This window comes from Paenibacillus sp. GSMTC-2017, assembly GCF_016019935.1.
In the GTDB taxonomy this organism is placed as follows: domain Bacteria; phylum Bacillota; class Bacilli; order Paenibacillales; family Paenibacillaceae; genus Pristimantibacillus.
The window spans coordinates 57,672-288,357 of record NZ_JAECMT010000001.1 but is presented as its reverse complement, the minus strand read 5'-3'; the positions used below and the strand labels follow the sequence as shown (position 1 = coordinate 288,357).

At 40.7% G+C, this 230,686-nt stretch carries 191 protein-coding genes, 10 pseudogenes and 1 riboswitch (2 of these 202 only partly in view); of the genes and pseudogenes, 84 read left to right on the top strand and 117 right to left on the bottom strand.

Annotated features, from left to right (window positions below; all coding sequences use genetic code 11):
* The 18 genes from I6N90_RS01270 to I6N90_RS01185 form a co-directional block, all read left to right on the top strand.
* Positions 1-472, top strand: partial view of a glycoside hydrolase family 3 C-terminal domain-containing protein gene (locus tag I6N90_RS01270; RefSeq protein ID WP_197933708.1) — the 3' portion only. 2,315 nt of this gene lie to the left of the window's left edge; only the last 472 of its 2,787 coding nucleotides appear in the window; the start codon falls outside the window, past its left edge; its stop codon occupies positions 470-472.
* 208 nt (positions 473-680) lie between these two features.
* Positions 681-1,502 (top strand): nicotianamine synthase family protein, encoded by an 822-nt coding sequence (locus I6N90_RS01265; RefSeq protein ID WP_232242482.1) that lies wholly within the window; start codon positions 681-683, stop codon positions 1,500-1,502.
* Positions 1,499-2,857, top strand: coding sequence for an opine metallophore biosynthesis dehydrogenase (locus tag I6N90_RS01260; protein ID WP_197933706.1), 1,359 nt, complete (start codon positions 1,499-1,501; stop codon positions 2,855-2,857). Before I6N90_RS01265 ends, I6N90_RS01260 begins: the two co-directional genes overlap by 4 nt.
* Positions 2,838-4,394 (top strand): nickel ABC transporter substrate-binding protein, encoded by a 1,557-nt coding sequence (gene nikA / locus I6N90_RS01255; protein WP_197933705.1) that lies wholly within the window; start codon positions 2,838-2,840, stop codon positions 4,392-4,394. Before I6N90_RS01260 ends, nikA begins: the two co-directional genes overlap by 20 nt.
* A gap of 1 nt (position 4,395) precedes the next feature.
* Positions 4,396-5,340 (top strand): nickel ABC transporter permease, encoded by a 945-nt coding sequence (nikB, locus tag I6N90_RS01250; RefSeq protein WP_197933704.1) that lies wholly within the window; start codon positions 4,396-4,398, stop codon positions 5,338-5,340.
* A complete protein-coding gene (gene nikC / locus I6N90_RS01245) occupies positions 5,337-6,209 on the top strand; it encodes a nickel transporter permease (RefSeq protein ID WP_197933703.1) in 873 nt (290 codons plus the stop codon). The genes nikB and nikC overlap by 4 nt, the downstream gene beginning before the upstream one ends.
* Positions 6,210-6,261: 52 nt before the next feature.
* Positions 6,262-7,134: an ABC transporter ATP-binding protein gene (locus I6N90_RS01240; protein ID WP_197933702.1), complete on the top strand. Its 873-nt coding sequence runs from the start codon at positions 6,262-6,264 to the stop codon at positions 7,132-7,134.
* A gap of 18 nt (positions 7,135-7,152) precedes the next feature.
* Positions 7,153-7,944 (top strand): ABC transporter ATP-binding protein, encoded by a 792-nt coding sequence (locus I6N90_RS01235; RefSeq protein WP_197933701.1) that lies wholly within the window; start codon positions 7,153-7,155, stop codon positions 7,942-7,944.
* A gap of 33 nt (positions 7,945-7,977) precedes the next feature.
* A complete protein-coding gene (locus I6N90_RS01230; RefSeq protein ID WP_197933700.1) occupies positions 7,978-8,823 on the top strand; it encodes a DMT family transporter in 846 nt (281 codons plus the stop codon).
* A gap of 3 nt (positions 8,824-8,826) precedes the next feature.
* Positions 8,827-9,522 (top strand): class I SAM-dependent methyltransferase, encoded by a 696-nt coding sequence (locus I6N90_RS01225; protein WP_197933699.1) that lies wholly within the window; start codon positions 8,827-8,829, stop codon positions 9,520-9,522.
* A gap of 197 nt (positions 9,523-9,719) precedes the next feature.
* Positions 9,720-9,914 carry a histidine kinase dimerization/phospho-acceptor domain-containing protein gene (locus I6N90_RS25355; RefSeq protein ID WP_197934749.1) on the top strand — a complete coding sequence of 65 codons (195 nt, stop codon included), beginning with the start codon at positions 9,720-9,722 and terminating at the stop codon, positions 9,912-9,914.
* A gap of 20 nt (positions 9,915-9,934) precedes the next feature.
* Positions 9,935-10,735, top strand: coding sequence for a tyrosine-protein phosphatase (locus I6N90_RS01215; protein WP_197933698.1), 801 nt, complete (start codon positions 9,935-9,937; stop codon positions 10,733-10,735).
* A gap of 215 nt (positions 10,736-10,950) precedes the next feature.
* Positions 10,951-12,261, top strand: coding sequence for an adenosylmethionine--8-amino-7-oxononanoate transaminase (bioA, locus tag I6N90_RS01210; RefSeq protein WP_232242480.1), 1,311 nt, complete (start codon positions 10,951-10,953; stop codon positions 12,259-12,261).
* Complete coding sequence (bioD, locus tag I6N90_RS01205; RefSeq protein ID WP_232242478.1) at positions 12,258-13,010, top strand: dethiobiotin synthase; 753 nt, start codon at positions 12,258-12,260, stop codon at positions 13,008-13,010. The genes bioA and bioD overlap by 4 nt, the downstream gene beginning before the upstream one ends.
* Positions 13,000-14,214 carry an 8-amino-7-oxononanoate synthase gene (gene bioF / locus I6N90_RS01200; protein ID WP_232242476.1) on the top strand — a complete coding sequence of 405 codons (1,215 nt, stop codon included), beginning with the start codon at positions 13,000-13,002 and terminating at the stop codon, positions 14,212-14,214. The genes bioD and bioF overlap by 11 nt, the downstream gene beginning before the upstream one ends.
* Positions 14,211-14,990 carry an alpha/beta fold hydrolase gene (locus I6N90_RS01195; protein ID WP_332262374.1) on the top strand — a complete coding sequence of 260 codons (780 nt, stop codon included), beginning with the start codon at positions 14,211-14,213 and terminating at the stop codon, positions 14,988-14,990. Before bioF ends, I6N90_RS01195 begins: the two co-directional genes overlap by 4 nt.
* The gene (bioC, locus tag I6N90_RS01190) at positions 14,974-15,840 is read left to right on the top strand and encodes a malonyl-ACP O-methyltransferase BioC (protein ID WP_197933696.1); all 867 of its coding nucleotides are present in this window, start codon (positions 14,974-14,976) and stop codon (positions 15,838-15,840) included. The genes I6N90_RS01195 and bioC overlap by 17 nt, the downstream gene beginning before the upstream one ends.
* A 161-nt stretch (positions 15,841-16,001) precedes the next feature.
* Positions 16,002-19,361: an S-layer homology domain-containing protein gene (locus I6N90_RS01185; protein ID WP_197933695.1), complete on the top strand. Its 3,360-nt coding sequence runs from the start codon at positions 16,002-16,004 to the stop codon at positions 19,359-19,361.
* A 92-nt stretch (positions 19,362-19,453) separates the two neighbouring features.
* Here the strand turns inward: I6N90_RS01185 and I6N90_RS01180 are convergent, their stop codons facing one another.
* Positions 19,454-20,335, bottom strand: coding sequence for an alpha/beta fold hydrolase (locus I6N90_RS01180; protein WP_232242474.1), 882 nt, complete (start codon positions 20,333-20,335; stop codon positions 19,454-19,456).
* Between the two features lie 85 nt (positions 20,336-20,420).
* On the opposite strand from I6N90_RS01180, the gene I6N90_RS01175 reads away from it, so the two are divergent.
* Together I6N90_RS01175 and I6N90_RS01160 are read left to right on the top strand one after the other, a co-directional pair.
* Positions 20,421-20,633, top strand: coding sequence for a hypothetical protein (locus tag I6N90_RS01175; protein WP_197933693.1), 213 nt, complete (start codon positions 20,421-20,423; stop codon positions 20,631-20,633).
* 541 nt (positions 20,634-21,174) lie between these two features.
* The gene (locus I6N90_RS01160; protein ID WP_197933690.1) at positions 21,175-21,735 is read left to right on the top strand and encodes a hypothetical protein; all 561 of its coding nucleotides are present in this window, start codon (positions 21,175-21,177) and stop codon (positions 21,733-21,735) included.
* 278 nt (positions 21,736-22,013) lie between these two features.
* Here the strand turns inward: I6N90_RS01160 and I6N90_RS01155 are convergent, their stop codons facing one another.
* The gene (locus I6N90_RS01155) at positions 22,014-22,373 is read right to left on the bottom strand and encodes a YxeA family protein (protein WP_197933689.1); all 360 of its coding nucleotides are present in this window, start codon (positions 22,371-22,373) and stop codon (positions 22,014-22,016) included.
* A gap of 271 nt (positions 22,374-22,644) precedes the next feature.
* Complete coding sequence (locus tag I6N90_RS01150; RefSeq protein WP_197933688.1) at positions 22,645-23,988, bottom strand: lytic polysaccharide monooxygenase; 1,344 nt, start codon at positions 23,986-23,988, stop codon at positions 22,645-22,647.
* An 895-nt stretch (positions 23,989-24,883) separates the two neighbouring features.
* On the opposite strand from I6N90_RS01150, the gene I6N90_RS01145 reads away from it, so the two are divergent.
* From I6N90_RS01145 to I6N90_RS01110, 8 genes are all read left to right on the top strand, one after another.
* A complete protein-coding gene (locus tag I6N90_RS01145) occupies positions 24,884-25,294 on the top strand; it encodes a hypothetical protein (protein WP_197933687.1) in 411 nt (136 codons plus the stop codon).
* A 16-nt stretch (positions 25,295-25,310) separates the two neighbouring features.
* Positions 25,311-25,787, top strand: coding sequence for a TlpA family protein disulfide reductase (locus I6N90_RS01140; RefSeq protein ID WP_197933686.1), 477 nt, complete (start codon positions 25,311-25,313; stop codon positions 25,785-25,787).
* Positions 25,788-25,794: 7 nt separating this feature from the next.
* Positions 25,795-26,322 (top strand): MauE/DoxX family redox-associated membrane protein, encoded by a 528-nt coding sequence (locus I6N90_RS01135; protein WP_232242581.1) that lies wholly within the window; start codon positions 25,795-25,797, stop codon positions 26,320-26,322.
* A complete protein-coding gene (locus I6N90_RS01130; RefSeq protein WP_197933684.1) occupies positions 26,319-26,801 on the top strand; it encodes a hypothetical protein in 483 nt (160 codons plus the stop codon). Before I6N90_RS01135 ends, I6N90_RS01130 begins: the two co-directional genes overlap by 4 nt.
* On the top strand, positions 26,798-27,196 hold the full coding sequence (locus I6N90_RS01125; protein ID WP_197933683.1) for a hypothetical protein: 399 nt from the start codon (positions 26,798-26,800) through the stop codon (positions 27,194-27,196). Before I6N90_RS01130 ends, I6N90_RS01125 begins: the two co-directional genes overlap by 4 nt.
* 28 nt (positions 27,197-27,224) lie before the next feature.
* A complete protein-coding gene (locus tag I6N90_RS01120; RefSeq protein ID WP_197933682.1) occupies positions 27,225-27,374 on the top strand; it encodes a hypothetical protein in 150 nt (49 codons plus the stop codon).
* Between the two features lie 379 nt (positions 27,375-27,753).
* Complete coding sequence (locus I6N90_RS01115) at positions 27,754-28,272, top strand: DinB family protein (protein ID WP_232242473.1); 519 nt, start codon at positions 27,754-27,756, stop codon at positions 28,270-28,272.
* Positions 28,273-28,312: 40 nt separating this feature from the next.
* The gene (locus tag I6N90_RS01110; RefSeq protein ID WP_197933680.1) at positions 28,313-28,816 is read left to right on the top strand and encodes a DinB family protein; all 504 of its coding nucleotides are present in this window, start codon (positions 28,313-28,315) and stop codon (positions 28,814-28,816) included.
* Positions 28,817-29,004: 188 nt separating this feature from the next.
* Here the strand turns inward: I6N90_RS01110 and I6N90_RS01105 are convergent, their stop codons facing one another.
* Positions 29,005-29,700: a metal-dependent hydrolase gene (locus I6N90_RS01105; protein ID WP_197933679.1), complete on the bottom strand. Its 696-nt coding sequence runs from the start codon at positions 29,698-29,700 to the stop codon at positions 29,005-29,007.
* A gap of 190 nt (positions 29,701-29,890) precedes the next feature.
* Here I6N90_RS01105 and I6N90_RS01100 point away from each other — a divergent pair, with 190 nt between their 5' ends.
* The 4 genes from I6N90_RS01100 to I6N90_RS01085 are packed head-to-tail and all read left to right on the top strand — an operon-like array spanning position 29,891 to position 32,639.
* Positions 29,891-30,220 carry a PadR family transcriptional regulator gene (locus tag I6N90_RS01100; RefSeq protein WP_197933678.1) on the top strand — a complete coding sequence of 110 codons (330 nt, stop codon included), beginning with the start codon at positions 29,891-29,893 and terminating at the stop codon, positions 30,218-30,220.
* A gap of 13 nt (positions 30,221-30,233) precedes the next feature.
* Positions 30,234-31,097, top strand: a complete 864-nt coding sequence (locus I6N90_RS01095) for a pentapeptide repeat-containing protein (protein WP_197933677.1) — start codon at positions 30,234-30,236, stop codon at positions 31,095-31,097.
* Between the two features lie 12 nt (positions 31,098-31,109).
* Positions 31,110-31,871: an ABC transporter ATP-binding protein gene (locus I6N90_RS01090; RefSeq protein WP_197933676.1), complete on the top strand. Its 762-nt coding sequence runs from the start codon at positions 31,110-31,112 to the stop codon at positions 31,869-31,871.
* The gene (locus I6N90_RS01085; protein ID WP_197933675.1) at positions 31,872-32,639 is read left to right on the top strand and encodes an ABC transporter permease; all 768 of its coding nucleotides are present in this window, start codon (positions 31,872-31,874) and stop codon (positions 32,637-32,639) included.
* Positions 32,640-33,201: 562 nt separating this feature from the next.
* Here the strand turns inward: I6N90_RS01085 and I6N90_RS01080 are convergent.
* Positions 33,202-33,636, bottom strand: coding sequence for a hypothetical protein (locus I6N90_RS01080; RefSeq protein ID WP_197933674.1), 435 nt, complete (start codon positions 33,634-33,636; stop codon positions 33,202-33,204).
* 3 nt (positions 33,637-33,639) lie between these two features.
* Positions 33,640-33,797: riboswitch (cyclic di-AMP (ydaO/yuaA leader) on the bottom strand.
* A gap of 834 nt (positions 33,798-34,631) precedes the next feature.
* Between I6N90_RS01080 and ggt the strand changes: the two genes are divergently transcribed.
* Positions 34,632-36,302 carry a gamma-glutamyltransferase gene (ggt, locus tag I6N90_RS01075; protein WP_442950934.1) on the top strand — a complete coding sequence of 557 codons (1,671 nt, stop codon included), beginning with the start codon at positions 34,632-34,634 and terminating at the stop codon, positions 36,300-36,302.
* 176 nt (positions 36,303-36,478) lie between these two features.
* Positions 36,479-38,527 (top strand): methyl-accepting chemotaxis protein, encoded by a 2,049-nt coding sequence (locus I6N90_RS01070; RefSeq protein ID WP_197933672.1) that lies wholly within the window; start codon positions 36,479-36,481, stop codon positions 38,525-38,527.
* Positions 38,528-38,639: 112 nt separating this feature from the next.
* Here the strand turns inward: I6N90_RS01070 and I6N90_RS01065 are convergent, their stop codons facing one another.
* Complete coding sequence (locus I6N90_RS01065) at positions 38,640-39,542, bottom strand: LysR family transcriptional regulator (protein ID WP_197933671.1); 903 nt, start codon at positions 39,540-39,542, stop codon at positions 38,640-38,642.
* Between the two features lie 129 nt (positions 39,543-39,671).
* Here I6N90_RS01065 and I6N90_RS01060 point away from each other — a divergent pair, with 129 nt between their 5' ends.
* The 6 genes from I6N90_RS01060 to I6N90_RS01035 all read left to right on the top strand — a co-directional run bounded on the left by I6N90_RS01060 (position 39,672) and on the right by I6N90_RS01035 (position 46,277).
* The gene (locus I6N90_RS01060) at positions 39,672-40,757 is read left to right on the top strand and encodes a polysaccharide deacetylase family protein (RefSeq protein WP_197933670.1); all 1,086 of its coding nucleotides are present in this window, start codon (positions 39,672-39,674) and stop codon (positions 40,755-40,757) included.
* Positions 40,758-40,822: 65 nt separating this feature from the next.
* Entirely contained in the window at positions 40,823-42,049 is a 1,227-nt protein-coding gene (locus I6N90_RS01055) for a YbfB/YjiJ family MFS transporter (protein ID WP_197933669.1), read from the top strand.
* A 291-nt stretch (positions 42,050-42,340) separates the two neighbouring features.
* Entirely contained in the window at positions 42,341-43,102 is a 762-nt protein-coding gene (locus I6N90_RS01050; RefSeq protein ID WP_197933668.1) for a class I SAM-dependent methyltransferase, read from the top strand.
* 22 nt (positions 43,103-43,124) lie between these two features.
* A complete protein-coding gene (locus I6N90_RS01045; RefSeq protein ID WP_197934745.1) occupies positions 43,125-44,015 on the top strand; it encodes a GNAT family N-acetyltransferase in 891 nt (296 codons plus the stop codon).
* A gap of 310 nt (positions 44,016-44,325) precedes the next feature.
* On the top strand, positions 44,326-44,685 hold the full coding sequence (locus tag I6N90_RS01040; RefSeq protein WP_197933667.1) for a BlaI/MecI/CopY family transcriptional regulator: 360 nt from the start codon (positions 44,326-44,328) through the stop codon (positions 44,683-44,685).
* An 8-nt stretch (positions 44,686-44,693) separates the two neighbouring features.
* Complete coding sequence (locus tag I6N90_RS01035) at positions 44,694-46,277, top strand: M56 family metallopeptidase (RefSeq protein WP_197933666.1); 1,584 nt, start codon at positions 44,694-44,696, stop codon at positions 46,275-46,277.
* Between the two features lie 97 nt (positions 46,278-46,374).
* Here I6N90_RS01035 and I6N90_RS01030 read toward each other — a convergent pair whose 3' ends face one another.
* A complete protein-coding gene (locus I6N90_RS01030) occupies positions 46,375-46,956 on the bottom strand; it encodes a TetR/AcrR family transcriptional regulator (RefSeq protein WP_197933665.1) in 582 nt (193 codons plus the stop codon).
* Between the two features lie 421 nt (positions 46,957-47,377).
* On the opposite strand from I6N90_RS01030, the gene I6N90_RS01025 reads away from it, so the two are divergent.
* The 6 genes from I6N90_RS01025 (at position 47,378) to I6N90_RS01000 (ending at position 54,002) form a co-directional block, all read left to right on the top strand.
* A complete protein-coding gene (locus tag I6N90_RS01025) occupies positions 47,378-48,280 on the top strand; it encodes an alpha/beta hydrolase (protein ID WP_197933664.1) in 903 nt (300 codons plus the stop codon).
* 126 nt (positions 48,281-48,406) lie between these two features.
* Positions 48,407-49,420, top strand: a complete 1,014-nt coding sequence (locus I6N90_RS01020) for a hypothetical protein (RefSeq protein ID WP_197933663.1) — start codon at positions 48,407-48,409, stop codon at positions 49,418-49,420.
* 35 nt (positions 49,421-49,455) lie between these two features.
* Positions 49,456-49,998, top strand: a complete 543-nt coding sequence (locus I6N90_RS01015) for a sigma-70 family RNA polymerase sigma factor (protein ID WP_197933662.1) — start codon at positions 49,456-49,458, stop codon at positions 49,996-49,998.
* Positions 49,983-51,380 (top strand): DUF4179 domain-containing protein, encoded by a 1,398-nt coding sequence (locus tag I6N90_RS01010; RefSeq protein ID WP_197933661.1) that lies wholly within the window; start codon positions 49,983-49,985, stop codon positions 51,378-51,380. The genes I6N90_RS01015 and I6N90_RS01010 overlap by 16 nt, the downstream gene beginning before the upstream one ends.
* Positions 51,381-51,884: 504 nt before the next feature.
* Positions 51,885-53,369, top strand: coding sequence for an NAD(P)/FAD-dependent oxidoreductase (locus I6N90_RS01005; protein ID WP_197933660.1), 1,485 nt, complete (start codon positions 51,885-51,887; stop codon positions 53,367-53,369).
* A gap of 30 nt (positions 53,370-53,399) precedes the next feature.
* Positions 53,400-54,002: a TetR/AcrR family transcriptional regulator gene (locus I6N90_RS01000; protein ID WP_197933659.1), complete on the top strand. Its 603-nt coding sequence runs from the start codon at positions 53,400-53,402 to the stop codon at positions 54,000-54,002.
* Positions 54,003-54,194: 192 nt separating this feature from the next.
* Here the strand turns inward: I6N90_RS01000 and I6N90_RS00995 are convergent, their stop codons facing one another.
* A complete protein-coding gene (locus tag I6N90_RS00995; RefSeq protein WP_332262373.1) occupies positions 54,195-55,343 on the bottom strand; it encodes a sensor histidine kinase in 1,149 nt (382 codons plus the stop codon).
* A complete protein-coding gene (locus tag I6N90_RS00990) occupies positions 55,336-56,025 on the bottom strand; it encodes a response regulator transcription factor (RefSeq protein ID WP_197933657.1) in 690 nt (229 codons plus the stop codon). Before I6N90_RS00990 ends, I6N90_RS00995 begins: the two co-directional genes overlap by 8 nt.
* 207 nt (positions 56,026-56,232) lie before the next feature.
* On the opposite strand from I6N90_RS00990, the gene I6N90_RS00985 reads away from it, so the two are divergent.
* From I6N90_RS00985 to I6N90_RS00930, 12 genes are all read left to right on the top strand, one after another.
* Positions 56,233-56,478 (top strand): ATP-binding cassette domain-containing protein, encoded by a 246-nt coding sequence (locus I6N90_RS00985; RefSeq protein WP_232242470.1) that lies wholly within the window; start codon positions 56,233-56,235, stop codon positions 56,476-56,478.
* Positions 56,479-56,654: 176 nt separating this feature from the next.
* On the top strand, positions 56,655-58,358 hold the full coding sequence (locus I6N90_RS00980; protein ID WP_232242469.1) for an ABC transporter ATP-binding protein/permease: 1,704 nt from the start codon (positions 56,655-56,657) through the stop codon (positions 58,356-58,358).
* A gap of 458 nt (positions 58,359-58,816) precedes the next feature.
* Positions 58,817-59,812 (top strand): collagen-like protein, encoded by a 996-nt coding sequence (locus I6N90_RS00975; protein WP_232242468.1) that lies wholly within the window; start codon positions 58,817-58,819, stop codon positions 59,810-59,812.
* A gap of 809 nt (positions 59,813-60,621) precedes the next feature.
* On the top strand, positions 60,622-61,512 hold the full coding sequence (locus tag I6N90_RS00970) for a M15 family metallopeptidase (protein ID WP_197933655.1): 891 nt from the start codon (positions 60,622-60,624) through the stop codon (positions 61,510-61,512).
* Between the two features lie 56 nt (positions 61,513-61,568).
* Complete coding sequence (locus I6N90_RS00965; RefSeq protein WP_197933654.1) at positions 61,569-62,111, top strand: VanZ family protein; 543 nt, start codon at positions 61,569-61,571, stop codon at positions 62,109-62,111.
* 118 nt (positions 62,112-62,229) lie between these two features.
* Positions 62,230-62,931, top strand: coding sequence for a response regulator transcription factor (locus tag I6N90_RS00960; RefSeq protein WP_197933653.1), 702 nt, complete (start codon positions 62,230-62,232; stop codon positions 62,929-62,931).
* Positions 62,924-64,027, top strand: coding sequence for a sensor histidine kinase (locus I6N90_RS00955; protein ID WP_197933652.1), 1,104 nt, complete (start codon positions 62,924-62,926; stop codon positions 64,025-64,027). The genes I6N90_RS00960 and I6N90_RS00955 overlap by 8 nt, the downstream gene beginning before the upstream one ends.
* Positions 64,028-64,121: 94 nt before the next feature.
* A complete protein-coding gene (locus I6N90_RS00950; RefSeq protein ID WP_232242467.1) occupies positions 64,122-65,024 on the top strand; it encodes a carbohydrate ABC transporter permease in 903 nt (300 codons plus the stop codon).
* A 56-nt stretch (positions 65,025-65,080) separates the two neighbouring features.
* Entirely contained in the window at positions 65,081-65,911 is an 831-nt protein-coding gene (locus tag I6N90_RS00945) for a carbohydrate ABC transporter permease (protein ID WP_197934742.1), read from the top strand.
* Positions 65,912-65,928: 17 nt separating this feature from the next.
* Complete coding sequence (locus I6N90_RS00940; protein WP_197933651.1) at positions 65,929-67,089, top strand: efflux RND transporter periplasmic adaptor subunit; 1,161 nt, start codon at positions 65,929-65,931, stop codon at positions 67,087-67,089.
* A gap of 71 nt (positions 67,090-67,160) precedes the next feature.
* Positions 67,161-68,591 carry an extracellular solute-binding protein gene (locus I6N90_RS00935; protein ID WP_232242466.1) on the top strand — a complete coding sequence of 477 codons (1,431 nt, stop codon included), beginning with the start codon at positions 67,161-67,163 and terminating at the stop codon, positions 68,589-68,591.
* A 451-nt stretch (positions 68,592-69,042) separates the two neighbouring features.
* Positions 69,043-69,384 carry an SH3 domain-containing protein gene (locus tag I6N90_RS00930; protein WP_197933650.1) on the top strand — a complete coding sequence of 114 codons (342 nt, stop codon included), beginning with the start codon at positions 69,043-69,045 and terminating at the stop codon, positions 69,382-69,384.
* 653 nt (positions 69,385-70,037) lie between these two features.
* Here the strand turns inward: I6N90_RS00930 and ltrA are convergent.
* A pseudogene (ltrA, locus tag I6N90_RS00925) lies at positions 70,038-70,938 on the bottom strand (group II intron reverse transcriptase/maturase); the annotation flags it as partial.
* Positions 70,939-71,214: 276 nt separating this feature from the next.
* On the opposite strand from ltrA, the gene I6N90_RS24595 reads away from it, so the two are divergent.
* The gene (locus tag I6N90_RS24595; RefSeq protein ID WP_232242465.1) at positions 71,215-71,469 is read left to right on the top strand and encodes a hypothetical protein; all 255 of its coding nucleotides are present in this window, start codon (positions 71,215-71,217) and stop codon (positions 71,467-71,469) included.
* 92 nt (positions 71,470-71,561) lie between these two features.
* On the opposite strand, the gene I6N90_RS00915 is transcribed toward I6N90_RS24595, so the two are convergent.
* From I6N90_RS00915 to I6N90_RS00815, 22 genes and pseudogenes are all read right to left on the bottom strand, one after another.
* Entirely contained in the window at positions 71,562-72,056 is a 495-nt protein-coding gene (locus tag I6N90_RS00915) for an isochorismatase family cysteine hydrolase (protein ID WP_197933648.1), read from the bottom strand.
* A gap of 293 nt (positions 72,057-72,349) precedes the next feature.
* Positions 72,350-72,979, bottom strand: coding sequence for an FMN-dependent NADH-azoreductase (locus I6N90_RS00910; RefSeq protein ID WP_197933647.1), 630 nt, complete (start codon positions 72,977-72,979; stop codon positions 72,350-72,352).
* A gap of 376 nt (positions 72,980-73,355) precedes the next feature.
* Positions 73,356-76,094: an AMP-binding protein gene (locus tag I6N90_RS00905; protein WP_197933646.1), complete on the bottom strand. Its 2,739-nt coding sequence runs from the start codon at positions 76,092-76,094 to the stop codon at positions 73,356-73,358.
* A gap of 495 nt (positions 76,095-76,589) precedes the next feature.
* Positions 76,590-77,321 (bottom strand): SDR family NAD(P)-dependent oxidoreductase, encoded by a 732-nt coding sequence (locus I6N90_RS00900; RefSeq protein ID WP_197933645.1) that lies wholly within the window; start codon positions 77,319-77,321, stop codon positions 76,590-76,592.
* Between the two features lie 137 nt (positions 77,322-77,458).
* Positions 77,459-78,091 carry an anthranilate synthase component II gene (locus I6N90_RS00895; RefSeq protein ID WP_197933644.1) on the bottom strand — a complete coding sequence of 211 codons (633 nt, stop codon included), beginning with the start codon at positions 78,089-78,091 and terminating at the stop codon, positions 77,459-77,461.
* Positions 78,088-79,488 (bottom strand): anthranilate synthase component I family protein, encoded by a 1,401-nt coding sequence (locus I6N90_RS00890; protein WP_197933643.1) that lies wholly within the window; start codon positions 79,486-79,488, stop codon positions 78,088-78,090. The genes I6N90_RS00895 and I6N90_RS00890 overlap by 4 nt, the downstream gene beginning before the upstream one ends.
* Positions 79,485-80,807 (bottom strand): phenylacetate--CoA ligase family protein, encoded by a 1,323-nt coding sequence (locus tag I6N90_RS00885; protein WP_197933642.1) that lies wholly within the window; start codon positions 80,805-80,807, stop codon positions 79,485-79,487. The genes I6N90_RS00890 and I6N90_RS00885 overlap by 4 nt, the downstream gene beginning before the upstream one ends.
* Entirely contained in the window at positions 80,804-81,058 is a 255-nt protein-coding gene (locus I6N90_RS00880) for a phosphopantetheine-binding protein (protein WP_197933641.1), read from the bottom strand. Before I6N90_RS00880 ends, I6N90_RS00885 begins: the two co-directional genes overlap by 4 nt.
* Positions 81,039-81,308: pseudogene (locus tag I6N90_RS25350) on the bottom strand (phosphopantetheine-binding protein); the annotation flags it as partial. The gene I6N90_RS00880 and the pseudogene I6N90_RS25350, both read right to left, overlap by 20 nt.
* 684 nt (positions 81,309-81,992) lie before the next feature.
* Positions 81,993-85,028 (bottom strand): annotated as a pseudogene (locus I6N90_RS00875) (AMP-binding protein); the annotation flags it as partial.
* Between the two features lie 689 nt (positions 85,029-85,717).
* Positions 85,718-88,045: a non-ribosomal peptide synthetase gene (locus I6N90_RS00870; RefSeq protein ID WP_197933639.1), complete on the bottom strand. Its 2,328-nt coding sequence runs from the start codon at positions 88,043-88,045 to the stop codon at positions 85,718-85,720.
* 12 nt (positions 88,046-88,057) lie between these two features.
* Complete coding sequence (locus I6N90_RS00865) at positions 88,058-89,284, bottom strand: aminotransferase class V-fold PLP-dependent enzyme (RefSeq protein ID WP_197933638.1); 1,227 nt, start codon at positions 89,282-89,284, stop codon at positions 88,058-88,060.
* Positions 89,285-89,341: 57 nt separating this feature from the next.
* Positions 89,342-90,460: a winged helix DNA-binding domain-containing protein gene (locus I6N90_RS00860; protein WP_197933637.1), complete on the bottom strand. Its 1,119-nt coding sequence runs from the start codon at positions 90,458-90,460 to the stop codon at positions 89,342-89,344.
* A 131-nt stretch (positions 90,461-90,591) separates the two neighbouring features.
* Positions 90,592-93,861 (bottom strand): non-ribosomal peptide synthetase, encoded by a 3,270-nt coding sequence (locus tag I6N90_RS00855; protein WP_197933636.1) that lies wholly within the window; start codon positions 93,859-93,861, stop codon positions 90,592-90,594.
* A gap of 167 nt (positions 93,862-94,028) precedes the next feature.
* Positions 94,029-94,601 (bottom strand): phosphopantetheine-binding protein, encoded by a 573-nt coding sequence (locus tag I6N90_RS00850; protein WP_197933635.1) that lies wholly within the window; start codon positions 94,599-94,601, stop codon positions 94,029-94,031.
* A 34-nt stretch (positions 94,602-94,635) separates the two neighbouring features.
* Positions 94,636-95,379, bottom strand: coding sequence for a thioesterase II family protein (locus I6N90_RS00845; RefSeq protein ID WP_197933634.1), 744 nt, complete (start codon positions 95,377-95,379; stop codon positions 94,636-94,638).
* Positions 95,379-97,397, bottom strand: a complete 2,019-nt coding sequence (locus I6N90_RS00840) for a condensation domain-containing protein (protein WP_197933633.1) — start codon at positions 97,395-97,397, stop codon at positions 95,379-95,381. Before I6N90_RS00840 ends, I6N90_RS00845 begins: the two co-directional genes overlap by 1 nt.
* A gap of 34 nt (positions 97,398-97,431) precedes the next feature.
* On the bottom strand, positions 97,432-101,511 hold the full coding sequence (locus I6N90_RS00835; RefSeq protein ID WP_197933632.1) for a non-ribosomal peptide synthetase: 4,080 nt from the start codon (positions 101,509-101,511) through the stop codon (positions 97,432-97,434).
* A 42-nt stretch (positions 101,512-101,553) separates the two neighbouring features.
* Positions 101,554-102,933, bottom strand: coding sequence for a serine hydroxymethyltransferase (gene glyA / locus I6N90_RS00830; RefSeq protein ID WP_197933631.1), 1,380 nt, complete (start codon positions 102,931-102,933; stop codon positions 101,554-101,556).
* A gap of 82 nt (positions 102,934-103,015) precedes the next feature.
* Entirely contained in the window at positions 103,016-104,293 is a 1,278-nt protein-coding gene (locus tag I6N90_RS00825; protein WP_197933630.1) for an MFS transporter, read from the bottom strand.
* Positions 104,294-105,108: 815 nt separating this feature from the next.
* Entirely contained in the window at positions 105,109-105,954 is an 846-nt protein-coding gene (locus I6N90_RS00820; protein ID WP_197933629.1) for a hypothetical protein, read from the bottom strand.
* A gap of 7 nt (positions 105,955-105,961) precedes the next feature.
* Positions 105,962-106,630 (bottom strand): nitroreductase family protein, encoded by a 669-nt coding sequence (locus I6N90_RS00815; RefSeq protein WP_232242464.1) that lies wholly within the window; start codon positions 106,628-106,630, stop codon positions 105,962-105,964.
* Positions 106,631-106,946: 316 nt separating this feature from the next.
* Between I6N90_RS00815 and I6N90_RS25000 the strand changes: the two genes are divergently transcribed.
* Both I6N90_RS25000 and I6N90_RS25345 read left to right on the top strand, forming a co-directional pair.
* A complete protein-coding gene (locus I6N90_RS25000) occupies positions 106,947-107,066 on the top strand; it encodes a helix-turn-helix domain-containing protein (RefSeq protein WP_197933627.1) in 120 nt (39 codons plus the stop codon).
* A gap of 174 nt (positions 107,067-107,240) precedes the next feature.
* Positions 107,241-107,507 (top strand): annotated as a pseudogene (locus tag I6N90_RS25345) (hypothetical protein); the annotation flags it as partial.
* Here I6N90_RS25345 and I6N90_RS00805 read toward each other — a convergent pair.
* Positions 107,437-107,877, bottom strand: coding sequence for a hypothetical protein (locus tag I6N90_RS00805; RefSeq protein WP_197933626.1), 441 nt, complete (start codon positions 107,875-107,877; stop codon positions 107,437-107,439). The pseudogene I6N90_RS25345 and the gene I6N90_RS00805 overlap by 71 nt on opposite strands.
* 535 nt (positions 107,878-108,412) lie before the next feature.
* Positions 108,413-108,994, bottom strand: coding sequence for an antiterminator LoaP (gene loaP, locus I6N90_RS00800; RefSeq protein WP_197933625.1), 582 nt, complete (start codon positions 108,992-108,994; stop codon positions 108,413-108,415).
* 349 nt (positions 108,995-109,343) lie between these two features.
* Between loaP and I6N90_RS00795 the strand changes: the two are divergent.
* Positions 109,344-110,020, top strand: a pseudogene (locus I6N90_RS00795) (IS256 family transposase); the annotation flags it as partial.
* A gap of 127 nt (positions 110,021-110,147) precedes the next feature.
* Here I6N90_RS00795 and I6N90_RS25200 read toward each other — a convergent pair.
* The 21 genes and pseudogenes from I6N90_RS25200 to I6N90_RS00690 form a co-directional block, all read right to left on the bottom strand.
* Positions 110,148-110,972 carry a helix-turn-helix transcriptional regulator gene (locus I6N90_RS25200; RefSeq protein WP_197933624.1) on the bottom strand — a complete coding sequence of 275 codons (825 nt, stop codon included), beginning with the start codon at positions 110,970-110,972 and terminating at the stop codon, positions 110,148-110,150.
* Positions 110,973-112,086: 1,114 nt separating this feature from the next.
* The gene (locus I6N90_RS00785) at positions 112,087-112,242 is read right to left on the bottom strand and encodes a helix-turn-helix domain-containing protein (protein ID WP_332262418.1); all 156 of its coding nucleotides are present in this window, start codon (positions 112,240-112,242) and stop codon (positions 112,087-112,089) included.
* A 294-nt stretch (positions 112,243-112,536) separates the two neighbouring features.
* Positions 112,537-112,943: pseudogene (locus I6N90_RS24585) on the bottom strand (IS66 family transposase); the annotation flags it as partial.
* Positions 112,891-113,031 (bottom strand): hypothetical protein, encoded by a 141-nt coding sequence (locus I6N90_RS24580; protein ID WP_232242462.1) that lies wholly within the window; start codon positions 113,029-113,031, stop codon positions 112,891-112,893. The gene I6N90_RS24580 and the pseudogene I6N90_RS24585, both read right to left, overlap by 53 nt.
* Positions 113,032-114,378: 1,347 nt before the next feature.
* Entirely contained in the window at positions 114,379-114,624 is a 246-nt protein-coding gene (locus I6N90_RS24575) for a hypothetical protein (protein WP_232242460.1), read from the bottom strand.
* A gap of 284 nt (positions 114,625-114,908) precedes the next feature.
* Positions 114,909-116,168 (bottom strand): stage II sporulation protein P, encoded by a 1,260-nt coding sequence (gene spoIIP, locus I6N90_RS00765; protein WP_197933621.1) that lies wholly within the window; start codon positions 116,166-116,168, stop codon positions 114,909-114,911.
* 890 nt (positions 116,169-117,058) lie between these two features.
* Complete coding sequence (locus I6N90_RS00760; protein WP_232242458.1) at positions 117,059-118,768, bottom strand: M12 family metallopeptidase; 1,710 nt, start codon at positions 118,766-118,768, stop codon at positions 117,059-117,061.
* 356 nt (positions 118,769-119,124) lie between these two features.
* Positions 119,125-119,295 (bottom strand): hypothetical protein, encoded by a 171-nt coding sequence (locus I6N90_RS00755; RefSeq protein WP_197933619.1) that lies wholly within the window; start codon positions 119,293-119,295, stop codon positions 119,125-119,127.
* A 385-nt stretch (positions 119,296-119,680) separates the two neighbouring features.
* Positions 119,681-119,860, bottom strand: a complete 180-nt coding sequence (locus tag I6N90_RS00750) for a hypothetical protein (protein ID WP_197933618.1) — start codon at positions 119,858-119,860, stop codon at positions 119,681-119,683.
* 499 nt (positions 119,861-120,359) lie between these two features.
* A complete protein-coding gene (locus I6N90_RS00745) occupies positions 120,360-121,715 on the bottom strand; it encodes an FAD-binding oxidoreductase (RefSeq protein WP_197933617.1) in 1,356 nt (451 codons plus the stop codon).
* 252 nt (positions 121,716-121,967) lie between these two features.
* Positions 121,968-122,111, bottom strand: a complete 144-nt coding sequence (locus I6N90_RS00740) for a hypothetical protein (protein WP_197933616.1) — start codon at positions 122,109-122,111, stop codon at positions 121,968-121,970.
* A gap of 363 nt (positions 122,112-122,474) precedes the next feature.
* A complete protein-coding gene (locus I6N90_RS00735; protein ID WP_197933615.1) occupies positions 122,475-123,215 on the bottom strand; it encodes a class I SAM-dependent DNA methyltransferase in 741 nt (246 codons plus the stop codon).
* 335 nt (positions 123,216-123,550) lie between these two features.
* Positions 123,551-124,222, bottom strand: a complete 672-nt coding sequence (locus tag I6N90_RS00730) for an AtpZ/AtpI family protein (RefSeq protein ID WP_197933614.1) — start codon at positions 124,220-124,222, stop codon at positions 123,551-123,553.
* A 489-nt stretch (positions 124,223-124,711) separates the two neighbouring features.
* Positions 124,712-125,218 (bottom strand): hypothetical protein, encoded by a 507-nt coding sequence (locus I6N90_RS00725; RefSeq protein WP_232242457.1) that lies wholly within the window; start codon positions 125,216-125,218, stop codon positions 124,712-124,714.
* Between the two features lie 40 nt (positions 125,219-125,258).
* Entirely contained in the window at positions 125,259-126,008 is a 750-nt protein-coding gene (locus tag I6N90_RS00720; RefSeq protein WP_197933613.1) for an Imm51 family immunity protein, read from the bottom strand.
* Between the two features lie 89 nt (positions 126,009-126,097).
* A complete protein-coding gene (locus I6N90_RS00715; RefSeq protein WP_197933612.1) occupies positions 126,098-126,562 on the bottom strand; it encodes a DUF4259 domain-containing protein in 465 nt (154 codons plus the stop codon).
* 55 nt (positions 126,563-126,617) lie between these two features.
* Positions 126,618-126,941, bottom strand: a complete 324-nt coding sequence (locus tag I6N90_RS00710; RefSeq protein ID WP_197933611.1) for a DUF5713 family protein — start codon at positions 126,939-126,941, stop codon at positions 126,618-126,620.
* Between the two features lie 218 nt (positions 126,942-127,159).
* The gene (locus I6N90_RS00705) at positions 127,160-127,741 is read right to left on the bottom strand and encodes a YdcF family protein (RefSeq protein WP_232242456.1); all 582 of its coding nucleotides are present in this window, start codon (positions 127,739-127,741) and stop codon (positions 127,160-127,162) included.
* Positions 127,742-127,938: 197 nt separating this feature from the next.
* Positions 127,939-130,551 (bottom strand): hypothetical protein, encoded by a 2,613-nt coding sequence (locus I6N90_RS00700; RefSeq protein WP_197933610.1) that lies wholly within the window; start codon positions 130,549-130,551, stop codon positions 127,939-127,941.
* Between the two features lie 249 nt (positions 130,552-130,800).
* Complete coding sequence (locus I6N90_RS00695) at positions 130,801-131,619, bottom strand: hypothetical protein (protein WP_197933609.1); 819 nt, start codon at positions 131,617-131,619, stop codon at positions 130,801-130,803.
* A gap of 47 nt (positions 131,620-131,666) precedes the next feature.
* Positions 131,667-133,097, bottom strand: coding sequence for an MFS transporter (locus I6N90_RS00690; protein ID WP_197933608.1), 1,431 nt, complete (start codon positions 133,095-133,097; stop codon positions 131,667-131,669).
* Positions 133,098-133,153: 56 nt separating this feature from the next.
* Between I6N90_RS00690 and I6N90_RS24570 the strand changes: the two genes are divergently transcribed.
* Together I6N90_RS24570 and I6N90_RS00685 are read left to right on the top strand one after the other, a co-directional pair.
* Entirely contained in the window at positions 133,154-133,354 is a 201-nt protein-coding gene (locus tag I6N90_RS24570; RefSeq protein WP_232242455.1) for a hypothetical protein, read from the top strand.
* 81 nt (positions 133,355-133,435) lie between these two features.
* Positions 133,436-134,073 (top strand): annotated as a pseudogene (locus I6N90_RS00685) (class I SAM-dependent methyltransferase).
* A 106-nt stretch (positions 134,074-134,179) separates the two neighbouring features.
* Here I6N90_RS00685 and I6N90_RS00680 read toward each other — a convergent pair.
* The 5 genes from I6N90_RS00680 to I6N90_RS00660 form a co-directional block, all read right to left on the bottom strand.
* The gene (locus I6N90_RS00680; protein WP_197933607.1) at positions 134,180-135,037 is read right to left on the bottom strand and encodes an alpha/beta fold hydrolase; all 858 of its coding nucleotides are present in this window, start codon (positions 135,035-135,037) and stop codon (positions 134,180-134,182) included.
* 18 nt (positions 135,038-135,055) lie between these two features.
* Positions 135,056-135,973, bottom strand: coding sequence for a DUF4180 domain-containing protein (locus I6N90_RS00675; protein ID WP_197933606.1), 918 nt, complete (start codon positions 135,971-135,973; stop codon positions 135,056-135,058).
* 206 nt (positions 135,974-136,179) lie between these two features.
* A complete protein-coding gene (cysK, locus tag I6N90_RS00670; RefSeq protein ID WP_197933605.1) occupies positions 136,180-137,115 on the bottom strand; it encodes a cysteine synthase A in 936 nt (311 codons plus the stop codon).
* Between the two features lie 238 nt (positions 137,116-137,353).
* Positions 137,354-138,097: a hypothetical protein gene (locus I6N90_RS00665; protein WP_197933604.1), complete on the bottom strand. Its 744-nt coding sequence runs from the start codon at positions 138,095-138,097 to the stop codon at positions 137,354-137,356.
* A 303-nt stretch (positions 138,098-138,400) separates the two neighbouring features.
* Positions 138,401-139,270: an AraC family transcriptional regulator gene (locus I6N90_RS00660; RefSeq protein WP_197933603.1), complete on the bottom strand. Its 870-nt coding sequence runs from the start codon at positions 139,268-139,270 to the stop codon at positions 138,401-138,403.
* A 514-nt stretch (positions 139,271-139,784) separates the two neighbouring features.
* Between I6N90_RS00660 and I6N90_RS00655 the strand changes: the two genes are divergently transcribed.
* The 3 genes from I6N90_RS00655 (at position 139,785) to I6N90_RS00645 (ending at position 141,525) form a co-directional block, all read left to right on the top strand.
* Complete coding sequence (locus I6N90_RS00655) at positions 139,785-139,952, top strand: hypothetical protein (protein WP_197933602.1); 168 nt, start codon at positions 139,785-139,787, stop codon at positions 139,950-139,952.
* Positions 139,953-140,058: 106 nt separating this feature from the next.
* Entirely contained in the window at positions 140,059-140,601 is a 543-nt protein-coding gene (locus I6N90_RS00650) for a stage II sporulation protein M (RefSeq protein ID WP_197933601.1), read from the top strand.
* A gap of 582 nt (positions 140,602-141,183) precedes the next feature.
* Positions 141,184-141,525: a hypothetical protein gene (locus I6N90_RS00645; protein WP_232242454.1), complete on the top strand. Its 342-nt coding sequence runs from the start codon at positions 141,184-141,186 to the stop codon at positions 141,523-141,525.
* Positions 141,526-141,719: 194 nt separating this feature from the next.
* Here I6N90_RS00645 and I6N90_RS00640 read toward each other — a convergent pair whose 3' ends face one another.
* The 7 genes from I6N90_RS00640 to I6N90_RS00610 all read right to left on the bottom strand — a co-directional run bounded on the left by I6N90_RS00640 (position 141,720) and on the right by I6N90_RS00610 (position 148,818).
* Complete coding sequence (locus I6N90_RS00640; RefSeq protein ID WP_197933599.1) at positions 141,720-145,058, bottom strand: immunoglobulin-like domain-containing protein; 3,339 nt, start codon at positions 145,056-145,058, stop codon at positions 141,720-141,722.
* A 363-nt stretch (positions 145,059-145,421) separates the two neighbouring features.
* Positions 145,422-145,559 (bottom strand): hypothetical protein, encoded by a 138-nt coding sequence (locus tag I6N90_RS00635; RefSeq protein ID WP_197933598.1) that lies wholly within the window; start codon positions 145,557-145,559, stop codon positions 145,422-145,424.
* Between the two features lie 176 nt (positions 145,560-145,735).
* Positions 145,736-146,536: a hypothetical protein gene (locus I6N90_RS00630; RefSeq protein WP_197933597.1), complete on the bottom strand. Its 801-nt coding sequence runs from the start codon at positions 146,534-146,536 to the stop codon at positions 145,736-145,738.
* On the bottom strand, positions 146,523-147,071 hold the full coding sequence (locus tag I6N90_RS00625; RefSeq protein WP_232242453.1) for an RNA polymerase sigma factor: 549 nt from the start codon (positions 147,069-147,071) through the stop codon (positions 146,523-146,525). The genes I6N90_RS00630 and I6N90_RS00625 overlap by 14 nt, the downstream gene beginning before the upstream one ends.
* A gap of 137 nt (positions 147,072-147,208) precedes the next feature.
* Positions 147,209-147,655 (bottom strand): sensor histidine kinase, encoded by a 447-nt coding sequence (locus tag I6N90_RS00620; RefSeq protein ID WP_197933596.1) that lies wholly within the window; start codon positions 147,653-147,655, stop codon positions 147,209-147,211.
* Positions 147,648-147,914 (bottom strand): ABC transporter permease, encoded by a 267-nt coding sequence (locus I6N90_RS00615; protein ID WP_332262417.1) that lies wholly within the window; start codon positions 147,912-147,914, stop codon positions 147,648-147,650. Before I6N90_RS00615 ends, I6N90_RS00620 begins: the two co-directional genes overlap by 8 nt.
* Positions 147,915-148,074: 160 nt before the next feature.
* Positions 148,075-148,818, bottom strand: a complete 744-nt coding sequence (locus I6N90_RS00610) for a DUF4386 domain-containing protein (RefSeq protein WP_197933594.1) — start codon at positions 148,816-148,818, stop codon at positions 148,075-148,077.
* A 500-nt stretch (positions 148,819-149,318) separates the two neighbouring features.
* Here I6N90_RS00610 and I6N90_RS00605 point away from each other — a divergent pair, with 500 nt between their 5' ends.
* Together I6N90_RS00605 and I6N90_RS00600 are read left to right on the top strand one after the other, a co-directional pair.
* A complete protein-coding gene (locus tag I6N90_RS00605) occupies positions 149,319-149,528 on the top strand; it encodes a hypothetical protein (RefSeq protein WP_197933593.1) in 210 nt (69 codons plus the stop codon).
* A gap of 482 nt (positions 149,529-150,010) precedes the next feature.
* Entirely contained in the window at positions 150,011-151,180 is a 1,170-nt protein-coding gene (locus tag I6N90_RS00600; RefSeq protein ID WP_197933592.1) for an alpha/beta hydrolase, read from the top strand.
* A gap of 46 nt (positions 151,181-151,226) precedes the next feature.
* Here the strand turns inward: I6N90_RS00600 and I6N90_RS00595 are convergent, their stop codons facing one another.
* Positions 151,227-152,198, bottom strand: coding sequence for an ABC transporter substrate-binding protein (locus I6N90_RS00595; protein WP_197933591.1), 972 nt, complete (start codon positions 152,196-152,198; stop codon positions 151,227-151,229).
* A gap of 627 nt (positions 152,199-152,825) precedes the next feature.
* On the opposite strand from I6N90_RS00595, the gene I6N90_RS00590 reads away from it, so the two are divergent.
* On the top strand, positions 152,826-153,656 hold the full coding sequence (locus tag I6N90_RS00590; RefSeq protein ID WP_197933590.1) for an alpha/beta fold hydrolase: 831 nt from the start codon (positions 152,826-152,828) through the stop codon (positions 153,654-153,656).
* Between the two features lie 29 nt (positions 153,657-153,685).
* Here I6N90_RS00590 and I6N90_RS00585 read toward each other — a convergent pair whose 3' ends face one another.
* Positions 153,686-153,889, bottom strand: a complete 204-nt coding sequence (locus I6N90_RS00585; protein ID WP_197933589.1) for a hypothetical protein — start codon at positions 153,887-153,889, stop codon at positions 153,686-153,688.
* Positions 153,890-153,932: 43 nt separating this feature from the next.
* Between I6N90_RS00585 and I6N90_RS00580 the strand changes: the two genes are divergently transcribed.
* On the top strand, positions 153,933-155,951 hold the full coding sequence (locus tag I6N90_RS00580; protein ID WP_197933588.1) for an acyltransferase family protein: 2,019 nt from the start codon (positions 153,933-153,935) through the stop codon (positions 155,949-155,951).
* Between the two features lie 236 nt (positions 155,952-156,187).
* Here I6N90_RS00580 and I6N90_RS00575 read toward each other — a convergent pair whose 3' ends face one another.
* The 13 genes from I6N90_RS00575 to I6N90_RS00515 all read right to left on the bottom strand — a co-directional run bounded on the left by I6N90_RS00575 (position 156,188) and on the right by I6N90_RS00515 (position 168,131).
* Entirely contained in the window at positions 156,188-156,718 is a 531-nt protein-coding gene (locus I6N90_RS00575; protein WP_197933587.1) for a sigma-70 family RNA polymerase sigma factor, read from the bottom strand.
* Between the two features lie 43 nt (positions 156,719-156,761).
* Positions 156,762-157,217: an RNA polymerase sigma factor gene (locus I6N90_RS00570; protein WP_197933586.1), complete on the bottom strand. Its 456-nt coding sequence runs from the start codon at positions 157,215-157,217 to the stop codon at positions 156,762-156,764.
* Positions 157,186-158,235: an alpha/beta fold hydrolase gene (locus tag I6N90_RS00565; protein ID WP_197933585.1), complete on the bottom strand. Its 1,050-nt coding sequence runs from the start codon at positions 158,233-158,235 to the stop codon at positions 157,186-157,188. The genes I6N90_RS00570 and I6N90_RS00565 overlap by 32 nt, the downstream gene beginning before the upstream one ends.
* A gap of 140 nt (positions 158,236-158,375) precedes the next feature.
* Complete coding sequence (locus I6N90_RS00560; protein ID WP_232242452.1) at positions 158,376-159,638, bottom strand: sensor histidine kinase; 1,263 nt, start codon at positions 159,636-159,638, stop codon at positions 158,376-158,378.
* 85 nt (positions 159,639-159,723) lie between these two features.
* A complete protein-coding gene (locus tag I6N90_RS00555) occupies positions 159,724-160,404 on the bottom strand; it encodes a response regulator transcription factor (protein ID WP_197933584.1) in 681 nt (226 codons plus the stop codon).
* A gap of 307 nt (positions 160,405-160,711) precedes the next feature.
* Entirely contained in the window at positions 160,712-163,021 is a 2,310-nt protein-coding gene (locus I6N90_RS00550; RefSeq protein WP_197933583.1) for a M4 family metallopeptidase, read from the bottom strand.
* Between the two features lie 468 nt (positions 163,022-163,489).
* The gene (locus I6N90_RS00545; protein WP_197933582.1) at positions 163,490-163,798 is read right to left on the bottom strand and encodes an ArsR/SmtB family transcription factor; all 309 of its coding nucleotides are present in this window, start codon (positions 163,796-163,798) and stop codon (positions 163,490-163,492) included.
* A 9-nt stretch (positions 163,799-163,807) separates the two neighbouring features.
* On the bottom strand, positions 163,808-164,287 hold the full coding sequence (locus tag I6N90_RS00540) for an SRPBCC family protein (protein ID WP_197933581.1): 480 nt from the start codon (positions 164,285-164,287) through the stop codon (positions 163,808-163,810).
* 126 nt (positions 164,288-164,413) lie between these two features.
* Positions 164,414-166,291: an ABC transporter ATP-binding protein gene (locus I6N90_RS00535; RefSeq protein ID WP_197933580.1), complete on the bottom strand. Its 1,878-nt coding sequence runs from the start codon at positions 166,289-166,291 to the stop codon at positions 164,414-164,416.
* Positions 166,266-166,664 (bottom strand): hypothetical protein, encoded by a 399-nt coding sequence (locus tag I6N90_RS00530; protein ID WP_197933579.1) that lies wholly within the window; start codon positions 166,662-166,664, stop codon positions 166,266-166,268. The genes I6N90_RS00535 and I6N90_RS00530 overlap by 26 nt, the downstream gene beginning before the upstream one ends.
* Positions 166,648-167,253, bottom strand: a complete 606-nt coding sequence (locus tag I6N90_RS00525) for a hypothetical protein (RefSeq protein ID WP_232242451.1) — start codon at positions 167,251-167,253, stop codon at positions 166,648-166,650. Before I6N90_RS00525 ends, I6N90_RS00530 begins: the two co-directional genes overlap by 17 nt.
* On the bottom strand, positions 167,253-167,633 hold the full coding sequence (locus I6N90_RS00520) for a MauE/DoxX family redox-associated membrane protein (RefSeq protein WP_332262416.1): 381 nt from the start codon (positions 167,631-167,633) through the stop codon (positions 167,253-167,255). The genes I6N90_RS00525 and I6N90_RS00520 overlap by 1 nt, the downstream gene beginning before the upstream one ends.
* A gap of 285 nt (positions 167,634-167,918) precedes the next feature.
* Positions 167,919-168,131 (bottom strand): hypothetical protein, encoded by a 213-nt coding sequence (locus tag I6N90_RS00515; RefSeq protein WP_197933576.1) that lies wholly within the window; start codon positions 168,129-168,131, stop codon positions 167,919-167,921.
* A 794-nt stretch (positions 168,132-168,925) separates the two neighbouring features.
* Between I6N90_RS00515 and I6N90_RS00510 the strand changes: the two genes are divergently transcribed.
* Entirely contained in the window at positions 168,926-169,480 is a 555-nt protein-coding gene (locus tag I6N90_RS00510) for a TetR/AcrR family transcriptional regulator (RefSeq protein ID WP_197933575.1), read from the top strand.
* A 137-nt stretch (positions 169,481-169,617) separates the two neighbouring features.
* On the opposite strand, the gene I6N90_RS00505 is transcribed toward I6N90_RS00510, so the two are convergent.
* The 8 genes from I6N90_RS00505 to I6N90_RS00470 all read right to left on the bottom strand — a co-directional run bounded on the left by I6N90_RS00505 (position 169,618) and on the right by I6N90_RS00470 (position 182,422).
* Positions 169,618-172,449 (bottom strand): hypothetical protein, encoded by a 2,832-nt coding sequence (locus I6N90_RS00505; protein ID WP_197933574.1) that lies wholly within the window; start codon positions 172,447-172,449, stop codon positions 169,618-169,620.
* A gap of 3 nt (positions 172,450-172,452) precedes the next feature.
* Positions 172,453-174,075 (bottom strand): hypothetical protein, encoded by a 1,623-nt coding sequence (locus I6N90_RS00500; protein WP_197933573.1) that lies wholly within the window; start codon positions 174,073-174,075, stop codon positions 172,453-172,455.
* A gap of 2 nt (positions 174,076-174,077) precedes the next feature.
* Positions 174,078-175,583: a hypothetical protein gene (locus I6N90_RS00495; RefSeq protein WP_197933572.1), complete on the bottom strand. Its 1,506-nt coding sequence runs from the start codon at positions 175,581-175,583 to the stop codon at positions 174,078-174,080.
* Positions 175,584-175,687: 104 nt separating this feature from the next.
* A complete protein-coding gene (locus tag I6N90_RS00490; RefSeq protein WP_232242449.1) occupies positions 175,688-178,237 on the bottom strand; it encodes a LuxR C-terminal-related transcriptional regulator in 2,550 nt (849 codons plus the stop codon).
* 187 nt (positions 178,238-178,424) lie between these two features.
* Entirely contained in the window at positions 178,425-178,865 is a 441-nt protein-coding gene (locus I6N90_RS00485; RefSeq protein ID WP_197933570.1) for a hypothetical protein, read from the bottom strand.
* A 372-nt stretch (positions 178,866-179,237) separates the two neighbouring features.
* Positions 179,238-181,493 carry an ATP-binding cassette domain-containing protein gene (locus I6N90_RS00480; protein ID WP_197933569.1) on the bottom strand — a complete coding sequence of 752 codons (2,256 nt, stop codon included), beginning with the start codon at positions 181,491-181,493 and terminating at the stop codon, positions 179,238-179,240.
* A 207-nt stretch (positions 181,494-181,700) separates the two neighbouring features.
* Positions 181,701-182,096 carry an SRPBCC family protein gene (locus tag I6N90_RS00475; RefSeq protein WP_197933568.1) on the bottom strand — a complete coding sequence of 132 codons (396 nt, stop codon included), beginning with the start codon at positions 182,094-182,096 and terminating at the stop codon, positions 181,701-181,703.
* Positions 182,093-182,422, bottom strand: a complete 330-nt coding sequence (locus I6N90_RS00470) for an ArsR/SmtB family transcription factor (RefSeq protein WP_197933567.1) — start codon at positions 182,420-182,422, stop codon at positions 182,093-182,095. The genes I6N90_RS00475 and I6N90_RS00470 overlap by 4 nt, the downstream gene beginning before the upstream one ends.
* Positions 182,423-182,995: 573 nt before the next feature.
* On the opposite strand from I6N90_RS00470, the gene I6N90_RS00465 reads away from it, so the two are divergent.
* Entirely contained in the window at positions 182,996-183,583 is a 588-nt protein-coding gene (locus I6N90_RS00465; RefSeq protein WP_197933566.1) for a DUF3238 domain-containing protein, read from the top strand.
* 197 nt (positions 183,584-183,780) lie between these two features.
* Here I6N90_RS00465 and I6N90_RS00460 read toward each other — a convergent pair whose 3' ends face one another.
* The 3 genes from I6N90_RS00460 to I6N90_RS00450 all read right to left on the bottom strand — a co-directional run bounded on the left by I6N90_RS00460 (position 183,781) and on the right by I6N90_RS00450 (position 189,999).
* A complete protein-coding gene (locus tag I6N90_RS00460) occupies positions 183,781-185,871 on the bottom strand; it encodes a transglycosylase domain-containing protein (RefSeq protein ID WP_197933565.1) in 2,091 nt (696 codons plus the stop codon).
* Positions 185,872-186,019: 148 nt separating this feature from the next.
* The gene (locus tag I6N90_RS00455; protein WP_197933564.1) at positions 186,020-186,391 is read right to left on the bottom strand and encodes a VOC family protein; all 372 of its coding nucleotides are present in this window, start codon (positions 186,389-186,391) and stop codon (positions 186,020-186,022) included.
* 131 nt (positions 186,392-186,522) lie between these two features.
* On the bottom strand, positions 186,523-189,999 hold the full coding sequence (locus I6N90_RS00450; RefSeq protein ID WP_197933563.1) for an Ig-like domain-containing protein: 3,477 nt from the start codon (positions 189,997-189,999) through the stop codon (positions 186,523-186,525).
* 244 nt (positions 190,000-190,243) lie between these two features.
* Between I6N90_RS00450 and I6N90_RS00445 the strand changes: the two genes are divergently transcribed.
* Positions 190,244-191,116 carry an AraC family transcriptional regulator gene (locus I6N90_RS00445; protein ID WP_197933562.1) on the top strand — a complete coding sequence of 291 codons (873 nt, stop codon included), beginning with the start codon at positions 190,244-190,246 and terminating at the stop codon, positions 191,114-191,116.
* Between the two features lie 155 nt (positions 191,117-191,271).
* Positions 191,272-191,826 (top strand): ABC transporter permease, encoded by a 555-nt coding sequence (locus I6N90_RS00440; RefSeq protein ID WP_197933561.1) that lies wholly within the window; start codon positions 191,272-191,274, stop codon positions 191,824-191,826.
* 135 nt (positions 191,827-191,961) lie between these two features.
* Here the strand turns inward: I6N90_RS00440 and I6N90_RS00435 are convergent, their stop codons facing one another.
* The 5 genes from I6N90_RS00435 to I6N90_RS25190 all read right to left on the bottom strand — a co-directional run bounded on the left by I6N90_RS00435 (position 191,962) and on the right by I6N90_RS25190 (position 194,814).
* Positions 191,962-192,876 carry a hypothetical protein gene (locus I6N90_RS00435; RefSeq protein ID WP_197933560.1) on the bottom strand — a complete coding sequence of 305 codons (915 nt, stop codon included), beginning with the start codon at positions 192,874-192,876 and terminating at the stop codon, positions 191,962-191,964.
* Positions 192,877-193,249: 373 nt separating this feature from the next.
* Complete coding sequence (locus tag I6N90_RS00430) at positions 193,250-193,636, bottom strand: hypothetical protein (protein WP_197933559.1); 387 nt, start codon at positions 193,634-193,636, stop codon at positions 193,250-193,252.
* A 126-nt stretch (positions 193,637-193,762) separates the two neighbouring features.
* A complete protein-coding gene (locus I6N90_RS00425) occupies positions 193,763-194,299 on the bottom strand; it encodes a shikimate kinase (protein ID WP_197933558.1) in 537 nt (178 codons plus the stop codon).
* Positions 194,300-194,467: 168 nt separating this feature from the next.
* Positions 194,468-194,608 (bottom strand): GNAT family N-acetyltransferase, encoded by a 141-nt coding sequence (locus tag I6N90_RS25195; RefSeq protein WP_332262415.1) that lies wholly within the window; start codon positions 194,606-194,608, stop codon positions 194,468-194,470.
* On the bottom strand, positions 194,605-194,814 hold the full coding sequence (locus I6N90_RS25190; protein WP_332262371.1) for a GNAT family N-acetyltransferase: 210 nt from the start codon (positions 194,812-194,814) through the stop codon (positions 194,605-194,607). The genes I6N90_RS25195 and I6N90_RS25190 overlap by 4 nt, the downstream gene beginning before the upstream one ends.
* 734 nt (positions 194,815-195,548) lie before the next feature.
* Here I6N90_RS25190 and I6N90_RS00415 point away from each other — a divergent pair.
* Both I6N90_RS00415 and I6N90_RS00410 read left to right on the top strand, forming a co-directional pair.
* Positions 195,549-195,980 carry a hypothetical protein gene (locus tag I6N90_RS00415; protein WP_197933557.1) on the top strand — a complete coding sequence of 144 codons (432 nt, stop codon included), beginning with the start codon at positions 195,549-195,551 and terminating at the stop codon, positions 195,978-195,980.
* Positions 195,981-196,070: 90 nt separating this feature from the next.
* A complete protein-coding gene (locus I6N90_RS00410; RefSeq protein ID WP_197933556.1) occupies positions 196,071-197,090 on the top strand; it encodes a hypothetical protein in 1,020 nt (339 codons plus the stop codon).
* A 241-nt stretch (positions 197,091-197,331) separates the two neighbouring features.
* Here the strand turns inward: I6N90_RS00410 and I6N90_RS00405 are convergent, their stop codons facing one another.
* The 3 genes from I6N90_RS00405 to I6N90_RS00395 form a co-directional block, all read right to left on the bottom strand.
* On the bottom strand, positions 197,332-197,478 hold the full coding sequence (locus tag I6N90_RS00405; protein ID WP_197933555.1) for a hypothetical protein: 147 nt from the start codon (positions 197,476-197,478) through the stop codon (positions 197,332-197,334).
* Between the two features lie 155 nt (positions 197,479-197,633).
* Positions 197,634-198,443, bottom strand: coding sequence for an aminoglycoside phosphotransferase family protein (locus tag I6N90_RS00400; protein WP_197933554.1), 810 nt, complete (start codon positions 198,441-198,443; stop codon positions 197,634-197,636).
* A 20-nt stretch (positions 198,444-198,463) separates the two neighbouring features.
* Positions 198,464-198,991, bottom strand: a complete 528-nt coding sequence (locus I6N90_RS00395) for a GNAT family N-acetyltransferase (protein WP_197933553.1) — start codon at positions 198,989-198,991, stop codon at positions 198,464-198,466.
* A gap of 241 nt (positions 198,992-199,232) precedes the next feature.
* On the opposite strand from I6N90_RS00395, the gene I6N90_RS00390 reads away from it, so the two are divergent.
* Positions 199,233-200,768 (top strand): spermidine synthase, encoded by a 1,536-nt coding sequence (locus I6N90_RS00390; RefSeq protein WP_197933552.1) that lies wholly within the window; start codon positions 199,233-199,235, stop codon positions 200,766-200,768.
* 5 nt (positions 200,769-200,773) lie between these two features.
* Here I6N90_RS00390 and I6N90_RS00385 read toward each other — a convergent pair whose 3' ends face one another.
* The 7 genes from I6N90_RS00385 to I6N90_RS00355 all read right to left on the bottom strand — a co-directional run bounded on the left by I6N90_RS00385 (position 200,774) and on the right by I6N90_RS00355 (position 208,830).
* Positions 200,774-201,436, bottom strand: coding sequence for an AlkZ-related protein (locus I6N90_RS00385; RefSeq protein ID WP_197933551.1), 663 nt, complete (start codon positions 201,434-201,436; stop codon positions 200,774-200,776).
* 182 nt (positions 201,437-201,618) lie between these two features.
* Complete coding sequence (locus I6N90_RS00380) at positions 201,619-203,091, bottom strand: carboxypeptidase-like regulatory domain-containing protein (RefSeq protein ID WP_197933550.1); 1,473 nt, start codon at positions 203,089-203,091, stop codon at positions 201,619-201,621.
* 273 nt (positions 203,092-203,364) lie between these two features.
* Complete coding sequence (ahpF, locus tag I6N90_RS00375) at positions 203,365-204,894, bottom strand: alkyl hydroperoxide reductase subunit F (protein WP_197933549.1); 1,530 nt, start codon at positions 204,892-204,894, stop codon at positions 203,365-203,367.
* Between the two features lie 10 nt (positions 204,895-204,904).
* The gene (gene ahpC, locus I6N90_RS00370) at positions 204,905-205,468 is read right to left on the bottom strand and encodes an alkyl hydroperoxide reductase subunit C (protein WP_197933548.1); all 564 of its coding nucleotides are present in this window, start codon (positions 205,466-205,468) and stop codon (positions 204,905-204,907) included.
* A gap of 289 nt (positions 205,469-205,757) precedes the next feature.
* Positions 205,758-207,200, bottom strand: coding sequence for an SLC13 family permease (locus I6N90_RS00365; protein WP_197933547.1), 1,443 nt, complete (start codon positions 207,198-207,200; stop codon positions 205,758-205,760).
* The gene (locus I6N90_RS00360) at positions 207,197-208,378 is read right to left on the bottom strand and encodes a glycerate kinase family protein (RefSeq protein ID WP_197933546.1); all 1,182 of its coding nucleotides are present in this window, start codon (positions 208,376-208,378) and stop codon (positions 207,197-207,199) included. The genes I6N90_RS00365 and I6N90_RS00360 overlap by 4 nt, the downstream gene beginning before the upstream one ends.
* Positions 208,379-208,545: 167 nt before the next feature.
* Positions 208,546-208,830, bottom strand: coding sequence for a DUF2277 domain-containing protein (locus tag I6N90_RS00355; protein WP_197933545.1), 285 nt, complete (start codon positions 208,828-208,830; stop codon positions 208,546-208,548).
* A 197-nt stretch (positions 208,831-209,027) separates the two neighbouring features.
* On the opposite strand from I6N90_RS00355, the gene I6N90_RS00350 reads away from it, so the two are divergent.
* Entirely contained in the window at positions 209,028-210,140 is a 1,113-nt protein-coding gene (locus I6N90_RS00350) for a copper amine oxidase N-terminal domain-containing protein (RefSeq protein WP_197933544.1), read from the top strand.
* 105 nt (positions 210,141-210,245) lie between these two features.
* Here the strand turns inward: I6N90_RS00350 and I6N90_RS00345 are convergent, their stop codons facing one another.
* The 5 genes from I6N90_RS00345 to I6N90_RS00325 all read right to left on the bottom strand — a co-directional run bounded on the left by I6N90_RS00345 (position 210,246) and on the right by I6N90_RS00325 (position 222,940).
* The gene (locus tag I6N90_RS00345) at positions 210,246-211,064 is read right to left on the bottom strand and encodes an SPL family radical SAM protein (RefSeq protein WP_197933543.1); all 819 of its coding nucleotides are present in this window, start codon (positions 211,062-211,064) and stop codon (positions 210,246-210,248) included.
* 96 nt (positions 211,065-211,160) lie between these two features.
* Positions 211,161-215,690 carry a S8 family serine peptidase gene (locus tag I6N90_RS00340; protein ID WP_197933542.1) on the bottom strand — a complete coding sequence of 1,510 codons (4,530 nt, stop codon included), beginning with the start codon at positions 215,688-215,690 and terminating at the stop codon, positions 211,161-211,163.
* 385 nt (positions 215,691-216,075) lie between these two features.
* On the bottom strand, positions 216,076-217,155 hold the full coding sequence (locus tag I6N90_RS00335) for an AI-2E family transporter (protein ID WP_197933541.1): 1,080 nt from the start codon (positions 217,153-217,155) through the stop codon (positions 216,076-216,078).
* Positions 217,156-217,562: 407 nt separating this feature from the next.
* Positions 217,563-221,840 carry a collagen-like protein gene (locus I6N90_RS00330; protein WP_232242448.1) on the bottom strand — a complete coding sequence of 1,426 codons (4,278 nt, stop codon included), beginning with the start codon at positions 221,838-221,840 and terminating at the stop codon, positions 217,563-217,565.
* A 341-nt stretch (positions 221,841-222,181) separates the two neighbouring features.
* A complete protein-coding gene (locus I6N90_RS00325; RefSeq protein ID WP_197933539.1) occupies positions 222,182-222,940 on the bottom strand; it encodes an HAD-IIB family hydrolase in 759 nt (252 codons plus the stop codon).
* 81 nt (positions 222,941-223,021) lie between these two features.
* Here I6N90_RS00325 and I6N90_RS00320 point away from each other — a divergent pair, with 81 nt between their 5' ends.
* On the top strand, positions 223,022-223,711 hold the full coding sequence (locus tag I6N90_RS00320; protein ID WP_197933538.1) for a Crp/Fnr family transcriptional regulator: 690 nt from the start codon (positions 223,022-223,024) through the stop codon (positions 223,709-223,711).
* 262 nt (positions 223,712-223,973) lie between these two features.
* On the opposite strand, the gene rarD is transcribed toward I6N90_RS00320, so the two are convergent.
* On the bottom strand, positions 223,974-224,861 hold the full coding sequence (gene rarD, locus I6N90_RS00315) for an EamA family transporter RarD (RefSeq protein ID WP_197933537.1): 888 nt from the start codon (positions 224,859-224,861) through the stop codon (positions 223,974-223,976).
* Positions 224,862-225,093: 232 nt separating this feature from the next.
* Between rarD and I6N90_RS25340 the strand changes: the two are divergent.
* Positions 225,094-225,291, top strand: a pseudogene (locus tag I6N90_RS25340) (erythromycin esterase family protein); the annotation flags it as partial.
* A 167-nt stretch (positions 225,292-225,458) separates the two neighbouring features.
* A pseudogene (locus I6N90_RS25335) lies at positions 225,459-225,716 on the top strand (erythromycin esterase family protein); the annotation flags it as partial.
* A gap of 125 nt (positions 225,717-225,841) precedes the next feature.
* Here the strand turns inward: I6N90_RS25335 and I6N90_RS00300 are convergent.
* From I6N90_RS00300 to I6N90_RS00290, 3 genes and pseudogenes are all read right to left on the bottom strand, one after another.
* Entirely contained in the window at positions 225,842-226,345 is a 504-nt protein-coding gene (locus I6N90_RS00300) for a small multi-drug export protein (RefSeq protein ID WP_197933535.1), read from the bottom strand.
* 134 nt (positions 226,346-226,479) lie between these two features.
* A pseudogene (locus tag I6N90_RS00295) lies at positions 226,480-227,031 on the bottom strand (response regulator); the annotation flags it as partial.
* 223 nt (positions 227,032-227,254) lie between these two features.
* Positions 227,255-228,076 carry a MerR family transcriptional regulator gene (locus tag I6N90_RS00290; protein WP_197933534.1) on the bottom strand — a complete coding sequence of 274 codons (822 nt, stop codon included), beginning with the start codon at positions 228,074-228,076 and terminating at the stop codon, positions 227,255-227,257.
* Positions 228,077-228,260: 184 nt separating this feature from the next.
* On the opposite strand from I6N90_RS00290, the gene I6N90_RS00285 reads away from it, so the two are divergent.
* The gene (locus I6N90_RS00285; protein ID WP_197933533.1) at positions 228,261-229,769 is read left to right on the top strand and encodes an MFS transporter; all 1,509 of its coding nucleotides are present in this window, start codon (positions 228,261-228,263) and stop codon (positions 229,767-229,769) included.
* 173 nt (positions 229,770-229,942) lie between these two features.
* Positions 229,943-230,686: the 5' portion of a copper resistance D family protein gene (locus tag I6N90_RS24565; RefSeq protein WP_197933532.1), read on the top strand. Its footprint extends 330 nt past the window's final position; 744 of the gene's 1,074 nt are visible here — the first part of the coding sequence; the start codon lies at positions 229,943-229,945; its stop codon lies beyond the right edge, outside the window.

Genomic DNA, 230,686 nt, shown 5'->3' with positions numbered 1-230,686 from the left:
TGAATCACTTGAAAATGCTTCCTTAACCCGAGGAGAATTGCAGCGTTCAGCAATTAATATTTGCGAGTTTTTGATGCAGGCGCCAGTGTTCTCTAGAAACCAAGTAATCGAAGAGAAAGTCGAAACGTTCAAATCGAACCCGTCACTTGCGACTGAGAATGCTCATGTAGTATCACAAAATACTGAAGTGAAACTAGCTGAAGCAGGATCTACCTTCATCAAAGTAGAACAAGCGGGTGTATATCGCGTTTTTGTTAATGTCATGTCACTTGAAACGGACCTCGCTCAAAGTGCATGTAATGTAACGTTGAACGATCAATTGATGACGACCATTCAAACGAATGGAACAGAAGGCAGATGGATTGTACAAAAGCTTGTAAAGGTGAACTTAGAAGCCGGTCTTTATGAAATGCAGTTTGATTTCGTTAAACCAGGTTTGAAATTAGATTGGATTGCATTTAAACAAGTGTAATAAAACTGTTTGATATTTATTTAGGGCCGTCTCTTTCATGAGACGGTCTTTTTTTGTCGGGTACTGTCGAGTAAGCACGAATGTATTGCACAGGCTATTTTAACAATGATATACGTGGGCAGGTTACTGCATAAAATGACTCTAAAGAGTCATATGGAATAATACGTTCTCGGGTATTATCAGGGTGAAGCCAACGAAAAGGAGGGAAATGATGAAGCACAAATATGCTTTTTTGCTTTCTTTGCAATCGATTGAATACGAGATTAAGAAACTAACGTTATTTTCAAAAAAGTGTTCAGACTGTTTCGAATTACTGCAAGTAAAACTCGATGAGCTTTGTCTCTTCATGACTAGTGAGATAAACGAGGAGCAATGGCAACTTTGGGGACATGATAAAGAAATCAAGCAACAAAGTAATCAGCTTCGTCAAACGTCAACCTATGCTTTATGCGAGATGGAAAAGTATCAATCAGTAAGTACTCTTGAGAACAAGATGGATATGAGCGATTATTTAACCATTTTGTCTGGGGCAGTGAAAGATGAACTAAATGAATTTCGGATCGTAGCCACCTCAAAAGTGTTGTTCGTCGGCTCAGGTGCTTTCCCAACGTCCGCGCTCACAATCGCTAAAGAAACAAATGCAGACGTATTATGTATAGACATAGATAGTGAAGCTATAAGACTCGGGAGAAGAGTTGCTGAAATATCTGGTTTGCAGTCGAAAGTCCTTTTTTCGGAATCCCCTTTGAATGAACAGACTTTTCTCAAAGATGCTACTCATGTCATCATCGCTTCACTTGTTAGAAACAAATACGAAGTATTGGAGGAGCTTAAGAAAACACTCAATGCAGAAGCTAAAATTATTTTGCGATACGGGAATGGATTAAAATCAGTGTTTAATTACCCTATGGAAAAGGATTTGACCGATGATTGGGATACGACCCCGATTTCTTTAAATAAAAGTATTTACGATACGATGATCATTGAGTCCAAAAAGCGGTTGTCTGTAGGGACGGTGAATAGCCTATGATGGGGCAACAACAATTAGCTCTATTTGAAAATGTATTAATAATCGGAGCGGGTCCAGCAGCTATTCATGTTGCCGTTGATATTTCTAATGGCTGGTGCAATCAGGTAGGGATAGCAAACAGGATAGGCTCCCATAGTGAGCGAATAAAGCAGGAGCTTGAAAGGTGTTCCGGTCTTATCTCAACTGTTGTACAGGTTGAATCGAAAAGTCATCTATCTGGAACGGCACAATTGTCCCAATTTTATGAAGGATTCGAACATATCGATAATGTGTGGCAAACGATTATTGTATGTACCCCCTGTGACACATATTTGAATGTAGTAAAGGAATTAAAATTGAAGGAATTAACAAAAGTTAAGAGAATAATATTGTTATCACCAGGAATTGGATCGAATTTGCTCGTACAAAGTGTTGTTAATAAATCAAATGACGCAATCGAGATCATTAGCTTGTCCACGTATTATGCCGCAACGAGATTCGACCCCCAAGGAACCACATTGTTAACATCCATAGTAAAAGGTTTAAAACGAAAAGTTGTTGTTGGTTCAAATCAATCTAGCAGCCACACGCTTAATAACTTGAAAGTATTTATAGAGAGTTTAGGCATTACTTGTGAAATCGCCGCCCATCCGATTGAAGCAGAGAGTAGAAGTATAACAGCGTATGTTCATCCTCCATTTTTTATCAATGACTTTTCACTACATGAAATTTTCAGCAAGCAACGATCAACAAAATATATGTATAAGCTGTATCCAGAAGGACCCATTACACAATATGTGATAAAAGAAATGCTTCTACTTTGGAAAGAAACTTCTGCTTTCATTCAAAAGCTACATGCACAACCTCTTAATCTATTAAAATTTTTGAATGACGATAATTATCCCGTACACGAAACAACTCTATCAAGAGAAGATATCGAAAGTTTTGTAGACATGGACGAAACGAAACAACAATATTTGCTCTATATTCGGTATTCGTCTATATTAATTGATCCTTTTTCTAAACCAGATGAGAAAGGGAAGTATACTGATTTCTCCGCTTTTCCTTACGTTCAAGTGTCACAGGACAAAGAGGGAAAATGGATTATTCCAAGAGTCCCTTACGAAGATTACAAGAAGTTGAAGTTAATGTATGGTCTGGCACAAAGATTTGATGTAGCAATGCCACAAACATGTAAACTTATCGATCGGTTTGAACAAAAATTATCATCGTTTGTGGAGGAGAAGGGCAGTCATACGTTTCGATTAGAAATGATAACGGATACAACAGCAGATGAAGTTAATGCGATCGTTGATGAATTATCTAAAGTGAACAAGGAGGAGGGTGAAAAAAAGGATGTTTATTCGTCTTCATGATCGAAAAAGGATCGTTACAGCTCTACTTGTTATGTTATTAGCTATGGTCGTAACGGCATGTAGCTTAAGTAATGCCAAAGTGGAGCTAGGCAAAAAGAAGGTAACCATTATTCACAGTTTACCTAACGATTCACTCGATCCCCATAATACATGGATCGCATTGCGGGCAGGAGTGACGGAGACGTTAATTCGTCTTGATGCGAATATGCAGCTGGCTCCTTGGCTTGCTACAAGTTGGGAAGCAAAGGATGAAACAACGTGGGTTTTTACAATTCGAGACGGAGTACAGTTTCAAGATGGAACTAAGCTGGATGCCGCAACTGTAAAGTCATCTTTCGAACGTGGCATTAAAGATAGTAAAGCACTTGAAGCAGCATTAAAAGTTGCAGGGATAGAAGCTAGCGGTCAACAATTAACGATAACAACAAAGGAGCCTTTCCCTGCATTTCCAACTGAGCTTGTCCATCCAACAACAGGAATTATAAGTGTTGCAGCCGAGCAGAAGGTAGGAAAGGATACATTTAACAATGCCCCCGTTGGTACGGGTCCTTTTAAAGTAATGAGCTTTGAGGCCGGAAATGAAATTCATTTAGAGCGCTTTGATACGTATTGGGACGGTATAGCGAAGCTTGCTGAAGTTGTATTTACATTTAATTCGGATGCCAATGTCCGAACACTCGCTTTCCAATCGAAACAAGCAGATATCGTCTACCATATTGCTCCAGAGTCGCTTGCAGCTATTGAAAAGGATAAAGAATTGACGCTAGAATCTGTTTCAAGTTTGCGCACCCACTATTTTACGTATAACCCGAAAAGTCCAAATGTCAGTGAATTAAATGTTCGTCAAGCAATTGATAAGCTTATCGACAGAGATGCAATCGTAAAAGATATTATGTTTGGTTATGCGACACCATCTAATGGGCCATTCAATCCAACACTTTCATTCGGCAACAGGGATGAATATCAGAAGCTTGACCAAGTTGGTGCGTTGCAGCTACTTATAGATGCTGGCTATGAGAAAGGAAATGATGGAAAACTTACAAAAGACGGGAAGCAACTAACACTTAAATTAATGGCATTTACAGGGGTCAATCCTGAACTTCCGCTTATTCCTCTACTTGTTCAATCAGAAGCGGCTAAAGTGGGAATTAAAGTGGATATTGTGTCCGTTGAGTACCCAGATGTCTATATTGCAGATCATTCCGATTGGGACATATCAACATCAAGTTATTTAACATCTCCACGTGGTGATGGCGGTTCTTTTTTAAATGCTGCTTATGTTCCTGGTGGTTCTTATAATGCTGCAAACATAAAAGTTGAAGGGCTGACAAGTATTCTAGATGAACTAAATCGAACTGGAGTAGTTGAAGTGCGAAATGAGCTTACTAAAAAAGCAGTATCTGTAATTAAAGAAACGATGCCTCATTCCTACATCATTAATCCAAATATTTTGGTAGGTGTGAATGCCCGTGTTAGCGGGTGGGAGCCCACTGCTGAAGAATTTTATATCGTAACAAATAAGATGGATGTGAATTAATATGCTTCGGCATATCGGTTTTAGATTTGTCCAGCTTGTTATTGTTTTGTTGATAGTAAGCATCGTTATATTTGTTCTTATGAAGCTGGCGCCGGGAGATCCGGTGCTTGCTATATTAAAGGCAAATGAAGGTGCAGTTTCACTGAATGACCAGCATGTGGTCCGAGCGGAACTAGGTTTGGAGATGCCGCTCTATAAGCAATTCGGAAACTGGTTGTTAGATGTAGTTGCGTTTGATTTAGGCAAATCTTATATGAATAATCGTGATGTTTGGGACATTATGATGGAAAGACTACCCGCGACCATATCACTCACGATCGGTGCACTACTCGTTCTCCTGCTAATATCGGTTCCTTTAGGAGTGCTCGCTGCACAACATCAAGGGCGTTTACCCGATCATATTAGTCGATTTATTGCACTAATTGGCTCATCTATTCCAAGCTTTTGGTTAGGTTTGCTGCTGCTCTACTTCTTTTCCTATAAGTTGAACTGGTTGCCAACAATGGGTAACGGGAGTTTTCGTCATCTAATTCTACCTTCACTAACATTGGGTTTTGTTATGGCGCCTGAATATATTCGATTGTTACGCGCAGGATTGCTTGAAACGTTATCTGAGTCTTATATTCGAGCAGCTCGTGCACGTGGAATTGCAGAATCGAGCGTAATGCTGAGACATGCGCTACAGGCTGCATTATTACCTATAATTTCAGTGTTCGGAATGAGTATAGGCAGTTTATTGGCAGGTTCAGTCGTCACGGAATCGTTATTTGGTTGGCCTGGACTTGGCAGTATGGCAATGGAAGCCATTACTCAGCGCAACTACCCGCTTATCCAGGGTTATGTTCTCCTAACAGGCTTTTTTATTGTACTTGCTAATTTGGCAGTTGATATTAGTTATGGACTGCTAGACCCCAGAATTCGTGTAGGAAGGGGGAGACGAGTATGAACAATAAAAGTTCAGTTGCAACCCATTCGTCGAGAGTGTATTTCCATACAAGGTGGAGAACTTTTCGGAATCCTATGATAGCAAGTGGAATGGGATTAGTTGCTGTTGTTGTTCTACTAGCTATTATTAGTCCTTGGATTGTACCGAATGACCCGTTACTCGTAAACATGGCAGATCGTCTCCTTTCTCCAAGTCTAGAGTACCCACTCGGTACGGATCATCTTGGTCGTTGCCTATTTTCAAGATTAATGGACGGAGCACGAATGACACTTGGTACCACATTTGTATTTATAACAATAGTCGTTTCTATAGGAGTAACGATAGGACTGTTTTCCGGTTATGTCGGTGGAATAGTGGATAGTATTCTAATGCGTGTAACAGATGGCTTAGGTGCTGTGCCGGAATTTTTACTTGCTGTAGCAGTGGCTGGTTTTCTTGGGCCAGGACTGTTAAACGTTATGTTTGCTATCTGCTGTGTGAAATGGATTAGCTACGCTCGATTGGTTCGAGGCATCATTTTGTCAGAGCGGGAAAAGGAATATGTGCTTGCTTCAATCGTTGCGGGAAGTGGAACGTGGACGGTAATTAAAAGACATTTATTACGGCAAATTGCTTCTCCACTTGCAGTTGTGGCAGCACTTGATGTAGGGAAAATGATTCTTCTCATATCGATGTTATCGTATTTGGGATTAGGTACTCAGCCACCCGCTCCGGAATGGGGAGCTATGTTAAGTGATGGCAGACCTTATTTTCAAGCTGCGCCAGAGCTCATGATCTATCCGGGGCTTCTAATACTAACTGTCGTGTTAGCATGCAATCTGCTAAGTGATGGACTAAGAGACCATCTAGACGTTCGTAATCGTACTTAACGAAGGTGAATATGTAGAATGAGCAATGGGACTTAGGAAAGAGAGGTGAGGTATGAGTATAAATGCTTTAAGTAAGAAGACTGTGGACGTTCTCGATTCTACTGTGGATAGAGTAGTTGCTCCATTAGAGGATAAGAATGAGTCGGTGCTGCGGGTGGAGCAATTATATATTGATGCCTATCTTCATAACAAAAGTAAGTCTCTTGTTCATGGTATATCCTTTTCTATTCAAAAGGGGAAAACCTTTGCCCTTGTCGGTGAAAGCGGAAGCGGGAAAAGCGTCACAGCGAGTGCTATCATCGGACTTTTACCCAAGGCACTTCGCATCCGGGCAGGCCACATTTTCTTTAGGGAAGAAAGTATACTAACTCAGACTGCACATGACAGAAGGGAACTGCGCGGTAAGCAGATTGGAATTGTGTATCAAGACTATCAGGGCAGTTTTACGCCATCAATCAAAATAGGCAACCAACTGGTTGAGATGATACGCTCACATCGGAAGTTGTCTAAAAGCGATGCTTCGGATCTAGCTAAATTATGGCTTGCTCGTGTGGCGCTGCCAGTAGAAAGGGTGTATTTAAGTTATCCCTTTGAGCTCAGTGGCGGACAACGACAACGAATTGCAATAGCTGCTGCTTTAATGCTTGAGCCTTCATTACTTATTGTTGATGAGCCAACGACAGCGCTAGATGTTATAACGAGTGCGTTAATTTTGGATTTAATTGCACAGCTGCAAGCTGAGACAGGATGTGCAGTATTGCATATTTCACATCACTTACGGCAAGTATTGCAACGTGCCAATCATATAGCAGTTATGCAAGAGGGAAAAATCGTTGAACAAGGAAATGCAAAACAGATAAGGTTCTGGCCACTTCATCCCTATACAAAAATGTTACTCGAAGCATGCCCTAAGCTAATTAGGTGAGGAGGTTGTTGAAACTAGATGCGAGTATTGTTAACAGTGGACAAACTTTGTAAAACGTACAAAAATGGTAGCGATGTAGTATGTGCTCTACGAGATGTTTCTTTTGAAATCGGAGCAGGAGAATGTCTTGGTCTAGTAGGAGAGAGTGGAAGTGGCAAAAGCACAGTAGCTAAATTGCTGCTTGCTCTAGAAAGACCGGACAGTGGAGATGTCCGTTTCGAAAACAAGTCGTTAGTTCATATTGATTCTAGAAAACTTCGGACACTACGCCGATTCGTTCAGGTCGTGTTTCAAGATCCGACGGCTTCATTAAATAATCGGCTACCGATTTGGCGTTCAGTAATCGAACCATTGGATAACTTTCCGCAAGCACAACTTCCTTTTTTTAATCGTACTAATCGATCACGGCGGGAAACAGCATTACATCTGCTGCAGATGGTAGGTTTGGAGCCAGAGCATCTTGATCGGTACCCACATGAGCTAAGCGGAGGGCAAAAGCAACGTGTTGCGATAGCACGCGGCATTAGTCTCAGTCCAAAGTTGTTAATCTGTGATGAGCCTACTTCGAGCTTAGATGTAACGGTACAAGCGCAAATTCTGATGTTACTGAAACAGCTACAGAAGAAGCTAAATATGTCCTATTTATTCGTTTCACATGACATTGCAACTGTACAGCAAATGAGCGATCGCATCGTTATTATGAAAGAAGGCCGAATAGTTGATTTGTTTTCCACTAAAGATTTATGGAGCGAAAAAAGACATGCCTATACCCGATTGTTAGTTGCAGCAGCGGAAGAAATGGAACTATAGTTCGACTTAATATGTGTGATGAAAGAGGTTTACATGAGAAACGGTGTTCAACTCGCTTTATTATCGTCACTAGTTTTTAGTGTAATGAACGCACTTGTCAAAGAAGTTAGCGATACGATTCCGGCAGCTGAAATCGCATTTTTTAGAGGAATAATTGGCACATTGCTTATTGTAGTCCTTATGCGACAAAGTAAGCTAACCTTTTCTCGGAATGGGATTCCGATGTTGGTGCTAAGAGGCGTTTTAGGTGGGCTCTACATGCTCGCTTATTTTTACACGATTGCCAAAATGCCACTAACAGACGCCAGTATATTAGCACACTTGTCACCTTTTTTTGTCATCATCCTATCTGCCCTGTTTCTTAAGGAGAAAATTTCGCGTGCAACGTGGTCACTTCTACCAGTTGTGTTTATTGGGGCTCTGCTCCTCATAAAACCTTATCAATATTCTAGTTATTCCATTTATGCAATTGCCGGATTATTAAGTGCTTTTTTCGCTGCGGCAGCAGGTATAGCCATTCGATACTTAAGCAAAAGTCATCATGCGTATGAAATTGTTTTTTACTTTGTAGCAACTTCTGCACTCGTTGCTATCCCTTTTATGTGGGGCGAATTTGTCATACCTGATGTTCGTGAAGGACTGTATCTGTTGCTGATTGGACTTATTTCGCTCTTCGGGCAGTTGTTGCTGACAAAAGCATTTACGTATTCAAATGCTGTAGTGGTTCAAGTTGTAAGCTACTTTGGCATTGTAATGAGCACCATATTTGGTTATTTATTTTGGAGTGAAGTGCCAGACTTGCTTACGATTATTGGTGGTGTGTTCATTATTGTTGGATGTATAGCGTTATCTAATAGAAAACAAATAGAGGAGGAATAAAAAATGACTTCAGAATCATTATATGATGTATGGTGGCAGTATAAAGGTGAAGGTGAGCAAGGTATGGAAGACGATCATTTGCCGCATTGGAAGCGAGTGCTTAGTTTTATACCTGTAGAAGATTTAAGTGAAAGCAATGTGTTTGACTTTGGCTGTAATCAAGGTGGATTCCTTCGTCTGCTCTATGAACAAAGACCATTCAAAGAAGGTGTAGGCACTGACCTCGCTCGACAATCAATAGAAGTTGCTAATCGTAGAAAAGGAAACTTACCCATTCACTATTTTGCGGATTCTATTCCAGAACAATATGAACATTATTTTGATTATGCCTTTAGTCTAGCAGTTATTTATTTACTACCTGACTTAGATGATCATGCGCTCAAGATGAAAAAGATATTAAAGCCAGGTGGCGTTTATTATGCTACATTTGCAGATTATACGGGTAATCCTAGCTTGCCGAGCATTAGAGATAGAATTAACAGTAACGCAACACTGCCAATGCAAAAACATACCATTGATACGGTAGCAGATGCTTTTTTCCGTGCGGGTTTCAAGATTGGCATTCGCCGGATGATTCCTGCAGATTTTGTAGATTTATCACAAGGTAATAAATGGTATAATAATATCGCGGATCATCTGCAATATGCCTATGAGCAAGCTTTTCTCTTCCGATTTGTTGCACCTAGTCAAGATGTTTAATAGTGTGTAGAGAGAAAAGATTGGGGGGCTATGAAACTACTTGTAATAGAGGACGATCTTGCGATCTCACAAGCCATTTTTAGAGTGATGATCGATGGAGGTTCGATAGGAGCTTTATTTTCATTACTTGCAGGATATGTATTAGCTAGGAGAGCACTCATTCCGATTCAAAGGGTTGGGATAAGCAACAACGATTTATTGCAGATGCATCTCATGAACTCAGGAGTCCACTTACGGTCATTCGAAGTCATATGCAACTTTTACTTCATCTTCCAGAGCATACGATTAAAGAAGAAGCTCTTCATATTTCGACTGTGCTCAAAGAAACAAAACGAATGAAGAAGAAATTGAAGCAAAACCTGCATAACAATTACTTTACCATATTTTCATAAATGAAAGGATTTGCATGGGGATGAATACCGCAATAAATGCTGTACATCGTGGGGAAAGACAGTTTATTAATATCGGAAATTTCCGAGATATCGGTGGTTTACCAACTTCGGATGGTCGGATGATGAGGACTGGAATCCTTTTTCGCTCGGATGAACCATCACAATTAACGGTACAGGAAATGGAGAAGTTTCAGACGTTAAAGTTAAAAAAGATTTATGACCTCCGTACTCCAAATGAAAGGGCATCAAAACTTTTTAGAATTTTGAATAGTCAAAGGCCACAAATCATTAATGTGCCTATTCAACAGAATGAAAAGGACTATACTCGATTCCAGTATTTCAAATTGTTGATGACGTCTGCACGAACAATAGATTTGAATACAATGATGAAAGATTTTTACCGCAAAATAGCTTTTCAATGTACAGACCAAATAAAAGAAATAATTGTACAACTTGCGGATGAAGATGAATTACCAGCACTTATTCATTGTACGAGTGGGAAAGATAGAACAGGAATGTTGGCTGCTCTTATTCAGCTACTAGTGGGAGTGCCATATTCTATCGTTATGGAGGATTATTTATTCTCAAATGAGTTAAATCAAAGTCGTGCAGATCAACAAGCGAAATTAATTAGAAAAATGAGTTTGTTTCGACTGTCTAAGGATCGACTTAAGCCCCTTCTTGAAGTGCGCAGAGACTATTTAGAAGATATTTTGGAAGAGATACTGAGTAAGTATGGGACGATAGAAAATTATTTGATCAAAGCATGTGGGATTAGCGAAAAGACACTTCAGAACTTAAGAGATAAGCTTATAACATAGACTATATAAAATATAAAGATGGTGGTGAAGGATTAAGTTCCTGCACCACCATTTTTCTTGTTTAACTGAGTATGAGCGCTTGCGATTTAATTGTTAACCTATTATTATAATTAGTAGTTAACAATAAAACAGAGAGGTTGTGATGACTATTGGATACCTATTATGAGAGATTATCTTGTTTAAACAAGGAATACTTATGGCATCCCTTTACTCAAATGAAAGAATATATCGATTCTGATCCTCTTATTATTGAAAGAGGTGAAGGAGTTAAGTTAATAGATACGGAAGGTCGACAATTTTTCGATGGCTTTTCTTCCGTTTGGCTTAATGTACATGGTCACAACGTTCCTGAGTTAAATCAAGCGATCATCGATCAACTTGGGCGTGTAGCACATTCTACTTTACTTGGTATGGCAAATGTACCTTCAATTGAGTTAGCTGCTAAATTAGTAGAGATTGCACCGGTAGGACTCGCAAAAGTATTTTATTCGGATTCAGGCGCAACTGGTGTAGAAATAGCAATCAAGATGGCTTTTCAATACTGGCGTAACTTAGGAATAACGAAGAAAACAACGTTTATTACGATGAATCAAGCTTACCATGGAGATACAATTGGAGCGGTAAGTGTTGGTGCGATTCCGTTGTATCATGACGTATTCCGTCCGATGTTATTTCCGAGACACGTTATACCTTATCCTCATGCCTATCGTCATGAAGGCGGTGAAGCGGGAGCTAAAGAAGATACAATATCCGCCTTGCGTCATTTGCTTGAGATGAAAGCAGATGAAATTGCAGCACTTATAGTGGAGCCAATCGTGCAAGGAGCAAGTGGCATAGTCGTTATGCCACAAGGTTGCCTTCGTGAAATAGAAGAGTTATGTCGTGCCTATAACGTGTTGCTCATTGCAGATGAGGTTGCTACTGGCTTTGGACGTACTGGAGAAATGTTTGCTTGCGATTTGGAAGGAGTAACGCCAGATCTGATGGTTGTCGGGAAAGGATTAACAGGCGGCTATTTGCCTGTGGCGGCAACGCTTGCGACAGATGAGGTGTACCAAGCTTTTTATGCAGATTATGAAGCACAAAAAACCTTTTTCCACGGACATTCTTTTACGGGCAATCCACTAGGTTGTGCGGTAGCATTAGCTAGCTTGAAGTTGTTTGAAGAGCGGAATATCGTTGATGAAGTAAAGGAGAAAGCAGCTTTTGTTAAGCAGAAATTAGAAGCTCTTAGGGAACACCAGCATGTTGGTGATATTCGGCAACAAGGTTTAATGATAGGAATCGAGCTTGTACGTAATAAGGGAACGAAGGAACCCTATGAATGGGTAGAGCGGATTGGCGTACGAACGAGTATGAGAGCTAAAGAGCTTGGCATGTTAACAAGGCCGCTAGGCAATGTTATCGTATTTATTCCACCTCTATCGAGTAGCGAAGCTGAGCTGGATGAAATGACAACTATTTTGATCCAAGCCATTATTGATGTTACTGAAGAGAAATTGATGAAGGTGGCGAAGTTTCGTTGAAGCAACGTAAATTGTATGCAAATCGAGCGTTGTTCGTGACGGGAACAGATACCGATGTCGGAAAAACGATAATAACAGCAGCAATTACAGCAGTTTTGCGTGCAGAAGAGCAAGATGTTGGTATTTGGAAGCCTGTTCAATCTGGTGCTGTTCTAGGTAGCGGGGCTACTGATGGGGAAAGATTGGTTCAGCTAGCTGGTTTAAAAGAGGGAGGGGAGGGGATTGCTTCTTTTAGTTTTGAAGCACCTCTTACACCGCTCCTTGCAGCTAAGCATGCTGGTGTGGTGTTGTCGATACAGCAAATTATGGAGGCTGGTGAACCTTATTTCGATAGATACAGTTCTCTACTCATTGAAGGTGCAGGAGGGGTTGCTGTACCGTTAACGGAGGATGCACTAGTGGTGGATTTGATTAGAGAGCTACAAATACCTGCTTTAATTGTTGCCCGCTCCTCACTTGGAACAATCAATCATACTTTATTGACTGTATCCTATTTACGGAATTACGGTATTCCGATTGTTGGTGTTATTTTGAACGATTGCGTTGCAAGCGACGAATCGTTAGATCCTAGTAGGGGAACAAATGCTGAACTTATTGAAGCTTATAGTGGAGTAAAAGTACTTGGTCGTTTTCCTTTTTTTGATAAAGGGATGAATACAGAAGGTTTAATAGATGCAGCTAGAAATCACTTGCAACTAGCACCGATTAAACAAGCGTTAGTAGGAACGAGGATGACCAATGAGAGATGAGGTTGAGAAATGGGCGAGGGAGCCAATGGATTGGATGAAAAGGGAGCTTGATGGTTTGGCAAATTGTTCATTAGAACGAAGTTTGCGAAATAGTGCTCCCGTTGCTTTGCATCCTAGTTATATCATACGCGGACAACAACAACTGCTAAATCTTGCTTCGAATGATTACCTCGGACTATCCCAGCACCCTCTAATTATAGAAGCAATGTCAAAATCACTTTCGATTGTTGGTGCAGGTGCTGGAGCATCGCGCCTCGTTACGGGTAATTATCCACTTTTTGAACACCTTGAAGTTGAACTTGCAGCATGGCACGAACGTGAAGCGGCGCTTGTGTTTGCCAATGGCTATATGGCGAATTCAGGTATTATTCGTACTTTAGTTGGCAGAGGGGACGTCGTATTTAGTGATCAGCTTAATCATGCGAGTATCGTAGATGGTATTGTTTTAAGTCGTGCTGATCATGCCAGGTATCGGCATAATGATATGAAGCATTTGGAAACGCTACTAGAGAAATATCGTCACAAAGAACGAAAGCTTATCGTAACGGATGCAATATTTTCGATGGATGGTGATCAAGCGCCGCTTCAGGAACTAATCGCGTTAAAACGCGAATATGGCGCATTATTAATGGTAGATGAGGCTCATAGCAGTGGAATATATAGTGAACGTGGAGAAGGATTGTGCCATGCACTTGGTATCCATCATGATGTCGACATAATGATGGGTACATTCAGTAAGTCGTTTGGATTGTATGGGGCGTATGTGTGCGGAAGTAGAACGTTAGTTCGCTGGCTCGTAAACAAAGCAAGACCGCTCATTTATTCGACAGCGCTCCCCCCTTCTATCATTGCTGGAATATTAGCATCCCTATCACTTGTTCAGTCCGAGCATTGGCGGCGACAACAGTTGAACGCTAATAGTGTGTTATTCCGGTCCTTTTTGCGAGAGGGTGGTTATGTTATCGGTGAGGGAGACTCACCAATAATACCCCTTATTATAGGTGATAATGATAAAGCGTTACGTTTCAGTGAAGCGTTAGAGGAGAAAGGTATCGCTGCTGTTGCCATTCGGCCACCAACTGTTCCAGAGGGAACTGCACGTATACGCTTTTCCTTGTCTGCAGTACATGGTCAGCAAGAACTTGCTGAAGCCGCAGAAACAATCATTGAAATTGGCCAGCAATTGGAGGTGCTTAAGAGGTGAGTGCTGTAGGTCAACTGGAAGTAGAGTGCGAGCATCAAACAAAAGGTACAATATTGTGGTTATCAGGCTGGAGCATGCCAGACAATATATTTGATAGTTTGCGTACGAACTTGCCGCAATTTGAGCATATTTCCGTTGACTATAATAGGACAGATTCATCTGGGTCGATGATTAGAACAATAGAAACGGTACTACGGAGCCTTCGTTCGAATGAGCAAGTTGGGAATAAGCGTCCTCTCGTAATTGCCGGATGGTCCTTTGGAGGATTATTAGCTTTGAAGTATGCAGCACAAGGATTGGCTGATTTACTTATATTGTTTAGTGCGACTGCAAGTTTCACAAGACCAAAAGAAGAACGTGAGCTGGGTTGGCCAGAGGTTTATGTAAGAAGTATGATTACGGGTTTAGGTAAAGATAGAACAAGTGTGGAAACGAGGTTTAGAAGACTATTATTTACTGATGCTGAGTGGGAGCAACATAAAGGGAATTGTATTCCATCATCGGGAAATTGGACAAATGAGGCTTTAATATCCGGGCTCAACACGTTAATAGTTGAACAAAGTTTAAGTGTACTCAGTGATATCAAATGTCCCACTCTTATTATCCATGGTACTGAGGATTACATTTGTCCATATCCAGCTGCCGTAGAGCTTCATACGTTGTTGTCACAATCTGAGCTAATAACGTTGTCGCAATGTGGACATGTACCGTTTATTGGCAGAGAAGAACAACTAGCGAATGAGATTAGGAGATGGTGGGATGAAAAGCAAAGTTAACAATATCCGACGTCAATTTAATCGTAATGCAAATCGTTATGACACTCATGCACACATTCAGCGTAAGATGCAGGAGTTGTTAGTGAATAGACTAATTGGTTGGCAGGAACAAACGGAAATGAACCAGCCCAATATTTTAGAAATCGGCTGTGGAACGGGGGCTCTTACCTATCATTTAACTCAACAGTTTCCTGCGGCTACTATTACAGCACTTGATCTTGCTCCAGATATGATAAAAGTCGCACAAGAGCGAATAGCTAATGAAGAGATACATAATCAGAGTGTGAGTAATATTAGCAGGGATCGTATTCGGTTCGTTCAAGAAGATATAGAGCATTGGAGTTTAAATGAGGAAGCGGGCTCATTCGATCTTATTGTATCCAACGCTTGTTTCCAGTGGTTAGTCACACCCCAAGAAACGCTAAAGCAGCTTCGGAGACTACTGCGACCGGGTGGTATGCTTCTGTTTACAACGTTTGGTCCAAAAACGTTTTGTGAGCTGCATCATTCATTCGATGAGGTGTATAAATCTTTCGGACTGAAACCACAGCGTCATGGACTTTCCTTTCATTCAATTGATGAGTGGAATCAAATGTTAGTACATGCTGATCTAATAAATAATAGATACGAGCAATTCATTAACATAGAGAACTATGATTCTGCTAATCATTTTCTACATTCCGTAAAAGCAATGGGTGCTAGTACTTCAGAAGCTAACTCATCTAAACTTAGTGTGCGGCGTCTTATGACGAGCATGCTTGATGAATACGATAACACATACAAAGTTCAAGCTGGTGTAGTAGCAACCTTTGATCTATTACTGTTTCAATCATCTATACTTCTAAAATAAACATTGCAGTCGACAAAAACCGTGAAGCCTTGTTGCTACGCGGTTTTTGTCGATTTTATTACCAACTCTTTCATTATTCTTTTATTGGGATGAACTAGACTTGCGATAGGTAAGATACCATTCTGCCTAATAGATGAAATAAGAGGGGTTGGGATACAACGATGTTTCAATTAAAGTCAATAGGTTCACCTAGATCGTTGCTGAACAAAGTAACGGTTCGATTATTAGTAGTCGTTATCTTCATGAGTTTGTTTTCTTCACTACTAACGACTGATGCGTCAGCAACTGTCCAAAACAACGTTGGACCAGATGGTAGTATTGGATGGACGTATTGTGCAGAAGAGGGCCACCTGTGTACCTTTATAGGGACAAAGGAAGTGAGATATTGGGGTTACGATACGACTACATCAACGACCGTTGGTTATGTATCAAAAATTGCGACAAATTATTCGTTTTGCGCCACTACAGAGTTTGGTAGAGATCCTTCTTATGGTATTGCGAAAAAGTGTTATTATCGCGATTTACAGCTTGATAGTGGAGATTTGAAGGTATCGGTAAACGATCTTAACAAAACTGTATCGGTAACCTTTAATGTATATGCTAAACAAGCGAGTACCGTAGAAGATCTTAAAAATAAAATTTCAATTAAAAGGACAAACGAAAGCAGCTTCACAGCACTGGGAGAGAACGAAACGGTTGTGAACAGTTCGTCTTCGTCATCCTCTAGTACATTCAAAATAAGCTTTAATGAATCTTTAGTTGGTTTGCATAACGTCATTAAGGTTGATGCTGGGGCATTCGTAGATCATGCAGGTAACCCCTATAATTATGATATAGAGATAAAAGATTTTCTCTATACTCCACCTGCTGTTACATCAGATAGTACTGAAAATTATACGACTAATGACATTGATTTGACGTTTGTAGACGATTCCTTTTGGCGAGAAGCCATTACAGATGTGTCTGTTGGAGGAAATGCGCTCGTTAAAGAAACAGAATACACTATTCGAGATGAAGTAATTTCGATTAAAGCCAATGTACTGAAAAAAGGGATTCAGAGCATCAGTATAAAAGCAACGGGATATCCAGAAGTAGTCGTAAATCAGTCTATTATTAAGTTGTTTATTGGAGCAGGAGCGGGTACGATAAGTGACCCTTACTTAATTTCTACCGCAGATGAATTAAATGATGTAAGAGAGCATTTAGAAGAGGACAAGTATTTTAAACTAATTGCAGATGTCGACTTGAGTAGTTACCCAAATTGGGAGCCAATAGGGTCAGGGACATATATTAGCGCCAATTCTTTTCACGGCAATATAGACGGTAATTCTTACAAAATTTCGAACTTGCAGTTAGACAGGCGTAGTGGTTCTGCACAGGGGTTGTTCGGAAATATAAGCAATAGTAGCTCTATTTCAAATTTGAAGTTGCAAGATGTAAAAGTTATTGGTGCTGATTACACTGGAGCACTGGTTGGAATCAGCCATGGAAAAATTAGCAATAGTTATGCAACTGGAACTGTAGGCGGAACTAATTATGTAGGTGGATTGGTTGGCTTTCAACAATTTGGAAGTACAATAAGTAACAGTTACTTTTCAGGCAGTATAGACGGTTATTATGAAGTTGGTGGTTTGGTTGGTAGAAATCAAAACGGATCAATTAACAACAGTTATAATCTAGGAGCTGTGAGTGGATATAATTCAGTTGGTGGCTTGGTTGGCCTAAATGCATATGGAATAGTGAGTAATAGTTATAATGCTGGTGTTGTTAAGGGAGCTAATCAACTTGGAGGCTTGGTAAGTAACATATATGGTGGTTCAATTAGTAATAGCTTCTATGACAAAGACACAGCGAAGCAATCAGATACAGGCAAAGGCGATGGGAAAACAACTGCGGAAATGAAAGAAAAGTCAACTTTCAGCGGTTGGGATTTCACAACTGAATGGTATTTGGTTCCGGGACAATATCCAAAGTTATGGGTATTTACTAATATGGTCAAAGGAACAGAAGGTGGATCAACGAAGTTGATTCATGTTGCAAAAGGAATGGAATATACCATCAATGATGGAGCATATATTTCGATTCAAGGCACGGAAGTAGATAATATTTCAGTAAATGCAGGTGATAAGATTGCTATTCGTGTAGCTGCAACAGATACAGAAGTAGCATCCACCCCACATATATTGACCGTTCATTCAAGTGTTATTAGTTCAAAGAGTACAGATGCAACATTAGCTACACTTTCATTAAGCGGTGTGACGATCAATCCATCCTTTGATCGTGACACAATGAATTACACTGCAAATGTACCGAATAACGTTACGAGCGCAATTGTTTCTGCTGTTGCATCAGATTCAAAGGCTTCAATAAAAGCAACTGATCTAGGTTCCAAAACATTAGATGTAGGTATAAATACGATTTCTGTCCATGTAACTTCACAAGATGGTACTAAAACAGCCCTTTACACCGTTGCTGTAACTAGAGAAGCTACATCTAACCAACCTAACAACTCTGGTGGCGGTGGCGGAGGTGATCCATCAACGTTTATCTCTAAAGACGGAAAATTAACATTACCAACAGGTAAAACGGGTGAAGTTAGTGTCGATAACGATATGACTTTATTGATTCCTGCTGACGCTACTAATAGAGAGTTAATTATAACTGTGGACAAAGTAAAAGATTCGCAAAAGTTACTTGCCAAAGGTGAAATTCTTATCAGTACGATATATGAAATTTTGAAAAACTTCCCTGAGAATTTTACTAAACCGGTAACGATAACCTTCACTTTCGATCCAGCCAAAGTGAAAAGTAATCAAAAGGCTGTCGTATTCTACTTTGATGAAATGAAGCGGGTGTGGGAAGAAGTTCCTGGTGGCAAAATAAGTGGAAACCGAATTACGGTATCCGTGAATCACTTTACGAAGTTTGCTGTGTTTGCTGTTGATCAACCGATAGAAGTGCCAACACAAGAAACGAAACCTTCGTTAAACGTAAATGACATTAATGGTCATTGGGCGAAGGATGCAATTAAACAAGCTTTAACGAGCGGTATTGTAAAAGGTTATTCGGATGGAACGTTTATGCCAAACAAAGCAATGACTCGTGCGGAATTTACGGTTATGTTAATGAATACGCTAAACGTTCAAGAAGCGGGAGATACACTTGCTTTTACGGATGTGGATCAAATCGGAGATTGGGCAAAAAGTTCAATCGCACAAGCAGTAAAAGCCGGATATATTAGTGGCTACCAAGATGACACATTCCGACCTAATGATTTTATTACTCGCGCTGAGATGGCAGTAATTGTTGCAAAAGCAGCTGGGCTTTCATTGGAAGTGAACGTTTCAACCGACTTTGCGGATGATAACGAAATACCTGTTTGGGCAAAAGGTGCTGTAGCAGCGATTAAGAAACTCGGCTTTATTGAAGGAAATGGCTCAAACCTGTTTAAGCCAGCGGCTAATACAACTAGAGCAGAAGCATTAACAGTTCTACTTAAAGGAATTGAGCTTAAGAAATAAGGTAAAGGTTAGCTTTCTATCAGTAATTAACTGGTGGAGAGATAACCTTTTTTTAATGCAATTATTATCTTTTAAAAAATGTATTCAGATTGTTATCGACTAACATGTTCAATGATATTTTGCGTAACGATGTCCCACACATTTCGTGGTAACTGTGCGTGACCAACATCTTTAAGAGTTAGTAACTTGGCATTGGGTATTTCTCTCGCAAGTGCTTCTCCGTGATCGAGTGGAAATAAAGGATCGGTAGTACCATGAATAACAAGTGTTGGAGTGGTTATCGTAGATAGTTGCTCGCGCCATGGGGTACCTGCATCGAGTAGGAATGGATTAGTCAATTGTGCAGCAAGATTAACAGTACGATCAAAAATATGAAGGGCAGTATCCCTTATCCAATCTTCATCGAATGTACCGCCACCCGCAAAAGGTCGTTCGCCTTCAACAAGATAGTTCGCTACAGATTCGCGGTTATCCCAATCGGGTTCTGGTACAACTGCTTCACCTGTAAATATTTTTGCAATACCTTCATGCATCGGTGAGAGATCAGTAGCTTGATGTCCTGGTCCCCCAGGTGTACTAGAGATTAGTGTAATGGTCGTTACGCGATCAGGATAGTTTATGGCTAGTAATTGAGCGATGGCTGATCCTTGGGATAAACCAACAATATGAGATTGTTTAATGTCCAGCTTTTCTAAAATGGCTAATGCATCAGCTAGAAGATCACGTAGCTCGTAGGACGGATTCCCAACTTCATAGCTTGTCGAGCGGCCTGTATCCCGACTATCATACCGAATAACATAATTCCCTGCATTCGCTAGAGTTTGGCAAATAGTCGCTGCCCAAGAAATCATAGAATTACCTGCGCCTTGAATTAACAAAATAGCAGGGTGTTGCGGATCGCCAAACGTCTCGGTTGCTAACTCAATACCATTTACCTTCACTATTTTCTCATTGCTGTAATCATAAGCCATCATTCATCAACCTTTCTTTATAATTTATTTAATCGCTACACATCTGCTAGTTAAACAAAATGATAGCGTTATCGTTTTGAAATGTCCATTGACTAACCCAAATTGCTGGATTATTATTCATGGCAGTGGCAATCAAAAATCGGTTCGCAAAGAAGCCGAGGTATTCGCGGAAGCGGGAATTGTCACCTTACTATATAACAAGCGAAGTAAAGGTTACTCCAAAACGAATCGTTCCTATGAGCTGTTAGCACAGGATTTGGTATTCGGGGTGCAGACTTTGCAAAACGTTCAGATGTTATAAAAAATATGGTTGGAGTGTGGGGAATTAGCGAAGGAGGTTGGGTAGCTCCTATAGCAGCAACACAATTCAAAGAAATTGCATTTGTCATTACGAGTGGATGACCAGCAATTTCAGTGCTAGTCTTGTACAGCGTCTATTACATGCAGGGTTAGTGGACGAAATTAATATGATTATCCATCCTGTTACCAAGATCTATGAAACAAGCGGTTCAACAAGGCTTCATTTTATGAGGTACTAAATTAAGATTATTGATCAACGAATTTAATATAGGTAAGCAAATAACCGGCCAAAAAAGCCGGTTTTTCTGTTTGATGACAAAAAAATGTAATGATAAATAAAGCTAGATTCTATTCAATGACACTTACAAATGGTGGGATTGACATTACTACGAATTCGTAGTAATTTTAAATTATAGCTATTGTTGAAATCGGGTGTGTCAATTTAGTCAAATACTACGAATTCGTAGTAAATGCGTTGCCAAATTGTAAACTGAATTTCAAACTTAATAAAGAATATGGATTTTTGATAAGGGGGAGTCAACATGTTACTCGATCGCTACTTGCCTAATTACCAATTCTACGAAAAACATCAAATCGAAGTTTATGCAGAAAGAGAAGAGGTTTTTCGCGCAATTCTGAACATGAAGGAAGCTGATATTTTTATCCTTCGTCTGTTATTTCGTATTCGAACGATTCCGGCCTGGCTTATTGGTAAATCGAGAATGGAAGAGAATTCGGGAACATTTATAAAGGGTATGCTGAAAAATGGATTTGTCATGCTTGAAGAAATAGTTGGCCAAGAGTTCATAGTTGGTGCAGTTGGAGCGTTTTGGAAACCGGTAGGCAATAAACCGATCCTTGTGAAATCAGCGGAGGAATTTATTACGCTAAACGACCCAAGTCTTGCAAAAGCGGTCATGAACTTTCAATTACAGCTACAACCGAATGGAAAGTTGATACTCCTGACAGAAACACGGATTCAAACAAATAGTAAAACAACGTGGCTAAAGTTCTACTTTTACTGGCTTCTTATTTATCCAGGCAGTGCATTGATTCGCCATATGTTATTGAGAGCGATAAAAGCTAAAGCGGAAAAAGATTAAAAATTAGAAGATGAAAGGGTGGTTTAGTTACATGAATTGGTATGAAGTAGCTTTGCTGGGATCATCGGTAGTATTGTTGCTGTTGCCAGTCTAATTGTTTTCGGTATCAGTGGTTTAGTTGACAATAGCTTGGCTAGCTAAGTGATCACGGTTTACTACTATAGCGGTCACTATTGTGATGATAACGGATCTTTCATGAAGAAAGTCGAATGAGGGCTAGATCTACTACCCTAATTCGACTTTTGAAGTTCCTTTCTGCTCATATTATCTGATCTATCTTACTTATTGAGTTTCTCCAATGCTGGAGTAGGCACGTCTTCTTTGTTTACTTCTTGCCAACCTTTTCCTGAAGATCCTTTTGCATATATTTTTAAATATGCATCGGGACGAAGTTCACGGTTGAGCATCTTTTTCACAACTTGATGATTTCCATCTGCATCGTATCCGTCAAAGGCGTATAAGTACTTATCCCCTTTTTTCTCCCCTTTGCCAGTCATGACATAATAATGATTTACCTCTTTTTTTGATAAATAATTATCTGTAAATGCCTGAATTCCTTCCGTTTTGGATTCAACATAATAACCACCAACCCCAAATATAAGCACAATGGCAATAAACCCAACTAGTACTAAACGCATAAACGTTTCACCTTACTTTCAATATATTTTTGGACGTATGTCACGTCTACAAGTAACTTAAACATTTAAATCCTCTTACATTTACTTGCTGCCCTAATTATGTATGATCTAGAGAATATCTACTATCGATTAACCTTTCAATTGCCTTACAACATTGCAACAAAACGGAGGGTGTGATCTTATTGGGAAAACAGGATTTTTGCTAAGATATGAAAAAAGACGACTACACCTAAATTTTCAGGGGTTATAGTCGTCTGTTTCTATTATAAACTTAAGGAATTACTTTCCAAACCGTAGCAGCTGAAGTGCCTGGTGTTTCGTTAAGTGTCCACCATTTGGCTTCATAGTTGACGTTATTGTGTGTTACTTTATTACCTGCGACATAAACGGTTGTTGCGCTCCATGCTGGATAGATGGCAGGAGATAAAGGTGTTGTCACATTTAGTACATTGCTTGCTACTGACACGTTACCTGCATTATCAAGTGCTTTAACTGTGAAAGAGTACGCCGTATTTGCAGTTAATCCAGTAACTGTGTACTGTACGGAAGGTGCTGTAACTGTTGCCACATAAGTGCTGCCACGGAATATTTGGTACTCTTTGACCCCAACATTATCAGTCGAAGCATTCCACATGAGAGGTACAGATGTCGAAGTGGTCGTACCCATTACATGGAGGCTAGATGGCGCAGTAGGCGCCACATTATCAGGTCCAACTACTGGGAGAGTCGTGAATGTGACGGTATTGCTCGCATTTGAAACATTTCCTGCGGCGTCAAACGCTTTAACTGTAAGGTTATACGTCGTATTAGCCGTCAGACCAGTCAGATTAGAAGAAAGTGCTCCGTTAGTTGTCGTGATTTGATTAGAGCCATTGAAAACTCGATAACCGGAAACGCCAACATTATCAGTGGAAGCCCCCCAAGAAACTGTTGCAGTTGTCGTTCCGATGTTAGATGAAGTGGCGCTGGAAGGAGCAGAAGGGGCAAGGATATCAGAGTTTCCGTTAAAATTAACATCTATGACATTGTAAAATGCATTATTTGTATCGTAAATCTCCCAAACTGCTAAAATGACTTGGTAACCTGAACGGGAAGGAATATTGCACGTATCGGAATAAGATCCGCCTGGTTGTGATCCACCTGAAGAAACGCTGCAGAATGGTGTGAGGTCAAAGGAAGCGCGTGTGAGAGGAGCATTTGGGTCCCAGTTCTGTTTTGTGATGTAGTATTTCCAGCTTGTAGTTGCATGAGGAACTTTTATATACCAGTTAAATGTGTAGGGTCCAGGACTGATGTTCACCTTTGACCAGCGAGTAGATGATTGTTGATCAAGTTGTGTGAACCAAGTGTTAGCGCTTGCAATTTTTTCATCTGGAGGTCCTGCCGCTGGGAATCCTTTTAATCCTTCTAAGCTGTACGGCTCGTATATGATCTGACCACAATTTGTGTTTTGACCGCTGGCACACAGTGCCGCTCTGCTGTTCGTAACGTTACCATGAGCGGACGCTTTCTGTACGAGCAACGTACTAGACACACCGTATACAAGTGAAAAAATAATACTGAAAACAACAAATAATTTTAACTGTTTTGAAGAAGTCAAACGTAAATTAGACATTAATAATCCCTCCATCGTCATTTTTTACAATCAGCTAGTTTCAAACCCATAAAGCGACTTGAGATACCGATTCAACGTGAACGATGTTCTTGTTATTACGCGAAGATAACCACCACCCCTCAAATATGCTATGGTCGCAGCTTCACTCGAGAAACATATCTAGTCCTCACCAAGAATATAGCAATCGCTTTCATTATTTGAAATAGGTACAATGTTACATTTACACTAGCTCTCTAAAACAGCATCAAAGTAAGCAGATTAATTATACAAATGAATTTGACGAGTAAGCATATGAGGCAACGAATTATTTTAGTACTAAAGGATCTATTCGGGGATTCGATTCATATTGATCAGCTCAAAATATGGTGAAAACTGAGTTTTAATGACAGGAGAAAGGTTTTACGGATTTATATTTAACTCCGTTTAATTATAACGAACGTTTGATATAAGAAAAGCAGGAATATTGTCGAGTAAATGAGTCTTTATAATTAGGACGGTTTGTTTTTAAACAGATAGAAGTTGCTGTTATTTTGACGTTTTAAATCACCTGATTGGAAGCTGCTTTGAGAATGGGTCAGATTAAAGCAAAAATCGACGATAACCTAGTTTGTTCATCGCAATTCGTAAAGAAAGGGGTAGTCTGTTAGCTTCATTTACACGCTAATAGACAGAAGGTTATATTTTACATGATCCATTTTGGAACCTGCATTTAGAGCTTAGGAAGGTGGATTCGTTATAATTCGGATTTCCTGCGGTTTAATTGTGCTGCCCATTTATGTTTAGAAAATGTGATCGATTAAGTATGAATACGAAAGGGTGACTAGGTTTGAATTTGGAATCAATGAATCTTCCCAGCTTCTTACGCATCCATGAAAGGTGGAAAATTGGAGATTACATGCCAAACATTCCAATATCGAAAAATGAGAATCTGAAACTCTATGATTTGATAGATGACTATCTTTTGGTAGCTGCATTAAGCACGAGTTGTGCTCCTTGTCTGCCAGCTATGGAAGCGCTGGATGCTTTTATTCAAAAGTATCCTTATTACAAACTAATAATATTTGTTGTAACAGATGAGCAGAAGTTTGAGCTTGCGAAAATGGCATTTCATGAATCAGCCAACTTGTATATCGCAACAGAGGAATTGGTGATGGAACAATTGAAAATCAAAGCCTACCCATGGGCATATGGACTGAACTCTAAAGGACAGATTATTACGATTGCACATGCCGGGAGATTTGAGTTTCTGGAACAGCTAGCTGCTCCATTCCGAAGATTTCATGAACCGATTGCGGTTGCAGATTAAGAGAGGATGTGCGGAAATGAGCAAAATCAGCTTTAAAGATTTATTTTCCCCGGGGGCAGAGGAAAAGATTAAGCAATTTAAGCCTGCTCGATTGCAAGAAACGAAACCGTCACTGTTGCAAGGACTGAAGTTTCCTGGCGAAGGCGTTTATGATCATTTTGAAAATCATGCATCGGCTGTAGTATGTATTGTTTCTATGACATGCCTTGCTTGCATTGATATGTTGCCGGAATTATCCGCATTCGCTGATTCCTACAAAGGAAAGTTCGTCGTCATTAGCAGTGGATCGGAAGAAGAAAATCAAGAGCTTGTACGTCATTTTGCTTATCGATTTCCTGTTAGATCAATGTCAGTGGAGGCGTACACAGAAAGATATGGAGTTGACGCCACACCGTACGTCTTTCATCTCATGAAGGGTATCGTTTCCCATAGCTACTCGATTCAGAGCATTAGAGATTTATACGAACTTGCTGAACACGGGAAGGGGATCTAATCGAGTGATGTGGCTCGCATTTGTGACGGATAGTATGCTGGCTGCTTTGTTTTTTGCGGCATTTTATTCAAAGGTAAGTAAGATTAATAATTTTCAATTATCGATAGCCTCCTACAGGCTGCTGAATGAAAAGTATTTAGCATTCGCAGCTATAAGCGTACTGACCGCTGAATTTCTATTGTTTGTTGCTTTTGCTTCGGGAGCTGTGCTTTACATAAAGGAAATAGGGGCTATTGTGATGCTGGTAGCGTTTACATTTTCTTTGATTTGGAAACGTTCTAAAGCAAAAGGTGAAGCAACAACTTGTACATGTTTTGGCTCAATGAACGGGTTAAATCGTTTTCCTATTATTCGGAATCTGATTTTACTTGCCTTAGTTACTGGAAAAATGATAGTGATCCCTTTTATGGATCAGTCTATGACTGTTACATTAATGCAATTGGCCTTAAATGCGCTGTTTATCTGTGGTCTCTTCATCATTGCAGATGTGTTCGGAACGATTAAACAAAGACAAAAATGGAGTTTGCATTTATGAGCCATCAAACTTGGTTGTTAGTAGGTACGGTCATTATTATAGCAACACTTTGCAGTATGCTTTGGATAGCAAAGAGTTCCTTGAGGGCAGTGGGACGCATAATGGTTTGCGAAGCAATGCGACAATTAGGTATGGATCAACAAGGAGAAATGACAATTATAGGAGTCGATTATGCTCATGCTTCCTTTAAAAGGATAGATGCTTTTTTATGTGAGAAAGGTGAAAATGCGGGGAGGATCGTAGTCGTACTTTATGGACCAGATTTCTTATTTCGGATTAAACAAAAGTTTTGGAGAGGCAGCGAGCATATCCTCCTTGCCTCTGAAGAAATTTCTGCGATGTGGGCTGCGTTGTTGAAGGATAGAACGGAAATTGTGGAATGGAATGGAAAACGGTTTATCCGCTATACAGAAGTTGATATGTATCTGAAAGCATATACGCTGAAAAACAATTTTGAAAAAAGGGAGGTTGTTTCATGAGCACTGGTTTAATTGGTCAACTGGTTGTAGCGGATCAAGTCATAAGTGATGATCATGCGAAGGCCCATATTATTCAGCACGTCCGTAATCACATTTTACTTCAGACCTATCCTGCTGTTGCCATCATTAAAGTCTGGGTGAAAATTTGGATCATAGACAATGCCGAAAATATCGTTTACGTAAGGTTATACGACTCAAACAACAGCATGATATGGGAGAAAGAATTCGACGATATTGTCAATATGAGGCCTTCGCAGTTGCCTGCAGGCAAAGATTTCAGCTTTGAAGTCCGATTTGTTGTCCATGATGCAGGGCTCTTTAAAGTTGTCATGTTCGATCAGCATAATGAGAAGTTGGCCGAATACCCCATGTATGTCTCCCGTGGCGAGCAGTAAAAAAAATTATGAAAGGAGGTGATTATAAATGGCATGTCCGAATGGTTGTCCAAACGGCAATTGGGTTACTGAATGTCAAGGTGCGTGTGGTTATCCATATAGTGGAAATGCAGTTGTCGGTATTTGTTACGAGCTGAACTGTGCTGAATTTGGTGGCTGTGGAAGCTGTCCTTACTAAAGTTAGCAGAGGATTGGGTTGTCCGATAAGTCAGGAAGTGGCAGGACGGCCCTGTTTTCAACGAAGTTTCTAAGAAAAATGCCATAAAATCGACCTCATGTCAGCATAAGCATGATGTAACTTATCATCAAATTCCTTGTAATAACAAAGTTTACGGGCTCCTTCGGGAGTCCGTTTCCTATATGAATACCGAAGGGATCACATTCAAAGCTGATTTTGGTTTACTAAATGAGATAAAAGCTGATCAAGTGTCTTTTCCAGATGAATCGTTTGTTGCAGTTTTTGCGAGGGACTCTTTTTTAACACTGACATACTGTTGTCAGTGATGCCATTGTATGATGAATACATAAACAGTAAACAGAAAAAGGAGGTAGCTGAATTGACAAATCATAGTTTGAGATTTTATGAGTATCATGTATGGGCTAATAAAAAAATCTTTAATCGATTAAAAGAGCTTCCGCAACACCTATATACTCAGGAAATTCAAAGTGTGTTTTCCTCAGTAGCGAAGGTTATGGCTCATATCTATAAGGTTGATTGTGGTTGGCTGGACATGCTGCTGGGGAAAAGTATGAATGAAGCTTTGAAAGATTCTCATTCTATCGAGGCGGATGCAGAAGCTAGAAGTATGGAAGAACTGGAGGTTTTGTATGACGATTTGTCCGAGAGATTCAGAGCATGTATTAATGAGCATGCGGATCTTGAAGAAGAGGTTACTTTAGATAATCCTTACGCTGGAAAATTGAACACCAGGTATTCAGAATTTATTGTACAGGTTGTAAATCATGGCACATACCACCGAGGTAATCTGTCTGCTATGCTTCGTCAACTGGGCCACTCCTCTGTTATGACTGAGTATGGACTTTTTATGTACCAGGATGAATCAAATACGAAATGATATAATAGTGTTGCTACCTATCAAAAAGGAGATGTTAACTATGTATAAACATATCGAGGATTTTACTGCAACTTGGAAAAATGAAACGGCAGCTACACTACGGACGCTGGAGGCGCTTACTGATGAGTCTCTTAGCCAACAGATAACGAATGACCATCGAACGCTTGGACGTCTCGCTTGGCACCTTGTTCAAACATTGCACGAAATGCCTACCCGCACAGGATTGTCTTTCGAAGGACCAGGGGAAGATACGTCGGTGCCAACTTCGGCAGCTCACATTGCGGATGTTTATAAGCGGACATCACAAGCACTTCTTGAAGCTGTAGAGTCCAGTTGGAAGGATGAGAATCTGCTTATCATGAGCGACATGTACGGCGATCAATGGCCGAACGGATTGATGCTAGATATCATCGTAAAACATGAGATCCATCATCGTGGACAAATGACGGTTCTGATGCGCCAGGCAGGCCTGCGTGTACCAGATCTTTATGGCCCGACGAAAGAGCAGTGGGCAGAATTTGGTGCACCAGCTCCGGTAATTTAGCTTCAGAATCTATCCCGCTTCGGCCTTGTGGCCGAAGTGGGATTTTTTAGTTACATAGAAAGTTAATCAAGAAAATGAATAGCAATTAAGGCGATATTATCAACCATTAGTATTGGGAGTATATGGGGTATAGGACTATGAAATTGGAACGATAAAGCCGCTGATTTCAAATCAACGGCTTTTCTTGTTTATGAATGAAGGTCAAGTTGTTCTCCAGGCTTGAGGGCGAAACCTTTGATTCCTTGTTCTTTCAGCTGAGAGACAAAGACTTTAGCATTTTGTACGATCCCCGGGAATGTGCTGTGATGAACGGGGATTACTTTTTTGGCTTGAAGCCACTTTGCTGCAACTAAAGCATCTTCAGGTCCCATCGTGTAAAAATCTCCGATCGGCAGTATAGCATAATCAATATCGTAGAGCTCTCCAAACATTTTCATATCACCGAACAAAGAGGTGTCGCCAGCATGATAAAGCGTAATTCCGTTCCATTTCAAAATAAATCCACCTGGCATGCCAGCATAGATGATACTTTGGGAATCATCGGATATTATTGAGGAGCTATGGAAAGCATGAACAAGTTTTGTTTTAGCAAATTCCAAGTCGACAGTTCCTCCTATGTTCATTCCAATCGTCTTCAGGCCCTTCCATGAGTAATAGGTAGCCAGTTCGTAGGTGGCGACAATGGTCGCATCGTTCGCTCTTGCGATAGTTTCTGCATCAGCTGTATGATCCGAATGTCCATGAGTAAGCAAGATGTATTGAACTTGAATGTCCTCAGGCTTAGCTTTTGCAACAGGATTGCCGCTCAGGAATGGATCGATAATAATCGAGTGTTTTCCATCTGAGATCTGAATGCAAGAGTGTCCGTGAAAAATAAGGTTCATTTGATCTCCTCCATAAACTATTTTTTAAACGATCTATGACAATACGAGTCTATGTATTATTCGTTTAGTTGTCAATTAATGTAAGACCAAATTGATTTAAGGCCTACTTTTCAAACAAAGTACATAATTAAAAATACTACCTTGACAGTCACAGTAGTATGTCGTATTATACAAATACGGAGGTGATGATATGAGCGAGAACAAAATTACATCCGACCTGTTGCGTGGACATACCGATACGATGATTTTACGACTCTTAACCGAATCTGACCGTTATGGGTACGAGATTGTCAAGTTGATTGCTGAACGCTCGGGCGGTCAGTATGAATTAAAGGAAGCAACGATGTACTCCAGCGTCCGGCGGCTTGAGGTGGACGGTGATATCGAGTGGTATTGGGGCGATGAGTCACAGGGCGGACGACGTAAATATTTTAGAATTACCGAAAAGGGCAAAGTTACATACGCCCGCAACCAAAGCAATTGGGAGTATGCAAAACGCGTGTTAGAAAACTTATTATAAGGAGATTGACGAGATGAATCAGAAATTGACGGATTATCTAGACAGCGTTTTTACACCATACGATGGGGTGAAAAGCGTCACTGAATTAAAGGCTGACCTACACTCTGATTTGCAGGAGCGATACCGTGAACTAAGAGCTGATGGTAAAGACGATGAAACAGCGTTTAAGAAGACTATTGAAAGTATTGGCGATATCGAGGAAACAATCTTGGAGGTTGCGAACCTCTCTCGATCGCTGGAACGCCAAGTCGTGACAAACCTTAGCTCAAGCAATCTGGCGGAGAGCGATTTTACAGGCGTTACGGCTCATAAAGGACTGTTTAAAGGGAGTGCGCTTCACGGTTCAAGCTTTTCAGGGGCAGATTTGACGGGCAGTTCGTTTAAGAGCAGTGACGTACGCAATGCCAATTTTGACGGTGCGAATTTGACGGATTGTAGTTTATCCTCCCTTGATTTAGCAAATGCAAGCTTCAATAAGTCGATCCTAGTACGCACGAATTTCAGCTCGTCTTTAATGTATGGGGCAAAATTCAAAGACGTAAAACTGGTCGACGTAAGCCTGAACACGACCGACCTCAGTAAAACAATCTTTGAAAACTGTATCTTTGACGGAGTGGAGTTCAAATCGTCCAATCTGGGAGGTCTGTGTTTTGACGGCCAAACCTTTATCGGTGTTAAGTTTGACAAGTCAGCTCTGAACGATGTTTCGTTTAAGGGCGCGACACTCAAAAACGTTTCTTTTCCGACATCTTCGTTGACTAAAAAATATTACCGTATCATCAAAACCATCTGCTTTGACGATGCAATCATGGATAAGTTGACCTATGCTGCGCTCAAAGGTATGGAAGCTAATTTATCAAAAGTTACTGTTAGATAAGGAGGGGAAAATATGAAAAGCAATGCTATTGAAGTGATTGGGCTACGTAAATCCTACAAGCAACTTCAAGTCCTTAAGGGTGTGGATTTCGAGGTGGAAAAGGGCAGTATTTTTGCCCTTCTTGGCTCCAACGGGGCAGGCAAGACAACTGTAGTCAAAATCCTGACTACGTTACTCAAATCAGACAGCGGAACCGCCACCGTAAACAGGTTTGATGTAGCGGCCGATCCTGAGAATGTGCGGCAGTCGATCAGTCTTACAGGGCAATTTGCAGCCGTGGACGAAATGTTGACTGGACGGGAAAATTTGATCATGATTGCCAAGCTGAGATATCTCAAAAATCCGAGGAAAGTTGCTGACGACTTGCTTAAACGCTTTGGCTTGACAGACGCCGCCGACCGCAGAGCATCTACTTATTCTGGAGGTATGCGTCGCAGGCTCGACATAGCCTTAAGTCTTGTTGGTAATCCGCAAATTATTTTCCTCGATGAACCGACTACAGGACTTGACCCCGAGGCACGCATTGAGGTTTGGAAAATTGTCAAAGAACTTTCCGAAGGTGGCACGACCGTACTTCTTACCACGCAGTATTTGGATGAGGCTGAGCAGCTTGCCGACCGAATTGCCATTCTGCACGAGGGTAGAATTATTGCCAACGGTACGCTGTCGGAACTAAAAAAGCTTTTCCCGCCCGCAGCGGTGGAATACGTTGAAAAACAGCCGAATTTAGAGGAAATTTTCCTCGCAATCGTTGGAAAAAAGGAGGCAATTTAAATGGAAGCGACAAAAAAACATTTTTTCAACGATATGGGCGTTATGCTTGGACGTTCCATGCGCCATATATCCCGTAGTATGGACACCATAGTCACAGTAACGATCATGCCGATCGCGTTTATGTTGCTGTTCGTTTATGTGTTTGGTGGTGCAATTCAAACCGGAACGGACAACTACGTGAATTATTTATTGCCTGGCATCTTATTGATTGCTATTGCAAGCGGAATTTCTTATACGTCTTACCGTCTATTTCTCGATGTGCAAAAGGGTATAATTGAGCGGTTTCACACCATGCCGATTTCACGTTCCACCATACTTTGGGGGCATGTGCTGACCTCGCTAGTATCAAACGCCATTTCAGTTGTCGTCATCATTTTAGTAGCGTTGATTATAGGTTTTCGTGCATCGGTGGGGATTCTGCCATGGTTAGCGGTTGCCGGAATACTCATGCTGTTTACACTCGCGTTAACTTGGGTCGCGGTAATTGCCGGACTATCCGCTAAATCGGTAGATGGAGCAAGTGCTTTTTCCTACCCGATTATCTTCTTGCCCTTTATCAGCTCAGCATTTGTGCCGACAGAGTCGATGCCGTCAGTCGTTCGCGCATTTGCTGAAAATCAGCCAGTTACCGCGATAGTGGAAGCCATTCGTGCGCTACTGTCAGGGCAAACAGTGGGCAATGATATTTGGATTGCTCTTGCGTGGTGTGTTGGAATATTGTTCGTAGCCTATTTCTTTGCAATGAGGGTATATAAAAATCGAGTGTGAACGTAAACTAATAGATTGGCGAATGACCAATTGAGTTAATTTATAACAATAATGGAATAGTACGTTTTATCGCTAGTATCCCAATGAAATTCTAACCTCTTACCAATTTCATGTTCCCCATAACTGAGGGACATGTGTTTACATCGCTGGATCCACCACCATATCGGTTGTCATCATCATTCTCATAGCACTTTTTATTACTTTTGGAGCCGTTCGAATGAAATAAGCTATAAAGCTCACAGTGCGCATTAAAGCTGTGGGTTTTATTAGATTAAGCACTATTGATTAATTGGCAATCGGATAATGTCCTTGTCATTTGATAGAAAATATCGGAGGACAAGGACATTATCCGATTAGAATCTTTGGAGACCGTTTGCTAAATAGGTATTCTTATTCATTTACCACATGATAGCAGAACCTAAGTAGGTTCAGTCTCATCATGCGGTTTTTATTTTTAAAAGCAAATGGAGATATCCCAATCTTAAAATAAAATATGCATTATATATATTTAATGGATACGTATTCCTAAAATCCGGCGATATGGTAGTTAGTAAAAATGAGACTAGAATAAACTAATATAGTTTGTTGCACGTTCAATCAAAATATCTCTTTCTACGGATTGGTTTCGTTTCATCTTCGTTCTGCCAGTTGTCTGCCCCAATGCGGAGCAGATCAATCGGTTATGATAGCTTTTTTCACATAATTGATGAGTTAGCCAGTATACATCATGTGAGTCTATGGGATTTAGAATTTTTCGAAAGCAGGAAGACCATGTCACCCAATCGGCAGGCTTTTCTTGCGCTTCAAGAATGAGTCTACTAGTCAACGGTCCAACACTGGTCTTTAATAACAAGTTTACTTCGTAGCGAATATTGCCATTTCTCTTAAGCGGTACAATGAATAGTTCCATATTTCTGATTTGAACCATGTGGACAATGTGGACCTTTGGCAGTTGGATAACAGGCACAGACAGCGGTTTGATCATTTGTACGGACATTTATTACTCTCTCCTTATTCGCTTACGAAGTTAGCTGTCGGATTCGGACGTGAGAGTCGCCCTACCAGTGAGTTTAGTCACTGGATTCACCCCATGAACATGATTATGTTCAAGTTGGTTCCCCCGTTGCTTAGTTTTTAAGCATTCAGCGATTGTTATTAGCCAATGTAGGCTTATCATTTATCATAGGCTGTTCTCGATAATTTGTAAATTTTTGAGAAAACCTACTTAACTCTTTATTCTGTTATAAAAGTCATTGGTGTTGAGTTTTAAGCAAGAAATCAATTCATTACTCCTTATTGCTCACTTTTTCTTGCAAAAGAATATATGATTATTGATCACTTACATTCGGGTAAAGCAGATGTAACTGATTGAAAGTCAGTTAGTAGAAAAAAAACAAGTTATCACAGTTATGAACGCTAGCTTCGTTAACATTGAAGTGAAAAGCAATTCACAGTTCTGTCCATGATTGAACGGATTTATTTTCGTATTCCGAAATTTGTATTTTCTTTTTTTGCGTTTTCTTGTAGGATTATAGTACCAAATTAATTGGAATTAAGAGGCATCGTTAAAGAAAGGTATGTTAATTTTAGAAATATAATAAAATTTTTAAAATATATTTATAAATTAAACCTCTTAACCGATATAATAATAGTGACAATAATAGACATCTGTAGAAATCTGCTGAATCGATAGTCTTATATAAATGATTCATTCGCAGGGTGTCCTATCGTGAAAAGAAATGGTAGTGAGACTTTTTATTGCTATTTGCATGATCATATGATCATAGACTAATAGATAGAATGGTTAAAAAGTTGTGTGAATATGCGCACTTTAGACCATGTACAAATGAAAGCTGGTTGTCCCATTGAGAGGAGGTTAAGGAGAGGGACTCGTTCTGCAAAGCAAGAAACTAACATCATGAATACATACTTAGGAGGAACAACATGCGTACTAAAATGAAAAAAATATCAGTCTTGTTGGTATCAACAGTAATGTGCTTTACAATTATTGGGGCACCTGCTGGTGCAGCTAATCGTCCTACGACGATGGCACCGAACGGAATTGTTACAACACCTCATTACTTAGCTTCTGCTGCAGCGCTTGAGGTGCTTGAAGAGGGTGGTAATGCGGTTGATGCAGCGATTGCTGCACAAGCAACACTCGCAGTTGTATATCCGCAATACACAGGTATCGGTGGAGATGCATTCTGGCTTGTTTTCAATGCAAAGACAAAAGAGCTTAAAGCGTTGAATGCAAGTGGTCGTTCAGGTGAGAAGACGACAATTGACTTCTATAAAAATAAAGGCTTTGAAAAAATTCCTTCACGCGGCTATTTGGCAGCTAACACAGTTCCAGGTGCAGTTTCAGGTTGGGGCGAAGCTTACAAATATGCAGAAAAAACGATGAAATTGTCCATGGACTGGGATGATTTGTTGGAGCGCGCTATCCATTATGCGGAAAAAGGTTACCCTGTAACGCCGAACCAAGAAAGATGGACAAACAGTGCTATCGATACATCTGATAAAGAGTTGAAAGACTTGGGACGTTTTGAAACGTTCAGCAAAGTTTTCTTGAAGCCAGATGGCAAGCCTTACAAAACAGGCGAAATGATGGTACAAAAAGATTTGGCAAAAACGTTGAAACGTATTGCTAAAAACGGTTCTAGCGAGTTTTACAAAGGTGAAACGGGTAAATTGATCGCTGCTGACATTCAAGCTAACGGCGGCTCATTGACTCACAAAGACTTCATCGACCACAAAGCTGATTGGGTTAAACCAATCTCTGTTGACTACCGTGGCTACCAAGCTTATAACGTTCCACCGAATTCTCAAGGTATGGCTTCCTTGTCTATCTTGAACATTCTGAACAACTTCGACCTGAAAAAGATGGGCGATGGCACAGCTGACTACTACCATGTAATGGTTGAAGCTACGAAACAAGCATTTGCTGATCGTGACAAATATTTGACTGATCCAGACTTCAACAAAATTCCAGTTGATGAGTTGTTATCTAAAGAGCACGGCAAGAAGCTCGCTGCACGCATCGATATGAACAAAGCTCAAGAAAACGTAAAACCGCTTGACCCTAAAGGTGATACTGTTTGGCTAGGTATCGTTGATAAAGACGGCAATGCTGTATCCGTTATCCAAAGTCATTATTTTGACTGGGGTGCAGGTGTAGTTGCGAAAGACACAGGCGTTCTATTGCAAAACCGTGGTAGCTTCTTCTCCTTGGATCCAAACCACGTAAACGACTTGGAGCCTAAGAAACGTACGTTCCATACACTTAATCCTGCAATGTTGTTGAAAGACGGCAAACCTTATATGCTTTACGGCACACAAGGTGGCGAGGGACAACCTCAAACACAAGCATCATTGGTTACACGTTTTGTAGACTTTGGCTTGACGGTACAAGATGCAATTGAAGCACCAAGATGGTTGCATGGTCGTAACTGGGGTGAGTCTGTTAACGGACTAAGAATGGAAGGTCGTATTCCTCAATCCGTTATGGATGAGCTTATCCGCCGTGGTCATCCTGTGAAAAAGATTGATGACTATACAGACCAAGTTGGTCAATCCGGTATGGTTGTAATCGATCCGAAAACTAACGTTAAATTTGCTGGCGCTGATCCACGTGGTGAAGGTGCGGCATTAGGTTATTAATCTTTATAAAGCATAATTAATTCCATGCAAATATGAAGAGGTTGTCAAAAGGGGCAATTATGGTTGATTGCCTTGACGACCTCTTCATCATGCTTAAATTTGACTCAGACGTCACGGAATTGCGCTAGAAATCAATTAATCGTAATTATCTGATCACAAAATGGAGGTATGAAGTAATGAAAAAACATGTCAAATCAAATGAGAAGGATGCACCCAAAATAGCTTTAGAGGGCAAGGTGTTTAAGGGGAAGCTTAAAAATCGACTAATAGGTTGGTTTCTTATCGTTTCCCTTATTCCCCTTGTCCTCACTTCTATATTCGTCTATAGTACAGCATCATCTAAATTGATTGAGAAACAAAGTGATGCCTATGTTTCGCTTGTGAAAAGTAGAGCTGAAATGATGGATCAATATTTTAAAGAACGTATGAGTGAAATGAAGATACTGGCAACTACGACTGATATTCGTACAGATGATACGGTTGCTAAAATGACATTTATTCAAAGTTTAAAAAAGAACGCTCCGCACTATGACGGTAACACGTTTATCGGTACGGATGGTAAAGTGAAGGCAGACACATTTGAAAAGAGTGTCGGCATTGATTTGGGCGAACGGCCTTTCTTCAAAAACGCAATGCAAGGAAAAGAAACCTACACAGATGTTATTTTAGCGAAGACGACAGGTCAACGCTCCATCATTGTAGCCGTACCTGTAAAGCAGGCCGATGGAAAAGTGACCGGTGCCTTAACAGGACTTGTCAATTTTGAAAAGTTCACTAATGAGATTTTTAAAAGCTTGTACATTGATAATGGGGTAGGTTATCCGATCGTTGTAGACAATCTTGGAAAGATTCAACTCCACAAAAATAAAGAGTTAATCGGAAAGACGGCAGAAGAAGCGAAATTGACGCCTGGATTAGTTACTATTTTGGGTCAGGAAAAGTCTGAAGCAACGTCATTTGCCTACTCAGATGCTGGAAAAAACTATACGGTTGCGTATGCTTCAGTTCCTACCGCAGGATATAACATATATATGCACATTCCAGAAGACTCGATTACAGCAGCAGTTTCTTCTATTCAATCGTCTGTGTTCTTAATCGTAGTTGCTGTAAGTTTGCTCGTCATTCTTCTTGCCTACTTTATCGCACAGCAGATTACTCGCCCTATCGTTGCGGTTGCGGAAGCAGCTGAACGTGTATCTAGCGGAGATCTGAATCAAGAGGAGCTCACTGTAAAATCGAATGATGAAGTTGGCAAGCTGACTAGTGCAGTAAATACGATGATTCGTACTTTGCGTCAGTTTATTCAACAAGTTAATCGTACTGCTCAAAATGTTGCGACATCTGCAGAGGAACTTTCTGCTAACGCGGAGCATACGAGTAAAGCGACAGAACATATTGCAATGTCGATTCAAGAAGTAGCAGATGGTTCTGAAAAGCAAGTACAAAACGTGGAGGAAAGTGTACGTTCCATCCATCAAGTTGCTGAAGGGGTTCAGCAAATATCAAACAACGCCCAGAGTGTTGCTGATTCTGCCCTGAATGCTTCGGAAAGTGCAGATATGGGTAACCGTAAATTGCAATCAGTCATGCAGCAAATGCAATCGATACACAATACCGTTAATACGATCAATGGTACCGTGAAGCAACTTGGACAGCGCTCGGCTGCCATCGATAACATCGTACAAGTTATCTCTGGTATTGCGGCGCAAACGAATTTGCTCGCGCTTAATGCTGCGATTGAGGCAGCACGTGCTGGTGAACATGGACGCGGATTTGCAGTCGTAGCAGGTGAGGTGCGTAAACTATCCGAGCAATCGACTCAATCAACGGAACAGATCGCGGGGCTGCTCGCTTCCATTCAAAGCGAGACTGCAATAGCAATTGATGCAATAGAAGAAGGTACGCGTGAAGTTGCGATTGGTATGGATGTCGTGAACCAAGCTGGCGTAGCGTTTACTGAGATACTAGATTCAGTTCAGCAAGTAGCTGCTCAAATTCAAGAGGTAACGACTTATTCAATCCAGATGAACAGCAACACAGAAAATGCTGTTGAGCAGGTGAATGTTATTACCGAAATTGCAGGTCGTTCAGCAGAAGGTACACAAAATGTATCGGCTGCAACGGAAGAGCAATTAGCGGCAATGGAACAGGTCAGTGCTTCGGCAACATCGCTAGCACAGATGGCAGAGGATTTACAATCTTACTTGCGTCAATATAAGGTGTAAAAGGGTAGGGGCGATAAGCCCCTTTTTTCGTGTTTGGAGTATAGAAAATTGGAGGGCCATGCTGACTAAAAAAGGTCGACGTGGCCCTCCTTTTTTTTGCTTGAGTTCTTAATCATTCACTTGGAAGTCTAAAGTTGGGTTCACGGATCTCCTTAATTGCTTCCATTAACAGTAATGCTGCCTTGCCTAGGACGTTTTTGTCTTTATAAGCGATGCCTATAGTAACAACAGGATTCAAATCGGTTATAGGTCTTATAACCACGGATCCTTCCTGTTCCAGACCGCTATAAATCGGAACAATTCCGATGCCAAACTCTGCCTTAACCATTTGTTGTATAACAAAGAAACTTCCAACCTCCATAAAAGAGAACAGGTTTTGTTCAGCTCCATAAATAGTCGTTTCCCAAAGCTCCCGATACATACAGGTCGGTTCTTTGACTAAAACGGTTAGCCCTTCAAGGTCGCTCACCTTGATGCTATCTTGATCGGCTAACGGGTGATTCCTATTTAACATGACCCCTAATCGCTCCTCGATCAGCGGCTCGAACTCCAGCATGAGCTTTTGAGGTGGGGCCGAACAAACGCCGAATTCCAGTTCGCCAGCTTGAACTCTCTCCGCGATCGATCTACTGCCGCTTACTTCCATCGTTAACTCCACTTTTGGTCGAGTCTTGCAGAAGTTAGCTACAACGGTCGCTAGCTGCTGGCTCGCGATGGGCTCGATTGCGGCAAAACGCACTGAGCCTTTATCTCCCTCAGCAATATCCGAGACGGTCTGCCTCATGGCTCCGATCGACTTCAGCAAAGTGGTGGCCTCATGATGGAGCCATCGACCTGCTTCAGTCGCGATCACGCGTTTTCCGTCACGCACGAATAAAGAAACACCCAGATCAGCTTCGAGACGCTGAATCTGAAGAGTTACCGTAGAGGGAGCAAATTGGAGTTCCTCGGCGGCTTTCAGAAAATGTCCAAGGCGCACACAAGCCTCGAAGGTCTTTAAAATTCGAATATCCATTGGCATCACCTTTGTTTAAGATATTTGAACAATTTATTCATATTATTCAATTTTACAAAACATTGCTGTAATTTTACAATAGGTTCAACGGTATCATGGTGGAAAGATACCACATAAGGGGGATATAAGATGAAAAAATCGGTAATTACTCGCGGCAATCCAGAGGTTTCTCACTGTGCCTTTACGTTCGATGACGGTCCGATGCGGATTCCTATTGATGCATGGCTTGATGCCTTGGAGCAGGGAGGTGCTTGCGGTACGTTTTTTTTAACAGGCGAGTGGTTTGATCGGTATCCAGCGAAAGCAAGAGAAATGATCGCTAGAGGCCATGAACTCACAACGCATACTTACCATCACCGCAGAATGGCTGATGTGACTAAAGCCGTATTCTTCGAAGAGCTAAAGCTGGCTGAGCTCGCATATCAAGAAGCAACGGGAAGACCGGCTCCTACCTTCATGCGATTCCCTTATGCCTCTTATCGGGAGGAGAATTTGATATGGCTCGAGGAGTGGAACTATCTGCTAATCGAGGGGGAAGATACCGTTGATTGGTCGGGACCACCAAGCGCGGAGCTTGTGGAGAGGGTGGTACCTAAGCTGGTTAATGGGTCAATTATCATTTTTCATGCCAATGAAATAGCCAAAGAAACGCCGCAGGCTGTTAAATCTCTTGTGCATCATACTCTCGCAAAAGGACTTGCAGTAGTTCCCGTATCCGAACTGCTTAATGCTGATGGTATCAGTGCAGGAGAACGTAGATGGCAAGTTCGCTTCAAACCAACCTTCCAAGGTTCATTCCATAGTGAGCAGTGGAAGCCTGTAGAAGGGGAAGATGAATTGCGGAAGTTGGCTGCCGATTCACTTGAATGGGGGAATCCGAAAGCTCCGACAGGGTCCGGCGCCTATAGAAAATGGTTGCAAGCCCTCTCCACACATGTCCAGTCGGGTAGTGAAACACGTTTTGTCGCCCGCAGCTTTGCCGACCAGCATTGGGCATACGTATGTGCTTCGGTCCGCGGGGGAGAGCTGGTGCTGGAAGACTTCGCTACGAAGGAATCCCATGCAGATGCCTTGGTATATGTTCTGCAATGGGCGGCTCACGAGGCATTGACCTTGGGTTGCGAGTGGATTACCAGCACACTGGACATGCGCCGTATTTATAAGCTCTGTGAACAGATGGGCTTTGATGCTGAAATTGTTTTACAAGAAGGATAGCAGCTAAGGGTATACCCGAGATTTTCGATAGGGTCAACTTATTATTATGGGGGAAGACGTGGAGAATGGGTACAAAATCCGCATTTAATTGGATTACTTTATGGGCATCTTTATTGTTTGTTGTTATTCTCGGTTTCTCCCGTCTCTCCTACGGCATTTTCTTACCCGGGATACAGAGGGAGATCGGGGGGAGCTACGGACAGCTTGGTATACTCGGCACAGTCAACTTTATCGGTTATTTGGTCGGAACCTTATGTCTTTCTCCTGTAATCTCGTGGTTTCCAAACCGTAAACATCTCATTAATAGGGTTACTTGTTTATTACTCGGATTGACATTGATTGGCTCGGCATTTAGTGTTCATTTCACGGGGCTTGGGTTATGGCGGTTCGTAATTGGCTTGCTATCAGCATTTGCTACTGTGTTAGTTCTTTCCATTGCAATGGATGCTGTTCGACCTGCGGAAAGAGGAGTCGCATCGGGTCTTATATGGATGGGCGGATCTGCCGGCATTCTAGTGACGGGATTATTCGCTCCCTTTACGATAGATCCTTCACACGTGCAGGGGTGGCGGTATGCTTGGGTGATCATGGGCTTATTTGGGATAATTGGCGCATTTGGTTTCGAGTTCGTTACTAGAAAAAGGGGAGCTGAAAAGGTACCCTCGCAGATTGAGTCGAAGCCACAGGACAAAGAAAGTGAAAATGTGTTTCTTCTCTTGTTGAAACCGAAGAGGCACTTGTTCCTCATCGCTTCTTATTTCTTCTTCGGTTCAGGATACATCATCTATTTCACCTATCTGATTCCCTATTTGGTGAGCAATGGCATTCCATCCCTCTATGCTGGGCTCATATGGTCTGGAATCGGATTTGCAGGTTTGTTTAACGGATGGATTGGAGGCAAAGCTATTGACCGGTGGCCGAGCGGGTATACGCTAGCGTTGGGGTTAACTCTGGGGACGATCGGTGTGAGTGGGATAACCACCAATAATATGTTTTTTACTGTGCTCGGAGCCACCACGATTGGACTCGTTTCCTTTATTACTCCACCGCTGATGACGACTGCGCTTCTTCGTCGACATGTCCCGCATCACATGTATGCGGCTTGTCTTTGCATAGCCACTGCTTTTTTTGCCTCTGGACAGATTATCGGTCCCATCGTTGGAGGTGTAGTGGTCGAACGGTACGGCTTGCAATTCGGTGTGGCATCCAGCGCAATCTTTATGGCGATTGCCGCTGCGCTTGCTGGTTTGTACGGACAACTGCAACGAAAACCTGAGATCCGTGATTATTAGTCTACTTTCTTTTCCATTTCATTAGATCATGCGTCTTCCCTGAAAAGTCTCCTTCATTTGGGATAAAGTTTTTAAATTGATCTATGTAAATGTATTATTATACCTATAGCTACATTGCTTTAAAAGAATGAACTACATACAATAGTCTTGTACATTTTACGGAAAGTGAGTGATCTTTTATGAAAGTCAGACTACCTTTTCATTCATCTATTACAATCGAGGTACGGAAGTTTTAATAGAAGAAGTTTCATTTATTAAAAATCTTTCGTGCATAAAAACGGAGGGAAAAACATGTTTAGTTATTACAGTTCGCTTTGTACCGAAATCTATGACTTCACAAAACCAGTGGGCTATTCTTTAGATGGTGATATTGAGTATTACCAAGAACGAATAAAAACTTGTCAGGGACGTATTCTTGAAGCAGCAGTTGGTTCGGGACGATTTATGATTCCACTGCTTGAGGCTGGATATACTGTCGATGGAATAGATTACTCTCCTGAAATGTTGGACTCGTGTCGTAAACGGTGTAGAGAAAGAGGACTGAATCCAAACTTATATGAAGGTAAACTACAGGGATTTTCATTGCCGTATAAATATGAGGCGATTATTATTCCAACGGGTTCCTTTTGTTTGATCGAAAAGCGAGAAGACTCTCTAAACGCATTAAACTGTTTTTATAATCACCTTGTTACAGGGGGACGCTTGATTGTTGATCTTGAATTACCTCATAGTTGGAAAACAGGAGAGATTTCTACATCAACTTTTTCTTTACCTAACGGTGATGGGATTACAATGGAAAGCAAATCGATAGAAATAGATTGGCTCAATCAATATACAGTATCCTATATAAAATATGAGAAATGGCATCAAGGAAAGTTGAGTCAAACCGAGTTGCAACGATTTGCAATGCGTTGGTACGGGGTGGATGAGTTTAAACTTATTTTAGAAGGTATAGGATTCACTGATATTACATGTTCTGCTGATTATGTTTATAACAAGCAACCATCTAATGAGGGCCAAGTGATTACCTTTGAAGCCACACGAAAGCAATGACCTAAGACAAAGAGAGGTTTATATGACCAATTATCAATTAGTAAGTGACTACAAGGACATTGAATCATATAAGGAAAGTTTTAATGAATTAGCAAAAATAGTATTTGGACTTGATTTCAAAAAATGGTATGAAAAAGGGTGTTGGAATGACAATTATATATGTTATTCATATGTTGATGAAGATAAAATCATAGCAAATGCTTCCATAAACAAAATGACGTTTGTATCTAATGGTAAAGAGTATAAAGCCATTCAAGTGGGTACAGTTATGACTCATCCCGCTTATCGTAACCAGGGGTTATCGGGGAAACTGATGAACCATATTATTGAGAAATATGAACAAGAATACGATTTTATCTACTTATTTGCAAATGAATCGGTTCTAAATTTTTATCCTAGATTTGGGTTTGGAAAAGTCCAAGAAAGCAGTTTTTCGTTAAAGATGTCGGCTCTTAGAACACAACTAGCAGAATCACATTCGTTACGCAGGTTAGATACGAATAACATGGATGATTTCCGAATAATGGAGCAGTTTGCTGCGGAAAGAATACCTGTATCTTTAGTAATGAGTGTGAAGAATAATGAACATCTATTGATGTTTTATTTTATTTTAGCATTTAATGATTCCATATATTATATCGAAGATCTTGATGCCATTGTTATTTTTAAGCAGGAGGATAAGCATCTTCATATTTTTGATATCATTAGTAAAGAAAAAGTTGATTACGATATGATTTTAAATTGTATTGTTTCAGCTGATACAGCGATCATTCATTTTTATTTCACGCCAGATTACGATAATGAGTACATTCAGATAGAGTTTATAACAGAGAGTGACGATACATTGTTTGTTCGTCCGTTATGGGAAGATAAAACAAGACATTTCTTAATTCCATTAACATCACATTCCTAATGGTTATTAAGAAAATCAATGATCTCTATAATATTCGAATGGATAAAATCTTTGAATTAAGAGATATTTACTCCATAATACGAGAATTCCCGGCCTATTATAAATATCTATTAAAATGATGAGGCGCGTTTAGATTGATTACTGTTAACAATCAATCTAGACGCGTCTTTTTGCTGTTCTTATCTATTTATCGATGAAAGGTAAATTTCTAACGTCATTTATATTTCTAAAAGGTTTGACAAATTCATTCTATCCCAGTAGAATGAAAAAAGTATTCTACTGCAGTAGAACGAAGAAGAGGTGTTTTCTAATGAGTATGAAGCTATTCGACAGCGAGCTTAGTATTATGGAGATTTTGTGGAGAGAAGGCGATACAACAGCAAAGAGAATTGCAGAAATAACAAAGGAAACAATCGGATGGAGTAAGACAACAACCTATACCATCATCAAGAAATGTCTTGATAAAGGGGCGATAGAGCGACACGATCCAAATTTCGTTTGTCGTGCGCTTGTATCGCAAGAGCAGGTACAAGAGTATGAGACAACAGAACTTATTAACAAAATGTATAATGGCGCTCCCGATAAACTGGTTGCTTCACTTCTGGGGCAAAAGCGGCTGACGTCTGAGGAAATTAGCAACTTAAAACAACTAATTGAGAGATTGCAATGAGGTGGGGCATGTCGTTACTTGAAATGAGTATATCTGCTTCCTGCATCATACTTGCAGTTGTACTCTTTCGCTCCCTGCTCCTGCATAAAGTTCCGAAGATGACCTTTATCGTTCTTTGGGGTGTTGTGTTATTCCGATTACTTGTTCCTGTTTCTGTACAATCGCAATTTAGTGTTTTTACGGCGGTTAACGATATTGACAAAATATATACTGTCAAGGAGAGCATTACCCAGACACTGCAAAAACAACCTATTTTAAATGATGGTACAGTAACAATGCCCCTAATAACAGATGGTTTGGTGAATCAAAACGTATTCGAGGAGTCTACATCATCGATATCACCGTTTGTGATGGTATGGTTTGTTGGTTTTGCGATCTGTGCGTTATCTTTCATCATCCCGCATTTAAAAAGTCGTTCAAATTACAAAATGTCGCTGCCAATTGAAAATGATTTCATTCGAAAATGGCAGAAATCAAACCGGTTATGGCGTAAGGTGCAAATTCGGCAGTTAGATACCATTTTGACTCCGCTTACCTATGGTGTTTTTCAGCCTGTCGTACTTTTGCCGAAACATATTGATTATACGGATGAAGAACAACTTAACCTTATCCTTATGCATGAATATGTTCATATCAAACGATTTGACACACTCAAAAAGTGGTTGCTTGCCGCTAGTCTATGTGTCCATTGGTTTAACCCTTTAGTATGGATCATGTACATTTTGGCTAACCGTGACATCGAACTATCCTGTGATGAAACAGTCATAAGGACAACTGGGGACAGTAAGAAGTCTACTTACGCCTTAGCGCTTGTTCATTTGGAAGAAAAGAAAAGTGGAATGTTCCAAATCGTTAGCCATTTTTCCAAAAACTCAATTGAAGAGAGGGTAATATCTATCATGAAAATGAAAAAATTTTCTATAGCGGGGACTATTCTTGCCTTTGGACTTGTTGCCGGAACCGTTACAGTTTTTGCCACATCCGCTTCGGATAAATCTGTAGTGACAAATTCTAATGCTTCACATGTTGTAAATAATAAATCCGAGGCTAAACTTGGAGATTTTCGTGGTGATTTCCGAAATGGGATCTGGGGAATGTCGACTAACGAGTACAAAAAAACAGAGGACACAATTCCTTATGGGCATGGAAATAACACAAATTCATTAGGGAAATCAGAAAATACACTTTCCTACAATGGTAAGATTAACAGTTTAGAGGCTGTATTCGGAACATATTTTATAGATAATAAGCTAGCAGAAGCTACGTATACGATTGTTGAGCAGCACTCAAATGCTACTGAATACATTAAGGATTTTAAAGATCTGAAAACTAGTTTGATTGAGAAGTACGGCACACCGATTACAGACGATATAAATTGGAAGGATGATATGTACAAAGATGATCCCTCTAACTGGGGATTAGCCCTTAAAGCAGGTCATCTGATCTATACAGTGGAATGGGAAACTGAAACAACCAAAATCTTTTTGAAATTGCATGGCGGTGATGATCAGTCCTTTTTAGGAATATTCTATGCTGACAAGAAACATCTCAATAGCAATCGTGATACAAACGGACAATCTTACTGGGAATAAAGATATCAACTGCATGTATTTACAGATATCGTCGATGAATGAGGGTTGCCTAAATCTGGCAATCCTCTTTTTGATTAGTCAGAAAGCACGATTGAACTTACATAAACCCTTTAATTTCGTTCCTCTCAAATATAGATGTGTTAATGACTACGTTATAGTATCCATCCATTTCTGTTGCCGTTAAATCCCGATTATTTTGTATCCACCATATTGCAAGGCCGGATATTGCATTACCTACTAGTTCTACTAAAATCTCCTTCGGAATTGGCATTATTGTTCCGTTTTCCTCTATCAGACATAGATCATTGTACACCATCTTCTTCATACGATTTCCAAAAGAGATCTTAAAATAGGATGAAGCTTCGAGACACTCCAAGATTGTCAAGGCAACCTTATAATCCCAAATACCAAACATACAATGAAATGGCTTAGCCAGATGTTCGAATGCTGTATATTGTTCAAATTTCTGCTGCATGGAATCCACGCAATAAATAAGTAGGTGGTATTTGTCCTCAAAATATTTATAAAATGTGGTTCTGTGAACCATAGCTACTTCACAAATCATGTTAACTGTTATCGTTTCAAATTTGTTCGTATTGTCGTTAATTAGAGTTAATAGGGCGTTTGTTAAATATGTTTTGGTTCGCAGTGATCTTAAATCCTCTTTTTTCTTCGACATTCCGCTACACTCCCCCCTTTATTGTAGACTAACTAACGTTTTCAAAGCGTTTAACTCTGTTTCTGTAAAATTAGATCATATAAGATTTTAGTATCACAATTATGAAAGGGGTATTCGTATGAAGGGCAATACTATCATTTCACAATCAACCCCCGATTGGAAAAGAAAAATAGTACTCGGATTTACTTTTTTATTTCTATTTCTTTTTCTCCTACTTCTCTTAGGAGTGCACTTTCCAAGCATACCTTATATTGGGGAACTCGGTACAATAGCTATGTCACTTTTTTCGTTACATTTGGTTCTAGGAGCCGTCGTGCTAGGTTTACTCTCCATATTGATAATAAAACTTGGTGGGAAACGCCAGGGGATAATTGCTATGATTTGCGCGATAGTTTGTGTCATTGGCTTTACTATACCAATTATGAAAATACTTCAAGTTGCACATCAACACAATGTTCAAATATCTTGGACAGACACTTTGAAAATAAGAATTGATAGGGGTAAACCAGATATAAGTAAATCCATTCGTTATGCAACAGTAGACGGCAAGGAATTGTTTATGGATATTTCATTACCGAGCGATTCGAATACAAAAAAGCGCACCCCTATCGTTTTGATTCACGGTGGTGGTTTTGTTTCCGGTACACGGAATCAATCACCTTCTTGGACGAAGTTTTATGCTGAACGAGGGTACGTCGTTTTTGATGTTGACTATCGGTTAGCCTCCCCAGGTTATGTGACATGGGATAAAGCCGCACCGGATATTGCTACCTCGATTGTTTGGATCGGCGAGCATGCCAGTGAATACGGAATCGATATGGATAAACTTCTTATTGCCGGCTCATCGGCGGGCGGAAGCTTGGCATTGCAAGTTGCGTATAGATTAAATAATGGCACACTAGCCGCTTATGAACCTGGTAAACTCTATAGTCCGAAGGCTGTAATAGCTGTGTATCCTGCTCAAGACATGACAACGATATGGAATGAGGGAACTCATTTTTTTGGGATGGATGGCGAAGCATTTCTTGGCGAATATATTGGCGGCTCCCCAAATGACAACCCTGAAGCCTATCACGCTATCAATATTGGAGATCATATTCAAATGAATACACCACCAACACTATTACTCGTAGGAAAAAACGATCATCTACTACCATACAGCGGTCAAGTTGCTTTTGCGAATTTGCTTAAAACAAATAACGTCCCTTATGAATTTGTTTCTATTCCCTACAACGACCATTTTTTTGATGCAGCTCCTGGTAGCTTGGGTTCGCAAATCTCACGCCAAGCTGCAACAGACTTTCTTAATAAATACACAGATTAGCTTAATTGCTGTAGTGACCCATTACTACTCAACGTTTTTTTAAAATTTATTTTCTTTCCCGTGAACCAAACCCATTGAATGAATCCTCTAATTATTTGTAGACCAACTAGAGGAGGAAGATTGAATATGAAACGATATAAAGTGATGCTCGCTACGGTGACGGCTGTGGGGTTGTTAGTCGCTTCCGTATCCGTGGTGAATGTGCCAAACAAAGCTTATGCAGCAGAGTCAGAAAGGAAGTTGGAGTCGCTTGCCGACCTTGATCCGGCAATTGTTGATGATGTGCGGCAGACGATGCAACAGCTGTGGCAAGGTCAATCTCTTCAGATTGAGCTGGATGACATTAAAGGAGGCAACGATACGGAATGGTCCATTTCTGCCAAAAATGTTAGTGCATCCGCCATAGTGAACAAACAAACAGGAAAAGTCGTAAGGGTTATGATCCATTACGATTGGGACACGTTCGACGACAGCTTAAAGGAGATCAAAACGTTAAAAGCAAATATTACGGCAACAATTAGGCAATTAGTCCCAAAAGGGAAGCTGCAGGCAGACAGGATCATGCGTTGGAAAGATTTCAATACAGGAGAAGATAGGTGGACATTTTTTAGCAATGAAGATAACAATCTTCAAGGAAACATGGATGCGGCAAATGGTCAGTTGATAGGTGCACACATGAACTATACTCTGAAACAAATAGATGCTGACTCCATTAAGATTGTGCAAGATATGATGAAGAAGCTTACACCGGGAGCAACAAATAAGCTAGCGCCAAATGTCGAGGTGAACATAACTGGAACGCCTGGGAAGAAGGAATTGTACTTTACCGATGTAAAGGGTAACCATGTAGTAGTGCTCGACGATGCCAAGCGGGTAACTGAAGTTAGAAATTATACCAACTACAAAGGATATGTTACCGATAAAGAACTTAGGGCTGCATTTGCAAAGCCTTATTATACGAAAAAGACCGCTCTTGCCGCCGCAAGTCCACTTGCGAAGCAATATTTCAATCTGGATTTGAAAGGTTATGACGTTAAAAGCGATTATGACGAATACACATTTACCAAAAAAGGCAAGCCAACCGTAAAAGGCAACATTAACAACAAGGGGAAATTCTGGTCGCTTTCTGTTATCTACTAATGTGACAGGATGGGCAAAGAGGAGACATCAATGCAGTGGAACTAGAATACGCGATAAAGAGGGCTTGCAAAGGAGACAAGGAAGCATTTGTCACTGCCGTACGTTCGGTTGAAGCATCACTTTACAGAGTAGCGAAAGCGATTGTGAAATCGGATGAAGATTGTGCGGATGCGATGCAAGAAACACTACTGATCGCCTACCGCAACGTGCGAACGTTGCGAGAGCCGAAGTGGTTCAAGACATGGATCATTCGAATACTTATTCATGAATGCTCGCGTATTATGCGAAAGAAGAAGCCTTCTGTCCCTTTAAGCGAGCTCCATACGACGTCTCATGACGATCCATATAGCCGTATTGACACGAAGCAGCTGGTCGATATGCTCGAAGAAGAGCTCCGCATAGTTATTGTTCTGTACTACTTTGAAGATTTGCCACTAAAGGAAGTGGCGCAAGTGCTCGGCCAACCGGAAGGTACGGTAAAGTCGCGCCTTTATCGAGCGAGAATACAGCTCGCTGAATTACTCGGTGCAACGAGTGGCGATGAGAAAGGGGGCGTGCCCGTATGGAATCAAAACTAGATATGGATATTAGGAGACAGCTGAAGGAAAGATCGGACGATCATGATACTATGCCCGAGTATGTTAGAGGACGGTGGGAACAGGCGCTAACCGATCTTCCTGATTTGCCTACTGTTCCTTCACGGAATAGAGCGTTTCGCAAGCTGCTTATAGTCGCTTCAGTTTTGTTCATTCTGCTAGGAGGAATTGTTACATCCGGGTTCGTCTCGCCTGTAATGGCTGAGACTTTGAAGCAAATTCCTTTTATCGGTCAAATATTTGAGACGATAGGTGATGAACGGTTACAGGTTGCTAACAGCAAAGGTTTAACCGTATCCGTTAATAAGAGCGCCACGGATCAAGGCATTACGTTGACGGTGAAAGAAGTGATGTTTGACGGAATTCGCTTGATTATCGGAATGGAGGAGCAATCCACGAAGCAGCTTCCGTCGGTCAAAGAGGACAGTATGCGTTATAACGAAATAGGAAGTAGGGTTCAAGCGACGGTAAATGGCGCTCATTTTGGCTCTATTGAACGAGAGAAAGTATCGATGCAAGGAGTAGGTCGAGTTATTAGTATGCTAGAAATTCAAGCGCAATTTGGAGAAGACCCGGAAGATATAGAGAAGCTCGGTGACTCTTTCACGCTTGAGCTGGAGATACCACAAGTTGGTACGGTCAAAGGACATTGGGTATTGCAAATTCCTATACAAAGACAAAGTGAACATACGTATAAGCAAATACCAATGATGGAGAAAAAGCGGAATGAAGTAACCATGTTCATGCGCTCCGTAGCTACTTCGCCTCTTGGAACGGAGTTGAATTTCCATATGAGCATTCCGTCCGATAATGCTCAAGCGAACGATGAAATGTGGGGATTGGCGTTTACTGCAACGGATGAATATGGTTATCCCTTAGAAGATATGGGCGGTGGGGGCCATATGTTCAACGATATCGTTTGGGATCAGACGCTTTCGTTTGCTCCACTACCGGAGTCATCCAAAACGATTGTATTTAAGCCTTATAGCAGTTTAGGTAAGCGCGGTTCTGGATTCGGATCAAATGTATCAAAGCTTAATTCTTTGCCGCACACTATACAGCAAGGCGATATTGGTCAGGCAACGATAACCAAGATAGAGAAGCTCGAAGAGAAGACGTTGCTGCATTTTGAAGTAATAGGATCGTTGCCTACTTTACAATCGGTTGCTATAGATTTAATTCAAAGCGGAGAGAAGATAGAGCGTAAAGATGTTCGAATAGTAGGCCGCAATAAAGATGCATTCATGTACGTGCAAGAACTTGCCCCAATTGATAAGCAATTGCCGATTCGCCTTTATACTTATACAATGCCGCAAATCGACTTCCATGAGGAATTGGAAATGCGATTTACGGTTCGTAATTAATGTAGATGCGGTTCTAACACTCGCACCACTAATGACTAGTATGCTAATCCGCTAACGAACCTTATTGTGCTTACATTGAAGAAAATAACGTGTCATTTATTCTAACAAACTCTAATGTCGTTATTGCTTAGTTTTTGATCGTAATAAAGCTAGTTTGCTCGGAATAAGCATCCTGGAGTTCGTTAAACATTTTGAACGGTACAATTTGATCAAATAAGAGGTACTGAGTTCGTTAGCAATAAGTTCGGAAACGTGAGTTACCATTAATGACTACTACTGTACTGACTAGCAAACCAACTGTATGACCTTATCAGTAAAATTTTTTGAAGCACCGATAGCGCATGGGAAAACCATAACTATCGGTGCTTTTTATTAATGAGATTCAACTAGTAACACAAAATCAATCAATAGGAAATAAATGGTTGACACAATGACAGAAAGTCGCCTATATTATTAATGACTGACTTGGTCAGTCAATAATATTCACTGAGGAGTGTATAGATAATGAATAATCAAACATCCAAAACGAAAATTGGGACAAAAGCATTGGTCATGGGAGGAAGTGTGGCAGGGCTACTTGCAGCAAGGGTGCTATCCAATTATTTTGAAGAAGTTGTTATTATAGAAAAAGACGAACTGCCAGACAGCCCCACTAATCGTCCCGGTACACCGCAAGCCTATCATCCCCATAGAGTGCTGCTTCGTGGTAAAATGATTGTTGAACGGTTGTTTCCAGGTTATACCGAAGACTTGCTCGCAGAAGGAGCCTATTTGCGTGAAGGCAAGACGATTCAATTAAATTATCGGTACGGTAGCATTATCATTCCCGACGAGCGGGATGTCGGCTGTAGCCGGGCCCTGTTTGAATGGGTGATTCGCAATCGGGTTCGTGTTCTACCAAACGTCAAAATCATTTCCGGCTGCGAAGTTAGCAAACTTGAGATGAGTGTAGACGATAATGGCCAAAAGCGGATTACAGGTGTGCAACTGAGAGAACGCAAAGCTCCTGGACCCGAACAGCCGGTCACTATTCAAGCGGAACTGGTAGTAGACGCAAGCGGGCGTAATTCCAAGCTCGGAAAATGGCTCATTCAGCTTGGGTATGAGGTGCCGGAGCCGGAACGGCTTAAAGTTTCGCTTGGTTACAGCACATGCCACTTTAATGTACCCGAACATTTGAAAGACAAATGGAGCACTATTCTTGTAGAGGGGCATCCAGCTAAAGGGATCGGTACGGGCGTATTCAGCCCAATCGAAAACAATCTAGCCGAAGTGCTGATTTTCCGAGCAGGCGGTCAATCCTATCCTTCTGTAAAAAGTGAGGATTATGTGCGAGAAGCAGAGACGCTATTGGATTCCACAATTTCCGAACTTCTAAAGCAAATGGAGCCAGTCGCTTCGCCACGAGGATTCCGAGTTGCGGAATGTATAAGACATCGGTATGACCAAATGCAAAACTGGCCGTCCGGATTGCTGGTCATAGGGGATGCGCTATGCAATTTCGATCCGATTTACGGGCAAGGTATGACGGTAGCCGCTATTGAAGCTGAAATACTCGATCTCTGTCTGCAAAATCACTTGAACGGCAATAAAGTCGCATTCGAGCGAAATGTGCTGGAAAAAATGCAAGAAGCGATCGAACCGGCATGGTGGCTTAGCGCAGCATCCGATTTGCAGTGGCCAGGGGTTGAATATTCCGGTGGGTATTCGATGGAAGGATTCAAGTTTGTTCAACGCTTTTTCGATGAATATTTAACGCAAGCTATTGGAAAACAAAATATTGAAATGTTTGAAACGTATATGATTATGACTTCTCTCCTCATCGCGCCAAAAGAGATTTTAAATGTAGAGAAGATCCTTTCCGTTCTGAATGAGGCAACAACGGAAGAAGGGTTAGAATTAAGGCTGGAATATTCCGGCGAAGCTGGAATTCTACGACTGAAGATGTTTCTCGAAGAGCATATCCCGACCTTTGCATTAACGTTTTAACTTTTATTTCAAAATTGAAGGGTGAGCTTGTTGGCCAGATATAAAGAAGAGCAACTGCATGCACTACGGGATGAACGAAGAGAGCAGATTATGAATGCTGGATTTAAAGTATTTGCGAGAAGAGGCTTACTCGGTACAAAAATGAGCATGGTAGCGGAAGAAGCAGGTGTCAGCAAAGGACTGCTCTATCTGTACTTTTCATCGAAAGAGGAATTGTTTATCAACCTGATTCGGGAAGCAATGGAAGGTGCAATTGCTGCTATGATGGAGCTTGAGGAAATGTCTGGATCAGCTACTGATAAAATACGCGTCTTCACCGATGCCACTTTTAATGAAAGTGATAGAAATTATTTCAGACTTGTCCATCATGCCTATACCTCGGATGAAGTTCCCGAAGAAGCTAAAAAAATGCTGACCGGCCAGTATTCTTTATCCGCGTTTGTCGATCGGCTGGAGCCGATCTTTGCCGAAGGGCAGAGGACGGGAGAGCTTGTGGGAGGCGATACGAGAAAGCTCGTTGCTGCTTTTCTAACGTCAATTCACGGTCTAATGTTAATTGATTTGGATGAGGGCAGCCAATATTTGCTTCCGGATACCGATACTTTGATGCGTATGGTGACAAAACGGACGTAATATCTAATTGCAAAATTAATACTTCGAGTAAATCGCGGTTTTTTTGTTTTATCGGTACATATTCTTGGCAATATACAATGTCAAAAATATGTACCGATTGCCGAGGAGCAAACGAGCCAGTGTTATCTTATATCACAATAAATTGAAATCGTCGACAATATCTTTTCTAGACCGCCTAAGATAAACGAGTTACTAGATTTTTAAGATTACATTAAAGCAAGTTCCACCATTTTCATTATCGGTAACAGTAATTGTACCATTATGCTTTTTGATAATAGTATCAACAATCGAAAGTCCTAAGCCCGCACCGCCTATTTGACGAGAGCGTGATTTGTCAACACGATAAAAAGGTTCAAATGTATTCTGCTTGTTTTCTCCGGCAATACCGATACCTGTATCTATAATCCTGATTGAAACCTGTTCTTTACTTAATCTGTTTACAATAACCCCAACCGAACCGCCGTCCATATTGTACTTAATTCCATTTTCCACAAGGTTATAAAACGCACGATACAATAAGTCAGTGTTTCCTGTAACAATGCTACTATCACAATCTAAGGACAGAGTAACATTTTTGTCTTTGGCCATGTGCGAAAGCTCGGAAATAATGTCCTCGAAAATATCCTTAACGTAAATGCTGCTTTCCTCACAGTTATCGTCCATATTCGTCATATCTAACAGGTTGCCGACGAGTCCTCTCAAACGATTTGTTTGCTTTTCAATAACAGAAATAAGAGCATCATATTCCTCATTTGTATGATCTTTTCTCTTCTTAAATAAATCAACCTTTGTTTGTAACACAGCAAGAGGTGTTCTAAGCTCATGGGCAGCACTTGCCGAAAATCTTCCTTGCATCATAAAAGCGTTGTCCAGCTTATACATCATTTCATTAAATGTTACAGTAAGCTCTGCAATTTCATCATTTGTAGACGGCACAGATAATGATTTAGATAGATTACGCACATTTATATTTTTCACTTGACCATTTAACGTATTAAGAGGTTTTAATGCCTTGCCTGAAATATAGTAGGTTAACAATCCCCCGCCAACAATAACTAATAACATATAAATAATACTTTCGATTCTATAATCCATTCTTGCTTGCTCAGAATCCTCAGATGACACGGGAGCGACCATGCTGCCTGCCGGTGATTGAAAGCTTTCATCAACCGATCCATCTTCTGCGACTTTTTTGGCCGGTACTACTAAAGATGCATCAATCCTTGTAGCCATTCTATTAGCAGATAAATTTAGTATTAAGGTAAGACCTACACAACAAACAGTTAAAAGAGCAACAGTCATAACCGTAAGTCGCAATCGAATTGGCATTTTTTTAAGCATGAACATCACTATCCTTATCTGATACATAGTATCCTACGCCGATTTTCGTTCCAATGGGGTCATACTGTAAAACAGCCCGGAGCTTCTTACGGAGTGTCGCAATATGAACTCGAATAGCACCACTAAAGCTATCCGCATTTTGATCCCAAACATGTTCAATAAGCTCTTCTTGGCTAACCACTCTATCCTTGTTAAGCAAGAAATATTCGAGCAATGCAAATTCTTTTTTTGTTAGTGAAAGTTCATTTTCATTAACAATTGCAACACGCTTTGATAAATCAACATTTATTGCACCGCAGGATAGCATACTACTTTCTTGCACAAACTTTCGTCTTAACAAATTTCGTATTCTTGCTTCCAACTCGGCAAAATCAAATGGCTTCGCCAAATAATCATTAGCACCTAAGTCTAGGCCTTTTACTTTGTCATTAACACTATCTCTGGCACTGAGAATAAGCACCTTTAATTCCGGCCGTTCATCTCGTATTTTTTCTAAAACCTCAAGGCCATCCCATTTCGGCAAGTTTAAGTCAAGGACAACCAAGTCGTAATTTATATCATATAAAAGCTCATAAGCAGCTTGACCATTGTCACATGTATCAACAGCATAACCCTCTATTCTAAGTCCTTCCGCAATCGCTTCTTGCAAATCAAGCTCATCTTCTACAATAAGTATCCTCATACGCAAATCACCTCTATTACGATTGTACCTAATGATAGGTTAGTTCTATGTTAAGCACTTAATAGGGATTTAACCTCGTTTGTTATACGATTGTTGCATCAAGTTTAGGAGGTACAAACATAGATATCAAGCAAATCAAGTAATAACAAGGGAAACGGAAACTATCACATATGAAAATAAAAAACACATCAGAGAGGAAGTACACAAATGTTTGAAATTAAAAATGTATCAAAACAATATGACGGCGAATTCGCGTTGAAAAATGTTTCATTTGCAATGGGAAAAGGATTGAATTTTATAGTAGGAGCTTCGGGTAGCGGTAAAACTACTCTTTTGAAAATCATCAGCGGTATGGAACAACATTTTGACGGAGAGGCTCATTATTGCGGAAAGAGCATTAGAGAATTAACCACTAATGAAAAAGGATATTATTACAACAATATATTCGGATAGCCGTTATTGCTTACTTTATAATTGCTATTACCATTATAAAGACCAATACAACAACAGCTTTGAAGTCAGGTGACAGATAATGATTAGAATAAACAACCTTAAAAAAAGGATATGATCGTTCACTTATTTTTGATAAAACAAGCGTTACCTTACCAAGCAAAGGATTGATTTGCCTTTTGGGTGCATTAGGCTCTGGTAAAAGTACACTGCTTAATATGATTGCAGGCTATGACAGCCATTATAGCGGTGATATTACTGTGTGGGGTACTTCGATTAGCAAGCTGAACGCTGATGAATTGTGTGCCTATCGCAGAGATAATATCGGGTTTGTCTTTAAGAATTATCATCTTTTAAGTGGATATACCGTACTTGATAACATCTTTCTTGCATGTGAGCTGAACACTTCAAGTGAAGAGGAAAACAAAAAAAATGCTAAAGAACTGTTAAATAAACTGGGATTATCAGCAAAGATTAATGAAAAAATCGAAAATCTTTCGGGTGGTCAAAAGCAAAGAGCTGCTATTGCAAGAGCATTAATTCGTAATCCTCGTATTGTGCTCGCTGATGAGCCGACCGGATCATTAGACCGCAGCAACTCCAATGAAATTATGAAGCTTTTAAAAGAGATTTCAAAAGATCGTTTAGTTATTGTGATTACTCACGATCAAAAGGTTTGTAGCTTTGCAGATGACGTCATCCATATTGAGAACGGAAAAATTATTGCAAAAGAGATCAATACTGGAACTGATCTTACTACTTCTAATAAGCTCAACTTAAATAAGGCAGTCAAAGTATCTGTGTTCAAGCGAGGGCTTAAAAACTTCAATGTTCATATCGCACGCTATATTGCTGTCAGTCTGGCCATATCAATCGGTATTCCTGCATTTATGCTCTCTCTATCGTCGGGCAATATTATGGAGAAATCTATTTCAGATTTTAAGGATAAAAACACCGCCTTTAACAATGGTTATATCAAAGGTGGGGAGGACGACGGAACTGTTTTTAAAATACTGACTTCCGATGATCGCATCGAAAATGTTTATTATCAATACAAAATAATGGATGTGACTTTAAGTGTGGGCGATATATCCGAAACGATGGCAGAAAAATATCCCCTGCCAAAGGCGACTGAAAATATGTCCTATGGTACTATGCCAAACACAGGTGAAGAGCAAATCTCACTTAGTCCGAGCCTTGCTAAAAAGTTTGACAATGATATCAGTAACTTGCTAGGTAAAGAGCTTACCTTAAAACATGGTGAACAAGAATTCATGCTTACGATAAGCGGTATTTATAATGCCGGCTATGATGATTTCTTTATAAGCTCCGACATTGAACAGGATTTTTATAAAGATAGGGAGGGTGAGAGGAGGTATTCCATTAGCTACGATGTCAAAAACTTTGAAGATATTGTGTCTGTAAGTCAAATGCTCACTGACAAAAATATCGAAAGCAAAACTTCAGCCAAAGAAGTAGGCGCTTTACAAAGTACGTTCGACAGCCTTAGCCGTTTGTTCTTGATCGTTTCTATTCTAATTTTAGTAATTGGTTTGTTTATTAGTACAGTACTGCTTATCAAACTGCAAAATTCGAGATACAAGGAATTAGGACTGCTGTCGGCTTTGGGATTTAATAAAGGAACAATAGGAAAAATGATTGTCAGCGAAAATCTGCTTTTATCGGCAATGTCATCTATATGTAATGGTATCCTTATTGGCTCTACGTATTTAATCAGTATGATCTTTAAATTAGCCATAATCATTACACCATTACAAATCTTACTTTCCGTACTTGCCACTGGCGTTGTTGTTATTCTAATTTGTATAATAGCCAGCTACAAGTTAATCCGTACAGATCCTGCAGTAGCGTTGAGAAAGTAGTAAGTAGATCACGATCACGACCATCACGTCCTGTCAACAATGTTTAATAGAGCTAGACCCTTCTGCTAATGATGCAGAAGGGTTTTTTTCTGACCCTGAATCGGTACGCATGAAAACAGAAATCGAGAAATTTAAATGCAAAATTGGCGAATCTAAAAAATCCAGACGTTCGTTTTTAGGAGTGATAGATTTTATCGTTCTTAAAATTAATTGCAAAGTACAGTAGTGACTTGCGGCATTAAAGTCCTATGAAAGTATTAGGTTTATAGTTAATAAGAATGTCCTGAGGGAGATTGTATTTTTCTATCTCATTCCTTTTTAATTTGATAGGAACTTCATTTTGTCCAGCGCATATGATATAAAGGATAATTTATATAAGTATGAAAGGGTGATACCAATTGTCTCAATCAAATATCCCCAATATTACCCCTAGTATTACCATTACTAGAGATGATGCATTGAATCTATTATTGGCATCGATTGCCATCGAGGAATTAGGACTGGGACACATTATTAATGCCGAAGCAGAAAAAATACAATATGCCGTTGGTACGTTACCAGGGCTAGCTACTCCAGCAACCATTAGTGACTTACTTGCTGTAGATGAAAGCGTTAAAAACACTATACAGGAAATAATTAAGAAAGAAATGCTCCTCCAGTTTAAACTAGAGAACATCTTATCAGCTCCCTCTTTAACTGGCCCAACCGGAGCTACTGGTGCTACGGGGCCATCTGGTGGTCCAGTAGGATCAACGGGAGCAACAGGAGCTGCTGGAGCGACCGGAGCGACCGGGGGTGTTGGAGCAACAGGAGCAGCTGGAGTCACCGGAGCGACCGGGGATGTTGGAACTACGGGAGCATCAGGAGCTACTGGAGTCACCGGAGCGACCGGGGATGTTGGTGCAACAGGAGCAACAGGAGCAGCTGGAGTCACCGGAGCGACCGGGGATGTTGGAACTACGGGAGCAACAGGAGCTGCTGGAGTCACCGGAGCGACCGGGGATGTTGGTGCTACAGGTACAACCGGGAATATACTAAACTTTGCTGATTTTTTTGCCTTGATGCCTCCTGATAACCCAACGACAGTTGCTCCCGGTACAGACGTAAGTTTTCCACGTGACGGCCCCGCTGGTGGGGCTACTATTATCCGTACTGGTCCCAGTTCGTTTAACTTGTCTGCAATTGGTACCTATTTAGTCATGTTTCAGGGGAGTATGAACGAACCAGGCCAAATGATATTAACTCTTAATGGCGCTGACTTAACGGATTCTGTAGTCGGGCGAGCAACAGGTACTTCTCAAATGCCAGGAATGGGTTTTGTGCAAACGACAGTCATCAATTCAATACTAACTGTAAGAAATCCAGCCGGCAATTCCACAGCTCTAACAATGACCCCTCTTGCTGGAGGAACAAGGCCTGTATCTGCGCACCTTCTTATCATACAAATTGCATAGGGGGTAGGGAAGTGCGCTTTTATGACAGTTGGAAATTTTCGTAGCTGGAAGAATGGAGCCTTATAAATTCTTCACTCTGATTGTTGGATACCAACTGAAATGATAGAACTGATAAATATAGAAAATTCGGGATATTACTTTTGACATGAAAAGAAATCTCTAACTTAAGTAATTGGTTTTGAGATACTACCTTTACTATTAATGAAATAAATACGAATATAAGGGTCCTTGTACCAAGTTATATAAAGGATAACATCTCGAAGTTTAGTAGATGAGACAGGTAGATAAATCGGTATAGATTCTAGCCATCCGACACGTAAGAAACAACTCAACGAGGCTATCGGTATTGAACGGCAGCCTCGTTGAGTTAAACTTATTTTAATTAGTTCAGGGTGATTCATAAGCCCTACTTTTTTTGGACACTTTTCAGATAATATAGGATTTTCTGGTACAATATGGAGTAGTTTTGCATCCTAAATAAACACATTGCGTTGCTTCTGCACACAAGTCGACAACAACATTAATGCCTTTAATATTCGTAGCGCCACCCATGAAAATGCGCTTCTCATGCATTCCTAAAGGGTTTTTGTGTCATTAAGATAATTTGTTGCAGGATGTCAAGATAATGTATAGATTCGTGCACAAGGCCGGCCATGTCGCGCAGAAGCTGTACGAGCTGTACTGGGAATAATCTGCTTACTAACAAGCCCGCTCTTCAATTTAAGAAAAACTTTAAGTTTGCCACCATTTCATTTTTAACAATTTCCTCTATCCTTCTAATATACAAAGAAGCAGGAGGAAGCTGGAGCATGAAGAAATGGTTTTTTTGTTTTTTTGTTTTATTGCTGCTGGGCTATGGATTCAATAAATTTAAGACGGATATGAGCGGTTTACCCAATGAATCGAAACTACGTATGGAAAGTACAAATATGGCTGAAACGAATTCTCAAACAGACGGTTTTACATTAGAAGTATCACAAGAAATGATATTCCAAGGGGATTTATTGCTCGTTAACAAGGACCATCCCGTTCCAGATGGTTTAAACCCTGAGATGGAAGCGGTAAGTCTGGTCAGAAACCCTGAGCTAATCGATGGTTTCTTCGGCGTGATTGATAACACTGTTGAGTTATCGCCATGGATGATGGACAAATTCCGGGCCATGGTCAAAGACGCAGCCGAGGAAGGAGTCGTTCATTTCTTGATTACCAGCGGATACCGAAACGAAGTCAAGCAGGAGGAACTGTATCGTACGAAGGGAGCGGAGCTTGCCTTGCCAGCGGGGTATAGTGAGCACAACCTCGGTTTATCGATGGATATCGGCTCTTCACAAGCCCAAATGAGTCATGCGCCGGAGGGTGAATGGCTAAAGAATCATTCTTGGAAATACGGATTTGTTTTACGCTATCCCGAAGATAAAACAGCAGTGACAGGTATTCAATTTGAACCGTGGCATTTCCGTTATGTCGGTTTGCCGCATAGCGCAATTATGTGGGAGAAGAATCTCGTTTTGGAAGAGTATCTGGATTTTCTGAAGGAACAGAAGTCGGTAAGTACAACGATCGGGGAGGATAACTATCAAGTCTTTTACTATCAAGTGACCGGAAATCACACGATCGCTGTGCCAGTGCAAGGCGAATATGAGATTTCCGGCAATAATCAAGATGGTGTTATCGTTACGATTCGCAAATCAGCAGGATAATGAGGGGAGCAGGACGAATGATTACAAAAGTGGGCGTGGTGCCAGCCACCGAGATAATGAGATATACAAGGGTCAATCACAAAACGAAAGCAAGAAGAAGAGGTCGGCTGAGCATACTAAGTCTCCGAATCCTGCTTGGTCTTTATTTAATAATGCTGGTCAAAATTATCTTATTGAAGTTTCACTCCTTGGACCTAGGTTTTCTTTGGGGCCGTCTGCTTGCAGGGCTTCAGCAGCCCGGATTGCTTTCCCGGCAACTGGATACAGGCAATATAATTCCATTCCGAGAAATCTCCAGATCGCTGCATTCGATAAACGGCCACAGTATTGTTAACCTGCTTGGCAATGTGGTGATTTTTATACCGCTCGGCATTTTGCTCGGACTACTATTCGATCACGAGAGGATGGCCGGAGTGAGAATATGGGTCTGTTCACTCTTCTTAAGCTTGAGCTTGGAGATAGCTCAGCTTTTGTTCATGATTGGCCAATTCGACGTTGATGATTTGTTGCTCAATTCCTTAGGAGGACTTCTCGGCTACGCGATATGCCGAGCAGTTGTCATCACCTTCCGCTGTGTATCGAATGAAACGAACATGTGAAATTACACATTTTAACTGGGAATCCATTAAAGAATATGTCAAATTGGAGTTTAAACCTTTATTGGAAAATGATTAAAAAATGACTTCAAAAGTTACTACTGCGCGAGGAGAGAACACCATGAAATCGATCAATATATTAATTGCGGATGATGAGGCAGAAATCGCAGATTTGATTGAGTTGCATCTGGTCAAAGAGGGTTACCGGTGCTTGAAAGCCGCTGATGGACAAGAGGCCATCGACATAATCCGGACGCAGTCCGTGGATTTGGCGATATTAGATATCATGATGCCCAAAATCGACGGGTACGAGTTGGCCAGGTTAATTCGCGAGAGCTATCATCTGCCGATTATTTTTTTAAGTGCCAAGGCGACAGATCTGGATAAGATCACCGGTCTGGTTCTCGGTGCTGACGATTATATTACCAAACCGTTTAACCCTATGGAAATGGTTGCACGGGTGAACGCCCAACTGCGTCGCTTCATTCAGTTGAATCCTTCAATGGCAACTCAAGCAGATAAGTCTATGCTGGAGGCGGGAGGACTCGTAATCTATCCCGAACAGCGAACGGTATTCTTGTACGGCAACCGGGTAGACCTTACGCCCAAAGAGTTTGATATATTGGTGCTACTTGCCAGCCATCCGAAGAAGGTATTCAGCACGGAGCATATTTTTCAGCAAGTGTGGGGCGAGGCCTATTTTGAAGGCGGGAATACAGTAATGGTGCATATTCGAACGTTGCGTAAAAAGCTTGGGGAGGACCAGAATAAGAACAAGCTGATTAAGACTGTCTGGGGTGTAGGTTATACATTCAATGGCTAAACTCAATTTTCGAAGCTTCCGTTTTCAAATGATCCGTCTATTCGGGTTCAGCATGCTGCTATCTGCCGCTACTACCTTTCTGATTTACTTAATGTTGCAGCAGTATTATTATACGCAGCTCTTTGATAGTCCTATGTTCCGAGTTCGCGAAGTTATTCGAGATATTGGCGATATTAACACGTTTCTGATCATTTTCTTCCCGATTTCGTTTTTTTACTTCTATTTGTTAACCCGGCGTTATGTTTCATATTTCCGGGAAATTTCCCGCGGGATCAACCAGTTATCTGGGGGAGATTTCTCCTATCGGGTCGATATCCGGTCAAATGATGAAATCGGGGATATTGCTAGGGACATAAACTTGGCAAGCGAAAAGCTGAAGCAAGCGGTGGAACGCGGAGATTTCGCCGAGAACAGCAAGGAGCAGCTTGTGCTTAACCTTGCCCATGATTTGAGAACCCCGCTGACTTCTGTCATCGGGTATTTGGATTTTATTCTTAAAGGCAAAGATTTGACCATTGATGAAATGAAGTACTACACGACGATTGCCTTCACGAAATCGCAGCGACTCGAGAAGTTGATCGACGAGTTGTTTGAAATTACGAGGATGAATTACGGAAAGCAAAATATCCGCCAAGCACCGCTCGATCTGAGCGAGCTATTAACACAATTAAACGAAGAAATGTATCCGGTATTCGAAAAAAACGGGCTGACCGCTCGCCTAGCTATAGCTCCAAATCTAATGGTATCTGGTGAAGGTGACTTGCTCGCACGCGTGTTCGAGAATCTGCTGTCTAATGCCAGTCGTTACGGTAAAGACGGCGAATATATTGATATACGTGGCAGTCAGGAGCAAGAGCAGGTCGTCATTCAAATCGTCAATTACGGCAAGTTTATCCCGCCTGACGAGTTGCCGCATGTGTTTGACATGTTTTTTACCGGGGATCGTGCGCGAACCCAACAGGAAGGGAGCACCGGGCTTGGCTTGTTTATCGCCAAGAACATTGTAGAACAGCACGAAGGCACCATATCGGTAAAAAGCGACCGCATTCGTACCGAATTCGAGGTGCGATTGCCTTACTTGATCTCATCTATTTAAATGAATCCATTTTAGGAAAAGTTAAGAATTAACCCGCTTCTTTTTTTAACAGTCTGGCCTATGCTTAGAGCATCAACGGCAGGAGGACTGAAAGATGAAGAAGTGGGTTTTTTTGCGCGCTCCGCTACGCATGACTTGGTGGCTGCGCCGAGATGCTACGGCAGCATGGCTGTTTCTCGCGCCAAGTGCAGCAGGTTTTGCCATGTTCTATCTGATCCCGTTTGTCATGGGGGTTATGTATTCGTTCATGAGTAGCGCCTCTGGGGAAAGGTTTGCGGGTCTTTCGAATTACCGGGAGCTGCTAGCTAGCGATTCCTTTCGTAAAGCGGCTTCTAACACCTTTTATTTCAGCGCGGTGAGCGTTCCGCTTATGCTGGCGTTGTCACTGGGACTTGCGTTGTTGCTGAACCGGAAAATATACTTCCGAAAATGGTTGCGAACCTCCTTTGTATTACCGCTTGTCGTTCCGGTGGCCTCTGTCATTATTATCTGGCAGATGATTTTTGACTGGAACGGGGCTTTGAACTACGCGCTCAGTTGGTTCGGCATCAACCGTGTGGACTGGATGAAGACTGATTCAGCCCGGAATGTGGTCATAGCGGTGTATCTGTGGAAAAACATCGGGTACAACGTCATCTTGTTTCTAGCAGGACTCCAGCAAATCCCAAAGGATTATTACGAAACCGCGCAAATTGAAGGTGCAAGTCGTTTTCGCCAGTTTTTTGGGATTACACTAGTCTATTTGACCACGACAACGTTTTTTGTAGTCATTATGTCGATCATTAATTCCTTCAAAGTGTTCCGGGAGACGTATTTATTGGCTGGTGATTATCCGCATGACAGTATCTACATGCTACAGCATTACATGAACAACATGTTCGTGTCACTAGACATTCAGAAGTTGACGGCGGCGGCCGCTTTGATGGTGTGCGGCATCATGGTAATCGTTCTTGGGCTGTTCGGGATGGAGCGCCGGTATCGACAGTTCATGGAGTAGGGGGTGGAGCTTTGCGAGTCATTACAAGAATACATAAAGTAATACTAACGGCGTTAATGGGGATGATTGGATTGCTGCTACTGTTCCCGATCGTCATTACCTTCACGAATTCGCTGATGACTGAACAGGAGTTAAAAATTAACTACGGTGTCATTGGGAAACTCACGGAAGTGACATCAACGGGTGCCGATACGTTTGTCAATATGAAGTGGCTGCCGGACAAGGTGACCTTGGAGCAATTCAGCGAGCTGCTGGTGCATTCACCTAATTATTTGTTACTGTTTTGGAATTCAGTTGGCTTGGTTGTGCCAATCATTATTGGACAGATGGTAGTTGCGGCACTGGCAGCCTATGCTTTTGCGAAGCTGAATTTCCGTGGTCGTGATTCTCTGTTTCTGGTGTATTTGATAACAATGCTGATGCCATTTCAGGTGACACTGGTTCCAAACTATATTATCGCAGATAAGATGGGCTTACTGAATAGTTCGGGAGCTGTCATCCTTCCGGGCGTCTTTGCCGCTTTTGGTGTATTTATGCTCCGACAGTTTATGCTGCATATTCCGTACGCCTACATTGAAGCTGCCAAAATAGACGGGGCTGGCCATCTTAGGATATTCCTGACGGTCATCATTCCGATGGTCAAGCCAGGACTTGCTGCACTGGTGATATTGCTATTCGTTGATTATTGGAATATGGTCGAGCAGCCGCTGATCTTTATAAACGATCCATTCAAGCAGCCTTTATCGGTATTGCTATCGAGGTTAAGTGGTGAATGGGATATGGTTTTTGCCGCTTCCGTGTTGTATATGTCCCCCATGGTGTTGTTGTTCCTATATGCGGAGACGTATTTTATCGAAGGCGTTCAATTGTCTGGAATCAAGGGATAGGAGGGGAAGGTCAAGGGATGGAGCTATCGAAGGAGCAGGTTGATCGTAAGCGAAAAAAATGGATTTCCACCGTGTTGCTGCTGTTGATCGGATTGTTGCTGTTCTTCACTCTTTTCAGCAATACGCTGCAGTCAGTTACTTTGCCGAAGGTAAATGCTGAACTCGCGGCGAGCGGAGGAATTGCTTATAAGTTGGAAGGCAGCGGTATATTACAGCCTGTTAATCAAGCGGAGTTGCCAAATCCAGCCGGTTGGAAAGTACGGCAAGTTCTTGTGAAGGAAGGGGATGTTGTTAAGAAAGGGCAGAATCTCATTTTATACGACAGCACCTCCGCAGAGAGGGAACTGGAGAATGAGATCGCGCAGCTTACGAAGCTGACAATCGCGCTGGAAGACGTACAGGACCAGCTCAAATTGTCGATAGTTGAAGGGGGCGAGTCCGCTACAGGGAAAGCTGAACGCGAACTGACAACGCGAAATATCGATATATCGGTGCAACAGCGGAAAATCGACGGACTCCGAGAGCAATTGAATCGGCAAAGAGAGCTTGCCGCCCCGTTTGATGGGATTGTAATGGATTTAAACGCAGTAGAAGGTCTTGCTTCCACCAGCCAACCAGATATCGTAATCTCGAACAGTGACTTAGGGTATTGGCTGGATATCGATGCCGATAGATCCCTTATTGACAGCTTAGGCCTTGCAGTTAAGCAGTCTGTCGAGCTAAAAGTACTAGCTGAGGGAGAACAGCCGGCCCGCCCGATGGAGGGAACAATCCATGATATCACCGATGCGGGCTCGCAGATCGCAGGCTTGCCTGAAGGTGGCGCCGCAGCACCTGCGGTGAATCTGCAGAAGAAGCTGCGCATCCATGTGGACGATGCCACTCTGAAAGGGGGTGAGCAGGTTTCGGTCAAGCTAGAGCGGACTTCGTCCGGGAAGGGATGGCTTGTCCCGAACGAGGCTATTCATCGGGTAGGAGAAAAACGATTTTTATTCAAGGTGGAGAAGCAACGAGGGGCTTTGGGTAATGAGTTTGTGGCTCGCAAGGTTACGATTGAGGCAAGCGAGTCTACGGATCGAGAGACGATGATTCCGGCAGATCGACTATATGAAGGGGATCTGATCATTATGGAAAGTAGCGAGCCGCTGCAGGACGGGAACCGGATTCGTCTCCAATGAGAAAACCTCTATCTAGTGCATTTAGAGACGAGAGACCGCGTTTAAAGGTAGGTTTTATCGCCAAATAGAATTTGTTCATCCGAATGTATCGGAATCTTATAAATTCTATTGTTGTAAAAAATATAAACAAAGATGAGAGGTATGGAGCAATGATTAAAAGATTAGGTTTGACAGTGGTATTAGCGGCAATCATGATGGCGGCTACGACCGCTTGTAGCTCAGGAGGAGAAGGGACCAAGGCTGGTGAGAAAAACGCGGTAACGGGAGAGAAAAACAAGACAACAGAAAATGGTAAAAACGTACTCACTCTGTCCATTTTTGAGTCGACACCTTTCTATACGGCGTTGGAGAAAAAATTCGAGGCTAAGCATCCGAACATCGATCTTCAGATTCAGGCACATAAGCAGGCTGGAGAAGAGAGTAAATCCGGGGAATTGGAGGAATACCGTCAGTTAATTAATACGGCTTTACTATCGGGGAAAGGACCGGATGTTCTCGAACTAGGTTTATTACCTGCTGAGCAATATGTCGAGAAAGGATTTCTTCTAAATATGGAAGATTTAATGAACAAGGACGAAATTCTGAAGCAAGACAATATGTACATGAATGTACTAAAGCCCAACAAGAAAGAGGGCGGAACGTATGCGATTCCGACCGGCTTTTCCCTGAGAGCGTTTATTGGGAATGGTGAGATGTTGAAGAGCTCCGACATTAATGAGCAGACCTGGACCTGGCAAGATTTTGCCGACATTGTTAAGGAGCTGAAGCAGGGAAAAGACAACTTGTATGGAATGACTGATTATACGCCGGATATGCTCGTGCAGGAAATGACTATCGACAGTTACAGCTTATACGTGGATAAGGCAGCAAAAAAGGCAAAGTTCGATACCCCTGAATTCGTGGCTTTACTGAATCAGGTGAACAACATGTACGATGAAGGGCTGATGACCGCAGAACCAGCGGAGCTTGATAAGCAATTGTTCTATTCTGCAGTAATAAGTGAGCCTTCTGACGTTATTAACGTAACGCATACGCTGTTTGATCACCCTCGGTTGCTGCAAAAACCGCACAACAAAGAACAGTCCAGCACGACGATGCGGATCATACCGTCCTCCGAGTTAGCGATTTGGGCGAAAACGCCTCTACAGGCGGAGGCTTGGAAATTACTCAGCTTCCTCCTGTCGGAGGAGGGGCAGTTGATACCGGAACGCAGCGGATTTTCACTGCTCAAATCGGTGAACGAACAGAAGCTGAACGAGATCAAAGAGCAAATCAAGGCGGGTACCTACCAACTGCCTGACGGTCAGTTCGTTAAGGCGGAGGGAGAGGAAATTACTCGGTTTACGCAGCTTCTTGAAATGGCGAACCCACACTTGCTTCTCGACGGAAAAGTGCTTGCCATTGTAAGTGAGGAGTCCCACGCTTATTTCAGCGGCCAGAAGTCCGCGGAGGAAGCTGCTAGACTGATCCAAAATCGGGTCACAACCTTTTTGAATGAGTAATAGATACAATATCAATGAATGGTAGTTGGCCCAATCGGGATAATTATGAAATAAAGAAATCAAAAGAAATTGATGAATTAATGTTAGGGCCTCTGCTGAATCCGCAATAATCAGCAGAGGCCCTATTGCATGCGCAAAAGTATGGTTATCAGGCGGATTAAAGTTCTACTAGGTCTTAGTCTACGGTCAAAAACCTTAACTCGGGGGTAAAGTCCTTGAGACCGGTGAACTAACCTAATAATCAATATTTGAGGTGAAAAATGAATAATAAGGAAATAATTTGTAACTATTTAAAATAGGATAGTAACTCGGATAGGTCTAAATGATATCATCCTGAAATACTATTGTAAATTTTTACAAATACAATATACTATGATCACGGCTCCACTATAAGGTTTTTTTGATTGGAATTTGTATGAACAAAAACTAAATTTCTAGGGAGTGTGTTTCCATGGCAATATCGAAAAAATGGAAAGTTACTGTGATAGCAGCGATTGTTTCTTTACTTTTCGCAACCTCTATTTATGCGGCAGCAGGATGGTATCAAGTAAACACGAACTCTGGATCACCGGTTAATCTCCGCACAGGACCTGGTACAGGATTTGGTATTGTAGTTGCTGTTCCTAGCGGACAAGATGTATATGTAGACTGTTACAAGAACGGCCAAACTGTAACAGGGAAATATGGTACAAGCAACATATGGAATCTTGCTTATTATAACGGTTATTGGGGATATATCTCTGACACCTATGTGAATACAGGTTCTGATGGCCCAGTTGTTCCTCGATGCTAGTTCTACTTTAGGCAAAAACTACACATAAGTTATTCTTTTATTCTCATCGTTAAACAGTATTAAAATAGTGGAGCCGTAACGTAATAGAAAATGTATTCCATTCAAACAAAAGGCTAGGAATGAGAAACAGAGGAATCTGTGAACTCATTCCTAGCCTTATTAATGTTAGACCTCTGTACTTTTTGTGCATCTTAACGCAAATACGTTACTAAGCATTGAGATTGAAATGACGCAAAATGTCGATTAGAAGAAGGATCAAGCAACAACTACAGAACGTATCAATGGTAAAATATTAAGAGACGTTGATGACTTTGAAAATCTCAGTGAATTTGTAGCACATAGTTATGGAATCATTAATAAATCAAATAAAAAGCACTATAATTTCCATTTAATCAATTGAGAACGTGATACTGCAGTTATTACACTTATATTGGGTTCAGGATTACGTTTATCTGAGATTGCAGGGGCAGATTATCCGATGCGGATACGAGTAAAGGCATGATTAGAGTAGTTTTGCTTCAACGTACAAGATATTACATGGATAGATGGGAAATTTGATATCTCACTTTGTTCATTCATTACTTTTACACAAAACTCGTATTTTGTACATATGTATTTAACAAAACAACATGAAGACTTTTACCTCATCATGGTGATGTCATCTCTTTGATCCTTGCCTTTACACGTTGCAGGGATGGTTTGGAGATTCGCACCTTCGGATTTGCTTTATCCCAGCTAAATGTGAATCCTAGAAACTTGCGTTTCCATGGACGGTCAACCGCACTTTTCGCTTGGTTTATCTTCAGTTAGCTTCTTCTCAATGAACTGCGTCACCGATTCTTTCACTCGCTTTCCTGCTTTCCACGTTTTCACGTAGATGTTACAGTCGTCCGCATAGCGAACGAAACGCAAGCTGCGCTTTTCCAGTTCCTTATCCAGTTCGTCTAGGATAATATTCGATAACAGTGGACTAAGTGGACCTCCTTGCGGTGCCCCTTCGGTCGTTGGTTCTACGAGTCCGTTCACCATCACCCCTGATTGCAGATACTTGCGGATCAGTTTCAATAACGGTTTATCCGTTATTTTTTTTTCTGCTAGTCTCGCCATCAATCTGTCATGATGATCACGGTCGAAGAATTTCTCCAAGTCCAGATCTACCACGATTCGGTAACCTTCTTGTATTAAGGCTTGTGCTTTCCTTACCGCATCATGACCTCGCCTTTGTGGACGAAAGCCATAACGATGTTCAGAGAACTTCGGGTCAAATACAGGGGCTAATACGTGAGTGATCGCTTGCTGAATAAGTCGATCTGTCACAGTAGGTATGCCTAAGAGCCTTATCCCGCCGTTCGGTTTCGGGATTTCGACCCGACGGACTGGACTTGGCTCATAAGTTCCGTTTATGATGCTTTCACGAATCGTTTGCCAGTTTTGTACGATGTGTTCGCGTAAGGTTTTTACCGACATTCCATCTACGCCATGGATTCCGTTATTCGTTTCGACACGTGCTAGTGCCGATAGCATATTGGCTCGTGACAATACTTGCTCGATCATTTGAGGTACACTTCTTACGTGAATGTTTCTTCTCTTTGTGCCGCTGATAGACTCAGCCCTTCCCAGTACCCTCGCGTATTCACCGCTACTTTCCTGAGATATGTCCTTTCGAATTGTCTGCTCTCATCGCCTATCTTCGAACGCCAAGCTTACACATTCCTATTTCATATTCAGTCCTTCCGCAAACTGTTGCAACAGCCAGCGTACTATGACCTCTGCTGACTTCTGTACATTCAACACACCCTCACAGTCGTGCTTACAACATTGTCGTTGCTTATGTACAGATCTCCCCCAGGTAAGAACGCTATCTTCCTCTCCATCTATCTGCTTCATTTACTCTCGTATGCCTTCGGCAGTATGGGCTTTGGTTTGTTTAGCAACCTCATCCAACATACGCTAGCCTTATATGAAGTTCGTGTCCCTCAGACCGGAGATTTGCCGCTGGCTTCCTTCAGATTCCACATCACAATGGACACCCTTACCTTAAGCTATGGGTACTACTGCCTTCACCATTCGGGACTTGAACCTTAGAGATAGCGCCCATGCTGGGCGCACTAAAAAAAGCTGCCGAGACTTTCTCGACAGCTTGACGAGGGTCATGCCCTCGTTTTTTAACGGGATTATTAGACAGACCCTATCAGATCATTCAAACTAATTATTTTACTGCCTTTACTTTCATAATATTGTATCATTTCGGGAATTTTCTTTTTATCCCAACTGGTAATGCAATCTGATAATACAGTAACTTCATAATTTTCCTTACATAAATTATAACAAGTCGATTTAACACAAGCTGTAGCATCTGCTCCTGCTATGTAGAGCTCACTTATGTCATTATTAATAATAAAGTTTGCAAATTCTTCACTGGTTAATGCGTTTCCTTTGTATTTTGTAAAAACATTTTTTGATACTATTTTCAAGTCTGAAGCTAATTCAGACCCGTATGTATTGGGTTTAAGAATCCTCGTGCCGGCTGATAAATTTTCATGTCTTATATAAATAACATGTCTATCATTACTATCTGCCCAATCAATAGCTTGATTTATATTATCAATTATCTCCTTATAATTCTTTGTTATATCATTTTGAATATCAATTATTACTAAGGCTTCTTTCATGGTAGGTTCACTCCAATAATTTTTATTTACCTATAAGCGAAAATCGCGTGTTGGTATTTGAAACTTCGCATCAAGTTGACCCGAACTCCGAGCGTAATTTTTATGAAAAAGTTAATTGTGTATATGATTCTATGATAAAAAATCATATCATAAATTTACAGAAATGGCAACTTTAATCTCCATTCCTTTTTATTAAGATATCACTGATTGTTCATTGGATTCTCTAATCCTAGTTGCCCTCAGACAATATCATTTCCAAGATGCTGAGTAGTTACCTTTAATTTACTTATTTTTTACACAAATTGTTCCACTTGCACATCTAATTGTTGCTTCGCTTTTTCGAATAATTGATCGATTTGATCTCGAAACTGATTCGTACCTTCCATGACTACCTTTTGATAATCAGTAAGTCCAATGAAAGCCATTATCGATTTAACATAGCGATCTCCCATTTCATATTCTGCATAAGGCCCTTCTGAGAAAACACCACCGATAGTCTGTATATGTAAAATCTTTTTACCTGTAATTAAACCTGTCACTCCGTTATACTTGTATTTAAATGTTTTACCTGCTAGACATAAACAATCAAGATAAGCCTTCATATATGCAGGTACTGTAAAATTCCACAATGGCGTTACAAATACAATTGAATCTGCACTTAAAAACTGATCGAGAATCTGATCTATACGCCTAATTTTTTCCGCCTCTTCTGTGGTTAATGATTCATTAGAAGCTAACTTCTCCCGCGCACTCAATACATCCGCATCAACAAAGGGAATATCTTCTTTGAACAAATCCACATGTTCAATGATTACATTACCATTTTTAGTTTTTACCTGCTCGGTAAAATATTTGCCTAAACGCAATCCATATGATTGATCTACTGATTTTGGGTTTGCTGTTACATAAAGAACTTTTGACATATTTACCACACTCTCTAATTTTATTTTTAATTTGATTTAATTACTTGGCATTCTGGAAATGAAACGATCCACAGGCAACTTGGATTAGGGAATCTAATAAATAATACCCTTAGTAGATATGAACCCACGTATGCTATAGAAAGAATCATACGTAAGTAATGATTATCAATTACACAGTAAGCAAGCTGTCGACATGTGAGCAAAACTATCAAACTCATGGATTTGAGCTATCACATTTGTCTTTAGAAACTCCATTTGCTGTAAACTTTATTACATACCTCTCAAGTCAAATTTACTGAATAAAGATCATTTGGACTAAAAAGAATTGTTAAGGCTATGCATAAACTTTTTAAAATAACACATTATTGTATAAATTTTATTTCAATATGTTGCAAAGAGACTTTATATCTACTTTCCCATTTCCAGTAAGAGGTATTTCGGATACCGTAATAATACGATTAGGGATCATATATAAAGGAAGTTTCTTCAATAATTCAGATTTGATTTGCCGCTTAATGTCTTGAGCATTACTGCAAACTACGGCACAAATCAATCGTGTACGACCATTTTGCAACTTTTCGATAAATGCAACTGAATTTGAAACATCAGCGTGCATATTGATATATTTTTCTATTTCTCGCAAGTCAATTCTATAACTATTATGTTTAATTTCACTTGTAACTCTTCCTACTATATAAATGAGATTGTCCGAACCCAAGTAGCCTAAATCTCCTGTTTTGTATACTATTTCCTCCAATACTTCATTCCAAACAAAGGAATTTTTTGTTTGTTCATCACTAAGGTAACCTTTTGAGAGACTTTCTCCCGCTATACAAATTTCTCCCAAGACCCGAAAGTCACACATACCTTCTATTGAATCGGTAACATATAACCGCTGATTGGCAAGGGGCAGCCCGTATGGTATAGATGAAACATTTTCATAAGATGAACAATCATAGTAATTTGACCAGATAGAAGCTTCTGTTGCCCCTCCTAGAGCAAATAATTGAATACGACCATATTTAGAAAACAATTCTTCAACCATTTTCTTGGGAACAAAATCCCCGCTAACTAATATTCCTCTCAATTTTTCAAACTTACTTTTTAGTAAAAATTCTTTCGCTAAAGCAGGCGTTGAATTCCAGATGGTGATTTTATTGTAATAGTTATGCTCAAAAAACCAATCATGGTCATAGATATCTACAAAAACAACAGACATTCCGCTAATGATTGATCCGAAAATATCAAAAATGGAAAGATCAAAATATAGGTTTGAGATATTCATTACAGTATCTTTTTGAGTAATATTAAACTTTTCGATAATATCGTAAACTGTATTTAGAGCTGCTTTTTCTGTAATGATTATCCCTTTCGGTTGTCCTGTTGTTCCAGAGGTATGTATGATATAAGATTCTTCTGTATCAATGGACGAATCTGTATCAGATACCTTGATTAATTCACCATCTTTAAAATAGATGTAGTTTTTCAAGCTCACAAGAATTTCTTCAGTCTTTTCTTCTCCAAAATTCTCATTTACCACACAAAAAGAATCATTAGTTAAGATAGATGCCAAAATGCAAGTAATAGAATGAATATTCTTCTTCCCATTGAAGGCAATACGTACTTTATCTTTCAGATGTTTATTTTTAATTTCCAGGATTTCCATAGCTTTTTGAGTGGCCAAAGCATATATTTGACTGAAAGTATACTCTGTATTGTTAATTATTCCAAAAATATTTTCTGGGCATTCTGTCAATATTCTTTCTAAATGCCACCTTAATGTATTGAATTGAAAATTTGCATTACATGTTTGAGCATTATATTTCTCATATTTTGAAATTAATCCAGACTTCTTCGTGTAATTATATATGGAGACAATATCTTCAGTTGAGTTCAAAAATTCGTAAATCAAAGAACAGTATTCAGAAAACATTGCATTAATGATAGTGGTCTCAAACATATCACTTCGATAGTCCCAAGTGATATTCAATTCCCCGCTTATGTTTTTGGCTTGCAAATCGAGGAACACCTGAGGGGTTTGTGAAATGCAATAATCTAACTTAAATACATCGCCAAACAAATCATCTTTTTCATTGAATAACATAGAGGTGAACACTATGGGCATAGTTGCAGAAACAGACTTCTTGTTCATTTCATACATCATTTCCATGACTTCGAAGTGCTTATATTTCAAAGCATCAACAAGACTTAATTTTACTTTTTGAATATTTTCTTCAAAACTTTTTTCAAAATCAAAGCTTGTTTGCAACAAGAATGAAGAGGAAAAATTACCTATCGTTTTATAATAGTTTTCGGCTTTTGGACGATTAAAAGAAGTGACATTAATTGATAGGTTTTGTTCTTTGGACCACTTAGTGAGAACTAGTGAATATGCCGTAAGAAGCAGATCAGTTACAGAAAAAGATGACTCATCTACTTTGCTTTTAAGTCGAGCATAAAGCTCATGATTGATAGTGCATTCTTTACGCAAAAACTCCATATCTGTTGTTTGCTCAATCTGGTAATTTATTTGTGGCGCTGGGTAAATTTGCTCAATGTTATTCATGTAGTAATCTCTTGATGTTTTATAGTGCTTAGAATCCCTTATTTCTTGATAAAAATCCTGCATTTGCAATAATTCATTTGAATAATCATAAATTGACATAAGCGGATTAGATAAAAACAATTTTAACTGTCGCATCAGCTCATATATACTCAAGCCATCAGCAATCAACAGATCTATACTGAAAATAACTCTAAAATCCCCACTTCTCCCGATTGATTCCATTGTAAAGAAAGGGTAATCATAAACTTCATATTTTTTATGCGACAATTCCTTGCGTTTTAGCTCTATTAATGATTGCATATCGAACTGACTATCAATACACTTGATTTTATAATTTAAAGTTTCTTCGATCAAAAAATTTTCATGATCAAGAACTCTTGCTTTTAACATGGGTTGTGAAGCAATTACCTTATTAAAAGCTTCTTCCAAATCACTTATCTGACCATTATAGAGCAATTCAATATAAAGATGTGTGCCTGTTCCTCCTTGGGAGTCATCCACTTTAGACATCAAATAAGCTTTTTGTAATTCTGTCATTTTTATATACATGCCTTATCATTCTCCTTGAAATTGTAAAGTTTTGGATTGAACAGAAAAACAATTATCACAAAACCGCACAACAGTTTCAGGTATCCTATCAACAAATCTACTCATGAACAAATAAATACTTGAAATATGGTGTTGATGCACTGGCGGACAAACGTCGGAATAGAAAATCTGAAGTTGAGATGACCGGAATTGAGAACGCCTTTGGAATACAGACAGTATCTTCTCCGCTCGGCAGCATAAAAACGGCACTAACCTCGTACAGACGGTTAGTGCCACAGATTATGTTTTTTTCACGATCTACTTGACTTGGAGCATATCAATCATAGGAAATTTTCAATTTCTTAAATCCGAGAATTTTCCACTGTCCAGAAATTAAAAACACTGATTATAGTACTGAAATGAGATAATTGAATTTAGGACTTCTCAGTAGCCTACTTTGTGTTATATGGGGAGTAACCATTAGGTGTGCGTCATCCCATAACAGCATAAACTTTACTACCCAGCAAACATCGCCCCGTTTACGTCAAAAATTGCACCACAAATATAGGAGGCCTGCTCACTACACAGAAAACAGATCGTTGCAACCTGCTCTTGCACAGTCGATGGACGTCCGATCGGGATACGTTCTAGAATCGATGCTCGCTTCTCCTCATTAATTTCAGCCCACATGACCTCTACACGTTCGGTTAGCGTCAATCCTGGGGCGACTGCGTTCACGGTGATTCCATGGGGTGCCAACTCAAATGCGCATTGTCGTGTAAAGCCAATGAGGGCTGCTTTGGCAGCAGTGAAATCTGCCCCACCAAAGAAGGTATAGGTTCTTCCAGCCACGGCTGAGATATTGACCACTCGCCCCCAACCGCGCTTTTTCATTCCAGGAATTACAGCACGTGTACAATTAAAAACGCTTCGTAAGTTCAAATCAAACGTTGAGTTCCAATCACTATCCTCAATCGTCTCGATCAATTTCGAATGCAGACTTCCTCCCACTGAGTTGACCAGAATATCTACCTGTCCAAATTCCTTATTTATAGACTGGAATACTTGTTTAACCTGGTCATCGTTGGTGACATCAACCTCGTAACACATCGTACCGTCTAGCGAACCAAGTCTGTCGATATTCTTGTCCAGTAGCGCAACCTGACATCCGCTTGCCGCCAACTGTGCCGCGACACCACGTCCGATCCCGTTTGCTGCACCAGTAACTATTGCTACACGTCCTTTCATTAGAACCCCTTTCCGACAAAGAACTATCAAGCCCCAAGCCTAACATTATTTGTTGTGATTTACAGTTGGTAAAATTGACTCTATCTCAAAACAACAAATGTAAGTTATTCTATTATTTGAAGATTTCTTCTTGAAGTTCAGAAAATGATGACGTTATTATCTGGCTGATGCAACGAACTTCCCACCTTCTGAAGCCTGCGATTAGCCAATGCCAGTGAGTTTCGTATCATTGTGATCCCGTGCTCTGTTCCGATGCTCTCGGGATGAAACTGCACACCTTCAATTGGTCTTGTACGATGACGCACCGCCATTACCACGCTATCTACTTCAGAAATTGCGGATGTAACTAATTCGTTTCCCGTACCTTGATCAACGATAGCCAGTGAATGGTAACGAACTACAGTGACAGGTGATGGGACGCTGTAAAATATACCTTGCCCATCATGTAGCACCTGCGCTTTCTTGCCGTGTTCGATAGTAGGTGCATGTATGAGCTTCCAGCCGAAAAACTCACCAATTGCTTGGTGACCCAGACAGACACCGAACATAGCTTGATGTTCACCTGCCGCACGAATTATTTCTGGATATCCATGTTCCTGTGGTGTTCCCGGACCTGGTCCCAAGACAAGTAGTTGAGGCTTCCAAAGCTGGTACTGACTAACTGGATCATCATTCACACGTACCACCTTCGTTTGTGCGCCTACCTTCTCGTAATACTGTGCAATGACGTATACAAAGCTATCAAAGGCATCTATCAATAAAACTTTCATGCGCCTCCTCCTATCGCACGGGCAAAAGACTGTATCTTCGCACCCGCCTCGTCCCATTCATCAGGTGCCTGTGAGTCAGCCACAATCCCCGCAGCAGCTTGCAATACGTAGCGACCCGAGTCGCCGACGATCGTTCGGATGGTTAGGGCGAGCACACCATTATCCTTCCCCGTAATATACCCAGAACACCCCGTGTACACCCCGCGCGCTGTCTCTTCGAGCTCGGCGATGATCTCCATCGCACGTACCTTGGGTGCACCTGTCATAGTGCCCGCCGGGAAATTTGCTGCAATCAAGTCCCAGATGTCGCAATTCGCACGGACTGGGGTTTCTACAGTCGAGACTAAATGAAAAAGCGGACCATAGGCATCCACCTGCATAAACGAGGTTACATTCACACCACCTGGGATAGCGCAACGCGCTAAGTCATTACGCGCCAGATCCACAAGCATCAGATGCTCGGCCATCTCCTTCGGAATATGGTCCAGACGATTGCCGCGCTGATCTTCCTGCGTCATTGTACCCGCTATGGGGCGAACCTGAACGACACCATCGCTGCTTCGGAGCATTAACTCTGGACTGGATGACACGATATGTCGTTTTCCTAGGTCCAAGTAATACATATAGGGAGCTGGATTCTTTGACGCAAGTCGTTCATAAAGATCTACTGGAGGAATCGTAGTACTCGATACTGCGCGCCGACATAATTGCACTTGATAGATATCACCAGCACGAATATGTTCTTTGGCTCGGTCAACCATAGCGTAGAATGTACTCTGATCCGTCAAATCCCGCAGAACTCCCGGTTCCCATTGGCTACTCGAGGATGAATCCTTTCTGGGATCAATAAGTGCTGTGACTAAATTTGCGATGTCTGTGGCCTCATCTTGTCTGGTTTTCAAAACATCGATTATGGCCCCACTTTCAGCACCATTGTAGCGTACAACGTATCTGTACACGCGCAATAACACCTCCGGTTCACCCGTCTCGATAGCGATCCCCGGCAAGTGTTCAACAAAACGAGCTGCACTATATGCCAGGACGAGCACGAGTGGGAAATCTTCTGGCAACGCAAGAATTTGCGTCACACGTCGCAGTCGTTCCAACATGGGCTGCGTGTCGTCACTAACCACTGCTCTACATTCAGTGATTTTCATCTCGAAGGGTGCGCTGCCGTACACATGCCAATCGCCATCCTCGAGCTTGATCTCAAACAGTAAATCAACCATAAACATTGTTTGTGACCCATCGACAGCTTGAAAACCAGCTCCCGTCTCGAACAAGGCCGGTCTTGGGTACATATCTAATATATGCCGCCGTACTTGTGCTACCTGCGCAGCCTCAGGAACCACACATTGCTCGATGACCCATGAGCCTTTCGAATCTTGCTTAATCATGGTGTTAGCCTACAATCTCGGATTCGGGCGTGTTTCCAGGAGATATAAGCTCCTGTCTCCGTCTGCGGATCCAACTGATCTGACAATAGCAACCTAACCGGGACACCAAAATCACCCGCAATCTGCCCTTCGATCTGATCAATTGACTGATCACCAACCTGGGAGACAATAGCTATTTCTAATTCGTCTGTACCATTTTTTGCAACCTTTACATTGACTTGATATCCCAAAACTCGATCGACTGCCTTAAAAATAGCCGATTCAATTGATGCAGGAAACATCTGGCGGCCACCGATTGTCATAACATCATCAACCCGACCAAAGATCCGTATGCATCGGGACTGGCTACCACACTTGCAAAAACTCGACGGGTAAAGGTAAGCCAAATCACCAGTTCGAAATCGTATTAATGGCTTAGCGCCTGGCACGAGCATCGTAAGACACAGTTCACCCATATCGCTATTGGTACCATTATTAGGTAAAATTTCTGCAATATAATTAGTTTCGGAAAGATGAAGATTCCCTTCTGGACAACCTGTAGCAACTGCATGTACCTCTTGCGATCCATATAGACCATGAGTGCAATGCGCATCCCAGACTCGAGAAATATTTGACAGCATCTCAGGTGTGCACAACTCTCCAAGTACAAGGATCTGTCCCACCGAGGTCTTTTGTGGATCAATTCCAATGCTCTTATAGAAACGAGCGAGAGCAAGCGCCACTGCAGGTGAACAGATTAGTGACCGGACTCCAAGATCAGTAATGAGCTCTGCAGCTTTTTCAAGTCCTACACGTGGGCTCTCGGGCCATAAACGTACAAATGGAATACCTAGATTCCGACATACCTCTCCATAGGTGTCCCCGAATGAGTATAACTCGGATGGCCCCATGATCGCAGTAAGTGCACGCATCGTACCAAATGTTGACTGATATACCTCCTTCATCGCATTCTGAACATATGCCCCACTTGTCTCGACATCAATTAGTGCTCGCGGGCAAGGTGTTGGTTTCCCTGTCGTCCCCGTTGTCTCATAGTACATCGCAATTTCATCAAACGGGACACTACAGATCGAAGTATTAGCAGAACGAAGATCACTCTTAGTAGTGAATGCGACTCCATCGAGAGCCTTGAATGCACTCTGTGAACCCGCCTTGGTATGCAGATGATCACGGTAAAACGGGGATTGCTCCTGAACGTACCCCAATATTTCTTGCGTACGCAACTCGCCCTTCTCGTTTAACTCTTGTAAATTCGTTTGCCTATTTAGATATGCAGTGACGATTTTGAGCCATTCTTGATTGGTTTGAGTTTTGTTCATGGCTGTACTCTTTCTTCAAGATCATTGGCGAACTCTCCAATTGTCTCAGCCAGCATAATACTTTCAATTGAAACTATTGTCGATAATTGAGCTTCCAATTCAGTTTTGATCTTCATCGCAGCCAGCGAATCGCCACCTATTTCAATAAAATTATCTTCTGGTAGAACTACTGATTGGGAGAGTTGTTCTGATATTACGCCTATGACCTGTCGCAAAATGGTTTGCCCAGCCCTATTGTTTAACTTTTCCATATTGATCCTCCTTAATCGTATCTCTCTCATTGATATCATTGGTTTTTGGTAATGACTGTACTATTTCTACAAGATCATTCGCGAACTCGCCAATTGTCTCAGCCAGCATGATACTTTCAATTGAAACTGTTATCGATAATAGGGCTTCCAATTCAGTTTTGATCTTCATCGCAGCCAGCGAGTCGCCACCTATTTCAATAAAATTGTCATCTGGTAGAACTACTGATTGAGAGAGTTGTTCTGATATCACGCCTATGACCTGTCGCAAAATGGTTTGCCCAGTCCTATTGTTTAATTCTGTCATATCGATCCTCCTTAATAACATTTCTCTCAATATCTTTACATCCACCGTGCCATTTTTCGTTAATGGTAGTTGCGATACTTGCTGAATAGTCTTTGGTATCATGTAGCTAGGTAAGAGGCGGGTGAGTTCCTTCATGATAATGGGATCGAGATCGGCTTCCCCAATATAAGCCAATGCAATCTGCTTTGGTCTTCCATCTGGTCCGGGCAATGAAAAGGCACAGGCTTGCAATACTCCCGCGCAGGTTTGAGCCACGCTCTCTATCTCGCCAAGATTAATTCTGATCCCTTTGATCTTGATCTGGTTATCAATCCGTCCAAGGATTTCTATCTCTCCACTCGGGAGGTAACGGCCTAAGTCACCTGTTCGATACATTCGGCGTCCAGTCCGAGGGTGGCTAACAAATGCAGGCTTAGTGAGTTCTGGCTGTCCGAAGTATCCACGAACTAATGATATGTCACTTTCTACCAGCAATTCACCGGGCACCCAATCTGGACGATCAATCCAACCTTCGGTGAGGATGTGATATTTGGAATTCCTCTCCTGTGTTACGTTGACCGCGTTTCGTACAGCGATCTGTGTCGCTGGTCTGAGGTCGAGCCAAGTACGTTTCCAAATCTCAGGATCATCTGCAAGCTGTTGAAGCAACCCACAGAATGAACCAAACATTGCCTCAACCACATCAGGACGAATAACTCCAGTGAGGTAATCCCATTTGAAATACAGCGTGCCCTCTGACTCTCGAACTTGGACATCAAGCGTCACTTGCGGAGACTGTGAGCCCCCAAATACTTCACGACCAAGCTGTGAAACATCATGTCGACCTAGATGCCCGAGAAGACTGGTCAAAACGATTGGCATCAATGGCTCACGCCCAATACGGCGAATCCGAGATAGCTCACGCAAAACCTCAACCCCAGTAAAAAGTCGATGGTCAAGTGCCTGCCAAATCGCATCCTGTAACCGCCGACCACGAGCTTGGAGCGTATCGTCAGTAGCAGTTTCGTAGGGTACAAGCAATATATTTGTGAAATCTCCAACCACTAAATCAATGTCATCGCTGACTGGCTTCCGATCTGAGATGGGGAAATTTAAGGTGAAATGATCTTCTTCGCTCCAGCAACGCAACACTTCACACAAGACCAAGGCTACAACCCCTGAGGGAGAGATTCTTCGTTCTTGAGCTTGGGCTTTGAGTTGGTCCCAAGATACTTTCCCAAGTGTACCCTCAAATCTATCGAACCTTACTGACGCTGCAGACTTCTCTAGTTCTAGTTGCGGTAACTTTGGAGCAGCTGGCAAATCATGAATTTTATTTAACCAGTACTCACGATGAGCACGGTATTGTGCAGTCTGTTTTACTTTAGACCGATATGCGACATAGTCTTGGAATGTAGTCTGAATCCTCGGTAATTGTGGCTTTTCTTTCATATACAGGTCAATCAAATCGGGGATAATTACTTGAAAGATCGACCATGCATCGGCGATTAGCAAGTCAATGCAGAAATGAATTCTGCTTGACTCTGCACTAATCCGGCTTACAACAAATTGAAATAGAGGCCAATTCGCTGTTTCAATTTCATCATTTGCCATACGGAAACGTATCTTGTTAATCTCATTATTAATTTCAATCGGTGAAAATTCACTTAGATCTATGAACTTAACTGCTTGCTTGCCATCAACTGTTCCAATTCTTTGGTAGCCTTTATCATCAATTGTCATTCGAAGCGTTGGGTGGCGATCGACTAGCATGCCTATGGCATGAACAAACCGGTCAAGATCAAGATCCTTCACCTCCCACTCGAAGTACCCTTGACAACCGACATCGCCATATTTGAAATCAGAACCACGACCTATCCATAAAGCCTGTTGGTATTCACTCAGCTCAAAGGGCTCTAATTGTTGATCAGCAGACAGGTTTTCAAATACTGGAAAATCGGCAATAGGTGAGAAATTAGCTAGACGTATGAGGTTTGAAAACACCGGGTTTTCAAGAAAGGAACTCATCTCAATGTGGATTCCATACTTGTAAGTCAATTCCCCCATCATACGCATAGCTCGCAAAGAATCTCCGCCAGATTGAAAAAAATCAGACTCAAGAGTTGCCTCATCACATCTAGTCCAAGTCAACCAGCAGTCACGCAAAGCAATCTCGGTTTTCGTAGTCGGGGAAAAAGGTGTGTCTGTTGTATCTTGGATGGCTGTATAGGCACGTAACGCAGTATAGTCCACCTTGCCATTGTGTCCAAGAGGCAACTCTATCGTAGTAATCCGGCTAGGTTGAGCAGCAGGATGTAATTGTTCCCTAAGATACTTACGAACCGCATCCTTGACATCATTAGTATTAGGAGCCTGTTCAAGGAAAAGTTCTAGTATTGCCCCAGCACTATCGGTGAAACAAATGGCGGCAGCCTTTGCCACACCTGGAACTTTGAGTGCAGTGATCTCTACTTCAGCTAAGTCAACCCTATGCCCGCGAATCTTCACAAGTGCGTCTGACCGACCGAAAATCTCGACGGTTCCATCCAAACCCATTCGTGCTCGGTCTCCGGTAATATATTGCAACGTTGATGTGGCGTCGAGTGTGTTTGGACGGAAAGATCTCTGAGTCTGATTGTAATCTAAGTAACCCATCGACAGCGTTTCACCAGTGATAACTAGTTCCCCAACACAACATGCTGGTAACTCTTGTCCGTCACCATCAACCACATACATATTTGCACCAGACACCGCACGGCCCACTGTTGGTAGCAACGTGCGCCTCGGACCAGATAGATCCTCAATTGAGACAACAGCAGCTTCTGCAGATCCATAGACGTTAAGCACTCGGTATTTGGCGGTCGGCCACTGCTTGCATCGCTCACCCGCGATTAGCATAGTGTGTAAATCAGTATGGATTTCACTCGCCCAGAGCGCTTCAGCAATTGATGTCATAACCAATGTGTGCGTAACTTTGTTCTCGTTGAACCAGTGTGCCAGCTTCTGAACATCCTGCAAGATAACAGATGAGGGAATACAGACCGTTCCGCCGGCACATAGCACGGGTAGCGGATCCACTTCAATCATCCCGTATCCCGGTGATGACAGCCATGAGCCTCTAGTAGTTTCTCCTAACTTAGCAGCGTCAATGATAGCGTCAACTGTAGTGCTCATCCCACTATAGGACAGACAGACTGCCTTGGGTTTTCCGGTAGTTCCAGAGGTTCCAGCGATGAAGCAGACTTCATTGTCAGTTTTAATCCACTCATCACGTTCCCAATTTATCCCTGTTTGTTGCATTATTCCTTTGTCAAAATCGAGTACGGGATAGAGCACTAGACTACGTGCCCTATCTGTCGCTGTGCCAACAGAAATTAAGGCGTCAGGCCTGCATTCGTCTAGGAAATCTCGCAATCGATCATCGGGGTGTGTTAAATCGATCAGCACACAGGTGCCACCCATACGTTGAACTGCGATTATGGAGACTAGGTGTTTCCAACCTCGTTCCATGAAAAGGGCAAGTCTGGGATATGCCTGATTGGTAGTTACTTGTTCGCGCACCTGTTGCACCACTCTTTCAGATGCTTTCCAAAGTTCGGCATAGGTCAGTGTTTGACCACTCGAATCATCTATGATCGCCAAATCCGATGGTTTCTTTTGCTTGTGCCCAAAGATGTGTTCGATCATCGACTTCCGCTGATGCAGTTTATATTTAGGGCGTGTAGGTAGGGTGTCAACTGCAGGGACCACTTTATGATTGAAGGCACTCTCACATGCAAAGGCCGTGACTTTGCATAAATGCGCAAACATGTTCGGCTCGATATAGCTCCCTCTTACGGATAACACACACCGACCATCCTGAACGAACAACCATATCGGTGACTCTTCAGATGAGGTAATCTTCCCGTTCGTCACCTCAATGTCTACATGGACCATCTCATTATGTCTTGATCGTTCTGTGGTCTGGCGCAGGTCAGTAATGAATGTGCGTGCGTTGCCCGCATCACGTAGCTTCGTCGTGTCGACCTCAAGGTAAGTTGCTGATCCACCAGTAGTTATCCCAACGATTACCTGACCTGCTGGAATGAGTAACATGCCCAGAGTTGCAGCGACGACAATAAGGTCGTCAATGGATGCAATAAGTCCATCGGGTAAAAAAATCTCCTCTTCGAATCGCATAGTCTCTGTTAACTGGCTGGGGGCGTAGTGTCCGAATGCGTCCAAAATTGTCCGATTAATAATTGGAATCCCTCCTTCAGCCCATTCGCCCATTTTTTTAAACTATTAATTGATGCCTTTCATTTTATAAATGAAGCTTTAGAAAATAATCTTTAAAAGAAAATTTTTTATGATTATCATATGTTTTTCGACTTTACTCATTGCCCGACATGTCTGTCAGGGCTGGGCCATGAGGAGCGCTCAGGTGCTGGTAATGCTTTACGATCCAGTTTTCCATGAGAGGTTGTCGGTAACTTCGCAAGCCACACAATCGAAGCTGGTACCATCCACTCAGGTAGCTTTATTCTGAGATGCTCCTTCAGCTGAAGAGGCGAGACGTCGATGGTGTGATTTCTCATCACCACGTAAGCAATCAATCGCTTATCACCGCCGTCTTCGCGACATACCACTACACACTGATCAACATCTGCATGAGTGGCAAGCGTCATTTCGATTTCTCCGAGATCAATTCGATGCCCACGAAATTTTATCTGATGATCCTTTCGACCAATATACGCCAATTGACCATCAGGCAGGTAACGTACAAGATCACCCGTTCGGTACATTCGTGTATTTGTATGGTCACCGAAACGATTCGGCAGAAAGCGCTCCGCTGTCAAATCCGGTCGATTGATGTAGCCACGTGCTAATCCGTTTCCTGCGACATACAGCTCGCCAATCACACCGATAGGTGCCATCTGCTGATACTCATCAAGTATGTAAAGTTGACGATTTGCGATAGGTCGTCCTATCGTTACAAGTTCTTCGCATCCCCTCTTAATCATTGATACAGTTGTATAGGTGGTATCTTCAGATAAGCCATATGCATTCCATATCTTTTCGAGCTTTGTGCTACTAAACATTCTCTTTGTCATCTGATGAGATAGAGGCTCTCCCGCTAATAGTGCTGCTCTCGTATTAGTCGAAACCCAGCCTAATTCAGCGAGAGTACGAAGAGCCGAGGGTACCGTACTTATCAGCGATACTTCTGTAACCGCTTGAGTGTCCCGAAGTTTTAGAATATCGTCTACTAGGATCACAGTGCCACCCCAACTTAGCGGTGCATACAACTCAAAAATCGACATATCAAAGCAGATCGACGACGAAGCTAGTACACCAGACAGTGTATCAAGACCAAATTCATCTCTTGCCCAGTACATGAGCTCGATCACACTTCGATGTTCAATCACAGCAGCTTTCGGAAAACCAGTCGATCCTGATGTATAGACAAGATATGCCACATGGTTTGATGTTGTCTGACACTCTAAGTTGTTACGCTCGAAGGTGCCAATAATCGTCCACTCAACATCCAATGTAATCATTTGCTTATCTCCGAAAGAAATCTGCTCGCTAATGATGGTGTCGGTTAGTATCATTTCCACCTGTGCATCATCCAACATAAAATGAAGTCGATCGTTCGGATACTTTGGATCGAGTGGAACATAGCCTCCACCTGCTTTAAGAACGCCTAATAATGCTATTAACATCAGATTGCTACGCTCCATGCAGATGCCGACAAGCACTTCGGGACCGATCCCAAGTTTTCGCAAATAACGCGCAAGCTGATTACTGCGTTCATTCAATTGCTGATAGGTGAGCTGCTCATTTTTGTTGATGCTTGCTACTTTCTCAGGTGTTCTCTGAGCCTGCTCCTCGAAGAGTTGTGACAGATTGTTCTTCAAGTCGAACTCCCGAACCGTATCGTTCCACTCTGACATCAGCCGTTCATTCTCATCAGAGAGCAAGTAAGAGCTAGTGTGAATACTTGCTTGGTCTCTGCCGATTTCTTGAATTACACGAGAATAATAGCCGCCAAAAGCAATGACCTGATCCTTGGTTACAAGATCGTCACGATACTCTATCACACACTTCAGATCGTTAATCTCGTGTATGTTCGAACCTGAATTGAATCGTACGATAAGCGAATGGTTATCGTAGCTGTCTTGAGCGATAACCGATTCGTCATTATTAATGAGCAAGTAGCTCGTATCAGCATGTTCGGTGTAAGAGAAATGAACATCGAAGAGCTTCTTAGCATCATTCAACTCTGTGAGTGAAAGCTTCTGAAGTTCGTGTAGCATACCGAACGACTCATGAACTCTTAAAGCAATATCATTCCATGAATCCTCTGCACCCAATGTAAGCGCATACGGTAAAACTCGAACAACATTTCTGATGTCTGCCTGCTGATTGTCTGATGAGTAACGTCCGTCCCTGCAAATACCAGTTGTAATCATCACTTGACCACTTAACAGACTAACCACTTTACAATGTGCTACGAATAACAACGTCTCAAGTGACATGCCGCTCTTTCCTACTGCGTCTATCAGAGCATCGCGAGTTTCAGATGTGATGGTTATTTCTACGTTTCGAATTGTACCGCTTGTATGTGCAATTAACTTATCAAAATTGTTCAACACTAGGGTTTCACTCATCTGGTAACGATTTTCGTCCCAAAATGTCCGAGCTTTTTCAGATATTGTCATAAAAATAATCTCCTACTCCAGACTAGTGTTTAAAATGTCACAAAGTTCATCCACCTGTTGAATGTGTAATGTGTACGGAAATGCGATTCGTAGCCAAGGTGTCTCTGGATCAATGGATAACATCAATAGATACACGGAGTGCTGTTCTAAATATTCACCTAGTTCTTCCATTCGCCATCTCCAGCGATATCCTGATTTAGGTCGTACTGCTATGAATGAGGTCATTTCCATCCCAGTGCTGTTTCCAATAATAGATAATCGTGAATGCATGCGCTCGATGAAGTGATCACGAGAGCGTATGGAGTGTGCATTCCAGTTTTCCAAACCAACTCTGTATATGGCTCTAAGACTACTTACGAGACTTGCGAAGATGCGCGCATTTGCAGTGGTGGCAGGAAAAGAATGGCTCCATGTATCATAGGAAACCTCGTCATCACATACTTGACCAGGCGTAATAATGATACCGCATGGCTCAGGCGACAACAGCCATTTGTGAACACTTATTACATATGCATTACATTTATGAATATCCAAATCAGAAATATAATTGCCTGCAGCATGAGCACCATCCAGTATGACATGTAATGATGAATCATCAATAACACGTAAACGACTAGTAATCTCCTCTGTTCGAATAGCTAGCCCAGTAGCATAGCTGACCACACTTAGAATGAGCGCAGTCGGTCCACCGCTGTTCTGCAACTTGTCTTTAATCATAGAAACAAGTTTTTGTTCCTGTTCATCACGCGATAATAGATAATCGGCTGCTTCAAATTGCAACTGACATACATCAGCTTTAATTAGGTTAGCTAGCCATCGTGCAACAGCCAGCGCAGACGGATGTTCATACGGTGACAATATGATACGAGACAATCCTTTAATTCTACACAACGCAATTTCCAAACCTCTACACATGTTTGGAACAAACTCAATCGTACAATGGTCACGATCAGCGGGAGAAATAAGCATACTACGAATTCGTTCACGACACTCCAGCACAAGTGATAATAGAAACTTGCTGCATTCGTCGCTTCCAGGTGTGTAATGTGAATATCGACGCATTATCTCATTTGCACAATCAGCAATCTCGCCTTGTTGTGGCGCAACCGCAAGCTTCCAAAAGTTCAGAGATTTTCTTTGCTCACTTTCGAGCGAGGTCGCTTCTGCAATACCGCCGAACCACGCTCTAGGTGAATAAACAATTTCCCCATTATGCGAGATAAATTTGTTAGATATCATTGTGTTCTCCTGTATTTAAGATAATGAGAATAGTGAAACTATTATCCATTTTCTATCTCATAGTATTAATTCTGCGTCCATACTGAGAAAGTTACCAATTTTCTGTACTTCGATGTTCATTTCGTTCTGAAAGGGTTCAACTATCTCTCGTGATGCATTTATATTTACTTCTATCCGACGCTGATACTTCTTCATCTCCCACGAACCGACAATGTATCCGTCTATTACAATCGCAGGTCTCAGAAGTCCGCCACCTCGATATACATCCTTTGCTGCATCTGCTGACAGAATTAACTCACGATCTTGATACCCTAACAGATAGGTATCATATGCTGGCACGAGATGCACAGTAGAATCTACAATCTTAGATTCGTTAGCATGAACTTGCTTCTCAAGCACAGACAATCTTTTATCAGCGATTTTCACTTCGATCATCTCGTGAGATATGCTCTCCCACCCCAGGCGCAACGACTTCATTGGCAGGCCCGACCAGTTCGCCAAATCCGCCAAGCTGGCAGGTCCATAAGCTTCAAGATAGCGTCTCGCAAGTTTAGCAAAGGCCTCATCCTTAGAAATGGGCTTAGGCACAACGCTCAGCCAGTTCTCTACCAGCACATAGGTTGGCTCTCCATCCCGGTCAGGACCAAAGCATATCAAACCTTCGAGAGCGGCACGTCGCAGAAGATGATAGGATGCCTGGCCCTTAAGTTCGATGCCTTGTGTCATAAGAAAATCGATCACTTCTTCGCGTATGAGTGGTTCGTTCTGTGCGAGTACCGGATAAAGTTTATCTATGCTCTTTCTATACAACTTTTCGTTTAGTTCCAGTTCTTCATAACGTCGCTTACTTTTCTGAATAAATGCCACCCCATGAAGGTCAATGAGAAAGTGAAAGTCCTCTGCTGCAAGAAGTTGCAATGTCCCTCGCATGCACCAAGTACGCACGATCGTTCTCTCATCAATCAGTGTCTGCTTCAAATCGGTAGATGTTAAATTGTTCATTCGCACGCGAAGAGCGAGTGCCGCGTCAGATGAATATTGTGCCTGTACGCCACAAATCGTCTGTAGTAGTTGTGCAATATTGGGAATTCCCGACTTCGTATCTCTCAATAAATGCTGGGCACGTAGCCGTAGACGTCGTATTTCTTGTTCCGAAAGCTCTATCGTTCTCAACAATTACATTCCCTTCGTATTTGCACCTTATTTAGTTGAATTTGCTCATTAAACCGTTTGTCAGTCTAATCCTTTTCATTAGAGCAATCAACGGATACTTTTCTTATGTTTTTTGGTGTAGAGGCACATGTATCCTAAGCCTCTATTCTCAAGTCAGCAACGACACGATCTAGCTCATTATTGCCTACTTCAGCAAACATTTCAGCAATCGCGTCGAGGTGTTCGGCATTGTCTCCTCGCTTCATATAATGACAAATCGCTTCAACACTTGGTTTAGTAAAAAGTGCCGATAGAGGCATATTTACGCCTAACATCTCCTCGATACGATTATTCAGACGCGTTGCGCTTATTGAATCACCTCCCAAATCGAAAAAGTTGTCGAGCACACCGACTCGGTTCAAATGAAGCACATCTGCCATTAGTGATGCAACAATGGCTTCTAAATTTGTTCGAGGAGCGACATATTCCGCGATCAGTTCGCTGCTTGTATACTCTTTCGCCATCTCCATTAATTGTAGTCGATCAATCTTCCCATTGATACTGAGCGGCAACGTGTCAAGTATTACGATGTGTGATGGAATCATATGATTTGGTAGTTTCATCTCAAGCGCTGTCTTCAGTTCATTTGGTTCAAGTGCTTGTTCGGCTTCAGATTTTGCTACCGCAAACGCTACGATCCATTTGTGTTCGGATGGACCCTCCACAACAACCGCAGTTGCTGAACGAACCCCTTTCAGCATCTCAAGATTGACCTCTATCTCGGATAGCTCTATCCGTTGCCCATTTATTTTCACTTGAAAATCGTTACGACCAAGAATCTCAATGTTTCCGTCTGGCAGATATCGCCCAACATCACCTGTAGCGTATATTCGTTCGCCAGTTGATGGCAACGTGATAAAACGCTGATCACTTAGAGATTCATTACGCCAATAGCCCTGAGCTAGACCAATTTCGCTCCCGTCATACATATCCCCTGCTACCCATGTTGGCTGATTAGCAAGATGCTTATCTAATATGAAGTAGCGATGATTTGTAGTTGGGCGTCCGTAAGGAATACTAGCCCATTTGGAATTCACGATTTCGACCGGATAACTAATAGACCATACGATGGTTTCTGTAGGTCCTCCAGCACTAACAATATTCACCACAGGAGCTACGTTCCTTAAACGATCCGGCAGTGACATAGGAATGAAATCTCCTGAAAGTATTACCTGCCGAAGCGTTTTCATTTGTAGCTCATTTCTACCCTCAATATACGATACCAATATGTCCATGAACGCTGGAACCGAGTTCCAAAACGTCACATCCCATGCTGAGATCAATTCCACCCAATGTGCTGGTTCTGGATTGGGAGAGGAATCAGGAACGACATTACCTATACCCAGACCAACTGCAAACACATCAAAGACAGAAGCATCATGCTGCAGAGATGAAATCGCGAATGCCCGATCTCCTTTTCTCAGACTGCATCGTTTCTCAATATCAAACAGCATGTTAACCACGCCACGATGCGCGACCATTACACCTTTCGGCATACCAGTAGACCCTGATGTGTATATAACATATGCTAGATCATCCAGCGTTTGGATACTTTCCAAAGGACTGTCATCAACTCCATCGAAGTCGTGATCAACACAGAATCGTTGCAATCCTTCGGGCCACTCGAGCCGCTGATTTACTGCTGATTGTGTGAGTACGATTGACACTTCACCTTGCTTCAGCAGAAATTCTAATCGCTCTTGCGGTACATTTGGATCGATTGGAAGATACGCTGCCCCGGAAGCGAGCACGCCGTATACCGCCGCATATTGCTCCCACCCCTTCTCCATTACGATCGCAACCAGCTCATTTGGCTTTGCACCGTTCTCTCGCAGCTTTCGACCGATCCCATTAGCACGATGACTAAGCTCGGAATAAGTAAGTTGTTTCGAACTAGTAATCACCGCCAATGTGTTTGGCTCAATTTGTGCGACTTGCGCAAGCATTTCGTGAAGTAGAATTTCGGGCACAGCTGCATCAGTTGCATTGATTTCATCGCGTTGCTTGATCTGCCACTCAGGAAGCATCTCGAAGTTTTTTTTGCCCCAGCTCTCATTATGAGCAAGTTCGTTCAATGTCGTGCAATAAACTTCGAACATATCATCGATCATTCCCTTTGGAAAGTGGGCGTCTAGCGAATCCCAGTTGAAACGCAGCTCTCCTTCAAACTCAGAAATTTGAAAGTCCAGAAGCACTTGCGGTGTCTGAGTGATAACATGTACCTCACGGCCGAAGTTTGCCATCTCATATCGTGTTGGATGACCTAACAAGCTTGTAATGACGATAGGCGCCATTGCTCTTACGCCCTTCTGTAACCGCATTAACTCACGCAAAACGCGCACACCACTAAACTTGCGATGTTCGAGATCCTTAACCACCTGTTCCTGTATCGACTTGGCACGTTCGGCAAATGTACCATCACTTTTTTCGATAGCCACGAGCAGATTGTTGGTGAAGTCCCCAAGGACCTTGTTAATCTGAGGATGAACAGGTTTGCGGTCATAAATAGGGAAATTGATGATGAACTCGTCACATCCGCTCCATTTCCTTATTACTTCGGCAAAGACAGCCACCATGATGACTGATGGCGTCACTCCCAATCGTTTACCCTGTGCCTTGATTTCAGACCACACTTTCTCACTAACTACATGTCCACGCGATTTGAATTTGATTTCTGTGTTCGGGTCTAATGTCGATACCTGCGGAAGAGTGGCAGCTGGCGGTAGTGTCGGTAGCCGTTTCATCCAGTAATCTTTCGCCAATTTATACTCTTCTGAATTCTCAAGTACGGAATCAACCTTTGTTATATAGTCTCTAAAAGTAACCTCAATATCTGGGAACTCATGATCTGGATTATTGTAAAACGCGATCAACTCCGGCAGAATGATTTGAAAGTAGCTCCAGGCATCCATAATCAGAAGATCGATACTGGTGAACATGCGATAGCAATTATCCTCAAGAAGAGCTACATTCACCTCAAATAATGGCCACTTGTCTGCAGGCAGCACTTGATGAGACATGCGTTCGCGAATTTCGCTTAATTTATCTTCAACGATATCCGCTGATTCCTCCCTTAGATCAATAACTTGAATTTGAAAAGGAGGAACATCGCGAAGAATTTGCTGTCTATCATCTGAATGAAAGACGGCTCTCAACATATCATGTCTTTCGATGAGTCGTCTCCATGCCTTCTCGTATGCTTTTACATCCAAATGATTAGATTCGTGTTCAAAGTACGCGTGACATCCCACATCACCGTACTCCACAACACTGCCGCGTCCGATCAGTAAAGCCTGTTGCATGTCGCTAAGTGGGAATGGTTCGAATCGTTCTTGCTCATCGTGCTTCAATATGTCAAACTTCATAAACAATTTCCTCCTCTTAACTTTCAATAAAATAAGGAAGTATCCGGTGGTCAACCAGGCACATGCCAAACTGACTAACATTATTGAAGTTGACACTACAAGTACCGATAGATGTGTTAGTCAAGTACATATCCATTTTAATAATAATAGTGAGGTAATATTTTCATTCACAGCTTAGATTCATGCTTCATCTGTGTTATTATTTGTGCCAACTCTGAGAGCACGCTAGTACGCAACATAAGTTCAAAATTCATGTAGATTCCCATATCACGTTCGATCATAAAGTGCATCTTCGCTACAAGCAGTGAGTGTCCGCCTAGCGCAAAAAAGTCATCTGTAACACTGATTCTTCCCACTGGGAGCAACTCCCCCCATAGTCTTACGAGGTAAGACTCGATAGCATTGCATGGCTTAACGTAGGCAGATTCCTGCTTGAAGAATTTATCGTACAAATCCAATTGTTCACTTAGCGGAGTATTCTTGTCGATCGAATCGACTATAATCAACTCTGCTGGTACTGGCACCTCAGACGATACCTCATGCAGTTGCCGCCGTAACAAAGAGAATGCTATAGTTTCACTCACAGGAACCAGTAACGCAACCAATCGTTCACTTGAGTCGCTTCCAACCTGAAACACTTGAGCTTCGCGCACTTCATCAAAATCTTCTAATGCAGAGACGATATGTTGAAACGGCAATATCTCACTGCTTGCTATAACCTTCCCACTGTCATCGTTCATGTTATTCTCCAATTTAATATTATATTTTGTTAAATCATTTTTTTGCGTTTACCTGCGCAAAGTCAGCATCAATAATTGGAAGTAATGTGTTCGACTCGTTCTGCACTGCGAAGTGATCTCCATCTACGAGGTACTCCGTCACATCGCTATAAGCACGCCAGCCCTGCAACTCCGCAAATGGCATGCCTTGATCATTTCGCCACGCGAAGGTCGTGATCGGACAGGATATTACGCTCGGTGAAGGTTGATAACGATCACACATTGCGAGATCATTGCGAAGAAGCTGGATGGTGTGTGGCAGAAGTATTGCCGACAACTTCGGATCACTAAGTGCCAAATTAGTGTTCTGCAAGTTACTCGCTAACTCTTCATCCGACAGAGCCAAATGTACAGGCCCACGATGACTCGAATGTGGTGCGCGCGATGCAGAGACGTAGAGATGTTCAGGCATTCGAACATTTTGTTGCTTAAGCTTTAAAGTAAGATCATGTACCAATAGTGCCCCCATGCAATGCCCAAATAGAGCATACGGGCGATCAAGAAAGGGAAGAAGTGCAGGAAGCAGATCGTTTGTTAAGTCTTCTATATCCTTATATGGTAATTCACCAGCTCTGTTCTCACGTCCAGGAAGTTGCACTGGACATACCTCGAATTTTCCTGAAAATATCGGCCAAAGACGATATGCCGAAGCGCCAATTCCAGCGAACGAGAAACAAAATAATCTTGCCTCAACATGAGGATTGGGTTGTCGAAGTAACCAGTTTGTCGACTTTGCCATCAGCATTGCCGTTCCTTCGGTAGATCTGATTCACTAAATCGATTTTTTTTCATATTCTGTGATATCTGCTGATCAGTATCTTCGATACTATATGCCGTCTCTTGCTGCAAGGAAGCCGGTTCTATCTTCTCATGCTGCTCAATCAAAGCGATAACTTCAGCCTCGGATAACTGTTCAACGCGATCGAGCAGAGATCGTACATACTCTTGATCTGATAGTTTAATTGTCAATTGTTCGATTACATTAGCAAGCGAACAAACAGTTGTATTTTCTAAAAAATGCTTTAGCGTCAAATCAATATCGAATTGTTCACGGAACTGCGCCACCATCTGTGCTGCCATAACCGAGTGTCCTCCTATAGCAAAGAATTCGTCAGTTCTTTGTATATGATCGAAGCCGAGTGCGATTGACCACGCCTTCGCTATCTCGGTTTCTATAGTGGTCATTTCTGCTTTAGCAGATTCATAAGTAAAATTTGTCGATTGTTTTATGTTTACACTGTCGCCCGATGTGTGATTGACTTTTGTTATCTTTTTATAAATCATCGGACAAAGCTCAGACAGTCGTAATTCGGGTTGCTGAGCGATCGCCTCGACAATTTGCACAAAATCGTTGCAAAAAGCCTCCGCAGTTTCCTTCCGGAAAAGATCGATGCAATAGTCAAATCGTCCCAATAGACCATTAGGATGTTCGTCAATAGCTAGTTCGAAATCGAATTTCACGGTCGACGTCGAAACACCATCCCAGCTTAAACCAAGATCAGTCGTCAGTTTTATATCTTTATCCAGTAGAGGAGTACTGCCATACAGAAACATCGTTTGACACAACGGCGGTCGACTAGGATCTCGCTCTGGAGCAAGCTCTTGAATCAGTTTACCGAACGGGAGATCCTGATGTGCAATGGCATCCAGTGTCACATTCCGAACTCGATTCATCAGCTCAATGAAAGTTGGATCACCCGACATATCTGTACGAATTACGATGATGTTTACGAAAGATCCGATTAGAGCTTCTAGTTCCGATTTCGTTCGTCCGGTAATTCCAGTGCCTAGTACACATTCTTCTTGTCCAGTACGACTTACGAGTAGTAACTGATATGCCGCAAGTAGTATGGTAAACGGTGTGACCTGAAAACGCTTGCTGAGGTTCGTTAACCTACTAGCTGTCTGTTGCGAAATAAAAAAACGACTTGTGCTCCCCCTCATACTCTGAATAGATGGCCTTGGAAAATCAGTTTCTACGGTTAACGGATCACAGCCTTTCAGCTGCTCTCTCCAGTAATTTAAGATACGATCATACGCCTCACCAGAGAGACTTTCGCGCTGCCAGACAGCAAAATCACCGAACTGAATGGGAAGCTCATCAAGATCAGGTTCCTCTCCTCGAGAAAAAGAGCCATATAGCGAGATTAACTCGCGAATGATTATCCCGAGCGACCATCCATCTGCGACTGCATGACTCCCGACCCAAAGTAGAACATGCTTATGCCGAGCCTTGTCAAGTTGTAAGAGATGCACGCGATAAAGCGGCCCCTCAGCAAGATTTAAAGAGGTCTGCATGAATTTTTTCGCAATCTCGGCAGCTGAATGATCAGGATCGCTCTCTTCACTTAAATCAGTCACAGATAGTTTCAAAGAACTTGCTGGTGCGATGACCTGAACAACCTTTCCAAGGCGAAGATGTAATGTCGTTCTTAACGATTCATGTCGTCGTTCAATCTCGTTAAGCGCCGCAGTTAGCGCCATCACATTAAGTGGCCCTTGTAAATTGAAACGAAACGGGACATTGTAAGTCGGCAAGTCAGGTGCGAGTTGTTCCAAATACCACATCTGCTCCTGCCAGAAAGAAGCGATTGGTTCCGGATTAACCACGCGCCGAAGCGTCGATTCTTCGCTAGAAAAAGTCGAGAAATCACGTGCCTTCTCAGTACGCAAACGAGCAAGAACTCGCGCGCGTTCCTGTGAGGAGAGATGACTAAGTGACTTTATAAAATTATCGATATTTGTTATATTGGCCATGCAGATACCTTCTTTCTATAAGTGGTCGGGTAGATTACAACGGATGTTCGGCAGCCAATAGATTAGCTATTTGTAAGGCTTCATGCTTGACGAAATAGTGATTTCCTTGCGAGATCTTTGAACTCCTAACGTCTAATGCAAAGAACTTCCAATCCAAAGCACGATCTTCCTGTGCGTTTGTTATGATGTCAGATTCGCCTAATAAACAATGAAGTGGAGCATTCAGCTTAATAAGTGGTTCTCGATAGCTTTTTTCGAAAAAATGTGCGTGCTCCAACATATCATGTCTTACTGCTGCGATAATTTCCTTCATCTCTACGCCATCGAGCGCGCCATCGAATCCACCTATCATCTTAAGATACATCTGTAACTCGTCGTCTGATGTAGAACTACCACGTTCCGTGGTGCCCGACGGATCGATATCAGGTAAGGCGGCACCTACATATACAGCGCGAACATCACGTCCACGCTCTTCCAATAAATGTGCGAGATAAACTGCTATGGACGATCCAGAACATTGACCATAAATTGCTATTGGACCTTCGATCTTCTTCATAATCTCGCGGCAACAGCCATCAGCTACATCTTCCCACGATGCAAACGCTTCACCAATTCGACCCGGATCATGCCCCGGCAGAGCAACTGACCAGAGTGCTATGTGTGATGGGATCCTATCGGCTAGCGATTGATAGACAGAAACATTCCCACCGCCATACGGGATGCACACCAACGAAATGGTGTTCTGACCTGATGTTGGCGTTAACTGATGCAACAACTCAACCTCATATAAACTTGAGTATTTCAAATAGTTCGCTAACATACGAACTGTGCGATGCTTAAATAGTTCTACAACAGGCAGTCCACCTTCGATGCTGCGCGAAAGTCGAATTGCAGAGAACGAATCGCCACCTATTTCGAAAAAATCGTCATCGATTCCAATATCATCAATCCCCAAAATTTGTTTCCACGAAGTTAAAATCCGAGCCTCGAGAGTGTCCGTCGGTTCCTGCCTTGTCGCTACGTTTGAGTGTGATGTAGTTTTGGTCAGAGCGAGTCGATCCACTTTCCCGTTTCTATTCTTTGGAAGACTGTCGATTTTTCGAAATGAAGAAGGGATCATATATATCGGTAAAATCTGCGTGAGATTCTTACGCAACTCTGTCCCTTTAACTTCTCTACCCGATATTGGTACATAATACGCCGTCAATGACGCGCCACGTTTATCATTGCTGCTTGCGACGACGACTGCTTCTTTGATGCCTTCACAAGAGCACAGTGCAGATTCAATATCACTCAAATCTACACGCAGCCCATGAACCTTCGCCTGAAAATCTATACGTCCAATAAGCTCAAGAACACCATCTCGATGCCACCTCGCAAGATCACCTGTTCTAAATAGACGCTCTGGTTGCTGATCTAACAAGGTACTCTCGACGAAGCGCTCAGAAGTGAGTTCTGGTAGTCCGATGTATCCACGTGCAAGGCCAATACCTCCGATGTACAGTTCTCCGGGAACTCCTATAGGAACTGGCTGCATCCAGCGATCAAGAACATAAACACGTTGATTTGCCATCGGCTTTCCGTACGGTATACTAGTCCAACTCTCGTCAGTCTTATCCACCGGATAGATTGTTGAATGAATGGATGCTTCTGTAGCACCGCCAAGAGCAATGACGCTCACATCAGGTGCATACACGCGTAAACGATCAGGCAATGACACCGGGATCCAGTCGCCGCCAAGCATTACCAAACGTAGTTTTGGGAGAAATATATGATTCGCTCGCTCCAGTTCCGCGACTAGTAGTTCAAGCAATGCTGGTGCTGAATTCCATATTGTCACTTCGTTTTTGATCAGCAAATTCAACCAGTGTGTAGGTTCTTTAAGCGAAGAAGATTCTGGAATTACCAGCGCCCCTCCCGCGATAAGTATGCCCAGCGTTTCATAGACAGACATATCGAAGCTGGGTGATGAAAGAAAGAGTACTCGATCATCGGGACCTACTGCGAATCGTTGATTTAAGTCGAGAATGTTATTAAGTACACCACCATGTCTAATTGCTATTGCTTTAGCTCTTCCGGTAGAGCCGGAACTGCAGATAACATAGGAAAGTGAATCGCTATTGGTAAGTTCATGTTGTTTATCGTTTGAAGGTGATTTTTCGTGTGTCTGTGCTAAAGCGAGGAGATTTAGGCTATCTGCCGGCTCGTCGGTTCTTTGAAGATTCATTTCGTCTCGGGCGAAATCATCTATGAATATCGTCCGAATAGATTCGTTAAGTATTACACCTGGCGCGTTCTTACGTCGACAGACAAGAATCTGAGAACCAACCTGTCTCATTGTATTAATAAGATGCTCATCAGTGTAATGTGCAGGATCAAGTGGTACATATGCACATCCAGATTTAAGTACAGCAAGAATCGATATGATAAATTCCGGTGATCGTTCCAGCAAGATAGCTATCAATGTTTCTGGTTTCGTACATACACCACGAATGTACGACGACAAGCTTTCTGCAGCTGCGTCAAGATCAGCATAACAATAGGTTTGATTACCAGTTATAATTGCTGTAGCATTGCTCTGCTTTTCTACTACGCTTGTAAATGTCTCATGCAGAGTTGTATTCGATAAGAGGTTCACCTCTGTGTCGTTCCATTTCACCAGTATTGTGTTTCTTTCCTTCTCACTCAATAAGGGTAACCTTGAAAAGGATGTCGCTGGATTACTCGCGATCGCTTCGAGAACATTCATAAAATGTTCGATCAATCGCTCGATCGTGTCTGGCTCGAAAAGATCCGTACTGTATTGCACATGACCGTGTATACCATCTGCGGATGGCCGAGTACTCAACAATATATCGAACTTCGTTGTTATAAAGCTTGGCTCCATCCAAGTAGCGTTGAGGTCATGAAATTCGGCAACCTCCGACGGTGTCTCATCCAACATGAACATCACAGAAACTAGAGGATTGCGGTCTGCCGATCGATGTGGATTAAGCGCCTGCACAAGTAGATCGAATGGGTACTCCGAATTAGCATATGCCTCTAGCGTGTTCGTACGCACACGTTGCAACAATTCACAAAAACTCGGATCATCGTTAAATTGCGTACGCAGAATGATCGTATTGACAAAAAAGCCTATTAATCCTTCGAGTTCTGCTCGATCTCGTCCCGTTATGGAGCATCCTAATGAGATATCAGTCTGACCAGTGTAACGTGCGAGTACAACTTTAAACGCGGCTAGCAGCACCATAAATAGTGATGCGTGCTCCTTTTTAGCGAGTTCTTGCAAACGTGATACTAACTCTTTTTTTAACTGAAAATGTTTCTGCTCACCAAGGTGCGATATAGTCGCAGGCCTTGGATGATCTGTCGGGAGATCGATAACGTGAAGATCTTGCAACTTATTTTTCCAAAAGTTAAGAAGCTCTACACCAATTGGACCTTTCAACCGCTCGCGCTGCCATAATGAGTAGTCGGCATATTGAATCGGCAACTCTAATAAACTTTGACTCTCTACTCCTAATCGCGCATTATAGACAGCCGCGAGTTCACGAAAGAGTACACCAATTGACCAATGATCATTGGCGATATGATGAATGTCTACCACCAAAACATGTTCCTCTGAATTTAGGCAAATGAGTATCGAACGCATAATGGGTCCTTGCCGCAGGTTAAACGGCGTTGTAGCGTCTTGCAATATTACCTGATCTATGGCATTTTGCTGCTCCGTCGGCTCTAAATTCGAGAAGTCAAAATGCTGCAACTGCAAAGGCATATCCTCATTAATGATCTGAATGGGACGACCATCATGCATATCATATATTGTCCGGAGCACCTCATGTCGTCTGACTACTGCACTTAGACTATCTGTTAGAGCTTGCTTGTCTAGTTGCCCTCGCAGCCTTAATGGCACAGGACACGTATAGGCTGGGTTCCCCGGATCTAGCTCGTCGATAAACCATAGCCTCTTCTGTGCATGCGACATAGAAATATTTCCAGATCGTATATATCGTGAAATTCGATTTATATTTGATTTACTCTTCGATAGTAAAGTATTGAAAAGTGCTTGTCGTTCTTCTGATAATTTTGATATACGTTCTGATATCTCACTCATAAACATCACCCACTCTCAAAGAGAACTATTAATCCAACAACTCTATATACTCATTTTTTGAATTCTAGCCTCCTCGTTTGTCATATCAAACGTAGTCCACTGCGGATATTGCGGAATTGGATAACGTCTGCAGAGCGCCATGACTTCAGACTGCACGTCATCGACGATAGAAGAGTCGAGTCTATATTCTGTGTCATCTATTGGCTCGACTTTAGAAAGCACCTTGTCAATAAGTGCCGCACAGTCTTTCATATTCGTAGCATCCATGCCCCGCAAAGCTAGCGTGTTAGTTCCAAATCGAATGCCACTCGTTATCAACGAGCCTCTTTTGTCATTTGGTATTTTGTTCTTGTTTACAATGATCCCACACTCTTCAAGTACGCGTTCGGCAATTGTGCCCGACAACCCGCGTTCACCGATATCTACTAGTACCATATGAATATCAGTTCCGCCAGTCAGTACACGATAGCCTAAAGCTGATAGCTCTTCTGCCAATACACGAGCGTTCGTTACAATGTTCCCTGCGAGCAGACGAAATTGTGGTGTATTGATCATAGCCAAGGCGCGTGCCTTGGCTGCTATCTCACTTAATATCGGTGTGCCTTGCATGCGCGGAAACACACCACGCTGAATGATATCGGCTAATGTTTCCGAACGCTCAGATATTCGAGTTTCCCAGTCGCGTCCACTCATTATTAGACCACCACGCGGACCAAATAGCTGCTTATAAGTACTAGTCGTAGTAAAGTGAGCATGATCAATTGGACTCGGATGAATTCCGCTAGCAACTAGTCCGGCGATATGCGATATATCAGCTAGAAGCAATGCCCCAACTTCGTCAGCAATACGCCGAAAACGTTCAAAGTCGATGATTCGAGGATAGGCACTCGCACCGCATATAATTAGACGAGGTTGATGTCGTTTTGCTAATTCGAATACATTATCGTAATCAATAAATCCTGATGCATCGAGCCCGTATGCGAATGACTCAAAGACCTGGCCAGAGAAAGATGCACGTGAACCATGCGTGAGATGTCCACCACTATCGAGGCCGAGACCGAGCACACGATCACCCGGCTTTAGTATGCTGAACATAACGATCTGATTAGCGCTCGATCCCGAGTGAGGTTGAACATTCACGTAGCGTGCATTAAAAGCTAACTTGGCGCGCTCGATTGCTATTTTCTCTACTTCATCTATATATTTGCAGCCACCGTGAAAACGTTGCCCAGGATAACCCTCTGTCGTGACATTAGTGAGCACCGTCCCTTCGCAGGCAAGAACTGAGGGGTTCGCGATGCTGGATGAAGCAATCATAGATAGCGTATTCACCTGACGTTGATACTCTAAGCTCAGTAAATTGAATAGGTCTGGGTCCTCGCTCGCTAATAGATGAACCCCATCACGCGCGAAATCTCCCATGAAATTTGCTGCATCTCTATCATCTCCCAATTTCATCAACCCTTTCATTCGCTAAGGATTAAACAGTAGCCCGCGTATAATACTAAACATTAACTTCCTGCTCAACTTCTCTAAGATTAGATGTCTTCCGCATCCGGCTGAAATGACGATTACCGAGCAAGAGACCTATAACCTGTAAAAAAGCACAAATAAAGAACACAACACCAAAACGCATGTCATTACGAGGCAGTTCCCCCACTTGTTCCGCCACCAAACCAAGAATAGCGACAGCGATCAACGGCCCGATCACAACCATCAACATTCGCACAGACATTAAAGCACCTATGATCGCACCCTGCTCTGTCGGCTTTGTTGTTTTTGACACGATCGCGAGCAATGCAGGTCCTGTTGCATACATGATTAATGTTACGAATATGACCGGAATCATCATCCAACCCTGAGGAACAAGACCATACAATGTGTATCCGATAATTGCCATGAATAAACCAATAAGTACTGTACGCTCCTCACCATAACGCTTCATTAGTACGCCCATCAGACCTCCCTGAACAATAGCTGTGGCAAGCCCAATACCGCACAAAGCTAAGCCATTCATGCTCGCACTCCAATCAAATCGGAAGGTTGTGTAGAGAACCCAAGTCTCCGCTACCATTGCGAATGCTAATTGAAAGAAAGCCCAGACAACTACCAGAGAACCGATTCCATGGCGACGCATCAATACCAAAGGAGCGGAAAACGGGTTAACGCGACTCATAGAGAACGATGAGCGTTTATTCGCAGGAAGCGACTCTGGCAGCATGAATAGACCGTATAGCCCATTAAGCAAGGCTAATCCTCCGACAACATAGAACGGTAAATGCATATCGATATTCGCCAAAAACCCACCTAATACTGGCCCCAAAATAAACCCCATTCCGAACGCTATACCAAATTGACCAAATGCCTTAGCACGGCCCTCGGGCGGTGTTATGTCGGCGGCATAGGAATTGGCAACCGTGTCAGTCGCTGCTGTGGCACCAGCTACGATGCGAGCAAGTAACAATAGCCATAGCGACGATACACTTCCAATTGCAAAGTTGCTAATTGCGAGACCAAAGATTGACAACAACAGAATTGGCCTACGTCCAAAGCGATCACTAAGCGCCCCTAGCAAAGGAGCAACGAGAAATTGCATTAATCCATAACTTACCACCAAAGCACCATACCAGAATGCCTGTAACTTCGGATCTGTCGTATGTGTACCAACCAGAATTGGCAATACCGGAATAATGATCCCCAAACATAACATATCAATAAACACCATAGTTAGAACGAAAGGCATTCCGGGCTTTCGTTTTGAAGAATTAGCAAATAAAGTCATATGTATACCTCCTTGTATAATCGTAATTGTAAAATCGTTTCGATCTTTTTCAAGCTGATCCGGACAGCATAAAGAGATGAAATGGATTTCCATTTAAATGACTTCCCTGTGTAGTCCTTGATGCTGGTATTTCATGATCCATTCGTGGAGCCCAGATTTGTCCACCACTATACTTTTATCTATTTTTCCCCATCATTCGACTCCTTCCAGATATCTTTTTACAGCTTATATGTTGTCTTGCGCCGTAAACTTAGCCATAAAAAAACTGCACCTCCAATTGTTAGCTTGTATCTAACAATTGCGGTGCAGTCCACCTCTAGGGTGGATTTCGAGCCCCTATCGAAATGATGACCAATTTAGTCGGGTAACAAAATAGACAGATGAGTCATCATCTGCCCCTAATTCTGTCACAAACCCTGCACATCCTTGTTTTCATCCAGAGCAATGCCGATGGCCATGTAAGCGACATTGTTGATACTGTGTCCCTTTTCTGGCGGATAGACTAAACTGATTTAGACTTTTGATGGTCTTATTTTTTCCCACTGTGAAATTCATTTTACAACTTTCACGTAAGTGAAGGTGAAAACTAATGCATACATGTAAATTATCGATGGTGTAGTCACTGCTCTTCTAATAATAAATTCACACAACACACTAGGGCGTGTCTGAAAACCCGCTCTGGATCATCTTTCACCGCCTTTCCGCCCCCTGCTTTGTCACTTTTGCTTGACGTACCCCGGTACACCTTCACAAAAGTCCTTGCATGGAACGAAAATTCGGCAAAATCTACTACCCTCGGAGTATTCAGACACGCCCTAGACCTCAAGAAAATTTGGATACATAGTAATTAGTTCGCTATTGCCATGCAAATTCATCCTATCAATACATATTCGACTACGTGTAGGAAAATAATCAATTTGATTTGTTTTATCGTAAAGCTTAAAAAAATAAATATATAATATTCTTTCTAAAAAGAAATAAATCAGTAATTCTTCATGCTTTAATACATTAGTGGTTGCTTTGACTGATTCAATTTCAATATTTGGAATTTTGAATTTGGATGCAAATACAAGCGGACCAATTTCAATACTGTTCTGATTTATATTTAAAAACAAAATATGCTCACTCTTCTCTATCCATAACTTATCTTGTTCATACCCTCTTATTTTTGTAATTACAATATCGTAATTTTTCTTACTATCATGATCTTCCTCGTTAGCGATGTTCATAAATGGAATTTCTGAAAGAAGTTTTGATATATGAGGTAAAGAGTTGTCTAGTGATAAATACACTTCACAAGTTTTCTTTTCTTTAATAATTTCTTCAACATAGTTTAAATACATTTCAAGTCGATCCACTGCGATAAAAGCTGGTAATAAAAACTCTGTATACTGTCTTATAAAAACAAACAGTGATGTTGTTCTATGATCAGAACAAAAAGTAAAACTAGACGGAAATGAGTCGATTAATAGATTCATCTCTGAAGACTCCATAGAATGATCCATATCTTTATTCTGACCAAAATACATGATTTGTTTAAACTTATCCAAATCAATCCCTTTATCAATAAATGTAACTAATGCATTATTCGAAATACAATTTTTTAAAATGATAATATCAGCTTCTTTTACGATTTGAAATCTGTGATTTAAATAGTACATTTTACACCTACCCCAATAAGAATGCATAAAGTACAGTCTGTTTTTCATTGATCATATTACTTAGCACCGTATCATAAAATCCCCCCAAAGGGACACTTTGAATACCTAAATATTGAGATACCAACTGTATATTTTGTCCAATGTGACCTGCTTCTTGTTGAACTAATTTGTAAGAAATATCATGATATTTTTTTGAGATAGACTGTATATCAATACTAAGAACAATAGAAAACTGTGTTGTATCAGTTAAATATTCCTGAATAAAAGCAGTTTTAACTTCTTCCCATGGCTGATATTTCTTTATCATTAAGTCACCAGTATCACAATTCAATTCTCCAATGTTACCGAATTCAACCATTTCTTGATGTACATTTTTTTCATTAAATAGAATATAAATTCTAATATAATATTGTGCTCCTCCTGAAGGATAAGTACGTCCTCTTCGATTACCACCTATAAAAGCCAAGTTGCAAAATTTTGAAATGAATTTTTGATTGATATTTTGTTTATTCTTAAACTGACTAACGCATGTTTTCCTTTCATATAATACTTTTTCAAAAGAATTATCTAAATCCAGTGAATAATCCAATTTGATCAAAGGATAATTATCGTTTGGAATCCGTTTTCTATTTTGATGCTGATACATCTGTGAAAATGCAAACTCAGGTTCATTCATAGAAACCACATGATAGTCTATAAATGTTTTCTTTATGTTCGGTGAGAATTCCCATTTGATCATCTTATATAACCATGCCTTTCGCTACGCTCAAGTCATCAAACGTAATGAAACCGCCTAGTGCTTTGAAGCTTATTTTTTGATAACATATTGAGTGGACAGATTCATTACAAATCACGAGATGTTAATCTTCAATTCCTAATCGGGATCGAACATATCTTTATATTTATATATACTCGATATTGAATATTATAAATAAAGAGTTTTGAGTGGTTTCTGTTCAATGATTTCTCCATGACGTAATCTATGGAGAGAAATGAACCGTGATTTCGCCACGATTGGTTATTATGTGCAAGCTTATCAGGCAGCTGGATTGGAAGGGTTACGTATGCAACATTATCCAGGAAGGCCAACACGACTAACGACTAACGACTAACGACTGAACAAGAGCAGGCACTTTACAAAACGATTGTCGAAAAAACACCCACTGATGTTGGTTTTCCAGCCAATATGAACTGGACATCCTTTTGTGCGCGATTGTATTAAGAAGCATTATGATGTTCAATATTCTGAATGAGGCGCAAGGCAGTTGCTCTAACGTTTAGGGTTCTGCTATATCACACCCACATATAATCTTGCGAAAGCAGACCCTGAGAAACAGGAACAATTCAAACAAGAATTTGAAGAGTTAAAAAAATTGCTGGAATGCAAAACTGATCAAATATTGTTTGAAGATGAGGGCATGATTCGAGATGATCAAACAATCGCAAGCACTTCGTTTCCTAAAGGTCAGCAAAAAATTATACCTACCTATGATAAGTATTACAACGCGAAACTACTCGCAACTGTGGACTATGAGTCTGGTGAAATCTACTAGGAAGAACATAAACAGTATGATGCCGAGATATATCTATCCATTCTGGAACATATTGTTCCAAAATATCCAGAAGGAAAGACGATCCGTTTTTTATAATGATCGCCGAAGCTGTGATGCTGCTGACTCCGGGTATGGTTTGAAGCAGGTTATGCTCCTCTTGGTACTGCTCAAGATGTGCTTCAATTTCTTGATCCAACTCAGCGATCGATTTCTCGTGAAAAGTAATGTGTTCCCAGCAATTTCGAATGACTAGAATTTGATGTTTGATCAGTGTTACAAACAAGGATTCTGCGATGCGAGATACATTCTTCTTTACATTGCCTCTAACACGATGTTCGATGTCGTCACGATCTACAAAACCTTGTTCCATTAAACGCTACAGGAGATTCCGACCGGAAACGCCAAATACATCCGAGATAACCGTTCCCAATTTTACATTCGAGGCATCCGACATTTTTTGTATGCGTTTTTTTCTGCTGTGAGGTTGCCATTTCACTTCTTGCGAAGGCGAGTCAAATCTCGTAGTTCACAAAGATCTTCCGAAGGAACGAAACTCTCTTCAATTAAGCCAAATCGTAGAAGCTTTGCCATCCATTACGAATCATTAACGTCTGTCTTACGACCAGGTACATTCTTAATGCGTTGCGCATTAGCAAGACAGATGTCGAAGTAACCTTTTAAGATATTGTACACCGGCTTCTCCTACCATAATGGAATGAAAGTGTAATTTAACGACTCCTACTTTTATCATACGCTTCTACTGCAAGTATAATTTTGGAATTCTGTTTCTCAAAATGACATAGCTTCGCCACGTCGTGTATATTTCATATACACTATAGTATCTGTTCTATATCCTCAAAGCTAATACAACGTACCGAAGCAGCGATTGGATTCACTTTGATTTTTTATTTGATTCTTATTTCAAGTGGTTCCAAAACTTTAATTCCAACGTCCATGCTTATTTCATTTCCTATGAATTGTAAAACTATTCGTGCTCTTTTTTTACGTTTATCAATTTTTTTAATCATTCCTTCTTTGCCCTTTAAGGGTCCTTCACACACTGTGACCCTAGCGTTTTCCGTATATATATGCGAATAATCGATCATCCCCTTATTATCAATCAATTGCAAAATTAAGGAAATTTCATCATTATTAATTTTAGAAAATAAATAATCATTTTGATGATCTTCGCTATTGTTTTTCTTTTTTCTCTTGTAGATATCATGGTTATAATATTTATTCAAAAGCCGATAGTACCCTGGTATTTGTTTAAGATCGTAATAAGTTTGCACATCCATTTTTGTATTTAGAAGAACGTAACTAGGGAACATTGTCTTGCAAATCTCGAATGTTTGTCCCTGTCTTTTTTCTTCTAATTTACGTTTGGGTACAATCGCACGAACAGCAGTCTCATCGAAGAATTTATGAATTAATCTACGAACTAAATCTTCTTTTCCAGTTTCGACAAACAGCGCGTACCAATCCATGTTTGAACCCCTTTTGAGATTACTTTCTTGAAAGAATTGCTTTCTCAAATTCACGATACAAACCATTTTATAAAATAAATCAAGAAAATATATTACAATAATTCTCCAATGAAAGCGCTATCATTACGGAGAATTCACGAACTCGTTAAACCCCTATCTAGAAGTTCCGTCGCGTATTTATTCATTGCATCTGCTTGAAAGCTTGACTGATTAAATAATCCCGATATTCCAGATCCAACGCCGCAACGATTCTTTTGTTCGGTTTGCTCATTTTTGGTTTGATTTTTGTTTCATTTTTCAACATATTGAACACAATTCGCTTGATAATTGTCAGGTTGTGGGCGGCTGTAAGCGTGAAACAGTGTCCAAAGAAGCGGTTTATCTAGCGGTGGGTATTCGTGAGGATGGCACCAAGGACGTGCTCGCGTAAACGATTGCCCCAACTGAATCCGTCTATGTTTGGAACGAACTCTTGCAAGTCATTCGAGCACGTGGGACGGAAGAGATACTGCTCTTATTTCAGATGGATTGAAGGGCATTGTATCGGCAATAGAGCAAGTGTTTCCGCAAGCTAAGTACCAATGATGTTGTGTTCATGTCGCACGTAATATCGCCCATAAAGTTCGGGCTTCCGATTGATCAGTCATTTGTGAGGATTTCAAAGTTGTGTGCCGTTCAGAAGATGAGCAATCTGGTAAAGCAGCACTAGACGCTTTCTGTGACCAGTGGAAAGCCACCTATACCAAGATGGTAAAATCTTTACGTGAAAATCCATACATTTTCACATTCTACAGCTTTCCAAAGTCGATCTGGAGAAGCATCTACTCTACGAATCTCATTGAATCGTTTAACAAGCAAAGCAAGAAGTATACAAAGCGAAAAGAACAGTTTCCACATGAAGAAGCACTAGAGAAGTTTCTCGTTTCACAGTTCGATGGGTATAATCAGCACTTCGCTACTCGCTGTCATATCGGCTTTGATCAAGCACGAGCTGAAATTCAAGAGTTGTTCACAAGCAAGAACTAATTGATTCTTCTAAAAGATAAGGTTATTTTCATTTAAACATAATTCTTGACGCTACCTTTGCCTAGCGTTCTCATCCTAAATAATATCAAAAAATTTATATGTTTGATATATCCTAAATAGGACATATCTATGAAAGAAATTTCCTGAAAAACTCTCCTTTGTTGCACACGCCCGTTTTGGCGTATATTTTTTTTAACATATTCCGAATGGTTCCTTCCGTTATTCCCAACACATTTGCCATATCCATAACACTTTTATTTTGTAGCCACCCACAAGCTATTTCCTTCTCACGCTTGGTCAGTCTAAATTGTTCATACAATTTTTCCATTTTCTCGAATTTAGATTCTGGATTTTTTCTTACCAGCTTTTTTTCAATTAAACAAACTGTTTTCTCCATAAGGATCACAGCAAAAGTCACATCCATATTCGTGTTAAACGAAAAATCGACATAACCGTATACCGCTCCATTCAATCGTATAGGCACACATATACTGGACCAATTTTGGAAGAGATCTAGAGAATGCTCCTTTCCTTGTACAACAGCAGTTGACTCTAGTTTCATCGCCAAAGAAATTGCATTAAATCCCGTACTTTCTATTGCAAACGATGTACCGACACCAAAGTTGATATGTTCAAGTCCAACAATAGTATCTTCCTTACCGATCAATTCAATGGCAATACCGTACGGATCGCAAATAACAAATACGTGAGGAACAAAAATTGCGATGTTCAAAGCTGCCAATTCCTCTCTCGCAATTGAAACTAGCCATTCGTAACGCTGAGTTAAATGCTCAATATCAGGAGAGGAAAGCCTATCATTCAACCGATTTGTGTCGCTACAGATCCCCCTGATGTCAAACGACTCCATCCATTTCCTTACTTTAATTGGACAAATGTCAGCAAGACAATGCCAAGTATGTTGAACTGATTCTGACGGAACAAATAAGTTCACAAGCATTCCTCCCGCTATAAAGTAATGTTTCCCCTGTTTTCTCGCTTATATTTAGTTTTTCAACTTTGACATCTTGAGAGAAGCGACTTAGGATGTAGACCGTATACTATTTTCCTGTAAAAGTGTAGGCGGGAACAGAGCTAAGAACAATTTTTTTCCAAAACCTTTGATATCTGCCTATGATCGCACAATGGATCTTCACGTTTGCCCTCGAGGTTTCCCCTCCCATGTCACGCTGGGTCTATGCCTTTACATTCCTTCGTTCTACCTCTCAAGGGGTTTAGGCCGTTTCTTGCTCCTTACTGGGTCGTTGCCCTTATGAAATATTTTTTCGCATATTTTCCGATGCTTCCGTTATCAAGTTGTACACATGTGAATAAAGTGAGAAATAAGGCTGAGACTGCGGCAGTTCCTTGCTCAATAAGAAGCCAAAGACTTGTGTTATTGAATCGTTAATATGATCCTACGAAACTTATAAATAACTTCATCTGCACGAGATGGATCTTCTGCAATTTCAGGATTAAGTCGGATGAACGCATTCTTAACCATAGTATCAACCATGACATCTACCTCAGGTTCTCGGATATTTATTCCTTCCCAACATCAACATACTTATTTCAATTTGTTGGAGAAGGGATCAATCTCTTTTACCAAAGTTCATTGACATTCAAACTTTTATAGTAATTTCGAGCTTATCAATATTTTGTTTTAATTCAAATTTTGATTTATCGACCTGTTCCAAAAACAAAATAAACTGTTCTTGCAAGTAAATGGGCAATAAAGGGATGTGAAGACCAGGTACAATTGGTACATTAAGGTTTATCATTGTAACTCCAACAGCCTTATGTTCAATAATCTTTTTATACCCTGGACTTGAGAGAATATGATGCAGGAAAAATGGTATTATCTGATGCTAATTCATTCTATTTGTTGTCCGAAATTGTAAGCTTAGAGTCAGCACATTTTCCCCCATTAACAATATGTGATAGATTAACTAATAGGTATCCATTTTATATATAATCTCCCTTATGCAGCAATAGTCCAAATGGTCCAATTTTGATTTCTGCTACATCGCCTACATTCGTTACGGATTGTTGATTGGCTTGCGATCATTTTAATGTTCACTCTTTAACCATCTATCAATCGTATCCTTGTGAAATAAAATTCTCTTTCTAATCCGAAAGTGCGGGATCTGATTTTCACGTACCATTGCATAAATAGAGTCAGTTGATACTCCTGTTTGTTCAGAAAGCTCATTCACTGTTATCATTATTTTCATTTAATCTTCTCCAAATTTAAAAAGCCCCTTACATCGCTGTGATATGCTCCCATCGTAGTAGACAGTAGAAAAACAAAAACTTCTACTGCTACAAGGGAGGTCACTGAAAATCTGTGGTTTATAAATGCATAAGTATGTCACAGCACAAAACAAAGGCTAATTCCATTCGTAAGCGTCAAACAACCAGGTGTATTGCAAAAGAAAAACCCATGGTCATAAAGATCCACAGGCTGTGCGTTATGTACAATATTGTTGAACTTCCGGACTCCACAGAAGGTAGGTATCAAGTTTGTTCGAGATCAAGCAGTTCCCATCTTGTAAGTACTCGAGCAACTCTGCCTTGTGGTTACGTGCATACCTCAGCGCTTCACCTAGCTTGGATTTAGGAAGAGCTTTACCCCTCGCTGTTACTACCTATGACCAAAAAACATCGAGTACAGGTTTTTCCTGCACCAGACGTTGTTCCTTTCGCTCTCCAGTTCAAAAAGCTTGTCGCAATAGGCGACTCCTTCACTGACGAGGGTGCCTTCCAGCTGCTTCGCCTCAGGTAGCAAAGCCTCAACAAATTTGCGGCGAAGATGGGCCCAACATAGACAAGATGTTGTCACTGCTAGCTTCACATAACCCGAGTAGGCATCGCTATGCAAGTATCCCTTGAACCCTTTCAGGAACGCTTGCGGGAATCTTTTTGATTAGAACCCATTCTATGCTTTCTTCCACGTAGATTAATTTTATCTGTTCCCAGTCTTCCTCGACAGCTCTACGTAATAAAAATCCCATAAATACGCACTCTCCTGAATCTATTCTATGCAAAAGTATCTAAAATAAGCTAATATGCCAAAAAGCAAAGTATTCAAGAATCTCTATTAGAACAAACCCTTCCTCAAAAGCATTTGTATCTGTGGTCCAACGGAAAGTTACACTTCTCACATCTTTATAATACGTTATCTTTTCTTTTGCCACTAGTTGTATTTCTTCATTTAGTTTAAAGTATATAGAGCTTTTATCAATTGTATTAGATGGATTGAAATCCCCATCTTCATTCTTATTAATTATGTCTACTTCTAACGTTTCTAATTTATCTTTTCCAACATATTTTATTGTGGAAGTTCCTATATAGCTTTTGTCTACTTTCTAATAATTAATTGAAATAAACCAGTTATTTGATTGACTTGTAAAAGTCGCTGTATCTTTTTTATTAGAACAACTTACTAATAGCAATAGGAGAAAAATAACAAGCAACTATTCTTATCGTATTCAGAGATTTGTGCTCCTGCGGTTTCTGCATACTTATCCTGGAACCACAAAGTGCACAATAGCCAAAAGCTTTATAAGCATATTTTGCAGTCGATGGTACAGCATCAAAATATCTGACCATGCATTGCCCCATTTATCTATCTAAGTATATGTAGGAGCAGCATTTCAATCCCAATTATAATTTTGTTTGGTAAATCAGTGCCGTTTAATTGTTCATAAGCTTTTTCGATGTCAGGTACATATTTTTTAATAAGCAAGCAACCGCGAATAATTCGCGCAGAGCAACCAGGCCATATATTCTATCTTTTATCAAAAGCCATACGAACGGCTAATTAGCCTAGCACACTCGCCATAATCCATCGTTGAAACTTGAGCCATGTTGGCCGCATTTCCTCGACAATACGACCAAAATCAAACGTTTGCTGATGACAGAATCTTGTTCTTTCAACTCTTCCATTGTGTTGAAGCCAGTTTTTTCTAGTTGATCAAATAATGGAGGCTTAATCCAATCTAAATAAACTCCTCTACTAAAAATGCACAAAATAAAAAAGCAGCCGGTCAACTTCCGACTGCTTTTTTATATAAAATTTATGAATCAGCTATTCTTTTCTAAACTCCATAATTACGATGTTATCATTTTGATTAGTAACCTACTTCTGGTCAAGTTTATTAGAATCTAGCACATTAATTACATAAGTATGCCATTCACTATTTTCTTTAAAATCTTTAAACTTTTGCTGTTCCCAAATACTTTCCTTTTTCTTCCCTCGTCTAACAGAAGTTCATATTCACTTTTCCCAATTACAGTGAGTATATCGTCTTTTAAATAACCGCTGTCACGACATACGATTACCGTTCACACCAACACTTTTAGTTCACACCAACACTAGCATTCACGCCAACATTAGCATTCACACCAACACTAGCATTCACGCCAACACTAGCATTCACGCCAACACTAGCATTCACACCAACATTAGCATTCACACCAACACTAGCATTCACACCAACACTTGCTTTGTTTTGACTACTCGCACTAACAGCAGAACTCATGATTAAGCTCATGGTAATTAAAAAAGATAAAGCTATAATTCTCTTTCTAACCTTTGTTTTCATGTTAATCATTCCTCCTTTTCAGTATACTTTTAAAATAACATTTTTTGGGCGTTTTGCAAGGTACTATGTATCTATTTTTATCACTTTTTATCATTTTTTATCACTTTTTATTTCGTCTACTATTTGTATTCTAGATCCATTACGGCACCTGTATGATCTACACGAAACTTCATAGATTCCATGCCTGCATCTTAACTTTCTTTGCTGGCATAAAAATGCACCCCCTAGAATAACATCGGATTTAACCAGGGGTTTTTCCAATATCTATTCTAGGGGGTGCACAATCACTTCACTGATTTATAATATTCCGCAAACACGTCTGCGAAAGCCTCAGATGAATCGAGACTCTCTTGCAGCGTGTTGTTAACTCCCCCAAATTCGAGCAGCAGGCTTCCGTTAGAGACGGATTGGTTATATTCAGCATTCCCTTGATTAGCACTTTTTAGCAATATGCCTCTAGATATGCCCGGATACTTTTTGTTCAAAAGCGTATTTAACGCTTCGGCAAACTTTTTGTTTTCCTTATGATTAGGATTTGCGTCTCCAATGACGAACATAATGCGAGCATACGATTTGCCATTAATAACTACCGTTGTTTTGTTGCGCGGAATATCCGCATCCCGATGAATATCGAAAAAATAGGTCAAGGAAGCATGTGACCTCATTGCGTTGTCAACTGCTTTCCGCGATTCGGAATAGGCTTTCGTGTAGCTTAATTTCTGTTCATTCAGCTTTGTAGTAAAATCGGTTTCTTCAACAATTGAAGATATTCCCTTTTTCTGCAGACTCTCCGCCAGGTGCTTACCTACAAGCGTAATGTTCACTTTCGGATCATCGAAGGAAGTCCCCTTCGTACTGCTTGAAACATTTTTCCAAGATTCCCGATTATGTGTATGGTAGATATACACTTTACTGTCGCTTTGGCTGACATCTCCTGTATTCACCACCCATTTGGCAACATAAGCGGTTCCTCCGTTTGGCAGCGAAACGTGATACCAATTGTCTTTTAATCCTAAGACAGGAAACGTTTCACCAGCCTTTGCTTTGGCAAGAATCTCATAATCTAACCCCGGCCCTTTGCGCAAATTGGTGGTGTCCACTATATTTACTATTTCTTTCTTATCTTTGGAACTGCTGGTCTTTACATCTTTACCTGGTTTTTGTCCATTATTCGTAGAAGATTGATTGCTGTCACTCGGCGCAGTTTCCACTACCCAATTTGCAACATAAGCCGCGCCGCCGTCTGAAAGAGATACTTTATACCATTCTCCTTCGGTGCCAATAATAGGGTAGGATTCGCCTGCCTTCGCTTTGGCGACTACGTCATAATCCAGCCCTGGTCCATTGCGTAAATTAGTAACAGCCACAATATTTGCAACGGTTACTTTATTTTGAACAGATGCAATCTGGGCGTATTGTTCAGCTCCCCCGCTCAGCGTCTTCCCTTTCGATAAACTCTGAATAGATGCATATGAAGCATCCGCTCCGTTGGATAATAAAGCAAAAATGACGGTTACACCCAATAATTGTTTTCTTAGTTTCAAAGCTAGCTTTCCTCCATTCATAGACTTGTTCTACGAAATTCGACAACAATGGAGGAAAATCCTTCTATACTGCAATCCACAAAGTAATATCGAGACTATGTTCCAAGAATAAATTATATAACTGCACTGTTAACAAAAAAGGCGTATAACAAATATCATTGTCTTACCAGTACATTTAATTTAAAAAATTTCTTGAAGGTGAGGTGAAAGATATGTCTCATGTCCTTCAGGGTAGTTTTTATGTGAAAAATTTGATCCTTTTTCGGCACTCGGTACATATTCTTGACATTGTACATTGCCAAGAATATGTATCGAAAATACAAAAAAACCGCGATTTTCGCGGTAATTAATCGGCATTTATTTTTGTCATCCGTCATTGTGTCACAATAGTAAACCATTTCTATTATTACTTTCTGCTCACTTCTACTTTCTTTAAGATTCGATCCACATTTCCCACATTTCAACTTAAAGTATAATCTCTTCCTGATCTGCTTGTAACTTGACTCATGACTGATTTCAGATTACCACCTTAGTATCTATAATTTAAAAAACTGCGATATTATTTACTAAGACAATATCGTCCATGCCGACTGCTTATCTCAGGAAACTAGCGTCTTTTTTGATTTCCCGCCAATTGTAGAGAAACCCAAAGACTTGAAAAGGAAGTTGGGTTTCTCTTTCGTTTAAGCATGAATAACTGTTATGACGGCGCTCATAGATACACGTAGCCTTACTCCTGTTAACTTGTATTTATAAAAACCATTTCAAGGGACCCTTTCTGTGGGCATCCCAAATGGCGATATCACCTCATTGCAGACTTTATTGCCGATGATCTTGCGTAAGCGATACCGGATAAGTCCTCTGAAGCAATACGTCAAAAGTAATTCCAATTACTGGTACGTGGTGAAGAAAAAATGCGTTGCACCATAGTCGCCGGTCACACCGGTCAAAGTGGGCATTGGGCCTATGATTGGCAGTACCCAATTTAGTGGAACCGCACTTTGCCAACCTCCATTAGCATAACGGATAGTATGCCACGCCTGACCATCTTGAGTAGCAAAGATGAACTGCGTTTGTCCGTCTGCACCGGAGCAACCCCCTATTGCGATGACTCGTTTCTCTACCTGCAATTCTTTTCCTAAATCATTCAACCCCATCCACTTCCCACCATTTCTATGACGAAGTGTATGCCATAGATTTGATTGGTTTGTAGCGAAGACAAACACCGCATCCCCGTTGCTAGGACCTTCTGCTCCCGCAATTGTAGTGACGACTCCAGTCCATTTCCTTGAAAGCTCAGCCGAAAGGTTGCCTAGCGGCTGCCAGCTACCGTTAGCACGCCGAATGGTGTGCCAGAGGTGTCCGTCATTTGTAGTGAACACAAACTGTGTAGCCCCGTCGGCGCCGCTAGTTCCGCTGAGAGCGACCACGTTCCCAGAAACCTTAACTTCTTTTCGGAGGTCACCAATCGGTTGCCAATTCCCGTTTGATTCACGAATAGTGTGCCATAGATGACCATCGCTCGTTGTAAATATAAATTGTATCGTTCCATTCTGCCCGCTCGCCGCTGCGACTGCTGCAACACCTTTGGAAATCTCTAGCAACTGAGATAGATTGTTCGGCCCCGACCAATTGCCATTCGAGTGGCGAATCGAGTGCCACAATTGTCCAATCTCCTCAGGTCCTCCCCAGATCGTAGTGAAAACTAAATGAGTATTGCCATTTTCGTCTTTCGCACCTGCAAGAGAAAGGATCGGACTTTCAATACTAAATTTATCAAGCAGATTCTCCAAGGGCTGCCAGCTTCCGTCCGAGTTACGCACAGTATGCATGAGACTTTTGGTTGCATTAGACTTGGGATACAAAATTGCAACTAACTGCATGTCTGAAGCACTAATATCCGTGCCTCCATTAATAGCAATGCCATCTTTCATGATGGACGCCGGCAACTTGTAGCACATGATAGAGTTAGGATCCGCCACCACAGTTACATTTACGAACGGGTCTAGTGGAGTAAGTACCTGCGCTATTGTCTTCTCACGAGACCACATGAAACGATCTGCAAAATAGGCGATTGCCTTTTCCGAATCAATGAGATTCACGATTTCTGGACGGAGATGCTCATGAGGAAAGCCAAGTGTGTGACCAGTTTCGTGACGAACGACACGTCGGAATACATATTCTGGCGTATCCATGCTGAATCCTTGGAGATTCATCGTGGGCTGGTCAGAAGAGATTTGTAGAATATCGATCCCGCAATATGACCAATATCCTTCACGATCAAAACTTATTCGGACTTGAGGATTGTTAGAAGATTCCGTAAACTGAATATTTCCGGACACGTTCCATGCATTCATGTGGCTAATAATCCGAGCTTTCAATTCAGCAGATGGATTACCGAAAAATCCGACAGTCAGGTTTACACCACTTCTTCTCCAGCGTTTCAATGTCAGTAAAGCCAATTTAAGGGGGTTTGATTGCTCCTCTTGTGACAAAAGTAGTGTTTGGTGGGCTTTCGGAGCGTTTTCTGGGTTAATCTCGATCGCTCTAGCAGCCGATTTTACTTGAAGTTCGGGAGGAAGTTCTTTGATGGTGCACATGATTGAGTCGGATAAGTGAGTTGTTCTGGATGGGGGTATACTGCACATTGCTGACACCTCCAGTTCAAATTTTAGAAAACACACCTTAAGTATACCGTATCTATTGTGATAAATCTGAAAAAATTTTCCATGTCTGATAACTGAAAATGCTAGAATACATCCCGAATTCTAGCGCTTAACACACTAGTAATATTCATAATTAATTGTTTTGTTAAATTTCAATCTGTAAGGTTCCTCCATATAATCTTCGAATACCCCCAGTCTTTGTAAAGCGAATCTTCAAGATATGAAAGTTTTACAAAATGACTGAAAAGGCTGCCCCTCATATAGTGATGAGAAGGGCAGCCTGCAATTAGTTAAACTTGATCTTTGGGGATACCATTTAAACTTGGGACATAATCAGCAGCTTTGTTGCTTTCAAGCGTTTGTATTTCTTCAGTGAAATGAGCATGATTCTGCTGATTGTTTTTCTTATCTGCTTTGTTATCCTCGCGGTCATACTTAGGATCGGCGTCATTTTTTGGCATAGCAATCACCTCCACTCAAAGTTAGTATGAGAAATAGACTTGCATTTTATCCTATTATCTAAACCTAATTAACATAATAATCTTAGATATCTTCCCTCCCTTTCCAACCGAGTGAAATACCGTAAATAAGTGAGCAATCATAAGTGAAATTAATAACTCATCTGTAATCGGTACATATTTTTAACAGTATACATTGCCAGGAATATGTACCGGTAAAACAAAAATACCGCGATTTACGCGGTTATTAATCAGCTAATATTTTTGTCGGAGCAAATAGCGCTATTATGACATCATGTTCTTGTCCAGACTCAATCATGAAATATAGTTCATGTCCTTAGCTTAGGGAAAGTCGCAAACAGTATTGCTTTCTACAAAAAAAGCCAGACTATGCGCTCTGGCTTGGTTTCTTGCTTATGCTTGTGAGCTCGAAAGCCTCTTTGTAGATTCCTAGTTCTTGGGCCTTCTTTTTTTTAATCATCATCGCCTGTTGTAAGCTAGTGGCTTGAAATTCAATTAAGTTGCCCGATGTATCCTCAAATGCATAATAACATTTTTTATTCGACATTAACTTAGCACCTCCCATCTCTCATCTTTATTAATCATTTATAGTGATCATGTTATTGGCTCAGTAAGCTAAAAATATTATGTCCACGTATCCTATTTATATACACAAATTGGGAACCATTGTCCAACGATAAAAAATGTCTATTTAAGTTGATTTCTCTCTATTTTTTTGCATATTTATTTAGAGCCGACCTGTTTTTATTTAGAATGTTAATTTTTTGAACGTATAGCTGTTTAGAATGAAAGTCTCCCAATCTCTTAAAAACCAAGGATTGATTTTCATTGTTGAAGTGAAGGATTGTTAAACTAAGCCAAATCACAAAATTCATCTTCAATGGAAACAAGATTAACAAGCTGTTGCTAGCAGCAATAATTAGATTATTTATAAAATCATCCGCTTTTTTGTCGGCTTTGCATAAAGCAATATCGTAGAAGCTTCAATGAAAAAGGCAGTCGATCATTTTTGTCGGCTGCCCACTTGTATATCATTTATCACTTCATTAAGTTTTTGTCTTTGCCGGTGGAATACTCTGAGGATTATTAAACAGATTATTCGGATCATACTTAGCTTTTACTCTACGTAGCCTTGGATAGTTTTTACCATAATAAACAGGCCCAGAATTTTTTATACCTTGATCAGGAACGTTGATATACGAACCTACGATATAAGGCTGTAATCTCTTCCTAGTGTTCCGAGCTAAGGCAATATTTTTAGCTGCATGAGATGGGTTAACCCATGAGCTGTTCCATTCGACATAGAATTTTGCTTTACGCCAATAGAATGCAGTCGCTTTAGGAGCGATACGGCTTATGGCACCTCCCCAGTTAAGGAAGAAGAATCCGGCCGGAGTCCCTCCTTCTGCTTTTGTTAGAAATTCACGCATAACTTTATAAGCTCTATTCGGGAATGGACGTCTTCCGAAGCCACTGGAGAACTGGTTACTGAACTTTTGGGTAAGCACTGGATCAGGGGCTAATAAAAACTTAGTTGCTTCGATGTATGGGAGCGATCGGATCGTTCTTTTCGTAGTTGTCCCAACTCTTAGAATAGGTTCTAATTGGCGTAGGGCCTCCTTTTTAGAACCGAGGTACAACCCGAGCATGCTGACATTTCCACCTTTTTTGGGACCTACACTTAATTCGCTGCCCAACTTGGTACTGGCGTCAGGAGCCCATACTTGCCATTTCTTTACGACTTTTTCGAACTGTTCCCATGGCCAGGTAATGCTGAAAACTGTAGCCTTGGCTGGCGAGCGCAATACTTTGAATTTATATTTTGTGTATACGCCGAAGTTGCCGCCACCACCACCGCGGGAAGCCCATAGTAGATCGGAGTTTCGTTTTTTATTTGCTCGAATAACTCTTCCCTTTGCGTCAACCATTTCTAGTTCGATTAGATTATCGCTGATGAGTCCAGTTGTTCTTTGAAGAGGACCAATTCCCCCACCCGCTGTAATTCCACCGATTCCAACCGTTGGACTATCACCAAATGGAGCAATAAATCCTTTCCGTGCCAACGTATCTACAATTCTACCTACCCGATTACCTGTCTCAACAACAACCGTATTGTATTTTTTATTCAATTTAATTTTTTTCATTTCACTGACGTCGATGACAATTCCACCGTTAACCTGGGAAAGGTTGGGCTCTAAGGCGTGCCGTCCGCTTCTTGGGCGAATTGGAACATTATTTTTACGAGCCCATTTTATAGCATTAGCAACATCCTGAGTTTTTTGAGCAAAAACAAACACTTTAGGAAATCTGTCAGTATGAGGGTCCCAATTTTTACGAGCTGCTTCATAACCTGGTTGTCCTTTGAGAATCACTCGTCCGGTAAGTCTCGATATTGATTTCACGTATCCAACTCCCTAGAATTAAATGATTATTTATTACTTCCACAAATTAGGCACATACCATTTATGGTATGTGGGGTTTAAATGGTTGGTATGGACTGTTGCTGATTAGGTATATAAAAAAAGCCGCAATCAAATGATTACGGCTTTCAGTATTTACCACACTATTTTCTAAGTACTTGTTGCTGACGAAGCGAATCAATGAGCACACGTATTGCAACTATGTCGGCAATCTGTATATATTGTTGGCCTTTATCAGTAATCGGTACATATTCTTGTCACCGACATGTGTGTTTGCCCCGTTTCACGATCATTTCGCAGCATTTCAACCTTCTTACAGCAAAATGCAGGGTATACGACTTGCGCATTGTAATATCGTTGGCGTCTAGCTTCTCCCATCTACTCATTCCTCCCATATACCAATTCTCACTAGAATATATGCTAGTCCATACCAAATCTATTTAAAATACATATAATGGATTATCTTGTTAGTAGGAGGTGTCTATAATGAGAAACAATAGATCTTGTCGCCGTCGACGCCATATCCACCACCATCACCATCATCATTGTTGTTTTAATCGTTGTTGTTTCGATCCTTGTGGTTTCAATCGTTTTAGATTCTTCTAACATTTTACTAATAGGGCGCCAAGGTTTATGGGGCGCTCTATTTGTCTTTTCACATGAATGCATTCTTCCACTTCGAGAGCCAACTTGCTTTCTTCGGCTAAAAATCTTGATATCCTATAATGTAATACGTCTCTGCTAACATTTCCTACAAACGCTAATGATAGATGAAGATGACGGAGAGAACGGCGTTTTATCCCAGTCAGCATATTGATATTCGATGCGAAAGCCGTGACGGGTTAATAAAGAATGCAGCGTATCCTGATCCGTGAACCGACAAGCAATTCGAGTAGTGGTTCGCTTATACCCCCAATCACGCATCGTGACCCAATGCATGATATGCTGGCTAGCATCGTAACATTGTGTGCCTGATACCTTGACGTTATTCCCATCCTTATCAATAAATGATCCCCATTCTGTCTCCTCTTGATCGGATAAATCCGATCCTTCCGGATTGCGGGTCTCGAATGCAAAAATTCCATGGGGTTGTAAATGTTTGTGAACGGTCATTAGCAAATCGATTTGATCTTGATCACTTAAAAATGCCTGAAATGCATTACCTGTCAAATATATCATCGAAAATCGCTTGTCCGATTCGAAGGTACGAGCATCGCCTTCCATAAAAGTAACAGTCAACCCTGCGGCCTTCAACCGCGCGTATTCGAGCATCGCTGAAGAGATATCTACACCGGTCATCGTTATGCCGGCTCTAGACAGGGGAATCGTTGTTAAGCCTGTGCCACAAGCAAGTTCTAAAACTTCCCCAGGACTCGATTTAGCAAGTTCAAGATAAAACTGATATTTGTCCATTTCACCGTCGAATTCAAGATCGTAATTTATTGGATCTAGATATTCTTCGAGATTGTTATGTTCTATCAAAGCGATTCCTCCGTTCATTTTATGTTATAACATTCCGAATTTTCTAAAATGAATCTATTGAATTAACCATCGCGTTTAACAGTCTTATATTACTATTTTTTCGATAATTCTTTTGGTATTAAATATGTATAATCAATTTTTAACGAACCTAACATTGCCAAGAACTCGTTCAGATAAATAACAAATAGATGTAACGGTACTACCTGTTCCTGTTTACATCTCTTCAAGAAAATAAAGCTTGACGAACCTGGATTTTATCTCGGTTCCTCGAGCTTTAATTTTGCTGAAATGATGGTTAATGTCTTTCAATATTGCATAGGTTATTGCTCTACATCTCACTTTTCAAGCGCTTCAAGTTTTTGCTCAAACTGCTGAATTAGTGCTGGATCGGGTCCATCACGGTACTTTTCGATGAACGCTTCAAGTGCTAAGCGGTATTCCGAAATGAAATCAGGATTGCTAGGACTAGTTGCAAGCTGGGCTTCGGCTTTTAAAACCGGTTTTAGGTCTTTATTAATTACCCATTTTTTACCGTAGTTTGATTTATCACTCATGATGAGAATATTACGTTCGAAGCCAGGAACATATTTAGCGACAAAAACTTCACCCTGAGGAGGAATAAGAATGGCATTGCGCAACGGATAGATACTTGCGGACATCGTATTAAAGCTCGTCGCCACATCCTGACCTTCGGAGGTTTTAAGTACAACTGAATACTCCCAAATATATTTATCGTTGTAAGTGGAGTTTGTTTGCTCTGCATAAACAATAATGGCAGTGCCCTCCGTTCCAACGGCATTAAGAAATAATGAATTTAGATAATGCGTGAAAAAGATATTAAAAATCGCTGTTATAAAACCTAAAATAGGAAATACAATTAACCATTTTCCATGATTGCGCCATATCGTAATGAGGATTCCAATGAAAAGGCTGATAAATAAGATAATCAAAAATGACCATAACGGGTGATGCGTCAGGTAATGTAAGATGGCCGAGATTATATGCATGTACGTTATTACACCTCCCTAATAATAGAAATAAATGAAAGCTCTCGAAATATTTCGTTAAGTTTTATTTTAATTTCTCATGGTTTTCAGCATATTCCCTCAGAATCAAACCACATTGACTGCAAATGAAAAGAATTCTTTCGCTAAGGAGTCGATACTCCGTATGCTCAGGTCTTTTCAAAGGTGTCCTCGAATAAATGCCGCCTTCGTCAAGGCTATGACCAATCTTGATTTCGCTTACTGTGCAATCCGTACATGTTATCTTGTTTCTGATTTTTTCCCAATCCAATGTTTTCTCTCCTCCCTACAAACAAATCCTATTAGTGTTCTTATTAACAATTTATACCTGTTTCACTGTCTCCGCAAGAAAAAACGGCAGCCCTTATATGGGCTACCGTTTCTTATTTTTATTAATCCTCCTGAATCCGTCCTTCACAGAAATTCGTAGATGCACTTGTGTGTTTTTATTACATCTTTGAAGTTAGTTGTTCATTTGTGGTTTATAGTGGTCATATTAATTTCATTGAGGTTTTCTAAGTTGATTTCAATTTGTAATTCAGAATGCTCATTAATAGCGATTAGGATTTGATCTTTAATTTCTAAGCTTTTTATAGGGTTTGAATTTTCAAAAAATATTCCCCATACCAAACGGTCATCAGCATCCGTACAGGAAATAAATCCTTCATTTCCCATTTCACCATCACCGCCATAGATTCTCCCGTCTTGATAATCAATACTGACCCATTCATCAACGACCGTCCAATAATCCACGTTGTACTTTGCTATGCTTTCAATGGTTGTGTCACACAGTGGAGAGCTAAAAAAATTACGCTCTTTTGTGTTGGGGTTATAAGTGCTGTAACAATTTAAAATGGTTATAGTGCCATTTGGGTAGACGATGCAATTAATGCCGGGCAGTTCATGCTTTTTAAGATTCCAATGTTCCGCAATAGAAATATGCATAAAAATCTCCTCTTTATCCAATGACTCTTTCATTCGATTCGGCAATCGAGGAAAAAATACTTGATAATTTCGATCAATCTAATTCAGCTCGCGAAAATAGGTCTTTCATTAATATGTCATCTTCACATGCTTCATTAAAGGCGATTGCAAAACTAAACATAGCTTCTCTATTATCTGTATATGCAGCGAACATATCGGCTTCGGGATCAAATCTTATAATATCAACTAAATGGGGCATTTTTTCATTAAGAAACACAGTTGCTAATGAAGCCCAATCATACCCGTTGCCCTCAACTCCTTCTTCAGCACGTGTTTGAAAAATGTCACGCTTATATTCTCCAACACTTAAAATCATTGATATGCTTCCATTATTATGAGCAACTAGACTAAATTGGTTTATTTTTTCATCAACTTCTAACAGACCCTCAACCTGTTCATCATTCACTTTACGGATCTTTTCATTTCCTTCTCTACCAGCGGCATTGCGGCTCATTTCTAGAAACGTCTTGCTATGTTCATCTTCAGGGTTTAGTGCTACAGCCTCTTCAAAAGCAACTATCGCTTCCTTATACTTTCCAATATAATAATAAGCATATCCTAATCTGTAATGCCAAAGAGGATCGTACTGGCCTTGCTCTTGCACAGATAAAAAATAGTTGATAGCTTCACTATATTTGTCTTGATTATTCAATGCTCTTGCCAAATGGCAAACTAAGTCATAGTCTCTGTCGGGTTCGGGTATTTCCATAATTTTGTTTATGATTTTTTCATACTTGTTCTTGTTATGCCAAAGAGTGAGCTCTTTCAATAGATCATTATCCATTTTTGTTTCCTCTTCTCTAGTGTTAATCAAATATTTATTAAATTGTAATCCAGTCCAAGATTTCGATAAGTTTCATCTAAAGAGATGCCTCACTTAATTATGCGTTCTTCTATTTTTATAATCAGCTGCTCCAGATACTCCCTCCAAGCTTCCCAACTAGGAGAATCGCGCCATAGCTCCACGATTTCTCTTATACCATCCTCATCCTGCACTTCATCCCGGATATCCGTCAAATAATGCAAGATCAAGCGTAAGGACTCTGCATCAGCTACGAATGAACGGATAGTTAGAAGAGATTTTTTCTCATCTTCATGACCGTAATCCAGCTTCCCCGTCTCCTGAAACATCAGATATAGTTCCGCAAGTGCCATAGCTGTGTTGTCATAATAAAAATCAATCTCTGCCATTGATTTCCCAAGTAAACCTTCTTCCTTCATGAGCGTGATTAGTTCGGTAAGCTCCAAACTCAAATGGTCTGGAATATTATCTTGCAGAAAATCGATGACATCCAAACCTTCATCACTTTCCAGTGCTTTAATTCCCCATGATCCCATCACTAGTTCCTCCTTGTTTGTATAGTTTCATTAGCATTTAAATCTCTTTAGTAAATTACCAATCTCTCTCCCTAATGGCCGTCTCACTATCGATATCCACCTTATATGCATGCAGAATCGCTTCTATGGTCGCGCCAATGGACTCTCGTGCCACAGTTTCGATTTCGCTATCATGCTCATCGAATTCTTCCTGTAAATCGTTAATGGCAATTGTCATCTTATCCAATTCAACCTGTATCGCTTCATTCGAATGGGTACCACTTTCCAAAAACCGTACCACTTCCAGGATAAGCTCTTTCACCTTATCCACTAAAAAAGTGGGGTAGTAGCTGTCGTTATACATGTCTAGCAAATAGTTTAAGTTGGCATCCGTTTTCATTTTGATTCCACCTTTCTGAGTGTTGTTAAATTCACATAGGTATTATCAGACCTTCTCTTGCACAAATCGATGCGAACGATTAGAAATTAAAAATAATATGTATATAAGATTCACATCATATAAAACTCTTACATATTATATCAGAAAACCCTACATTATCTGACAAGTGACCCAAAAAAGTAGCGCTTCTGAATCACCCTACAAATGTTGTTACACTATTAATAAATCTCTGCTAACAAATATTTATAGTATGCTGGGAATTCTCGTATTATGGAGTAAATATCTCTAAACTCAAAAATATTGGCATGTGCTGAGTATACTTCTTTAATATCCATTTTTCTAAACGCTAATTTTGTCCTAGATATATGAAAGTATTGAGTAATAACCATAGCCGAGTCAAATTCTAATTCATCCATAATCTTGCTGGTATTCTGGGCGGTCATATAGGAGTTGTAGCCATTATTATCCTCAATAATTTTATCTTCTGGTAACCCTTTATCTATTAAATAAGATTTCATAACTTTTGCTTCATCGAAACCTTCCTTACCAATACCACCACTTACAATGATATTTGTAAAATAACCCCCATTATAAAGCTCTACAGACTTATCTAATCTTGCTTTTAATCGCTCAGAAGGTTGTCCATTAACTTCGACTTTATTTCCTAATACAACAGCTACGTCAACAAGCTTTAATTCATCATTTAACCCATCTATTATTACGAAAGTAGAGTGAATAATAAACCAGACAAAAAGACTTGCTGCAAATAATAATAATCGTTTAATGAAAACAAGGTTCAATCTATCACCTGCATTCTCTCATTTTTTATCTATAATCCTTCCTAAATAATACCACATATGGACACATTGGTATCATTTATGTAGTGTCACTTTTGGATATACGAGTCCTTTATTTTTCACAAAAAAAACCGTTGATCTAATTAAAGTTCAACGGTTTAAAAACACAATGTTTTTACATAATATAATTAATGGTGCTCTTATTGTATGTGAACGCCAGAATTTACTACATTGTAAACAATATTGGATCGTTCTATGGTGTCAATATCAATTGGAGGTAATAAAATACTATCTTCTAGAAGCGTTAACGAAGATGTTTTTGCATTGGCTGAATTGGCAGCGCTTACAAAAAGCGCACTTCCCCCAACATAAGCTGCATCAACTATTTCATCCATTAATTGTGCGTCCGTTAGAATGATTCTATCAGAAGTCACATTTCCTGTAGATTCAATTTTGATATTTCCATTGGATAAAGTAATAGAATCACTTACATCTAAAATTTCATCCATTAATTCACCATCTGTTATTAAAACCTCGCTTAGATCAGACCCCTTTTTGTTGAAATTTCCTGTATCCATTATAGAAATGTTAACGATGCTTCCTATTCCATTAGCCGCATCAACGACTTCATCGACTAATTCACCACCAACAATGACAAGTCTATTTCCCGTAACTTTAGCCGATGAAGTTATCGTAAGATCCATAACGGTATGGGTAAAATCATCTTCAATATCCACAGTTTCATCAATAAGTTCACCTTCGGTAATATTCACTTGTTCAGAATTTACATTACCAGTATTGTTCAGAGTTATTTTGATTATAGAAGATTTAGATATTTCACTATCCATTGCCTCGTCAATTAATTCGCCTTCTTCAATAAATAACTGCTTTCCATAAAAATTTGAAGAAGCATTAAAATCGATTCGAAGAGTCGAGGTATAATACCCCTCACCATCTAAGATTTCATCAATTAACTCACCTTCGTAAATAGATAATATGGGAGCGGTAACATTTGAACTTCTTAATATACTAACATCAATTGTTGAAGAGTGAAGATTTTCCATATCAAGCATTTCATCAATAAGTTCACCGTCGTCTACATTAACCTTGGAAAGCGCATTAACGTTTCCAGTATCAACAAATTTCACTTCAATTTCACTTGATTCAATATCTTCAGAGTCAATTGATTCATCGATTAATTCTCCATCTAATACTTTTAGATAAGTCAGTGCATTAACGTTTGCAGAATTAATAAATTCCACTTCAATATCACTTGATTTAATGTCTTCAGAATCAATGGCTTCATCGATTAATTCACCATCTATAATGGTAGTTGATACGGATGACACGTTACATGAGTTTTCAAAATTAATATTAATTTTAGTATCTGATAGTACTCTACCATCTACAATTTCATTAATTAATTGTCCTTTGTATATTCTAAGTATCCCCATATTTGCACCTGGATTCGATTTAATGTTAGCGCTTTCAATTATATTAACATTAATCACTTCAGAGTTAATCGTTGTGGAACCAGCATCAGGTACGTTTATAACGCTTTCAATCAAACTTCCACCACCAATATGCAGTGTTGAATTATTGTTAGCTAAAGTAACATTTGCAGAATTGTTGATAGTTACGTTTACACTACTTTTAGAAGCAATAGTCCCAATAATTAGATCTTTGATTAAGGCTGGTTCTATAGAAGATAAGTCTTCTGTCATATTTCCATTTTCATCGTAGTTCTTTTCTCCTATAATAAGAGTATCTAAAAGCTCTACATTGACGCTATTATCAATATTTATAGTAACTGAGGCACCTTCCCCCACATTTCGAATTAAACTAGGGATAAGTGAACTTGAGTCTGTATCAAAATGAGTATAATCAAATGTTGAATTTCTGAAGTTTGAAATAGAAATGACTACGTCTGAATATGGCTCTACATCAATTGGTGATGGCGAAGGAAATGCTGTTTTTTCACCGTCATTTGTTTGGATATAAATGCCTTCATACATTTGTGAGGGGGGAGAAGAAGGAATAGGTAGTGGTTTATCGTAGGTTATGTTTCCAGATCCCGTTTCTTCAAGGATCAATCCTCCAACTTTTTGTACATGTATATCACCGGATCCATCATTAATAAGAACTTTTTTAGTGACATTTTTTATATTTATATGGCCAGCATCATCTATGACCTCTACATTGCCACGGACTCCGTTAACAAAAATATGACCGGATCTATCAAGTATTTCTACGGAACTATTAATATTAGTTAAGTCAATACGGCCGGAGCCATCTTCTATCTCTAATGCTTGAATTGAATTTGGAGTACCGATAAGGTTACTATTATCGACTTTTATATTTCCTGATTTGTCTGTTATAGATAAATCACTTATGTTTTTAATCGTAATGTCTTGTTCATTATCAGTGATAGATACTTCTCCAGAGATATCAAATAATTCAAGAATGCTTTTTTCATCCAAAATTTCAATTTCTAAGGTTGGTGGCAAAGTAATCAATAAATCTATTATTTCATTTGTTTCAGCCTTTGGATTTATTGTTAAATAGGCTATATCCAAATCTTGAGTTAGGCTAAAGTCAATATTATTAAGGTTATTTATCGTTGTTAAATTAGCCTCTATAGATGTTGCATTAGGAGTACCTCGAATCGTAAGTTTGTTGATCGAAGAATTAATAACTAATTGTGTTATATTGCTTTGGGGTAATGACGATTGATTAGCGTGGGCAAGATCTGAAGATATAAAGCTAGAGGTGAAAAATAAAACAATTACTAGAAACAATGATAGCGCTTTCATAATAGAAATCCCTCCTGGTAATATTTAGATTCAATGCAATTATATAAGGAAATAAGTAAATATGTAAATAACTAGTTTTAAAGCATTAAAATAATAAAATTGTTAATATAGTGAAATAAATAGGCGATTACCCGATTTACGTTTGAAGTCGGTATTAGTGAAACGTTTTTGTATTTGGGAGATGACATGAACATTGCTCGATAACTAAAAAAAGCCCGCGAATTTTCGCGGACTTGAGATTACATTACTTTATTTCACTTCAACTACAAAAGCACTGATAAAAGTTTTACCGTTTCGTTGAAATTGCCCCCAGATCTTATAAACACCGCTATTGGGGAAAGTCGTCATGAATTTCGCGTTCGGCCCTTTCGCTTTTTCCTCCATCGGGTGAACATGCAAATACTGCTCTGAATCTTCGCTTAGGATTACAACGTGCCCAACAGCGCCTAGGTAAGGCTCTAGATCTGTTATCGGATCTTTGGACGTCGCATCTGAAAGTTTGAAGTTCAACTCAATTGCTTTTCCGGCTTCCGGATGATTGTTTTCAAGCTCGATTTCTACCCCATCCACAATCACTGAATGTTCGTCCGATGCTTTAATCGGAACTTGTTCAACATCGTTCCCTTCTACCTTGATCCATTCGGACTTTGTTGTGGCTGCTCCACCGGTAGGAATATAGTCGGCGAATAGCTTATAATCTCCCCCAGAAGGGAACGATGTCGTGATTTCGAATTGCCCATTCCCTTTGTACTCCGGATGGATGTGATCAAAGTATGATAAATCTTTGCTAACCGCGATGAGATGGAGCTTCTTCTCGTGATTAATATCGAATTCTTCGATGCTCTTCCCTTCTGTATCTTGGATTTGTACGGTTATTAAGGTGTTTACTCCGGATTTCGGCGTTCCTTCAGACCATTTCCAAGTAGCATTCGTTTCTAGCTTCTTCGTCTCTCCGGCATGTTCTTCTCCGTGAGCACTATGATTGTCTGTTTCTTGTTTATTTTGTTTTCCGCAAGCAGCAACAAGAATTAGTGCCACTAGTAAACCGATCAAATAAATTCGTTTCATTTTAGCCTCCATTAAATGAATGACATTAAATACGTTTAACCTCATTCTCAATTTTCTGATGTTTTCCCTTTACGAATGAAAATGAGCGCGATTAGTGCACCGACAATTGCTATAATAGCGGCTCCAACGAATGCAGAGTGAAAACCTGTATTTAATGCTGCGATTTGATCGATCCCTTTATCCATCTCCCCTTTTGTGAAGGAAGAAGAAACGGCAACCATGATAGCTAATCCAATGGCTGAACCAATCTGATAGCTCATATTGGATAAGCCCGACGCCAAACCAGATTCTTCTGGTCTTGCTCCTGATAACGAAGCGATCGTTGCCGGGATATAAGCCATTGACATGCCAAGTGCACCGAGTAGAGAAGCCCAAAGCACGTTGGTAACGAAGTTTCCTCCTTCTGGGGTATTTCCAGCGAACAGGAAGAGTGACCCTGCTAATATAAGCATACCAATGACGAGATTACCTTTAATGCCAAACTTGCCAACAAGCCTTCCCATGACTCCGACCATCAAGATCATGATGAGGATCGTCATCGGTAACAGAGCAACCCCACCCATGAATGCCGAGTAGTTAAGCACTTGTTGAAGATAAAGATTCAAGAAAAACCACAGCGGAATCCAAGCACCTGCAAGAGTTGCCAAAATGATATTGCTCGCAAGTAGATTCGGAGCTCTAAATATTCGTAGAGGAACGAGCGGTTCCTTTTTCTTCGCTTGCACGATCAGAAACAGAATGAACAGTACAGCAGCAATAGCCAACAAACTGAATGTTTGCGTTCCCCATCCGTTATGTTCCGAAGTGACGATTGCATATACTGCCAGCACCAACGCAGCCGTGACAGTCAGTGATCCTATAATATCGATGCTGCCCTTACTTTTCGTTCCTTTTGGAAGGACATACATACTGTACAAAATAGCGAACAAGCCAACGGGGATGTTGATCAAAAATGTCCAATTCCAACTTAGCCATTCCGTAATGACTCCTCCGAGGAATACCCCAGCTGTACCGCCTGCCGCCGCGGATGCTCCCCAGAAGCCGAAAGCTTTGCCTAATTCCTTAGGGTTAGCGACGAAAAGTTGCATGATAATGGTCAATGCAGCTGGAGCGATTAGCGCAGATCCAAATCCTTGAAGGGCTCGACCGATATTCATCGACTCCTCGGACCAAGCTAATCCGGCTAACAGCGAAGCAAGTGACAAGATTATAAACCCGAGCATAAACATTTTGCGTTGACCGAATAGATCCGATAGTCGGCCTCCTAATAGCAATAATCCCCCGAAGAAAATGACATAAGCATTAAACACCCATTGCAGGTTGTTTTGCGAGTAGCCAAGTGCTTCTTTAATCGCTGGGAGAGCAACCCCGATGATAGATGTGTCCATGATAACCATGAACTGGGCCAAGCATAGCAAGAACAATGCTTTCCATCTTAGCGGATTCGCATTAGTCATAGCATTCGAACTTCCTGACATTTTGTATTCCTCCTTGATTTAGTTTACATACGTATACTATACCCCCCTACCCTATAATGTCAACAGTTTTTTCCACACAAATATTCTGGGTTTGGATCAGTAGCAGATATCCCATCATCTCTATTCGTTGGTTCTGCCAAATAGGAGAACTGAATAAACGATTTCAAATGGATATTAACTGGAATATTTTAGGTGGAATTGTTCGTGGAAAAATGGTACATTATTTGGAATCTATAACTCAAAGTGTTCGTGTTTAATATGTTTTATTTTTATTTGGTTAACGTACAAGTAGAGATATACGGATAAGCTCATTATTTGTTTTAAGAGAGGACGTCGATATGGACAAAAATTTTGTTTAAAAAACAAACAGCTTCTATTGGGATACACAAGGAAATGACTTCTTAAGAGCGATCGTCCTTCCTTTTTATGAATCATTTGTCTCAGAAGAAAAATGTCAGCTATTTGGCGATGTCTCAGGGAAAAAGATACTGGAGATAGGCTGTGGGGACGGTCAATCCTTGCAATATTAGGGGGAACGCAAGGCATCTGAACTGTTGCATACCAGTGGATTATTTTGACTTTGTATATTCTATTTATGCCATAGGCTGGACCACTGATCTTGAGGGTACTTTTTTGCCGGATCGCTTCTTACCTCAAAAGAGACGGCGTATTTATTTTCAGTTGGTCTCACCCTATACACAAATGTGTTGTTGCAGAAAATAATAGGCTTACTTTTGAAAAATGCTATTTCGATGAATCTTGGTATTCGGTATCTCTTGATGAAGGTATACTAACATTATCAGAACGTAAACTATCAACCTATGTGAATGCATTAGCAAAAGCGGATTTTGTAATTGAGCAAATGATTGAACAAACGGATGAAGATATTATATGATCGAGGGGCAATAACAGCGATTTTGCAAAAAAAGCAAAGATGCTTCCTGTAACTTTTGTAATTAAAGCAAGAAAACTATAGTTTCAGATACAGTATACGTCTTTTAATGTTACTTCCCAATCAGTGATTAAAAGATTTTCCATATAACATACATCTAAAAGATCGTACACTGTAACTTTAATCCTCCTTAAATTTTTGAGTTCAAAAATTTAAGTATCCGATCTGCTTGGTTGATAATTAAATGGCCCGTATCAGGCAGCATCTCGATGCTAGCGTGTTGTGCAAATTGTTTAAGTCGTTTAATAGACTTACTTGCAGGTATTAATTGATCAGAATCACCAAAAAGCATTAAAATCGGCATAGTTAATTGAGCAAGTGAATGATCACTAAATGGTGGCATCTTGGCCGTTCGTGGTTTGAAATATTTGAACGTAAGTGATGCGAATGCAAGATCTTCTCCCAATCCGGATAACGATGATGAAGAGATATTAACACCCACTAATTTGAGTGTTTGAATCTGACCCCATTTTCCTAGTAGGGAGAAAAAAATGGCTTTCCATAGGAAACTGGATTTTTCATGTGCAAGCCCTCCAGGGCAAAGCAAAACCAAATTACTAACTTTATCCGGATAGCTGGTGGCGAAACTCAATGCCATCCAGCCGCCTAATGACATAGCTACAATTGAACAGGTACTTAATCTAAGTGCAGTTATTGTTTCGTTCAACCATAAAGCATATGCCCCACTTTTGTAGCTTGGTCGGCTTGGCGCCGATAATCCTGCTTCTCCAATAATATCAATTGCATAGACATTGTATGTTTTAGAAAGAGCAACTACATCGCCGAGCCAGGTGTAAGAATTCGACACACTTCCATGCAGGAGAATTAGTGGGGGATTGTCCTTTGATCCAGACTCTATAACAAAAGTTGGTCCAAAACTTGTTTCAATTTCGTATTGGTCATTTTCCACTGGCCAGTTAGCGAGTATTTTTCGGTACTGTCCTAAAACTTCTCTTTTGCCTATTTCTGACTTATATATTTTCCCCATTTCCACTCACCTTTCTTTCTATTTCAGAAGCCATTTTTCGGCTTCTTCGTTACTTTCATACATTCTAAAATGATTGCCTTTGTTCATTTCCATAGCCATTTCTTTAAATCTGCCTTTTTGAATTGTCTCCTGCGGAATAATTGCAGCAACTTTAATACCATAGTTTATAAATTTCTGAATCATATTTCCGGCTAATTTGGTTCTAAGTTTGAAGAAGTCTTCTGATAAAGCAACATAGTGAATCATAAGCGCATTTGTCTCATGTTCCCAGCATAAAGCTACTAGATCAAGAGCATCGTTTTCTGTACTTAAAGGATCAGTAGTAGAAATGAGTTCAATATATTTTGTACTCTCTAGTTCTCTAATTTGATAGTTCATTTTGTCTTTTTCCTCCATGACCTCATTTTCAAATAACTTCTGACGGGTTTCACGTACCCAATTAAGTTCATTATTATAGGTTGATATAATATTTTCTGAAATCATTTCCCATACTAAACTTTCTCTAGTACTTCTATTCGGTGAATGAAGTGCACGTTTGTATTTTTCATTTTGCATAATCAATTGCAGTTTGATTTCATTTTCATAATTTGAGAGTAACTCATTTAATTCTTGATTACTTAACATATTTGACCATGCAAGCTGCACCAAAAATAATTTTTTTATCTCAGGAGCTTCTGTAGATGATACAAGCCATTTTTTTAGTTCTTTAAGTCCTTCTTCTGTTATGGCATATACTTTTTTTGAAGGAGAGTTATCCTGATGAACCACTTCACTAGTAACATAATCTTCATTTTCCATACTCATTAATGCTTTATAAATTTGATTATTATTACCAGACCAATACATAAAGGAGGAATCCTCAAAAATCTTTTTTAGTTCATATCCTGTTGAGGACTTCCAACTGAGTATGCCTAATATTGCTAATTGAATTGACATAATTACACCTCGTTATATTTAACATAGGTTAACTGTAACATATGTTAATGTAATTGTCGATCGTTTTAATCATATAACTGTCTCCTCTCACGCAAAAAAGCCGATTGCGCTGAACATCAAGTTCAGTCAATCAGCTTCAGATGGGCGAACGAACAACTTTTGATTTTATAGAATACCATCATTAAAGTGGATTGCAATGGTGTAATCTAAGCATCTGGAAATAATGTTGTCGATAAGTAACGTTCTCCGGAATCCGGTAGGAGAACGACTATATTTTTATCTTTATTTTCTTGTCTTTTGGCAAGCTGGACAGCGGCAAAGACTGCAGCTCCTGAGGAAATGCCAACGAGCAATCCCTCACTCTTGGCGAGCTGACGAGCAGTCTCAAATGCTTCTTCGTTTTTAACTTGAAAAATCTCATCGACTACTTCTTTATTGAAGTTTTCCGGAATAAAGCCAGCTCCGATTCCTTGAATTTTGTGTAAACCTCTGTTACCTCCAGATAGTACTGGAGAATCTGTAGGTTCTACAGCTATTATCTTAATTGATTGTTTACGATCTTTGAGAATTTCACCGACCCCTGAGATTGTCCCTCCGGTGCCAACTCCAGCAACGAAAATATCTACCTCACCATCTGTATCCCTCCAAATTTCTTCTGCAGTCGTTCTTTTATGAATGTCGGGATTGGCTGGATTTGTAAATTGTTGCGGAATGAATGAGTTAGGAATTCCTGCTGCTATTTCTACTGCTTTGGCTATCGCACCAGACATTCCTTCATTTGCAGGGGTAAGAACTAATTCTGCACCAAGGGCAATAAGAAGTTTTCTACGTTCCAAGCTGAAACTTTCAGGAAGAGTAATAATTAACTTATAACCAAGTGCAGCAGCTGCAAAGGCTAAACCAACCCCTGTGTTGCCACTCGTAGGTTCAACAATTATGGAATCCGAATTAATAAGTCCTTTTTCCTCAGCATCTTTTATCATAGCAAAACCAATGCGATCTTTTACGCTTCCAGCTGGGTTGAAATATTCCAGTTTAGCAATTATTTTAGATTGGACCTGATTCTTTTTTGTGAAATTTGAGAGCTCTAGTAACGGAGTATTTCCAATAAGATCGGTTAGATTCTTCGCTATTTTAGACATAATGCAAAACCTCCTAATAAAAATAATTCCAACTAAGTTGGTTTTATATCTTAACAGTATCATCTGTTCTTATTAATTACAAACTTACACTTTATACGTTCTCTTAAGAATGGAGGTTATTACAAGTAGGCATTGCATGTGGTAGATGCAATGACAGAATGAAAAAGACGCCCTTTTAAAGAGCGCCTTCCCTTAATTCTCACACTGCTTTCATATGAAACGGTCTTCATTTACCTGCTCATGGAAGAGCAGAAGATCTAAAAACTAGAATTTGCATAGTCCAAGTACTAGAATTGTTCGTTCTACCAATTGTAGCGTTCATTTCAACTCCCAACTTCCAGTACCCAGCTAATGTATCAACAGGACTCCAGCCCCAGTCTCTTACAAGATCAGTACCTGATGTAGCTGTTGGGTTTAAAGTTTTATTTTGATTAACAGCGCGCCCTCCATAGGCACCACTTTGCACGAATTTATGAGTCTTATTTACGATTCTAGCGTTATTGTCAGAGATTTCGTAACGCCAGCTGACTTTATCAAGATGAGCATATTCATCAACACTACCGCTAAATATATAAAAAAGAGTTCCGTATGCTCTAACAGATAAAGTCGAATCACTACCATTTGTAGAATAGGTGGCTGAAGATGCTAAAACAACAACATTTGACTCATATTGAGTTACAATTTCTCCTGTTAGCTTATTCCTCAAATCATGTACAGGTCTTGTTTCATTTTCTAATGTTTCAAATTCAATCTTTTCGTTGGCACTATTACTTGTTACTTGTGGTTCAATTTTTTGATCAGGAAGTCCGAGCTGCTTCATATTTTGTTTGCTTAATGGCTCAAATGCTTTATAGGTCTTAACAATTTCAAAACCATTGGGAACGATCGATCCGCTCTTCACTACTTGTTTGGCTGATATTGTGCTTCCTATCAAACCAAATGATAAAACTCCAACTAAACAAAATGACCAAAACTTCTTCATGTGTTACCTCCTCTTGATATAAAATAGTTTTTTTACACAAATATAGTAACATATGCTAGAGCGAATATCCACCAAAAAATAGTAAATATGTGTGATGTAAGGACGAATAATCGTTAATTGATTTGACTTAAGTAATTGAATTAATAAGTAATAGAACAATCTAGTTGTAGCTACTATCAGAAAATGATAGTTTTAAAAAAGCGGCATTTTAGGACATGATTACAAGTACTAAGACGCCGCTTTTTTATTATATTTTCTTGTTTTCATAGAGCAATCGTTCTCCAGTACTTTAACAAACGTTGCTCATTTCTTTATAATAGGTATCCATATTTCACTTTTAAATTGTGGCGCTGTTACATCTTTGTGCTCATTCCAAAGTATTTCCGGTCCTTCGTTAATTTCATATTCCGCGGACGGAAACCATTCGGAATAAATGCGTCCCCAAATCTCTTGAAGTGCGCTGGGAAAAGGACCGACGGCTGTGAATACAGCCCATGTAGAAGCCTGCACCTCCAATTGGGCGAAGCCCTCCCCATCTTTCGTAGTGGCCGCCCCGATGTAATGATCGAGCTCTCCTTCCTCCTGAGTCCGCCCTTCACTAAAATTCGTGGAAGCACTAATTAGTCCTGAAGGTTGAACATTCGAAAAGCTTTTAATCTTATCAATCATTTCTGGAGTGAGTCCTTCAAACATAGATGCAATTGCAGGATTCACTCCTTGGAATACGATGGGAACTCTTTTTTTAATCCCCACGATGCGAAAAGCCTCTTTGTCTTCAATTCGATAGTTCATTTCACTTCCTCCTTTGATAGTCAGTTGAAACGTCATCCGAGGGAAGGCTTTTAGGGACTTTCCATGAATACGGGCTTCCGAAGGAGTAATTCCATGTATGCTTTGGAAAGCTCTAGTAAAGGAATCCGGGGAAGTGTATCCGTACTTCATCGCAGCATCAATAATCTTGATGTCACTGTGACTTAGCTCGAGTGCTGCTAAAGTTAGGCGTCTTCGGCGGATGTATTCCGACAGAGTGACGCCTGCAAGAAATGAGAACATCCGAGTAAAATGATATTCTGAACAACAGGCAATTTTCGCTGCCTCCTGATAGTCCACACGATCAGTAAGATTCTCCTCAATATAGGTTAAAGCTCTGTTAAGTTGCGCCAGCATATCCATGATATCGCCTCCTCTCGTTACTCCAAGCATAACAAAGAAGGTTATCCCCTTCCCGACATCTAGTGCACCATCTTGTAGGGTATATTTCGGCTCAGTAAACTTAAGAAAAATCTGGTGTGAATGATTAGTGGAATAAGATTCGTCTACTAATTTCATTCCATAAGTCTTACTGCTGAATCTGTATAGCTTTCTACCCAATTGGAAAATAAGTCTTCGCAATTGATTCTGCTATCTTCAACTTGTTTTTGATTTCAGCAGTTACTTAATGACCTCCTTTTATTTGTTGTGCAGTAAATGATTTCAACATTTTCATACAACTATCCTGTCTGTAAGTTTATTAAAAAGAGCAGGATATCGTTGCATCACCTCCCCTTTGTGTATTATTCAACTACTTGTTTTTTCTCAAATCTATCAGACATCTCACTCGAATCTATCAGACATCTCTATCAAATTGTGAACCTTTCTATCATTTTTACATAGCATGAAGAATGTTAGGAGAAGGAGGTGATGTAATATGTGGATAGACGTAGCGCAAGTGTTGGGTGTGGATCTTTCAATTGCCTTAGAAATTATTCGGAACTTGATAGAAACCGGTACACTCCCACCGCAGCTTGAACCAATCAGGGGACTTCTGCTTAGCCTAATTAACCTTGGTTTGATTGATGTCGCTGTTGCTTTGTAAGGATGAACAAAAGTGTATCTGCGCTAGCGGTAGATACACTTTTCCTATGTTTTATGTAGGCTGATATCCTCCTGTTCTGAAAGTTCAGGTGAAAGAGGTGAGTTAGATGCTAAAAAAATTGTGGATACAAGAAAAAAACCGACTGCTACTTTCCAGCATACTGTTCTCCAGCGGTTTGTTTATGGGAGTTCTACTAGGGAGCTTTGTGAACATACACCCAGATTTGTACTATCGTCCAGGTCAGGATATCGCATGGTATAACCTTGCTCTTAATAATATCGCAGTAGCTCTCCTTATAGCAGGCACTGGCATTCTGCTTTCTATTCCTACTATTATCATGCTGCTGTTTAACGGGATTATGATCGGATTTATTATCATGCTGTCTGCGGCAGTTCATTCCTATCCGACCCTTTTGGCCGGACTGCTTCCACACGGCATTTTGGAAATTCCAGCCTTGCTGTTAGCGGGAGCAATTGGGTTGCGACCGCTAGGCTTCTTTGCACGGGCGATCAAGCTACGGGAAAAGATTCAATGGCGAAAGGAAGCTAGACAAAGTGCTGCTTTGTTTGCTGTGGTAACGGTTATGCTGATTGCCGCAAGTCTAATTGAAGCGCATATAACTCCGGTAATCATGGACTTGACACGATAATGATCTCTCGCAACTGCCTTTTTCGTTTTCGGCCTCTCATTCGGAGAAAAATGATACAAATTAAAGGAACCGGAGTGAAAGAGTTCATACATGTTTCGAAAAGCGCCATCTACTTCGTGTGATGGCGTTCACTGTATAATCTGCCAGTAAGGTTAACAATCACTGCAATTACATAAGCTTGTGCGGATGAGAATTGTAAATCGGTAATCGTTTAAAACAAAAAAACTCGATTCATGGGGTATTTAATCGACTCACTTTCTTATCATCCGACAATTCATTATAAAAACGGATTTTGGGATTCGGCGTAAGAGCCTCTGTCTATAAAAGCTATGTCAATTTTAATAGAAAAATATCATTTGTTGGATTAAATAGCACTATTATAATGATTCGCCTCTACTATATGCTATTGAAATATGTTAATTATTGAGTCTATAAATGATAGATTTGTACTATTCTCTTCAGAAGATTTAACATGTTATCTTGTTTATAACTTCCAGGATAGGAGGAATGCGGCAGAAAAGTGGTTTAATGCTTTAGGAAGTATTGTAGGGATTCCAAAATTCATATGAAAAGGGTTGTGAGATGATGAAGAAAAAAATAGTGCCAGTTATGTTGCTCCTAGCATTAATCTTTGCCATTATACCTTTAACATCAGTTTCTGCATCTGCTTATTCAAAATCTATTACAGGCCAAGGGAGATTGGCCATTCATATTGATGCCCAGAGCGACGGCCCTCCTGAACATGGGCCAGTTCTGTGGTATCAGTATCACGTAAAAAATAGCGCTGGCGTTACTGTGTTTTCTTCGTCGATTGGCGGACCTTCCACCGGTAGTTTAAACAATCTTCCTTACGATACGTATACACTCTATGTTACACCAAATGCTTGGACTTACGTTTCAGCTATTTACCTTCAATTTATTTGAAGAAATACTTAGACAATCGTATAGAGATATGTAGAAAGTGTTGATGAAATGGTACTAATGGGATGATCTTTTTTAATCTCAAAAAAACAGTGGCAGATTAGGACTTCATGAATTGGTCCCTGGCTGCCACTGTTTTTGATTAGTTTATTCCGATCTACTCGAATAGACTCTTTACTTTTTCACCTGCATTTATTCTAAATATATCCAAGCTTTCCAAGCAATCTGCTTAGCATAATCGCCATTTCAGCACGGGTTGCGGTTTGCTGCGGATTGAAGTTACCTTCATGGTCACCTTTAACAATGCCGTAAGTAATTATTTGCTGAACCGCATCTGCAGCCCAGTTCGATACCTCACTCGAATCGTTCAGAAGCTCCGAACCGATTTCAGGGACATTAGAAGCAGAGCCGCTATCGTATGCGATCGCTCTCGCAAGGATGACCGCCAGTTCTTCCCTTGTAACAAAATCATTCGGTCGGAAGTTACCGTCTTCGTATCCAGTTACCAATCCGACTGCTGCTGCGGAGGAAACCGCAGTTTCGTACCATTGCTCGGTAATATCAGAAAATGCTGCTGGCTGAGTTGCCGTGGGGATGCCTAAAGCCCTGACTAGCAGCGCTGCTATCTCCGCTCGTGTTAATCCGGCATTCGGATCAAAGGCGCCGTCCCTTTTTCCTTCAAAGATGAGCATGGAAGCCAGCTTCTCCGCTTCGTTTCTAGCCCAGTGTCCCTGCATATCAGCAAATGTTTTCCGGTGAACGATCTTCATGTATAAGCCATCGCTACTGACTGGAAGTAGCGCGTAGGCTTGCTCTCCGATATTTTGATTTCGTATCGGAATATATTGAAGCTGTTGAAGCTGCTCGTTCCATACCGCTATAATTGTATCCGCGCCGCTGTGTGCAACCGCAATACGCTTTTCTACTTTGCTAGCTAATTGGTTAATGGCAATTTCTGTACCGTCGCCATTGCTCATAACAATTTTAAACTGAACAGGGTCAGACAATAGTTCTGCTCCCCGCAATGTTAGCTCTGTCAATAAAGAAGCAGCAGCCTCAATCTCCCCAGCATATATCGTAAAGTTGAGTTTATCTGCGTACTTGCCTGCATATTGCTTATCTGCAGCAGCTGCCAATCCTGAGATAGGCAACCTCATTGTGCCGCCGGTAGTTGTTACTTGAAACACAAACGAAGGATTTAATTGGAGCAGCTTGTGAACGGTTTCTCCGCGCAGCTCGAAATATCCCTTTGCTTTATTTTTAACAACTTCAAACAAACCGGCGTTCACATCAGACTGTGTAAGTTTAATTCGTTCCTTCTGATTATTCTCGGTGATGAAATCGATATAAAAATTCAATTGAGGAAACTCAGACCCCACAACAATTTGAGGTTGCTCTGGCTCCACAACAAGTGGATTATTCCTTAAAACAATTAATTGAAACTGGATGCTGTCCGTTTTCGACCCTTTCTTTACCGTAGCTGTTAGTGTAACTGTTTGATCTCCATCCTCATATGATGGCCGTGAAACCGAACCGATAGTGGGATTAATTAGCTCTGTTCGGCTTGAAGCCCATGTAATGGCAGAACCGTTTGCACCTGTAGTTGGGAGCGTCAGACCACTGCGCACGCGCTTTTCATCATCTCCAGCTGCGTAACCGATCGCAAGCAGTGCTATGTCTCGGGCTATTGCTTCTTCGTCAGACATATCTGCAGCGGCGATTGTTAAGTTATATTGAATGTTATAGGTTGTTTGATTCGCATCAACTGCTGCTTCCAGCGTTACGGATGAGTCGCCCTTCGAGTAAGCCGGCTGATGCACGGTCCCTGTTGTTGCATCAAGCAAGCTGTTATCTGAAGACGACCAGCGGATCCGACGGCCTGAAGCATCTACGGTTGGCAACACTATATTCGATTTCACATTATTGGCTATCTCTCCTGCGGCAAACACCGGCTTTGGAGCAGCATAGACGGTTAGCTTGCCTGTGTCGGTTATGACCATATAATTGGACAAACGGTTTAACGGATCTAGAAGCTGTGCAGTAATATCATAAACACCTTCAGCGCTATCTTCTGTCGCAGATGATTCATACTTTGCCGTAATGGAGTCGTCGGCAACTACTCCTATAAGATTACCATTTAATTGCGGATTCGCTTTGCCGACCCAACGCGATACCGAATCGGTCGCAACGCGTAGCGCTGCTTTTGTAACCGTAAGTTCGCCATCCTCAATGACAACCTGATAGTTACTCAGCTTTCCTTCCGGATCTGATAGGGCTGTAACGATCGGATATGCTCCCACTGGACTTGATACGGATGCTGGTGTCGAAAAAGACGCCAAAATAGCATCTCCATTCACAAGACCGGTGATCGTACCGTTCAAAGACGGATTGATTTGCCCATATGCTCGAGATTGATCCGCCGCAGTGACGATTAAGGGCGCTTTTGTCACAGTTAGCTTGCCCGGCGAGTAGATAATTGTATATTTCGTTGATGTCAAACCGCTGGCTGTAATGTCATAACTTCCAATTGGACTGGAAATGTCAGCTGACGTCGAATATACCGGTTGCCCGAGAGAGGCAGCTGTATCCCATGCCATAAGTCCGATAAAACCCATAGTGAAATTATCATTTGTTGTTCCATATGGTCTAGTGGCATTGTTAGGCGTTACAGTAAGCGAGGCTTTATTGACTGTTAGCGTCGTTGTCTTCTCCGCTGCAGGATAAGGATGTGAAGCTGCTATCGCAACTTTTAGCTCATAGCTTCCCGCAGCTTGTCTGATTGAATAGTTTCCTGAAGCATAACCTGCGGAATTCGTCGTTAAGTATCCGATAGCACTTCCGTTAATGAAGACATTAACTCTCTTATTTGCAAGCGGCCCTTCCGGAGTTGTCAGCGTCGTTGAAATCATTATCGATTGGCCGTATGTACCGATTATAGGAGAAACGGTGAGAGTAGTCGTATAATCTCTTGGAGAGTCACCGACAAAAGTGGTAAAGCCCATGTCATAATCAGACCAACTGGAAGCAGTATATGCTCGTCCTCCTTCATAAACGTTGGTAGAATAGAGCTTCCACACCGTTTGCGGCGTATCGCCGATGGAAGAAGTTAAGTGCATCGTATACTGCTGCCCTGCCTGTATCTGTAACGGCTGGTCAAAAAGTACAGACAACCAGCCTCCAGGAGCATAAGGAACATCGCTGCTGCCAAAAGTCGCTGAAGCAAGCACCGTTCCGGAGACACTTTGTCCTGCATAAATACTTAGTGTAAACACAATTCCCGAGCTCCCATAATCAACCATGTACAAATCAATTTGATTCAAATAGCCGGACTTACCTGCCGTAAAGCTTTGAGCAAGTCCGTTCGCACGGTACGTGCTCCCCGGATCCCCTGCTCCAGATGTTTGGTCAGGCGTGTCGGCAGCGGCTACCGATGCGGGCATCGCGGCAAGGATCGGCACAAGCGTAAGTATAAATGCCAGCAAAAAGCGGATCATCCAAGACGTCTTCCCGACGTAATTAAGTTTGTTTTTAATCATGCTTATCTCATCTCTCCTATCTAATTAGTGGCTTACCAAATTATCCTCCCTTTAATGCATTCCTATCGCCAGTATATGGTACTACGAGTTCCATTTTAACATTAAAATTAATAGTTATGTTCAATAATTACAGTTATAAATGTATGTTCTTTATCTAGTATAGGAATTAATTTCGCTTATTCTGAATGAAATGATTTTACTTTTTGTATACTCATTATCTTTTCTTTACGCTTCCGCTCTTTTTGCCTACAAAATAAACGAACATAAGCAGTAACTATTCGATTATTACAACAGTAAAAAACATTCCACTTACATGTATAATCGTTATTAGAACTGAAGAACTGCCTATCCAAGCATGCCATTTTAACGACACTTTCCTTTATTGGCATGATGGATAACGTTTACATTCAGACCAACTATAAAATGTGCTATACTTCCACCTATCGCAATGGCAATAAGAAAATATGAGAGGATAGAGCTAACAAATTGTACTTGCTTCATTCTTGTCGCCTCCGTTAAGATCATCGTACTTTTATTTATTCATCTTCCTGTTATATGCATTTTGGCACGTTCAGCTTAGAATTAGCTTTGAGAAGGCAATTACATCAAAGAGCAATATTGTAGTTTAATGATTAAATAGTATAAAAACTACAAAAAAAATAGCCCGTATTAACGGACTACTTTATTTCAATACGATCTAACACCAAATCATCTTTATCAAGCGCCTCAACATTGATTATTCCCTGTGTGAAAGGTATGAACGAATACCATATCTTATACGAAACTAACTCAGGATCAACAACTTTTACATCATATTGGATATTGTTTTCATCGGTTATCCTCACTTTTGTAACATGGTGGCTCCAAACAGGACCGAATAAAAGATGTGAAGAAGAATCTGATGGAATTGAAATTTTTTGACCACTAAAGCGCATAACATCTCTTTTAAGGAATGCTTTCTCATATTCATCAGCGGTAACATAATCGATGTCAATTTCTCCTAACCTTTCTTCTGTCCAAATGAGTTTGGAAGAAGTCCAAGTAGCGAAACCAGCTGATAAGATCATTCTTCCCTGTCCTGTAACAAATTTATTTGTAAATAACAGCATGCTGGTACCATCAATGATTTCTTTGTGCAAAAAATACTGTTGATAACCGTCTTCTTTCTCTTTATTAATTAAATTCATTAACTTACTATCGGAAGGCATAATTATATTATCTTCTTTAGATAAGTCAATCCCGGTGGTTGCTGATGATGGTAAACGATCAAATATGGGTGCATCACTAGTAAACAATAGAAATCCAATTGCAAGTAAAGTTGCACCACCAACCCAATACTTTCGGTAATTTTTTGGAGGAGCTTTAACAGTTGGGAGGGTTCTAGCTCTAATTTTGTCAGCCAAGTCATTTGTAAATGTTTTTTTACGAAGTGGATTTCCATGTAGATCATCATACCAATCAGGTTCAGATTGATTCATAAAGCAATCCCTCCTTGCTCAGCGATTGTTTCATTTTATTTCGTGCTTCAAACAACCTTGATTTGACTGTACCTTGCGGAAGCTTGAGGATGTCGGATATTTCAGAAATGGATAGCTGATACTTTGCTTGTAGCACGAGTACTTCACGATATTTGGTAGGAAGCATAAATACTTTCTTCCAAATTTCATTCGCTGCTTCTTCCTCGATAAATAGTTCTTCCGCGGATCTACAGGTACCTTTGGAAGTTACAATATCCACAAGTAGAACTTTGCGAATAAAGGCGGTCTGAAGAAAATTACGACTAATATTCCTCGTTATTGTAAGTAACCAGGTTTTTATAGAGGCCTCTCCACGAAACGAATCTACGTGATTATAAACTTGAATAAAGACGTCTTGAGTGATATCATCAGATGCATTTCGATTTTTAGTAAGAAAATAGGCAAAATTCCAAACATCCTGACCATACTGATCCATTAGAGAATTCAATGTATTTGAATCTACCTGTGTAATAAACTTTAGATACTGTTCACTCAATACCTATCACCTCATTAAATAGACAAGTCATAATACGCTAAGGTTCGGAATTAATATAATTTCTTTTGCTGCAACAAAAACATTACACTACCGGCAACTAATTTTGCAGCAGTGTATTGCCTCTGATTTGAATGATTCTATTGATTGTCTGGAAGAGAAACTCGGAACGTCGTTCCTTGCTCAGGATTGCTAGCTACTTTAATAGAACCGTTTTGCTCTGCTACAATCCATTTTGCTATAGCTAAGCCTAGCCCGGCTCCTTCACTATTCCTTCCTCTTGATTGTTCAGCTCTATAAAACCGATCAAAAATTTTCTCCAAATGCTCTTTATCGATCCCTATACCTGTATCGGATATACTTATTTCAATCGTTTTTTCTTGTTTGACCAACTTAACATCTATCCGACCCTGATGATCTGTATAATGAATGGCATTGTCAATCAAAATAATTACGAGTTGTTTTAATCGATTAACATCTCCGTTTATTAATGTATTCGGTTCTAGAACACAACTTAACACAATTCCTTTAGCATTCGTTTGTGACTCAAACAATATGATAACGTCTCGAATGATTTTATCAAACATAAACTCTTTTCGGACGTAACCAGATCAAATTCGGAATGATAAACGAAGCGAGATTAATAGTCAGAGGCGTATCTATAACGATATTTCCCATTATGATGGAGCCTACATATTCGATAGGCACTCCGATTACAGCGGTTAGCAACCAGCTCATAAATGCAATGAAAATACTCTCCGCCGAAATCATTCGCTTTATCTGTTTCTTATTGGAACCGATGGCTTTCATTATTCCGATTTCCTTTGTTCGCTCAGTAACTTGAATGTTTTGGTAAGAAGCATTTTGACACGGTCAGCTTAGAATTAGCTTTGAAAATCATTGTTTTTTGGTGTGGCATTTATCTGAAACAACCAGACGTACGAAAAAAACCTTCAACACCACAAACGAGTGGCATTGAAGGTTCTTTGTATTGAAACTATTGGATTCAAGATAAAAATGTATCTTTTCGCTCCGGTAGCTGAACCATCCCGTTGAATCCTTTAACGATTAGCCATATAGCCAAAAGCAATTGTTGCAACGCTATTGGTAAGTTTAGCATCATGTAAGTTGCATCTATTCCAATGAAGCGAATCATAAATAATAAGCTAGCCGCAATGGATAATGAAGATCCTATAATTCCTCCCAATGACAACCAACGTGGAACTAGTTTTGATCTGTAAAATATACAGTTAAACAAGAGCATAGCCAAAACAGATACGAGCGTTGTTGCCACGTGATTTACCAAATCACGTCCTGCCCGTAACATTTCGCCTAATGTTTGAAAATACGATATATCTGGTGGATCAGCAGTTGCATATGATTGACTTAGTTCTAAAAGCAAAAGAAGAATGATAACACCTATTATGATGAATACACCCGAAATATTGCCAAAAGCAACAGATCCCATAGCTAAACCTTTGTTATGTTTACTTAAAATCGGATACATCATTATAGGAACACCAACATATGAACCAACCATTAATAGTTGGAATAATGCTCCTGTTAGTACTTGTGTTTCATTAGTATGGGCCTTTACAAGGTAATCTGCTCCATCAATAACAGGAACAACACTACATACACCTGCAATAAGCCCTACTATTAATAACAGCCCAGTTATTGCCGCTGAACTTTTAACTGAATATATACGTTTACCCAGCTTAGTTTCATTTAAAAATGTGTTTGATGCCATATTAATCCTCCCTTTCTTCACTGTCTTTTACAATAAAGTAACAGGAAAAGATAAGGTGAAACAGATACTTTAGTATGTTTAATTTACTGTCCAAAAAGTGAACAATATAAAAAAAGAGGGTTCATTAGTTGTATTTTCTGTCTAGAAAACTGCCTGTTATGGAATATGATTCGCTATTTTGCAACATTATAAAATATGTCTTTTTACCATAGAGTTATTATGGGTGTGCTATAGTTTTCTAGCAGTTACTTTACTTTTAGGAGGTTATTAGTGTGAGAGCGTTAAGAAAAATGAAAGCAAAACGAATTAGTACATTGTTAGTGGCCTAGTCCTTATCTTTATCCGTTGCAGTCCCATTCTCAACGGCAAGTACAGATGGCTGGCAGTTAGTAGGTACCGACACAATGGCGTATCAGGGTGGAATAACTTATAAAAGTATAGTAGTAGGATCCAAAGGTGATGATTTTAGGGTTTGCACGAATCAAGGAGGACATTTTACTTTGCGGGAGTATGACCCCGGTACCAATGCAGATGAAAATTTAGGTGGCAAAGACATTCCTTCTGGCGGTTGCAAAGTATGGGAGAATATTGGAGCTTACGTCGATGGGACTAACAATAGAGCAGAGTTTTATGTATTTACAGCTAGTAGTGTTGGACCTCCAACTGTAAAGTTCTACGATAAATTAGTATACAACCTTAAGAATGAATGAAAATTAGATGTTGTCCTCACTTAATAAGTCGGCCGTCATGGCCGACTTTAATAAAATTCTAATTGAAAAATCCCGAATATAGGATATCGTCTTCCAAACATTTTATAGTCTACGACAACTCTTCCTCGCTGCGCATACACTCAAATTGATTTAAAAAAATTCCATGTGGTTTGCTTTTATAAATAAAGGCAACTTATTCAGCCTACCCCATTCCACCAGATTGTTGCTAAATAAAGCCTAAAAAGGCGATTCTGATCATTTTTTCAAAGACGCCCTCTTTTTTCACAGATATAGGCAATATTTCGTCCTCCAGCATGTGTTCGAACGTGACTGATTTGATAGCGCTCTAACCCGAGCTGTTTGCCATACGTTCATAACTGGATTAATCTAGTAAAGATTGGTTTCCTTTTACTGCATATTGTTTTTCTTACTACTGGTCATTCAACACATCAGCCTAACCACTTCAAAAAGGAGCATATTTTATGTTGAGTATTACGAAAATCAAAGAAAAACACAAACTTAAAAAGCCTAGTGGTTCTCATTTAGTCGGTTGTACCAATTTGATGTTCGAATATACGCAAGTGGAAGATGACAGCAATAAACGAGTCATCCCCTGCCTTTGCTTCTACCCAGCAAAGCATGCGGATGAAAAGGAAATTAAAAAGTATGTCAGTGAGCATATTTTACCCGGTTCTGAGGGCATTGAAACGAATTCGTATCTGAATGCTCCTATATATGAAGGAAAGCATCCGCTGATTCTGTTCAATCATGGGTATTGTATGTTTCTTGAAGCAAATACAGTGCAATGTGAAGAACTAGCTTCCCATGGATATATTGTGCTCAGCATAGGTCATCAAGGAGAAGGATCTTACCTATTACCAGATGGTGAAGTATCGACGATAGATGCAGAAATGCAAAAAGATTTTTTAGCACATCATTCCAAAAGTAACGAGATCTTCCCTGCTTATTCCGATTGGCTAATTAATGAAGGTAATGGCGCAAGCCTAGAGGAACATTATGCATGGTATAAAGAAATTATGGATAGCCAACCTACTATTTTGGCGCACATGAATATCTGGATAAAAGACAGCTTGTTTGCATTGGAAATGATTCTAAATAATCCTGAAAGGCATTCGAATTGGATTGGTGATTTTGTTGACAAAGATCAAATCGGATCGTTCGGTATGTCCTTTGGAGGTGCTGCAGCTATAGGCTTGACGCATCTTTGTGATGGTATAAAAGCAAGTGCAAATCTTGATGGGTTCTACTATAACTCGACTTGGTCAAAACCATTTCAGAAACCAACTTTGCAGATACAGCATGAAAGCGAAACGTTAGGCAGTCATCTTATGTTCCCATTTTTAATTTCCGATCATGATGCTTATCTAGTAACGGTTAAACAAAGTACTCATGCGAACTTTACAGATTACACCGAGGTGATGTATGAAAACGAAATGTACAACGGTGTGATAGACGGTAAAGAAGTGGAGTTTGGCGTACTTGGCGACATTCTTCCCGATAAGATGGAAACGATTATGAATACATTTCTTCTGGAATTTTTCAATAAATATTTAAAAAATAAGCCAGCCCCATTCCTTGACACAGATGATTGGATGGATGACGTAATTATTCAGCGCAAAAAGACGATATGAAGCTTGGCTTCCTATCGTCTTTAACTCTAGCACTATTGTGACATCGCTATTTCTTTTTGTTCTCTTCAGCTCTAGCAATTAGCATATCCGTAAACAGATCGATCTGCGCCATAATGGCGATTGGATCATAACTGTAGAACGTGTGGAAGTCATTATAGAATACCTTATTGTCTTTACTTGCGGGTAAGCCATTCCAAACTGACGAATCTTTCAACTGCTTAAGCGCTTCGCCTGTGTTCTCGGGATCGTAGTTCGTCAGGAACATGTAATCTGCAGCATACTCCGGCAATGTCTCCATCGACAACTGCAGCCCCTGTTCTTTGCTGATCGCAAGCTTCGGTTGCATTTTTAATTGAAGCGCATTGTACAACGCTTGACCACCACGGCCCCCATTGTCACCGAAAATCCACAAATCCCCTTTATGTCTAACCTCATATATCCCAAAGGTTGCATCTTCCGCAATGACTCCCTCCAGATTAGCCCGCCCTTCAGCTGCCTTTTTGTCAAATTCGGCGATAAATTGCTCTGCCTTCTCTTTGTCTCCTACGATGTCTCCAAAAAATCGTAACGTATCGTGTACATTTTTTACTGTACCGTAAGGAATGTGCAGTGTCGGAGCGATTTTTGACAGTGCATCATAGTCTTTATCATTCATAACGACGATGAGATCAGGTGCAAGCTCGAGCACTTTTTCTTGGTTTATAGGATTGCCGACATCTTTGGCTGTCTTCAACTGTTCTTTCAAATAAGGATTGGCGAATGTTTCTGGATCCACGCCAACTACTTTACCACCGACGGCCAGTAACTCTCCTCCATAATAGTCCGTCACTATCCGCTGCGGTTTGGCCGGAATAGTAATGATGCCCTTTTGCGTTTCAAAAGTGCGGGTTGTAGCAACTGCATCTTTAACAGCTGCTCCGCTCCTGTCATTGTTGGCCGCCCCTCCACAAGCAGTAAGCAATATCGAAAAAATAAAAACGATTGAAACTACGGTAGCTTGAACTCGATGCTTTAACATATCTGCCTCCTCAAATTTTCGCAAATAGCACAACACCAACCATTATATGATAATGATTATCATTATTGCAATACCTCTATAGGTAAAAAAAGGGTTGATCTTCATTCGCGAAGATCAACCCTTTTTTTATTGCAAGATTCAATTCTCTAATTTATCTATGTTGATCAAGAAGAATGGTGTTACCATCGGGGTCTTCAATTGTAAATCTGGCTGGGCCTTCGCTAGTTTCAGATTCGTTCCTCCAATTATAAATTTGCTTATTACCGAAGGATACAAACAAACCAACAGGCAATAATGCAAATATCAATGGAACCTGTAATAAAGTTTTTGGTGAGTGATGATAGGTACATCTTTTATCACAAGATACTGCTTCTTTATTGTGAACATCTATTATTTAATGAATAGTATTACAAAAAAACGTTTACAGTTATTTACTTTTTAAAGATTAAGAATTGTAAGAATTGGACATTCATGTTACAATGCAAATATTGGCAATAAAGTAATTTATTTATCGATATCATTTTATTTGGGTGCATTTTATTCTCTCATTTCATAAGTGGACGTGAGTCGGTCTTCTGTTGGTTCAATTCCAACCGTCTGCAAAACTATCATTGGGGGAATTTACAAATGCGTAAGAAGTTAATGTTGGTAGCAATGGTCTTTGTTTTAATGATGTCTGTAGGAGCAACTGCGTATGCTAGTCCATCTAACTCAAAAGCCAATCGCGATTATAAGGGCTTAGTGGATATCGGCAAATTTAGTCTGTATGCGGACATACAAGGGTCAGCTAACCGCAGCAAAGGCGAGCCAGCAATTGTATTCGAAAGTGGTCGTGATGTGTCTCATGCAATTTGGGCTGGAGCACAGTCTGGTTTATCTTCTAAAACACAAACAATTTCCTATGACCGTGCGAACATTGGTTTGAGCGAGAATAGTGGAACGACTTACGATGCAGTAACTCAAGCGAAACAACTTCATAAGTTGCTTAAAAAATCAAAAGTAAAAGCTCCATATATTTTAGTAACCCATTCATACGGCTCAGCAATTACGACTGTTTTTGCTGATATGTATTCGAGCGAAGTTGCAGGCGTAGTGTTTGTTGATGCTGCACATGTTGATCAAGAAGCTGTTACGACTGATACTTTCCCTGTAGAGCGTCAAGCAATCTTCAAAAGCATGTTTAAACTTGAAGGTGGTTACCCGACTATCGTGCAAACATTGCAACAAGCAAAAGACACGTATAGTGATAAGCCGTTCAAAGATGTACCACTAACAGTGTTGTCTGGCACAGAGCATGGTCTTGGACCAGTTATCGAAGCTACGTGGGCAAACCTACAACTAGATCTACTGACATTGTCTGACTACAGTAAACAAATTATTGTCCAAGGTGGAGATCATTACTTTATGTTAACTCACCCACAAGTTGTTGTTGATGCAGTTATTGATATAATGAAGTAACATAATTACGAAGCAGGCAGCGTCTATTTCTAGACGTTGTCTTTTTTGTTTCTAACGGATTCACTGTTACTTGTTTGATACCGATTTGTAACTGTTCTGTTACGAATTTTTATTACAATCGCCCTATAATTGTTTTTACAACGATCTAACATCCAGAGGGGCTGAACATCATCTTTACCATCGACATTGTTTTCATTCATCGCTTTTACCACTGTTTTCCACTCATCAAACAAGCTGTATTTTCTCCAATCCGATTTAGTGTAGGAGGATTCCTACATGCATAAATCAAACGGCAGTAACGGACGTTATATGCCTGGTCTCGATGGTTTAAGAGCCATTGCCGTACTTGCAGTTATTGCCTATCATTTAAACGTACAATGGGCGCCTGGAGGTTTGTTAGGAGTTACGATGTTTTTTGTGCTCTCTGGATATCTCATCACTGACATTTTATTTAAACAGATGAGTGAAAATAAGTCGCTCGACCTCAAATCATTTTTCATTCGCCGAACTCGAAGGCTGATGCCTGCTATGTTCCTTATGATCGCACTCGTATCAATCTGGTTACTCATTAGTGATCCGAATCGACTTCTATCTCTAAAAAGTGATATTGGTTCGGCTTTGCTCTATATAAATAATTGGTGGCTCATCTTTCATGAAGTTTCATATTTTGAAAGCTTCGGTCCTGCTTCTCCAATTGGTCATTTGTGGTCTCTTGCAATTGAAGAACAATTTTATCTCATATGGCCTTTCATCCTGTTAATTGCTTTTCGCTTTTCACCAAAACGAGGAAGTCTTGCCTTATGGACACTTGTTGCTGCAGCTATCTCGGCTGGGGCAATGGTTCTGCTGTATGAACCTGGGGCAGATCCGAGCCGTGTTTACTACGGTACAGATACGAGAGCCTTTGGCCTCCTTATTGGGTCAGCTCTTGCATTTCTCTGGCCGAGTTGGAAGCAATTGAGCACAATTTCCTTACGCAGTCGCTATCTTATAGATGGTATGGGTGTATTCGGCTTCGTCGTTATTTTGCTTATGATTAATCAAACTAGCGGGTACGACTCCTTCCTTTATCGCGGGGGCATGGTGGTGCTAGCTCTCGCTACTGCAATTGTGGTTGCTGCTCTTGCGCACCCTGCTAGCAAACTCGCTCAAATGATGGGCAACAAAGTGTTTACTTGGATTGGTGTTCGCTCGTACGGCATTTATTTGTACCATTACCCGATTATTGTTTTAACGACACCTGCTGCTGAGGGTGCGGAATTCCATCTTGCACGTGCGGTTATGCAGGTTACACTCACATTTGTTCTAGCTGAACTTTCTTTCCGGTTTATTGAGGAACCTATACGACGTGGAGCTTTGGGCAAAATGTATGTCTTGGTTAAGCAAAAAACGAAACAGCCGTTTTTTATAAGAAAAACGACCACTTTTATAGCTGTACTTATGCTTGCTTTCTCCATTGTAGCCTGCACAGGCGGATTAGGTTTACAATCTGAAAGCATCGATGCCAAAAAAGGCGAAAGTACTGTTGTTGTACCAAACAAAACCAATGGTACATCAAATCATACAGCTGACAGTAAATCGGATAAGACAGAACAAGTTGGCAAAGTAGATAAAGTAGTCAACGGAAACAACGGAAACAACGGAAACAACGGAAACAATGAAAAACCTAAAGATATAAACAAACCGTCAAATAAACTAACAGTATTACCGAAGGATACAAACAAACCAACTGTATTACCGAAGGATACAAACAAACCAACAGGCAAGAATTCAAATATTAATGGAACTTCTAATCCCGTTGTTAAGAAAACGCCAGTCACTCCTCTGGCCAAACATAGCATTACTATAATTGGGGATTCTGTTATTTTAGATGCAGCTCCGTACTTGAAAAAGCAACTACCGGGCATTTTCATAGATGGAAAGATAGGAAGACAGTTTGGAGCGGCAGCCCAAATAATAGAAGCATTGAAAAAAAGCAATAAGTTAGCAGATACAGTAGTTATTCAGCTCGGTACAAATGGGTCATTTACAACTAAGCAGATGAATAAACTTCTGAGCGCTATTGGAAAAGAGCGAAAAGTTGTATTCGTCAACTCGCGAGTGCCACGCAAATGGCAAGACTCTGTTAACAAAATGCTCGCTTCAACGGCAGATAGATCAAAGAATGTAACTATTATAGACTGGTATTCTGCAAGCAAAGGAAAAAATGATTTATTTGCTGCCGATGGCGTTCATTTGAATAAGCAAGGAGCAGAGTTTTATGCGAAGCTGATCGTAGATAAGCTAATTGGATAGCTGTAACAATTTAGAGAGAGTGCTTATGGTGTATTATTACCCATTAGCACTCTCTTTTGCTTAAGCAAATTAGCTTGAAAATGTGAAAATATCATTTAAACTTTGACAATCATTAATCCATTAATGGAACATAAACATCAATAAGGTTCTCTTCGCTTTCCGGCTTGTAGTGTTCATCCCAAATTTCAAAATCATAATTACCTTTTCATTTTCATTAAACGCCACTTTTAGATCTTTCAAAAATTGAACAGCGAACTGGCGTAACTCTGAAAGAGAGGGCCACCAATATGAACGGTTTCTTTGAAAATGTTTAAACAAAATGCAAATCCCGTAAAAGCATTCACATCAGAAAGAGAGATACCTCTCTTATCTGTATATTGCAACAATCCCCACATGCAGTACGTTACTGATGGTCTAGATCCTAAGAAGTGACTATCTTCCACTCGTTCGGTATAGACCACTGGACGTTCCAATCGTTTTTTGGTCATACCATGTTTCTCCCTGCGCTTGATCAGATTTTCGTTAATATAAAGACGAATCCGTTCATGCTGAAGCTTTAGTCGAGTACGAGAAAGAGTTTTATAGACATTTGCAGTAGTTGTATCAAACAAAGCTGCTATTTCTGTCGGTGAGAGCTGATTAAAGAAAAATGCCTCAACAATTCCTCTCTCACGTAGATTTAAGCAAGAGAAAAGTCCGAGTATCGTTTCAAGTGTTTCTTTCTGAAGGACATGTTCCTCAGGACTACCATGAGATATGGTTTCCATATTCTTTTTATTCACCATGTACGTTAGAATACTCTCCACGTTTTCAATCAACCCGATTAGAATTAACTTTGGTTTCAAAACTAGTAAATGGTCGTTCGTTCCTATAAGGCCCTCCACGCCTCAATTTCATCATGGCTTGATTACGTACAATTGTGTGCAACCATGGTAGAAAGCGTGCAATATCAACGAATGTGCCGAGATGCATAAACACTTTTAACAGTGCATCTTGCACAATGTCATCTGCCATAAAGGGATCTTTTGTTAACCCCGAAGCCCACGCATGTGCTTTTGAGCGATGTCGGCGAACAAGTTCACTAAAAGTATCATGGTCCCCTTGTTGAGCACGCTCAATTAATACGGCTTCCTTTTCTTCCTGTTCTTCATTGTTGGAATGTCCTATTACAATTTCATTCAATCTTCTTAATTGTATACTAATGATTTTCTTCAACAGATCAAAGTAATTATGGTCAATCTGTATTTTGTAGAATACTGGCTTCATGAACAATCTCTCTAAATATATCCTTGATTGCTGCAATAATTGCGTCAGGGCGCTCTAACTGAATTACGTGGCTGGAGTCTACAAGGGTTTGATGCGTGCTGTTAGAGGACCAAGTGGAGAAATCGGCTTGCATGCTTGCCCAAGTTGCTTCCACACGTTCGAACTGTTCTTGAGTAAAGCCACTTGCGGTTTGGTCAGCTTCGCTGTACGCGCTCCAAGGTTTTCCTCTAGAGAGCACTGCAAGAGGTAAATTGCCTAGGGAGCGAAAACTTCCAGCCTCGAATAATGAGTCTTCGAAGCGGGCAGCCTCAGCGAAGGCGGCTGCAAGTGATGTCGATTGATAGGCGGTGATCGCTTTGGCCGTCTGGGATGGCAACTCTGGTATATTAGCATCGGGGAGTATGAGCCTTGGCAGACCAGACCATGCAACTTTGGCGAGAGCGCGAAATACGATTGGAATTGGCTCGCTCTCTGATTCGCCGATAGCCTGAGCTAGTCGTGCTGTCTGCTCAGGATGGGAAGCATCGACTAGAACCATCCCTGCTACCTCATTTTCATAGTACTTCGTGTACGTCATGACGTATGGACCACCCATTGACGCACCGACTAAAATATAAGGCGGTTGTTCATTTGCGGCACGTAGTACCTTGTGTAGATCTGAGGTGATTGTGAGGTTGTTTCCACGATTCTTAGCAGGATCACTCCACATAATGCCAGCCCGATCATAAGAGCAAACACGTGTAAATCGAGCAACTTCTTCTTGCACGAGCTGCCATAGCGCGGAACCACTAGTGTCAGCACCTGCCTCGAGCACGACAATCGGAGAGCCTTGCCCCTCACAATTCAGATGAATATTACGACCACCGACATCGATAAGTTTGCCTGGGGCAGGAAATTTCTTAGCAACCCAGATGCGAGCTGACTGCTCATAAATACTACCAATCGAAACTAAAGAGATTGCAAGAGTTAATAAAGTAACAGCAATACGTTTTATCCATTTTCTAAAAGATAGATTCATAAATATCCTCCTTTCATACATTTAACGTCACTATACAAAATGAATTTGAACTGAATATGAATAGATAAAAAAAACACAATCGGTGGTGACTTTTCTTCCGATTGTGTTTCTATATGATGATCAATATTTTTAAACGAATGTCATAGTACTTTCTTCAGTGGCAGCCGCACAGTGAATACTGTCCAACCACCTTGCCCTCCATCAACTTTGATTTCTCCTCCATGCCCATCGACGATTTGTTTGACAATGGTCAGACCTAATCCGCTCCCACTAACAGAGCGATCACGAGCAGTATCTATTTTGTGGAAAGGCATGAAGATCTCCTTCCTCTGATTCTCAGGTATTCCAATACCATTGTCCATAATGCTAACGACCGCTGTTTGTCCAGCTGCATAACTACGAATGTGAATATGTCCGCTGTCAGGTGTAAATTTGATACTGTTGCCAATCAAATTCGTCCATACTTGAGTGAGTTGATCTTCGTATGCATGAACGGTTATCGGATCCAATTCTAACTCGACAAATATCTCTTTGCTTGTCCAATGTGGCTCAAGTGCAATGACAACCTTCCGGATTTGTTCATCAAGCAGGATATCCGTCGATGGGTCGGGATAACGAGAGTGCTGCAAGGAAGAAAGCAGCAGTAGATTTCTGCTGATACGGGATAATCTATCGCTTTCCTCCTCGATAATCGTCAAGTAATACATCCGATTTTCCTTGCTCATTCTTTTTTGCTTTAAAGCTTTGGCGAATCCAGAGATAGACGTAAGTGGTGACTGGATCTCATGAGATACGTTTGCCACAAATTCTCGCCTCATCCTGTCCAGTTTCTCTAGTTCTTGCGACATCTCATTGAAGCTCGCATTAAGTTGCCCGATCTCATCCTTGCGGGTTGTATTGAGTTGAACGTCAAAGTGACCTTGGGACATTCGACCAGCCGCATCTCTTAGACGAATTAGTGGCTTTACAATTGATCGCGCAGCGACCAAAATAAGGACACTTCCTATTAAGAAAACAGTCAACAGTTCCGTATTGATTTCTTTTTTCGATTGAAGCCACATTTCGTTGCTCTTCAACATAACGAATAAAGCATAACTTTTTTTGTTAACTTTAAAGGGAAGGCCAATCATAGGATATCGGCCGTCTTTTTCGCTGACTCTGGACATACCGCCGTTCAACACATATCGAATTCGTGCCTTCTCAGGAACGACGGGTTCAGATCTAACTTCCAGCAATGGCTTGCTGGAAGTGTCGTATAGTTGAACAGCATAGATTGATATACTGGAAACGTTGTTCATGAACGGAATCAATTCCGAACCGACGGACGATCGGTAGGTATTAATGATTTGATTACCATTCGTCAACAAGCTGTTTTCAAGTTTTTGAGCAAACGGTTTACGCAACAGGAGTGTAGAAGCAATAGAAGCGATGATGAGGCTACAAACGATGACACCAATGAATATGAAGACAACACGGAAATATAATGATTTAATTGTGACACACCTCCAATCGGTAGCCAAGACCGCGAAGCGTTACAATGCGAAAATCAGACTCGTATTCGGCGAAGCGATCCCGAAGCCGCTTTATATGAACGTCAACGGTGCGGTCGTCTCCATCATAATCCTTTCCCCAAATGTCCCCAATCAAATGATCCCGAGTGAACAATTGTCCCGGATAACTCCCTAGTTTGTAGAGCAGTTCGAATTCTTTCATCGGCAAGGTGATCGCAAATCCAGCCTTGTACACTACCTGGTATTTTTTTCGATCCAATTGTAAATCTCCAATACTGACCAATTGGGAACAAGCGATCCGATAACGTTTCAATAGCGCTTTAACGCGGAGTGTGAGTTCTGTCGGGTCGAAAGGCTTCACGAGATAATCATCGGTGCCCAGCCTAAATCCTTTGATGCGGTCAGCAGGTTCATCTTTTGCTGTAATGATGAGGATCGGTATGTCGCCAAGTTTGCGGATTTTAGTACATAAATTCCATCCGTCAATGCCAGGCATCATAATATCCAATATGACTAGATCCATTGGTTCATTTTCGATGTATTCCAGCGCATCAGAGCCATTTCCCTTCTGGACAACTTCGATTCCTTCATCTTCAAGGTAGAGTCGTACCAGTTCACGAATGTGTAAATCATCGTCTACAACTAGCGCCTTGGGCATGTATTTCCCCCCTTTTACGTCTATGCGGCTACATAATACGATATTTGTATGAACTCAATATGAACAAAAGCTCCAAGTACGATGGGAATCTCGGCTATCATCGTGCACAATTAGATCCTCCATTTTTCAATAATATCTTTATTCTAGTATTGTAGATCTAAATCCAGTGATAAATAAACACTTTCTTATCGAAAAGCGCATTAAAAAAAGATGCCATCCCCTGAGTCTTGGCAGACCACAAGGAACGGCATCTAGATTGTTTAAAATTTCTCTAAAAGTGTTATTTTTCCTACATTAATGCGCTTAGTTAGACCAACCTCCACAAGGCAGGAGCGTTCGATGGCTCCCAACCTGGCAATGAGGTATGAGCCTGGCGAGCTTTATACGTATTCCCATTGTAAGTAACTTGATCATTCACATTATATGCTACATTCGGTGCCCATGGCTGAACGGTAGGGGTCGTTCCTGTCGTCACCGATAAAGCACTGCTAGCTGCTGACACATTGCCAGCCGCATCCCTAGCTTTTACCGTAAAAGTATAAGTTGTTCCTGCAGTTAAGCCGCTAATTGTAGCAGAAGTGCCAGTTACAGATGCGGCAAGGACTGTACCTCTGTAAACTTCGTATCCTGTAACGGCCACGTTATCCGTGGATGCATTCCACGCTAACGAAACGCTTGATGCCGTTACACCTGATGATGCAAGCCCTGTAGGAACGCTCGGAGCTACAATATCTACTGGAGTTGAACTAGTTGTTGTTACCGGCAGAACGCTACTTGCTGCGGATTTATTACCAGCCGCATCTTTCGCTTTTATCGTGAAATTGTAAGTTGTCCCTGCGGTTAAGCCGTTAATCGACGCTGTAGTGCCAGTAACAGTTGCGGCAAGGACTGTGCCTCTATAAACCTCGTATCCTGTAACGGCTACGTTATCCGTAGATGCATTCCATGCTAGGGAAACACTCGTATTCGTTACCCCTGATGATGCAAGTCCTGTTGGAACAGTAGGCGCTTGTGTGTCTGTAGTTGGCACAGTACCTACTCCAACAGCTGCGTATGAGGCTTGAACCGAGCTTACTTGCGTGGAGTTAGCACCAAACAAATCAGTCGCCGCTTGAATTGAAGCTGCACGAATTGCCGTGAAATTTGAAGATGGAGTCAGATATAAAGTAAGCGTTCTGTACAAAATTTTCGCAGCGTCAGCGCGACCAATGCCTGTTACTGTAACTCCATAATGCGTGCCGCCTTGCGCCAGAAGGTAGAAAGCTTTGTTGTTAATGCCGCTGTTGATATGGACCCCGCCATTGTCGGCAGTGCCTGTGTATCGGTTACTATAATGATCCGGTTGATTGTAAAGCGTTGGATTCTCTAGCGAGCGTAGTGCATCGCCCGGTATATTTGGCGTGTAAATATCGTCGCCAAGCAGCCAGTTCGTACCTTGAATCGTATTGCCGAAAATATCGGATACCGATTCATTAAGCGCACCTGATTCGCCTTGATAAATTAGATTCGCCGAATACTCTGTAACCGCATGAGTCAGCTCGTGACCGATAACGTCTAGATCGGCTGAGAAGGCGCGGAACAACGTGCCATTTCCGTCCCCGTAAGCGATTTGCACACCGTTCCAGAACGCATTATTATAATTTAAGCCAAAATGTACAGTAGATTTTATAGCAAATCCGTTGCCATCCAAGCTGTTGCGTCCAAACGTATTTTTGAAATAATCATAAACAATTCCCGCATAAGCATGGGCATCTACTGCCGCTGGATCGTTCCATACATTGTCAGCATCTGCTACCACACTACCTGGAAGGATTGCTCCATTGTTAGCCGTATATGTGGTAATGCCATTTCCGCGCGTTGTATCTTGAAGCAAAAACTGTGAGCCGCTAGCTGTTGTGCTGAATGTTTTTGTATCTCCTAGTGAACCTGTTCCCGTTCCTGTTGCATGGTGAAGTAAACTTAATTTACCCACGATCGCACCGTTATCAGCATCAATAAAGTAACGTATACGTTCTGGAGATGGTTCAAGTACGTTAACCTCGGTAATATAAACAAGCAGATTTTGCCCTGAAGTAGGATAAATGTTTAGTTCAGCAGTTTGTTCGCGTTGCTGGCTACCAAGCTTGCCAATTTGCTTCTCTGTATCTTGATTAGCAATTGAGATGGCTTTTTCTGCACTGATTTTAGGAGTAAGGGAAATAGCAGATTGTTGTCCGCTGTCTGGAACTGTGTTTCCGATATATGAGCTGACATTACCTTCTTTATCAAAATGTAGCGTTTGTTCAGTCCCAAACACAGGTATTCCTTGAATGTACTGTTTCAATTTAACGTGTCTGGTACCTGTTTCAGCATCAGTAACATCTTTAGTTATTCTGATGTTCTGATCTACAACGCCTGTTACACCAAGCACTTCTTTCTTGGCCTCCAAATAACTCCATACCTTATCCTCATTCGTTAGACTTGGAGGTGCAACCCATTTTTCCACAATAATTTGAGGTGCATTCGTTTGTACAACAATATTTTCTGAATGGATGAGTTCATTCGGTGCAGCCCAAGCTGGTACAGCAATCGATGTTAACATTGCGCTTAATACGACGATCTTAAATAATTTTTTCATTTTTAATCATCTCCTACCCAATTTTTTTCTCTCTACGAAAATAATTTACAGAATATTCTGAATTTTGTTGTCAATCACACTCCCTTCAGAGATCTATTCATTGTTTTCTATGTGAGTAAATCAGGATGCCCTCAGAGTAAAAAGCCTTGCTCAACTAGAGTTGAAATTGATTAGGGGAGAATTAATTTTAACCACTTATCCCATGTGTTTAGTTGGTTTAACTTTTCAACTAGAGTATACAACAATATTTTGGAATTACTAGTAGCTTTATCAACTTTTTTTAAAAAAACTTTTTACTCCGTTTTTTAGACAAATTACGGATTAGTTCGTTGACGAAATAAGTCGAACGATTACATTTCATTTCTTAATCGATGTAAAAAGAACATGAAGATTAGGAACGATCGTATCCTAATCCTCATGCTCTTGCGGTAACTCCGCTGTTTTTAATCGTCTATTCTCATCAAACAACTACCTTTCCTCTCCGTCAAGGTAAAGCTGGAGATTGTCAAGCTTGTTTGACCAGAAATGGCGATATTCCTCCAGCCATCGATCAACTTCTTGAAGTGGTTCTGGGCGTATGGAATAGATGTTTTTTTGGGATACGGATCGAACCTCTACGAGCCCAGCTTCTCGTAAAATTTTTAGATGTTTGGAAACGCCAGGTTGACTTAATTGACTCTGTTCTACTAGCTCTCCGACAGACCGCTCGCGGATGCGCAGAAGATCTAGCATTGACCGTCTATGCGGTTCCGACAATACTTCAAATATATTTTTCATCAATGCACCTTAATTCAGTATAGAAACATATTTCTCACGCATTTCTTTAAAACGCTCCCCCGGGAAGTCGATACTTTTCTCTTGAAGGGTCATATCCAACATCTCCAAATGCACATGCCATCCCGCCAAAAAATCAGCGATAACAGCAGATTCGAAAAACGTATGAGTCAGGTGAAGATGGCATTTCCCATCGTCATCTTTCAACTCCCAGCGTACTAATGATCTTCCTGAAGACTTCTCTTCCCATGTGTATTCCAACTCGCTCGGTGGGTTAATTTTAATAAACTTCCCATGGACAAGGTCCCCGTTCTCCCAACGAAAAATAATCTTTCCATCCACGATAAGATCAAATTCAGCCTGTGCATTTAACCAATTGACAATCTGCTGGGGACTCGTGATTGCTCCCCATACTTTTTCTACCGAATGATCCAGATAACGTTCGAAGCTAGCCACTTTTCTTCCATCATGTTGAAGAAACTTACCTTCCATGACAATACCTCCATATCCAAAATTACCATAATTTAATAGTAATATTACCACAAGGTTATATAGCTGTAAAGAAATTAAAACTAGTTCCCTCGTCAAGCTATGTCCTTTTTCTAGCGATGAAAGTTACTAAGCCAAATACCGCTTAGCTTGCAGTTCGAACATCTCTTTATATCTCCCACCCAGATCTATCAGCTCCTCATGAGTCCCCTGTTCAACGACAGACCCATCGCGCATGACGACGATTCGGTCCGAATGTCGGCAACTGCTTAATCGGTGTGAAATCATAATGGTCGTCTTGCCCTCACACAACTTTGCAAAATTATCATAGATTTCGGCTTCGGCAATCGGATCGAGCGAAGCCGTCGGTTCGTCTAATATAACGAGTTGGGCATCACGCATGTAAGCCCGACTTATAGCGATTTTTTGCCATTGTCCTCCCGATAGTTCATATCCGCGATTAAAGATGACACCAAGTTCTGTGTCCAGCCCTTGTGGAAGTCGAGTTAGTAGTTCAACTGCTCCGGCTTGAGCGGCAGCTACTTGAATACGTGTATCGTCTTCGATATGCTCGAGCTGACCTAACGCAATATTTTCACGAGCCGATAAGTTGTATCCGACAAAATCTTGAAACACAACAGCCATATGACGCCTCATCGAGCTCGGGCGAATCGTTCGGATATCCGTCCCATCGAAGGAAATCGACCCTTCTGTGGGCAAATACAGCCCTAAAATACATTTTACAAGTGTACTTTTTCCAGCTCCGTTATCGCCAACGATGGATACTTTTTCTCCAGGCTTGATCGTTAAATTAATATTTTGAAGAGTGGGGTCTGATTGTCCGCTGTACGTGAAGCTGAGCCCATCAATCTGAATCGAATGCTGTAGCAATTCCGGGAACGATTCTTTATGATCTTCGGTTGTTTCGAGCTCCATTTCCAGAAAATGAAGCACATCTGTAACATAGAGGGAGTCCTCGTAAATAGCCGCCATACTTCGTCCTATCCCGCTAATTAACATTTGCATCTGTGTGAGCGCTTGCGAGAGAGATACATAGTGACCGATCGTAAGTGAGCCGATAAATCCGTACCAGACAAGAATAACGTATACTCCGATGTTCAAAAACGTATGTGATAGATCGAGAAACATGCTGCGACGTACATTTTGAGCCTCGAGGGTTAGTTTTTCTTTCGTAACTTTTTGAAATATGCCCTTCCACTTCTGTATCAAATAAGGTGCGCTTTCAAACATCCGAATCTCTTTTGCTGTGTTCCTGCCTTGTAACAGTTGTTGAATGTAAGACAGTTGCCGTTGCTCCTGTGTCTGCATAAACATCTGGGTAAACCGAAGTTGCCCTGCTTTGGCATTAATCCATAAATTCGGGATCAGCATACACATAACAGCAACAGCCAGCACCCAGTGAAAGCTTAACAAAATGTAGAAAATACCTGTCACCGAGATGCCATTGCGAACAATTGTCATTAGAGCACTGAAAACATTAAATCCTCTGGTGTCCATACCTGCCGTTGTTCGCTCAATCTTGTTGTAATACTCCGCGTTGTCGAAGTGGAATAACGGAAGCTGTGACGTTTTTTTGAGCAGCAGCAACTGAAAATAATAGCGCAACTGCTGCTGCGCTCTCATTGTCAGCATCTGGTCTGCATACTGAAGCAATTTATCTGCTAAATATAACAGCGCCTGTAGTCCCAACAGTTGAAAGCAATAAGTAAGTTCAACCGACTTATCCATAAATAATGCGGTAATCGAATCGATCGTTTCTTTGACTAGATATATTTGTGCGATCGGTACTAAGGCAGATATTACTTTAAGCACCGTAAGGCCGAGCAGATGGAGCGGAATAACACGTACGACGATCGGAAAAAATGTGTTGAAAAGCAATGTAACAGCTTTAAGTTTCTGTTTGAGTGGAATCGAGTTTGGAGCTTGGTCGGAAGGTGGCGGAATCTGATAATCGTTCATATTAAGCGGACCGACTGTTCTTGACAAGATGTTCCAACTGCTCGCGTACATTAATAACGCCCTTCGTCTCTACTTCGCCGCGTTCATTCAAATAATAGACAAAGGGGAAATATCCCGTCTTTATTGGGTAAAGTAGTTTGCATTGATCGCAGCCTGTTGAAGTAAAAGCGATAAGCGAGCCACGTTTATTCGTTTTGGAAATATTGACGATTCCATGATGGATCGTCTTGAACTCAAGTTGAGGGAATAACTTATCTTTTTCAACGCCATGTTCGCTTCGCATTGCGCGCATTTCCTGCATCATCTTTCTAGAAGCAATCATTTTTTCGAGCAAAAAATAGCTATGAAAAACGACGATAGTCCACACTAAGGCATACGATATGTTAAATAATACGCTCATATTTATTCCCTCCTAAGTATTGTGCGGGAAGCCCCTTCTCGACCATTAGTTTTAGGTGCAGTACATTAACAGCGCCTTTCGTCTGAACTTGTCCACGCTTGATTAAGACGTAAACGTACGGATAAAAACCTGTTTCGAGCAGCTCCATATCTTTTTTCGTAATCGGTGTGACGGGAATTGAAATGTTGTACTTCTCAATTGCAGCTAGAGCTTGCTGTCTTGAACCTTCAAGCAGTATTAAAATATCGATATCAATTCTATCTTTAACAAATTGATTCAGAATGGGATAGATCAGCTTGCATTGCTCGCATCCCGCCGATGCAAATGCGACAATCGAACCGTGTTTATGTGAACCAGCCAAGTTGAATTTACCGTGAGCTAACGTTTTAAAAAGAAGCCGTGGAAAGAACTTTCCATTCTCTACCCCATGATCACCTCTTGTGATCTGGGACATTAACTCCCCTGGCGAGATAAACGGCCTATCGTTAAGCGCTTTAGCCTCTCGTTCTGAATGAATCAGGTATTGGCTTTGGAGGAGCACAATTACTAATAGAATTGGATATGTAGTACGTAATATAGTTGTCACCATCAATGCCCTCCTTGCAACAGACTAGCTCTATTTTGCCATAGTGCATAAATCGTTAAGATACCTAAAGCAATGAAGGCGACGCTTATCGTATCCATCCATGGGAGTTCAAGTGGGGAAACATAGGAATTTATATATAGAATCGCAACAGCAACAACGATTAGCGGCACAAGTCTCAACATCGTCCCCCACCCCAATTGTTCAGCAGTCGTCTCACCGAAACAGTTGCAGGACACGTTCACTTTTTTCACAATCGACTGGCAAACGACGAATACAAAAGTTATAAGTAACGATAGTAATCCAATTTCGCCTGCTTGATGCGTCTGCTCCACTAGCAACAAGATAGGGATCACAAATTCTAATGCAATGACGAAACCTGCCAGCCAAATCGGGTAGTTGAGCTTCGCAATCGTTTCTTAGAAGCTGCGATACCCAATTATTTTGGCAATAGAGGAATAGATAAGTATTGTACAAATGAGAATGAGTATAGTTAAAGCCGATTCGACCGGCATTGATGTTCCTCCTTCGGATTTTAGCGATTGAACAAACTGACGCCGATAGAAATCGACGCCAGTTTGATAAGATTAAACTGGAACAGATGGGCCTGGTCCAGGAGCTGTACAGCTACAATCCGTAAAATAAATCGTTGCTTGTGTTCCTCGATTATTCTAAGCGCCTGTACACACACAATCCCATATTGAACTATAATTTTCCCCTGGCCTAGGAATGTAACTGCCCGTGTACCACCACGTACCACCGTCTAAAATGTATAGAGGTTGAACACTTCCGTCCGGCAGTGTTCTTGAACCGCATTGAATTGTTGTGCAGCAAGCGGACGTGTAATGCGATCTCGGAACATGTTCTTCGATACATCCTGTCATTTAAAAGTCCCCCTATTAGTTATGATTTGTATTTTTTATATCGAACGTGCGTTATACATTAAGTTAAACAGGTTGGATATTGACGCTATTTTGTTGCCAATATGATTACACAGGAACAGATGGGCCAGGTCCAGGAGCTGAACAAAGACATTCAGTAAATTCTGTATAATAATGATACAAGCGATTATAATAAGCACCGGTTAATTCGTATTTTGGTTTTACGGTACCATCGGGCTCCGTGTAGCTCCCGCACTGATTGTAAGTACAACAAGCCCCCATCGCAGCAGCTGAGCTGTGAATACATCCAACATAATACATCAAACAACCTCCTTCATTTTTGTACAGTAAAACTCCCCTCAATTCGTTTACAAAGAACAAAGATGTCCTTCCGGCTACGTACACGATCGGATATAGATCTTGCAGCAGCCCGTTAATTAACTCTGTTACGGTACAGTCGGTTTAATACTCCTTGTCATGTGCCACCTCCCTTCGATGCTAACACGAATATAAACGGACGTATTCCGAAGTGTAAATGAAGCGTTTGCACTACCCGTTAGTCGACCAATCGCCAACATTTACCCATAGAAAAAGTCGAGATATAAACCTTTCTGAACAATGATGCTGTGACGCATTAAATCAAAAAAAGTAAATAGACATACTTCGACAAGGTTAATCTTATTTCGGTTATAATGTCCTGATTGCAAAGCACTACCATTCCGACACTTTTCTCCCATTTATTTATATCAAACGTGCGTTATATAATATTAAAAACGGTTACAATGAGGAGCATGCTTATGCCAAAGATCGTCGACCATGAGAGATATCGAATAGAACTGCTGGATCGTTGTTTCGAATTATTTGCAAGCAGAGCGATCTCATCATTGACGATGAGAGAAATTGCCAAGCATCTAGATGTTTCTACAGGAACGATCTATCATTATTTCCCCGACAAAAACGAGCTACTGAAACAAATGCTTCAACATCTCACAATTAAGGATATTTCCCAGGGGAATGTTAATCTTGAAGGCAAAAGCGTGGATGAGCGATTACAGCATCTGTTCCAGTATTTAATGGGACAAGAAAAGTACTTCATCCAGAAGACATTATTCATCTTGGACTATAACCGAAGCACGGAGTTAAAACCCGAACATCTCGCTGTTTTGCATACAGTAGGTGAACAGTATATTACTACGTTTCAACAGGTTTTACCGAATCGGGACGATGCCGCTTTCCTACTCACAATGATTCACGGTTTGCTTTTTATGAGGTATTTGCAAGGCGATCTAGCGATGTTCGAGAAGCATTCACAAGTAGTGATGGAGTGGGTTCGAAGCCGACAAATTACGTAATTACTATTGTACTGTTAGGTGGTATCAGGCCGAATGTTAGAAATGGCGGTCCAGGGATAACTTCCCTAGCACCGCCATTTTTGGGTTAGTTACTTCTTCTGATCAGTCGAACAGTTCATTACATGAGTAAATATAGTTTAACTTTCTTTTTTACTACTATCAAAATCATAGTGGGTTCCATGAAATTCAAGTCTGATACCAGTAACTTCCGTTAAATCAAGTTGATCATTTTCGTTAGGATTAATAATAATATTCCATGTTGTAAACGGACCTAACGCCGCATAATTTGATGTTCCTTGTTCCATGCCAAAATTAGCTTCTTCAATAACTCTGTTGGTATCTATATTATACATAAACGATTTGCTCACAGGCTCATGAGAAAAGCTGAACACATCTCCGGTTTGACTGCAAATTTCCTCTTTGCCAGTATGAATAATATGTAGCTTTAATTGTTTATTAGCCGTCTTTACTCCGTCAATCCATACCCTTATTAATCGAACTCTTACATTCGCCATTCCAGCAAAAATATTAATATTTTCCTTGTCGTTAAGTACTGTTCCTAACTTAACGGTAGGAATACGAACCATAATTTGATTCGTTAGTTGCAACAATTCCAGCTGATATGATGGTAGCTCATAGATTAACCCTTGATCATCAGACTGGCGCGGGAAAGTGGAGTGATTTGTTCCGAATCTTTCCAATGCATGCTGGGAATCAATCATTAATGTATTTTTTATAGCTAATAAGGTCGCATAGTTAATTTGCGGGAGCGTTTTATTTTCATATAGTTGTGTGAGCGGATTTAAATCCGAGAGGGACCAAAAGCGATATGCCCGAACAGTCAAATCTAGCATTTCCATAATTTGATTCCTTGCCGTATAGATGACGCTGGACATAAAGGTGACGAGATCTGGTAAATCTGGCGAGATCGTTTTAAGAGCTTCGTCATTTAGCACCTCAGTTTGATCATCTGCTGAATTAATCAGCCCATGGCTCCGCAACATGAGAAGGACACTGGCATTATAGGATAATAGTTCATTATTCCTTGCAATCACATTCGAAATATAATGTTGAAACACTTTTTTCAGTTCGTCGGTTTGGGCAGGAAACTTTGAATAAAAATCATTTAAAATAGATAAAATGGTCTGTTCTGTTGCAATCAGTTTACCTGCAGAAGGGTCATCAGCAGTTAATGTACCGTTTTCTAACGATTGATACCCTTCTTTTAAACTTGTTAGATTTGAAGTTACTGTCTTCATTTGTCGTATCAAATAGTCTTTATTTACGGGTATATCCTTGTCGTTCGTAATTTTTGTTGTTCCATTGTATACAAATTCACTAGCTAAAGTAGCTATCATGAGTTCAGATTCAGGTAAAAAGGCTAAACTAGTTAACGACTGGAATAAACGATCAAAATTAAAGTCAAAATACGATTTAATGTCTTCTTCGAGTGTTTTGATAGAGTCTGTCACTTTCTTTTTCAACTTGGGTAACGTTGTTTGATAGCTTTGGATCACATTTTCTTGCTTTAAGAGGATACCTTTTAATGTTCTAAGGTTGCTTTGGGCAGTAGATTTTATTTCGGATAACGATCCTCGTGTACGTTTAATGTTTTCCATTTCTGTTTTATTGTCTTTTAGCGACTCAAAGTAGTTGTTGTATTGCATTTGAAGTTCACCGAAATTGGCAATAAGCCTATCTAAAGTATCATTGTAGCTATCAAAGGAAGCTAGCGGCACATGCGTGCTATCGTAACCGTACAAATCACTGCCACTTTTGAGTTGGTCGATATATCGTGTTGCTTCAGCATTAACATGTCTTAATTGACCTATGGCTCCAATAGAACCAATTATTGATTCGTTATCTTTGTAATATTTCACAAGCACGGAGTCATCTTTTGCGATTACAAATAAATCTGTACGGGCTTGTAAACGGCTCAACAAAGTTAGTATATCTGAAACACCTTGAGAATTAGTTACGGGATTAATAGTTAAGTACATTAACTTAATTTTCTCTAGTAATCGTGTACATTGACTCGGATGAATCAACATAAATGGAGAAAAGGATCTATTAATTAGATTTATCGGTTTCTCAAATAATATAGGTTGCAAGGTTCCTGGTTTACCTGGATCCCCATTAACACCATTTATTTTCCCATCCCCATAAACACCATAATTACCACTCGAAATATCTATTGACGATTCTAAAGATGTGTTCCATTCGGCAATCATACCTTGCAGTTCGTATGCTGCATTTTCTAATGCCAATTGACTATTTTCTAGCGCAGTTGCTTGGATAGCTGCTGTTAATGTTTCCATAATAACCGTATGTTTTTCTAAATTCGGGTACTTCTTTAGTAGTTCAGTTAACCCCTTTTGAATATCAGTTAACGATTTATGCTGGGCAATTTGTTTAAGTTTAGCAAGCCAAACGAAGTAAGGTAATCCGATAAGAGTAACAATATTACCGCCGTTGCCGCCATTACCCCCATCTCCACCTGGTGTTAATAAAGTGCCAAGTTGACCTTCACCACCTGAACCGCCGTTAGCAGAAATATGAAAAGTCGGCGATTTCACATCAGTCGTTTCTACATAAAGAGATAAGTCACCGCCATCATCTCCATCTCCTCCTATTATCCCCTTTTCGTCAGTATTTTGGTTCGGAGTATCTGGACTTTGTCCCGGTAATCCAGAAACATCAAAAACGCCTTTGCCAGCGACTGATACGGTGTGGGCAGAAATGACACCTTTTTTCAAACGAAATGTAGAGGATAACAATAAACCTTCTGTGTACAGATAGACATTATCATTACTTGAAAAATCGCCACCAAAGTCAGTTTCTGAGCCGATTTTAAATATGTCTCTTGCACAAATAACAATTAGATTTTTGTTGATCTTCACCATTTGAAAGTCTTCAAGTGTCTGGGTGAGTGGTATATTGGGTACCTCTATTTTAGAGTTATTACTCATAGGTTACCTCCTTTCCATTTCGCGGCGACGTTCATCCCTCTGTTCTTTCAATCGCTCTAATTCTTCGGAAGTTTCTCGTTTATTGCTATCATTGTTCGTTACGTCATGCTCAGCTTGTTCTCTCTTCAATTCTGCTTCATGTAATTCATTCGTCATTCGATTGATCTCTAGACGAAGAGCATCCACCTCTTGTTTTAAATCTGTGTCTTCAGGTTTTCGTTCAAGCTCTTCTTGTAGCTGATTAAGTGATTCTTGTTTCGTTGTTAGCTCTGTGCTTGTTTCGTTCACAGTAGTGTTTGCTTCACTCAATCTTTTTTGAATGTCTGAAGCATTCTGTTCTAGAAAGTGGGATTTTCTATCAGCTAGCTCGCTTCTAACTGCAAGACTAATGTAGGAATGTGAACCATCTTTAGCAACAAGTTTTTCGTATTGGGGTTCTACAATTTCTTTATTTAGTACACTTCTAACACCCTCGAGACCGATCTCTTTATAGAGAGGTACGAAGCTTTCAGAACTTGTAGCAGCAGAAGTGACGACGAAATCACTTAACGATTTCTCGACTGCTGTCAAAAGCTCATTGCTTGCCAATTGTTCAGTTAATTTATCCATGTCAAGTGAAAATGGATCGTTGATCTGTTGTAGGGCTTCCACAACATATTGATGAATGCCGGCATCAATTTTTATAGAAGCTGTTTCCCAGTCTAAATCAGCATCAATTTTTTTAGCATACTCTTCAAGATGACTCCAATTTCTCTCCAATTCTTCTACGGTCATAGGAGCTTCAACGCCTGCTTCATCGAATGTGTCGTTATAAATGAGGTCGTCTACTGTATAAACAGATCTAGATTTTTTTGTAATACCATCAATAAGGAAAGTATTCCTGCCTCTTGGTTCCAATGTGTTGATCGGTGAACCATGATTGCCGCCTAAAATTAAATTTATACTTTTTTGATCCCGTACAGAAGTTGCAGTAAAGAAGTCTATACCTTCCACTTCGAGTGCTGCATTACCGATTGCTCGATTAAAGCTCGCATCCTCAGGATGGAAATATAAACTTTCTACAGTTTCGTCAGGTAGAAAGTCATCAGGGCTTTCCTTTCGTGCCTCTTCAAAAATTTCGGTAAACATATGGTCAGGTTCTTGATTATAAGTAAAGTCAAAGCCGTTAAGCTCTTTATTCGATTCAAACAAAAACATCGTTCGAAGCTCGCTTACTTTGGATTTCTGCCACTTCGCTTCTGTTCGTCCAGCTTCGTATTCGAAATAACTAATTTCTTGGTTTGCTGGTAGAGTGGGATCTTGATAATGTTCTATTTCAGGGAAATTAGTATGATGAGATCCTTCTTCTTCTAATGATAAATATAAACCTTGTTTGCCAATCTGCTCGTCCCCGCCTACGCCGGTCCAACGATTGTCTATATCATTTTGAGGCTGAGTCCATATCGTTCTGCCTGATTGTTCAAATTGTGGTTGGAAATTATAATAGGTGACATAACGTAGCATCGCTGTTCTTGCATCCAATTTCTTACGATATCGATTTAATAGGTGCGGATCAGTTTTAGAGAAGTAGCGTTTTGATGCATTGTAAACAGCATCATAAACTTTTTTTCTACGTACTTTAGGCATAATTAATTTTCCCCCTTAATAATTTGACCAACAAGTAAAAAGTCGTGTGGTGTTTTAACCCCTACACTCGTATCAAATTGAATCATATGTTTTCCTGGTGCTAGTAAATTTGTTGTTTTGATAAAATTCAAGCCTTGAAAGGAAAAATGAATGGAAGGTGCAACAAGCGACATTTCATTCGTATAAAACCTTGGAGGGATTCCATCTTCATGACCAACAACTTTGGTTACAACATGATAATCATTTTGTGAAGCGGCTATATTTGAACTTATGACATCATGCTCATCTAAAGTAATTGGAACCGATTCGATATCTAAACGAATAGAAATATTTACTTGTCCTCTATATATTTGAGGCATTCCGCGAACACCAGGAGGGTTACCCACTGTTTCCACCCATGAAGAAATTGTACTTCCCTCCCAATCGAGAGATAACATTGCATCGGAAATCGTTAGTTGCAACGGATCGTTTTCAAAGCTCAAATTTAGCCCTTCGTAACTCCAATTGCTTGTGTAATAGTAGCCTGATTGTCCATTTGCGATAACAGATACCGATTTTTTTAAAGTAGCAGCTATACCTTCTTTTGCGGGATCAAATGATACGCTATAACCTAACTGGGCTAATTGAGGCTGTAATAAAACTTTTGAAATGATAGAGTTAGATAAAATAAGGGATGCAGAATAATCTTTCGGTATTGGAAACATGGATCTATCATTAGGCTGGAATGTGGGAGTTAAGTTGCCTGGTGGATTACCGCTTTCCTTGGTCTGTATGTATAGACTTAGAACACCATCTGCTTGATCACCTGTTGAAGCAAATGCAAATGATAATGGAGTTAAGACCGTCTGACCCGAGCTTGGTACTTTGTTATTTAAAGTAGACAAAGCATAATCGATCTCTTCGATCTTTGTTTGAAAATATTCGCTTAAAATGGGCAAAAAATAAGTGACGAGTGGATCTTTATCCTTAGGATCTGGATCAGGTTGAATACGATAACTAGTACCTTTTTCATTTTTAAAATGGATGATGACATGGGTTTCATGTTCTTTGCCGTCATTGAAAGTAATAATACCGTCTTGCTCTACGATTTTTCCAGTATCGCCACAGATCGCTGCAAGCGGAACGATGGTAAAGACACTATACTTGCCAGTAGGGATCTGAGTAGTTCTACTAGGTTTATCCGATCCTTTTGGTATGACGGAATATGAACTTCCTTCAATCATTGGCATTAAGAGACTCGCATAACCTGATCTACCGCTTACAAAAGATAGTTTTGGGGATGCGAAATGAATCGTATAACGGATTGTATATTCTTCCCCTGTTAATGGATTCTCACGCTCCGTAGATAACTGAACTTCTTTAGCTAATTTACCAGCTTCATATTGTGCGAGTAAAAAACTGTTCAATTGATCCACGTTGTACGAACAAACAATATCCCATTGATTGGTCGTAGGTACCCCTTTCATTGCATTTACGAGATCATCGATTGCTGGGTATGCATCGGACACACGATCACTCCTTTCATTCACTTGCTTTTATTCTAAAACGAACAGAAACAAAAAAAAGCTACCCATAAGGGTAGGCTATTCTAAAAATGGAATAGTGTTTTTGGTCACATGAGATAACGGAAATGTATAGCCTGCTTAACTGCTTGTGTACGGTTGTGAACACCTAACTTGCGATATATATTTTTCACATGAAATTTTACAGTATCGAGCGAAATATGCATACGGGGAGCGATCTCCTTGTTAAGCAGCCCTTCAGAGATCAAGTACAGTACTTTCAATTCCTGATCTGTTAATCTAGCCCTTAACGACAACTCGAAAGTAGGCAAAGTTTGAGATTCTTTAAGTAGATTCTCGACATAGTCGAGGGGAATCATTTTATCCCACTGTCCGTGCTGTTCATCGAGAAGTTCGAACAACATTTCATTCATTGTTGGTCCTTCATCGATGAAGCTGCGTATATAACCCGTTGGCTCAGAGAGTCGCAGAGCAGCTTTTAATGCTCCAAGAGCCGCCTGAGGCTGATCTGAATACCTAAGTATTCTACTTTTTGCTATTAATAACTTGATGCGCATCCTTAAAAATTGTTCTTTCTCGACCAACAGCTCCAGTTTAGCAATCAGTTGACACGCGTCTGATATCCGCTGGCTTGCCGCTAGAACTCTTGCTAGCACCAAATATTCGTCCATGCGATGTATGGAGACTTCATCTGTATGAGATAGTCCTGTCTGTTCCGACCAATCGACTGCCTTCGAGATCTGACCTTGGCGCAAAAATTGATGAGCCTGCTGCTCTTTAATCTTTCGCATAATCAATTCATAGTCTGGTGATTCAATGGTCGAACTGAGCCAAGTTAGCGTTTCGATAGCTTCGTTGTTTCTCCCAAGTGTCTGCTTAAGCCATGATGACATCAGATTAAGCTGAACCCGCATCCATATGTTCTTTTGTAAATCTTCTCGTTTCATAGCCACTACTAGGTACTGCTCTGTATCTTCCAAACTGTTCCGTTCGTAGAGAAGCATACAATAAGAAATATATAGATAGCCGACAAAAGGATAATGCGCTCGTTTCCCCCAAACCTGAATCCACTTTAGTAGAAACTGCTCTACGACTTGAAGATCATTGTTAAGTGAAAGAAGATCCGTGAAAAGATAATAATCTTGATAGCGATTACTTCCATAATTTTGGAAGCTACTTCCTTCCGGTAAATAATGATCTAGAAGCTCGAAATAATAGGTCGTTCTGGTTAGATTCCGCTGCAAATAACAAATAATGCCGCAGAAATAATAAAGATTTCCCATCAATTGTTTCCATTCCGTCTCAGGCAATATAGTTCTGAGCGATTCGAAACGTTTCTCCGCCTGTTCGGCTCGAAGCAATGCTTTACTCCATTCTCCATCTTCTATCATTTTAGATATATAGAATATCTCGAACATTGGTTTATGTTCGTAGCTGTTCTCAGGAAGTGATGCGATCCATCTAATTAGTACGTTGACCTTTGATTGCATGAGCTCTGGAAGAAGTCGTTCGATCAATCGAACGGCATCCTCTACCTGCTGCCCCTTAATGTAATGTTCTACCGCGTCTTCATCACATTTTTTACTTTCAAACCATTGTGCGGCGTGAACATGTAATCGCCGCCACCGTTCTGGGTTTTCTCTGGCACCAATCTGCTGCAGGAAATCGGATAATAACTGATGATAACGATACCATTCGTGGTGGTCATCTAGAGGAATGAGAAACAAATTTAGTTGCTCTAGCCGTTCTAAATGCTGGTGGCTATCCGTTTGACCTGTGACCGCCTGACATAAGTCCCGATTCATTTTACTCAATATAGATGTTGCGATTAAAAATTGCCGCGTTGACTCAGGAAGATTCCCGTATACCTCTTCGAGCAAGTAATTTGAGATGTGACGTTGCTGTCCATTGAAATGACGGATGGAAGCTGCTATGTTGTTGCTGCTTTTAAGTGTAATTGCCGCCAGTTGAAGTCCGCTTACCCAACCTTCCGTCTGACGGAACAGATCAAAGATTTGCTCATTCGTTAAGGAAATTTTCATCATATCTCTAAAAAAAACAGCACCTTCTTCCACATTAAACTGCAAATCCTTCATATCGATTTGCACCATCTCTCCCTTCGCCAATAATTTGGCAGTAGGAAATGACAACTCAATGCGGCTCGCGATATAAAGATGGACATGCAAAGGTAGATACTCGAGAAGATAACTTAGGGAATGATGAATAATAGGAATATCTATAACGTGATAGTCGTCTAATACGAGTATTAGTGATTCATCCAATTGATTTAATTCATTCAGAAGTGCTGTAATACCGGGCTCGAACGATATCGCGGGCTCCATCTCTAGAAGAAACCCTAACGTTTCGCCAAAATCGGGAATTCTTTCACGAATAGAGGACAATACATAGCTCCAGAACGTAGCCCAATCGTTATCTAGCTTATCTAGCGATACCCAAGCCACTGGAACTCCACATTGTTTTGCCCATATGCTAAGTGATGTCGTTTTACCGTAGCCGGCATGAGCGGAAACAAGCGTTAGCTTGGAATCCATCCCCTCATTAAACTTGCTAATCAACCTCGGCCTGGGTACCAAGGATTTACGAACTTGAGGAATTTCAATTTTGATCTGGACAAACAAAGATACCCCTCCATTAGATCTAGATTCATACATTCATTATATTCTTCTATATATTGGATGGATATAATAGCTTTTAACTGTTCGTTACTGCAACGGAAAAAGCAACCGATCGATAATCGGTTGCTTTTTTTGTCATCTTGAATTATAAAATTCCGTTAGTTAACAAAGATTAATCAATGGGTCAGAATCAATAACCGACGACATGAGCTTGCCAATCCGCCAAATAAACGTCGTTCGGTGCATTTATAACTAGCTTATAAACACCTGGGGACAACGGTTGCTGGTAAGAAGATTCATTAATGTTAACATTGTAATGAGTGCCAGTATAAGGTGCAAAGTGATTATATAGATCTAGCGTTCTGCCTCTAACAGCTGTCCAAGTGTTATTTGGCTGTAGCTGATAAAGAATAGGAACCACATTTCCGTAGGTAGACGTGCTTGACATTTTAAAATGAGCGAAGCCGCTTACATGTAAGTAAAACTTACCATCCGCTCTGCTGCTAGAGAGATAACCAAGATTTATTTCCTGTTGAGGTACCCATGAAGCGGAAGCGCTTCCAGAAAAAGAACTTAAAAGAAGTAATGCAGCTATTAAGGCAATAGAAAAGCGTTTGGACAATTGTTTCATAATCGATCACCTTCTCTTTCTAAATTTGTAATGAGGAATGTTTTAGAATCTTCTTGTAATTCGTTTTTTTACAGATTACCTGAACAGCCCCCTCTCTCTTAATCTAGTAAAAAAAGCAGTAAAAAGAATAAACTTATAATTGTTGCCAATTTAGTTTAATGGATGGAGGTGAGAATCTTCAATAGCGAAAAATATCGAATGAAGACAAGCTATGTTGAAAATGAATTTTCCCTTCTGAAATACACGGTTAGAAGATTAATAATACTTTGCGCCAAGCGGGGTGAACGAAAAAATAGCGACTGACAACAGCTGTCAGTCGCTATTATTTTAGCATACACCAATGCGATTATATTGTTCTCTTGCAAAGTGGTACTACACTAAGTATCTGCCAGTGATCGACTGTCCCGCATGGATGATGTTAGAAGGTGTACCCTCGAATACTACCTGTCCGCCTTTACTTCCTCCATCCGGTCCCATATCGATAATCCAATCTGCTTGACTAATGACATCGATGTTGTGCTCGATAACGATTACCGTATTACCGTCATCTACAAGGCGGTTCATAATCTCTAATAAGTGACCGATATCTGACATATGTAGTCCAGTCGTCGGCTCGTCCAATACGTAAATACTGCTCTTCTTATGAAGTTCGCTTGCCAGTTTAATGCGCTGACATTCACCGCCCGAAAGCGTGCTGAGTGGCTGGCCGAGTGTAATATAGTTGAGCCCAACATCACTCATCGCTTGAAGTTTGCGTACAACTTCTTTTAGTTCAAAGAAATCTAAAGCTTGCTCTACAGTCATTTCTAGTACTTCTGCAATTGATTTGCCGTTTAGTTTGTAAGCGAGTACCTCTTCTTTAAATCGTCTACCACCACATACTTCGCATGGTAGCTTCACGGTGTCGAGGAATGCAAGATCTGTGTATACAACTCCGAGCCCTTGGCAGTTTTCACAAGCTCCTTTGGAGTTAAAGCTAAACAAACCTTGATTTACCTTATTAGCCGAAGCAAACGCCTTGCGCACATCGTCCATTATTCCTGTATAGGTCGCAGGATTGGAGCGTGTTGATACACCAACTGCAGATTGATCGATGACGATCGCATCTGGATGCTGACTGAGGAATGAATCGTTAATTAACGTACTTTTACCCGATCCAGCGACACCAGTAACAACTGTCATTACACCTGTTGGAATATCTACACTGATATTTTTAAGATTATGTAATGTGGCATCTTTAATAGACAACTTGCCGGATGGCTGTCTACAATCATGTTTTAGCTCTATCGGGCGTTTCATATGATTACCTGTCAGAGTGTTAGCCGTAAGTAGACCCTGGAAGCTTCCTTCATAAACGATAGTACCACCACGGCTACCTGCGTGCGGACCAACGTCTACAATGTAATCTGCAACCTTGATTACATCAGGGTCATGTTCCACTACGATGACCGTATTTCCTTTGTCGCGCAGCTTCTTAAGCAACTCATTTAACTGATGCACATCACGTGGATGCAAGCCAACGCTAGGTTCATCAAAGATGTAAGTAACATCTACTAGACTACCGCTCAGATGTTTTACCATCTTGACGCGTTGTGACTCTCCCCCGGATAGTGTATCTGTCTCACGATTCAGTGTTAAGTAATCAAGCCCGATATCTACCAAATGTTGTAGACGTTCGGTTAGTGACTTAATGACAGGTGTTGCAACAGGATCGTCAATCTCCCGAATGACGCGAATGAGAAGTCCAACTTCCATCGCAGACATATCGGCAATGTTGTGTCCATTGATCTTGCAATTTAGTGCTGCTTGACTGAGTCTTGCACCGCGACAACTGGAGCAAGGTCCCTCGGAGATGTAGGGAGCAACTGCTTTTTGTGTACGCTCGGACTTCGTCTTTAAATCCTGCTTAATATATTTGTTGGTGAATTTCTCAATGATGCCTTCTACGGTAATGTTTATTGCTTTTCCAGCGAACTGCATCTCGACTTTTCTTGCTTTTGCGTAAAGTAAGTTTTCTAGTTCCGCTTCTGAATAGTCCGTCAGTTTTTTATCAGGATCAAAGTCACCAGACTGCACAATCATTGACCAATCCATGCTGTTTACTTTATAGTCCGGTAACATAATTGCCCCTTCATTCAGTGACAATGACATATCTACAGTTTTGCTCATATCGATACCTAGTCTGCGACCGATTCCGTTGCATTCTGGACACATACCTTGTGGATCATTAAACGAGAACATGTGCGCTGGTCCTACATGAGGCTCTCCAACTCGGGAAAACAAAAGACGTAGAATTGGAGAAATGTCGGTAATAGTGCCCATTGTAGAATGGGAGCCGCCGCCTAACCGTTTTTGATCCACAATAACAGCCATGCTTAGGTTCTCAATCGCGTCTGTATCTGGCTGGGGGACACGTGGCAAGAAATTACGTACGAACATGCTAAAGTTTTCATTTAGCAATCGTGTAGATTCTGCTGCGATCGTATCAAAGACGATTGATGATTTACCAGATCCGGATACACCTGTGAAGATAGTGATTTTTCGCTTAGGAATGCGCAAGGATACGTTTTTGAGATTGTTTTCTCTTGCTCCCGAAAGAACGATATATTCAAGATTAGATTCACTCATGATTTACTTCCTTCCGTACATGTAATTTTCTACTCCTATTACTTATCTTCACTGTTGGATTAATGTTATATAAATAGTAGGAATAGATATAAACCGACTGCAAACGGTATGCCGCCGGTTTATGTTCATCTATTTCATTACAAATTTCAATATTTGAAGTCAGACATCTATATTTGAAATGAGTAGTTTGATTACAGAGCTCAGATACTAAACCAAAACCTGATCAAGTTGGCCACACCATTGACTCCAGCCATGCTTAGCACCTTCGAGACCGTGAACGTTGGAGAATCCGGTTTGATTGAGGTTGAGGTTAACCTTTCCGTCTCCTAAATCTTTAAGCGTCCACACGACCATATGTTTTTCAGCACCGACGGCCCAAGAATATGACAAGCTGTTTGGTGGGTCTAATCTAAGCACTTCCCCATCAATAACGCCATCCCAATATTCATTAGGCTCAGCCCGAAACTGAAAACGATGACCTATGATAGGCTCAAAATCATTTTCCAATACCCATTTTGCAAGTTTCTTCGAATCTGTTAAAGCGGACCAAAGTTTCTCAATCGATGTTGTGTACTGAAAATCTAATGATAATACTAAACTCATATTTCATCCTCCTCAAATAGTTGGTTCAAGCGTAACATATTCGCACTCCAGAACTTACTGTAAAATGCTACCCAATCTTGAATTTCTTTAAGTGGAGCGGCGTTTAATCTAAATCGTGTTTCTCTTCCGACTTTCCGATCAATGACTAGTCCAGCCTCTTTAAGAATTGTCAAATGTTTAGATACCGCTGTACGACCCATTTGAAACTGTGCTGTTAACTCATGAAGCGGCAATTCCCGCGCTTCTGCTAACAGACGGATCAACTCGCGCCTAGTTGGATCTGCAATCGCGTCATAGACATCTCGCAACTGGTTGTTCTCGATCACAACACCCTCTCCTACATATTATTACCAAGGGACAGCCGTTAATTTCATAACCTGCTTAAAGTATGCGGCTCTTCGATGTAGCGCCCACGTGGCGAAAATTACATTGTGACACCATTTGGTGTCGTTTTAATCATAGGTCACCATTTGGTGTCGTGTCAACAAAAATATTAAACTCAGAGGAAAACGGTTAGTCAGATGTGCTTGAAATCAACTTTCCCAAAATGCAATGGAGATAAATATCTTCTATCATGATCTCCCCAAATAATATGAAGATTATACTTTTGTATTTTATTTAATTCATCCTGGTAGTCTTTCAATAGAAAATGGTTAAGCTGAACAGTTGTATTTAAAATTCTAGACCATGCAATAAAATAAACGGCTTGCCCACTAAAACCAATTCAAGGAATATCTCCCAAGGATCAATTGTTATTAAGAGATCTCCTTGCTAGAATGTGTATAAGCGTGCAGAATTAATTTTTTTAGTTTCTCAAACATTATCAAAAAAGAACTTCTAGCGATAAGTTTACTGAACAAATTCACAAACATATTACGATAGAAAGGATTTGTTTATTTATGGCTGATGTGGTGAAAATAAGAGCAAGTGTGTTTATTGGCGGCTTACAGTGGCTCCCGTCCATCAAGGATCCAGTTTCCGGGTATTTACATGAATACGCGGGAGACATTCGAGGGTTCACTCCTCATGCAGTAAACACTGGGCGCTCGCGAGTTGAGCAGGAAATTGTTGTTGATTTTGTGAAACGCAGGCTTGTTTCTTTCGCCAATACGGGATTGACGGTACTCAAAATGACTTCCCCTGACGGTGAGATCGAATATATACAAGGACAAGCACCGACAGATGGAGTTGTCATCCAGAACGAGTCTTGGGGTGAAGATGAAGTCTCCTTCATTATGAAAGCTAGTGCAAGCAATCCACTTCGACCTGATGCACCTAGTGCAGATTATCAGCTTGATATTGTTATACGTTTGGATGGTTCGAGCCATATAAAAGGCTCCCATGACGGTTTCCCGTGCTATGAATTTTACAAACAAGTCGACTTCGGTGAGTTTCAATTGATTCATTCGCATAGCTTCCACAAAAGTGGCGATACTCCAATGTCTCTGGCTGGCGAGATGGAATATCATTTTGAAAAGCGGGTCTAATGTTTCGAAGCAATCATTCAAGTTCCCCTTGTTAATGATTATGCAAATAATCAGAAGCAATCTATATTTGCTCTCCTAACAAGGTTATCACCATACATGCCCGAAAAAAGCGTACTGCAAGTTGCAGTACGCTCTTTGATTTACTTTTTGAAAATACGGTGAATCGTTGCTATATAGGAGAATGATCGAACGATAAGCTAGTCATTACGATGTTCTCCACTTTCCTTTTTATCTCTTTTTTCTCTATCTCGTTTTTTTTCTTCTTTCTCTTTATTTCGTTTTTTCTCTTCTTTCTCTTTATTCCTCTCTTCCTTTTCTTTTTCTTTATTTCTCTTTTTTTCGTTGTCGCTTTTGTTCTTAGAAACTCGCTCTGCATGATCTTGCTTGCCGGCATTTATCCCTTTAACAAACGGAAACGGAATTGCGGGCTGTCCTTGCAATGCGCTACTCATAAGCTCTTTAAACACAACGGCAGCTGCCTTGGAGGAAGTAGTCAAATAGTGACTGGAGTCGGGCTTGTCATAACCAAGCCAAACGGAACCCACAAGTTGGGGTGTGTAACCGACAAACCAATTGTCCCTGGCTCCATACCCCGCGACGCCCGGCATCTCAGTCGTGCCTGTCTTCCCAGCCACCTCTCGGTCTTCAATCGCTGCCGCTTTGCCAGTGCCGCTATCAATCACGCCTTTTAGCATGGTAGTCATTATTCGGGCTACTTCAGTGGTAGTTACTCTTATCCCCTTCTCCTCCTCGCGTGATGCAACTATTGTACCGTTGGCTGACTCGATGCGAACGATGGCATGGCTGCTCATACGGATACCGTCATTTGCGAAAGCGCCGTACGCTTCAGCCATTTGGAGAGGAGACACACCGGTCTTCGTACCTCCTAGCGCCAGTCCAAGCGTTCGATCCTCTGACTTAAGCGTTATACCGAACCTGGAAGATGCATCGATTCCTTGATCAATACCGATCTCATTTAGCAGTTTAACAGCAGGAATATTGTATGATTGAGTCAGTGCTTCATAGATGCTCACATTGCCGTGAAAAGTGTTGTCAGCATTTTTCGGTTCGTAGCTTCCAAATATAGTCGGTTCGTCGTTGATACGGCTATCAAGTTGAAAACCATTTTCAAGTGCAGGTGTATAAACCGCAATCGGCTTCATCGTGGAGCCCGGTTGTCTGCTCAATTGAACGGCACGGTTATAACCACGAAACGGCTGCGGTCCTCTTCCTCCGACTAGAGACTTTATACCGCCAGTACGCGGGTCAATTAGGATCGCACCAGCTTGAATGAGCTGGTCGCTCATACTTTTGGGAAAAAGGTCATCTTCCTCAAATATTTGCTCTGCCGCCTTCTGCATGTCGGTATTCAGTGTCGTGTATATGCGAAGGCCTCCATGCAACACGTCGTTCTCTGTTAATCCATATATGTCTATCGCTTCACGGATGACCTGATCCGTATAAAAAGGGTATTGTATCGATTCCGAACGGTTCGGTTTGGATTCCCGCAGTTTTAGTGACTCTTGTAAGGCATCTTCGTGTGTCCGTTGCTCAATATATCCCTGATTCAGCATTAATGAAAGCACGATATTTCTGCGCTCGATTGCTTGCTCTGGGCGCTTATATGGAGATAACACGGAAGGTGCTTTAACTAATCCTGCCAGTAATGCCGATTCGGCTATCGTTAAGCGTTCGACTGGTTTACCGTAATAGACTTCTGCCGCCCGCTTAATTCCCCAGGCTCCTTCGCCATAATAAATCTGATTGAGGTACATCGTTATGATCTGGTCTTTGCTGTACTGCTCTTCGATTTTTTTTGCAAGAAGTACTTCATTCCATTTCCGCTTCCAGGTCCTCTCGTGAGTTAGAAAAACATTTTTTGCTAGCTGCTGCGTAATAGTGCTTCCGCCTTGAACGGTTTTCCCCGAGGTTAGATTTTGAATTAATGCCCGGCTGATTCCCCATACATCCATACCTTTATGTTCGTTAAAACGCCGGTCCTCGACCGCAATAATGGCATCGATCATATGTTTTGGAATTTTATCGTAGGTTATCGGTTCTATTTTGTTTAACGAAATTGTCACCGCCTCATGACCGTTCTCATCAAACAAAATGGTAGCCGCAGGCAGTGGACGATCCAGTTGCGTCACATCCTGAGCCGCTACTAGCATACGAAGTCCTATCAAACTTATTCCACTAATAAGTAGAAACAGTAGACCAAATATGATCAGTATCTTTTTCTTAGATACTTTGTGTCGTTTGTGAGTATGTCTTGTTGCTTTTCTCATTTACCGAAGTCCTCCCATGTTGTCTATCTACACATATAAGTATTCGGAAGTGACAGCTGGTTTCAGTCGTTGAGTTGATGTCTTGAAACAGAAAAAGACCATCCCGCAAAGGATGGCCTCTAGGTGATGCTTTTTTCCATTCTCTATTTCATCTGTGTTGATCTATAAGTATAGGATTACCATCAGGGTCTTCAATCGTAAAACTGGCAGGGCCATCACTTGATTCATCTGCTTCAGACAGCATTTTAATTCCTTTTGCTTTAAACTGTTTTTGAATATCTCGAATGTCCGTAAACGAATTAAGATTATCTGCATTTTCATCCCATCCTGGATTAAAGGTCAGAATATTCTTTTCAAACATTCCTTGGAATAGACCAATGATACAACTTTCATTTTTCATCACTAAATAATTTTGTGTAATATCTCCTCCTAAGATTTGAAATCCTAGATTTTCGTAAAATAATTTTGATTTGTAAATGTCTTTTACACTTAAACTTACAGAGAACGCGCCTAGTTTCATATTTCCTCCTATAAAAAGTGATATGGTTTATTGCACTATCATATCCAATTATGTAACACCATAAAAAAATCCTCCCTCACCGCTACCTGTATGTTCTATACAGATAGCGTGAAGGAGGATCTCACGTGGCTTTAATTAATACTGACCGCGATAGGATCGGAATTAAATCTCGTACCCACAGCTTTAATGATGAATTCGTAATTCGTAGTCGAATTAATATTGTTTACAGTAAAGCTGTACTGCGTTCTACCTGCTACAACCGGTATATATTCACTCCAGTATGTGGACACCTTGTCGTTCTTCTCGTAAATTCTAAAACCTCTTACAGGTTCTGTGCTTCCTACAGGCGGGCTCCACGAAATAACGGCTTTGTTGCCAGTACGTACGACACTAGCATTCGTCACGGGTGTTGGTTTAACATCGGTTCTCTTAATCCCATATTGATCATAAGCCCTTACTCCATTGTTGCCTGTACCTTCGTCTGCTATTGCTGCTGTATAAGCTGTAAATTTAAGCACTTGATCAGATACATAAACTTCGGTGAACATTTTTTTGTGAGGCTGTAGATTTTTAGCTGCAAAATAATCGTTGTAGCCAGGATACTTCGTATAAAATTTATTACCAAATGCATTCGACATCAGGTAAATGGTACCCTTAGGATTAACAGCATTACCTTCACTGTCAACTGTAATCTGCGAGGTTGGAACTACTTGATCGTTATACATTTGGAACGTTCTCATATACATATGATCGTGAGCTTCAAATACCATATCAATTCCCATCTCATCAAAGGCTGGAACAAGATGTTTTTTGTAAAATTGAACACGTTCATCTTCATACTTTCCTGAGTTATCGCCTGCCCCATAAGGACCTTTGTGGAGCGCTACAAATTTCCACTTCTTATCACTCTTGGCAACGACATTTTTCATCCATTTCACTTGGTCCAAATATTGTTGATCTACCCATGACACTGTTCCGTTGCTCGCAAGTCCTCCTTCGTATTGTGAATTGAATACAAGATAAAGTGCATCACCATATTCAAAAGAGTAAGCAGAACCTTCGTCAGTACCAGCAACTACTTGCTTAGGCACGTTAAAGTGATTATAGAAGTTGTTGTTAGGCGTCGTCTCATCTCCAGTATAATCTTGAACTTCATGACCTCCGAGCACTGGAACGATAGGGACAGTTGTAAGTTCATTCTGTGCTAAACCGAGCATCCACTGCCATTGCTCTTCTAAATCTCCATTGTCTACCAAGTCACCAGCATTAATAAGAAATTTAGGATCTCCTATTTGTAATTTCGCTTTTCTGAAAGTATCCGCCCACGGTTCAAAACCTGATCGACTTGATGCTTGAGAATCAGAGCCGGCAATAAAATGATACGGCTGATTACCTGCTGCATCTGTGGTGAAGGAGCCGATCTGACTCCAACTGTTCGACGTTCCGTTGCCTACCCGGTATTTATAAGCTGTTCCTGGGATTAAGTTGTTTGCGATAGCTTTATGTGCGTAATAATACGTTTTTCTTTGGGTCGCTCTATCTCCTTTGATCAAGTATGTTCCTATTTTCTCAGAGCTGCCTTGATACGTAGTCGCTCCAACCTCTGGAAATACACCGTTTTGTACAGCAGAAGCCTGCACCACTTGAACGACTGTATCCGTCATTACATCTGTATACCAAGCGAAGGCTAAGCTAGTTTTCGGATCTCCATTGAAAGTCATATTAATTAATTTTGGAACAACTGGTGTAGAAGTCGAATTCTGAACGGTAAAACTCCAAGATACATCCCGAATTAGTGGCAACAGATCTTGCCCCTTTATAAGCTCCTTCGGTACTGAAACTGTATAAGTTTTCCCACTTGTAAAGTTAGGATGATTAATTTTTAACGTATCGTTATTGATGACTTCAGACGTTATATTACTTAATGGTATGTTGTTGCTATCCTTGATCGTTGCAGCATACCCTTGAACAAGACTAATCGGCTTATTGAACTTCACAGTAACTGGGCTAGCCACTGCAACATTTACAGCACCGTTCACAGGTTGAAGCACATCATCTACTGTTGGAGTACCCGGATTTGTACCTGAGATAAGGCTACCCATTACACGAATATCTTTTATTCTGCTGGAACCAAAGCTACCTATAGAACCTACTTCTCCTTTCGTATTTACATTTGAACTGACTAACCAGCGAATGTACAGCACATTCTGATTAGCTCCATTCGGAATCGGAACATTTATTAACTTACACGTATTTCCGGCACAATCAAAGTTAGAGATAGCCATCTTTAAAGTTGTATTCGGTACATCCTGCCACGTCTGATTGTTTGTACTAATTTGGACTTTGAAATCGCGTGGACCCGTTCCTGAAGAGTTTTGTATAGATGATAAAGTGATGTTTTCATAACCCGTTGTAGGGACAGTTGCAACCCAATATTTATTTCCAGTGCCATTCCAACCTTGATAGCTGATCGACTTATTGACACTATCATAGGCTTCGAAAACGCCACCCACGTTCGTAAATGTGGACGCTAATTTGTTATGACCATTCGTAGCTGGAAAGCTGCCATTACTTCCTCCATTCGTAAATATCCATTCTGCTAGGGCAATTGGTGTGGTTGAGGCATTCCGTATCGTGAAACTCCAAGTAATGTCATATGCTAGTGCTACTCCATCCACTCCCTTCACGAGCTCCTTAGGAACTGTTATCGTATAAGTTTTTCCATTTTGAAAATGAGGATGATTGATGATTAAAGTATCATTGTTTATAGTGGTGGTTATGCCCGATAGTGTACTTCCGTTATTATCAATAATGGTCGGTGTGTATCCTGTACTCAGGTTAATGCTTTTGTTGAATTTTACAGATACGAGTGTGTCTTCTGTTTGTCCACTAGCATTCGCACTAGGCGTTTTTGCTATATCAGTTGTTGGTATTTCAGTACCGACATCGATCCGAGTGCCTTTAACAATAACATCCTTAAGTAAGCTCGAACCATAAGGACCAACAGCAGGATTGCTTGGATTCGTTGCTTGAGTAGAAGTTACGAGCCAGCGAATATACAACATATTCTGATTGTTCGCTTGAAGTGGAGCATCCTGCAGTTTACAGGTTGTGCAGTTAAAACTGCTCGTTGATAAAGTAAGCCCACTACCAGGAACATCAGCCCATGACTGATTATCTGTACTAATTTGAACTTTAAAGTCTCGAGGGCCTGATCCTGTTGATGTCTGCTGAGAGGATAAAGTTATATTGTCATAATCTTTAGTTGAAAGCGTTGCTAACCAATATTTCGTATTAGTTCCATCATTCCAGCCTTGATATTTAATACTATTGTCAGTTGCTACAAGTGCCTCGAAGTATGGTCCGCCAACTGCCTGAATGGTTGCACCTTGCTGCTTCACACCAGATGAAGCCGGAATGATACCTTGAGTTCCCGCGCTGGTAAAGGTCCACCCTGCAATAACTTCAGGTATCGCTGACATTCCTATCTCAGCTGGTTGATCTTCTACGCTAGCTCCTCCTATTACATTGAATGGTAACAACATGATAACAAGTAGAACGGATATGACGAGCTGTAGTCTTCTTTTCAACGTTCTTTTAACTTTCATCCTTATTACCTCTTTTCCATTTTTATTTGAAAGTCTCATCTGCAATATATCGCAGTATCGAACGTTAATTCTCTTCCTATTTTCCGTAAAGGGTTAATTTTCTACGTATACTGCTATTATCTTTGTACAACAGCCTTTCGTAAGGGAAAGATGGTATAATTAGAACAATAGAAATAAAACCCACTAGTTCAATATTTGTTTTTCTACGAATGTTACACTCATCTGAAAATGGGGGTGGATGTCTATGGGAATCAATTTTTATGAGTCTCTTCCTTTTTACATTAGTCGAGAGAAGAAAACGCACTCCAGCATATCCTCCGCTCATTATCACGATGCCTATGAAATACTCTATTTAATTTCAGGTCAAATTTATTATTATGTCGAAGACAGAACCTACCAAATCGTCAGCGGTGTCTTATTGTTTATCAACATGAATGATTTACACAAGTTGGTTAATATCAATGGTGCTACTTTCGAAAGAGTAACTTTGATTTTTAAAAAAGATTTCCTTAGTACCTTTCTCATTGAGAACGAAGGTTATAATCTTTTCTCCTATTTTCATTCCCACTCAAATGCAATTAAATTAGGTGGTTATGACCAAACCTTTATTGAGTATCATTTTAATAAAATGATTCAAGAAGAAACGAATAAGCTGCCTGGCTACGATTATTACCAAAAAGTGCTTTTGACGGAACTATTACTATTTCTCAAACGCAAAGTCGATATGGGCCTAAACCTCAATCTGGTTGAGTCAAATCGAGCGAACAAGAAAATTTCTCTGATTTTGGAATTCATCAATCATAACTATGATAAGCATGTATCCTTAGAAGACTTGTCTCAAAACTTTTCTATAAGTCCCTCCCATTTAAGTCGAACGTTTAAGGACGTTACTGGATTTACGTGCATTGAATATTTGAATAACATTCGCATGAAAGAAGCACGCTCTCTTCTCAAGGATTCCAAATTATCGGTATCGGACATAGCTGTACGTGTAGGATTTGAGAACTTAACCCATTTTGGGAGGATATTTAAAGGTACTGTAGGAACTACACCACTCCAATATCGTAAAATGAGCCGAGCTAGTGAATGTTGTGAAGTCATTTCAACTAAGCCTTAAAAGGATATCTCTGATTGTATGTACAAACTACCATTTATTCGTTTTATTGCTTTTAATAAAAATAGGATACCTTCCCACTTTGAGAGGAAGATATTCTATTTTTTTTGGATTATAACCATCCAGCGCTACTCCGATAATAAAAACTATCCAGGTGCATGTTCACAGTCGGCTTCAAAATTAATGCAGTAAATGAGGAAAAAGTATCTGGGGTCTGGAATCGGGTTGTTTTGTCACCTGTGACCAAAACACAAATGTATTTAGGGCATTTGTCATACAGTACTTTAATCGGTATGTTTCAGTTGACAATTATATTTTTCATTTTCCATTATTTATTCAGTTATAATCTCGGACCAAACATATCTATAATTGTTGTCACTAGTATACTCTTCATTGTTACTGTCGTTGCTATGAGTTTGCTATTTACAGGACTTTTTAGAACCCCTAAACAATATGTTATGATCCTTACGTCAATTGTATCGATCCTGCCGTTGCTCAGCGGAGTATACATGCCTCCGGGTACGATTACAAATGATGTGTTGCTGTTCATCGCTCAGTTTATCCCGTTGCAGCACGCCATGGATGCTATGCTTGGAGCCGCGATTTATCAGCACAGTTGGACGGACATTTATTTGCCATTATCTAAGTTTCTTCTCATGTCAGTTATATTTTTTGGAGTGGGCATCAATCTTGTTGAACGCCGCAGTACGTAAATAATCCCATCCCTCCTTCCGCGTTCCAATTGGAATTATCGCACTAGTGTGCATATTAAGGGAGCAGTTATCCATGTAAACTGCTCCTTAATAATGTTTTGTACATCGACTTTGCTCTGAGGTCGCGTACATTGTTTATTTGATTTTTACGACAATTTGTTTATCTTTGCAAATATAGTTAAACTTCGTATTGAGTTTATCTGGGCCGATCTTTTTGAGAAGCTTAAAGACATGTTTATTCAATTTTTTTACTTCCTTTGGAATCGGAATGCAGATAAAGCAGCCATCGTGTTCACCGTGATCACAGCACTGGCAACATGAGTCTCCTTTTTCCGATGATGAGGATGAACCGTTGCCCACGATTGAACTGAAAGCATTGGCATCTGCAGTGGCCATCACTGGATTTGCTCCAGCATTCTCGATGATCACTCTGCTTTGGCTGGCAACGTTGCATTGTGCAGCATTGATGAATGGGTTACTAGCAGGGATAAACGGAAACATCACATTTTGTGGATTGTCATTATGACCGTTTCCTGGGTTTGAAGGATCATTAATCGTAAAGCTGTCCGAGTTATTATTCAAAAAACGACCAAACAAAACATGTCCTACTTCATGAGCCAATAAAAAAGTATCAATTGCATCGTCACTTATGACGCAATTTCCTACAAGACGGAAATTCGTTGTATTAATGAAATTATCAAATTGAGGACCTGCATTTCCAATTGCTCCGGAACTTAATGTTGGTCCACTAACATAAACGACATAAATCGCTATTAAATTGTTCGTTGCAGCTTTCGTTTGCGAGATTAGATTCACCACTCTAGGATCTTCGATACTAGGAACAGTGTTGGCAACTAAAGTAACGTCGTCCCGGAATATGATTTGCGAAGAAACAAAATTAATGTTGCAGCTCACTCCTGGAAAAAAACCTGTGCTCCATACTTGGTTCGCTCTTGAAATATCATTCGCTACTCTTGCTAGTCGCAGTTCAGCTGTGTCGCTCGATCTTGCACCTCTTGTAAATACACTAACTACATTTACAGTCGCCATTCTTAAACGCCTCCTTTGAATGTAATTGATAAAAGGTTGTACTAGTATAGGAGATGCAAAATGTTAAAGAATGGCTTGGACAATCGGGTACAAATCCTTATGTTTCATAACATTTTGAAGTTTGTTTGATTAAAACGATCGTCACTAATTGTATAACGGACTTGTTTATTATCTTGAACTAGTTTTTATAACTAACTCAATTGCTACCTTATCGGTTTGGCAAATTTCCGTTCATCCGATCTAAAAACAGGAAGGCGCTGTATCATTAGTAGACTAGTCTACTAATGATACAGCGCCTTTGTTTATTGCTATTCCCACAATGCTCACAATTAAAGCACAAAATGACTCTTCATTGCTTAGATAACCATGGTAATTATTCTGCAACGGGCCATATTTTCTTTCCTTCACTGTTTCTTGATGAATATAGGTAAACGGCTTTAATGTTCTTTCTAGTTTTAGTTTCGAAATGTATGTTTTTCGAGCTACCGATAAAACCTGCATATAGTCTAATAACTACATCACCTGTACTATTTGTTTTTAAAGAGTAGCTTCTATAACGATTTTTTTCGTTTTTAAATGAACCATCGAACAATAGCATTTTTCCTGATACAGTTAATTCATTAACAACAATACCGTTGGCTGGAACTGGAAATCTAATAAACCATATTATAAATAAAACAAATAGGACTGCTGACAGACCTAATAACAGCTTTGCTTTTTTAGTTTTAATTGGAATTGAAAACTCCCAATCCTTATTCATAGTGTAATCTCCTCTTAGCTGTTTCTAATATAATAATCCATATTAACAAAAATTTAAGAGCCATAACAAGGCGGCTCCCATACAAAAAATTCTTTATAAGATTACACTTCACCTATGAGCAATTCGTCAAATGGGGTCGCTTTCTTTTGTAAATAAACGAACAATATCTGCTACTAAATTTTCTAACGATTTATCATCTGCCTCAATCGTATAATCCGCATAATTGCTATACAATATTTTTCTTTCATTATATACTTCTAACAATGTTTTCCCGTTTTCAATAACGATCCCTCGACTTGTTATATCTGTATTTGCAAGTCTTTTTTCTATATTTGGATGTGAAAGATTAATGAAGACGATATCTGATCCTTGCTTTAAAAAGGTCATAGCTTTTTCAGAGTAAACAGCACTTCCTCCTGTTGATATACAAGTGTTTGTACAGTCAAGTGAACATATCACATGTGATTCTTTTTTTATAAATTGATCGCTTCCGTAATCATCAAGCAATTTCCACAGAGGCTTACCGTATGTTTGTTGCATAATCAGATCAGTATCAATGAAGGACATTCCCAGTTCTTTTGCGATTAATACGCCAAGGGTACTCTTTCCGCATGATGCCATTCCAATCAAAACAATATTTTTTCTTTTAATTAATTCAAACATGACTTCACCTTTCCTAGGATCGTTATTTGAAGAGCGTGAAATATCTGATTACACAACATGTTTTACGCTCTCTTAAGCGTTTATAATTCCATAGTGATAAAGTTCTTCAAACTTATTTTCTTTATAGACATGCTGTAGTAAAACACCTTCTTGCACCATGCCAGATTTTTACATAACCCGTCCAGAGCTTGGATTTGATGCAAAGTATCTCACAAATACTTTGTGGTAATTCTTTTCTGAAAATGCAAAAGAGATGATCGCCTTTGATGCTTCAGTTGCATAACCTCTACCCCAATATTCCTCTCCTATCCAATATGAAATCGTTTATAGTTTTCTTCATGAGTTTGGATCCAAGATATTGCACATTCCAATGGATAAGGAAACGGTAGAGTCAACGTACTTTTGAAGACATTGTAATTATTGCAGAGCTCATAGACGCGTTCAGCATCTGATAATTCAAATGGCCATAATATCAATCTATCGGCTGTAATTGTTCGATCTTTTAGATTGTACATTGATTACCTCCTGTTGTATAAATGAATGTGCTTGAATTAAGGGTTTACCTAGTTTATAAGTATAATAATGGTAATTTTACGTCAATTGTTTTGAAAATATATCTGACTCGATCAATCCGGTTTTCGATAGTATTTATTAGCAGAGGGCTGAAACATGAGTATTAATGCAAGGATAACGGAGGTTAAGTGAATAATTCGACTAATACCAGAAAAAGCTTGTGTAATAGAATTACCTTCCAATAACCATTGGATTGGATCGATGACTAAGGAAAAAGTTACTAAACAAAGAGGTATTGCCAATGTTATACGAGCCCAGTTTTTTCCCCAGATACATTTTACGATTATCCAAATAAGTGTAATAATGATAGCCGTCCTTAAGAGGGACACTTTTTCAAAGTGTCTATCTTACGGGTCACAGTTCAGATATTGGATAACGCCTCTTTTTATTTAATCTACAGTAAACAATGCAATTCTTTGATAAAAGTATGCGTTTGTAATTTAGATATGACGATCGTCACTTATCATATGACGCTATTGTTTACTAAAGTTACATGTAGGCAACAAACTTTACGGAAAAGTACATAAAACACCGTCAGCAGCGAATTTATGTTGTCTGCTCATCTTCATTCAAAGGGAGGGATCAATGTACTCCAGCAGTTTAACAGAACGGGTAATGAACCCTAATAGGATATCTTTTGGGGATCATCAATAAAAAATGAAGGGTTGGATTAATTATGAAAAAGAAAATTTTAAGTTTGCTAGCACTCACTCTCTTATTCAGCACGAGCGCGATGGCTTACAATTACAATTACACTACGGGAACTACGTCCGGCACGCCAACGAAGTGTTCGGCTCAAGTTCTTGCTTACAATGGTGGTGTCGATGTTTCCGGAAATGACAATGCTTATGCTAACACGCTTTGCGATGCGTCAACAAACACTCCTAATTCTTCTTATTCTCAGGTAGGTATCCATCTCTTCTATAATGGAGGCTCTTCCATCACATTTAGCGACAGTCGCTATCATATGCCCTGGTTCTATACGCCGAAGTTCATCGGTGCGGAATTGAAAGCTCCTAATCGCAATGCTACCGTAGCCTACAGCTCGCACTTTTACACAGATCCGACGTACGGCACCTGGGGCACGAGTTTGCAAGTTTTTTTCTAAATCAATCATAGCCCCTGTGCAATGATGCCGCAGGGGTTTTCCGCAATATAATTTCGGATTTACATAATAACGATCTTCCCAGGAGAACTCATGAAAAATAATGCCATCAAAATAGCGGGTTACGTCATTGTCATCGGAATCGTGCTTCTGGTGTATTTTTTGACAAAGCGAGACGGTTCCGATGACGACCAGCCGGTCGTCACTCCTTCTGAACTGATTGATGTCAGTGACTTTAACCATCAAATCGAGGACACGACCAAACGGAACGTACCGAGCGATCCGAGTATGATGACCGGATACGGGCTTCGCTTGTACGAGTGGAACGGTAAGTTTATCTCTACTGAGTCGCTGAAGCCGGACAAGGACAATCAGCTTCAAGTGGTCGTGTCGCTAGCGAATGCGACAGACATTCAGGATAGGGTTGGCCTCCTCCTGTTTCTCGACGGCAAGCTGCAGCAATATCGGGTCGACAACAGCGAAGATAAAACGTATTTGTACACACAGAGCATGCCATCCAAATCCGTTCTGAACGTGCCGATCACGCTTGAAACAGAAACTACTGCGGTTGCCAAACGCGAACTATTCATTGTCTTGGTGAATCGGATGGATGAGTTGCCGGGAGAAAAACAGCCTCATGTCGGCTTCTTTACACTGTCGATGCAGAAGGCGGTCCAATCCCCGACTGTCAGCAAGAGCGCTGAACAACCCGATTTATCGTTCGCACCAGTCAAGCCGATTCCGTCCACTTACACCGGTTCACTGGATGTCGGCAACGTCAGTGTCGCCCTCTCTCAGGAAAGGTCGGAGATCTCCTTTATTCAGTTGCCTTCTCTCGCGCTTTTGGCCAATGAGTCAACGAAACTAGTGTTACGGGGAACCGGGGAACCAGGCCAGTATGCGACAGTTCTATTTCGCAATCACGAACCCGTACCTTTTGAGAATAGTCTGGAATTGTATTGGGAAATAAAAGAAAAAGAGATGTTGGATACAACCATCTCTCTACCTGCCGAAGCAGGCACAGATCCGAGCCAGTATTATATGATCACCGTGCCGCTAAACGCACAATTTCCATTCATCGTCAGCTCTCCTAAAGCTGTAAACGCACCGTAAAGAAACTCATCGATTTCTGGGTGGAAAAGGTTTTTTACTTGCGTGAGATTAAAGTCTTCCAAACAAAAATGAAGGGGCTGTCCAGAAAGTCAGTGTAACTGACTGACTGGACAGCCCCTTCTTTAGGGAATGTTAAAAACAGGAACAAAAAAATGTCTTTTCCTGTATAATATATCAATAAAATCCCTCGACTTGTATTTCTGTATCTGCAAGTCTATTTTCTATATTCGGATATAAAAGATTAATGATTACGAATGCCGAACAATGTGGAGTATATATTCATATCATTGCTAACTTCCGTATTAGAATTCCCTTTCAATAACTGCCAATGTGATTCGTGCCCAGTCTCCGAGTCTTCAGATAGCATTTCAATTACAGCGATGAACATTTAAAAAACCTCTGCTGCGATTGCAATGAGCCAAAACAGAAACGACCATTTTATCACTAACGGAACTTTCGTACTTTTTTCACCTATCGGTAGCCTCTTCCTCGTTTCTTATGTGCTGTAGCATTACGTTACAAGAATGATTGCTCATTGTATTGTTAACCTTTCGTTAGTGACCAATCGTCGAAATGTAAAGTCAAAAACGAAATTTCTTGCTCATAATGTGATAAATGACCCTCTTCTACTAGTTTTACAAAGGCTGTTTCCCTATCATCAGCACCTTTCGTAAGTGTTGCACACATAGCTTGAATCCGCTCAATTACCCACTCTTTTAGGTTATTGGGAACTTCGATCCCATAATGCTCGAAAAATAATGTTATACGTCGTCTTCGATTTTCAGCATGTAGCTCGGGACTATAGGATATTGTTGAGCTCTCATCTGTTCCAGTTGGCTCGAAACTAGATAATGGCACGGTTGTATAGAGTGTATACACGATATCCCAAATTCGAGGTCCTGGGCTAGCTAAGTCAAAGTCGATAAGTGCTGATGGGTGTTGATCACTAAAAACTATATTATACGGTGCGGCATCGTTATGACAAACGATCTCATTTAATGTTGAATCAGGATATGCGTTTGTTGGCATTGCTTCAGAAGTAAAACCTACAGTTGCATCGTGAAATTGCCGTTGTAATTTTGCTATTTCTATTAACGAAGCATCTGACCACATGTAAGATGGAATGTCAGGATAGTCATTACCAGGAACCACTCCTGGGATAAAAGTAAGCATCTCACGTCCCTGTTCATCTATGCCGAGAAAACGTGGTGCTTTGCTGAATCCGCATTTTTCCAAATGTAAAAGTAGATCGTGTACATATTGATTTTTTTTGGCACTACGGTGTATGGTATCTCCAATACGTAACACTTGGTTGACGTTACCGCCTGGTAGTATCACTTCATTTTCAGACAAACTATATCACTCCGTTTCATCTATGAAATCCACTCTTCTTTTAAAATAGCGTATAAATATTCGTCCCACCACTCTGTGCCCATAATGAAATTCGCAGGTATGCACTTCTTAAAATGAGCTTCTTTTTTCATGCCGACTTTCTCCATAATGCGATAAGAAGGAATATTTTGCGGCTGACAAGTAGCGATGATTCGGTGGATATTCAATATTTCAAAAGCGTACTTAACTATCGCACGTGTAGCTTCTGTCGCATAACCGTTATTGTAGTAATCGGGATGAAACACCCAGCCAACCTCATATGCTATCTCGCCGTACCATGAATGAAAAGCCATATGACCAATTAGTATATTTGTCTCATTTAGAATTACAGCGTATTTTGTTGCATGTTCACCACTGTTTTTATTCACAAAATCTTTTGCATCTTGTTCAGTAAATACTCCTTCAGGTATATATCTCATAACATTACTGTCTGAAGTATAGTCAAAAACAGCTTGCCAGTCTGATGAGTGAAATTTACGAATCGTTAATCTTTCCGTATTTAAGTACATCTTAGCCTCCAGTTGTTTATTTTTGGTCATCAATTCTTCAACTAATAGGAGTTAGTAGTAACATCGTACATTAAATAAAAATTTATGGATGGTACTAAACGTCTATAGTCGACTTTTAACCGTTTTTCATTTTGATTATTGAGTTATCATTCGCGTCCAACTGCAGAATGAAATAACTGAATTTGGAAAATAATAATGAGAATGTAGGTACTGGGTGAAATGGAAAAAGGGGACTTGTATTGTGCAAACCAAATATTCGGCAACATTTCTTTACGTTTATGTATTTATAACAGGCGCATCTATAATGGCGCTTGAAATTGCTGCTTCACGCTTTTTAGCCCCTTATTTCGGAACTTCTATGATCGTTTGGGCTAACATTATTGGACTTATTCTGCTTTCGTTGTCTATTGGTTATTGGGTTGGGGGCAAGTGGGCGGATAAACGTCCTGACGGAAAGTGGATTATGATTCTTTCTCTTGTAGCTGGAATAATGAGTTCTTTCCTACCTTTATGGTGCAAATTCCTTTTCTCATTTCTTACCGCTGGAATCATGAGTACACCTGTTTGGATCATTATTTGTTCGTTTTTTGCTATATTACTTGTCTTCTCTCCACCTATTGTTCTACTCGGCATGTTAAATCCAATGATCCTTCGAATCATTGCTTCAGAAAGGGATGAGATTGGGAAGATCGCTGGAAATCTGTATGCATGCTCTACACTGGGGAGTTTATTTGGAACGTTTGGAACTGCATTTGTAACGATACCGTTTTTGGGTTCAAGGGAGACAATTTTTATTTGGTCTAGTTTTTTAATTTTACTGAGTGCTTGGGGGCTTCGGAAAAACCGTCAGAAATGGCTTGTCCTCCTCCTTATTTTGCCGATCACACTTTATTTTGTCACTAACAGTAAAGAAAAATTTGTTGGAGGACAAAAGATTCTTTGGTCAAAAGATTCACTTTATCAATACATTCGGGTGACTGAGAGTACTGATGGAGATATAAGTTTAGTTTATAACGAAGGTGGTGGTGTACAGTCTGTACGTCGTGCGGGAGATTCGTTAGCATACGAAGATTATTATAACGACTTTACGATGGTTCCTTTTCTGTCCAAATCCTCTACCAAAGAAATATTAATATTAGGCGCAGCTGGAGGAACAACGTCACATTTGATAGCAAAATATTCAAAGCCTCTTTTACCAGAGATCCATATTACTGGAGTGGAGTTAGATGCTGAAGTGGTGAAACTAGGTCCTCGTTACTTCGGTTTACAACCTAATGATGCTAGCATTATAACGAATGACGCCCGTGTTTTTATCAATAATACGGATAAGAGATATGATGCGATTATTGTTGACTGCTATTCTCAACAAATCTATATCCCTTTCCATCTTTCAACAATAGAATTTTTTCAGAAGGTACATGAACACTTAAATACTAACGGGTTACTAGCAATGAATATAAATGCAACAAATCCAGATTCGCTTTTACTCGCATCACTTACGAAAACTGTTCAACATGTCTTTCCATATACGTACTTAACTAAAGTGCGAGGTGATTATAATTATTTGTTGCTGGGCTCCACAAATCCGTTAGATTTGGAACAATTAAAAAGGATTCCTTCATCATCCCCATTAGCGGCGGTGCGTAACAAATGGCCGGAGACTCTAATTCCAATCGTAAAAGAAAAATATTCGAATGGAACGATTTTATCGGATAATCACGCACCAACAGAAATGATGACAGATTCGATGATATTTGGGGAAGCTAAAAATCGTTGATATTTTTAGTTTAGTTTCAACTTTTTAGTAAAATACTTCAAGGATTTATCAGTGCAGGTTTGAGATAACTCTACTAAGATTAGTCTTTTCGCGTCCTCAATAGAGACATGTTCCTTGCTCCCATTTACCGAGGTAAACCAAATGTCCGCAGGTTCATAACACATACTGCTCCAACCCGAATCATCTTCACCTTGTTTTGCTGCTCCAGTGATAACTACATAACCATAATTCTGAAGATCAACTAGTGCTTTTTCGTACTCTTTTTTATCTTCTTTTGCATTCAAGCCTGACTTCTTCCGTAATTCCCGTGAATCTATGTTTCCTTGCTCTATTATAATTGTAAAGATTTGAAGGGCTGTTCTTGAAAGCTCACCATCATTAAATCTATCTTCGACCGTTTTGTTGAGTGATAGTACAGTTTTCACAATAGGAAATAAATCTTTATGAATAAAGCATGGTTTGTCTCCAAAAAACTTACCATAAGCAGCAACCCCATCTTTAACAATCTTAACTCGCCACTGCCAGGGGTCGGCATCGGTGTCAGTATGCCATTGATCATTTACTGCCGCAGTAGATAGTGATGGGTATTCAGGAACAAAACCCGAGAAAGGTAAAATCTTATATTTCTCAACCAATTGTACAAATTCACTGTAAGTTGAAACTTCCATTGTCAACAGCTCCTTTAGCTCATTGGAATATCGATATATCAAACCATTTTATCAAAAATAATCTAGTATTGGAATGCGTTATTGTATTACAGCTATCATTAAATAACACCTCAAACAAATGCAATGTTTGAGGTGCTTCCTATTTAATGCTTATAATTGTAACTCAACTAACTCACTTCGTCTTATGATCCACCGTTATAGACGCTGTAAGCAAAGTGATACACATTATCCGAAGCTGTAACTGGAGTTCCAGCTACTTGAACCAAAACAGATGTGTAATCAAAATAGTGGGTAAAATAGATTGGCAACGATTGTGAAATGCTTCCAGTTGAAGGCGGTAATGTTACAGTAATGCTATAATTTCCGTTCTGATCCGTATAAGCCGTTCCTGTTCGAGTCCGATATCCGGTACTTGCAACCCAGTTCGGATTGGTCCAAGTCATACTTACAAGTGCATTAGCAACTGGTAAATTGTCAGTCGTTTTAACGATACCCTTAACCGTAAAACTACTGTTTTGATCAACACGATAATGGACACCTGCGTGATTATAATTTGGGTAGTCATTCGGTCCATTAGCAGATGAGTTATAGCCAGTAATCGAAATACTACCAGCGCGCAATACAGGTTGAATGGTTAGTGAATACAAGTGACTCGTTGAAAACTGATTTGTTGTAGATACTTTGACATAATAGATTCCTGTGCCTAAGGCAACATTGTTGTTTGTATGCGGAAGGAGAACTAATTTGTTTCCAGTATCAACGCCATAAACTTCAGCTTTATAACCATAGCCTACCGACGTACTATCAAGTTTAATATTTAATGCATCATAGTTGCGGGTAGCAGGGACAGTGATTTTGTACCAATCATTGTCAATGCTTGAGTGAATGGTACGCGAATTAAGAGTAGAACCGCCAGTTGCAAAGGCAAATGTATAAGCTTTAAAAGCATTCTCATCCGGTTCATATGCATCGTAACTGGATGTAACATCGACGGTCAAGTAATAAGGAAGAGTACTACTTGATCCTGTTTTAGCATAAACCCTGAGTGCATAAGCTTTTGGGGTTGTAATCGCATTACGTGTGCCTACATTTTCAGATAGTGTTGCAGCACCTTGCGGATAATTGTTAATATAAGTCCCATAGATGGAATAGTCTAATTCAGTTGGATTTAGAGCGCCTGTACTCATATTAAATTCATATAAGTATAAGTCATAATCAAGTTGTGCCGAAGCTGGCCCAGTCAAACGAGCCTGTAATAATTGACCTGGTTGTAAATATATAGGGTGTAAAAATTGTGAAGTACCTGTCTGTGTAATTGTACCGGAGTATGTAGCTGAAGTTACTGTTGAGGTTGTTGCTTGAACGGATTTCAGCACGATATTGGAATCCTTTTTTAATGTGACAGTTGCGGGTGAGTTGAGATTAATTTGCTCAGTTACTGCTTGTACAGAGGTAGTAAGACGATCATCATTGTCTAAACGTGAGAGTTGATTACTATAATGTACACTTTTAGTTATGAGCGGTTTCTCCTCCTGTGCTTTAATTGGTTTATTAACTCCAACCCCAATTCCTTCACTTGCATTCGTAACCATTACAAAACTAAACAAAAGCATCATACTAAGCATTACTACAAACGCCTTTCTAAACCTCATCATACTGAATCCCCTCTCAAATGGTTTTAGGAAATCCCGCAATTCCCCCTAGGTTAAGTAGGGTCATTTCTAAGGTGTGTTGTTTTATAATAAAACATTTTCAATCAAAATGTAACGTGTTTCTAAAAATATATATTTCTGTTAAATAAATTGAAGCTCAATTCTCGCGTTATGATGAAAATCTAAAGAAACAGCCCCCACTTATTAAAAAGTGAAGGCTGTTTTTTGCTTGCCTGCTTTGGGAAGTAAAGCTGAAGCTATTCATTATTGTATCAATTAATTACGAATCAAGTAGTCAAATGCTCCTAATGCTGCAGTAGCTCCAGATCCCATCGAAATGATGATCTGTTTATAAGCACTATTTGTGCAGTCGCCTGCTGCAAATACGCCAGGAATGTCTGTAGCGCCGTGACTGTTAACAACGATTTCACCGAAGCGGGTACGCTCTAGCGTGTCAGCTAACCAGTCTGTATTTGGTACAAGACCAATTTGTACAAATACACCTTGCAATTCAATATGCTTAACCTCTTCTGTCTCACGATCAATATAAGAAATGCCGTTTACTTTGTCAGTACCAGTAATTTCTTTTGTTTGAACGTTTTTAAGGACAGTTACATTCGGCAAGCTATAGAGACGATCTTGCAATACAGCATCAGCTTTAAGTTCAGATGCAAACTCAAGTACTGTTACATGTTTCACAATACCTGCAAGGTCAATAGCAGCTTCAATACCTGAATTACCGCCGCCTACAACTGCTACATCTTTACCAATGAATAAAGGACCGTCACAATGCGGGCAATAGGCTACACCTTTGTTTTTGAACTCGGCTTCACCAGGTACACCCATGTTCCGCCAACGAGCGCCAGTTGATAAGATGACCGTTTTGCTCTTAAGAACAGCTCCGTTTTCAAGTTCGATTTCGATAAGATCCTTTTTCTCAAGACGTTTGGCACGTTGCAATTTCATCACATCAATACCATATTCTTTTACTTGTTGTTCAAGATTAGCAACAAGCTGAGGACCTTCAATATATTTAACACTGATAAAATTCTCAATGCTCATTGTGTCATTTACTTGACCGCCGAAACGATCAGCAACGATACCTGTACGAATACCCTTGCGTGCTGCATAGATTGCTGCACTTGCACCTGCTGGACCACCGCCGACAACTAGAACATCATAAGGATCTCTGTTATCGAATTCGGATGCATCAGGAGCAACACCTATTTTAGCGATAATTTCTTCTACTGTCATACGACCGCTCTCGAAAAATTCGCCATTAAGGTAGACGCTTGGTACAGATAAGATGTTTTTGCTTTCTACTTCTTCTTTGAATACGGAACCGTCAACCATTGTATGAGTAATGCCAGCATTGTAGATGCTCATCAAGTTCAAAGCTTGTACAACATCAGGACAATTATGACAGCTCAAGCTGATATAAGATTCAAACTTGTATTCGCCGCGAATGCCTTTGATTTGATCAATGACATTTTGGTCAACCTTTGGAGGTCTTCCGCTTACTTGAAGTAGAGCAAGTACTAAAGATGTAAACTCATGACCAAGTGGAGTTCCAGCGAACGTTACGCCAGTGTCTTCACCTACACGATTTACACTAAAGCTTGGTGTTCTTGGCAATTGAGTATGTTCCACAGTGATCTGTGTTGACATGGTTGCAATTTCTTCAACTAGAGCAAGCATCTCTTTAGATGCATCATCGGAATCGACACTTACTTTCAGCACGATATTGCCTTCTAGTAGTTGCAAGTATTGCTCTAGTTGGTTTTTTATTTCTTGGTCTAATGTCATAATCAGTACCTTAAATTTTGCCTACAAGATCAAGGCTTGGTTTAAGCGTTTGACCGCCTTCAGACCATTTTGCTGGGCAAACTTCACCTGGATGATTGCGAACGTGTTGAGCTGCTTTAATTTTGTTAACTAGAGCACTTGCATCACGGCCGATACCACCAGCAGTAATTTCAACTGTTTGGATAATGCCATCTGGATCAACGATGAAAGTACCACGATCTGCAAGACCATCAGCTTCGATTAGTACGTCGAAGTTACGGGAAATGACATGTGATGGATCACCGATCATGATGTACGTAACTTTACCGATTGCAGCAGAATGCTCGTGCCATGCTTTATGTGTAAAGTGAGTATCTGTTGATACGGAATACACTTCAACACCAAGTTGTTTAAGAGTCTCGTATTGGTTTTGTAGATCTTCAAGCTCAGTTGGGCAAACGAATGTAAAGTCAGCTGGGTAGAAGCAAATTACGCTCCATTTTCCTTTAAGATCTTGTTCTGAAACCTCGATGAATTTTCCGTTGTGAAATGCTGATGCTTGAAATGGTAGTACTTCTGTTCCTATAAGTGACATGATTATTGCTCCTCTGCATGTTTATTTTGGTTTTTCGAGCATATTCAACAGTTGCTGACAACAAGTTTTGAACATACTTTATAATCATTATAATTAACTAAATGAGACTCATTGTCAAGTGAATTATAATTATTATAATTAAATAGTCATTACGAAATGAATCGTAACATACAGTATGCTTCACTTTTAATCAAAATATTCAATAAAAACAATCTATCTTTTAAAAAGAAAAACCTGTGGCGGCTAGTGCCGACGCAGGTTCTCTTACTATCATTAAATATCATTTTGCTTACAGCTTAAGTCCTGTCCATTGCCAATATCCATAATAAAAACCAACCATTAACAATGCATGAACAACGATGAGTACTGCACTTAGACGAAGTAAATCTCGTGGTGCAAACGTTTCGGTTTCCGTTTCTTGGAATAAAAGCAGAGCTTTTGAACTTACAGGAAACGTTAAACAATAATCCATACCAATCGTGCCGATAAATATAACAGCAACTGGATTAAGTTCAAGTGCTGATGCTAGAAATAACAGCGGCGGTACCATAACTATTGCGCGTGTCGTATGTGAAGTCATGTAAATATGTGAGGTAAGCGATAGTAATATGACAACAACGAGTACTGCAAATGTCGATTGCCCATCCAATGACTGAGTTGCCGCAAATAGAGAATCTTTAATCCAATCCGAAGCGCCGGAATCAATTAGAGACTGACCTAAAGCAAGTGCTGCACCTACGAAAATGATCAAATTCCACGAGACGTGCTTCAGTCCATCCTTCCAACTGATGACACCAAACTTTGGCATTGTCAGAATCAAAACACCTATTATCGTAACCATAGCAATTTCTAGTCCGTGGATAGATTCAGTCAACCAACCAATAATCATGAGTAAGACGATTCCAAGCGTTCTTTTCTCGTGAGTGGAAAATGAGTTTTCAGAGTTAGAGTGACTATTATTTTTAATAGCGGTTATTAGAGTATTTGTATTAATGGAACTTTGGCGCTGTTCTTTGGTCAAAAACAGTCTGAGCAACACCCAACATGAGCAATAACTAGAGACAATCCCGAACGGCAATCCCCACAAAATCCATTGTATAAACGATATTCCTTCCCCAGACACCTTCGTAAGCAAATCCACTGCAATTAGATGTGAACCAGCACCGATCAATGTAGACACAGTTGATACAAGAATAATCGTCGGCATTAGAAGTGCCAGTGCTTTTGTAATTTTGGCATCATTCAAATATCCGGCCAAACTCCGAAACACCGGAAGTGTAACTGAAGCACGACCTGAGGTTGATGGTATAAAAAGGGCAAGTGGTTGAAGTGCGGTTGCGAGCAACCAGAATAAGCCCCCTACTGTCTTTGCTCTATTAAGCAATGTGAGCGTCAATCTACCTGCAAGTCCTGTCACTTGCAGCGCCCCACCAAGAATGAACGTACCAATCATTAACCAAACGATATCAGAGGATAAAGAATGAAATAATAGCTCTTGCTTCCCCCCGCCTAACAAAATAATGATAGAAACCATACCTATCGCAATATAAGCAGAATTGATGCTTGTTGTTGTCCATAGAATAGTAGCCATTCCTAGTGCAAAAAGTGTGATTTTTCCATCCGTAGACAGCGAAGTCGGCAACTGGATGGCTACTGAGAGTATAATAAGAAGTATGAACGAAAGACGATACGTATGAACTCCACTTCGAATGAATGAGACGATCTGCGTCATGATGCATGTCCCTCATTTATAGAGTTTGCTCCTAATCTGTAACCTAATAGGATGGTCCTCATAGCGCTTTCTGAGCTATCCGTTAACAATTCCTCTGCCAAAAGAATTGCTTCTTCTAATGTAGATGGCGCTTGTAAGATACTTGTATACGCATCTATACCACACTCATAATTCACGCGTGCATCCTTGCCAATAGTACCTGCGAAAGCAAAGACTGGAATGCCTCGTCGCTTCGCTTTTGAAGCTACCTCAGAAGGGATCTTACCGTGCGGAGTTTGATAATCAATACTTCCTTCTGCCGTAAATACAAGATCACACTGTTGCAACATCTCATCAATTTTCATATATTGCGAAATGATATCGTAACGAGAATGAAGCTTTGCTCCGAGTAATGCTTTTAAGCCTGCACCTAGTCCACCAGAAGCACCGCAGCCAGGAGCTTGTCGCACATCAAATCCTGTATCTCGTTCAATGACGTTTGCATAACGCTCTAAAGCTACTTCTAACTCGTTTACTTGTTCAGGAGATGCACCTTTTTGCGGGCCAAAAACGCGGGCGACACCCTTTGGACCACATAGTCGATTATGCCAATTGCAAGCAACGTCAATCCGTACACGCTTTAGTCTAGCATCTAGATGGGTTAGATCGATTTGGTTCAACTCAAGAAGCCCGATTGCACCTCGTTTACTAATCTCGTCACCTTGGACATTTAGTAGCCTTGCACCGAGTGCTTGCGCCATCCCAACTCCACCATCCGATGTACCCGAGTCTCCGCAGCCGAGTAGAATTCGCTCTGCTCCGAGATCTAATGCTGCAGCAATCATCTCACCTACACCATAAGTAGTTGTTAAAGAAGGATTGCGCATGTCGCGCGGCACATGTTTAAGTCCTGCGGCTGCCGCCATCTCTAGTACGGCAGTTCGAGGTCCTGTTCCACCGAGAAAGCCGAATGTTGCATCAATCGGATCGCCGACTGGCCCGGTGACTGTAAGGTGAACGCGCTCCCCATTTGTAACACGGACGAGTGTTTCTGCGAATCCTTCTCCCCCATCGACCATCGGGAGTGACTTAATGGATGCTTCTGGCAGCACTCTTTTAATACCTGCCTCAATACAATGTGCCGCGCGCTCTGCATTTAAACTTTCTTTAAATCCCGAAGGGATAATTACTATTCTCATCTCACATGCTCCTCTCAACTTTCAACGATTCATAATTGGAATACTTTCCCGTTGACATGAGTTCATTCTATCGAGCGATTCCGAGAAATCTGTGAGAGGAAGATTAGAATATGGTGAGAGGAGCATTAGAAATTCACTTCATTTGTTGGTTTATCTACACGCCGAAATTATTCCTCAGTAGCTTTCACACCGAAACGTTTAGCATTACGTTCGCGCGCGCGTTCAATTTCGACCTCGCGATTACGAGGCTCTGAATTAGTAACTAGCGAATCCATAAGGCGACGCGACACCTCTGTAATTTCAAGTACAGCTCGGTGAAACGCCTCTTCATTTGCTTTGGATGGTTGAACGAATCCAGATATTTTCCTCACATATTGCAGCGCAGCAGCTTCTATCTCATCATCCGTAACAGCAGGTTCAAAGTTAAATAACGTTTTTATATTTCGGCACATACATAATTCCTCCTCAGAACATTTATTTGTATTATACTCTGACTTTTAAACTTGCTTCTATAGAATTGTTCCTATTCATTTCATTTTTTGAAAATTCAAAAATACATTATTCATTCATGCAACTTTACAAAACAACAACTCGTTTGTTATCAAGTAATGGTTAATAAGTATGATAGTTTAGAAAAGAGGATAATAATATGAAAAGTTTGTCCAAAGCAATAATATATACTACTTTATCATGCATTACTGCATCATTACTGTTATCAGCCTCAGCAGAAACTGCTCAAGCAAAGAGTACTACTTCTATCACCTATCAAGTTGGAAAGAAAACAGTCATTGATTACAGGGGAGCACAACAATTACTTGAAGCTCCATATATATCTAACGGTTATACCATGGTGCCAATTCGATCATTTGCTGAAGGCTTAAAGATGACGGTTTCGTGGGATAAAAGTAAAAATGAGGTTTCTTTCTCTTCAAGTAATAAGATGTATACGTTAAGAGTAAACGATGATCGAATGTGGATTGATAACAAAACAATTGTCAAAATGCCCGTAAATGTTACCTCTGTAAACGGAAACATCTTTGTTCCTATTCGTGCCGTTTCCGATGTACTGAATAGTAAGATAGACTGGCAAGCTAGCACCAAAACGATCAAAGTTTCACTTCCAAACTCAGAGAATATTAAGGACATTGAGTTGCATTATTCATTTGAGAAGAGTAATGAAGATTGGGCTGCGGACTATGCTGATCTACCAACTATAGGTGACAAATCAATATACGAGCTTGAAAATAAGAGATCTCTTATACCGACACCTGGTAATACAACTAACTTTGGTTATTACATTAAGGGAATGAACCGAAGCGATGATTTATTTATGTTTTTGAATAAGAAAGTAACAGGTCTACAACCTAATACTACTTATACTGCTAACATGTCCTTTAATCTTTATTCTAATGTTTCAAGTGGTCTGATCGGTATTGGAGGCGCTCCTGCAGAAGCTGTCTATGTAAAGGCTGGGGTAGTAAATGTAAAGCCGGGGCTTAAAATCGTAGAAGATTATTATAGAATGAATATAGATACAGGAAGTCAGAGTCAAAGTGGTAAAGATATGAAGAATATTGGGAATATCGGAAAACTAAATGCTGATAAAGAAGGATATCAAGCTAAGCTCTTTACGTATGAAACTAAAGTAACAACTGACAAGAATGGTGATGTATATCTAATTATCGGTACGGATTCAGGATTCGAAGGGCTGACGACAGTATACTATGACGATATTAAAGTGAAGTTAAGTCCGGTTAATTAATTTTCAACTGTTCCACTCAAACTCATAAGAAAAAGCTGACAGTTATTAATTACTGTCGGCTTTTTTATGTATTTTTCGGCGATCTTGTTCGTAAAAGAGAAGCTCTTAAGGTAAAAAGCCTGCTTGACTAATAAATAGTTGATCATCTGCAAAATGTTTTTTAAGTCCCTCATATACGTTAAGATAAGCGTCGGAATGATACCATTGCTCCATCCCGATCTCGTTATATATGGAGGAAATCCCTAAACGCTTAGTCCGCTTTCCACCACTTCCATCGCCCATAAAGTAATCATCAAGGCACACACGTTGTACAATGCTTGCCAACTTATGTGGGAAGTCATCGCTACTAGGCAGTACTGGTGCTATGGCAACTTGTGCTGGAATACCAGCCTCGATGATTTGTTTCAGCGCATTTAACCTAGCATTTACAGAAGGTGCTTTTGGCGTAAATCGTTTACGTATATGTTCAAGATCAGTTTCGATCGTCATACTGACGCGGATTCTGTTTTTGAAAGAAACTAATAAATCGATATCTCTTGTTACTAGAGGGCTTCTCGTTTGTAGTAACAAAAAATCTGGTTTGTTTTCTACCATTACTTCTAATAATGATCGTGTAACTCTCTTCTTAAACTCAATCGGTTGGTAAGGGTCGGTACTGGAAGACATAAATATTGAAACAGCTCCTTTATTTTTAGCTTTAATAAGCTCTTTACGGAGTAGACCTGCAGCTCCCTCCTTAATATCTACCCAAGTTCCCCATTCTTCTTTACGAAACAATGAAATAGGCATTTGCCTGACATAACAATAAGAACATGCGAAAGAACAACCAGCATACGGATTCAAAGTATGACTATAGCCAGTTAGGTACCCTGATGCTTTATTAAGAAGTTGTTTAGGCTGCTTATTGCTAAAGATCTCTTCCATCGTAAACCTCCATTGTCGAGTGTGAAAATGGAGCCACCCATGCCCCTATTTAAAGGTTATTGGATGGCTCCCTCCACTTGCTTTAGAACTCTCTGTTTAGTTAACAGTGACTGTCACATTACTGCTGCTTGTCGTCCCAAATCTATTCGTTACTTCAACTTTGTATGTGTAAGTTCCTGTTGCTTTATTCGTAAAAGCGTAGCTTGCCGTCTGTGCTTGGGGTGAATTGTCCGTAAGAGCCGCAGTGTAAATAACAGCATTATTTTCGTAGAGCTTCCACGATGATCCGTTGTTCCCCCACCAGATATTCCATTTTATTGTGTAATTTTTAGCGTTGGTTTGATTCGTATGACTAAGCGTTGGGGTTCCAGGTATACCTGTTGCAGGAGATGCAACTGGTATGGCATGTACGACTGTGGAATTAGTACTCTCTCCAGCTACATTGTTCGATGTCACGACATAATAATAGGTTGTGCCGTTTGTTAATCCTGTATTGTTATAGGACGTTGTCGTTATATTGCTGGAAACTGCTGTGAACGGGCCGCCTATTGCTAGTCCACGCTTAACCGTATAACTGTCCGCACCAGATGCAGCTGCCCATGACAATTGTATGCTAGTATCTCCCGATGTTGCGATTACGCCAGTCGGTGCTGGTGGTATCGGTATGGATGTGACCGGCGTTGCTAGTACGACCGCGGAATTCGGACTTTCCCCGGAGCCGTTGCTTGCGTTAATAACATAATAGTATGTTGTAGCGTTTGTTAAACCAGTATTCAGATAGTTAGTGGCAACCAAATTGCTGGCAACGGTTGTGAATGGACCACCTGCTGTTAAGCCTCTTTTTACAGTATAACTAGTTGCACCAATAACAGCATCCCAAGAAATCTGTATGCTGCCGTCTCCCGGTGTTGCGACTACACTTGTTGGAGCTAAGGGCACAGCTATCGGCGTCGCTTGAAATACTGTCGAATTCGGACTCTCTCCTGCTCCATTGCTAGCCGTAATGACATAGTAATACGTCGTACCATTTGTTAAACTTACGTCATTGAATGAGGTCGTCGTTAGATTAACTGCCACTGGAGCAAATGGGCCACTGGTTGCTGTCCCACGTTTAACCGTATAAGTTGATGCCCCTGCAGCAGCCGACCACGATAACTGGACACTAGCGTTACCTGGTAAAGCGACTACGGCAGTTGGTGCTGCTGGTATCGTTGTTGCAGTGCCGCCAAACACTGCATTGTCCAAATTTGACACTGCACTTCCAGAAGCATTTCTGGCAATGATACGATAATAATACCTTCCTCCGCTCGTACCTGTCGTGTCCGCATAGGTTGTACCTGTAACTGCTGTAGCGATAGTAGAGAAAGTGCCATTATACGTAAGGGACCGCTGAATATCATAGTTAGAAGCAAGTATGGAAGTAGACCAATTCAAACGTAATTGTCCTTGCTCTGGTGTGACCGTCAGAATAAAGGATTGCGGCTCTGATAAATGAGGTGTAACGGAAACGGCATCTGATCTTCGATTAGCGTTGGTAGTTGTGTTGTAAGCGACCACTTCATACGTATATATAGTACCATTCACGAGATTGGTATCGGTAAATGAAGTTCCTGTTATATTAGAATGTATAGACTGACCATTGCGAATGATCGCATATTTGCCTGCTCCTGCCGAAGCTGTCCAGTATAGTTCCACCTGACTGTCGGTTGGTTTGAAAGTGACTGCAAAATCCTCTGGAGAACTCGAACTTGGTGTCACGGTCACCCAATTAGAAGGTGTGCTGAGCTCATTTGGAGATCTATAATCTTTAGCTACAAGCTGATACTGATATTCTGTTCCGTTGGTAACTTGGGTATCTATAAAAGCATCCGTAATTCTAGTTGCAATAAGCGTCGTTACACCATTAACTTTACGATAGATATAGTAGTTAATATAATTTGATAAAATGGGTACTGCTCTTGTCCAATTTAATTCGATACTACCATTTCCCGGAGATGCTTTCAGCCAGAAGTTCGAAGGAACCCTCAAGGCTGTTTCCGGAGAGTTGGCACTAATCCCACCATTGGAGACTGCCCTAATAACATAGTAATATGACTTTTTGGGATTTGGCGGAAGTGCATATGAAAATTGATTTGTTGTAATTCCGCTCGCCAATGTCGCGTAAGGACCTTCGCTTGTTTCCGAAACTTTAACTTCATAACTAGCTGCTTCATGAACAGGATCCCACTTAAGCGATACTGTATTGCTCTGAATACTAGATTCCGGCTTTGTTGGCACGTTCGGAACTTTCGGAATAAACCCTTTTGTTAATATCAACGTAAACGGAGTCGATTTCGCAGACTCACCATGTTCGTTGGAAGCTGTGATGACAAATTGATGCGTGCCTACTCCAAGACTCGTAAGTCCAGTTCCATCAATTGACCCGTTTGGTAGGCTTATTCCCAAATTGTAAGCTGCACCGAGTTCGATTAGTTCCACATTTCCGTTCCCATTCAGATCGCTCCACGGGTATGCTTTAACGTTTGCATTGGGCAAACTTATTGCTCCCGGTCCACCCTGCAAATAGAAGTTATCGATCCCATTAAATTTGCTCAAATTAACTGTTGGTGCAGAACTTCCAACCGTTACGTCATTCCCGGATACGACCAAAGAATATGGCTGCGGTCCATAAGGGACATTGTATCCAGCTATACGGACACTGTAAGTTCCTTCTACTGGTGCTTGGAAATATACGTTTTCAACATTGTTCAATCGATCAAATGCAGTACATGAAGTACTTGCGGTATTGCTTGCAAAGCAATTTCCTTTGTATGCGGACCCATCCGGTGCAACGACTTGAAGATCTAGATCGTTGACCAAGTTTCTTCCGACATATAATGCACTTGGAGAATCCGTCCAAACAAGTGTGAATTTCAGAATTTGGCCGCTCTTCGCGTGAAATTGATAATTGGATTGTTGACCTGTGCCGACAGTCTTCTGCGAATCATCGAAGAACAAGTTTTTTCTGCCGCCCGTTGGGAACAGCGTATTCTGTAAATCTATTCTGCCCCATCCTGTTTCACGGCTCATCCATCCGTAGCCAATGTCCTCAGCACCATTGATGAGAGTAGCTTTAAGCAAAGCCGATGATGGAACGATCTGCTTCGTGGTGGTATAGTATTGACGAACAAGCGCCGTTGATCCAGTTACGATCGGTGTAGCCATGGATGTGCCGCTGCTATAGGCATAATAAGCATCGAGTTCAGGCTTATACTTGCCTTGCGGAGCAAGTGAAGATCTGGTTGACAGCACTAACGTTCCCGGCGCAACGACATCTGGCTTAACTCTGTCATCCTCCGTTTGTCCTCGAGCTGAAAAGTCAGCGACTAACAATGGATTGTTTGCTGGCCATGGGCCAACGACATCGGGACGATTATTTTGTGTAGCACCTACGGTGATTACATTTTTTGCAACACCAGGATCACCAACAGATTTTGCACTGGGTCCGCCGTTGCCAGCTGCAAATAGTACAGAAAACGATTTGTTCGCGAACGTATATTGATCTGTTTCTTGGGAAAGTTGACTGTAGCTACTTCCACTTCCCCATGAATTCGTATGGATCGTGGCACCGTGTGAGACAGATTCAGCAAGAGCATCTGTGAAAGGAAATGGAATTTGCAGTCCAGATCCGCTATCGATACCTACTGATTGGAAAACAAGCTTAGCAGCTGGCGCAACACCTTTGTGTGCTCCGTTTGACTGAACGCCTGTTCCGACAATTGAACCAGCTACGTGAGTGCCATGACCGCTAAGATCCGACCATTCTGGCCGTGCGTAAGCAATCGGGGTCACCTGCAGTCGGTCGCGCAAATCGGGATGCAATGTACTGATTGTTCCTGTATCTAGTCCCGAATCCATTACTCCGATAATTTGCCCGTGCCCAGTTAATCCATTTGTCCATGCTCCACCAGGTGTACTAGCTTTTACAATTTCGCCAGCTTTCGTATTATAAGTTGTGATTGGTTTGACTTCTTCTATAAAGATTATGTTTTCGTCTAAACTAATTTTGTTAATATCCGATTTCGGAATTTTCGTAAAGATATATGGTTCATGCGACTGCTTTACATGAAGTTTGGAAATGCCAAGTCGTCCGCTAACAACAGATTGCTTACCCTTAAGCACTGTTATACGGGCATCAATCTGTGCCTCATTCGATATCTCAGGTGAAATCTTCCATTCCGATCGATAGGCAATAACACTATTCACTTTTTTGAGGTTAGCTACACGATCTGCTTGCTTACTATTCATACTGACCAGAAATGCAAAGTCAGGCACATAACCGTCTATATGTACTCCCTCTGAGGTTAGAGCTTGTTTGGAAGACTCATCAACTGGACCTGTGAATTGAACGATATATAGTTTGTTGTTAAAGTTTTCTCCTGACGGCAAAGCTTCTTTCATGTCCTTCTTCTGTACTTCTATCGGATCTATTGGTCCTGTTTTTAAATAGAGTTGTGGCACAGTGTTTGGTACTGCTGCACCTACATTATCTCTACTAGTCTCTTGATTTTCTGCGAGCGACGTTGGCACAATCGATGTAAAAAATAAACTTATTAGGACAATTAAACATAACAACCGTTTTTTCACTACTAACACTCTCCCTTATCCTTTTATTCGCACTTCGTGCGTTTCTCGCTAACCAATCTGCAAGGTTTAATAGACACCTTCTCTCCTAGTAAAATGTAGCCCCTTTTCCTAATATACTATTTTTAGGAAATTTGCCAATATAAAAAACGAAATTGAGCCAAGTTTAAATAACCCATTTATACTAGGTTTAAATACATGATCGTTAATATACATCAATTTCCATTATAAGTGTCTGATAATGATAGATTATTTCTGAACATAAAGACCAATTAAAAGAAGACTGTCCCAAAGATCATAATGACCTTTGGGACAGCCCTCTGTTTTTTGTTAAACTTTTAGCATTTAGTTAATCTCTATATCACCATACTCGTACATAAATTTGTCTCTACGCTTCTTCCCACTTCTTCTTAAAGAACAATTCATAAATCTTAACAACAACAATTTTTATCATAATGTAGATTGGAATGATGAGCAAAATGCCTAAAATTCCTGCCAAGTCTCCCCCAACCAACACAAGGATAATTGTCGTTACCGGATGAATAGCTAGTTGCTTGCCAAAAATATAAGGTGCAATGAGATTATCTTGTATTTGTTGCGATGCAAGAATAATAATCAATGACCAAATAGCAATGGATGGGGACTCAATAAATCCGATAATGACAATTGGAACGGATGACAAAATGGCCCCAATAAACGGAATGAAATTCAAAATGACCGCTACCACTGTTAACAGTAGTGCGTATGGCAAACCTATAATAAGAAAACCCAGATACATAAGTACCCCTAGCGCTAAATTAATGAGCACTCTGCCTATTATAAAGCTGCTAAGCGATTGATCAATATCTTGTACTACTTTGGATGCTTCATCGTGAAATCTTTTTGGAGCCAGGCTGATCATTTTCCGCCCGAATCCTCCATTCTCCTTTAGCATATAGAACAGGATTACTGGGAATATAACTAACACGACCGCAACGTTAGAAATAACGCCAAACAAACTTGTCACATAGTTCGTCAAAAACGTAAACCCTTTGTTCAAATAATTAGTTAGCTCAGATAGTGGATTTACATCTTTCGGTAGATATTCCGATAAGAAACCACTTTGTTCAAGCTCATGTAATTGTTCATTCAGAGCGTTAAACAAACTTGGTGCGTTGTTCAGCAAATTTAGCAATTGCGTACGCAATGAAGGCCATACGCCTAGAAATAAGCCAGCTAATATTACCGCTATAACTACATAAATCAGAAGAACGGACAATGTGCGGTGTATCTTTTTCTTTTCCATCCAGTTCACGAGCGGAAGCAATAGATAGTAAAAAAATACGGATAACATTAATGGTACAGTAACGATTGTAATCAGTGAAAAGATTGGTTTGAATACAAAGTCAACCAATGATCCCACATATATAATTGCCAATACCAGAAGTACGGCGAAACATATTTTTATAAACTGATTAAGTCTAACCACTGTATTCCTCCTTAATATGTATCTTTTGTACTAGTTGAATTAACCAATTATTAGGATTCCTAATTCCCCAATTTTGAAACTCACAAATGAAAAAACTTTTTAAGGCATAAGCCGGATGATCATCTCCTCGAATAGGTTTCGTCTATCTATGACCCTATTCATTTATTTTCCCTATTATCTCCTTATGTTGATTATTCATTGCGTTTCTTTATAAAAAAGAAAAGCGCTTTGCACTTAAACAGCTTTCAGACACACGAAAGTGTTTTCGTTATGCAAAGGGCTTTTCATAATCATAATCTCTAACCAATACGAGGATAACATGAATATAGTTTCGATTGTTCCTATTTTACGAAATTTTTATCTGTTCATATGACAGGAATACATTAAGAGGATCACTCTCTATAAAACTAAGACTGTATTAATGCTCCTGTAAAAGTGATGGCCCCGATAGCAGTCGCCGTACCGGTAGTAGTCAGCGCGTTTAATGAATACGTCACACTCCCAATTCCTGGGGATAAATCCACATGATTAACACTAGTGGCTCCAAATGTGTTATTCCCGGCCGAATGTTGATCAATACTAAAAATAACAGCTGCCCCTCGAAGAATTTGTAATTGAAGTATGGTAGTTCCTGCAGTAGATTCCCAACCAACAATCCCTGTTAACCAAACCCGGGTGCCATTCGGGACTCCTGTTATGGTGATCGTTTTTAGTGAAGTCGAGACAGCACCTATGGCGATTGCGGAACTCCCCGTAGTATTTGGAGTATTTTCTGCTGACTGAAATTGTTGAAAAGTCCCCGTTGCTCCAGAAGCCCCAGTCGCCCCGGTCGCTCCGGTTGCTCCAGTTGCTCCAGTTGTTCCGGTTGCTCCAGTCGCTCCAGTTGCTCCTGTAACTCCAGTCGCTCCAGTTGCTCCAGTCGTTCCGGTCGATCCGGTTGCTCCAGTAACTCCAGTCGCTCCAGTCGCCCCGGTCGATCCGGTTGTTCCTGTAACTCCAGTCGCTCCAGTCGCCCCGGTCGCTCCGGTCGCTCCGGTTGTTCCAGTAACTCCAGTCGCTCCAGTCGCTCCAGTCGCTCCAGTCGCCCCGGTCGATCCGGTTGCTCCAGTCGCCCCGGTCGATCCGGTTGCTCCAGTCGCCCCGGTCGATCCGGTTGCTCCTGTCGCCCCGGTCGATCCGGTTGCTCCAGTAACTCCAGTCGCTCCAGTAACTCCAGTAGCCCCAGTCGCTCCAGTCGCCCCGGTCATTCCGGTTGCTCCAGTAACTCCAGTCGTTCCGGTTGCCCCAGTAACTCCAGTAACTCCAGTAACTCCAGTCGCTCCAGTCGCCCCGGTCATTCCGGTTGCTCCAGTAACTCCAGTCGCCCCGGTCATTCCGGTTGCTCCAGTAACTCCAGTCGCTCCAGTCGTACCGGTTGCTCCAGTAACTCCAGTCGCCCCAGTAGTTCCGGTTGCTCCAGTAGTTCCGGTTGCTCCAGTAACTCCAGTAACTCCAGTCGCTCCAGTCGTACCGGTTGCTCCAGTAACTCCAGTCGCCCCAGTAGTTCCGGTTGCTCCAGTATCTCCAGTTACGCCAGTATCACCAGTTGGACCAGTAGCCCCAGTAGTTCCGGTTGCTCCAGTAACTCCAGTCGCTCCAGTCGCCCCGGTCATTCCGGTTGCTCCAGTAACTCCAGTCGCCCCGGTCATTCCGGTTGCTCCAGTAACTCCAGTCGCCCCAGTAGTTCCGGTTGCTCCAGTATCTCCAGTTGCCCCAGTAGTTCCGGTTACTCCAGTTGCGCCAGTATCACCAGTTGGACCAGTAGCCCCAGTCGTTCCGGTTGCGCCAGTAACTCCAGTCGCTCCAGTCGCCCCGGTCATTCCGGTTGCTCCAGTAACTCCAGTCGTACCGGTTGCTCCAGTAACTCCAGTAGCCCCAGTCGTTCCGGTTACTCCAGTTGCGCCAGTAACTCCAGTCGCTCCAGTCGCTCCAGTCGCTCCAGTCGCCCCGGTCATTCCGGTTGCTCCAGTAACTCCAGTCGTACCGGTTGCTCCAGTAACTCCAGTAGCCCCAGTCGTTCCGGTTACTCCAGTTGCGCCAGTAACTCCAGTCGCTCCAGTTGTCCCAGTAGTTCCGGTTGCTCCAGTATTGCCAGTTGGACCAGTCGCCCCAGTTATTCCGGTATCGCCTGTTGCCCCAGTAACTCCAGTCGTCCCGGTCATTCCGGTTGCTCCAGTAACTCCAGTCGCTCCAGTCACCCCAGTTGTTCCAGTATCGCCAGTTGGGCCAGTAACACCAATCGCTCCATCAGCTCCAGTATCTCCAGTTGCCCCAGTCGTCCCGGTCATTCCGGTTGCTCCAGTAACTCCAGTCGCTCCAGTCGCTCCAGTCGCTCCAGTCGCTCCAGTCACCCCAGTAGTTCCGGTTGCTCCAGTATTGCCATTTGGACCCGTGGCTCCAGTTGTTCCAGTATCGCCAGTTGGACCAGTAACACCAATCGCTCCATCAGCTCCAGTATCACCAGTTGGACCAGTAGCACCAGTAGTTCCGGTATCGCCTGTTGGCCCAGTCGAGCCAGTAGCCCCAGTAACACCAGATGCTCCTGTAACTCCAGCGCCAGTCACCCCAGTCGTTCCAATTGCTCCAGTAACTCCAGTCGCTCCAGTCGTACCGGTTGCTCCAGTAACTCCAGTCGCTCCAGTATCGCCAGTTGCCCCAGTAGTTCCTGTTGCTCCAGTATTGCCAGTTGGACCAGTAACACCAATCGCTCCATCAGCTCCAGTATCGCCAGTAGCACCAGTCGCTCCAGTATCGCCAGTTGCCCCAGTAGTTCCGGTTGCTCCAGTATTGCCAGTTGGACCAGTAACACCAGTCGCTCCATCAGCTCCAGTATCGCCAGTCGCTCCATCAGCTCCAGTATCGCCAGTCGCTCCATCAGCTCCAGTATCGCCAGTCACCCCAGTAGTTCCGGTATCGCCAGTTGGCCCAGTCGCTCCAGTGATTCCAGTAACTCCAGTCGTTCCAGTTGCTCCAGTGAATCCAGTCGCCCCAGTAGTTCCGGTATCGCCAGTTAGTCCAGCTGCACCAGTAATCCCAGTGACTCCAGTGACTCCAGTCACCCCAGTAGTTCCGGTTGCTCCAGTAACTCCAGTAACTCCAGAAATACCAGTTGCTCCAGTGACTCCAGTCGCCCCAGTAGTTCCGGTATCGCCAGTTGGTCCAGTCGCCCCAGTTGTCCCAGCTTCGCCAGTTGGACCAGTCGCTCCGGTTGCTCCAGTAACTCCAGTAACTCCAGTCGAGCCAGTCGTACCAGTATCGCCTGTTGGTCCAGTAGCTCCAGTAACTCCAGTAACTCCAGCGCCAGTCACCCCAGTCGCTCCAGTCGTACCGGTTGCTCCAGTAACTCCAGTCGCTCCAGTATCGCCAGTTGGCCCAGTCGCTCCAGTGATTCCAGTAACTCCAGTCGTTCCAGTTGCTCCAGTGAATCCAGTCGCCCCAGTAGATCCGGTATCGCCAGTTGGTCCAGTCGCCCCAGTTATTCCGGTATCGCCAGTTGGCCCAGTCGCTCCAGTGATTCCAGTGATTCCAGTAACTCCAGTAACTCCAGTAACTCCAGTAACTCCAGTAACTCCAGTCGTTCCAGCTGCACCAGTAGTCCCAGTGACTCCAGTGACTCCAGTCACCCCAGTCGTGCCGGTTGCTCCAGTAACTCCAGTAACTCCAGACGTACCAGTCGCTCCAGTGAATCCAGTAGCCCCAGTTGTCCCAGTTTCGCCAGTTGGCCCAGTCGCTCCGGTTGCTCCAGTAACTCCAGTCGAGCCAGTCGCTCCAGTCGTACCAGTATCGCCAGTTGGTCCAGTAGCTCCAGTAACTCCAGCGCCAGTCGCCCCAGTTATTCCGGTATCGCCTGTTGTCCCAGTCGAGCCAGTTGCTCCAGTAGGACCGGTTGATCCACTCCCAGGGCCAGTAGCTCCAGTAACACCAGTTGATCCCGTTGCTCCTGTTGGTCCAATTTCGCCAGTAGCACCAGTAGCACCTGTTACACCCGTATTTCCAGTGGTGCCGATATCTCCAGACGCCCCAGTGATTCCAGTCGTACCTGTCACTCCAGTAGCACCTGTTACACCCGCATTTCCAGTGGCGCCGATATCTCCAGTCGCCCCAGTTGGCCCTGTAATTCCAGTATCGCCTGTCGCCCCAGTAGCTCCGGTCGCCCCGGTAGTTCCGCTAGGAATCTCGCCAAGATCGATTCGCACTTTTGCCGAACCTGGAAGAACTTCGATATCCAAAGTGCTCGATTCGAATAAGAGTTGACTTCCCAATGCAAGCGGTTGTGATCCAGATGGTCCGTTAACAGAGAATAAAATACCAGGATTGAACGGCCCAGTAGGCCCAGTAGGTCCAGTTGCACCCGTAGCTCCAGTCGCACCAGTTACACCGGTGATGCCTGATAAAGTGGGAGCCGCTAAAATGTTTTCTAGTTTATATTGAAGAAACATTTCATTCTTGCTTATTTCTTGTAATGTGCTTTGTACACTTGAATTAACAGCGAGTAAATCGCTTATTGTTGCCGGAATACTTAACCCAGGCAAAGTCCCTATGACATATTGGATCTTTTCTGCTTCGGCATTAATAATGTGACTTAGTCCGAGTTCTTCTAAGGCGATTGATGCTAACAAAAGATTCAAAGCGTCATCCCTTGACATCGTAATAATTGGGGTGATATTTGGTATGTTTCCCTGCGTCATGTTTCGTCACCCTCTCGGTGTTACATTATTTTTTCGTATATCTTATGCTTGTTTAATAGAAAAGTTCGTTTAATAGAAAACACTTCGAACAAGTTGTTTACTAAAAGTTGAGAGTTTTACATAGTAATGTAATCTTGAAAACTACAACAAGTTATTAATCCTCTTTATTGGAGGGACATTGAAGAGTCAAATATGAGCAAAAATAAAACGACGTTCGTTGTTCACATTGAACAATAAACGTCGCAATTTGGGTGACCATTTGAGCGCTATAGGAATTTCCTTTAGCACGAATAATATTATTAATTAACTTTTGTAACTACCAGAAGCTCTACTATTTTTTGAACGACGTCCTCTTCTACAATACTAACCTTGTCTGTCGCTAGTTGTAAAAGATTAGTATGATCTCCGACACAAATCGAACGTTTTGCATGTTTGAACATCGATAAATCGTTTGTGTCATTTCCAAATGCTATAAACTGTTGTGGCTTAACTCCTAACTTTTGCAATCCCACCCACTTGTCAACACCTTCTGGGCTAATATCAATGATTCCTTCATGGCCATGGATATAGATTATAATTGGAAGTTTGTGAAGTTCCACTAACATTTGTTGTTCATAACGGGTATGTAAAATAACTGCTTTTACGATTTCGTTCAATTCAGATAAAGGTATATTTTTCGCACGCTCATCAGGATCAATATTTCGTCTGATTGGATGATCGTCGCTACCAGAAAAGGAATAATCCCAGCTACTATCTATTAAATAGTCTGCCTCATATTGCTCTAATAGTTTAATGATAGTATCTGCAACCATGGAGTCAAAATGTACGGTTGAAATGATACTTCCATCTTTTGCAACAAATCCACCATTTCCCCCGACCATTGAAAAACGATGCATGTGCACAGGTAGAATAGGTAACATATCACGAATTGGTCTAGCTGAAGCGAAGATGATTTCGTGTCCTCCACTCACTAATTTGTCTAATGCCTGAACCATAGATTCAGATAAAGGTTTACCTTTGAAGCAAATTGTCCCGTCCAAATCAAAAACTATTTTCATCGAATCGCACTCCTTTTTTTTTCCTATAGTAGCAGTTTCCTTTATAATGAAAAGGACGAATGTCCGAAAAAGGAGAATACAATGAAAATCATAGAAGAACAAACTATTATACAACGTTATGTAGCACAATATAAATTGGATCAAGTGTTTTCTCACCCGGATGCCCTTCCCTTTCAACTTCGTACCTATGAAAAAGATGGAGTCGTTTTAAGTGAGGGAGAAAAATTGGATGGGCTTTATTTTCAAGTAAAAGGACGAACTAGAGTATCGTCAAGTGTGGAAACGGGGAAGTCTTTACTATTACGTTTTTGTCATCCCTTTGCGGTCTTTGGAGATGTTGAATTACTACAAAATATTGTTATACAGTCACAGGTTGAAGCAACAGAGCAAACGTCGTTTCTATTTATTAACAAACACAAAATTGAAACTGAACTCATGCAAGATTATAAGTTTTTACACTTTCTCCTAAAGCAGCTTTCTTACAAGCTCCAAACGTGTACAACTGCATCACGAGTCAATTTATTAACTTCTGTTGAGGAGCGTTTCGCAAGTTATCTATTAACGACACAAGATGATCATTTGTTTGGAAAAGAAATGTTCACATCCTATATTCCAGACATTGCATCTCTTATTGGTACTACCCCACGCCATTTAAATCGTGTTATTCATAAGTTCTCTGAGATGAATATTTTAAAGAAAGAAACAAAAAAGATAATCGTCTTAGATTGGTCACGTTTGGATGAGTATTCCAATGGTCTTCGATATGAATAATGTAACTAACGAACTGAGTAATGCTTATTTTTCAGGAAAGCGCTCTTTTTTGATTTAACGAACTCAACTAGCGTTATTTCTCAATTAAATGAAGTACGTGAGCCTCATTTATCGAAATAGCGGTAATAGGATTCGTTAAATCGCGATAAAGTTTTTTATCAAATAAGAGTTGCTCAGTTCGTTAGCGGTTTGCGTAGCAAAGTGGCTACGTTTCATTGATAAGTAATTCGGTTAGTTATGTCTACGAACAAATTAACGAATATTACTTCACTTCAACAAATCGTTGTGCTTTTGCAGCACGTATGGAAGAGACGGCATATACAACAAGTGCAGTCCAGATTAGAGTAAGGCTTACTAGCATAACCGGACTCACAACCTCTTTAAATATGAAAACGCTAATGATTAATGTTAGTGTTGGTCCGATATATTGTACAAAACCAAGCATCGACAAAGGCAGTCTCCTTGCTGCATTAGCAAACAGCAACAATGGAGTAGCAGTCGCAACACCCGATAACAGTAGCAGTAAAATGGATGGTAATGGTAGTGACCAAGCAGTGTCGAGCTCAGCTATCCTCATATATCCCCAATAAATAATCGCTATAGGCATAACAATCATCGTTTCTGTAACTAGCCCAATCGCCGCATCTATCTTCACTTTTTTCTTAACAAGTCCATATAAACCAAAGGTTAGCGCAAGCGAAATAGATATCCATGGAAGTCGGCCATAATCAATTGCTATTAGTAATACACCTGTTCCTGCTAATGCGATTGCCAGCCATTGACCTCCTGTTGGTTTTTCCCGGAGGAATAGAATAGCAATGACAACATTAAAGAGTGGAGTTAAATAATAGCCAATACTTGTTTCAACAGCCTGTTCGTTATTTACCGCCCAAATAAAGATGAGCCAATTCGCAGTAATGAGTAAACTACTAAAGACGAGAGGCAACACGGTTTCTTTGACTGTTAATGTCATCTTAAGTTCTTTCCAACGTTTCTTAATAGCAACTATACCGATAACGACTACGAATGACCAAACAATACGATGAGACAAAATCTCACTCGCGGGCATGTTTTCAAACCACTTCCAATATAGAGGAAGTAATCCCCAAATCGTATATGCAATTACAGCATAAATTAAGCCTGTCCTCATTTAATACTCACAACCTATCTTCTGTTAATCAATTTTTAGTATGTATGGAATATTACCACTTTGCGCATGAATAGCAAGTAAAATAAAGCATGTAATCATTACATTTTGTCATAAATGATATGATCGGATCTGCTTCTGTTGTAGGCTTAGGTGAAAACACACACGGTATGCGAGAACTATTTACGATGAAACATCGTCTTATTCAATATTTGATTACTGAAAAGGTTTTACGAATCTTGTATTAGAGATGGATTGGGGAACTATTTTGAAAATAAATCAATACGTTCAAACTGGGGAAGGCGATCCTAGTCATCACCTCGTTCCTATGTTTAACACAAAAGAAATAACAGATATGTTTAAATGGATATACGAATATAATGCTGACCCAAAACATGAAAATAAAGTTCGTGTTATTGGAAGGGATATGTAGACTATAGATGAAGATTTATATAACAAAATCTCGGACTACGTTAAACGAAACAAGCCTATCTACTTCCAATACTAAATAAAGAAATAACAAAACTTATTCCAGTGACAAAACATATTAACGAATATGTGTTTCTGCCATAGGTAGATAAAAACAAGTATGCTTCTAGTGCCAAACAAATCATTACGATACTGGAACAAAATAAAGATGATCTCATCGATAAGACTGAAGAATATGAATGGATATTACAGAGTGCTCGTGTTATCGAACAATTTACGACTACAGGTTCTGGAGAAATTGATCCAGAATTTTTCTTAAAACATGATATCGCAATGTATGAAAATGTGAAGTGGACGCAAACTCAATTTGGAAAAACGATCGTATGGGGTCATAACGGTCAGCCTCAACTATATACTTGGACAAGTTGATCATGATCAACAGTTGAATCTGTAATTGAATATACTCTCTAATCAAAAAACAGTGTCGAGCCAGGTTTTTTTACCTGTCCCTACACTGTTTTTTGTTACATTATTAATTGTAAAAATAAACGTAATTATTTTGTATATAGGTCAGTACGAATAAGTTCGAATGTGTCGAGCCCAAAGTGCGTAACGACTCCAATTACAATTGACCAGAAAGCTAGACCAAGTGTCATCCACAAAATTACTTTATTGCGAGGAGCAAGGAAGATCATTGCGAATGCCGCTACTATATCTGTTCCAATTAGAATTGGGCCAATTACAGCTAGACCAGGCAATCCATATTTCACAAATATTTTATGTGCACGTTCGTATTTCTTCCCTTTTTCTTTATCTTTATAGTCGGGTCCATATTTGGCAGCTCTTCTTTTCGCTCTCCATTGGTTAAAACGGTCAAACAACAATACAATAAGTAATACAACTACCCAGTTTCCTAGAAAGCCAAGTGTAGTTACGGCAATTGGGTCTAATCCAATGTAGATACCGAGAGGAACAACAACTACAGATTCAACCCATGGAATCGCAGATAAAAGAAATACAGCAATATAGGACCATTCTTCTAAATATTCAACAAGCATAAATAGATATTCTCCTTCTCATGACTAAATAGTTTGTAAAAAATCCCCAACGTTGAGATTTTTAAATTGTACCCACGATATTAAATAAATTCAAGGTATTACCATTACATTTCCAACAAAAAATAGTAATTTAATTATGTGATTAGCTGATCTAATCTTGCTTTTGTGATAGCCTCTTCTTTGTTGCTTACACCAAGCTTCGCATACAAGGCAGAACAGTAATTTCTGATTGTGCCTTCTGAAAGAAATAGCTTGGTCGCAATAGATTTGTAACGCAATCCATTATTTAGATGCTGCAATATTTCCAGTTCACGTCTTGTAAGCCCAAATGTTGACTCTTTGATCTTTTCTGTAACATTTCGTAGTGTCTGCACCTGTCGATATTTCATCTCATCAAACACTTCAGAAATAACTCTTTGATCAATCCATGTTCCACCGTTGCTAATTAGTTTTATTACCTCCACCATCTCACGTGGATGAATCGATTTAAGCATATATCCATCAGCACCGAGCTCAATCGCTTTAATTGCCTGCGCAGTATCTTCGAAAGTCGTTAGAAGGATTACTTTTAAATATGGCCATCTTTTCTTCATTTCACATAGTGCATCGAGTCCCCCCATTTCCGGCATTCGAACGTCCATTAGCACGATATCAGGTGAATGTACTTCACAACTTTTGAGCGCATCTTATCCATCAATTAGTATCAATGTTATGCCTTCAGACATTGATCCTTTACTACTTAAAAGTTTATCAGAGCAGTTTGTAGATTCTTCATTTGAAGAGAAATGATAAACTGGGGTTATAAAAAGTGAAAGTACTCCCCTCCAATTAAAAGTAATAATTATTCAATTTTACTGTTAATCTGGAGGGGGGCGATTCACTAGATTAGACGGTTTTTCGAAAAACACGTTATTTATTAATTTGAATAGCAATTTGAATGACATACTTGTTCGGATCTCCAACTGCTAAATAACTAAGTAACTCATATTCGTATGCATTACCAATTATAGTGAAATTGTTGCATTCAACATAAGATTTTATTTTCTCATAAGTAGCGGGCAAGCTATCATATGATCCTTTGTGAATCATAATCACATAGTTACCCTTTGGCTTGATATAAAGAAGTTCACTGTTATGTTTATCGTTAATTTTATTGCAATAATAATTTGGTTCGTAACTACCATTTTCTAAATTGTCCTTATTAACAATAGAGCCGATAGGAAAGTCATAATCGATTTGATGTTTGTCACAATAATCAAAAATTTGATAGATGTTTTTAACATGTTCCTTTTCATCATTTACCTTCGATAGTTTGACCGCCAAGAAATATTCTTCTTCATTTTCTTCGATCCAAGGCTCTTCATACTTCATTTGTAAAGCACGATTGGTATTGTCTATTGCGCCCTTCAAAAGTCGCTGCATTCTCAATAACTTCTTTTGTTCGTCGTCAAGTTGCTTCTGCTTTTCTTTCAGCATCGATATAAAATGAATAGTGTTTTGATCTTCCATATATTCTTTTATTTTTTGTAATGCCGTACCCGTTTCTTTTAATAAGGCTATTGTATCGAAAGTGTAAAACTGCTTTGCGGAATAATAACGATACCCGTTTTCTTTGACGATCTCAGGTTTTAATATACCCATGGCATCGTAATGAAACAAGGTGTGTTTCGTTACGCCACAAACTTTTGCAAACTCACTGGTCGTAAAGTATTGATTATAATTTGTAGACATTTTGATACTCTCCTCTTGACTATCGGGTTACCCTATACCTCAAAGTACATTAAAGTAACCCATTCACACTGTCAAGTATCTTAGCTACAACCTAGCATTTGGGAGGTTTTTACATAAAAAAACGATTAGATCATCATAATACTGTACACCAGTAAATTTTTACTCATCTATGGAGGATTACAGAATGTCTACTTTACAGCTATCAAAATTTCAACGTTGGGTCGTACTGGCGATTGTGTCCAGCGCATTATTTTTAATTGTTATTGATATGACAGTACTTTATGCTGCACTTCCACAACTAACCTATGATCTATCAGCTTCTGCATCGGAAAAACTGTGGATTGTTAACATCTATCCACTCATCATATCAGGGCTATTACCAGGTCTAGGTACATTAGGAGATCGTCTCGGACATAAGAAATTATTCGTTTCTGGACTATTCGTATTTGGATTGGCGTCACTAATAGCTGCTTATGCGCCATCTCCACTCATCCTTATTATCGCCCGCACACTGCTTGCGGTTGGTGCAGCAATGATGATGCCGGCAACTTTGTCTATTATTCGGACTACTTTTTCCAATGAGCGTGAGCGGTCAATCGCCATCGGTGTATGGGCTTCCGTTTCATGTATAGGGGCAGGAATAGGTCCACTCATCGGCGGATTTTTATTGGAACACTTCTGGTGGGGATCAGTATTTTTAATTAATATTCCCATCGTAATCCTTGCAATGATTTTAGCTATTTTCTTTATCCCAAATCTAAAAGGACAATCAAATAAAAAATGGGATTTTATTGGCTCCGTTCAAATTATGATCTGCTTGGTTGCCTTCGTTTATGCGATTAAAGAAATTGGTAAACGTGAAAGTTCAATAATTGTCATTGTGAGTGCAATACTTCTTGGAGCAATAGCGTTAATGCTCTTTTTACGTAGACAGAACAAGCAGACTGAACCTTTAATCGATTTTACCTTATTTAAAGATTCACGCTTTACTACTGGAGTCATAACTGCATTGCTTTCAAGTTTTGCACTTATTGGGATGGAATTAATCGTTACTCAGCGGCTACAGCTAGTGCTTGGGTATTCGCCACTAGAGGCAGGGTTGTTTATCGTATTTACTCCAATTGCATCTTTTATATCTGGTATATTAATTGGGTTTATCCTGCATCGTATTGACATAATAAAAGTACAATGGATCTGTTTATTTGTCTCTGGAATAGGTATGGGTGCTTTTCTCCTCTTCCATAACGATAGTATTTATTTACAGATGGCATCATTGTTAATATTAGGTGCAGGTCTTGGGGGGGCGATGACCTCTGCTTCGAATTCAATCATGATTAATGCACCTATCGAAAAAGCTGGTATGGCAGCCTCTATTGAGGAGGTATCTTTCGAACTCGGGAGTACGCTAAGTATTACGATATTGGGCAGCCTTTCGTCATTCATATACACCATTTCATTAGTTTTGCCTGAAGGACTAACTGTCTCTCCAGTCGTTCGCGATAGTCTTGACGAAGCGATTATCGAAGCGGAGAAATTGCCTGACGTAGCAGGTGCAGCATTAATTGAATTAGCTAAAACATCGTATGACAAGTCGTATGTCATTGTCCTTGCAACTGCAACATTAGTTCTTTGGATTGCTGCGTTTATTATTAGAGGTGTGTCTCGTAGAACGAGATCTCAGGCAATACGTTAAAATGTTCCCCTTAGAAGCATGCGGTAATTCCTTTACCGTGTCTATTCTGAGGGGTTTTCTTTTTTCCTGGCTTATAATAATTCATCCAAAAGACATATGAGCAAGTATTCAAGTATTTTTCGTTATGATATGATGTTGAATGATGTTCAACACAGATATTTGGAGCTGATAACGTGTATTTTTATTTTTTTGAAACACTTCTTTATTTGTCATTTGCCTTTACAGGTGGATTCATTTTGTTGCTATTTATTTCCGAAAGTTCAAAACCGCAAATTAAAGTCCCAATTGATCTCTTTCAATATGCTTTGTTAGGTATTCCACTATTTTCATTCGCAACGATTCTTCGAACGGTCTTTAGTTTAAGAGATTTTGCAGAGAACTTAACATTCATAGAGTTATTAATTATTGTGCTAAAAGACTACGATTTCGGTAATGCGTGGGTTTTGAATTTGATCATATGTACGGTAATGTTTATCATTACGCAATTAGGTAATATAAAAGCAATTTGGTTAAAATGGGCCTTAGCATTTGCTTGGTGTTTGAGTATTGTAGCACATGGCTGGGCAAGTCATCCTGCTAGCTTCACTAAGTGGGGCTTACTATACCAATCCGTCCACGTCGCTTCGTTATCGATATGGTTAGGCACATTAATTATTGTCGCTTGGTTTACAAGGGGTGATTGGAACTGGAAGGCTTTTGTACGATGGTTTACGCCGATGTCTATAGGAAGTATGATATTAATTACGTTTGCTGGAATAATGATGATGTTCATCATCGTAGATAACTATATTAATTCTTGGGGAATTAATTATGGCGAAGCGCTACTCCTGAAACATCTCGTGTTTCTACCTTTACTTCTATTGGCGTTTATGAATGGATTTATGACGAAACTTACTGATCAAGGTCGCAATGAACGA

Bases quoted from the DNA above. Each gene is read 5' to 3' on its own strand.
- I6N90_RS00700 (WP_197933610.1), bottom strand. From the start codon at position 130,551: ATGAAAGCGCTATCATTGTTTCTAGTAATTGTTTTATTTTTCACCTCT.
- I6N90_RS00405 (WP_197933555.1), bottom strand. From the start codon at position 197,478: ATGTTCATCGCTGTAATTGAAATGCTATCTGAAGACTCGGAGACTGGG.
- I6N90_RS00950 (WP_232242467.1), top strand. From the start codon at position 64,122: ATGAAGAAGTGGGTTTTTTTGCGCGCTCCGCTACGCATGACTTGGTGG.
- I6N90_RS01085 (WP_197933675.1), top strand. From the start codon at position 31,872: ATGGAAGCGACAAAAAAACATTTTTTCAACGATATGGGCGTTATGCTT.
- I6N90_RS00640 (WP_197933599.1), bottom strand. From the start codon at position 145,058: ATGATTAAAAACAAACTTAATTACGTCGGGAAGACGTCTTGGATGATC.
- I6N90_RS00330 (WP_232242448.1), bottom strand. From the start codon at position 221,840: ATGTCAAGGGATGACGCTTTGAATCTTTTGTTAGCATCAATCGCCTTA.
- I6N90_RS00760 (WP_232242458.1), bottom strand. From the start codon at position 118,768: ATGTGCACCATCAAAGAACTTCCTCCCGAACTTCAAGTAAAATCGGCT.
- I6N90_RS00465 (WP_197933566.1), top strand. From the start codon at position 182,996: ATGGCTGATGTGGTGAAAATAAGAGCAAGTGTGTTTATTGGCGGCTTA.
- I6N90_RS01020 (WP_197933663.1), top strand. From the start codon at position 48,407: ATGAAACGATATAAAGTGATGCTCGCTACGGTGACGGCTGTGGGGTTG.
- I6N90_RS00570 (WP_197933586.1), bottom strand. From the start codon at position 157,217: ATGAAGCCAGTATTCTACAAAATACAGATTGACCATAATTACTTTGAT.
- I6N90_RS00445 (WP_197933562.1), top strand. From the start codon at position 190,244: ATGGGAATCAATTTTTATGAGTCTCTTCCTTTTTACATTAGTCGAGAG.
- I6N90_RS00915 (WP_197933648.1), bottom strand. From the start codon at position 72,056: ATGAAAGAAGCCTTAGTAATAATTGATATTCAAAATGATATAACAAAG.
- I6N90_RS00320 (WP_197933538.1), top strand. From the start codon at position 223,022: ATGAAAATCATAGAAGAACAAACTATTATACAACGTTATGTAGCACAA.
- I6N90_RS00355 (WP_197933545.1), bottom strand. From the start codon at position 208,830: ATGTGCCGAAATATAAAAACGTTATTTAACTTTGAACCTGCTGTTACG.
- nikA (WP_197933705.1), top strand. From the start codon at position 2,838: ATGTTTATTCGTCTTCATGATCGAAAAAGGATCGTTACAGCTCTACTT.
- I6N90_RS00755 (WP_197933619.1), bottom strand. From the start codon at position 119,295: ATGCCAAAAAATGACGCCGATCCTAAGTATGACCGCGAGGATAACAAA.
- I6N90_RS00905 (WP_197933646.1), bottom strand. From the start codon at position 76,094: ATGTATATAAAAATGACAGAATTACAAAAAGCTTATTTGATGTCTAAA.
- I6N90_RS25000 (WP_197933627.1), top strand. From the start codon at position 106,947: ATGAACCGTGATTTCGCCACGATTGGTTATTATGTGCAAGCTTATCAG.
- I6N90_RS01070 (WP_197933672.1), top strand. From the start codon at position 36,479: ATGAAAAAACATGTCAAATCAAATGAGAAGGATGCACCCAAAATAGCT.
- I6N90_RS00575 (WP_197933587.1), bottom strand. From the start codon at position 156,718: ATGGAAACCATATCTCATGGTAGTCCTGAGGAACATGTCCTTCAGAAA.
- I6N90_RS00600 (WP_197933592.1), top strand. From the start codon at position 150,011: ATGTTGAGTATTACGAAAATCAAAGAAAAACACAAACTTAAAAAGCCT.
- I6N90_RS25190 (WP_332262371.1), bottom strand. From the start codon at position 194,814: ATGTACAATCTAAAAGATCGAACAATTACAGCCGATAGATTGATATTA.
- I6N90_RS00970 (WP_197933655.1), top strand. From the start codon at position 60,622: ATGAAGAAATGGTTTTTTTGTTTTTTTGTTTTATTGCTGCTGGGCTAT.
- I6N90_RS01265 (WP_232242482.1), top strand. From the start codon at position 681: ATGATGAAGCACAAATATGCTTTTTTGCTTTCTTTGCAATCGATTGAA.
- I6N90_RS00680 (WP_197933607.1), bottom strand. From the start codon at position 135,037: ATGGGGAAAATATATAAGTCAGAAATAGGCAAAAGAGAAGTTTTAGGA.
- I6N90_RS00415 (WP_197933557.1), top strand. From the start codon at position 195,549: ATGAAAAAGAAAATTTTAAGTTTGCTAGCACTCACTCTCTTATTCAGC.
- ahpF (WP_197933549.1), bottom strand. From the start codon at position 204,894: ATGACATTAGACCAAGAAATAAAAAACCAACTAGAGCAATACTTGCAA.
- I6N90_RS00325 (WP_197933539.1), bottom strand. From the start codon at position 222,940: ATGAAAATAGTTTTTGATTTGGACGGGACAATTTGCTTCAAAGGTAAA.
- I6N90_RS01025 (WP_197933664.1), top strand. From the start codon at position 47,378: ATGAAAATACTTCAAGTTGCACATCAACACAATGTTCAAATATCTTGG.
- I6N90_RS01140 (WP_197933686.1), top strand. From the start codon at position 25,311: ATGAGCAAAATCAGCTTTAAAGATTTATTTTCCCCGGGGGCAGAGGAA.
- I6N90_RS00435 (WP_197933560.1), bottom strand. From the start codon at position 192,876: ATGGCGACTGTAAATGTAGTTAGTGTATTTACAAGAGGTGCAAGATCG.
- I6N90_RS00425 (WP_197933558.1), bottom strand. From the start codon at position 194,299: ATGTTTGAATTAATTAAAAGAAAAAATATTGTTTTGATTGGAATGGCA.
- nikC (WP_197933703.1), top strand. From the start codon at position 5,337: ATGAACAATAAAAGTTCAGTTGCAACCCATTCGTCGAGAGTGTATTTC.
- I6N90_RS00655 (WP_197933602.1), top strand. From the start codon at position 139,785: ATGTGGATAGACGTAGCGCAAGTGTTGGGTGTGGATCTTTCAATTGCC.
- I6N90_RS00550 (WP_197933583.1), bottom strand. From the start codon at position 163,021: ATGAAAAAATTATTTAAGATCGTCGTATTAAGCGCAATGTTAACATCG.
- I6N90_RS01090 (WP_197933676.1), top strand. From the start codon at position 31,110: ATGAAAAGCAATGCTATTGAAGTGATTGGGCTACGTAAATCCTACAAG.
- I6N90_RS00945 (WP_197934742.1), top strand. From the start codon at position 65,081: ATGGGGATGATTGGATTGCTGCTACTGTTCCCGATCGTCATTACCTTC.
- I6N90_RS01005 (WP_197933660.1), top strand. From the start codon at position 51,885: ATGAATAATCAAACATCCAAAACGAAAATTGGGACAAAAGCATTGGTC.
- bioA (WP_232242480.1), top strand. From the start codon at position 10,951: ATGAAAGAATATATCGATTCTGATCCTCTTATTATTGAAAGAGGTGAA.
- I6N90_RS00525 (WP_232242451.1), bottom strand. From the start codon at position 167,253: ATGGTGACAACTATATTACGTACTACATATCCAATTCTATTAGTAATT.
- I6N90_RS01050 (WP_197933668.1), top strand. From the start codon at position 42,341: ATGTTTAGTTATTACAGTTCGCTTTGTACCGAAATCTATGACTTCACA.
- I6N90_RS01065 (WP_197933671.1), bottom strand. From the start codon at position 39,542: ATGGATATTCGAATTTTAAAGACCTTCGAGGCTTGTGTGCGCCTTGGA.
- I6N90_RS00855 (WP_197933636.1), bottom strand. From the start codon at position 93,861: ATGAAGTTTGACATATTGAAGCACGATGAGCAAGAACGATTCGAACCA.
- I6N90_RS01095 (WP_197933677.1), top strand. From the start codon at position 30,234: ATGAATCAGAAATTGACGGATTATCTAGACAGCGTTTTTACACCATAC.
- I6N90_RS00650 (WP_197933601.1), top strand. From the start codon at position 140,059: ATGCTAAAAAAATTGTGGATACAAGAAAAAAACCGACTGCTACTTTCC.
- I6N90_RS01110 (WP_197933680.1), top strand. From the start codon at position 28,313: ATGTATAAACATATCGAGGATTTTACTGCAACTTGGAAAAATGAAACG.
- I6N90_RS00530 (WP_197933579.1), bottom strand. From the start codon at position 166,664: ATGAGCGTATTATTTAACATATCGTATGCCTTAGTGTGGACTATCGTC.
- I6N90_RS01120 (WP_197933682.1), top strand. From the start codon at position 27,225: ATGGCATGTCCGAATGGTTGTCCAAACGGCAATTGGGTTACTGAATGT.
- glyA (WP_197933631.1), bottom strand. From the start codon at position 102,933: ATGGGAGATTTCGCGCGTGATGGGGTTCATCTATTAGCGAGCGAGGAC.
- I6N90_RS01100 (WP_197933678.1), top strand. From the start codon at position 29,891: ATGAGCGAGAACAAAATTACATCCGACCTGTTGCGTGGACATACCGAT.
- I6N90_RS00730 (WP_197933614.1), bottom strand. From the start codon at position 124,222: ATGCATATAATCTCGGCCATCTTACATTACCTGACGCATCACCCGTTA.
- I6N90_RS01030 (WP_197933665.1), bottom strand. From the start codon at position 46,956: ATGTCGAAGAAAAAAGAGGATTTAAGATCACTGCGAACCAAAACATAT.
- I6N90_RS00690 (WP_197933608.1), bottom strand. From the start codon at position 133,097: ATGTCAGGAAGTTCGAATGCTATGACTAATGCGAATCCGCTAAGATGG.
- I6N90_RS00930 (WP_197933650.1), top strand. From the start codon at position 69,043: ATGGCAATATCGAAAAAATGGAAAGTTACTGTGATAGCAGCGATTGTT.
- I6N90_RS00880 (WP_197933641.1), bottom strand. From the start codon at position 81,058: ATGGAAAAGTTAAACAATAGGGCTGGGCAAACCATTTTGCGACAGGTC.
- I6N90_RS01180 (WP_232242474.1), bottom strand. From the start codon at position 20,335: ATGATGGCTTATGATTACAGCAATGAGAAAATAGTGAAGGTAAATGGT.
- ggt (WP_442950934.1), top strand. From the start codon at position 34,632: ATGTGCTTTACAATTATTGGGGCACCTGCTGGTGCAGCTAATCGTCCT.
- I6N90_RS24580 (WP_232242462.1), bottom strand. From the start codon at position 113,031: ATGGGATTTTTATTACGTAGAGCTGTCGAGGAAGACTGGGAACAGATA.
- I6N90_RS00990 (WP_197933657.1), bottom strand. From the start codon at position 56,025: ATGAGGATACTTATTGTAGAAGATGAGCTTGATTTGCAAGAAGCGATT.
- I6N90_RS00475 (WP_197933568.1), bottom strand. From the start codon at position 182,096: ATGAGTTTAGTATTATCATTAGATTTTCAGTACACAACATCGATTGAG.
- I6N90_RS00455 (WP_197933564.1), bottom strand. From the start codon at position 186,391: ATGAAACTAGGCGCGTTCTCTGTAAGTTTAAGTGTAAAAGACATTTAC.
- I6N90_RS00410 (WP_197933556.1), top strand. From the start codon at position 196,071: ATGAAAAATAATGCCATCAAAATAGCGGGTTACGTCATTGTCATCGGA.
- I6N90_RS00290 (WP_197933534.1), bottom strand. From the start codon at position 228,076: ATGTCTACAAATTATAATCAATACTTTACGACCAGTGAGTTTGCAAAA.
- I6N90_RS00395 (WP_197933553.1), bottom strand. From the start codon at position 198,991: ATGTACTTAAATACGGAAAGATTAACGATTCGTAAATTTCACTCATCA.
- I6N90_RS01160 (WP_197933690.1), top strand. From the start codon at position 21,175: ATGTTACTCGATCGCTACTTGCCTAATTACCAATTCTACGAAAAACAT.
- I6N90_RS01145 (WP_197933687.1), top strand. From the start codon at position 24,884: ATGCCAAACATTCCAATATCGAAAAATGAGAATCTGAAACTCTATGAT.
- I6N90_RS01150 (WP_197933688.1), bottom strand. From the start codon at position 23,988: ATGTCTAATTTACGTTTGACTTCTTCAAAACAGTTAAAATTATTTGTT.
- I6N90_RS00850 (WP_197933635.1), bottom strand. From the start codon at position 94,601: ATGAACGATGACAGTGGGAAGGTTATAGCAAGCAGTGAGATATTGCCG.
- I6N90_RS00610 (WP_197933594.1), bottom strand. From the start codon at position 148,818: ATGGCATCAAACACATTTTTAAATGAAACTAAGCTGGGTAAACGTATA.
- I6N90_RS00345 (WP_197933543.1), bottom strand. From the start codon at position 211,064: ATGGAAGAGATCTTTAGCAATAAGCAGCCTAAACAACTTCTTAATAAA.
- I6N90_RS00675 (WP_197933606.1), bottom strand. From the start codon at position 135,973: ATGTCAATTCAATTAGCAATATTAGGCATACTCAGTTGGAAGTCCTCA.
- I6N90_RS00960 (WP_197933653.1), top strand. From the start codon at position 62,230: ATGAAATCGATCAATATATTAATTGCGGATGATGAGGCAGAAATCGCA.
- I6N90_RS24570 (WP_232242455.1), top strand. From the start codon at position 133,154: ATGTCAACAGTTTTTTCCACACAAATATTCTGGGTTTGGATCAGTAGC.
- I6N90_RS00580 (WP_197933588.1), top strand. From the start codon at position 153,933: ATGCATAAATCAAACGGCAGTAACGGACGTTATATGCCTGGTCTCGAT.
- I6N90_RS01260 (WP_197933706.1), top strand. From the start codon at position 1,499: ATGATGGGGCAACAACAATTAGCTCTATTTGAAAATGTATTAATAATC.
- I6N90_RS00300 (WP_197933535.1), bottom strand. From the start codon at position 226,345: ATGCTTGTTGAATATTTAGAAGAATGGTCCTATATTGCTGTATTTCTT.
- I6N90_RS00365 (WP_197933547.1), bottom strand. From the start codon at position 207,200: ATGACGCAGATCGTCTCATTCATTCGAAGTGGAGTTCATACGTATCGT.
- I6N90_RS00835 (WP_197933632.1), bottom strand. From the start codon at position 101,511: ATGAGTGAGATATCAGAACGTATATCAAAATTATCAGAAGAACGACAA.
- I6N90_RS01080 (WP_197933674.1), bottom strand. From the start codon at position 33,636: ATGTCCGTACAAATGATCAAACCGCTGTCTGTGCCTGTTATCCAACTG.
- I6N90_RS00720 (WP_197933613.1), bottom strand. From the start codon at position 126,008: ATGGATAATGATCTATTGAAAGAGCTCACTCTTTGGCATAACAAGAAC.
- I6N90_RS01060 (WP_197933670.1), top strand. From the start codon at position 39,672: ATGAAAAAATCGGTAATTACTCGCGGCAATCCAGAGGTTTCTCACTGT.
- I6N90_RS00460 (WP_197933565.1), bottom strand. From the start codon at position 185,871: ATGAGAAAAGCAACAAGACATACTCACAAACGACACAAAGTATCTAAG.
- I6N90_RS01125 (WP_197933683.1), top strand. From the start codon at position 26,798: ATGAGCACTGGTTTAATTGGTCAACTGGTTGTAGCGGATCAAGTCATA.
- I6N90_RS00540 (WP_197933581.1), bottom strand. From the start codon at position 164,287: ATGGAAGGTAAGTTTCTTCAACATGATGGAAGAAAAGTGGCTAGCTTC.
- I6N90_RS00515 (WP_197933576.1), bottom strand. From the start codon at position 168,131: ATGACAGGATGTATCGAAGAACATGTTCCGAGATCGCATTACACGTCC.
- I6N90_RS00710 (WP_197933611.1), bottom strand. From the start codon at position 126,941: ATGAAAACGGATGCCAACTTAAACTATTTGCTAGACATGTATAACGAC.
- I6N90_RS00595 (WP_197933591.1), bottom strand. From the start codon at position 152,198: ATGTTAAAGCATCGAGTTCAAGCTACCGTAGTTTCAATCGTTTTTATT.
- I6N90_RS00635 (WP_197933598.1), bottom strand. From the start codon at position 145,559: ATGAAGCAAGTACAATTTGTTAGCTCTATCCTCTCATATTTTCTTATT.
- I6N90_RS00620 (WP_197933596.1), bottom strand. From the start codon at position 147,655: ATGTTTGATAAAATCATTCGAGACGTTATCATATTGTTTGAGTCACAA.
- I6N90_RS01215 (WP_197933698.1), top strand. From the start codon at position 9,935: ATGAATACCGCAATAAATGCTGTACATCGTGGGGAAAGACAGTTTATT.
- I6N90_RS00590 (WP_197933590.1), top strand. From the start codon at position 152,826: ATGCGTAAGAAGTTAATGTTGGTAGCAATGGTCTTTGTTTTAATGATG.
- I6N90_RS00565 (WP_197933585.1), bottom strand. From the start codon at position 158,235: ATGAATCTATCTTTTAGAAAATGGATAAAACGTATTGCTGTTACTTTA.
- loaP (WP_197933625.1), bottom strand. From the start codon at position 108,994: ATGGATTGGTACGCGCTGTTTGTCGAAACTGGAAAAGAAGATTTAGTT.
- I6N90_RS00660 (WP_197933603.1), bottom strand. From the start codon at position 139,270: ATGGATATGCTGGCGCAACTTAACAGAGCTTTAACCTATATTGAGGAG.
- ahpC (WP_197933548.1), bottom strand. From the start codon at position 205,468: ATGTCACTTATAGGAACAGAAGTACTACCATTTCAAGCATCAGCATTT.
- I6N90_RS00900 (WP_197933645.1), bottom strand. From the start codon at position 77,321: ATGAAAGGACGTGTAGCAATAGTTACTGGTGCAGCAAACGGGATCGGA.
- I6N90_RS00840 (WP_197933633.1), bottom strand. From the start codon at position 97,397: ATGGCCAATATAACAAATATCGATAATTTTATAAAGTCACTTAGTCAT.
- rarD (WP_197933537.1), bottom strand. From the start codon at position 224,861: ATGAGGACAGGCTTAATTTATGCTGTAATTGCATATACGATTTGGGGA.
- bioF (WP_232242476.1), top strand. From the start codon at position 13,000: ATGAGAGATGAGGTTGAGAAATGGGCGAGGGAGCCAATGGATTGGATG.
- I6N90_RS01035 (WP_197933666.1), top strand. From the start codon at position 44,694: ATGTCGTTACTTGAAATGAGTATATCTGCTTCCTGCATCATACTTGCA.
- I6N90_RS01135 (WP_232242581.1), top strand. From the start codon at position 25,795: ATGTGGCTCGCATTTGTGACGGATAGTATGCTGGCTGCTTTGTTTTTT.
- I6N90_RS00740 (WP_197933616.1), bottom strand. From the start codon at position 122,111: ATGGGAGAAGCTAGACGCCAACGATATTACAATGCGCAAGTCGTATAC.
- I6N90_RS00940 (WP_197933651.1), top strand. From the start codon at position 65,929: ATGGAGCTATCGAAGGAGCAGGTTGATCGTAAGCGAAAAAAATGGATT.
- I6N90_RS01055 (WP_197933669.1), top strand. From the start codon at position 40,823: ATGGGTACAAAATCCGCATTTAATTGGATTACTTTATGGGCATCTTTA.
- I6N90_RS00555 (WP_197933584.1), bottom strand. From the start codon at position 160,404: ATGCCCAAGGCGCTAGTTGTAGACGATGATTTACACATTCGTGAACTG.
- I6N90_RS24595 (WP_232242465.1), top strand. From the start codon at position 71,215: ATGTACAGATCTCCCCCAGGTAAGAACGCTATCTTCCTCTCCATCTAT.
- I6N90_RS01010 (WP_197933661.1), top strand. From the start codon at position 49,983: ATGGAATCAAAACTAGATATGGATATTAGGAGACAGCTGAAGGAAAGA.
- I6N90_RS00845 (WP_197933634.1), bottom strand. From the start codon at position 95,379: ATGGCAAAGTCGACAAACTGGTTACTTCGACAACCCAATCCTCATGTT.
- I6N90_RS00350 (WP_197933544.1), top strand. From the start codon at position 209,028: ATGAAAAGTTTGTCCAAAGCAATAATATATACTACTTTATCATGCATT.
- I6N90_RS00510 (WP_197933575.1), top strand. From the start codon at position 168,926: ATGCCAAAGATCGTCGACCATGAGAGATATCGAATAGAACTGCTGGAT.
- I6N90_RS00820 (WP_197933629.1), bottom strand. From the start codon at position 105,954: ATGTACTATTTAAATCACAGATTTCAAATCGTAAAAGAAGCTGATATT.
- I6N90_RS00430 (WP_197933559.1), bottom strand. From the start codon at position 193,636: ATGAATAAGGATTGGGAGTTTTCAATTCCAATTAAAACTAAAAAAGCA.
- I6N90_RS00815 (WP_232242464.1), bottom strand. From the start codon at position 106,630: ATGAATGAACCTGAGTTTGCATTTTCACAGATGTATCAGCATCAAAAT.
- I6N90_RS01130 (WP_197933684.1), top strand. From the start codon at position 26,319: ATGAGCCATCAAACTTGGTTGTTAGTAGGTACGGTCATTATTATAGCA.
- I6N90_RS00500 (WP_197933573.1), bottom strand. From the start codon at position 174,075: ATGCCTAAAGTACGTAGAAAAAAAGTTTATGATGCTGTTTACAATGCA.
- I6N90_RS00285 (WP_197933533.1), top strand. From the start codon at position 228,261: ATGTCTACTTTACAGCTATCAAAATTTCAACGTTGGGTCGTACTGGCG.
- cysK (WP_197933605.1), bottom strand. From the start codon at position 137,115: ATGTCTAAAATAGCGAAGAATCTAACCGATCTTATTGGAAATACTCCG.
- I6N90_RS00505 (WP_197933574.1), bottom strand. From the start codon at position 172,449: ATGAGTAATAACTCTAAAATAGAGGTACCCAATATACCACTCACCCAG.
- I6N90_RS00385 (WP_197933551.1), bottom strand. From the start codon at position 201,436: ATGGAAGTTTCAACTTACAGTGAATTTGTACAATTGGTTGAGAAATAT.
- I6N90_RS00450 (WP_197933563.1), bottom strand. From the start codon at position 189,999: ATGAAAGTTAAAAGAACGTTGAAAAGAAGACTACAGCTCGTCATATCC.
- nikB (WP_197933704.1), top strand. From the start codon at position 4,396: ATGCTTCGGCATATCGGTTTTAGATTTGTCCAGCTTGTTATTGTTTTG.
- I6N90_RS00890 (WP_197933643.1), bottom strand. From the start codon at position 79,488: ATGATTAAGCAAGATTCGAAAGGCTCATGGGTCATCGAGCAATGTGTG.
- I6N90_RS00825 (WP_197933630.1), bottom strand. From the start codon at position 104,293: ATGACTTTATTTGCTAATTCTTCAAAACGAAAGCCCGGAATGCCTTTC.
- I6N90_RS01235 (WP_197933701.1), top strand. From the start codon at position 7,153: ATGCGAGTATTGTTAACAGTGGACAAACTTTGTAAAACGTACAAAAAT.
- I6N90_RS01105 (WP_197933679.1), bottom strand. From the start codon at position 29,700: ATGAACCTTATTTTTCACGGACACTCTTGCATTCAGATCTCAGATGGA.
- I6N90_RS00995 (WP_332262373.1), bottom strand. From the start codon at position 55,343: ATGCTTAAAAAAATGCCAATTCGATTGCGACTTACGGTTATGACTGTT.
- I6N90_RS00665 (WP_197933604.1), bottom strand. From the start codon at position 138,097: ATGAAGAAGTTTTGGTCATTTTGTTTAGTTGGAGTTTTATCATTTGGT.
- I6N90_RS01045 (WP_197934745.1), top strand. From the start codon at position 43,125: ATGACCAATTATCAATTAGTAAGTGACTACAAGGACATTGAATCATAT.
- I6N90_RS00380 (WP_197933550.1), bottom strand. From the start codon at position 203,091: ATGATGAGGTTTAGAAAGGCGTTTGTAGTAATGCTTAGTATGATGCTT.
- I6N90_RS00895 (WP_197933644.1), bottom strand. From the start codon at position 78,091: ATGAAAGTTTTATTGATAGATGCCTTTGATAGCTTTGTATACGTCATT.
- I6N90_RS24575 (WP_232242460.1), bottom strand. From the start codon at position 114,624: ATGAAAACAAAGGTTAGAAAGAGAATTATAGCTTTATCTTTTTTAATT.
- I6N90_RS01040 (WP_197933667.1), top strand. From the start codon at position 44,326: ATGAGTATGAAGCTATTCGACAGCGAGCTTAGTATTATGGAGATTTTG.
- I6N90_RS00545 (WP_197933582.1), bottom strand. From the start codon at position 163,798: ATGAAAAATATATTTGAAGTATTGTCGGAACCGCATAGACGGTCAATG.
- I6N90_RS00645 (WP_232242454.1), top strand. From the start codon at position 141,184: ATGATGAAGAAAAAAATAGTGCCAGTTATGTTGCTCCTAGCATTAATC.
- I6N90_RS01230 (WP_197933700.1), top strand. From the start codon at position 7,978: ATGAGAAACGGTGTTCAACTCGCTTTATTATCGTCACTAGTTTTTAGT.
- I6N90_RS00785 (WP_332262418.1), bottom strand. From the start codon at position 112,242: ATGATAACAGTGAATGAGCTTTCTGAACAAACAGGAGTATCAACTGAC.
- I6N90_RS01225 (WP_197933699.1), top strand. From the start codon at position 8,827: ATGACTTCAGAATCATTATATGATGTATGGTGGCAGTATAAAGGTGAA.
- I6N90_RS00865 (WP_197933638.1), bottom strand. From the start codon at position 89,284: ATGATATCTAACAAATTTATCTCGCATAATGGGGAAATTGTTTATTCA.
- I6N90_RS00750 (WP_197933618.1), bottom strand. From the start codon at position 119,860: ATGTCGAATAAAAAATGTTATTATGCATTTGAGGATACATCGGGCAAC.
- I6N90_RS00440 (WP_197933561.1), top strand. From the start codon at position 191,272: ATGTTCACAGTCGGCTTCAAAATTAATGCAGTAAATGAGGAAAAAGTA.
- I6N90_RS00715 (WP_197933612.1), bottom strand. From the start codon at position 126,562: ATGGGATCATGGGGAATTAAAGCACTGGAAAGTGATGAAGGTTTGGAT.
- I6N90_RS00485 (WP_197933570.1), bottom strand. From the start codon at position 178,865: ATGAAACAATTGTCCAAACGCTTTTCTATTGCCTTAATAGCTGCATTA.
- I6N90_RS00805 (WP_197933626.1), bottom strand. From the start codon at position 107,877: ATGGAACAAGGTTTTGTAGATCGTGACGACATCGAACATCGTGTTAGA.
- I6N90_RS00360 (WP_197933546.1), bottom strand. From the start codon at position 208,378: ATGAGAATAGTAATTATCCCTTCGGGATTTAAAGAAAGTTTAAATGCA.
- I6N90_RS01185 (WP_197933695.1), top strand. From the start codon at position 16,002: ATGTTTCAATTAAAGTCAATAGGTTCACCTAGATCGTTGCTGAACAAA.
- I6N90_RS00885 (WP_197933642.1), bottom strand. From the start codon at position 80,807: ATGAACAAAACTCAAACCAATCAAGAATGGCTCAAAATCGTCACTGCA.
- I6N90_RS00955 (WP_197933652.1), top strand. From the start codon at position 62,924: ATGGCTAAACTCAATTTTCGAAGCTTCCGTTTTCAAATGATCCGTCTA.
- I6N90_RS00985 (WP_232242470.1), top strand. From the start codon at position 56,233: ATGTTTGAAATTAAAAATGTATCAAAACAATATGACGGCGAATTCGCG.
- I6N90_RS00910 (WP_197933647.1), bottom strand. From the start codon at position 72,979: ATGTCAAAAGTTCTTTATGTAACAGCAAACCCAAAATCAGTAGATCAA.
- I6N90_RS01240 (WP_197933702.1), top strand. From the start codon at position 6,262: ATGAGTATAAATGCTTTAAGTAAGAAGACTGTGGACGTTCTCGATTCT.
- I6N90_RS00725 (WP_232242457.1), bottom strand. From the start codon at position 125,218: ATGAAAGAGTCATTGGATAAAGAGGAGATTTTTATGCATATTTCTATT.
- I6N90_RS00870 (WP_197933639.1), bottom strand. From the start codon at position 88,045: ATGACAATATCTGAAAAAGCTCGGACATTTTGGGACGAAAATCGTTAC.
- I6N90_RS00480 (WP_197933569.1), bottom strand. From the start codon at position 181,493: ATGAGTGAATCTAATCTTGAATATATCGTTCTTTCGGGAGCAAGAGAA.
- I6N90_RS00695 (WP_197933609.1), bottom strand. From the start codon at position 131,619: ATGAAACGAATTTATTTGATCGGTTTACTAGTGGCACTAATTCTTGTT.
- I6N90_RS01155 (WP_197933689.1), bottom strand. From the start codon at position 22,373: ATGCGTTTAGTACTAGTTGGGTTTATTGCCATTGTGCTTATATTTGGG.
- I6N90_RS00630 (WP_197933597.1), bottom strand. From the start codon at position 146,536: ATGAATCAATCTGAACCTGATTGGTATGATGATCTACATGGAAATCCA.
- I6N90_RS00965 (WP_197933654.1), top strand. From the start codon at position 61,569: ATGAGATATACAAGGGTCAATCACAAAACGAAAGCAAGAAGAAGAGGT.
- bioC (WP_197933696.1), top strand. From the start codon at position 14,974: ATGAAAAGCAAAGTTAACAATATCCGACGTCAATTTAATCGTAATGCA.